This window comes from Halopseudomonas sp., from assembly GCF_036960865.1.
Taxonomy (GTDB): Bacteria; Pseudomonadota; Gammaproteobacteria; order Pseudomonadales; family Pseudomonadaceae; genus Halopseudomonas.
In genome coordinates this window covers 1-229,059 of the sequence record NZ_JBALWE010000002.1, presented here as the reverse complement: position 1 = coordinate 229,059, position 229,059 = coordinate 1, and the positions used below count along the sequence as shown (strand labels likewise).

The following is a 229,059-nucleotide window of genomic DNA, read 5'->3' as shown; positions in this document are numbered from 1 at the left end:
GAAAACCAACGCTGGCTCCTATGGATTGCCCAGCGCTGTTTTGCCATGTGCTGCTCATGGTGACGCCAAAATGCACGATGCTGTTGGGCAGCACGTAGCGCCCGCGCAGTTCAGCCAATTGCGCATTGCTCACCTCGGCAGCCGCAAAAAGGTTGCCGGCAGCACAATCAAGGCTGAGACCCGCCAGGCATAACGTCATCCAGACAAGGGGTTTCATGGGTGCTACTCCCGGTAAAGACGTTAAAAGAAATCACTCTGCAAAAAGCCGAATTCCATCAGATCTGCATCTTCGACCGGGCTGAAACGGTCCAACCTGCGGCTGGCAGTCAAGGGCTCCGGCGGCTGCAGCAGGCTGTTCTGGCGGTTATATCCCGGGCCGATCAAAGCCAGGACAATCCCGTTCCAGGACTCGGCAAACTCGCGCAAGGCGATTTTCCGGTGGCCCAGCACAGGGTCGCCGATATAGACCCAGCCATTGCTGCTGACCTGCATCACCACAAAGTGCTTGTAGCCACGCACATCCATCAGCACGATTGAGGGAATCTTCACCTCGGCCAACTGCACGGGCAGCAAACGGTATCCGCGCGCTCGCAGTCCCAACTCGGCTGCATAGCGCTTCATATCCAGCATGGAAAATCCCATGGTTTTAACTTGCTCGGCATCGGCGCCAGCCAACATGCCTTGAATCACCTGTTCCTCGGTAAAGTCCCAGCCATAGGCTTCATTGAACAGCGTCGCCAACGCGGCGGCGCCGCAACTGAAATCGGTTCTCTGCTCCACCAGATTGGCAAACCGTCGCTCGCGCATGCTTTCCACCGGCTTGAACACCAGACCCATACCCGGCAGGACGGCGAATGGCTTGTTGGCAGCCTGCGGTGCGCCCAGGCACAGCAGTGTCAACAACATGAAAAGAGGGATAGACAGCGTCATCTGGAACACAGGCACCACCAATACGCAGTAAAAAAAGCCCGGGAAACTCCCGGGCTCCAGTCGTTTACAGACAGGCGTTACAGCCCGCTGCGATCGACAGTGAATTGCTCTGCTGGTTGGTACCGCCAGCCGCAATGTTCACGCCCACGTTGCCGGAGACGTTGTTGACCGAATCCACCAGGGTAGCGTTGTTCTGCACATCGTTATTGGTGGTCGGAGTACCGGGGCCGTGGTGACCGCCGCCGTTCCAGGAGGAAGCCATGCTCAACGAGTAATCGTCTTCCTCAACCCCGTTGTAGGTGGTATCGGCTACCGCGACCTGCAGCACGCCGATGGAAGCATTGGCGTTCTGAGCCTCCTCGGATGATGCAATGGTCACATCATTTTTCTGCTGATTGAACGAACCGGCCGCCACGTTCAGGCCCAGATTACCGGAGTAGTCATTGGCTGAATTTTCGACGGTCGCATTGTTGGTCACGCCGGAGTTCACCAGCATGTTGCCGGCACTGAACTGCCCTACAGCGATAGTGGAGGTGGCAGTATTACCAAACACGAACTCCGCGTCTGCGGTGGAAATCGCCGCTGCGTTAGCTTGCTGGTTGGTGTCACCCGCCGCTACGTTGACGCCCGCATTGCCAGAGGAAGTCTGCAATGCGTTGTTCACGGTGGCATTGTTTTCGGTGCCGTCATTGACCACCGCATTGTCGAGAATGACCTGCACATCGGTAATTGACGCCGAGGATTCCGAAGGCGCACCGCCCGGATTACCAGGACCGCCGGGGCCGCCAGGACCGCCGCCAGGACCGGCAGCAAACACACCACCAGACAGTGTTGCAGCGACCGCAAGGGCCAGAGTTGCAAACGCATGAGTCGTTTTCATGATGATTTCCTTGTGTGGCATTAACTCAATTATTAAGTGTGGATTACTCCACGATGCGGATTCCGAGGCTGTTGATCATCCGATTTCCAACGCCGGCACCCTGATTCAGCTGGACTACCCCTTTACTGCCCGAAAAGGCCTGATCGTCGATCTCCACAAGCCGTTTTCCTGCATCGTTCGAGCTAGCTGCTGAAACTTTCTGCAGCGGCGCCGCGCTGAGCGCGAGGCTGCTGTCGTCCAGGCTCTCGGGCAGGGCCTTGACGCCCGCCCGAAAGCTGTTGATCTGTTGATTGGCCGCACCTGCGCCCTGGTTAACGCCCAGGACACCCGTGCCTGCGCTGAATGAGTCACCCTGAATGCGCGCACTGAAATCCGCCGAAAAGGGTTCTGCCGGCAGCGTGCCGTGCTGCTTGATGTTGATGACCGGGTTCGCACTGTCCGACAGGGCGCGGGCGTTGGCTTGCTGCTGCGCATCGCCGGCAGCCTGATTAAGCATCAGGTTGCCCACGTAGGCAGCGCCACTGCCCTCGATCAGCGCCTCCGAGTCGGCGCCCGAGGCAACCGAGGCGGCCAGTGCCAGGCTCAATGCCAGCAGCAGGCGTCCCACCTCAACGCGCCTGCAGCAGGCGCAGCGGGCCGAGGCCTTGCTGGATGCTGCGCCCAACGGTCGCGCCCGCGCGGCCCGCGCCACCACTGTGGCCGGCAGGATTCAAACCACTCGCACCGACCGCACTGCCAGAAGACAGCGGTCCCTGCACCGCCTGCGCTGCGCCCTGCAATGGATGGGCAAACCGGGCACCGCTGCTGACCTGAGCAAAATCCCCATCACTCAGCTCGGTAGTATTCAGCCCGCTATCCAGGCTGCGCTGCAGTAACGCATCGCGGCGCGGATTGACCACTTGCGGCGACGGATCAGCGACCAGTTCCTGACGGACGGCGGAGCGGGGCTGCACCTGCCGGCTGATAATGATGTCGCCACCTGCGGCCAACGCCGGCAGTGCTGGCATTGCGCTCAGCAGCGCCAGGGACAGAACGGGTAGTACCCGCTTCAGGTGTTTTTGCCGGGGAGCTCGCATCACTATCTCCTGACCATTAGCAATGAGACCACTGCCTTGTTACAGGGATAGAGCAAGAGCTATGCCGGATAAATATTACCTATAAGAATCAGTCTCTTATGGAAATCAAAGCAGATAGCTGGTGAGCAATGTGTCCCAGATGTGCAACAGTGAGAACGGCGCAGGATGAGATAAATATCTCTGCCAGCCGCATAGCAGAGCGGTTGTCTGCCGTCAGAGCAGCAGTCCCATATTTGGCACAGATTGCCACGCATAACCGGCAGGCAACAGCAAACGACGCCGCATGGCATGTCGGGCCTGGCAGCGAACCAAGTGTCACAGGTGCGGGATTGTGCTTGCCTGGGAAGGGCGACTATTGGCACAGCTTGAACGTGATACGCGCAGGCTGTGCCAATGGCGGGAGTGACTGTTCTTCAAAACCTGATCAGGTCGAACGAGGCGTGCACCTCGCCCTGCGCTCGCCACAACATTCACGGTCGGCTGGTGCATTGAAACGCCTGTGCCCAGATGGCCGTGAAATGCGTAATACCGGCTCGCAGCTCAGTCAGCCCTGACGTTCTGGTACAGCATCAGCCTCGCGGCTTCATGCAGGCCACGGGTCAGTTGTTCCAGGCGCTGAAATTCCTCCGGATACTGGTCTGCAACGTCGGTCAGCGGCTCTTGCGAGGCCAGGTCATGCAGGGTCGGCTCGCTACCATCGTGCTGCATCTGCAGCAGAAAATCCTTGGTTACCCCACCGATCAGCGGGAAGGTACCTTCGCGCAATACCAGTGGCACCACGCGCTCACCTTCTGGCGCAGGCTGCTGAATATCCCGCCCCATGGCGCCATTGGTGAACTCCGTACCGGTTATCCCCAGAACCGTGGGCAGCAGGTCTGCCAGGCCTACCGCCTCCTCTATCACCCTTGGCTGCAGCAGCTTGGGCGCATGGATGAGCATGGGGACGTGGTTACTTTCCAACCCGAGCTTCTCGAACGCCGGTGGCATATGAGGAATCTGGCTGATACGGGTGTTGTGATCGCCAAACAGAACGAAGATGGTGTTGTCGTACCAGCCCCCTGCTTGGGCGATCTCCATCAGGCGGCCGATATTGAAGTCGAGCAGACGCACGGCGTTGTACTGGGCCAGGCTGCGCGAGCCCGCGTTCTGCACTGTCTCCAGGGGTAAGTCGCGTGTTTCGAAACCGTCATTCTGCGCCGGGATGGTGAAGGGGCGATGGTTGCCAGCGGTCTGGATATAGGCAAAGAAGGGCTTGCCATCGGCCTGCTGACGCAAGATGCGGTCGCTTTCCTTGAACAGATCAAGGTCCGATATGCCCCAAACATCCACCAGCGGCGAGGTCCAGTCACCCTCCTCAAACAACTGCACGCCGTCGATACTCTGGCGCACCAGCGCGTTCATGTTGGCCCAGCCAGCGCTGCCACCGATCATGTAATACCGGTCGTAGCCCTCGAGCGAATTGATCAGAGTGTGTTGACGGGTAATCAACGGATTGCGCGTGGACGTATCGTCACGCGAGACATCAGGCACGCCGGAAATACTTGCCCATACGGTTTTAGCCGTCCCGGTTACTGGCACGTAAAAATGCTTGAAGAACCAGCTCTGCTTGGCCAGCCGGTCAATGTTGGGCGTTGGGTTCAGCGGGTTACCGTAAGCGCCCACAGCGCTGGTACCCAGCGACTCGAGCATCACGAAGACCACATTTGGCGGCTGACTGCCGGCAATGGCGTAGGGTTGGACCGCTTGTTCTCGCAGAAAACTCAGGCTCTGCACGTCGGGCTGATCGACCCCGAGGTAGCGGCTGACCACATCGTAGTGCGCGGTTACCGACTCACGGTCAAAGGGCTCGTGCGGCACCTCCAGGGTGTCATACAAGAAGATCACCGGGTTCAAGCCCAGTGCAGCAATCTGGCTATCCCCCGAGAAGAAGGCATCGCTCCAGCGCAGCGGCACTGGATTCTCCAGGTTGATGTTCTCCAGGCGCCCGAGAATGCCGAGAAATACCACCACCACCATCAGGGCGCTGCCCCATACCAGCGAAAACCGGCCAATACGTTTTGCCGGGCGATCCAGCGTGACCCGCTCAAGCTTCACCAATAGCCAGTAAAGCAACGCCGTCAGCCCCAGCCAGCCCAAGCTGATCCAGATTACCGGATAGGTTTGCCAGAGCATGTCAGTGGAGATTTGCGCATCGCCGAGAAAGCGCAGCGCCGTCGCATTGATACGCAAGCCGAGATAGGCGTAATGCCCAAAATCAAAAATATAAACGAGAAAGACCGCGCCCAGCGCCAAAACCAGATAGAGCCGCGCCAACCAGCGCAGCCCTGGGGAGCTGATCAGATTCCACTTGGGAAACCAGGCCAGCAACGCTACCGGCAACATAAGCAAAATGGCCAGGCGCAAATCAAAGCGCAAGCCGATGCCCAACGTTTGCGCGACGGCCTCAGTCTGGCTCAGCGCGCCGAGTTCAAGCCCCGAAAAACCGATGAAGAATAGTGCACGCAACGCGGCCAGAGTCGTAAATATCACAGCTATTGCTGCAAACCAGTAATGCAAACGCCGCGATTGGAGCCAACCCATTATCCAGACCTCTAGAGTTCAAACCTTATTAATAAAAGCGCGACTATCTCAGGGCTGTAATGAGGGCGCCCTGGTCTGCGCTGTCGCCTTGCGACGCAACAGGCGCCCGGTGACGTAAACCAGAATGGCGCAGCAGCTGTATAGCCCAATGAAAGGGTCTATCAGATAGTCCCAATAGTTGGGAGAAGCCTTAAGGCCCACCGTGAAGGCCAGCGTCGCAAGTCCGAGCATGCAGGCTCCAAGGTGATTCTTCAGCGCCAGCAGGGCAAAGGCCAGTAGCGCCACCACCAGAATCAACGGCCGCGGCTGGTAACCCAACCGATAGGGGTCCAGGTAGGACAACCCCAATGTTGCCGGGTAGAGAAAAACAGCAAGCGCAGCCATCACCGCCAGGATCTGCACAGAAGCGCGCCGCGGCAACGGCGGAGCAAATCCGGTGCGCACGCCGGCTAGATACAGCATTGCCACCAGGGAGGTGATGGCCGCATCTCCGGTAAAACTGTGGACATAGGCCGCCAGCGTCAACCCATCAACCGGTAGGAAACTGACCGCCAGCAGGGCCGCCAAGCGCAGCCTTTGCCAGCCAGGACTGAAGCCAAGGCCGGGCGTGAGCAAAAAAAGGAGCAATGCAAAACTCAGATGGGCCTGCCAAAGCATATTGATCATAACTGCGTGTCCAGCCAGGAGTCATTGAAACTCACGTGCTTGATGAAGGCGTTGTTCCATGAATACACCAAGTGGTAAAGGCCGTCGGCGCTCTTGATGAAATAGGGGTATTCGTACTCGAAATCGCAGCCCTGTACCGCACACACACGCTGATCGAGGTGGGTCAAAAACTCATCCATCAGCGCCAGGCGCCGCGGCCCGCTAGAAAGCTGGAACTTGTCACCGATGATCTCGCGATAGACCTCGGGGCTAAACGGGTGACCCAAGGGATCGGGCGACTCATCCAGGTCAATCACCGGCTGCCAGAAATTCAACCCCGCATCGGTGCCCATCAGGCGGAGACGAAAACGGCCATCTTCCAGATCGTTCAGCGCCACCAGCAAGCCGTTATCCGGTGTACCAACGGCAGCAAGCGAAGAGTTGGGATTAGACGGATCAACCGGACGAGGCTTGCTCCAAGTCTGACCGGCATCTTCCGTACGACTAGCCAGTACCTTGTGGTGTGTATCCCCGGCGTAGCGCAGCAGGACAACAGCAGTCTGTGCTGACACAGGCACTACCGTAGGTTGCAACGAATGCGTGCCTTTGCTGATACGGCTTTTGTCCAGCACCTCACCCTCGGCGCTGATATAAAGATACTCGGCAAACTTGCCCAGAAATTCATGGTAGACCGGCAGGCCTATCGTGCCATCGCTATGAAAGACCGGCGCATTACGCACCAAGGTGCTGATGTTCAAAAAGGGCGTGGTAATCAATTGTTTGGGGGCGGACCAGTTCTCGCCAAAATCGTCAGAGTACATGGCGTTGATGGCACTGCCCGCCCAGCCGCCGATAGACACTGAGACGTAAAACAGCCAGAGACGGTCATCCGGGGCTAGGGCAATGACCGGGTTACCGAGCTTGCGGATGTGCCGACGCGTCGCCGAGCTGGTCGACTCACGGGTAGCCAATACCAGTTCATCGCCCCACTCCGCAGTGCTGGCATCGTAACGCGCGCCGCGGATTTGGACATCAGCCGCGCCTTCGCGGGTACCGGCAAACCAGACGGCCATCAGCGCACCGGACGGTAGCGCCGCCACCGAGGAAGAATGCACAAACTCATCCAGGTCCGTGGAGGCAAATCGACTGCGATAGAAAGGCGCCTGACCCACCAGCGCCAGCGGATCACTGGCCGGGTCTGCTACCGCAAAACCAGCGACACTGCGATCAGGGTACAACCACCAGGCAGCGAAAAAAATGGCGAGTAGGGATACGGCGGCAACCCCGGTTACAAACTGTTTTTTCTTATAAGCAAGCATCAAAAAGCCATATTCTAAGAGTAATACTGTGCCTTCCCTGTTACAGGAAGCACCAGAGACAAACCTCGTCGGAGGAGGTTTGGCAAAAATGGAATCCGGCTTTTTTACAAGGGCTCTTACGTCACTGCAAAAAATAGGCCCGGCGATGGCCAAAGGCAGTCAGAACTGCAACCGCCGAATCATGGCCTAAGCGCAATGTGGATGCAACCCGCGACGTCGCGGAGCTCATGCGCGTCTTGATATTGGCGAGCGGCCTAACCAACCTTGCGAATCAGATACCGATAAACCCCGTCACTCTCGCCCTGCTCCACCAATTCATGCCCCAGAAAAGCGCAGAACTTGGGAATATCTCTTTGAGTCGACGGGTCAGTAGCCAGTACCTGCAGCAGATCACCCACCGCCATGTCACGCACAGCGTTATGCAGCAACATGACCGGTTCGGGGCACATAAGCCCCTGGGTATCCAGTATTGAAGGTGTCGTATACTCGCTCATCGTCAGGGCCTGCTTGGGAAAAATCCAATTATCCTGAATTAACCGAGTGCTTGCCAGACGCGCTCGCAGCGCCAACACTTATGCTAGCGGTATATGACAAGTCGAAAAGACGATACACCAACACCCGGCCACAATAAGGGAAGATTCATGATCAAAGTGTTGATTGAACGCATTATTGCAGAAGGGCTGGAACAGCCCTACGAAGAGGTTGCCCGTCAGGTACTGGCAGCGGCGATTCAGTCGCCGGGCTTTATCTCCGGCGAGTCCTTTCGCGACCTGGAGCAGCCGAACCACCGCATCATTACCGTCACCTGGCAGAATCGTCACTCCTGGGAGCGCTGGGAAAACTCCGACGCACGCAAGGACAGCATCGGCGCCTTCGCTCCCATTCTGCTGGAACAGGAGCGGATTACCCTGCTCGAGCCGCTCTAGCCGTTCAGTGTGGAGCAACCAGAATCCATATCAATAGCCACGTGAAATGGCGCGCACGTGGCAGGTCACCTCTTCGCGGTCAGTGTAGAGCTGCTTGCAGGCAATTTCTGCCTTGACCCCCGCCTCGTCCAGCGCATCCTGAATGTGCTCAAGACACTGCATGACTTCCTGATAACGGCGCTTCATTGGTAGCTTGAAATTGATAATGACCTCGCGGCACAGGCGCTGGCCAATCCACTTGGCGACCAGCGCGCTACTACGCGCAGGCTTGTCAACGATATCGCAGACCATCCAGTCGACCGTGTACTTGGGCTTGTACAGATAGCCGTCGGCCTGCACATGCTCGACCTGCCCACTGTCCATCAGCTTGCGGTCCATCGGGCCGTTGTCTACCGCGATCACGTTCATCAGTCGATTGACCAACTGCCAGGTCCAGCCACCGGGCGCAGCGCCCAGATCGACCGCGGTCATGCCGGCTTTCAAGCGGCTATCCCAATCATCACGTGGAATGAAGTGGTGCCAGGCCTCTTCCAGCTTCAGGGTTGAGCGGCTGGGCGCGTCCTTGGGCACGCGCAAGCGTGGAATGCCCATCGGCCAAGGGGCGGCATTGTCTGCCCAGGACCAACCGACGAACACCCGCTGACCATTTTCAAAGCACAGGTGCAGGCGTGGCAGCTCCGGCTTGTTCGGACGCACAAAGCGGGTTTTGGTGAGCGAGCGCTCAAGCGGCGCGCGCAGCTTTTTGGTCAGCGCCGCCATCGACTTGCCGTCGTTGGTGTCCGCGGTTTCCAGCCACAGCTGCGACGCAATCGGGCCCTGAGCGCAGGCCGTAATGATAGGGGTAATGCGGTCTTCCGGGTCAACATCCAGCCAGCTGCCCACCGCCCATTGGCGGGCGAAGATCAGATGACTGAAAGGAATCGCGCGCATCAGCTGCTCGGCGTCACCCGTCTGCGGACAAACAAAGCGCACCAGCGCGGCGCCGTCGTGCGTCACTGCGTAACCCGCGATGCCCTGCTCGGCTGCCAGCTCCTGCATTTCTGCAGCAGCCTCCCCTTCAAAACCTGGACGACAATGTAGCAACAGTTCCTGCATGACCCGCTCCCGCTCAATGACCGGTCGCCACTCTACAGGCTGCTGAGGGCCGGTAGAAGTGCCGCAGGGCAGATCGCCGCGGTTTTGTCATCGCACCCGCGTGACAGGCACACCGAGGAGTGGGCCGCGCCCCACATCATGAGAATTACTAATGATGATATGCAAAAAAGATCATTTTTTCTCAACCAGACAACTACTTAAGATGATCGGCATTCCTGGCCTGCCCAGCCAGCCGGCCGTACAGACCAGGCAGCCACCTACATGCAGACATGCATCTGCCATCAGGACACGGGATCGCAATGAACACTGACTTCACCTTCACCATCAAAAGCATCTGTTTCGACGAGGATTACCGCCCCGCCGACAACACGCGCATTACGACCAACTTTGCCAATCTGGCCAGAGGCGCCAGCCGCCAGCAAAACCTGCGCAAAACCCTGACCATGATCAACAACAGGTTCAATGCCCTGGCGCAATGGGACAACCCCAACAGCGACCGCTATAGCGTGGAACTTGAAATTGTATCGGTCGAGATGGCTGTTAATGCCGAAGACGATGGCAACGGCTTTCCGGCCATTGAGCTATTGAAGACGCATATTGTCGATACGCACACCGGCAAGCGTATCGAGGGCATTGTCGGCAACAACTTTTCGTCCTACCTGCGGGACTACGATTTCAGCGTATTGCTGCCCGACCATAACAAGGATCAAGCCTCGTTCAGCGTGCCGCAGGGCTTCGGTGACCTGCACGGCAAGCTTTTCCAGCATTTCGTCAACTCCCATACCTACCAGCAGCATTTCAGCAAGCGGCCGGTCATCTGCCTCAGCGTTTCGGACAACAAGATCTATCAACGGACGGAAAACCGGCACCCCGTTCTGGGCTATGAGTACCAGCCCAATGAGACGTCCCTGACCGAGCTCTACTTCAAGAAAATGGGCCTGCAGGTTCGCTACTTCATGCCGCCAAACAGTGCAGCCCCGCTGGCGTTCTATTACTTCGGCGACCTGCTCAACGATTATTCCAGCCTGGAGCTGATCAGCACTATCAGCACGATGGAGACCTTCCAGAAGATCTATCGACCCGAGATTTATAACGCCAACGCGGCGGCAGGCCAGCGCTACAAGCCCAATCTGAAGAACCCGGATCACTCGCTTACGCAAATCGCTTATGACCGTCAGGAGCGCAGCCAGCTGGCAATCGAGCAGGGGCGCTTTGCCGAGGAGAATTTGCTCAAGCCCTATCAGCAAGTACTTGCGCAATGGTCCGCCAGCCACGTCAACTAATTAGCAATAAGGCTCTTCTATCGTGAAAAAACTACTCCCTACCGCTACCGCTGGCAGCTTGCCCAAACCATCCTGGCTGGCAGAACCCGAAACACTCTGGTCACCCTGGAAGCTGCAGGATCAGACGTTGCTCGAGGGCAAGCAGGATGCGCTGCGCGTATCGCTGCAGGAGCAGGTCCAAGCCGGCATCGACATCGTCAGTGACGGCGAGCAAACCCGCCAGCACTTTGTGACGACCTTTATCGAGCACCTCGACGGCGTCGATTTCGCGAAACGCGAGACCGTCAGAATTCGTGACCGCTATGACGCCAGCGTACCTACTGTCGTGGGGGCGGTTGCGCGCCGCAAGCCGGTGTTTTTGGAAGACGCCAGATTCCTGCGCCAGCAAACCAGCCAGCCAATCAAATGGGCATTACCCGGACCCATGACCATGATCGACACCCTGTTCGATGCCCACTACCACAGCCGCGAGAAACTGGCCTGGGAGTTTGCCGGCATCCTCAACCAGGAAGCCAGGGAGCTGGAGGCCGCCGGGGTGGATATCATCCAGTTTGATGAGCCGGCCTTTAACGTGTTCTTTGATGAGGTAAACGACTGGGGCATTGCCACGCTGGAAAGAGCGATCCAAGGCCTCAAGTGCGAAACGGCAGTACATATCTGCTACGGCTATGGCATCCAAGCCAATACCGAGTGGAAAAAGACGCTGGGGTCCGAGTGGCGACAATACGAAGAGGCTTTCCCCAAGCTGCAAAAATCCAGCATCGACCTGATCTCACTGGAATGCCACAACGCCCGTGTACCCATGGACTTGCTTGAACTCATTCGTGGGAAAAAGGTGATGGTGGGCGCCATCGACGTGGCGACCAATACCATCGAAACACCCGAAGAGGTCGCCGACACATTGCGAAAAGCGCTTGAGTTTGTTGATGCAGACAAGCTCTACCCCTGCACCAACTGCGGCATGGCGCCGTTATCGCGTGACGTGGCAAGAGGCAAACTCAAGGCCTTGAGCGCCGGGGCGCAGATCGTGCGCAACGAGCTCACCAACCTGCGCGGTTAGCAACCGACGCGATGAAAGGGGCCGCGCGCCCCTGACACCTATGAATCGAACACCGAGAACCAGCCTATGCCCCTTCCCATTCCACTTATCGAGCCGACGCACTTTCGCCAGGCACTGGGACACTATGCTTCCGGCATCACCGTGATCACCTCACAGCTCGACGAGACGCCTATCGGATTCACCTGCCAGTCCTTTTACAGCGTCTCAGTCACGCCCCCCCTGGTGTCGTTCAGCGTGATGGCGAACTCCTTTAGCTATCCCCTCATCCGTCAGGCCGGACGATTTGCCGTGAACATCTTGTCGGGCAAGCAAGCCGCGATATCCAACCGCTTTGCCAAACAGGGGGCGGACAAGTGGCGCGGCGTCGGCTGGCACGCCTCACCGCTGGGCAACCCGGTCATTGACGGCAGTCTGTTCTCGCTCGATTGCGAAATTCACGCAGAGCACGCCGCAGGTGATCACCTGATCGTGATTGGCGAGGTCAAAACCTTCCGCCAACAGCAGGCTGCGGACACCCGACCGCTGGTGTACTTCAAGGGCCGCTACTGCAGCCTCGCCGAACTTGCGAGTGCTTGAGCGCCCCGCCAGGCCGCGCCGCTTGGCCAGTCCGGCCATGCCACCGGGTAGCCGTCATCAGCATGGCAGCTGAATCCTGCTCATAAAGACCGTGCTATAGTTGGCTTTCATTCATACACCCGGTCTCCCCATGCTCGAACTCCGCCACCTGCGCACCCTTGCAACTCTGCGCGACGCCGAAAGCCTGGTTGAGGCTGCCGAGCGCCTGCACCTGACCCAGTCCGCGCTGTCGCACCAACTGAAGGATCTGGAAGAAAAGCTCGGCATGAGCCTTTTTGTGCGCAAGAGCAAACCGGTACGCTTTACCAGTGCCGGCCTGCGTCTGCTGCGCCTGGCCGACAGCGTGCTGCCGCAGGTGCGCCAAGCCGAACGAGATCTCCAGCGTCTGGCGGGTGGGCAGGCTGGTCGCCTGCATATGGCCATCGAGTGCCACAGCTGTTTTCAGTGGCTGATGCCGACTATCGACCAGTTCCGCAATGCCTGGCCTGATGTGGAAGTCGACTTTGCCTCAGGCTTTTTCTTCGCGCCCCTGCCCGCACTGGCGCGCGGCGATCTGGACCTGGTCGTCACCTCCGACCCGCTGGACATCGCCGGCATCAGCTATGTACCGCTGTTCACCTACGAAGCCCTGCTGGCGGTCAGCAATCAGCATCCGCTGGCCGCGCAGGGGTATATCCGCCCCGAGGATCTGGCCAGCGAGACGCTGATCAGCTATCCAGTTGAGCGTGAGCGGCTGGACATCTTCAAGCAATTTCTCGACCCTGCCGGCATCGAACCTGCCAGCCTGCGCACGGCCGAGATGACGGTGATGATGATGCAACTGGTCGCCTCCGGCCGTGGCGTCTGCTGTCTGCCGAACTGGGCCATGGCCGAGTACCTGCACAAGGGTTATGTAAGTGCCCGCAAGCTGGGGCCGGAGGGCTTGTTTGGCACGCTGTATGCGGCGGTGCGCGAGGATATGCTGGAGATGTCGTATCTGCAGGATTTTCTGCTGACGGCGAAGGATACGTCCTTTGCGACGCTTGAAGGGGTGAGTGCCAAGCGGAGTGAGTAATCGGCTCTAGCGCCAACGTTCGTAGGGTGGGTAACGCCAGAGGCTTGCTACCATGGCAGACCACTCCGTTCTGTCTCCAGGCGTTGCGCAAGTGCGCTCGTAGGGCGGGTAAGCCTTTGGCGGTCTTCAAGCGTGGTGTTTAGCTGACTATCGCTTTCGCCTCTAGGCGAGTCAGGGGGAGATGCTTGCCCATCTCCCCCTAACAACCCCCTCGGGCACCCAGCTGCGCGGCCCTGCGGGTTCGCTGCGTTGCTCAAGCTGCCAGGGCCGCTTGCAAACTCGCTTCGCTCAGACATCGCAAGCGCCTTTTTCCCGGCAGCTCTGCGCTACTCGCCCGCTCAGATGGGACTCGAGTGCGTGTCGTTGCTTGTCTCCGCGTTACTTGCCCAAGCAACCAAAACAAGGCAACAACGCCGCTCTCCGGCCATTAATCCCCTTCCAAGCTGTCGAGTAACGCAGGGGGCGAGCGATCAGCGGCGCGGTGTGTTTGAGGAGCGTAGCGACGAGTTTCCGCGACGCCGCTCGGCACCGAGTAACGCAGAGAAGCCGCAGGCCAGCTTGGTGGGGTGGATTTCTTTTGGTTATCTTTTCTTTGGCCATTCAAAGAAAAGTAACTCGCCGGCAAAGGCGAAAGGTAGCGAATAAGAGAGCTCGAAAAAGTAGCTTTAAATCCCCTAGTTCGTTAACTGAGGACGCACTGCGGTAGAAGCCGACTTGCTATGCACAATAAAAAACCGCCCAAAAAGGCGGTTTTTTTTACAAGCGAATAGAAGCCAAATCAAACACTTAGCCGCACTTGCTATCACCACAACTCAAACAGGTAAGACACCCATCCATCTGCACGGCCGCCTTGGTGTGGCACTTGTTGCACATCTGCGCACCCGCCGGATAGGCCGAAGCGCTGTCGTCACAGTCGGCCTCTGTCTGGCCCTGCGGCTTGAGACTGTTGAACTCGGCGCGCTTCTGCTCGAGGTAGGCAAGCTGATGCTCATCCATCTCGTCCTTGAGCATGCCAATGCGCTTGAGGTGCTGATCCAGCACATCGCCGATCTCCGCAACCAGCGACGGCATCCAGCGACCGCCGCGCTTCATGTAGCCGCCCTTGGGATCAAACACACTACGCAGTTCTTCTACCAGGAAGGTGCAATCACCCCCCTTGCGGAACACGGCGGAGATAATCAGCGTGAGGGCTGAAATCCACTGGTAGTGCTCCATGTTCTTGGAGTTGATGAAAATCTCGAACGGACGGCGGCTCTCATGATCACTGCCGTGGTTGAGCACTACGTCATTGATGGTGACATAGATGGCGTGCTCGGAGGTCGGCGTCTTGATCTTGTAGGTGGAACCTTCAAGAAACTCGGGACGCTTGAGTTTTTCATGCATCTCTTCGATTGCCGGAGCGGTGGTCTTGACTTCCGGCGCCTTCGCCGGCTCGTCGGGTTTCACCACAGAGTAGTCGACAATCTTGCTGTTGATCTTCAGTGCCATGTAACGCTTTCCTCGCTGCGCGGCTGCGCAGCCATCAATTCAATCGTGTTCGGTACGCCGCGGCGCAGCTTATCAGAACTTGCCGTAGTAGCCTTCTTTCAAGGCATCGTACAGGTTGGCAGCGGAGTGCATTTCGCCATCGTATTCAATTTCATCACCGCCCTTGGCTTCGATGAAGCTGCCATCTTCCAGCTTGAAGCGATAGGTGGTATTGGCCAGATCCTGCTCCTTGACCAGTACGCCCTGAAAGGCTTCCGGGTTGAAGCGGAAGGTGGTGCAGCCCTTGAGGCCCTTGTGGAAGGCGTACAGGTAGATGTCCTTGAAGTCTTCGTAGGCGTAATCGGTCGGCACGTTGGCGGTCTTGGAAATCGACGAGTCGATCCACTTCTGCGCGGCGGCCTGCACGTCCACGTGCTCGGTCGGTTTCACGTCGTCAGCGGCGATGAAGTAATCCGGCAGGTTACGAGTGCCAACTTCCATGCTGGGCAGCGCCTCGGGATTGACGAAATGACGGTAGGCCAGCAGTTCGAAGCTGAATACGTCTACCTTTTCTTTCGACTTCTTGCCCTCACGGATCACGTTGCGGAAATAGTGATGCGCAAAGCTGGGCTCGATACCGTTGGAAGCGTTGTTGGCCAGCGACAGCGAGATGGTGCCAGTAGGAGCAATCGAGCTGTGGTGAGTAAAGCGCGCGCCCTTCTCGGCCAAGGCCTTGGCCAGCTTGGGATCTTCCGCACCCACTTGCTGCATGTAACGGCTGTACTTGGCCCAAAGCACCTTGCCCGGTACGACATCACCAGCCTTGATACCGTCCTTGACCATTTCCGGACGCTTGGCCAGCATGGCTTCGGTCACGGTGAATTCTTCCTCCATGATGGGCGCAGCGCCCTTCTCTTCGGCCAGTTCCAGCGCAGTGCGCCAGCCCTGCATGGCCATTTCCTTGGAGACTTCTTCGGTGAACTCGAGCGATTTCTCTTCACCGTACTTCATGCACAGCATGGTCATGGTGGAGCCCAACCCCAGGAAGCCCATGCCGTGGCGGCGCTTGCGGAATATCTCGTTGCGCTGTTGTTCAAGCGGCAGCCCGTTGATCTCAACCACGTTATCCAGCATGCGAGTGAAGATGGCAACCACGCGGCGGTACTCGTCCCAATCGAAACGGGCTTTCTCGGTGAAGGGATCACGCACAAACAGCGTCAGGTTGATCGAACCCAGCAGACAGGCGCCGTAGGGCGGCAGCGGCTGCTCGCCGCAGGGGTTGGTGGCGCGGATCTCTTCACAGAACCAGTTGTTGTTCATCTCATTGACGCGATCAATGAGGATGAAGCCCGGCTCGGCAAAATCGTAGGTGGAGGCCATGATCATGTCCCAGATCCGCCGCGCCTTGATGGTGCGGAAGATGCGGCAGGCCACCAGGCCGTCTTCACGGGTAACGTAGCGCTCGTTGCTGGGCCATTCACGCCAGATAACCTGCTCAGGGTCGTCGACGTTGATGCCATCAGCCAGCAGCTCGGCGGCGTTCAGCGGGAAGGCCAGCTTCCAGTCGGCATCGGCTTCTACCGCTTTCATGAATTCTTCAGTGATCAGCAGCGACAGGTTGAACTGGCGCAGACGACCGCCCTCGCGCTTGGCGCGGATGAAGTCCATGACATCCGGGTGGCCCACATCGAAGGTGGCCATCTGCGCGCCGCGGCGACCGCCAGCGGAAGAGACGGTGAAGCACATCTTGTCGTAGATATCCATGAACGACAGCGGGCCGGAGGTGTAGGCACCAGCGCCAGACACATAGGCACCCTTGGGACGCAGCGTGGAGAACTCGTAACCGATGCCGCAGCCGGCTTTGAGGGTCAGCCCGGCTTCGTGCAGCTTGGACAGAATGTCGTCCATCGAATCGCCGATGGTGGCAGACACGGTGCAATTGATAGTCGAAGTCGCAGGCTTGTGTTCCAGCGCGCCGGCATTGGAGGTGATGCGGCCGGCCGGAATAGCGCCATGGCGCAGAGCCCAGAGAAACTTGTCGTACCACTCTTCACGCAACTCGGGCGCTTCTACATCTGACAGAGCACGAGCAACGCGCTGATAGGTCTCGTCAACCACACCGTCGATGGCTTCGCCGTCCTTGGTTTTGAGTCGATACTTGGTATCCCAGATATCCTCTGAAGCGGGCTGCATGGGAATGCTGGTAACCACGCTGTGCAGGCGCTGCACCTTGGCTGTTTGACTCATCACTTTCTCCTGAAACACTCGACCGAACCCGCCAGGGGATTGACTTGCAGGCTTTTGACCTGTAGTACGCACCCTGCGTACGAAACACTAGTTATTGTGCATTTCGCGAATCCTAGACCTACATATGGTAAATATCAACCGCAAAAAAGGCCTCATTTCGGCCTTTTTCGGGTTGACTTTAAGGACTATTGCGGCAGGGAGAAAGCACCAGAGCAGGCGCGCCCAGCAATGGCGCGCCGCAGTGCTGGATGCACCTATTCGGAACCGTCTATCGGGAAGAACTCGCCACTGCTCCAGACCCCCAATCGGGTCTTGCCACCAAGTTGATGCTCCACCGCCCGCTCAACCAGTTCGTAGAACAGGTTGCGACTGATCAATGCATCCAGATTACCGCGCAACCGCACATAGGGCGACGGTTCCTGGGTATCGGCGTCCACCGTTACCCGTATGGGATGCTCGGCATCCACCTCTACCTCATCCTCCAGGTTGGTGGTAAAGATCAACTTCTGTTGTTGGCCTTCACCGTCGACCTTGAGCCGCGTGGCAACAAAGGGTACATCGTCGACCTGAATGGCCCAACGCTCAACCGGCGTCACCAGGTAATAACGGCCGTCGTCATCCAAACGCAGAATGCTGGCAAACAACTGGGCCAGCGCCTTGCGCTCAATGGGGTCACCTTCGTGGTACCAGGTGCCGTCACGGGTGATGCGCATGTCCATTTCGCCGCTGAGGTCGGGATTCCAGAGATGCACGGGTGCGGGCTCGCGGCGCTGCAAGGCACCGCGCTGGGGAATACTGTCGAGCAGGGATTGTGCGGGCAGAGGGCGATCAGCCATATCAATCACTCCTTGGAGAAATACGAGAGTGCCGGGCTTGCTGTATCAGCCCGGCTGAACTGCTTCTGACTCAGCGACGGCCCAAAAGTTGCCGCGTGTAATCCTGCAGCGGCGGGCGCAGCAGATCATCCGGGCTGGCCTTGTAGAACTGTAAAAAGCCGCCCTTGGTGTTGATGGTGGTGAAATCCACCAAGTGTCGAGTGCCTACTTCCATCAGGATCAGCTGCAGCACCCCGCTATCGGCGCCCACATCGCTCCATTGCTCCGAGGTTTCCCACTGCTCCTGGCTGCCGACGGCGTCCTCCGCGGCGGCGAAACGGGTGTACAGCAGGTAATCGTATTGGTAGCTGCGCGCTTCCAGCAGCGCCTCTTCCAGCCCCAGCGGTTGTTGTGCCCGGCGCACCATGGGAAAGACTTCTACGGCCGCGGCAAAGGCTTCTTCAGCCACTACGTTAGGCCGCGAATAGGGATTGCCAATCGGTAAAAAGTGCCCCTGTGCGATATAGAGCTTGGAGTCGGGCTGCAGTATCCAGGTGCTGCTGCGGTTGATCTCGTAATGATCAAGCACGCCCGCATCGCCCAGATAGTAACCGGCCTGCTGGGTCATGTCCGAGGGCTTCATGCAGCCGGCCAGCATTGCCAGCAACAACACCATACCCAAACGCCTCATGCACCTTCTCCTGTCTGCATTGACCAGCCGGTTTACAGCCCGCGCATCCACTCAGGCCGCAGTTGTGCTCGCTCGGGACGGGTAATGGCGTTGTCGATCTGCGCCAGCAACCGCGCCTTGTCGGCTCCGAGCACGCCCTTGAGCACCAGGGCATTGGAGGCATGGTCGCTGCGAAACACGCTATTGTCCAGCTCGAGCGCACCGACAAATTGCTGCAACTCATTGAACAACGAAGCCTGATCCAGCTCGACAAAATCGGGGTATTGCTCCTTGAAGCGCGCCATCCCCTGCGGAAAGTTCACTACCAGCGTAGACACAAACTCGGGCTGCGTCAGGTTCATCAAGCGCGCCGAGTTGGCCGCGTGCTGCGCACTCAGCGCCTTGCCGCCCAAACCATTGAGAATCATCACCGAGCGCTGCAGCCCAGCCTCCCCGGCTTTGGTAAGCGCGTCGGCGGTAGACGCAAAGGTCTCGCCCTTGTTCACGCGCGCCAGCACCTCATCGTCGCCGGACTCGGCACCCACATACAGCATCTGCAAGCCGGCCTCGCGGAGCTCGCGCAACTCCTCCACACTTTTGCGCTTGATATTGCGCGGCAGACAGTAGGAGGTAACGCGCTCGACACTGGGAATCTCCTCGCGAATAGTCTCCAGAATACGCAGCAGACGTCGGGTCGGCAGCACCATCGCGTCACCATCAGCCAGGAAGATACGCTGCACAATGTAGCGCTCGCCGACGCGCCGAATTTCATCCAGCACCTCGGTTTCATCGCGGGCGCGAAACTTCTTCTGCGGCGCAGTGTACATCTCGCAGAAAGTGCACTTGTTCCAAGAGCAGCCATTGGTCACCGGCAGGATCAGCGAGTGCGCCTCGCTCGGCGGGCGAAACACGGGCTCGATATAACTGACAGGGAAATCCTGTTCAAGGGACATGGTTACTCCATAGGGTAATCAGGTGATGCCAGTGCCCAGACAAGCCGGCGCAACAGCAAGAATTGCGGACAGGAATCTACCCTCGCACCAAGGCTCCGGCTGGGCAAAACCGTTAATCCTATGCAAATAACCAGAAAAAACCAATCCCCCGCACAGGTTTGGAATCTGTCGATTGCATCACATATAGTCACCACAGCACATGACATATAGCCATTATGTCTCAAGCCGCTTTATCCCCATACGCATAAAAACAATAGCTTCAGGGCAACGGAAAAATACAATAATGAAAGATTACAGCTTCCCAACCAAATCCGGGTTTCTGCTCAAAACCCTCACTGCCTCGATGCTCGCAATCACGCTGGCAGGCTGCCTTAGTAGTGGCGGTGGCAGTGATGATGACGCCAAGCCAGACCCGTTGGCGGTCACCACGACCGAGGGCGATATCAAAGGCGTCACTATAGACGGCATGCGCGTGTTTCGAGGCATCCCTTACGCCCAACCGCCCGTAGGCGATCTCCGCTTCACGCCGCCCGTGCCCGCGCAAAAGCGCACAGAAACACTGCAGTTAAGTAGCGCATTTGGCAGCAGCTGCGTTCAGGTCGACCTTGCGGTCATAGCACCGGCCGGTGAGGAGGACTGCCTTTATCTTAATGTTTACGCGCCAGAGTCCGGCGAAGACCTGCCGGTCATGGTATGGATTCATGGCGGTGCTTTCGTGTTTGGCAATGGTGGCGGCGAATATGACCCGACCCGTTTGGTAAAGGAAGACGTCATCGTCATCACGCTTAACTACCGCTTGGGCCTACTGGGCTTCCTGGCACATCCGGAACTCGACTCCGACGGTGGTAATTTTGGTTTGATGGACCAGCAGCAAGCGCTGCGTTGGGTAAAAGAGAATGCCGCGGCCTTCGGCGGCGATCCTGACAATGTCACCATTTTCGGTGAGTCCGCCGGTGGCCACAGTGTAATGAGTCACATAGCGTCACCCCGCGCAGAAGCTGAGAACCTGTTCCAGCGCGCCATCGTACAAAGCGGCTCCTATGCGCCATTCCAGCAGACCAAGGCTGCAGCGCAAGCAACAGGCCAAACCGCTGCTAGCACTCTGGGCTGTTCCGATGCAGCAACAGCGGCAGCTTGTCTGCGCGCGCTGCCGGCAATGAGCTTCCTCGCGGTGCAAGGCTCACAGGTCATTCCCAATTCCGACCCCTCAAGCGACCTGATACCGCAAAGCACCCAGAGCGCATTGGCCAAGGGCGAATTCAATCAAAGCCTGGATATCATGATTGGTAGCAACCAGGATGAAGGCACCTTGTTTGTCGCGCTAGACGAGCTGACCGGCGACCCACTCGACATTCAGGGTGAGGCCGAGTATCGCCAGCGCGTCGCTGACCTCTTCGCCGGGTCAGGCCTGGATGCTGATGCGATCGCCACCTACTACCTGAACGAGTTTCCGGCCGGCGACGACCGGCTGTCCCTTGCTCTATCGGCTATCTGGACCGACTCCAACTTCGCATGCAACAGCTACGCACATGCAAGCACCTTCGCTGGCGCCGGTATGAACACCTACCAATATTGGTTCCGCGACGAAAACGCACCTTGGACCCTGGTACCGCCACCCGCCGCAAGCTTTCCCTTGGGCGCAACGCACGCAGGCGAGATCCCCTATGTGCTTTACCCCGAAGAGCTGATGCGGTCTCGGTACACCGGTGACACCAATGAGTTGGATTCGCTGGCCGGCTACATGGTTGGCTACTGGACGCAATTCGCCAAGGACGGCAACCCCAACAGCACTGACGGCGTTGCTCCCAACTGGGCTCAAGCTGCCAGCGGGCAGGTCAACACTTTAGACGTGGCCGCGCCAGCCAGCGGATCGGTTCTCAACTTCCTCGGCTATCATCGCTGCAGCTACTGGGCAGCGCCGCCGATGGCAGCACCGCTGTAATATTCAGCCCAGAGACGCACGAACCAAACAGCCCGGCTATTCGCCGGGCTGTTTTTTATCAACCGCACTTTCCGGCAACACCGCCAAGAAGTTATCTCGCGCTACCTTATGCGCCACCGCCTCCGGCAGAGCATCGAGAAACACATCAAAGCCGTGCATATACTTGCCAATGCTGTCGAACCGGCCTACCACGTCCGAGCCAATCATGAAGCGATCGGGATACTCCTCCACCAGCTTTATCCACTCGGCATTGGGTTCACCGCCTTCACCCAGCAAATAAGGTTCACGCACCGTCCAGGATAGGTCGATATACAAATTCGGGTAAGCCTTGAGCATGCGCTGCAGAGTCGGCAAGAGAAACTCCAGCTTGGTCTGGTGACGGTGAATCTCCATGCTGGTACCCGCATGGGCCCAGATGAAACGCACCCATGGATGGTTACGCAGCGGTTCTTCAATCTCTTGAAGATACAACGGGTTACGTTCACGTTGTGAAGTGATGTTGCTATGCACCATCACCGGCAGATCGTACTCAGCAGCCAGGGTGTAAACGCGATCCATGGCATCGCTGTTAGCCCGCGGCGGCTCGCCATGAATCAGAGCTGTGAGATCGTCATGCCGGGTGAAGACCTCGCCAATACCCTGCCATAGGCCCGGATACATCTCCAGCATGCGTCGAATATGTGCGTCAGAGTTCTTGTCGTTGGGGTTGAATCCGGACAGAAAAGGATGAAAACGGTGACGCTGCTCCTCGGGCAGCTGCTTGTAGGCCTCAGCCACCAGCACGTCGGTCGCAGTAAACCAGTAGGCGCTACCATCATCACCAGCATAGTAGCGCGGCCGCTTGGGTTCGTTCTCGCTCCACTTCTTGGCAACCGGAATTCCGGACAGCATGACGTGATCAACCTTGCTGTCATCCATCTGCCGGATCAACGCCTGCATGCCTTCGGACTCCTGAAAGAAGTCGACATAGTGCAGATGGGCATCGGTATAGGTGTAATCGCGCGCCAGCAGCGGTGAAGACAGACATAGCGCCAATAAACCGCAGGTGATACGTAATGAAAGCAAGGGGCAACTCCTGTATGGCCTGTGGGATAGACCCCTGCTTTCAGCCGTGAGTTCAGCTGCCTGAGATCTCAGGCAGGCTGTTCAGCGCTTTCCTGCTCTTTTTTACGCTTGGACTTGTTACCCATGCGCACGCCGATATCCATCAGGAACTGCATGTAGCCGTCCTGATCCTTGATCACATCTTTCCAGAACGGCGAGTGGTACATCGCCATTGCGCCGTGCACCAGCGCCCAGGCGGCGCAGTAGTGGAAGTAGGCAGGAACATTTTCCAGCTTGCCATCGTCTATGCGTGTCTGGATGACGCCGGTCAGGTGATTGAAGTTGGATGCACGAATAGCGTGTAGCTCTTCGACCAGCAGCGGCAGCTGATTGGCCTTGACCACCTTCTCTTCCAAACGGTCAAACAGGCGGTAGCGTTCAGGGTCGCTCATGCGGAAGGCGAAATACTCGCGAGACAAGGCTTCCTGGTCACGCTCGATGTCCTTGGAGTGGAGCAATTCGGCCAAGTCACGTTCGTAATCCAGCATCAGGCGCAAGTAGATCTCGGCTTTGGACTTGAAATGCTTGTAAATGGTGCCCTTGCCTATACCTACTTCATCGGCAATCATTTCAACGGTGACGCTGTCTTCTCCCTGCTCAAGAAACAGACGCAACGCGCTATCCAGGATTTCCTGCTCCCGACGACGAAATTCGCGAACTTTACGTGATTCTTTCTGCATTTAGGCACCTGAAACTCAAACTGAAAATGTCTCCCATTATGCCAACTCCATGACCAGATGCCCATATTTGATTAAAAGCTGACCCACGGGTTCAAAGCTGTCCCAATGTGCCTATTTACTGGCCTACGTAATGGGCGCAGTTCAAACCTGTACGGCGGCAATGATTTTGTCCGAAATGTCCTGCTCCGCCAGACCAGCAATCCGGCGTGACTTAGTCTGTTTACAGCCACTATGCTGACAAGCAAAGGAGGCACCATGAATACAGCACAATCCTGGCAACACGAATTCCCGCTAGACCCAAACATCTGTTATTTGAATCACGCCGCCGTGGCGCCCTGGCCGCAACGTGCTGTGGAGGCAGTCAGCCGCTTCGCACGCGAGAACGCACTGCAAGGAGCCCGGGATTACCCGCGCTGGGCAAAGCAGGAGAAGCACTTGCGCAATCAGTTGCGGCTGCTGCTGAACGCGCCCTCCAGCGATGACATCGCGCTGGTGAAAAACACCTCGGAGGCTCTCTCGTTCGTGGCCCAGGGTATCGCCTGGCAAGCCGGCGACCAGATCGTCACCAGCGACCAGGAATTCCCCTCCAACCGCATACCTTGGCAAGCACTGAGCGAGCGTGGCGTCAACTTGCGCCAGGTTGCACTCGATGGTGCCGACCCGGAACAGGCGTTGATCGACGCGATGGGCCCGCACACCCGGCTTCTCACTATCAGTTCGGTGCAGTACGCCAGTGGCTTGAAGATGGATCTGGCACGCCTGGGCACTGCCTGTCGCGCGCGGGGCGTACTGTTCTGTGTTGACGCAATTCAATCTCTCGGCGCCCTGCCCTTCGACGCCCAGGCCATCGACTGCGATTTTGCCATGGCCGACGGGCACAAATGGCTGCTGGGGCCCGAAGGCTTGGGCGTCTTCTATTGCAGAGCGTCAGCCCGCGATCAGCTAAGCCTCACCCAGCACGGTTGGCACATGGTGGAGGCCATGGGCAACTACGACCTGACAGACTGGTCCCCAGCCCAGTCTGCACGGCGGTTTGAGGCTGGTAGCCCCAACACGCTGGCACAACACGCGCTCTCGGCCAGTCTGGAAGTACTGTTGGACGTGGGCATAGAGCAGGTTGCCACCCTCCTGCATCAGCGCACCCGCTACCTGATAGGCCGCCTCGAGCAGTTGCCAGGCATCCGTTTGCTTAGCCCTCAGACGGCAGACCGCCAGAGCGGCATAGTGACCTTTGCCATCGACGGCATCGACCACGCCGCCCTGCACCGCGCGTTGATGAAAGCCGGGGTTATCTGTGCCCAGCGCGGGGGCGGCATCCGCTGGTCGCCGCACTTCTACACCAGCGAGAACACACTGGATCTAGCATTGAGCCAACTGCAAACACTGATGGCGGCACAACAGAGTAAAAGCACTTCACGATAAAGCGCCGCGCACGTATTCCAAATCAGTTTATAAAAACGAGCGCCAGCGCTGGCAAGCCGGGGGATTTCAACAATACTCAAGCTATCAGATCGGCATCTCCCCCAAGTGCCGGACTGAGCCGACAGGTTCTATCCTGTCTCAGTATCACTCCTAATGGTCTTAACCCGAACTCATCCCCCAGAGTTCGGGTTTTTTTTAGTCAGCACAGGAGCCGTACCACAGGTCGATTGCAACGCCTCAGCGAAGCGTGAGGGGAAACAGGCGGTGGAAATTGTCGCTGGTCTGCTGCCACAGACTCTCAACAGGCACACCACGCAACTCGGCAAGAAAAGACGCCACCTCGCAGACAAACTGAGGCTCATTCGGCTTCCCGCGGTGCGGTATGGGGGCCAGGTAGGGCGAATCGGTCTCGACCAACAAGCGGTCGCTCGGTACTTGCCTGGCAACCTCGCGCAAGGCATCGGCATTGCGGAAAGTGACTATGCCCGACAACGAGATGTAGTAACCCATGTCCAGAGCTGCACGGGCCATATCCCAGTCTTCGGTAAAGCAATGGAGCACGCCAGCGTTAGCCAGATCAGCTTCGCGCAACAACGCCAGCGTGTCAGCGCGCGCTGCACGGGTATGGATAACAACCGGCTTGCCGGTTTGCTTTGCCGCCTGTAAATGCACTGCAAAAGAAGCTTTCTGCTGCTCGGCCAACTCGGGCTCGTAATGATAGTCCAGCCCGGTTTCACCGATGGCGACCGTGCGTTCATGCTGCAGTGCCGTTAACAGCCAGTCCAGCTCGGTTTCGGCGCTGTCTTTCAGATCCAGCGGATGTACACCCACACTGCAAAAGACGTCGGCGTGCTGCTCGGACAGCGCCTGCACTACGGGAGCATTGTTGGCGTCCACACCGATGCAGAGAAACTTCGCTACACCGCGAGCCCGAGCGGCATTGAGAGCGGCGTCGAGCGAGCCGTTGTAAGGGGTAAGATCCAGACGATCGAGATGGCAGTGCGAGTCAATAAGCATGAATTACATAGTATGGGTGGGACGGTCGGATTTTAATGCGCCAGCCAGATAGGTTTCAATTTTGCTGCGCGCGGTGTTGTCCTGATCGCTGAACTGAACGCCGATTCCCGCTGCTCGGTTGCCCTGTGCACCCTTGGGCGTCACCCAGATAACCTTGCCGGCCACCGGGATTTTCTCCGGCTCTTCCATCAGATTCAGGAGCATGAAAACCTCATCGCCCAGACGATAGCCCTTGTTGGTCGGAATAAACAGGCCACCGTGCTTCACGAACGGCATATAGGCCGCATACAGAACCGACTTGTCCTTGATGGTCAGCGACAAGATACCGTTGCGCGGACCAGGAGCCGTTGGATTGTTCATCGCTCTATCCTTGTTAGAAGCGTAATACAACTATCAGGTTAACGCCTTTGCAGCAGATTTTTCCACTGCACCAGCGCCTTTTCCAGAAAGAGTACTCGATTCAGGTTAGCTTTGCTGGCAAATAGCCTGCGGTGCTCAAGTAACCAGTCCTGCCATGCGAGCAACCTATGCACCTCCAGCTTCTGCGCCATATAGCCCAAGACCTTATCCATATCGACACTGCCGGCCTGCTCACTGGCGCCCTGCTGAAGCTTCAGCAAGTCCAGTGTCCAGGCGCAGAACCAGTCGAGCAGTAGCTCGATAGGGACAGCGCTCCATTGCTCTGCCAATCGCGAAGGTGCTACCTGCCCCTTGAGTAACGCCTTGATGCCCTCTACCACCTTTTCACGCTGCGCCAGCGCATCTTGCTGAGCCAAGGCTAGCGCCAGCAAAGGCGCTCCCCCGGCCATCTGCAGCAACAGGTCGCACTCTTCAATCGACCGGTCACCGTCCTGCTCGGTCAACCAGGCCAGAGCCTCCGTACGATCGGGCAAGCCCAGCGATTGGACTCGGCAACGGCTGCGGATAGTCGGCAGCAGTCGGCTAGGCTGATCACTGATCAATAGCAAATAGGTTTCCGCCGAAGGCTCTTCCAGAGATTTCAGCAATGCGTTGGCAGCGTTCACGTTCATGGCCTCCGCCGGCTGCAGAACCACCACCTTACGGCCACCCTGTTGCGCGGTCTGGGAAATAAAATCGACCAGTTGGCGCACCGCGTCTACGCGAATCGCCTTGCCCTCTTCCTCTGGCTCGAGCAGCAGCAGGTCCGGGTGGCTGCCGGCGAGGCGCAGGTGACAGCTGCGACATTGATCACAGGCAAGACCTCCCGCCGGAGTGTCGCACATGAGGAAGGCCGCAAAAGCACTAGCAAAACGACGCTTACCGCCGCCAGGCTGACCACTGAACAGGTAGGCATGGGCAAAATCCTGCTGTACTGTCAGCTGCTGCCAGATCGGCTGATGCCAGGGCGCAGGCCGGCTCACCAGGTCAAGCACGCCACTGCTCCAGAATCCATTGCGCTACCGGCTGCAATGCCGCTTGCACAGACGCCAGCGAGCCGCTGCCGTCGATCACCCGATAACGGTCGGGGGCCAGTGCTGCACGCCTGAGGTAGGTGTTACGCACGCCATCAAAGAAAGCGCGTTCTTCCTGCTCGAAACGATCAAGTGTGCTGCGCGCCTTGGCACGGGCAAGGCCGACCTCCACTGGCACATCGAACAGGAGTGTAAGGTCAGGCCGCAGGGAGCCTTGAACCCAGCCTTCAAGCACCGCTATACGCTCTGGATCAATACCCCGCCCGCCGCCTTGGTAGGCATAGGTCGCATCGGTAAAGCGGTCGCTGATAACAATGCGGCCGGCAGCCAGTGCCGGGCGAATCACCCGATTAAGATGCTGGGCACGGGCGGCAAACATCAGCAGCAGCTCGGCATCGTCGTCCATCTGCTCATCATGATTTGCCAGCAACAGTGCACGAATCTGTTCTGCGATGGGCGTGCCGCCCGGCTCACGCGTCAGCAGCGGTTCGGCACCGGCCTCGCTCAGGATATCGGCCAGGTACTGCAGATTGGTTGATTTACCGGCGCCCTCGGGCCCCTCGAAAGTAATGAACAGCCCGCTCATTCGACGCGCTCCTGCGCTGGTGTATCCGGCGCGGGTGATGAGCGATAGTCAGTCCGGCGGCGCATCTGGTAAGCGCGTACCGCACGATTGTGTTCAGCCAGGCTGTTGGAAAATACGTGAGAGCCATCCCCCTTGGCTACGAAATAAAGGCTCTTGCCCGGCTTCGGATTGACCGCTGCGAGCAGCGCTTCCCGGCCCGGCATGGCGATGGGCGTCGGCGGCAAGCCATCAATGATGTAGGTATTGTAATCAGACGGCTGCCTCAGGTGACGACGGGTAATATTACCCTTGTAGTCGGCGCCCAGTCCGTAGATAACCGTGGGATCGGTCTGCAGCTTCATGCCCAGCCGCAAGCGACGGGCAAATACACCAGCGATTTCGGGACGCTCACTGGGCACGCCGGTTTCGCGCTCAACAATCGAGGCCATGATGAGCGCTTCGTAGGCGGTGTCGAATGGCAAGTCATCGACACGCCCTTCCCAAGCCTCGGCCAACTGCTGCTCCATCCGCTGATAAGCACGCAGCAGTAGATCACGATCACTCATGCCCAGGGTGTACTGATAAGTATCCGGAAAAAAGCGACCTTCAGGGTGAATGCCCGAAAGACCCAGCGCGTCCATGACCTGCGCATCACCCCAATCTTCCGGCAGCGTCTGTTCCAAGCGCTCGGCTTGGCGTAGCGCGGCGCGTACCTGGGCGAAGTTCCAGCCCTCCACCAGCGTCAGGTGCCGCTGCAAAACGTCACCGCGTTCCAGCAGGTGCAGCAGCTCCGCAGCAGTCATTTCCGGCTGCAACGCATATTCACCGACATGCAACACGGCTCCTTCCATCTGCCATTGCCAGTAACGACGCAACCAAACGCTATTCTCCAGCACCTGCTCACGTTCCAGCTCGGCAAAGATACCCGCCGGCGTGCTGCCTGGCGGCACTTCGAGGGTTCTAGAATCCTGCAGCTGTAATGGTTGATGCAGAGCCGTTTGCAGGGTCAGGAACCCCCACAACCCACCGCCGAGCACCAGTAGCGTAGAAACCACGAATAAAAAAGCGAAGATCTTGCCAAGAATTTTCACGAATAAGCCTGTTTTGCTAAGGACTGCATCTGGCGAGAGTGCTTGCCGACCGACCATTGCCGCTCGGCCAGCTCAATCACGGGCCAGACACCAAATAAACTGTTGCAACACACCACTTCGTCAGCAGCGAGCAATTCGGCATAACTGACCTGCCGTACCTGCACCGCTTCACCGTGCGCTTGCAGCGACGCGATCAACCAGTCGCGCATCACTCCCTGCACGCCACACTGAGTCAACTCAGGCGTCACCCAGGCGCCACCAGCATAAAAGAACAGGTTGCTCATGGTGCATTCAACCGGCCGGCCGAGCTGATCGCAGACCAAGCCTTCAGCGAACTCGCCGGACCGCCATTCGCTGCGGGCCAGCACCTGCTCCAGGCGATTGAGGTGCTTGATCCCCGCCAACAGCGGCTGCAGAGCCAAACGTGTGTTGCAGGGGTAGAGCCGAACGCCCTGCTCTGCGTGCGCAGCAGGATAATCCGGCAAGGGTGAAGCCGAGATAATGCGACTAGGTTCGCTGTGCTGCGGTATGGCGTAGCCACGTTGCCCACTACCGCGAGTGACAATCAGCTTGATCACGCCATCTCCAAGCCGCTGGGCAGCCATGCTCAGCTCGTCTTCCAGCTCGCTCGGCAGCGACAAATGTAACGCTTGGCAGCCACGCTGCAAACGCTGCTGATGCAGTGCCAAAAGCGGCGCCTTACCTCTGACAACCCGAAGCGTTTCGAATAGGCCATCACCGTAAGCCAAACCGCGATCGCTGAGGGGCAACTGATCGGCCTCCCGGCCATTGATCAACGTAAACCTGCTTACCCCTGGCATGGCGCCGTCAGCCCTCATTCACAACGACGGAAAACCAGGCTACCGTTGGTACCACCAAATCCGAACGAGTTGGACAGCGTCACATTGAGGGCGCGCTGCTGCGAACTATGGGCAACATAGTTAAGGTCACAGCCTTCATCCGGGTTATCCAGATTGATGGTCGGTGGCGCCACCTGATCCCGCAGCGCCAATACACTGAACACCGCTTCCACGGCGCCGGCAGCACCCAGAAGGTGGCCGGTCATGGACTTGGTCGAACTGATCGCCAGCTCCTGCGCATGCGCGCCAAACACGGTTTTCACCGCGCGAGTTTCGGCCAGATCGCCGGCCGGTGTAGAGGTGCCGTGCGCATTGATGTAATCCACTTCGTCAGGATTCAGGCCGGCGTCCTTGAGCGCGTTGGCCATGCACTTGGCTCCGCCCCGGCCGTCTTCTGGCGGCGCGGTCATGTGATATGCGTCACCGCTCATGCCGAAGCCAACCAGCTCGGCGTAGATGTTCGCGCCGCGCGCTTTGGCGTGCTCGTATTCCTCAAGCACCATGGCGCCAGCACCATCGGACAGCACAAAGCCGTCTCGGTCTTTATCCCAAGGGCGACTGGCGCCTTGCGGGTCATCATTACGCGTGCTCATGGCGCGCGCAGCGCTGAAGCCGCCGAGCCCCAAGCCACTGGTAGCCATCTCAGAACCACCGGCGACCATCACATCTGCTTCACCGTAGGCAATATTGCGAGCAGCCATGCCAATGCTGTGCGTGCCAGTGGTGCAAGCCGTGGTCATCGCATAATTAGGGCCCTGCAGACCATATTGTATCGAGAGATACCCGGCGACCATGTTGATGATCGAGCCGGGCACGAAAAAAGGAGAGATACGGCGCGGCCCGCTGTTCAGCAGTTGTTCGCAGTTTTTTTCGATATTGGTGAGACCACCAATGCCCGATCCCATAACCACACCGATGCGGTCACGGTTTTCATCAGACACTTCGATACCAGAGTCCTGGATCGACTGAATACAGGCAGCCAAGCCGTATTGAATGAACAAATCGAGCTTACGCGCCTCTTTCGCGGCCATGTACAACTCGACGTCAAAGTCACGAATGGATCCGCCAATACGCGTATTGAAGGCACTGACATCCATGTGCTCGATGGTGGCGATACCACTTTTGCCAGCCAAGGCGGCCTGCCAACTGCTTTCTACCGTATTACCCAAGGGTGACAGCATACCCAGACCGGTTACCACGACGCGTCTGCGCGACACAGCGAACTCCTTATTCAACTCTTATAGCAACGGCAGCCAGACACAGCCCCTGCCGCGAACCTGCCATATTGTCGGCGCAAATGCGCCGACCAGCAATACGCCAGAGCGCCCTCAGCGTATCAGCATGCTTCAGACATACAAAAAAGCCGCAGTTACTTGAGAGCACTGCGGCTTTTTTGGGACCTTTCAGCAGACTACGTGATTACTTCTGGTTTGCGTTCACGTAGTTGATTGCTTCCTGGACGGTAGTGATTTTCTCGGCTTCTTCATCCGGAATCTCGGTCTCGAATTCTTCTTCGAGCGCCATTACCAGCTCCACGGTGTCCAGGGAGTCAGCGCCAAGATCTTCAACAAAAGAAGCGCTGTTGGTCACTTCTTCTTCTTTGACGCCGAGCTGTTCGGCAACGATTTTCTTGACGCGTTCTTCGATGGTACTCATACCTTGTTCTCACTCCTATTTGCAGTTCCGAGAAGCCGGACTGCGGGTAGTTTATAGAAACAAATTGCTTGGTTTCAAGCGCGAATCGCTTCTATCGTAAAGGGTGCAAAGCCTGCAGGGCCTGTACCCGGCAAAAAGTCATGCAAAAACATCAGTCTAGCCAGATGGAAAACCACCTCAGCTCATATACATGCCGCCATTTACCGGCAGCGTTGCGCCGGTGATGTAGCCTGCCGACTCGCTGGCAAGAAAGCCTACCGCCGCTGCAATTTCATCTGCCTGACCCAAACGACCAAGCGGAATCTGCTCCAGCATCACGTCACGCTGGCTGTCATTAAGCGCACGCGTCATGTCTGTGTCAATAAAACCTGGTGCTACGGCGTTCACAGTAATGGCACGAGAGCCAACTTCTCGCGCCAGCGCGCGAGTAAAACCTTCCATGCCGGCCTTTGCTGCAGCATAGTTGGACTGGCCCGCGTTCCCCATACCACCGACCACTGAGCTGATGTTGATGATACGCCCCCAACGCCCCTTGGTCATGCCTCGCAGCACGGCCTTGGACAAGCGGTAGACTGAACCCAGGTTGGTATTCAGCACATCATCCCACTCATTATCCTTCATGCGCATAAGCAGATTATCGGCGGTAATCCCTGCATTATTGACCAGGATCGCCGGCGCACCATAGGCTTCGGTAATGCTGCCCAGCACCGCGGCAACCGACTCAGGATCACGCACATCCAACCTCATGCCTGTACCCTGATAACCCGCTTCAGCGAGCTTGTCGGCAATCGCCTGCGCACCCTGATCACTAGTCGCCGTTCCCACTACGATGGCACCTTGCGCAGCCAGGGTGTGAGCAATCGCCTGACCTATGCCGCGGCTGGCACCGGTAACCAAGGCTACTTTTCCTGCAAGACTCATATCAAATTCCTTATGCAAAGTGTTCGCTGGCAGCGGCAAAACCCGCAACGCTATCCAGACTGTGATTGGCAACAGACTTGGCACAACGCTTGTTCAGGCCACCCAGCACCTTGCCCGGGCCACACTCAACCAGGTCAGTAACGCCCTGCTCAGCCATGTAAACCACAGTCTCAACCCAGCGAACCGGGCTGTAAAGTTGCTCGACGAGCAACTGCCGCAGGTCTGCAATGTCGGACGCGGGGCGCGCACTGACATTTTGTACCAGCGTAATGGCAGGCACCTGCCAATGAATAGCAGCAAAGTCAGCTGACAGTTGTTCTGCCGCTCTCTGCATAAGGGCGCAGTGGGACGGCACGCTGACCGGCAAGGCAATGGCTCGCTTGGCGCCCGCGGACTTGCAGGCATCAATGGCACGCGTCACGGCTGCAGCCTGGCCAGCAATAACCACCTGACCCGGGGCATTGAAGTTAACCGCACTGACGACCTCACCCTGCGAGGCAGCAGCGCACAGCTCGATAATCTGCTCGTCTTCCAGCCCCAGTATCGCAGCCATGGCGCCCTGCCCTTCCGGCACGGCTTGCTGCATCAACTGACCACGACGTTCGACCAACCGCACTGCATCGGCAAAACTCAACACCTCAGCCGCCACCAGCGCCGAGTACTCACCCAAACTGTGGCCGGCCACAAAGCCGGGGCGCACGGAACTGGTTTGACACCACAACCGCCAGAGCGCTACTGAGGCAGTCAAGATGGCCGGTTGCGTGCGGTCCGTGCGATTCAGATCCGCTTCCGGACCATTCTGGGACAATGCCCACAGGTCATACCCCAGCGCATCAGAAGCTTCACTGAAGGTTTCCTTGATAACGGCGTGCTGCTCAGCCAGCTCACCCAGCATGCCAACAGCTTGCGAGCCCTGACCAGGGAATACAAAGCCAAGGGAATTAGTCATACCATCTTCCTGTTATCGAATGAATGAGCAGAGTCTAGACACATGAGTGTGACAATGGAATTTGGATGCACCGCGCACCACCGAGGTCACAGACCTCATCGCGCCACCCGCAGCTGATCGGCAATACGTGCCGGCAGATTGGACTGGCAGGCCTTAACCGCTTTGCCTATGGCCGCCAGGATCGCCTCTTCACCCGCGCCACCATGACTCTTGATGACCACGGAGCGCAACCCCAGCAGACTCGCGCCATTATGGCGATCAGGATCATTGCGTTGCCGCATGGGCCTGAGCGAGCGCCGAACCCAAGGCGACATCCAGCGCAGCAGCCGACTAGCCTGCATGGCATCACGCATTTCCGACTGCAGATAGCCAGCAACACCTTCGCTCGCCTTGAGCAGGACATTACCAACAAAGCCGTCACAAACCACCACGTCGGCTTCACCGCGGAACAGACCATCACCCTCGACATGCCCAACGTAGTTAAGGCGTTCGCTGGCGGCCAACAAGGCTGCTGCGGCGCGCACCTCGCGCGTCCCTTTATTCACCTCGTGCCCGATGTTCAGCAAACCGACTCGAGGACTAGGGTTGGCGGTCAGCTCAGTAACCGCTGCAGACCCCATAAGCGCAAATTCGAGCAACTGTTCGGCCGAACAGTCGACATTCGCCCCCAGGTCCAGCACATGACAGTCATGCCCAGCGACCGGCAGCGCCGCCATGATGGCTGGTCGCTGCACGCCCTCAAGCATGCCCACGATGGACCGCGCCAACACCATCAAGGCGCCCGTATTGCCCGCGCTCAGACAGCCGTCTGCGTGCCCATCGCGCACCAGCTGCAAGGCGACGCGCATGGAGGCGTCTGGCTTGCCACGCAATACACGAGCAGGCGGATCCTCGGCCAGAATTTGCTCACTGGCAGGATGCAGGGTCACTTGCTCGAGGGGAAACCGGGCAGCAGAAAGCAGCGGCTTGATAGCATCCGCAGAGCCAACCAGAATCAAATGCAGGGAGGGATAAAGCGTAAGACTGCGAAGCGCAGCGGGGATAATGCAACGGGGACCGAAGTCCCCGCCCATCACATCAATCGCTAGGCGAATTGACGTGGACAAAACTTATTCGTCGTTGTCCTTGTTTACAACCTGACGACCACGGTAGAAACCGTCAGGAGAAACGTGGTGACGAAGATGAGTTTCGCCAGTGGTCTTGTCTACTGACAAGGCAGCGGAGGACAACGCATCGTGTGAACGACGCATGCCGCGTGCGGAACGGGACTTTTTGTTCTGCTGAACAGCCATGACTAATAAGCTCCTAAGCTCAGGTATCGCGTTTTAACTTGGCCAGCACGCTGAAAGGATTAGGCTTCTCAGACTTTTCCTCCAGCTCCGCCGTCTCAGGGCGATACCCTGGCGGATGCTGACATGTTTCCTGCGGGTGCATCGGAACTGCAGGCAAGGCCAGAAGCAGTTCGTCTTCGATCAGAGAAATCAGATCGAGCGGTTCTTCACCCACAATAACCGGTTCATAAAGACGGGGCAGCTGTTTGGCAGCCTCATCACTTTCGACAAAACCTACATCACACTCGCTGTCGAGCAGTACAACAACCTGCTCGAGGCAGCGCTGACAGATCAGCGGCGCATTGGTCTGATAGTGACCATGCATGGTGCCGATCCCCTGCTCGTCGCGGGAGAAGTGCAGTTCAACCTGCACATCATCTGCGGGAGCCGCCAACACCGCCGCCAAACGCTGCATGCTATCCGCCTTCACCACGCCTTTCAGGGTGATTTGGCGATCAACAAGCCGTGCCGGCTCAATGTATGAGGGTATGGTTCCAGACATAAGCGCGCAATTCTAGGGATCAGCGCCCCATCTGTCAAAACTATTTGCAGGCGCAATCACTACTGACGGTCGACTCGCCAATCTCGACAGACCAGCGCTAAGATGCCGCCTACGCAAACACGGAGAAACCCCATGCCCCGACTCATCCTGGCATCCAGCTCCAGCTACCGCAAAGCCCTGCTGCAACGACTGCACCTCCCCTTCGAGAGCGCATCACCCGACATTGATGAAACAGCCCTTGACGGCGAGACACCAGAACAACTGACGCAACGCCTCGCACTACAGAAGGCGCAAAGCCTGCAACAGACCTTCCCCAACCATCTGATAATCGGCTCGGACCAGGTGGTATTACTGGACGGCCAGCCGGTAAGCAAACCCGGCAGTCACCGCGAAGCGTTTAGACAACTCAGAGCAAGCAGCGGCCAGACCCTGACCTTCTCGACCGCACTCTGCCTGCTGAATAGCGCCAGCGGCCAACACCAGCTCATCGTAGAACCCTACAGCGTGACATTCCGGGCACTTGATGACGCGCAGATCGAGCGCTATCTGACACGCGAAAAACCCTACGACTGCGCTGGCAGCTTCAAATCAGAGGGCTTTGGCATCAGCCTGATACACCGCATGCAGGGCGACGACCCCAACAGCCTGATCGGCCTGCCACTGATCAGGCTGTGCGACATGCTCGCCAACGAGGGCATCCACCTTCCCTGAACCAGAATACCTCAGCGCAAAGCTGGTCCAGAGAAGCCCAGCTCGGTCGCCAACGCAGCACCCATGCTGGCACCCAACTGGCGAGTAAAGCGCTTGAAGGGTGACTCCTGATGCGTGAAATCAACCAGCTCTTCGGCACCAACCACATCCCGCGCCACCGCAGAAGTGCTCGACAACCCATCGATCAAGCCCAAATCCAGCGCCTGCTCACCCGACCAGATCAAACCGCTGAACATATCTGGCGTCTCTTTCAGGCGATCACCCCGCCCCGCCCTGACCTGACTAATGAACTGCTGATGCGTTGTATTCAGCACGCCCTGCCAGAACTCACGCTCCTCCGGCTTTTCAGGCTGGAACGGGTCGAGGAATGCTTTATGCTCACCAGCCGTGTATGTACGACGCTCTACACCCAACTTGTCCATAGTGCCGACAAAACCAAAACCGGCAGCAGTGACACCAATAGAGCCCACCAAGCTGGCCTTGTCGGCATATATCTCGTCTGCCGCAGCAGCAATGTAGTAGGCACCTGAAGCACCCAAATCGGTAATCACGGCGTAAACTTTGATATCAGGATGCAGCGCGCGCAGCCGCTTTATCTCGTCATAAACGTAGCCCGACTGCACCGGACTGCCGCCCGGACTATTGATCCGCAACACCACACCCTTGGTATTGGCGTCCTCAAAGGCATCACGCAGCGCACCCACCAAGTTATCTGCGCTGGCCTCTTCCTGATCCGCGATCATGCCGCGCAATTCGATCACCGCCGTATGCGGCCCGCCGACGCTGCTCGACTCCATCTGTGCCAGCGGCGAAAACAGCAGGATGGCACCAAATAGATAAACAAAGGTCAGGGCTTTGAAAAAGATGCCCCAGCGCCGCGAGCGCTTCTGCTCCTGCAGCGATGCCAGTAGGGTTTTCTCCAGCAACTGCCAGGCCTTCTTATCCTCGGTCGCTTGCGCGCGCTCCTCCCTGGAAACCATCTTGCCTTCGGTCCATTGATCATTCTGCATCAAGCTTCCCCTATCGCCATTTTTTGATTGCTCTGACGGGGCGCTTTCAACCAGCCCGTCAACTCGACAAATTCATCAATCAGGTGCAGCGGCTTACAGCGCAACAACTGCTCACGCGACTGCGCACCGTAGGTGACGCCAACACTGCCCATGCCAGCCTGCGTCGCCATGTCCAGATCAAAGGAGCTATCACCCACCATGAGCGCACGCGACGGCGCGCCATCCAGCTGCTCGAGAATCTCTCGCAGCATTTTTGGATGAGGCTTGCTTGCAGTTTCATCTGCACAACGCGTGGCATCGAAATAACCGAGCAGGTCGTGACTGCGCAACATACGCTCCAGCCCACCACGCCCTTTACCCGTCGCCACAGCCAACCGGTAACCCTCAGCGCGCCAACCATCCAGCGCCTCGCGTACACCTGGAAACAGCAAAACCGGCTGCGTTTCCTGACTGCGGTACTGCAGGCGATAGCTGTCAACCACTGCGGAAAGTCGCCGCATATCGGTTTCAGCTGGATACAACGCCGCAACCGCTTCTGGCAACCCCAAACCTATTATCCCGCGCACGGCAGACGGCGTCGGCACAGGCATATCAACATCCTGCGCCGCTGCTCGCATGGCAGAAACGATATGACCAATCGAATCTGAAAGCGTGCCGTCCCAGTCAAAAATCAGCGTATCAAACTCACGCATCGCGCAGCCGCCGCAACGTGTTATCCCAGGCAGGGCCGGGCTGGGCTTCGACCTTCAGCTCCTGGCCGCCCGCCATCACCACACGCAATGAGCGCGCATGCAGGAACAGCCGCTTACCGCCCAACTCACGCACTTCACGGGAGAACTCATCGTCACCGTACTTGGGATCACCGGCAATCGGGTGGCCGGCGTGTTTGGCATGCACGCGAATCTGATGGGTGCGCCCCGTGATGGGTCGCGCCTCAACCAGCGTGGCTTGATCACCGAAGCGCTCAAGTACGCGAAACTCGGTGAGACACTCCTTGCCTTCAGGATCGACCTCTACCATGCGCTCGCCGGAGCGCAGATTGTTTTTCTGCAACGGCGCATGCACCTTTTTGGTAGACGCTGGCCAGCGACCGCGCACCAGGGCTTCGTAGCACTTGGTCACGCCATCGCCGCGCAGAGCTGCATGCAGATGGCGCAATACGCTACGCTTTTTGGCAATCATCAGACAGCCGGAAGTATCGCGATCCAGACGATGCACCAACTCCATCTGCGGGCAATCGGGTCGCAGCTGGCGCATCGCCTCGATAACGCCAAAATTCAGCCCACTACCGCCATGCACTGCCAGCCCGGCGGGCTTGTTGACCACAATCAAGCCCTTGTCTTCAAACAAAATACCGGCTTCCAGCGCATTGAGAATCCCCTGCCCCACCAGTGCCGGCTCGTTGGGCGCAGGCAGGCGAACCGGAGGAATGCGCAATACGTCCCCAGCCTGCAGGCGGTAGTCTGGCTTGACCCGACCCTTGTTAACGCGCACCTCACCCTTGCGCAGAATACGGTAGACCAGCGTCTTGGGCGCACCCTTGAGACGGGTAATGAGATAGTTATCTATACGCTGCCCAGCCTGATCAGCATCAATCTGATCAAACTGGACCTGGACAGGAAGTTCGCTGGGGCTGTTTTTCATCCGCGCATGATACATTTTTTCATTCAATTGAAGCACTTAAAAAATGCTGCTATAGTCCAGCGAGCTGCCGCGTTTGCAGCCGGGGAGTCCAGCCCATACAAAGCTGCCGAGCCCCAGAAACAAAGCCATACGGTCTCCGCCTACAAACGAAAACGAATGATCGGCGCGACTGATGATTGCAACACTGCCTGCCATAAGGGCAGACAGACTATTAACCCGCTCGCGGACAACACGCTGAGCGGCACCCGATTCAGATGGGTAAGTGTTTAGGTGGAGATGCACAGCTTCAGGATAATGTGACGAGCGCTGACACTTGCCATTCAATGTGTCCCCGTTACCAGTCCCGCTGATTCCTCCCTAAGGACGCCTTGCAGCAACATCCGGGCAACACGCGAAGCCGGCCAGACCGCTGATCCGCACAACCTGCGTTGACAGCCACATGACCGCTCACCCGGCAGCATAAAAGCCTGCCGCCGCACAGAACCCTCTTGTTACCGCAAGACAGTCCCCAAGCAGTTTCTCTGTGTAGATGTAACAGATAGAACTGTCGTTGACGCTGCCAACCAGCAGCCGAGCGATGTGAACTCTGCTCCCGGGCAATCAGCCCGGGCCAGAAACACACCTGACACCGAACTCATGAGTCGCAGGTGCCGTACACGTGATATCCGTTTAGCCCTGGAATCACAACGGTACTTCATGAAAAGAATGCTTATCAACGCAACTCAACCCGAAGAGTTGCGTGTCGCCCTGGTAGACGGCCAGCGCCTTTATGACCTCGACATCGAATCCGGTGCACGCGAACAGAAAAAGGCCAACATCTACAAAGGCCGCATTACCCGCGTCGAACCCAGCCTCGAAGCTGCCTTCGTCGACTTCGGCTCCGAACGCCACGGCTTTCTCCCGCTAAAAGAAATCTCCCGCGAATACTTCTCCAAACAGGTAGAAGGTCGCGTCAATATCAAGGAAGTCCTCAAGGAAGGTCAGGAAGTCATCGTTCAGGTCGACAAGGAAGAGCGTGGCAACAAGGGCGCGGCCCTGACCACCTTTATCAGCCTGGCCGGTCGTTACTTGGTACTGATGCCCAACAATCCACGCGCCGGAGGCATCTCGCGTCGCATTGAAGGCGAAGAACGCAACGAACTGCGTGAAGCACTCAACAGCCTGAACGTGCCTGCCGACATGGGCATGATCGTGCGTACTGCCGGCCTGGGCCGCAGTGCCGAAGAACTGCAATGGGATCTGGATTACCTGCTGCAACTATGGGACGCAGTAAAAGGCGCCTCCGCCGAGCGTAGCGCTCCTTTCCTGATCTATCAGGAAAGCAACGTCATCATTCGTGCCATCCGCGATTACCTGCGCCAAGACATCGGCGAAGTGCTGATCGACAGCGAAACCGTGAAAGAAGAAGCCCTCAACTTCATCAGCCAGGTAATGCCGCAGTACGCCAGCAAGGTGAAGCTGTATGAAGACAGCGTACCGCTGTTCAATCGCTTCCAGATCGAAAGCCAGATCGAAACCGCCTTCGAGCGTGAAGTAAAGCTGCCCTCCGGCGGCTCTATCGTGATCGACCATACCGAAGCTTTGGTGTCCATCGACATCAACTCGGCGCGCGCCACCAAGGGCGGCGATATCGAAGAAACAGCATTGCAGACCAATCTGGAAGCGGCTGAAGAAATCGCCCGCCAGTTGCGCCTGCGTGACATCGGCGGCCTGATCGTGATCGACTTTATCGACATGAGCCCGGCCAAGAACCAGCGCGCCGTTGAAGAGCGCGTGCGCGAAAGCCTTGAGGCTGACCGTGCCCGCGTACAGGTTGGTCGCATCTCCCGCTTCGGTCTGCTGGAAATGTCCCGCCAGCGGTTGCGTCCCTCACTCGGTGAAACCAGCGGCATCGTGTGCCCCCGCTGCAATGGCCGCGGCACCATCCGCGACGTAGAATCGCTGTCACTGTCGGTGCTGCGCCTGATCGAAGAAGAAGCCCTGAAGGAACGCACCGCCGAAGTACGCGCGCACGTGCCGGTTGCCGTCGCCACCTTCCTGCTGAATGAAAAGCGCGAAGCGCTGGCCAAGACCGAAGCACGCACCAAGATTCGCATTCTGATTCTGCCTACCCCGCACATGGATACCCCGCATTTCGAAGTGCAGCGCCTGCGTGATGATCATGAATCAGTGCTGAACCACGAAAGCAGCTTCACCATGAGCAGCGAAATCGAAGCCGAAGAGCCAACCCCGGTCAGCCAGACGCGCGCCATCGTACGCCAGGAAGCCGCCGTAAAGGCGCTCTCCCCTGCCCGCCCGGCCCCCACACCGCCAGCGCCAGCGCCAGTGGAGGCCGTCCAGGCCGCCCAACCCAATCTGTTCAAAGGCTTGATCAAATCCCTTGTTGGCCTGTTTGCGCATGACGAAAGCAGCAGCGAGCCCGCCAAGGACGCCGAGCCAGCCTCAGCGCCCAAGCGCCCAGCACGCGACAGCAGCAACCGTAACAGTGATGAGCGCCGCAATAATCGCAATCGTCGCCAGCGCGGTGAGCGCAACGAGCGCAACAACAAGGGCGAACGCAACGATGGCGATCGCAAGCAGCAGACTCCACGCAATGAGCGCAGCAACAGCAGCGAGACGCCAGCAGAAAAGCCGGTCGAAGCAGCCCAGGGTCAAACCAGCTCACGTCGTCGCCGTCGCCCAGCCGATGCCGAGCAGCGCAGCAACCGTGACGATGATAACCAGGCCGCCCGTCAGCAGCCTCGCGAGCGTCGTCCGCAGCAGCGTCAAAACGAGCAGGAGCAGCAGGCTGAAGAAGTCAGCGTGAACGCCAGCACCGCTGAAGAGACCCAGGATAATGCAGCCGAGGGCAACGAAGGCGAGCGTCCGAAGCGCCGCTCACGCAGCAGCCAGCGTCGCCGCAATAACCGCCGTCGCCCGCAACAAGAGAACACCGGTAACGAGTCAGCAGAAACCGGCGATAGCCAGGACGCGAACACCGGCGAGCAACAGGAAACCAAGGTGGCCCCTGTCGCAGCTGCAGTCGCCAGTACTGACGCAGCGCCCGCAGAATCAGCCGCCGCGCCAACCGCCCCGACGTCCGACGCCAACTTGGCAGACGTTAAAGCACCGGTTGAAGCAGGCCTGAACGAGGCAGCCAGCAAGGTTGAAGCTTCGATGGAAGATGCAGTGGAGGCTTTCAGCCAGGCGCAACCGGTTGAGAAAGCCAGCGACGAAGCCGCAAGCTCAGAAGCTGTCGCCGAGACTGACGAAGCGGCTCCCGCGCAACGCCCGGCCCGCCGTCCACGTCAGGAGCGTCGTCGCCCGGCCGCTACCGCCGAAGCCCAGCCACAGGTTGCAGAGGCAGAGTCCACAGAGCAGCCAGCAGTTGCGGAAAACAGCGAACCTGCAACCGAAGCCGAGGCACAAACGCCAGTCGCAGCCAGCGAACCAAAGTCAGCGGAAACCACCACTGAGCTCGCAGCCGAGAGCAAGCCTGTTGCGAACACAGAGGTGCAGCAACCAGCAGTCGAAGCTGCCGCTGAGCCAGCAGCGATCGAAGCTGTCGAATCTGCGAGCAAGGCTGCAACCGAGCCCACGCCAGAGGTTGCGCCGGAGCCCGCCGCCAAGTCAGACAACAGCATTCCAGCCTTGACTGAAAGCGGTCGCGCCTACAACGATCCACGTGAGATACGTCGTCGCCAGCTCGAAGCCAAGCGTAAAGCGGAGGAAGCTGCGCAGCAGCCAGCCGAAGCCGCGCAACCTGACGTGCCAGCTACCGAGGCCAAGCCGGAAGCACCGGTAGCAGCCAGCGTAACCGCCGAGTCAAGCGAGGCTGCTGAAGAGGTCGTGAGCGCTCAAGCAAAACCGGACGATCAGCCAAAGCAGGCTGATATGCTGGAAAGCTCCGAGCAGGAAACCACAGCAGAGGCCAAGCCAAGCAACGACGGTAGCGAACCTGAGAAGGCTGAGCAAAGCACCGCCAAAGCTGAAGACGATGCCGAGCAAGCTGCGACAGAGAAGCAGCAAGAGAAAGAAAGCGATACCAACCGCCCCTAAGGGGCGGTACAAAAAAAGGGGATGCTTAGGCATCCCCTTTTTTTGTACCTGGCATAAGGCAGCTTCAGTTTCAGGCTGACACTTCACCCATTAGCGGCGGCTCCTGCTCAAGCTCCACACCAAAACGCTGGCGCACATCGGCAGCAATCTCCGCGGCCAACGCCAATATGTCTGCGCCACGCGCATTCCCGTAATTCACCAGCACCAGCGCCTGCTCTGCATGTACGCCCACATCGCCACGTCGTACGCCCTTCCAACCCGCCTGATCAATCAACCAGCCTGCAGCCAACTTGCATTCCCCCTGCGGCTGCGGGAAATGCGGCATCTGTGGATAGCCGAGAAGTAATGCATCGGCTGCAGCCTGGGGCACCAGCGGATTCTTGAAGAAACTACCGGCGTTGGGCAGCCGTACAGGATCCGGCAGCTTGCTGCGCCGGATAGCGCAAACCAGCTCACTGACCACGCGCGAGTCGGGCTGCTGCAAACCGGTTTCTTGCCACGCAACAGCCAACGGCGCGTAGCTCACGTTGATATAGGGGCGAGGCGACAGTTTGAAGCGCACTCGCAAGATGACGTAACGCCCGGGGTCGTGCTTGAACAGACTGTCGCGGTAGTCAAACCGACAGTCGGCGGCGTACAGGCATTTGACCTCCCCCGTGAGGCGATCCAGAGCATCCAGACTGCAAAACAGATCCCTGACTTCAACACCGTAAGCGCCAATATTCTGCACCGGTGCAGCCCCTACCGTACCCGGAATCAGCGACAGGTTTTCCAGCCCACTAAGCCCCAAGTCCAACGTCCAGCGAACAAAGTCGTGCCAGTTTTCACCAGCTGCAGCTTCAACCACTACGCTCTCTGAGCAGCGCGACAGCACGCGCCGACCGCGAGTACGCATCAATAGCACAAGACCCCGCACAGGTCCGGCCAGTACCAGATTGCTACCGCCACCGATCAGAGTCACTGGCCAGCTACTGCGCTGCGCCAGTGCCAGCGCAGCATGTAGATCGCTCTCGCTTTCGATGCACAGCAGGCGTTCTGCGCGCTCACTCAGCGCCAGCGTATTGAATGGCCGCAAATCGACCTGCGTTTGCAGCTGACTCATCTTGCCACCGAGGCGTCCAGCCAGGCATCCGCGGCTGTTTCAAGCATGTCCAGTACCTGTTCAAAGCCCTGCTCGCCACCGAAATAGGGATCCGGCACCTCCTGCGGCAACTCGGGAGCAATGCTCATGAACAGCCGAATTCGGCTGCGTGCAGTCGCCGGCGCGCGCGCCAGCAGGTTATCCAGATTACTTTGATCCATCGCCAGAATCAGATCGAATTCGGCGAAGTCGCTATCGCGCACGGCCCTTGCTCGCTGCTTCGAGAGATCGTAACCACGTTTGCGCGCAGCTGCTGTGGCCCGGCGATCCGGCGCCTCGCCTTCGTGATAGCCGCCGGTGCCGGCAGAATCAACCTGATAGCGGCTCTGCAGACCACGCTCCTGCAAGCGTGCCTCGAATACGCCTTGCGCACTGGGCGAGCGGCAGATATTGCCAAGGCAGACAAACAGGACCCGCGTTACGCTCTGGTTCATGCTTGCTCCAGCAATGCTCGCACACGCTCCAGGTCGGCCTGGGTATCCACGCCGGCAGGCAGCGTTGTACAGGCGTCGGCAACATGAATACGCACGCCGAACCACAGGGCACGCAACTGCTCCAGCGACTCTGCAGCCTCAAGCGGGCTTGCCGGCCAGGTGACGTAATCGTGCAGAAAGCCAACCTTGTAGGCATAAATACCGATGTGACGACGGAATGGAATGCCCGCGGGCAACGCGGCAGGGCCATTGGCAAAAGCGTCGCGACACCAGGGCATGGGCGCGCGACTGAAATACAGCGCAAAACCTTGCTGATCGCAGACTACTTTTACCGCGTTCGGGTTGAACAATGACTCACTATCGTCTATCGGCTCAGCCAGGGTGGCCATGCCGGCTTCAGGATGCATCAGCAAGCTGCCGGCTACCTGATCAATCACCGCAGGCGGAATCAGCGGCTCGTCACCTTGTACATTCACCACACAGGCATCATCAGCCAGCCCCAGCTTGCTGACCACTTCCTGCAGCCGATCCGTGCCGGAGGGATGGTCTTCGCGGGTCAACACCACGTCGGCGCCGAAGGCTTCGCAAGCGGCCACAATCCGCGAATCGTCGGTGGCGACGGTGACGGATATGGCGCCACTCTTACGTGCCTGCTCCCACACATGTTGCACCATGGGCTTGCCGGCAATCAGCTGCAGCGGCTTGCCAGGCAGGCGGGTTGAGGCGTAACGAGCAGGAATAATGACGTGAAACATAGGTTCAGCGGTCCAGTTTTTCGTCGGCGTCCAGCGCTCGGGCTTCGGTTTCCAGCATTACCGGGATGCCATCACGCACCGGATAGGCCAGACCATCTGCGCGGCACCAAAGCTCGCTCTTGTCCGCGTTCAGCACCAGCGGGCCTTTGCACAGCGGGCAGGCCAGTACATCTAACAGCTTTGGATCCATTGGTTTACTCCTGAATGGGTGGATACGGGGCGGAAGCAGTGGGCAAGGTGGCGAGCAAGGCAATAGCGAACGCATCGCTCAGCTCAGCCTCCACACTCAGATACCACCAGTTGTCCTGCGCCAGCGGTCGGCACTTCACTGCATCCTTCTCGGTCATTATGACCAACTTGTCTTTGGGTAAGTCGCTCAGCGACTCGGGTGAATAACTTGCGTGATCAGCAAAAACACGCGGCACATAATGAAAGCCGCACACTTCAAGCGTACGAAAAAAACGTTCCGGATTACCGATACCAGCCAGCGCTACTACCTCACGCTCGCCCTGCCACAGATCCAGCGGCACCTGCTTGCCACTGCGCAGGTGTATCAGGCTGGTGGGCCGTAACTGCATGGCAAAACGGCCGTCCTGATCCTGCACAGCACCGTTGCTGACCAGCAGATCTACCGAAGCCAAACGCTCGGGCGGCTCGCGCAACGGCCCCTCCGGCAAGCAGCGTGCGTTACCCAAGCCGCGCTGCGCATCAAGCATCACCAGTTCGACCGTACGCCCCAGCGCATAGTGCTGCAGACCATCATCGCTGATGATCAGATCAATATCGCCGTCGGCCAGCAGCGCTCGTGCCGCGGCCGGGCGGTCGGGATCTATCACCACCGGAATCTGAGCGCGCTGGGCGATCAACAACGGCTCATCGCCACTGTGCTGAGCATCGCCGGCAGCGTCGACGCGCCAGGGCAAGCTGGGCGGCGTGCCGCCGTAACCACGGCTAATCACACCCACGCGATAGCCATGCCCCCGCAGAAACGCGGCCAGCCAAAGCACCATTGGGGTCTTGCCGGTGCCGCCCAGCGTGATATTGCCAACCACAATCAAGGGAACCGGTGGTCGCCATTGTGGCGCCTGACCGTTCAGATAACGCTGCCGACGACGCTGCACCAACAGGCGATACAGTGCCGATAACGGGCGCAAGAGAACCAGCCAGCGGGCCTTGCCGTACCAGGCCCGCAACAGGCCTTGTTCAAGGCGTTGCTGCCACTTCATGACCAGGTGGCCATTGCCTGCCTGAGAATGGAGCACTGCAACAATCGCGCAACAACGCCCTTGGAAAAAGCATTCACTGCTGCTCGCTCGCTCCGATTTCGCTGGTGGTCAGGCGTAAACGACTGAAACCCAGCTGCCCCGCCGCATCCATCGCGGTAATCACGTACTGGTGCGGGGTTTGCGCGTCGGCGGTGATCACCACCGGCAACATATTGTCACCGCCGGATTCTTTCTGCAGCGCCGCCTTGAGATTGCTCAGGTTCGGATTCAACAGCGCTTTCTCGTTCAACGCCATCTCGCCGGTAGCAGAAATGGTGAGCTCCAGCTGTTGGATATTGCGACTCTCTACCCGCTCGCCGGAGACGGCTTGGGGCAAGTCCAGCTTCAGCTGGGTTTCGCGGGTAAACGTGGTGGAAACCATGAAGAAAATCAGCAGCAAGAACACCACATCAATCAGCGGTGTCAGGTTGACACTGACTTCCTCCGTTCTTTGCCGGCGAAAGTTCACGGTCAGACCCCCTTGCCGGCTGCCGCCGCTGCCGGAGCACGCTTGCTGTTGCCGTTCTCCTTGCTGCCATTGAACTCGACATCACGGTTGCCCTGCACTACCTCTACCAGCTTGGTGGCTTCCTGCTCCATGGCGATGACCAGTTCGTCCACACGACGCACGAAGAAGCGATGGAAGAAAACCGCCGGGATCGCCACGGTCAGACCCGCTGCTGTAGTGATCAGCGCCTTGGAGATACCACCGGCCAAAACGCCGGTGTTACCCGTGCCCTGAACCATAATGGCGCTGAACACGTCGATCATGCCAATAACCGTGCCCAGCAGGCCCAGCAGCGGAGTGATGGCGGCGATGGTGCCGAGCGTATTGAGATAACGCTCCAGCTCGTGCACTACCTTGCCGGCAGCCTCCTGGATGCACTCTTTCATGATGTCACGGCCGTGGCGCGAATTGGCCAGGCCGGCAGCGAGAATTTCGCCCAGCGGAGAATCGGCTCTGAGGGTTTTCAGTTTGACCGCATCGAGCTGGCCTTCCTTGACCCAGCGCCAGACCTGTCCAAGCAGGTTGTCCGGTGCCACGCGACTACTGCGCAACGCCCACAAACGCTCAATAACAATAGCCACGGCAATAACAGATGACAGAATGATCGGCAGCATCAGCCAGCCACCGGAACTGATCAATTCCCACACAAGCGATCCCTCCCCAAAATGGTTATTTACTCTAGCACAGACATCCCGCTGAAACGCCCTGTAACAGCAGTGCCCGCACCTTATTGTTCGTGCCAGAAACGCCGCACCTTCTCGCGCCAATGCCAACTGAGTTCAGGCTCGGCCTGACCACCCAGACGAAAGCGCACAGCGCCGGAGCCGGCAGTATAAACCGGTTCTACCGCCAGTTCCCGATATCGTGCCACAACCTTGGGGTGCGGATGCCCATAGCGATTGTTTGCTCCGGCACTGAAGACCACCCAACGGGGCGCCACCTGACGAATAAAGGCATAGGACGACGAACTGCCGCTGCCATGATGCGGTGCAAGGAGCACGCTGGCGTGACGCAGCGCCGGCAGCAGTTGATACTCACCTGCCTGCCGGATATCGCCTGGCAACAACACACTGCCCTGGTCCGTGGTGATCTGCAGCACACAGGAGCGGTCATTGGCCGCCGCCGCTTGCAGCGTGTTCGATAACACCTCAAAGCTGACGGCATCCCAAATCCAATGCTGCGGGCGACAAGGCTCCGCAGCCAGGTCAGGGGCCAGTCTATCCGGCTCCCCACTGATCACACGGTCGACCGGGAGGCGCTGGTGTATCGCCAACGCTCCACCGGCATGGTCATTGTCTGCATGGCTGATCAACAGCATGTCCAGCCGGCTAACCCCGCTGGCCAGCAGCGCCGGCAACACACCGGCCTCACCCAGGTCAAAGCCGCTAGACAGCCTTGCCCCCGCGTCGTACAGCAGATCGTGCTCTGCAGTCTGTACATGGATTGCCAACCCCTGCCCCACATCCAGCACTGTCACTTGCAGCTGCCCGTGTTCCGGACGCTGAAAATCAGGGAGCAGCAGAGGCAGCAGACACAAACCGGCGGGCAACCACAGCAAACGCGTCAACGGGCTGAGCAACATCAGGCTGCCAGCCAACGCACATAGCCAACCCCACCAGCCGGGAAACGCAAAATGCAGCAGCGGACTAAAACCTGCAACCCAGGCCAGCGCATCAAACAACAGCGATAAAGCAACGGCTGCGTACTGCAAAAACAACGGCCAGCCGGTCAATAGCTCCACCAATGCGCCAAGCAGCGCCAGCGGTAGCACGAGCAAACTGAGACAAGGGATCGCCACCAGGTTGACCAGCAATGCCGACGCGCTGCTCGGCATACCCCACAACACCAGCCAAGGCCATAATCCCAGATACACCACCCACTGAGCGCTACCCCAGCGCGCCCAGACGCTATGCCTAGCCAAACGCCCACTGAGACCAAAAATCAGCACACCCACCGCCATGAACGACAACCAAAACCCGGCACGCAGCGGCGCGGCAGGATTCAGCGCGACCACGACCACCAGCGCCGTCAGCCAGATCAGCGACGGGCTGGGCTTACGCTGCCAGAGCTGCACGCAACAGACCAAGGCGCACATCAGCAATGCGCGTTGCACCGGCACCCCGAGCCCAGACAGAACGGCGTAGGCGGCTGCCGCAGCGAGCGCCACCGGCGCAGAGAGCCACAGCTGCGGCCATGCCCAGGCGAACCGCCCCCAGCGCAGCAGTTGACGGGTAAGCCAGAACACCGTCAGTGCGAGCATGCCCACATGCAGCCCTGAGATCACCATCAAATGACTGGTGCCGGTGGCCTGCAACACGTCCCAGTCAGCATCACGCAAACTCGACTTATCCCCCAACAGCAGTGCCAACAGCCGCTGCCCATCAGGTACTGGCGCCAGAGCCAGCGAGAAACGCGCGCGCAACGCCTCACGCCAGGACGAACTCTCAGAAAGCGACAAACGCTTCCCGCCGCGGACACTTCCCACGCCCCCGGTGCCCGAGGCATACAACCAGGCCTCGTAGTCAAAACTGCCCGGATTACTAAGCCCTCGGGGACGCCGTAAACGCGTCTCGAAAGACCAAAGTTCGCCGGCGGCTACCGGCTCACCACCCCACCAATGCAAGCGCAGATCCGGCAACGGTACGGCACTACCCTGGCGCCGTACCGACTCCAGCTGAAAACGCCAACCCGTCTCGGTCTGTTCCGGCAGCCCGGCAATACGCCCCTCCAGCTGCACCGTATGGCCGTTCAACGCTTGATCCAGGCGCTGCGCCATTGCCAAATGGTGAAAAATCAAAGCCCAAGCCAGCCCGCACAGCAAGCAACACAGTCCGCGACCTGCCAATGGCAGGCGCCAAAGCAGCAGCGCGGCTGACAGCAGCGGCACCAACCACCAGAGTAAAGGGAGTTGTGATAAACACAGGGGTAACAGCAAGCCTGCAAGCAGGCTGACCAGCAACAGACGCAGATCGCTCAAGCAAACATCCTGTAATCGACTATGCTGCCAGGCAGTAGTGCCCGTCTGACATTCCATGCATAATTGGCGCACGCCACAGTAGCCGAAACCCTGCGATGCCTCGCCGTCTATTCAAACGACTGATGCCCCATCCGGACCGAATCAAAGGCAGCAAATCCCTGCGCTTTATGGGCAACTTGCTACACGATCCGAATCTATGGCATCTCAACCGCCACAGCGTCGCACGGGCAATGGCGGTGGGTCTGTTCGTCGCACTCATACCCATCCCGCTGCAGATGCTGGTCGCCGCAGCAATTGCCGTACTGGCACGCTCCAACCTGCCGATTTCGGTTAGCCTGGTTTGGCTGACCAACCCGGTCACCATGCCCCCGATCTTCTACGCCCAGTACAAGGTAGGAACCCTACTGCTCGGCGCGCCTGAACGCGGCATGCCGATGGAACTCTCCATCAACTGGTTGATGGCTGAGCTGCACCACATCTGGCAACCACTGTTGCTAGGATCCTTACTGGTGGCCACGGTCACCGCCGCACTGGGCTACTGCCTGACCATGTTGTATTGGCGATGGTGGGTGTCGCGCAACTGGCAACGGCGCAAAATGCGAAACCGTCACCAGTCCTGATCACGGCTGTTCGCAGAGCTGCCCTTTTTTAAGCGTGAACACGCGATCCATCTGCGCAGCCAGAGCGAGGTCGTGGGTGACAACCAAAAAGGCGGTACGCAGCGTCTGGCTCAGTTCGAGCATCAGTTGCTGAATGCTCTCCGCGGTATGCTGGTCCAGATTGCCGGTGGGCTCATCCAGCAGCACGCAGGCCGGTTCATTGATCAAGGCTCGGGCAATGGCGACCCGCTGACGCTCGCCACCGGACAATTCCGCCGGTTTGTGGCCTACCCGCTCCGCCAGCCCGACCCGCTGCAGCATCGCTGTCGCGCGCTTGCGAGCTTCTGCTATCGGCGTTTTGCCTATCAGCAGAGGCATGCAGACATTCTCCAAAGCGCTGAACTCCGGCAATAAATGGTGAAACTGGTAGACAAAACCCAGATCAGCATTGCGCAATTTCCCGCGCTGGGTTTCCTGCATAGCCGATAACTGCTGACCGGCCAGCCAGACCTCGCCCTCAGAGGGGGTATCCAGCCCGCCTAGCATATTCAGCAAAGTAGTCTTGCCCGAGCCAGAGCTACCAACAATGGCAATCCGCTCGCCGCGATGCAGAGAAAAGTTAACTTGATCCAGCACGCGCAGACGTTGCGGACCAACCGCATACTCCTTGCTGAGGCTACGGCACTCGAGAACAACATCAGTCATAGCGCAGGGCCTCCGCCGGCTCGGTTCGCGATGCCCGCCAAGCGGGATACAGGGTGGCCAGGAAGCTCAGACTGAGCGCTGCACCGCAGATAATGAAAACGTCACTCCAGATCAGCTCCGACGGCAGATAACTGATGAAGTAGACATCCGAGCTGAGAAACTGAATGCCCAAAACGTGCTCAAGCCAGGCCACCATCTGCGATACGTTCAACGCCGCCAGCACACCCAGCACGCAACCACTGATGGTCCCGACTACACCGATGACCGAACCTTGGACCATGAAAATACCCATGATAGACGCCGGCGTTGCCCCGAGCGTCCGCAGAATGGCTATATCCGCCTTCTTGTCGGTCACTACCATGACCAGAGTAGAAATGATGTTGAAGGCGGCAACTGCCACAATCAGCATCAACAACAGACCGATCATGGTTTTCTCCATCTTGATCGCGGCAAACAGATTGCCGTGGGTACGCGTCCAGTCCTGCGCGTAGTAATCCCCGGGCAGCTCCTTGACCAGCTCCCAGGCCACCTTCGGCGCCTCGAACAGGTTATCCAGCTTGATACGCACGCCTTGTACCTGACCCGGCTGCCAGCGGTTAAGTCTGCCGGCGTCAGCTACATTGATCATCGCCAGCGAGCTATCCAACTCGGCACCGACCTTGAATACGCCCGCTACGGTAAAACGTTTGAGGCGCGGAAAAACACCCGCGGGGGTCACCGAGGCCTCGGGCAATACGAAGGTAAGCTTGTCGCCCACCTCCACGTTGAAGCGCTTGGCGATCAACTCACCAATAATGATGCCGAACTCGCCCTCAACCAAATTATCCAGCGAGCCGCTTTGCATGTGGTTTTCGATAATTGAAACAGTCTTCTCGGCAGACGGCTCAACCCCGGTGACCAGCACCGGCGCCACGCTACCGTCGTGGGTCAGCATCCCCTGCAACTGAATGAAGGGCGCCGTCGCCACCACCTTGGGATTGGCAATCAATTGGTCCGACAAGCCCTGCCAATCGCCAATAGGCTGATAGCCGTTGATGGTGGCGTGCGGCACCATTCCCAGGATGCGTGTGCGCAATTCACGGTCAAACCCGTTCATTACCGACAGCACGAGGATCATCACCATCACACCCAGCGTGAGGCCGAGCATAGAAATAAGAGAAATAAAGGAAATAAAGTGGTTACGACGCTTGGCACGCGTATAACGCAGCCCGATAAAGAACGGTAAGGGTCTGAACATGAAAAGCAGGTTACCTTATTAGCCGGGCTAAGCCGGTGAATTTTGAGCGACATGTTACACTGAACAGCAGCATTTGGTCAGCGCTGCAAAGGCGCCACACGAGATACGACATGCAAACAGACAATGATGACAAGCGGGAGTTCTTTCGCATTCAGGATCAGATCGCGCTGGACGTCAAGCCCATTGACGGACCCGATGCCGACCTTGGTAGCCAACATGGCCCGTTGTTTGACCTGCTGACCGACATGCACATGCTCGACTATGAGTCGCAACACTTGTTACGGCAGATTTCCGAGCGCGATCGCGCCCTCGCTCAGTACCTCAAAATCATCAACAAGCGTATCGACCTGCTGGGTAAAACCCTAGCCGTTGAGCTATCTGGTGATTTTGGCGAGCCAGTCCGGGTCACCATAAGCGAGGGCGGCATGTCGTTTGAGTCGGACACTGCCTACCCCAACGACACCTGGTTGGCTGTACGCCTGATTCTGCTACCTGCACCATTAGGACTGGCGCTTCCCGGCAGAGTGGTGCGCTGCGACCCCACCGATACTGCAAACCGCTGGACGCTCGGCGTAAACTTTGATGTGCTGACCGACGCCCAGCGCCAACTACTTGCCCGGCATATACTGCAAAAACAGGCACAGGATATACGTGCCGCAAAATCGACTGAAAGGACCTCGACATGAAACCGCTACTAAACGCTCTCTTTCTCGCCAGCACCCTGCTGGCTGCCAGCCCACTACACGCTGACACGCTAAGCATACCGGTTGGCGAACAGAGCAGCAGCCAGGCGACCGCCCTACCCCAACGCGGCGCCAGCTTCGACGCCGTGCTGCGCGGCTGGGGTGAACCAAGTAAACGGCATGCAGCAGTGGGCCAGCCGCCAATAACCCGTTGGGACTATAACGGCTTCAGCGTGTATTTCGAGTACAGCCACGTGATCGACAGCGTGCGTCAACACACACCCAAGGCGCCTTGATTCAATGCCGTTGATTTATGGTCACCGCGGCGCCCGGGGCGAAGCCCCGGAAAATACGTTAGCCAGCTTTCAGAAAGCGCTGGACGCTGGCGTCACCCGGGTAGAGCTGGACCTGCATCTGTCCGCAGACCAGCAACTAATGGTCATTCACGACCCCGCACTCAAGCGCACCACGGGAAGGCGCGGCAAGGTTGCCCAGCATAGCGCTGCGGAACTGATGCAACTGGATGCCAGACTTGGCCTGGCCGGCTGGCCAGAGCCCTGCCCGGTCCCCAGTCTTGAGCAGCTGTTCAGCCAGTTTCCCGAGTTCGAACACTACCAGCTGGAAGTAAAAAGCGGTTCTGAGCGCCAGTCGCGCGTTGTGCTCAAGGCAGTCCAGCAACTGGTGGACAGCTTTCAGCTACACCACAAGGTGGTGGTGACCTCCAGCAGCCGCACCCTGCTCAAATACGCCAGAAAGTCAGGCTTCTCGCTGCCAACCGGGTTGGTTGAGGAGTACGGCCTGCTCGACCCGATAAAGGCAGCGCAGCGCTACGGCTGCGAGTATCTGATACTTAACTGGAAGTTGTGCAGCGCGCAGCGCCTGCGCCAGGCGCAGGCGGCGGGGCTGCACGTCTCGGTATGGACAGTAAACGAGCCCGAACGCCTGCAACGACTGGCGGACATGGGCGTGGACAGCCTGATTACTGACTACCCTCTGCGCGCAATGCAGCTGCTGAAGCGCAGCGCCTGAGCTGCGCATTGCTCCCGCGTCAAAATAACCGGTTCAAGCCGTCCAGCGCGGCTACCCGGTAGGCTTCCGCCATGGTGGGGTAATTGAAGGTCGTGTTTACGAAGTAGTTGATACTGTTGGCTTCGCCCTGCTGGTTCATGATGGCCTGGCCGATGTGCACAATTTCCGAAGCCTGGTCGCCGAAACAGTGGATGCCCAACACTTCTAGCGACTCGCGATGAAAAAGTATTTTCAGCATACCTACTGGCTCGCCACTTATCTGTGCGCGCGCCATGTTCTTGAAAAAGGCCTGGCCGATTTCATAGGGCACCTTTTCGTTGGTCAACTCCTGCTCGGTCTTGCCCAGCGAGCTGATCTCGGGAATGGTGTAGATACCGGTGGGGACATCATCCACGAAACGCCAGGCGTCGTTACTGACGATATTGCCTGCTGCCGAACGCCCCTGATCGAAGGCTGCACTGGCCAGACTCGGCCAACCAATAACATCCCCCACCGCGTAAATATTGGGTACCGCAGTTCGGTAGTTCTCGTCCACACTGAGCTGGCCACGGCCGTTCGGATGCAGCCCAATATTCTCCAGCCCCAGGCCATCGGTATTGCCGGTACGACCATTACACCACAGCAGCGCATCGGCCTTGAGCCGCTTGCCGGACTTGAGGTGTAACACGACGCCACGATTATCCGTGCCCTCGATCTTCTCGTACTCTTCGTTGTGGCGGATAAGCACGCTGTTATTGCGTAGGTGATAGCTCAGTGCATCGGAGATCTCGTCATCCAGGAAACTGAGTAGCCGCTCGCGGTTGTCAATAAGGTCAACCTTCACCCCCAGACCACAGAAGATCGAAGCATACTCACAGCCAATGACGCCGGCACCGTAGATAATCAACGTACGCGGCGTGTGGTTGAGGCGCAAAATAGTGTCACTGTCGTAGATACGCGGATGGCCAAAATTGACGTCAGATGGGCGGTAAGGCCTTGACCCGGTCGCGACGATAATTTCCTTGGCTATCAGCTTTTCCACCACACCGGTGTTGTTCACCAGCTCGATGGTGTGCTCATCGGCGAAGCTGCCCTTGCCGAAAAAGACATCCACACGATTACGTGCGTAGTAACTGGTGCGCGAAGCCACCTGCTTGGCCATCACCTTTTCCGCGCTTTTCAATACGTCCGGAAAGGGAAACCAACGCGGATCGCCAATCGCGCGGAACATGGGGTTAGTGTTGAACTGAATGATCTGCTTGACCGAATAGCGTAGCGCCTTCGACGGGATCGTCCCCAGATGGGTGCAATTACCGCCTACTTCCTTTCGCTCTTCCACCACGGCTACCTTGCGGCCGTGCTTGGCGGCGTTCATCGCTGCGCCTTCACCTGCCGGGCCAGACCCCAGCACCACTACATCGTAGTTGTATACGGCCATTCAGTAGTTCCTTGTATCGCAGATAAGACAGGAGATATCAGATAGCAAACCGGTGCAGACAACCCACTAGAGCATCAGGCACAAGCATCAGGATGAGATACCAGATGCGGGGATTCCCTCGACCACGCAGACAACACTACTACCCTCGGTTAGCAGCGCTGCTACAGCGCCACCAACCTAAGACGTTTACCGAGGGTCTGCTAGTCGACTTTGGTGGCGTCGCGGGCCAGCTTGAACTCTTCACTGCGTGGGGTTACCCCTGCGTTGGCAGTTGCTTCCTCACATTTGGCGGTATCGCCACCACAAATGCCGCACGCCTTGTCCAAGCCAGTCGCACCTATACCACCGCAGGAGCCCGCTATCGGCTTTCGCCCCATCATTACGCCGACCGCCATACCGGCAACTATCAGCAGCATCAGGGGAAATACCAGAAGCCAAACCATGGTTTACTCCTCGCTCTGAGCCAGAGCATTGAATGGCGGGGTTCCCTTGGAAACAAAGGCCTCCCCGTCGCGAATAACAAAAAAGGCAGGGATCTCATGCGCTATCGCGTAATCCCAACCGCGATCCTCACCCATTATCATCAATAACGTGGAGAGCGCATCAGCCTCGGCCGCAGTTTCATCCAGCACCGTAACAGCCGCAAGCTTGTGCATAACCGGGTGGCCTGAGCGGGCGTCAAAGGTGTGCGAAAAGCGCTGCCCGTCGACCTCGTAATAATTACGGTAGTCGCCGGAGGTAGAGACGCTCTCACCATCGAGCGCGAGAATCATCTGTGCCACGCGCTCGTCATCACGCGGCTCTTCGATAGCAATTCGCCAAGGCCGATTACCCGGTTTGCGGCCAGCAGCCTTGAGCTCTCCCGTCATCTCCACCATATAGTTTGTGACGCCATAGCTCGCCAACCGTTCCACCACACGGTCGATCATATAGCCAGCCGCCAGGCTGCTGAGATCCAGCGACAGCGCGACATCCTTGCACAGCTGACCATCCTCACGGATATGCAGGTGCTGCTGCCCTACGTTTAGCATCGTGGCCTTCAGTTGCTCAGGGTGCGGGGCCTGATGCTCTTCACCGCCGTGAAAGCCCCACAGCTTCAGCAAGGGCGCAACGGTGATATCAAAAGAGCCATCACTGTCTGCATACAGCTGATCCGTTAGGCGCACCATATCGGTCACCGACTGAGGCATGGGCATGCACGTGCCGGCTGCGGCCTGGTTGAAGTAAGCAAGATCTGAGTCACTGCGCCAGTTGGAGACCTCCTTGTCGAAGCGCGCGAGCATATTCTCAATATCCTGCTGCAGCGCCTCCGGTTCTGGCGAGTGTTCGGAAGGAACCCACTTAATGGAATAGGTACTGCCCATGGCAGCGCCGTACATTTCCGCTACCGGGTCTACAGAATTGAAACAGCCCGTTAGGGCTGTTGCCAAAGCAACAGCAATAACGGGCTGGCAGAAGCGCAAGGACATCTTAACCGCCAAAATCATCGAGCAGAATATTCTCAGGTTCTACCCCCAAGTCCTGCAGCATCTTGATGACTGATGCGTTCATCATCGGCGGGCCGCACATATAAAACTCGCAGTCCTCCGGCGCCGGGTGGTCCTTCAAGTAGTTTTCCAGCAAGACATTATGGATAAAGCCGGTGGGGCCTTCCCAGTTGTCCTCCGGTAGCGGATCGGACAGTGCCAGATGCCACTCGAAGTTATCGTTTTCCTCGGCCAGCTTGTCGTACTCATCAACGTAGAAAGCTTCACGCAACGAGCGCGCACCATACCAGAAGGTAATTTTGCGCGAGGAGTTCAGACGCTTGAGCTGATCAAAGATGTGCGAGCGCATTGGCGCCATCCCGGCACCGCCACCGATAAACACCATCTCCGCATCGGTATCCTTGGCAAAGAACTCACCAAAGGGACCGTACACAGTGACCTTGTCACCAGGCTTAAGGCTGAAGACCCAAGAAGACATCTGACCTGGTGGCAGATCATCACGACCCGGCGGCGGCGAGGCCACGCGGATGTTGAACTTCACCAGTCCACGCTCTTCCGGATAATTGGCCATCGAATAAGCGCGGATCACGGTTTCGTCGACCTTTGAGACATAGCGCCACAGATCGAACTTGTCCCAGTCGCCCCGAAACTCGGGCTGAATATCGAAATCCTTGTAGGCAACGGTGTGCGGCGGGCACTCCAGCTGCACATAGCCACCAGCGCGGAAATCAACGTTCTCGCCTTCCGGCAGCTTGAGTGTCAACTCCTTGATGAAGGTCGCCACGTTGGGATTGGACTCAACGGTACACTCCCACTTCTTGACGCCAAACACCTCTTCGGGCACTTCGATCTTCATGTCCTGCTTGACCGGCGTCTGGCAGGACAAGCGCCAGCCCTCTTTGGCCTCACGCTTGGTGAAATGCGACTCTTCAGTCGGCAGCATCTCGCCACCGCCGCTTTCCACAATGCACTTGCACTGCGCGCAGGTGCCACCGCCACCGCAGGCGGAGGAGAGGAAAATGCCATTGGCCGATAGAGTGTTCAGCAGCTTGGAACCGGCAGCAACCGTCACAGTACGCTCACCATTGATTTCAATGGTGACGTCGCCACTGCTGACCAGTTTCGAACGGGCGATCAGAATGATGGCAACCAGCGACAATACGATGGCTGTAAACATCCCGACGCCCAGAAAAATTTCCATGTTCATCAGTTACAGCTCCTCTTTACAGTTGCACGCCGGAAAAGGACATGAACCCCAGGGACATCAGACCCACAGTGATGAAGGTGATACCCAGGCCACGCAAGCCATCGGGTACATCGCTGTACTTCAGCTTTTCACGGATCCCAGCCAGCGCGATGATGGCCAGCGCCCAGCCGATACCCGCGCCAGCGCCATAGACCACACTCTCACCAAAGGCGTAGTCACGCTCTACCATGAACAGTGAGGCGCCCATGATGGCGCAGTTCACCGTAATCAGCGGCAGGAAGACACCCAGTGCGTTGTAGAGCGCAGGCACGAATTTGTCGAGCAGCATTTCCAGGATTTGCACAATGGCTGCGATCACACCGATGTAACTCAACAGACCCAGGAAACTCAGGTCCACATTCGGCAGACCGGCCCAGGCCAGCGCACCGTCTTTCAGCAGATAGGTGTAGATCAGGTTGTTAGCCGGAGTAGTGATGGCCAGAACGACAACCACTGCCACCCCCAAGCCGATGGCGGTCTCTACCTTCTTGGAAATAGCGATGAACGTACACATCCCCAAAAAGAAGGCAAGTGCCATGTTCTCAACAAAGATCGCCCGTACCAGCAGGCTTATGTAATGTTCAATCATGGCTTACATAGCCTCCTTCATAGCGCGAGTCTGAGGCGCCATCTTGAATTCCGGCGCTTCAACTTGATCGGTCTTCCAGGAGCGCAGGCCCCAGATGATCAGGCCGATAATGAAGAATGCAGACGGTGGCAACAGCAACAAGCCGTTCGGCTGATACCAGCCACCGGCGTTGACCACCGGCAGAATCTCGATACCGAACAAGCTGCCAGCACCCAACAATTCGCGCACAGTCGCAACGCAGATCAGAATGAAGCTGTAACCCAGACCATTGCCGATACCATCCAGAAAGCTCATGTGTGGCGGGTTCTGCATGGCGAAAGCTTCTGCACGCCCCATCACAATACAGTTGGTGATGATCAGACCAACAAACACCGACAGCTGCTTGCTGATGCTGTAGGCGTAGGCCTTGAGCACTTGATCGACCACGATTACCAAGGAGGCGATGATCACCATCTGCACGATCATACGGATCGAGCTGGGGATCTGGTTGCGCACTACCGAGATAAACAGGTTTGACAGCGCGGTAACCGAGGTCAGTGCAATACACATAACCAAGGTGACATTCAGGCTAGTGGTTACCGCCAGCGCAGAGCAGATACCGAGAATCTGCAGCGCGATGGGGTTGTTGCTGAAAATAGGATCGAAGAGCACCTGCTTGGCGCTTTGCTTAGCCATGATTATGCCTCCCCTGCACGAAGATGATCGAGGAACTCGCCAAAGCCGTCTTTACCCAGCCAGAAACGCACCAGGTTTTCCACGCCCCGACTGGTCAGGGTCGCACCGGCCAGTGCATCTACCTGATGCTCAGCATTCGGACTGTTGCTGTCTACGCCACCCTTGATGACGCTGATATCAACGTCACCGGACTCGTCGTAGACCACCTTGCCGGTCCACTGCTTCTTCCAGTTCGGATTATCTACCTCACCACCCAGACCGGGAGTCTCGGCATGTTGATAGAAGCCCAAACCCACCACGGTTTTCAGATCGCTTTCCAGCGCCATGAAACCGTACAGGGTGGACCACAGGCCATAGCCATGAATCGGCAGAATCAGCGTTTCGATCTCGCCTTGCTCGTCCTCTACCACGTACACCGTAGAGTAATACGCCTGGCGACGAATGCTGGCGATATCGGCTTGCGGATCCATGCGCGCGGAGGTCGCTGGATCCTTGGCGGCTTTTTGCTGATCGTAGGTCAGCGGGTCTTTCGCATCGCTGAACTCACCGGTGCGCAGATCCACCAAGCGCGGCGTGATCTGCTTGAACTGCTCCTGCACGCTTACGCCTTCTTTATAAAGACCAGCGATCTGCAGAATGTTGCGCTGTTTGTCCTGCAGCTGGTTGGTTACCTGAACCGGCTTGAGTGCAACTGCAGCGGCAGAAACCACTACAGAGCAAACCAGACAGACCAGGAGCGCAACCGTCAGCGTGCGGACAACGGATTCTTTCTTACTGGACATTGCGAGCAAGCCTCCGTTTGATGTTGGCCTGAACCACAAAGTGGTCGATGAGCGGTGCGAACAGGTTGGCGAACAGGATCGCCAGCATCATGCCTTCGGGGAAAGCCGGGTTGACCACACGAATGAGGATCACCATCAAACCGATCAGTGCACCAAAAATCCATTTACCGGTATTGGTCATGGAGGCAGACACCGGGTCAGTCGCCATGAAGATCATGCCGAAAGCAAAGCCGCCCACGACCATGTGCCAGTACCAGGGCACCGAGAACATCGGGTTGGTGTCTGACCCAATAGTGTTGAACAACACACTGGTGGCGATCATGCCGAGCATCACGCCAGCCACGATGCGCCAATTGGCAATCTTGGTCAGCAGCAGAACCGCGCCACCGATGAAAATGGCGAGCGTAGAGACCTCGCCCATCGAGCCCTGGATGTTGCCGTAGAAGGCATCCCACCAGGTGATGCCCTGGGCAACCACTTGTTCAATGCCACCGGAAGCCGCCATGCTCAACGCTGTAGCGCCGGCAAAGCCGTCCACCGCCGTCCAGACTGCGTCACCCGACATCTGCGCCGGATAGGCGAAGAACAGGAATGCGCGGCCGGTCAGTGCCGGGTTGAGGAAATTCTTGCCGGTACCGCCAAAGACTTCCTTGCCGATCACCACGCCAAAGCTGATACCCAACGCAACCTGCCATAGCGGAATGCTCGGCGGCACGATCAGGGCAAACAGAATCGAGGTGACGAAGAAACCTTCGTTTACTTCATGCTTGCGGATGGAAGCAAAAATCACTTCCCAGAAACCGCCAACCAGGAAGGTCACGGCGTACACCGGCAGGAAGTAGGCAGCACCATGAATCAGGTTGTCCCACAGGCTGTCGGGGTTGAAGCCGGCGAACAGTGAGATCAGCGCGATACGCCAGTTATCCTGGGCTGCCAGCAGGTCTGCATTACCTGCATAGATGCTGTTGGCCTGATAACCGATGTTGTACATACCGTAGAAAATAACCGGGAAGGTACAAAGCCATACGGTAATCATCATGCGCTTGAGGTCGAGACCATCACGCACGTGGGCGGTAGTTTTGGTGACACTGCCCGGGCGATAGAAGAAGGTATCAACGGCTTCGTAGAGGGCATACCACTTTTCGTGCTTGCCGCCCTTCTCGAAGTTGTGTTCGATCTTGTCGAGGAATGCGCGTACACCCATGACTTAACCCTCCTTCTCAATGCGAGTCAGGTTATCCCGCAGAATCGGGCCGTATTCGTACTTGCCAGCACAGACATAGCTGCACAACGCCAGATCCTCTTCATCCAGCTCCAGACAACCCAGCTTCTGAGCCATCTCGGTGTCACCCACGATCAGGTAACGCAGCAGCTGTGTCGGCAGGATGTCCAGCGGCATGACCATTTCATAGTTGCCCACCGGAACCATGGCGCGCGGGCTGCCGTTGGTGCTGGTGTCAAAATTGAACAGTCGCGAAGGCGCCAACTTGGAAATAAAGATATTCAGTACCGAGTGCTTATTCTTGCCTGCACGCAAGTAGTGCAGCAGCTGGCGCTCGTCACCTTCTTTCAGTACCGACACCTGAGAGTGGAAACGCCCCAGATAGGCCACCGGACCACGCGCCATGCGGCCACCAAAAACAGAACCGGAGATCACCCGATTATTCGCCGGGGCCAGTTCCCCCGCGGTGAGTTCTTCCAGGTTGGCGCCCAGACGGGTTTTCAGCAGGCGCGGCTTTTCAACTTGCGGGCCAGCGAGTGCCACGTAGCGATCAGTCCAGATCTTGCCTTGGGTAAACAGCACACCCACTGCGATGACGTCCTGGTAGTTGATCTGCCACACCGTCTTGCTTTCATTGACAGGGTCAAGGTTGTGGATATGCGTTCCTGCCAGACCAGCGGGATGCGGACCGGCAAATTCCTCGGCATTCACACCAGTGACCGACTCACCAGGCAGGCTCACACCTTCAGCCTTGCACAGCCAAACCTTCGCCAGGCGCGCGAGCACCTTGAGGCCATTCTCGAAATCGGCAGCGTGTTGCTTGATGATGACAGCCGGATCGGCCGCTAGCGGATTGGTATCGATCGCGGTAACAAAAATGGAGCTGGGCTTGCCGTCGACCGCTGGCGTTTTACTGAACGGCCGCGTGCGCAGAGCTGTCCACAAACCGGAGTTGATCAGCTGATCACGTACCGCCTGCGGGTCCAGCGCGGTAAGCTGCTCTGCAGAATGGGCGTCGAAGGGAACTTCGTCATCACCGTCAATCTCGATAACAACAGATTGCAGCACACGCTTCTCGCCACGATTGATAGCACTGACGATACCGGCAGCGGGCGAAGTAAAGATGACCCCAGGCGTTTTTTTATCACTGAACAGGAGCTGACCCAGCTTGACCCGGTCCCCCTCGCGCACCTCCATAGTGGGCTTCATACCATGGTAATCGAAGCCTACTACAGCGACACTGCGTACCTGACGGGCGTCATCGATACGCTGCTCGGGTGAGCCGGTGATTGGCAGATCCAAGCCCCGTTTGATTTTTATCATACGAATAGCCTAATCACTAGTTTGGAATCTTTAAGGGCGGGCTGCTGGTGCGGAGCACAACAAGCTCTGGCGGAATGGCTCTTGGCAACAGACACGGAATCAGGGCGAGGCAGCCACAAACCCCCATCAAAAATCCCGCTAAGTATAAGGTTCCTGCCCAACCAATGCTACTCAGCCCCTTGGTTTTTTCCGGTTTTTAATCGACCACATTGATGAAATCTATGGCGCTGAAAGCCGCGCCATTGCAGCCATTGGCGTACACTGAAACACTGCATTACCAAAGCGGAGATAATCATGCGTGCCCCCTACCTGCTGCTTGCCAGCCTGTTACTGACCAACACCGGCCAAGCCAGTACCGAGCGCTTCGAGCAGGCCAGCTTTGCCGACAGCATCACCGTGCAAAACAGTAACCAAGTATTGCAACAGCGTAGTCGCTATCTGCTTGAGTATCTTTTCGTCGATGTCTACAGCGCCGCGCTTTACGCAGACGAGAACAGCCAATTAGCTTCGCTGCTGACCAGCAATGATCCGTTACGGCTCGAACTGTACTACTACCGATCGATCAAACGCGGCGACGTAATCAAGGCCGCCTGGACTGCCTTGAACCGTCAGTACGACGCAACGACCCTGGCCGAGCTCAAACCAAAAGTGGATCGCCTGCATGCCACCTTCACGGACATTCAAGCCGGCGACCGCTACAGCCTCACTCGCCTGGACGACGGCGCCCTGGTACTGCAACTCAACGGCGCAACCGTTTTCACCAGCAATGACCAGCAACTGGCCGACGCCTATCTGGGCATCTGGTTGCGGGCAAACGGCCTGTCAGACGACCTACGTAACGCGCTGTTGAACTGAGCAAGGCAAATCACAGGCAACAAAAAAGGCGCCTAAGCGCCTTTTTTGTTGCAGCAACTGCTAATCAGGCCGGGAAAGCCGGCGGATTAACGTGCGCCATGTCTTCCAGAATACGCACAACCTGGCAGCTGTAGCCGAACTCGTTGTCGTACCAGACGTACAAAATCACGCGATTGTCATTGCAGATAGTGGCTTCGGCATCCACCACGCCGGCGTGACGTGAACCAACGAAGTCCGAGGACACCACCTCTACCGAGTTGGTGAAGTCGATCTGCTTGTGCAGGTCAGAGTGCAGCGCCATGTGGCGGAGGTACTCGTTTACTTCGTCACGATCGGTCGACTTTTCCAGGTTCAGGTTGAGAATGGCCATGGAAACGTTGGGCGTCGGCACCCGGATAGCGTTACCGCTCAGTTTGCCAGCCAGCTCCGGCAGTGCCTTGGCAACCGCTTTGGCCGCACCGGTTTCAGTGATAACCATGTTCAGCGCCGCACTACGGCCACGACGATTACCCTTATGGAAGTTATCGATCAGGTTCTGGTCGTTGGTGTACGAGTGCACGGTTTCAACGTGACCGTTGACGATGCCGTACTTGTCGTTAATCGCCTTGAGCACCGGCACGATGGCATTGGTGGTACAGGACGCCGCGGAAATGATCTTGTCTTCCGGGGTAATGGCAGCGTGGTTGATACCATGCACGATATTCTTCAGGTCGCCCTTGCCCGGTGCCGTCAGTACTACCTGTGCTGCACCCTTGCATTGCAGGTGCTGGGACAGGCCAGCCTCATCACGCCAGACGCCGGTGTTGTCAACAATGATGGCGTCGTTGATGCCGTAGCTGGTGTAGTCGATGCTGGTCGGGTCGCTGGCGTAGATAACCTGAATCAGGTTGCCGTTGGCCGTCAGCGTGTTGTTCTCTTCATCAACGGTAATGGTGCCTTGAAAGGAGCCATGTACAGAGTCGCGACGCAACAGGCTGGCGCGCTTGGCCAGGTCGTTAGCAGCACCCTTGCGCACCACGATAGCGCGCAGACGCAGGCCATCGCCGGCACCGGACTTTTCGATCATGATGCGTGCCAGCAGGCGGCCGATACGACCAAAACCATACAGGACCACGTCACGACCCTGACGACGCTCACCAGTGTGACCAATGACACTGCTCAGCTCGTCGCGTAGGAAAGCGTCCAAATCGTCGTTACCGCTCTCGCGGAATTTGTTAACCAGGCGAGCCAGATCGATGGACGCCGGGCCCAGATCCAGATCCAGCAGGGCTTTGATAACCGGGAAGGTGTCGTGTACCGACAGTTCGGTGTCGTCGATCTGACGAGCAAACCGATGTGACTTCAACAAACTGATTACCGAGCGATTGACCAGGCCACGACCATAAATGGACGTCACCACGTTGTGCTCACGGTACAGACGACCGATCAGAGGAATCATGGCTTCGGCGGTCGCTTCACGATCCGTCCAGCTTTCCAGACACTGCTCGAATTGGGCTTGAGTCACGGCTTTACCTTCCAAGTCTTGATAACTAAAGGGCGCATATTATGCTGTCAGCAGCCCGCCGAGGCAATGTCCTGTCCAAAAACAGCCCAAGATTGCCCCACGAGCAGGCTGACGGCGTTACACTTAGCCCCCTCTGGAACGGGCCGAATCGCGAGTGACGATGCGGCGCCAAGCTACGCGACCACTAAGAGCCTACTGCATGCCTGTAAACACCACCCTGCTATCGCCCCCCGCCACCCAAGGCCCTGGCTCCAAGGCTCACTGGGCCGGATTGCACGGCGCAGCACGGGCACTGGCCATCGCAGAGGCCGCCTCACAGCATCGCGGCTTGAGCCTGGTCATCAGCACTGACACCTCCGCCGCTGACAACCTGGAGCAGGAGCTGCGCTTCTTCTCACCGGCGCTACCGGTGCTCAGCTTCCCCGACTGGGAAACCCTGCCCTACGACCGCTTCTCGCCGCACCAGGACATCATCTCGCAGCGCCTGCGCACCCTGTTTCAGCTACCCCAGGTCGAACAGGGCATCCTCGTGGTACCCATGACCACCTTGCTGCACCGCTTGCCGCCACGCAGCTTTCTCGGGGGCTCGGTATTAATGCTGGAGCTGGGCCAGCGTCTGGACATCGAGCAGATGCGCCTGAACCTGGACGCCGCTGGCTATCGCTGCGTAGACACCGTGTATGAGCACGGCGACTACGCTGTACGCGGCGCCCTGCTCGACCTCTACCCCATGGGCAGCAAGCTGCCCTATCGCATTGATTTGTTTGACGATGAAATCGAAACCCTGCGCACCTTCGACCCGGAGAACCAGCGCTCGATCGACAAGGTGGAGCGAATCCACCTGCTGCCGGCCAAGGAGTTCCCACTCGACAAATCGGCGCTGACCGGCTTTCGGGCCCGCTTCCGCGAGCGCTTCGAGGTGGACCATCGCCGCTGCCCGCTCTACCAAGATCTGACCGAAGGCCTGGTACCACCAGGCATCGAATATTATCTACCCCTGTTTTTTGAAGAACTGGGCAGCCTGTTTGACTACCTGCCGCAGAACACGCAACTGTTTACCCTGCCGGGCGTTGAGGCCAGTGCCGAGCATTTCTGGAACGACGTTCGCAACCGTCATCTCGAACAGGGGGTAGACCCAACACGCCCGCTGCTGCCGCCAGCCGAGCTCTTCCTGCCGGTGGAAGAGTGCTTCGCCCGCATCAAGGCCTTTGCCCGCACCATCTGCCATCAGGCCGAACTGGCCGCCGGCGAGCGCGGTACCGACCTTGGCTGCCTGCCACCACCCGAGCTGCCCATCGACAACAAGCTCGACAACCCGTTACAGGCGCTGCAACGCTTTTTGCAGGGGCACGACGGCCGCACCCTGTTTGTCGCCGAAACCGCAGGGCGGCGGGAGGCACTGATCGAGCTGCTGGCACGCATTGATCAGCGCCCCCAGCAAGTCGACAGCTGGCTTGACTTTGTCAACGGCGAGCATTCGCTGGCCATGACCATCGCCCCACTGGATCAGGGCCTGCTTACCCGTTCGCCGGCGGTGGCGGTCATCGCCGAGAGCCAGCTGTTTGGCCAGCGCGTGATGCAGCGCCGCCGCCGCGGCAAGGCCACGGATATGGGTGACGCCATTATCCGCAACCTGACCGAGCTGCGCGAAGGTGCGCCCGTGGTGCATATTGACCACGGGGTGGGCCGCTACCTGGGCCTGACCAACCTCACGGTCGAGGACCAGCAGACTGAATTCCTGATGCTGGAATACGCCGACGATGCCAAGCTCTACGTGCCGGTGGCCAATCTGCACCTGATCGCCCGCTATTCTGGCTCGGAAGATGAAAATGCACCGCTGCATCGCCTCGGCTCCGAAACCTGGCAGAAAGCCAAGCGCAAGGCCGCCGAAAAGGTACGCGATGTGGCTGCGGAGCTGCTCGATGTGTACGCGCGCCGAGCCGCCCGCGCGGGCTTCAGTTTCAGTGCACCGGAGCGCGACTACCAAAGCTTTGCCGACGACTTCCCGTTCGAAGAAACGGCCGATCAGGAAGCCGCTATAAGCGCAGTACTGCAGGATATGACCAACCCGCAGCCAATGGATCGGCTGGTCTGCGGTGACGTGGGCTTTGGCAAGACCGAAGTCGCCATGCGTGCGGCCTTCCTGGCGGTGCACAGCGGCAAGCAGGTGGCGGTACTGGTACCCACCACCCTGCTCGCCCAACAGCACTACAACAGCTTCAAGGATCGCTTCGCCAACTGGCCGGTGAAGGTCGAGGTGATGTCTCGTTTCAAATCCGCCAAGGAGGTCAAGGCCGCCGTTGGCGAGTTGGCCGAAGGCAAGGTCGACATCATGATCGGCACCCACAAGCTGCTGCAGGAGGACGTCAAGTTTCAGGACCTGGGCTTGGTCATCATCGATGAGGAACATCGCTTTGGCGTACGCCAGAAGGAGCAGCTGAAAACCCTGCGCAGTGAAGTAGACGTGCTGACACTCACCGCCACGCCCATTCCGCGCACCCTGAACATGTCGTTTTCGGGCATGCGCGACCTGTCGATCATCGCTACCCCGCCGGCACGACGACTGTCGGTCAAGACCTTCGTCATGACCCAGCAGAAACCGGTCCTCAAGGAAGCCATATTGCGCGAGCTGCTGCGCGGTGGGCAGGTGTACTACCTGCACAACGAAGTGCAGACCATCGAGAAATGTGCCGCCGACCTGGCCGAGTTGATTCCCGAGGCGCGCATTGCCGTCAGCCACGGTCAGATGCCCGAGCGCGCGTTGGAGCAGGTGATGCGCGACTTCTACCATCGCCGCTTCAATATCCTGGTGACGACCACCATTATTGAAACCGGTATCGACGTGCCCAGCGCCAACACCATCATCATCGAGCGCGCCGACAAGTTCGGTCTGGCCCAGCTGCACCAGTTGCGCGGTCGAGTGGGCCGCAGCCATCACCAAGCCTACGCCTACCTGCTTACACCGGAGGGCAAGAAGGTCACCCGCGATGCAGAGAAGCGCCTGGAGGCGATAGCCATGGCACAGGATCTGGGCGCCGGTTTCACTCTGGCCACCCACGATCTGGAAATCCGCGGCGCCGGCGAGCTGCTGGGCGATGGCCAGAGCGGCCAGATCCAGGCAGTCGGCTTTACTCTGTACATGGAAATGCTGGAGCGCGCGGTAAAGGCCATCAAGCAGGGCAAGCAACCTGAGCTGGACCAGCCACTCGGTGGCGGCCCGGACATCAACCTGCGTCTGGCAGCACTGATTCCGGATGACTACCTGCCGGACGTGCACGCCCGCCTGATTCTATACAAGCGTATTGCCAATGCGACCGACGATGAGACACTGAAAGACCTGCAGGTCGAAATGATTGACCGCTTTGGCCTGCTGCCGGAACAGGTGAAAACGCTGTTCCGCGTCACCGCACTCAAACTGCGTTGCGAGCCACTCGGCATCACCAAGGTGGATGTCGGCGCCGAGCACGGACGTATCGAATTCGGCGCGCAAACCGAGATCGACCCCATGGTGCTGGTGCGCATGATTCAGGATAATCCGCAGCGTTATCGCCTTGAAGGCGCGACTGTATTCCGCTTCAATGCGCCCATGGGCGGCGTAGAGCTGCGCCTCAACACTGTAGAAGCATTACTCGACCGACTGGCGCAAGCGCCACAGGAAACACCCCCGAAAGGCAAAGGAAAACGCCCATGAAGCATTTGTGCAAGAAGCTCGGCCTGGCCCTGCTGGTCTCACTCGTCAGCACACTCGCCCTGGCGCAGTCAGCCGATGAATATCTGGTAGAGGTAGTCTTTTTCGGACAGCCGAATTCCCCTCTGGTGGTGGGTACGCCGCCGGATCTCGACTGGGCCGACAACGCCATCAAGCTGGATGAAACCACGCGCAGTGACGTGCGCGCGATCGATCCAACACGCTTCCGACTGGATCCGGATGTACGCAAGCTTGAGCAAAAGGGTTATCAAATCTACCTACACCAGGCCTGGTCCCAGCCGCTGGACAACAACCTGGACATCGCGCTGAGCAAGGGTCAGGCCGATAATGGCATTTTCCCGGTGCAAGGCCTGGTCAATCTCAGCCAGGACAAACTGATGGAAATCGCCGTGTCATTCTGGCGCAACCGCACGGCGAACGAGGTACAGATGAGTGGCGCCTCGGTCATCTCCGAACACCTGCACCAGAAGCGCGCTTTGCGCCTGAACGAAACCCATTATCTGGATCATCAGAGCTTGGGCATGCTGGTTCGCGTCAGCCGCTAAGCGCGGCTTGCCGCACCGGCGTCACACCGACGCCGGTTCGGCAATCAACTCACCCAACACCTGCTTTACCTGCTGCATGCCCTGAGCAATCACGGATTCGATGCCAGCCATGGTAATCACCTCGGTCGACTTGCCGGCTGCCGGGTTCACTACCAACGCCAGACAGGCGTAGGGCAGCTCCAGCTCGCGAGCCAGGGCGGCTTCGGGCATACCGGTCATACCCACCAGATCCGCCCCATCGCGCTCCAGGCGCACAATCTCTGCGGCAGACTCCAACCGCGGCCCCTGGGTAGCAGCGTACACACCGCCCTGCAGATAACTGAGCCCGCGTGCCTGCAACAGCCCGCCCAGACGCGCGCTGAGGGCCGCATCGTAGGGCCAGGAAAAATCAACGTGCACCACATGCTCCAGATCATCTTCAAAGAAACTGGAGGAGCGCCCCCAGGTGTAATCGATGATCTGATCAGGTACACAGAAGCTACCGGTAGTCAGCTGCGGATGAATCCCGCCCACCGCGTTGACCGCCACTATCTGCTGCACACCCGCCGCCTGTAGTGCCCAGAGGTTAGCGCGGTAATTGACTCGGTGCGGAGGAATGCGGTGCGGCTTGCCGTGGCGCGCCAGGAAGATCACCTCCTCGCGGCCCATGCGCCCGTGCACCAACGGCGCTGAGGGTCTACCAAAGGGGGTTTCGGGCCAGTCCTCGCCAAGTAACTCAAGCCCTTCCAGTTCGGTCAGGCCGGTACCACCGATAATTCCCCAGGTACTCATACATCGCTTCCCTCTGATACGTGCCTTGGCTCTTTCGACGATTTGACACCGTCCTGCTGCTCGCCCTGCTGCGCCTCAGCGCGCAGAGCGAGCGGATCAGGCAAATGCAGGGTCGAGGTCGGGAAGGCAACCTGCGCCTCATGCTCTTCGATGATGGCCAGGATTTTCAGCAGCACATCCTCTTTCACACGGTGATACTCCGCCCAAACCGGGGTAGTGAAGCAGTAAATAAAGAAATCTACCGAGGACGGCGCACAGCGGTCGAAGAAAACCATTTGCGTCTGGTCCTGATCGATATCCTCGTGCCCTTTGAGCATTTCACGCACCTTCTGCACGATCGGCTCCATATGCCCGATATCCGCGTAGCGGATTCCTATGTGCTCATATATGCGGCGATGCGTCATGCGCGATGGGTTCTGCACCACGATATTGTTGAAGATCGCATTGGGTACATAGAGCGGGCGCTTGTCGAAGGTGCGAATGCGCGACAAGCGCCAGCCGATGTGCTCAACCGTACCTTCAATATCGCGATCCGGCGAACGCACCCAGTCGCCCACAGCGAACGGCCTGTCGAGGTAAATCATCAGCCCGCCAAAGAAGTTGGCCAGCAGATCCTTGGCCGCAAAGCCGACCGCGATGCCACCGATACCACCGAAAGCCAGCACGCCTGAAACGCTGTATCCCAGGGTTTGCAGTACCACCAATGCAGCGGTAATGATGACCGAAGCGCGCAACAGCTTGCCAATCGCACTGACGGTAGTTTGGTCTACCGGCTTCTCACGGTAGCGGGGATCTACCAACCGCTTCTCGATCTGCTTCATCAGCCGCAGGATGAACCAGCACAACAGCACGATGAGCAGAATGCGCTGAATCTGGTCCAGCACATCAGCCAAGCCTTCATCCATCTGATTAGCGGTGATCCGCGCCGCCCACATCAACCCCATGGACCAGATTAGTACCCACGCTGGACGCCGCGCCGCATAGACCAGGGCATCGTCCCACATGTTGTGGGTGCGCTCGGCACGACGCTCGAGATGATCAAGAACGCGCTTGACCACGTAAGCCGCCACCAAAGCAGAGAGCACCACCGCGAAAACCTGGTATATCCAAGCCTCACCAATCAGCGGCATTTGTTCCAGATTAAGCTGTGCAGTCAAATCATCAATCGTTTCAATCAAACCAGGTCCAACTCCCTGAGTAGTGTGTAATGCATGCGCCACTCGGGGCGCGCTTTGTAATCCATCGGCACGCTAGCACGAGCGAGCATGCCCGACACGCCAGCAGACGGCTGCAGCTGCAGCTGCTGTGCGTGCACCAGCCCCTGCTCTGCTGCCGCCCGGTCGTTGCAGATCAGCAACATATCGCACCCGGCTGCCACGGCAGCATCGATCCGCTCGGGAATGCCGCCCACGACATGGGCGCCCGCCATACTCAAGTCATCACTGAAAATGACGCCCGAAAATTTGAGCTCTTCGCGTAATACCTGCTGCAACCAGTAACGCGAGAATCCGGCTGGCATGGAATCAACCTGCGAATACACCACGTGCGCCGGCATAATGCCGCCTAGCTGCCCCGCCAAGAGCGCGAACGGCTTCATATCTAGCGTACGAATCTGCTCCTCGCTGCGCTCATCGACCGGCAGCGCAAAGTGCGAATCGGCTTCGGCCCAGCCATGCCCCGGAAAGTGTTTGCCCGTCGCCGCCATCCCCGCCTGGGTCAAGCCATCAATGTAGGCGCTGGCAAGAAAGCTCACGCATTCAGGGTCACCACCCAACGAGCGGTTACCGATAACACCACTGCGTCCGTGATCCAGATCCAGCACCGGCGCGAAGCTGATGTCCACACCGCAGGCGAGCATTTCGGTCGCCATCAGCCAGCCAGCCGCACGTGCTGCTGCGCCCGCGTGTTCGCCGCCCTTGCGCGCCACATCGGCCAACGCCGGCAAACGCTGCACGCCGCGGCGCAAACGCTGCACACGGCCGCCCTCCTGATCTATTGCGATCAGCATATCGGGGCGCACTGCGCGGATAGAGCGCACCAGCTGGCGAACCTGCTCCGGTGACTCGGTATTGCGAGCAAACAGAATCATGCCGCCCACTTCCGGCTGGCGCAGCAGATCGCGGTCCTCCGCCTCAAGCCAAAGGCCTGGCAAATCCAGCATCAATGAAGCTTGTTTCAAACAAAAGTCTCCTGACTTGGGAAGCGACGCAGAAGCTTAGTCTGCGTCAATCTGAACAGTGCAACCGACCGGCGTACGCTCGAACAGTTCCAGCATGTCCTTGTTGCGCAAACGAATACAACCATGGGACAGCGGCACCCCCATGGGCTGATCGTCGCCCGTGCCATGCAGATAGATATAACGACGCTGAGAGTCGACCGCGCCACCACGATTGAATCCAGGCTGATTGCCGCACAGCCAGAGTATGCGGGTCAGGATCCAGTCACGCTCAGGGTTTGCTGCCGCCAGCGACGGCGTCCACACCTCACCGGTCGGACGGCGACCGCGATACACCGCCCCCAAAGGCTGCCCCTCGCCAATACGCGCGCGCACACGATGCGCGCCGCGCGGCGTGCAACCCGAGCCGTTCTGCTCACCGGGGCCGTTCAGCGCGGATGAAATGGGATAGCAGCACACAGCCAGCCCGGCACTGAAGCCGGTGAGCTGCTGCTTGCCTATCGATATATGAATGTGATCCAGCGACATGAACGCCTCCGTTATCTGCGCACACGATAACGGATCAGCTGCATACAGGTAAGGGTAAAAGGCTAAACCGCTTCGCTTTCCGGCTGAACCAGTCTTGCCGGCAAGCCCTCCGCGCGCATGCCCGCAGCCAGAAAAGGCACCATCAGGCGCAGCACTTCATCCACCGCACGATGCTCGGCAAACTCGGCTTCCGCGATAGCGCGCAGCGCTTTCATGCTCGACATGGTGAAGGCCGCGCTGCCCAACATGAAGTGTACGCGCCAGAACAGCTCCGCAGGGGGAATCGTTGGCACAGCGCCATATACCAACGACATATAGCGTTGAAACACCCGGCCATAGACCTCAGCCAGATACTTGCGCAAATGCCCCTGGCTCTGGCTGAAAGCCAGGCCCAGCAAACGCATGAAGGTAGAGAGATCATTGCCACTGCGCGGCTTTACCGCCAGCGCCTGGTCCACCAACATCTCGAGCAACTGCTCAAGGCTGAGCTGCCGCAGGTCCCCGCGCTGCTCATGCTGATCCAGCTCACGCTCAAGACTGCTGACAAACGGATCAAGAAACCGCACAAAAACAGCCTGGATCAGCGCCTTCTTGGAGCCGAAGTGGTAATTGACCGCCGCCAGATTAACCCCGGCTTTGCTGGTAATCAGCCGCAGAGAAGTTTCAGCAAACCCCTTCTCGGCAAACAGCTGTTCTGCTGCGTCCAGTATGCGTTTAACGGTATCAGACTGCGCCATGCGGACTCCCAGGCTACAAACAATTGTTTCAAACATACGTTTAAAACGAACAAACTGTCAACCCTGTATGGAGGACCTAAACTGTCTCATTTATCGACGCAGAGGCCAAGCTGGAAATGCATTTGCGGAAATCAGGGGTTGCCGAGCAATAACAACTGTATATAATCACAGCTACTGGATAAACAAACAGGCGAACTTCCATGCAGAAGCTTACCGCAAGACAACAGCAGGTATTGGCCTTCATCAAGGAGTACATGGACGGCAACGGCTACCCGCCTACCCGGGTCGACATTGCCAAGACCCTGGGTTTCAAATCGCCCAATGCGGCCGAAGATCACCTGCGCGCCTTGGCTCGCAAAGGTGCCATCGAAATGATCCCTGGCGCATCTCGCGGCATTCGCCTGCCAGAATCGGAGCAGGAAGCCAGCGAAGACCAACTCCCGGTCATCGGTCGAGTCGCCGCGGGCGCGCCCGTTCTGGCGCTGGAAAACATCGAGGACCATTGCCGCATCGATCCCGGTTTCTTTCACCCACGCGCTGACTATCTGCTGCGCGTGCAAGGTGAAAGTATGAAAGACATCGGCATCATGGATGGTGACCTGCTCGCGGTTCACCGCACCAGCGAAGCGCGCAACGGGCAGATTATCGTCGCCCGCATCGGCGATGAAGTCACCGTGAAGCGTTTTCAAAAACAGGGGCGCAAGGTTTCCCTGATTGCAGAAAACCCCGAATTCAAGCCGATTGAAGTCAATCTGGCAGAACAGGAACTTACCATTGAAGGTTTGAGCGTCGGCGTAATCCGTCGCTGAGGAGCAGAGAATGCAGTATGCCCGCCCTGACCAACAGACACTGACCCAAGCTGATCTGTTTCACAATGCGCTGATGGCAACGCGCATGGAACACAGCCGGTTTTCTCGCGCCACGCCACAGCAACCAGTAACCTTGCCCGCAGATGAGCAGGAGTACGGTTACAGTGAAATCAGCCTGCAAGGTGCCGCTCGCCAGTGCCTGCAATGGCTGGCACCCGTGCTGCGCGATCTCAGTAATAGCGCCGCACCCCGTTGGCTGACGCTGATAGACCCACCAGCCAGCCTCAGCAACCAGTGGCTACGTAACGCCGACCTGGACCCCTCACGCATCATGATCGTGCGTTCCAAGCTTGGTATGGACGCCACCAAACTCTGTTGCGATCTGCTCAAGCTTGGCTGCAGCCACACCGTCGTTAGTTGGCTGTCACCCGACAGCAGCACTGCCCCGCGCCTTGAACGCGCAGCCCAGAGCGGCAAGTGCCGCAGCCTCAACATCCGCCTGCACGCCGCCTGAAAACGCCAGGTACAAAAAAGCCGCAGAATCTGCTGCGGCTTATGTTCCAACCTGTTGACCTCATTGGCTTGGCGCCTAGTGAAGGACGCGATCCTCAGGAATGTGATCGTCGTCATCTTCATCGATCATTTGTCCCGCCATCTGCATGCCGGCACTGATCATCGCTTTGGCCACTTCTATGTAGTTACCCTGCAGATAATCCTTTGCATCCATCGAAAACTCGATAACCAGCAACGGCTCTCCTTCTTCATCGGAGCGACGCAAGGCCACTTTGCCGTTGTCCAGCTCTACGATTTCAAGAAAGGGTGAAGGCATCTAGTTTAATCTCCTGTGGTGCAAGCGCGCAGTTTACCACACCAGCCTCGGCACCGCAGCCCTGCTACCACTCGACCATCCCCTCACGGTAACTACGAACTCGCTCGGACAAGGCGGCCCAGGCTTCCTGCGCATCAGCCAGCCCCCACTCACCTACCTTTACCGCGCTACTGGCAATCAGGCCGTTTGCAGAGGCTTCGGGCAAGGGGGGAGCCTGCAACTGTTGCCAAGCCGCCAATAAACGCGCCAACCAGGTTTCGCGATTGTCCGCCAGCTCGGTCAGCTCCGACAGTTCCGGTCCCGGAAAGCGTGCCACCACCGAAGGCAGCAACGCTGCCTCAACCTGGCGCAACTCAACCAGCGGCCAGCGATAACGATCTGCCACCTCGTGTACCACGGCAAGCACGCCACGGTAGAGATGAAACAGAGCATGTTCGCGGTGGTACTGAACCAGGCTGAGTGCATCCAGAGCATCCGAACTCTCGGCCTCCGCCCAGGCGTCCAGCGCCCTGCGTGTAAAAAACAGAGCTTGATTGGTGCGGGTATAGACTTCGTTAGCCATCGAGGCTCACCTCAACGCTTGGCTTTCTTGCGGCCGTCATCCACCGACCACTTCTTGCCGTCATGAAAGGCACGCCATCCGCTGGGCTTGCCATCAATTTCGCTCTGCACGTACTGCTCCTTGGTTTTGCGACTGTAACGCACAACCGTGGGATTGCCATCCGGGTCTTCTGCCGGCGCGTCCATGAGGAAATGATACTTGGGGTCGATCTCGCTCTTGTGCGGCACCAGCTCCTTCACCAATGGCGCACGCGTCTCGCGGTTCTTGGGAAACTGGCTGGCAGCCAGAAACAGCCCAGATGCACCGTCACGCAGGATGTAGACGTCGTCTACCTTCTCGCACTTGAGCTCAGGCATGGGTACCGGGTCCATCTTCGGCGGCGCCGCCTCGCCACTCTTGAGCAGCTTGCGGGTGTTCTTGCACTCGCTGTTGGTACAGCCAAAGTACTTGCCGAAACGACCCGTTTTCAACTGCATTTCGCTGCCGCACTTGTCGCACTCAAGCACCGGGCCGTCGTAACCCTTGATCTTGAACTGGCCAGTTTCAATCTCGAAGCCATTGCAATCCGGGTTGTTGCCACAGACATGCAGCTTGCGCGTCTCGTCCACCAGGTAGCTATCCATCGCAGTGCTGCAAATTGGACAGCGGTGCTTGGCGCGCAGCACTCGCGACTCGCCTTCATCATCGTCCGCAGCAACTTCATTGCCGGGCACCAGATTGATGGTTTCCTTGCAACGCTCCTTCGGTGGCAGCGCATAGCCCGAGCAGCCGAGGAAAACACCGGTCGAGGCGGTGCGTATCATCATCGGACGACCGCAGACCTTGCAGGCGATGTCGGTTGGCGTCGGCTGATTGGCGCGCATGCTGCGCTCATCATCCGAGGAAGAGGCCGCTTTCAGCTTGGTACTGAAGTCAGCGTAGAAATCATCCAGCACCTGCTTCCAGATAACCTCGCCCTGAGCCACATCGTCCAGCGACTCTTCCATGCGTGCGGTAAAGCCGTAATCCATGAGATTGGGGAAACTCTCACCCAGACGTTCGGTAACAATATCGCCCATTTTTTCGGCATAGAAGCGGCGATTATTCAGTGTCACATAACCGCGATCCTGAATGGTGGAGATGATGGATGCATAGGTAGAGGGGCGGCCAATACCGCGCTTCTCCAGCTCCTTCACCAGGCTCGCCTCGGCATAACGTGCCGGCGGCTTGGTAAAATGCTGCTTTGGCTCCAGCTGCTGCAGTGCCAGCAGATCTTCCACCTTGATGTCAGGCAGCACCTCGTCTTCGCCACCCTTGCCTTGCGGCGGCAGTACCTTGGTGTAACCGTCGAACTTAAGAATGCGGCCCTTGGCACGCAGCTCAAAATCACCAGCGCCAACCTGAATACTGGTGGACAGGTACTTGGCCGGTGTCATCTGACAGGCCACAAACTGCCGCCAGATAAGCTCATACAAGCGCTCAGCATCGCGTTCCATACCTTTAAGGTCGGCCTGCTTGAGCTTGACGTCGGACGGACGAATCGCCTCGTGTGCTTCCTGTGCGCCTTCCTTGCTGCTGTAGGAGTTGGGCTTTTCCGGCAGGTAATCCTTGCCGAAGGTCTTTTCGATATAGCCACGCGCCATGCTGACTGCATCGGCCGACAGGTTGGTCGAGTCGGTACGCATGTAAGTGATGTAGCCCGCTTCGTACAAGCGCTGCGCCATCATCATGGTCTTTTTCACGCTAAAGCTCAGGCGCGTACTCGCAGCCTGCTGCAGCGTAGAAGTAATGAAAGGAGCGCCAGGACGCGAGCTGGTTGGCTTGTCTTCGCGCTTGAGAACGCGATACTCAGCTTTTTCCAGCAAGGCCAGCGCTGTGTCCGCTTGTGCCTTGTCTGTCGGCCTGAAGGCCTCTCCTGCCTGCTTAACCACCTCAAAGCGCACTGCTTCAGCCTTTTGCGTGTGAAGCTGCGCATGGATCTCCCAGAACTCCTCCGGGATGAAGGCGCGAATCTCACGTTCGCGGTCCACAATCAGTTTAACCGCCACCGATTGCACACGCCCGGCAGACAGGCCACGGGCAATTTTCTGCCACAGCAGCGGCGAAACCATGTAGCCCACCACGCGATCGAGAAAGCGTCGCGCCTGCTGCGCATTAACCCGGTTAAGGTCTAGCCCCCCCGGCTTGGAGAATGCGTCCTGAATAGCCTTCTTGGTGATCTCGTTGAACACCACGCGCTTGTATCGACCCTCATCACCACCAATACTTTCCCGCAGGTGCCAGGCAATGGCCTCCCCTTCGCGGTCCAAATCCGTCGCGAGATAGACGGTGTCGGCGTCCTTGGCCAGGCGGCGCAGCTCGTCGACCACCTTTTCCTTGCCGGGCAAAATCTCGTAGTGCGCTGCCCAGCCGTTGTCCGGGTCAACCCCCATACGCTTGACCAGTTGCGCGCGCGCCTTGGCCTGCTTCTCCTGCTCGCTGGCCGGTGCCGCCTTACGACCACCTTTGGGTTTGCTCTCGGTCTTGGCGCTGCCACTGGTGGGCAGATCGCGAATATGACCGATACTCGACTTCACGATGAAATCGTTACCAAGATACTTGTTGATCGTCTTGGCCTTGGCTGGTGATTCCACAATGACCAGTGCTTTTCCCATAGGTAATCGTTTTCCTGACTCAAGCTGGTTGAATGGCTCACAAATTTTGCAGCGTTGCCGTAACGGGTACCGCCGGCCGCCGGAGTGGCCAGAGCCTACACGTCTTCGCTGATAAAGGTAAAGCGCGGATATCTTTTGCCGTCAACCTCTACACATTCTTCGAACATGGCCTGCGGCCGCACCCAGAGATCGAAATTGCCATACAGCGTGCGATAAACCACCAGCGCCTCTTCAGTCTCTGAATGGGTCGCCAGACCAATCACTTCGTAGTCCTTTCCTTTATAGTGCCGATAACGTCCGGGACGCATTAGTACCCCTCCTCTATTAGCGGCAGCCCACGCTGGCCCGCCTGTCACACATAAAAAAGCCGAGGCGCAAGGCCTCGGCTTTCATCACATCAAGACCGTGTTAAACGCGTTCAAACACGGTAGTGATGCCTTGGCCCAGACCAATACACATGGTCGAGATGCCGATGGTGCCCTGATTCTGCTTCATCACGTTCAGCAGAGTTCCGGAGATACGAGCACCGGAGCAACCGAAGGGGTGACCCAGGGCGATAGCGCCGCCGTGCAGGTTGACCTTCTGCTCCATCTGATCAAGCAGCTTCAGATCTTTCAGGACCGGCAGCGCTTGGGCGGCGAAGGCTTCGTTCAGCTCAACGAAATCAACATCATCCATGCTCAAGCCTGCGCGCTTAAGCGCCTTCTTAGTCGCCGGAACCGGACCGTAGCCCATAATCGCCGGATCAACACCGGCCACAGCCATGGAGCGGATGACTGCCAATGGCTCCAGACCCAGGGCCTGGGCGCGCTCGGCCGACATCACGATCATGCAGGATGCGCCGTCAGTGATCTGCGAAGAGGTGCCTGCAGTCACGGTACCGCCCTTGGGGTTGAACGCCGGACGCAGTGCAGCCAGGCTTTCCAGCGTGGTTTCCGGGCGGATGGTTTCGTCAGTGGTGAACAGCTTCAGGAAGCCATTCTCGTCGTGACCTTCCATCGGGATGATCTCGTCCTTGAAGTTACCTTCCACGGTCGCCTTGTGCGCCAGACGGTGAGAACGCTCACCAAAGGCATCCTGCTGCTCACGGGTGATGCCATGCATCTTGCCCAGCATTTCAGCGGTCAGACCCATCATGCCGGATGCCTTGGCGGCATACAGCGACATGGCCGGGTTCGGATCAACCCCGTGCATCATGCTGACGTGGCCCATGTGCTCAACACCACCGACCACAAACACATCACCGTTACCGGTCATGATGGCTTGGGCAGCGGTGTGCAGCGCGCTCATGGACGAACCACACAGACGGCTGACGGTCTGCGCTGCGCTGGTGTGCGGGATCGGCGTCATAAGCGAAGCCATACGGGCAATGTTCCAGCCCTGCTCCAGGGTCTGGTTTACACAGCCCCAGATCACATCTTCCACTTCTGCCGGATCGATCTTCGGGTTACGCGCCAGCACACCGGTGATCAGGTTGGCTGACAGGGTTTCGGCACGTACGTTGCGGTACATGCCACCCTTGGAGCGACCCATCGGGGTGCGGCCGAAGTCGACAATAACAACGTCTCTCGGATTCAGGCTCATAGATTTACTCTCGCTGTTAACCGAAGAATTTCTGGCCGGTCTTCGCCATCTCACGCAACTTTTCAGTCGGTGCGTACATGGCGCCGAACTCGGCGTATTTGTCTGCCATGGCCACGAACTCGGCCACACCAATGGTATCGATATAGCGCAGCGCGCCACCGCGGAAGGGCGGGAAGCCGATACCGTAGATCAGGCCCATATCAGCGTCGGCAGCCGATTCAACGATGCCGTCTTCCAGGCAGCGTACGGTCTCCAGACACAGCGGAACCATCATGATCTCGAGGATTTCCTCGTCGGTGAACTCGCGCTGCTCCAGCACCACCGGCTTGAGCAACTCGTAGGCTTCAGGGTCAACCACCTTCTTCGGCTTGCCCTTCTTGTCCATCTCGTAGGCGTAGAAGCCCTTGCCGGTCTTCTGACCCAGACGGTTGGCTTCGTACATGACATCAACCGCAGTCTTGGTCTTGTCAGCCATGCGGTCCGGATAACCTTCAGCCATCACATCACGACCGTGGTGACCGGTATCCATGCCAACGACGTCCATCAGGTACGCCGGGCCCATCGGCCAGCCGAATTTTTCCATGATCTTGTCGACGCGCTGGAAGTCTGCGCCCATGTTGATCAGACGGGCAAAACCGCCGAAGTAAGGGAACAGGATACGGTTGACCAAAAAGCCGGGGCAGTCGTTGACTACAACCGGGGTCTTGCCCATTTTCTTGGCGTAAGCAACGGTAGTGGCAACCGCTTTCTCGCTGGACTTCTCGCCACGGATAACCTCAACCAGCGGCATCATGTGTACCGGGTTGAAGAAGTGCATGCCACAGAAGTTCTCGGGACGCTTCAACGCCTCGGCAAGGTAGGTAATAGAGATGGTAGAGGTGTTGGAGGTAATGATCGCGTCATCACGAACCTGACCTTCCACTTCAGCCAGCACGGCGTGCTTGACCTTGGGATTCTCTACAACCGCTTCAACCACAATGTCGACTTCCTTGAAGTCGCCATAGGACATGGTCGGACGAATGGCATTCAACGCCTTGGCCATTTGCTCTGGCTTCATGCGGCCCTTGGCCACACGCTTGCCGAGCAGCTTGGAAGCTTCATCCAGACCCAACTGGATACCTTCCTCGCGAATATCCTTCATCAAGATAGGTGTGCCCTTGACCGCAGACTGATAGGCAATACCGCCGCCCATGATGCCGGCGCCCAGTACGGCACCCAGTTTCACGTCGCCAGCTTGCTTGTCGTACTGCTTGGCCTTGTGCTTGAGCGCCTGATCATTCAGGAATAGGCCCACCAGGCTTGCCGCCACGGTGGTCTTGGCCAGCTTGGCGAAACCGGCAGCTTCAATTTCCAGTGCTTTGTCACGACCGTGGTTGGCCGCTTTCTGGATGGTCTTGATGGCTTCAACCGGCGCCGGGTAGTTCGGACCAGCCTGACCGGCAACAAAACCCTTGGAGGTTTCGAAGGCCATCATCTGCTCAATGGTGTTGAGCTTGATCTTTTCCAGCTTGGGCTGACGCTTGGCCTTATAGTCCAGCTCGCCAGACAGTGCACGCTTGATAATATCCAGCGCGCCTTCTTTCAGCTTGTCGTCGGCAACAACGGCATCCACTGCGCCCATTTTCAGAGCCTTGTCTGCACGCTGCTCAGCGCCGCCGCAGATCCATTCAATGGCGTTATCAACACCAATGATACGCGGCAGGCGAACAGTACCGCCGAAGCCCGGGTAGATACCCAGCTTCACTTCCGGCAGGCCGATCTTGGCGCTGGCAGCCATGACACGGAAATCCGCAGCCAGACACATCTCCAGACCGCCGCCCAGCGCAATGCCGTTAATCGCAGCAACTGTGGGTACATTCAAATCTTCAAAGGCATTGAAGATCTTGTTCGCCTCCAGGTTGCCGGCTACCAGGTCTTCTTCCGGCAGCTTGAAGGTGTTGACGAACTCGGTGATGTCGGCGCCGACGATGAATACGTCCTTGCCACTGGTGACGATAACGCCCTTCACATCACTGTTGTTTTGAATGGCCTCGACTGCCGCTTGCAACTCGGACAGTGTGGCGCTGTTGAACTTGTTGACTGACTCGCCCTGCAGATCAAATCTGAGCTCGACAATGCCGTCTTCAAGACCTTGAACCGTGATGGCTTTACCTTCGTAAATCATCAACTGATCTCCACGCTATGAAAGCACATGAGAAACACCAGTCTCGCACCCGGCAAATAAATACCGGCGGACCACTGATGTCATGAACGATCCCGATACCTGGGAAACGATGAACAAAAAATTCATACAACCGTTTGATTCGGGTGCGCACACCTTCTGCCAAAAGCACGCGCTTGTCAATTGGGCCACAGGCGAGCGCTGCAACTGCCCGTCTGAAAAACCGCAATCAAATGAGAATTTAATGTTTTAAAACATATAGTTATGCCAAACACTTAAATCCAAAATACCAAGTAAAACAAAAGTGCCAGTATCAGGCTAAAACACCCACTCTAGCAGCTCAAAAGCGCGCAGCAAGCACTTGGCACAAGCCCCCGGCACAAGCACCACCAGTACGCTATACCCCGCCCGGCAACAGCGTTATGCTGAATGCACCGGGCTGCAAAACAGGCTGCACGCAGCACAGCAACACTGCTAGTATCCGCAAAAAAGGAGAAATGCCGATGCTGTACTCACACGTGCTGGTGGCGGTGGACCTGATTGAAGAATGCCGCGCCGTTGCTGACCACGCCATGAAGCTGGCCAAGGCACTGGATGCCAAGCTCTCACTGTTACACGTCGTAGAGCCATTGGCGATGGCCTACGGCGGCGACGTGCCCATGGACCTGTCGATGCTGCAGCAACAGCAATTTGAGCAAGCCAAGGAGCGCATGCAGTTGTTCGCTGCCGATTACAATCTGCCAGAAGACTGCCTGCAGATTGCCTTCGGACATCCGCGTCAGGAGATTCACCGGGTCACCGAAGAACAGGGTTGTGATCTGATCGTGGTCGGCAGCCATGGCCGCCACGGGCTGGCCTTGCTGCTCGGATCTACCGCCAACGACGTACTACACGGCGCGCCATGCGATGTCATCGCCGTGCGCTTGGGAAAGAAAAGCTAGACGCTTTTCTTTCCAGCCTTAAAACACCAGTTTCAAGCGACTAACTCACCCGCACGGCACGAATTTTCACTTCCTCGCTCTCAAGCATCAGCTAGCCACGCCCGCCTGGACTGGCAAACGGGCGTGGCTGGCAGCGCAAGGCCATGTGTGTCAGCCCCCAGCCTGCTCTTCCAACTCAGCCCAGCGCTCCAGCGCTGCATCCAGCTCCTGCTGCTTTTGCTCGGCCTCTGCCAGCACCTTGGCGGTCGCGTCGTGGGGCTGCTGATAGAAGCCTGGGTCGGCAATCTGCTGCTGCAAGGCCTCCACTTCGCTCTCGAGTTTTTCCAGCGTGGCTGGCAAAGCGTCCAGCTCGCGCTGCAGTTTGTAGCTGAGCTTGGCCTTGGGCGCAGCCGCAGCGGGAGCCGCCGGGGCTGCAGCTGGCGCTGCCGGCGCTTCCGGCTCCGCTTGGGTTTTACTGTCTTCCCCCCACTCGGCCAAGGTTTCAATACGCCCGCCCTGGCGCAGCCAGTCAGCGTAGCCGCCCACGTACTCACGCACCTTGCCACGCCCTTCGAATACCAGGCTGCTGGTCACTACGTTATCCAGGAAGGCCCGGTCGTGGCTCACGATAAGCACGGTACCGTCAAAGCCGGCCAAAACTTCTTCCAGCAACTCCAAGGTTTCCACGTCCAGGTCGTTGGTCGGCTCATCCAGCACCAACATATTCGCCGGCTTACTGAACAAGCGCGCCAGTAATAGCCGTGCACGCTCGCCACCCGACAGCGCCTTGACCGGCGTACGTGCGCGCTCAGGCGAGAATAGAAAGTCGCCCAGATAACTGATCACGTGGCGGCGGTCACCGTTGATCTCGATGAAGTCACGCCCCTCGGAAATGTTGTCGATGACGGTTTTTTCCGGCTCCAGCTGGTCGCGCAGCTGATCAAAGTACGCGACCTCCAGCTTGGTGCCGCTGTGAATCTTGCCGCTGTCGGGCTGTAACTTACCCAGCAGCAGTTTGAGCAGCGTACTCTTACCGCACCCGTTGTTGCCGATCAGGCCGATGCGGTCGCCGCGAATGACATTCATCGACAGGTCTCGTACCAGCGGCGTACGCCCAGGCCAGGCAAAGTTGATGTGCTCCACTTCAATAACGCGCTTGCCCGAGGCATCGGCGGTTTCCAGCTGGAAGCTGGCTTTACCCTGGCGCTCAATACGCTGGGCACGCTCATCGCGCATAGCCTTGAGCGCCCGTACCCGGCCTTCGTTGCGGGTGCGCCGCGCCTTGATGCCCTGCCGAATCCAGACTTCTTCCTGCGCCAGCTTCTTGTCGAACAACGCATTGGCTGTCGCCTCGGCGGCAAGCTGCTGCTCCTTGTGCTCAAGAAAGCTACGATAATCCCCTACCCAGTCAATCAGTTGGCCGCGATCCAATTCCAGGATGCGGGTGGCCAAGGCCTGCAAAAACTGGCGGTCGTGGGTAATAAAGAGCACAGCACCACGGAAATCCAGTAGCACCTGTTCCAGCCAGGCAATGGTGTGGATATCCAGGTGGTTGGTTGGCTCGTCCAGCAAGAGCACATCAGGCTCTGCGACCAGTGCCTGCGCCAACAAAACGCGGCGACGCCAGCCACCGGATAACTCCGACATCTGCTTGTCCGCCGGCAGCCCCAGCCGCGTCAGCGTAGTCTCGACCAATTGATCCAGACGCCAGCCGTCTTTGGCCTCCAGACGCTCCTGCACCTTCTCCAGCCGCGCCAGCTCAGCGTCACCCATGTCACCTGTGATCAGGTGATGATACTCGGCGAGCAGCTCGCCGACGCCCGCCAGGCCGGCGGCGACCACGTCATAGACCGTCTTGTCGTCCGCCTTGGGCAACTCCTGGGGCAACTGGCCGATCTTCAGCCCCGGCGCGAACCAGATCTCCCCTTCGTCTGCCGGTTGATCTCCGTCGATCAGACGAAAAAGGCTAGACTTGCCTGCGCCGTTGCGCCCGATCAGGCAAACCCGCTCGCCCCGGTCGAGCTGAAAGCTGACCTTTTCGAGCAGTGGGTTGAGACCAAAGGCCAGCGAGACATCGGTAAAAGAGAGAAGAGCCATAACGCACCTGTGATTGAATCAGACGCGCATTCTACCCATAGCAGGGCCACTCTGTAACAAATGCCCACGAATTCGGCCTGCTGCCCCTTTTTTGCCGTGGGGCAAAAAGCTAAGCTGTGGGCACAGGTTCGTCGTCCGCAGCCTCTGTCTGCGAGCACCTGACATTCACCCGGCCCTCGGTTGCCTTCCCGGCAGGATCACTATGCATAGCATTACCCGTTTTCACCCAGCCGCTCTGCGTTGCTTGTTGGCAGCTAGCCTGTTCTTTTTCACGAACTTTGCCCACGCCGGCAAGCTCGATACCCAGCGCCTGCTCTACGATCAGGCAATGAGCGCTATCGAAAAAGGTGATATGAGCCGCTATCGCCAGCTCGAAGCAGGGCTGCGCGACTACCCACTGTACGGCTATCTGGTGCAGGCGGACCTCAACCGCAACTTCAGCACCGCCTCGGATGAGCAACTCAGTGTGTTCCTGCGCACTTACGGCGACCTGCCCTTCGCCAACCGCCTCAAGGCGCGCTGGCTCAACCGCCTGGCCAGTCAGGGCAAGTGGTCCGCCTTTGAACGACAGTACGCCAGCAGCGCCAAAAGCGCCGAGTTCGACTGCCAATGGGCCATGCACAAGTGGGATATGGGCGACCGCTCCTTTGGCATGCAACAGGCACAGTCGTTATGGACAGTGGGGCGCTCGCAACCCAAGGCATGCGATCCGCTGTTTGAGCGCTGGCGTCAGGCCGGCGGCCTCAATGAAGACATCGTCTGGGAGCGCATGCGCCTCGCCCTGCTCTACCGTCAGGACGGCCTCGCTCGCTATCTGAGCAGACAGATGCCGAGCCAAGCTGCGCTGGCCGAGCGCTTTGTGGATACTGCCACCAAACCTTCGCTCCTGCGCCAGACGGAAAACTACCGCATCAGCGCCAGCCAACCGGCGGACAAGATAACCGACATCGCCACCGTATCCCTGCGCCGCCTGGGCCGTGACGATAGCCAGGCCGCACTCGACATCTGGCCACTCTACAAGGATCTGCCCTATACCGAAGACGAACGTCTGGCCATTACCCGCGATATTGGCGTGCGCCGCGCTCGCAAGATAGACCCCACCGCACTCACCTTCATGGCCACCAATGATCCGCTGATGAAGGACGACGAGATCAGCGAATGGCGCATTCGCCTGGCCCTGCGCACACGTAATTGGGAAATTGCCCGCTCCCTGACCCAGCAGATGCCCGCATCGATGGCCAGTCAGAGCCGCTGGCGCTACTGGAAACTGCGCAGTGCACAACTGGCGTCCAGCGAATCCGGCGAGCTTATCAACGAGTACAAGGCGCTCGCTCAGGAGCGCGACTTCTACGGTTTTCTCGCTGCCGAACGCAGCGGCCAACCCTACGCTTTGAATCACGTCAGCGCACCGGTGTCCGACAGACAGCTGGCAGATCTCAAGGCGCTGCCGAGCACCCAGCGCGCCTATGAATTCTTGGCCCGCGACGAAGTCGTCAATGCTCGGCGTGAGTGGTATCACGCCGGCGATAACTTCAATCGCGAACAACTGATGGCGCAGGCCAAGCTGGCGCGCGAGATGGCGTGGTACTTCCCGGCCATTCGCGGCATCAGTATTGCCGAGTACTGGGACGACCTGGATATTCGCTTCCCGATGGCTTATCAGGAACCGATCATGCAGCAGGCGCGAGCCCGGCAGATCAACTCAACTTGGGTATACGCCATTACGCGCCAGGAAAGCGCTTTCATGGCCGACGCCCGCTCCCACGCAGGCGCCATGGGCTTGATGCAGCTGATGCCGGCCACCGCCCGCGAAACTGCCCGCCAGTACGACATCCCTTACAGCAGCGCCAACGATGCGCTTATACCCGAACGCAACATCGCCCTAGGCACGGCTTATCTATCGCGTCTTAGTGGTCAGTTCAGGGGTAATCGGGTATTAGCCTCGGCGGCTTACAACGCAGGGCCCGGCCGGGTACGCCAATGGACCAACGGCATGGGCAGCCTACCGGCGGATGTTTGGGTAGAAGCCATACCCTTCGATGAGACGCGCAAGTACGTACAAAGCGTGCTGAGTTATGCGGTCATTTACGGCCAGAAGCTCGGCATCAAACAGAGTGTGATGGAGCAGCACGAACGCTATCTGGAGTTCTGAACTCTGGAGCCCTGACCTTCAGGGCTCCAGCAGCTGCAAGCGGGCACGCACGGTTTCCACCAGCTGATCGGGCTGGAATTTCGAGAGGAAGCCGTCGCAGCCCACTTTCTCGACCATTGCCTTGTTGAAGTTGCCTGACAAGGACGTATGCAGCACTACAAAGAGATCTTTCAGGCGCGGGTCCTTGCGGATCTCCGCAGTCAGTCGGTAGCCATCCATCTCGGGCATCTCGGCATCGGTGATCACCATCAACAGACGCTGATTCATGTCTTCGCCAGTGTCGGCCCAAGCCTGCAGCATGCGCAGAGCCTTGAGCCCATCCGTGGCCACATGCATGGTCAATTGCAGTTGAGACAGCGTATCGCGTAGCTGATTGATCCCAGTAGGTGAGTCATCCACCAGAAGTACTTCGCGGCCGTGCGCCTTGCTTAACAAAGGGTCTTCAAGCAGCGCTTCACTCACCCGAGTATTAAAGGGCACGATTTCGGCCAGCACCTTCTCCACATCGATGATCTCGACCAGACGCATGTTCTCAAGGCGAGTGATAGCCGTAAGGTAATGCGCGCGCCCTGCGCCCTTTGGCGGTGGCTGCACTGTATCCCAGTTGAGGTTCATGATGCGGTCGACACTGCCGACCAAGAAGGCCTGCACTGAGAGGTTGTACTCGGTAACGATAATGGTGCTGTCCCGCTTGGCTTCAATTGGCTGCAGGCCAATGGCACCGGACAGATCAATCACTGGTATGGTCTGGCCGCGCAAGTGAATCACACCGGCCACATGCGGATGCCGCTGCGGCATTTGCGTGAGCGCAGGCAAGGTCAGCACTTCACGAATCTTGAACACATTGAGCGCAAACAGCTGAGGACCGGACAGTTGAAACAACAAGATTTCAAGTCGGTTCTCGCCAACCAGCCGAGTGCGCGAATTGACTGTATCCAGAACCCCTGCCATAACCTATGCCTCGCAACGAGCAGCAGATAGCAAGATGCCATCCGTTTTGCCCAGTATAGCCACAGTTAGCCGACTCTGGACAGATGCCCAGGGGTTACAACCCAATTAGTAGTAAGCGTTTTCCGTTACGCTGTGATCGGTAGAGTCCCGTACACCGGTCAGCTCGGGAATACGGGCTACCAAGGTTTTCTCAATACCCTCCTTGAGGGTCACATCAACCATACCGCAGCCCTGACAACCGCCACCGAACTGCAGGATGGCGATGCCGCCCTCCACCACGTCGATCAGCTTGACGTCACCGCCGTGGCTGGCCAGCCCTGGGTTAATCTCGGTCTGCAGCAGGTAATTTATGCGCTCATTCAGCGGGCTGTCTTCGTTGACCATGGGCACCTTGGCGTTCGGCGCCTTGATGGTCAGTTGGCCGCCCATGCGGTCGGTGGCGTAGTCCACCAGCGCCTCTTCCAGAAAGGGCTCGCTGACCGCATCGACCCAGACGTTGAAGGCATCCAGTGCAATCATGCGGTCTTCCGGTTTTTCTTCGCCCGGCTTGCAGTAGGCAATGCAAGTCTCGGCGTAGGGCGTCCCTGGCTGGGTAATGAACACCCGAATACCTACCCCATCTGTGTCCTGTTTGGACAACAGATCGGCCAGATAGTCCTGCGCGGATGGGGTGAGAATAATGCCTGCCATGAAATGCCTCGTGCTCTATGACTTGAGCGCCTAGTGTAAGGGAAGCCCGGCCACGAATAAAGTCCCACCTTTTTACTTGGTTATTATTTAACCCCGTCTGCCCGGCTACCAAGCCCTGCGGCCGGGCAATTCAGAGTTTGCACAGTGCGTGCTATCATTGCCGGCTTTTCGGCGTGTAACTCTGGAGTACCCATGTCTGACCGCACCGCTCGCTTGACCGCACTTAATGAGGCTCTGCAACAACGCATTCTGATCCTCGATGGCGGCATGGGCACCATGATTCAGGCCTACAAGCTCGAAGAAGAGGACTTTCGCGGTGAGCGCTTTGCCGACTGGCCAAGTGACCTCAAGGGCAACAACGACCTACTGGTACTGACAAGGCCCGATGCCATCGGTGCCATGGAGAAGGCCTATCTGGATGCCGGCGCCGACATTATTGAAACCAACACCTTCAACTCGACTCGCGTCTCCCAAGCTGATTACGGCATGCAGGAGCTGTCCTACGAGCTGAACCTGGAAGGCGCTCGCCTGGCGCGCAAGGTCTGTGACGAAAAGACCCTTGAAACACCTGATCGCCCTCGCTTTGTGGCCGGCGTACTAGGGCCGACCAGCCGCACTTGCTCCATTTCACCGGACGTCAACAATCCCGGTTATCGGAACATTACCTTTGATCAGCTGGTCGAGAACTACGTCGAGTCCACGCGTGGACTGATCGAGGGCGGAGCTGATCTGATTCTGATCGAAACCATCTTCGATACGCTCAATGCCAAGGCAGCGATCTTTGCCGTGCAGCAGGTTTTCGAAGACCTGGGCGTCGAATTGCCGATCATGATTTCCGGCACCATTACCGATGCCTCCGGCCGCACCCTGTCAGGACAGACTACCGAAGCCTTCTGGAACTCGGTACGCCACGCCAAGCCGATTTCCGTGGGCCTGAACTGTGCACTGGGCGCCAAGGACCTGCGTCCCTATCTGGAAGAGCTGGCCAACAAAGCCGAAACCTATACGTCGGCACACCCAAACGCCGGTCTGCCCAACGAGTTTGGCGAATACGACGAAACGCCGGAAGAAATGGCCGTGGTGGTAGAAGAATTTGCCGCAGCGGGTTTCCTGAATATCGTTGGTGGCTGCTGCGGCACCACCCCCGCGCACATCAAGGCGATTGCCGAGGCGGTGGCCAAGCATCCACCGCGAGCCATTCCCGACATCCCCAAGGCCTGTCGCTTGTCGGGCCTGGAGCCCTTCACCATCGACCGCAGCTCGCTGTTCGTCAACGTCGGTGAGCGCACCAATATCACCGGTTCGGCCCGCTTTGCCCGGCTGATCCGCGAGGATAATTACACTGAGGCGCTGGAGGTCGCGCTGCAGCAGGTTGAAGCTGGCGCGCAGATCATCGATATCAACATGGACGAGGGCATGCTCGACTCCAAGGCGGCGATGGTCACCTTCCTCAACCTGATTGCCGGCGAGCCGGATATCTCGCGCGTCCCCATCATGATCGACTCCTCCAAGTGGGAGGTGATTGAGGCCGGCCTGAAGTGCATTCAGGGCAAGGGCATCGTCAACTCGATCTCTATGAAGGAAGGTGTCGAGCAGTTCAAGCAGCAGGCCCGTCTATGTAAGCGCTATGGCGCGGCCGTGGTAGTCATGGCCTTTGATGAACAGGGTCAGGCCGATACCGCCGCACGCAAGCAGGAAATCTGCCAACGCTCCTATGACATCCTGGTCAACGAGGTAGGCTTCCCGCCGGAAGACATTATCTTCGACCCCAACATCTTTGCCATCGCTACCGGCATTGAAGAGCACAACAATTACGCAGTCGATTTCATCGATGCCTGCGCCTATATCCGCGATAACCTGCCCTACGCATTGACCTCGGGCGGCGTATCGAACGTGTCCTTCTCGTTCCGTGGCAACAACCCGGTACGGGAGGCCATTCACTCGGTATTCCTGTTCCACGCCATCAAGAACGGCCTGACCATGGGCATCGTCAACGCCGGCCAGCTGGAAATCTACGACGAAATTCCGGGCGAGCTGCGCGAGTGCGTGGAAGATGTAGTGCTCAACCGCACCGCAAACGGCACCGAAGCCCTGCTGGATATCGCCGACAAGTACAAGGGCGACGGCAGCGTCAAGGAAGCAGAAACCGAAGAGTGGCGCACATGGGAAGTCAACGCGCGCCTGTCGCACTCGCTGGTCAAGGGGATCACCGCCTGGATCGTCGAGGACACCGAAGAGGCGCGGCAACAGGCCACCCGCCCTATCGAAGTCATCGAAGGCCCGCTGATGGCCGGCATGAACGTGGTGGGCGACCTGTTCGGCTCCGGCAAGATGTTTCTGCCGCAGGTGGTCAAATCCGCCCGCGTCATGAAGCAGGCGGTAGCGCACCTGATCCCCTTTATCGAGGCAGAAAAAGGTGACACTCCGGAAGCCAAGGGCAAGATCCTCATGGCCACGGTCAAAGGCGACGTGCACGACATCGGCAAGAATATCGTCGGCGTGGTGCTTGGTTGTAATGGCTACGACATAGTCGATCTGGGCGTCATGGTGCCAGCCGACAAGATCCTGCAAACCGCTATCGACGAGAAGTGCGACATCATCGGCCTGTCCGGCCTGATCACGCCTTCGCTGGACGAGATGGTGCATGTCGCCCGCGAGATGCAGCGCCGCGACTTCCACCTGCCGTTGATGATTGGGGGGGCTACCACCTCCAAGGCGCACACGGCGGTGAAAATCGACCCCAAGTACCAGAATGACGCGGTCATCTATGTCACCGATGCCTCGCGCGCAGTAGGGGTAGCTACCACTCTGCTGTCCAAGGAGCTCAAGCCGGATTACGTGCGCCAGATTCGCGAAGACTACGCCGTGGTGCGCGAACGTACCGCCAACCGCAGCGCCCGCACCGAGTACCTGAGCTATCAGCAGGCCATCGAAAAAGGGCCGCAGCTCGATTGGCAGGATTATCAACCACCGGCCCCCAAGGTCAAGGGTGTGCAGGTGCTCGACAACATCGATCTCAGCGTCCTGGCTGAATACATCGACTGGACACCCTTCTTTATTTCCTGGGATCTGGCCGGCAAGTACCCACGCATTCTGGATGATGAAGTGGTCGGTGAAGCGGCCCGCTCACTGTTCAGCGATGCCCAGGCAATGCTGCAGAAAATGATTAGCGAAAAACTGGTAACTGCCCGCGCCGTATTCGGTTTTTGGCCGGCCAACCAGGTCGATCATGACGACATCGAGCTGTACGACGAAACCGGCAAACCGATTACCAGGCTGCATCATCTGCGCCAGCAGACGATCAAGCCCGACGGCAAGCCGAACCTCTCTCTGGCCGACTTTGTCGCACCAAAGGAAAGTGGCAAGACCGACTATGTGGGTGGCTTCATCACCACCGCCGGCATCGGTGCCGAAGAGGTAGCCAAGGCTTATCAGGATAAAGGCGACGACTATAACTCCATCATGGTCAAGGCACTGGCAGATCGCTTGGCCGAGGCGTGCGCCGAGTGGCTGCATGAGCAGGTTCGCCGCAACCATTGGGGTTATGCACCGGACGAGGCGCTGGAGAACAGCGACCTGATCCGCGAGAAGTATCGCGGCATCCGCCCCGCGCCAGGCTACCCTGCCTGCCCGGACCATACCGAGAAAGCGACCCTCTTCAGCCTGCTGGATCCGCAAGGCACCTCGGGCGTTACCCTGACCGAGCACTTTGCGATGTTCCCGGCGGCTGCGGTCAGCGGCTGGTACTTTGCTCACCCGCAAAGCCAGTACTTTGCCGTCGGCAAAATCACCAAGGACCAGGTCGAGTCCTACCGGGCTCGCAAGGGCGATACTCTGGAGTCCGTTGAGCGCTGGCTGGCGCCCAACCTCAGCTACGACAACTGATTCGGGTGGCATTCCTTCCCGATCGCAGTCGACTGCAACGCATTGCCACCCTGGGTCTGCCAATCATGGGTGGCATGCTGAGCCAAAGCCTGCTCAATCTGGTTGATGCCGCCATGGTCGGCAGCCTGGGTAGCGAGGCGCTGGCTGGCGTCGGCCTCGGCAGCTATGCCAACTTCATGGCTGTGGCACTGGTCATGGGCCTGGGCGCGGGCGTGCAAGCGATGGTCGCCAGGCGTCAGGGAGAAGGCAATACCGCGCATGCCGCGGCACCGCTGAACGAAGGCCTGCTGATTGCTCTGCTGATCGCCATCCCCCTCACCCTGCTCTGCTGGACGCAAGCCGAGGCCATCATTCGTTTGCTGGCCAGCGACCCCGCGGTGGTGACCACGGGTGCCAGCTACTTTCAGTGGCGCATTCTTGCCATCGCTGCCGTTGGCTTCAACTTTGCCTTTCGCGGGTACTGGAATGGCATTCATCGTGCCGGTATGTACCTGCAGATACTGATCGTCATGCATCTGGCAAACGTGCTGATCAGCTATGGTTTGATCTTTGGCCGTTTCGGACTGCCTGAAATGGGCGCCCAGGGCTCCGGACTTGGTACCGCGATTGCGATGCTCCTGGGGTCGGCTCTGTACTTTATTATTACCTGGCGGACCGGGCATGAGCACGGCTTCCTGCGTGTCAAACCACATTGGCAGGGCATTCGCGCCATGCTGCGACTGGCCACCCCCAATTCGCTACAACAGTTCTTTTTCGCGTCGGGTATTACCATGCTGTTTTGGATCATTGCCCGGATTGGTACCGACGAACTGGCCATCGCACACGTACTGGTCAACTTGGCACTATTCCTGATTTTGCCCGGCGTAGGGCTGGGCATGGCCGCAACGACCCTGGTCAGCCATAGCCTGGGCGCCGGCAAGCCCGATGAGGCGTACCGCTGGGGATGGGATGTTGCGCGCGTAGCCATGGTTTCGTTGTTCATCATGGGCATACCGTTCTGGCTGGCACCACATATCGTGCTGGGCCTGTTTACCCAAGACACGCAATTGATTGCGCTTGGAGAGTGGCCGCTGCGTATCACCGGAATCGGCATGAGCCTGGACGCCACTGCATTGGTGTTGACCCAGGCGCTGCTGGGTGCGGGGGCAAGCCGTACGGTGATGGGCGTCAACCTTGGTAGCCAATGGTTGATTTTCCTGCCCTTTGCCTATGTGGTGGGCCCCTTGCTCGGAGGGGGATTATTGGCGGTCTGGCTGCTGCAGTCACTGTATCGCTGCTTGACGTCGGTCATCTTCGCCATAATGTGGCGCCGTCGTGGCTGGGCCGACATCAGGCTATAAACGCTGGCGCTTCATGGACTGCAGCCTCCACGGCGACTAAGCTGACTGTCAGCAACCTGACAAGTCAAGCTGGAGGAGTGCCTGATGAACAAACCCGCGCAGGATCCACAATCCCCGCCACCGATGCGCTTTCGCGATACCCTGATGAGCGTTCTGGCTGCTGCACTGGGTGTACAGAGCAACCGTGCCAGGGAGCGCGACTTCAGCCAAGGCAAGCCTAGCCACTTCATCATACTGGGCATCGCCTTCACCGGACTCTTCGTACTGATTGTACTGGGCGTGGTAAAAGTGGTGCTGCGCCTGTCAGGCGTCAGCTGAGACGCCTTTCCAGCGGATGGCAGTTACTACTGCCCACTCACCCAGAATACAGCTGTCGAAACGGCGAGCAGGATAAGCACAACAGCGGCAAAAGCATCCAGCCGACTGTCTTGCTGCGGGTCGTTCTGAAGGTCATGGTCGTTCATGGGATGGATATCCTCTATTATTGTTCTGACTGTCCAACAGCATGGACTTCCCTCAGTTAAGACCATTACCGCGAGGGGCACAAGAGGCGCCCAATATGTGCAAAAACAATCTAAAGATATAGATAAACATTCCTTTTGTGCATATTCAAAAACTGCTATTGTCTGCCCCGCCCGAGCCTGAAGGGACATAACTAGTTAAGGGGCCAACAGCGCTCCAAGCACAGGTTTCTGTATGTACATCTACGACGAATATGATCAGCAGATCGTTGAGGACCGCGTTAAGCAGTTCCGCGATCAGACCCGCCGTTATCTCGCCGGCGAATTGAGCGAGGGTGAGTTCCTGCCCCTACGCCTGCAGAACGGTCTCTACGTGCAGCGCTACGCACCCATGCTGCGAGTTGCCATCCCCTATGGCTTGGTGTCTGCCAAGCAGATGCGCAAACTGGCCTTTATTGCCCGCCAGTACGACAAGGGGTATGCGCACTTCAGCACGCGCCAGAATGTGCAATTCAACTGGCCAGAACTGGAAAACGTACCCGAGATTCTCGCTCATCTGGCAGAAGTCCAGATGCACGCCATCCAAACCAGCGGCAACTGCATCCGCAACACTACGACCGATCAGTTTGCCGGCGTCGCAGCCGACGAACTGGTGGACCCGCGCCCCTGGTGTGAAATCATTCGTCAGTGGTCGACTTTCCACCCCGAGTTCGCCTTCCTGCCGCGCAAGTTCAAGATCGCCGTTAACGGCGCAGAACAGGACCGCGCTGCCATTGGCGTACACGACATCGGCCTGAACGTGATCAAGAACGAGGCAGGCGAAATCGGCTTCCGTGTGCTGGTTGGCGGCGGCCTGGGCCGCACGCCCATCGTCGGCTCGCAGATTTGCGACTTCTTGCCTTGGCAGCACCTGTTGACCTATCTCGACGCCATTTTGCGTGTGTATAACCGCTACGGCCGCCGCGACAACAAGTACAAGGCGCGTATCAAGATTCTGGTCAAGGCGCTGACCCCTGAGGTATTTGCCGAGAAGGTCAATGCCGAGTGGGCGCACACCAAAGACACCGACACCACCCTGACAGAGCAGGAAGTACAGCGCGTTGCTGCTCACTTTACCGCTCCCGAGTACAAAAGCTTTACCGGCGATGACGCCGGCTACCTTGCCAAGCGCGATAATGAGAAAGGCTTCAACAACTGGGCCATGCGCAACCTGCAGGCGCACAAGGTTCCAGGCTATGCGGCCGTCACCCTGTCGCTCAAGCCCACCGCGGTCGCCCCGGGTGACGCCACCGACAAGCAGATGGAAGCTGCCGCTGACCTAGCCGAGCGTTACAGCTTTGGTGAGCTGCGCGTAACCCATCAGCAGAACCTGGTGCTGGCCGATGTGCGTCAAAGTGATCTTTATGCCCTGTGGCAGGAATGCAAGGAACTCGGCTTCGCCACCCCGAACGTCGGTCTGCTGACCGATATCATCTGCTGCCCCGGTGGTGATTTCTGCGCCTTGGCCAACGCTAAATCGATTCCGATCGCCGAAGCCATCCAGCGTACCTTTGATGATCTGGACTATCTACACGACATCGGTGATCTGGACCTGAACATCTCGGGCTGCATGAACGCCTGCGGACACCACCATGTGGGCCACATTGGCGTGCTCGGTGTCGACAAGAAAGGTCAGGAGTTCTACCAGGTGTCACTTGGCGGCAACAGCGGCCGGGATGCCTCGATAGGCCAGATCCTTGGGCCTTCTTTCGCCGCCGACGAAATGCCCTCCGTGGTCAGCAAGGTGATTGACGTTTACGTCCAGAACCGGACCCCCGAAGAACTGTTCCTCGATACCTTCCAGCGTATCGGCATGGCACCTTTCAAGGAGCGCGTTTATGCAGCGGCTAATTAAGAACGGCGAAATCATCGACGAAACCTGGCACCTGCTACCCAAGGACGCCACGCTAGACGGCCTGTCCAACAGCGAAGATCTGATCGTACCGCTGGGCCTGTGGCTCGACCATGCACACGCCCTCAAGGCGCGCGATGGCGGCCTGGGCGTGTGGCTCGACAGCGATGAGGAAGTCGAAGCCATCGCCGGCGATCTTCAGCACTTTCAGGTCGTGGCGTTGAACTTCCCCGTGTTCAGCGATGGTCGCAACTATTCCAACGCACGCCTGCTACGTGATCGCTACGGCTACCAGGGAGAGGTACGCGCCATTGGTGACGTGCTGCGCGACCAGTTGTTCTTCATGCGCCGCTGCGGCTTTGACGCCTTCGCACTGCGTGAAGACCGCGACCCGATCGAGGCCCTGGAAAGTTTCAATGACTTCTCCAATACCTATCAGAGCGCCAGCGACCAGCCTTTGCCGCTGTTTCGTCGTCGCCAGGCCTGATCGATCGACATAAAAAAACCCGCTTAAGCGGGTTTTTTTATGTTCCAGCGCGGGGTCAACCCAGGTTGACCAAGGTTCGCCCAACCATTTTGCCGCCGAGGATACGCTCAATTTCGGCCGGCAGATCGTCCAGCGTGATCTCCTGCACCAACTCGCTCAAATCCAGCTTCCACTGTACCGACAGGCGATCCCACATGGAGGCCTTTACCACCAGCGGCTGCTCGACCGAATCGACCCCCATCAGGTTCACGTTACGCAAAATGAACGGGAAGACACTGCCCTGAAACTGTCCGCCAGCGGTCAGACCGCAACAGGCCACGCTGCCGCCGTAGCGCAGCGCCTTCACTACATTGAATAGAATCTCACCACCCACAGTATCGACCGCACCAGCCCATTGCTCTTTCAGCATCGGCTTGTCCTTGCCAACCTCAAGCGCTGTTCTATCAACAATCTGAGTAGCACCAAGGCGAGTCAGAAAGTCGGCCTGCAATGCCTTGCCGGTAGCCGCCGCCACCTCATAACCCAGACTGGATAACAGTGCGACGGCAATGCTGCCTACCCCGCCGGTGGCACCGGTCACTAGCACGGGCCCCTGCTCGGGAGTCAAACCAGCCTGCTCCAACTTGTCGACACAGAGCGCGGCCGTCAAGCCGGCGGTGCCCAGCACCATGCTTTCACGCAGCGACAACCCCTTGGGCCGCTTCAGCACCCACGCCGCCGGCACACGAATGTACTGCCCGAAACCACCAGCGGTGTTCATGCCCAGATCATAGCCGGTAACGATTACCTCATCACCGACGCTCAGCTCGGCCACAGAACTGGCTTCGACCACACCGGCAGCATCGATACCCGGCGTGTGGGGGAAGTTGCGAGTGACGCCCTTGTTGCCAGTGGCCGAGAGGGCATCCTTGAAGTTGAGCGATGAGTACTGCACACGAATGAGCACATCGCCCGCCGGTAAGTCATCAATATGACGGTTGCTGACAGTGGCGGTATAGCTGCCCGCCTCTTCACTGACAACCAAAGCCTTGAACTCGGACATAACTCGCTCCTACCAGAATCGTTGATTGTTGAAACGTGAGACCCAGGTGAGCAACAGACGATCTGCCGCGCTGGCCATGCCGCCGGCAAGACGATCCTGTAGTCGCTTGCGCTGCTCGTAGTTGAGCTCGAATACATCCGCTTGCCGCACGCGCTCGCTCAGATACTGGTCACTGGTTTTCACTTCATCAGCCAGCTGCTTGTCGAGCGCTTCGCTGCCGAACCAGACTTCGCCGGTGGCTACGGCCTCGATATCCAGACTGGGTCGATAACGCGATACAAACCGCTTGAACAACTGGTGAATGTTTTCAAGATCTTCCTGAAACTTCTCCCGTGCCTTGTCGCTGTTTTCGCCAAACACAGTCAGGGTGCGTTTGTACTCGCCGGCGGTGAGCATCTCAAAATCGACATCGTGCTTTTTCAGCAGACGGTTGAAGTTGGGCAACTGCGCCACCACGCCGATCGAGCCCAACATGGCAAAAGGTGCCACTAGAATGCGATCGGCAATGCAGGCCATCATGTAGCCACCACTAGCGGCCACCTTGTCGACAGCAATTGTCAGCGGGATACCCGCATCCCGGATGCGCACCAACTGCGACGCGGCCAGCCCATAGGCGTGTACCATGCCACCGCCACTCTCCAGGCGCACCAGAATTTCGTCTTGTGGCCGGGCCAGGTCAAGCACGGCAGTCACCTCATGGCGCAGGTTCTCCAGCGCACTGGCTTTGATGTCGCCATGAAAGTTAAGCACATAAAGCCGCCCCTTGGCGTCGCCATCCGCTTCCTTGGACTTGGCCTTGGCTTCCTGCTTGCGCTGTTTTTCCTGCGCCTTGCGAGCCGCCTTGCTCAGCACGGCATTGCCGAGGCGCTCGCTCATACGACTGAATCTGTCGTTCACGCGCACAACACTCAGACTGCCTTCGCTGCGCCGGGTACGGTCCTTGCTGGCGGCAATGACCAGTACAATCAACAGCACCACAACCAGCACTGTTACGGCTTTGGCCAAAAAGAAGAAATACTGATCAAACCATTCCACAGGCATCTCCACACGGGTGTCTTTACATTTCGTTCAGGCTCTAGCATACAGGATGCAATCAGGCGGCGAACATCAGCGGAAGAGCAAAATTCAAACGCTCGTATGATTTTATGTTGACAGCCTTGGCGCTCTCCCCATAACCTCAGGGCAGGTTCGAAACAAGGCAGAATAATGTGGGCAGTATCTACCTGATCAGACACGGCCAGGCCTCACTTGGGGCTGCCAACTATGACGTGCTATCACCATTGGGCGTGCAGCAATCGCGCTTGTGCGGAGAGTTCTATCAACAACAGGGCCTGCGTTTTGATCGCGCTTACGCTGGCGAAATGCAGCGCCAGATTGACACTGGCCGACATGCGCTGACCGCCATGCAACAGCCTGACACACCCATCACCATTGATGCCGCCTTCAACGAATACCATTCAGACCAGGTCGTCAGCACCTATCTGCCCAAGGTCATCGAGCAGATCCCTGAAGCCGAGTACTTCATCAAGAACGCCGGCGAGCACCGCAAGGAGTTCCAGCGGGTGTTCAGCAGTGCCATTACCCTGTGGATTACCGACGAAAGCGGCAGCAATGATTGCCCGCCCTGGTCGGCCTTCGTTGCGCAGGTCGCTGCCGGCCTCAACCGCGTAATGGCCGAGAATACCGGCAGCGGAAAAAATATCGCCATCTTTACCTCAGGGGGCACCATTACCGCCGCCCTGCAACTCATCACGCAGATGCCGGCCACCAGCGCGTTCGAGCTGAACTGGCAAATCGTGAATACCTCTGTAAGCCGTCTACAATACCGTAAGGACAAGTTGAGCCTGTCTGCTTTCAACAGCCAGGCGCATCTGGATGTCCATCAGCGGTCCGAATGGGTCAGCTACAGATAACCCGGTCGGCACACTTACATACGATTAAGTACCGTCCACCCAAGCCAGCAAAGGAACGACAGATGACTAGCGTTGCAGAAATCACCAGCAAGATGGAAACCAAGTTCAACTCAGCCGCTGCCGCCGGTCTGGATCTGGTTTTCCAGTTCAATATCGAAGACGACGAGAACTTCAACGTAACAGTCAAGGACGGCACCTGTGCCGTGGCCCAAGGCAACGCTGAAGACCCCAACGTCACCCTGATCATGGACAAGGACACCCTGGTTGGCGTCATGACCGGCGAGACCGACGGTATGCAGGCATTCATGTCTGGCAAGCTGCGCGCCGAAGGCGACATGATGCTGGCACTCAAGCTGGGTGAGCTGTTCCCGGCCTGATCTGCACAGCACGCATAACCGGAGACCTGTCTCCGGTTTTTTTTGTCCGCCTATAGCGTAATAGACCAGACCCATTTAGCTGCAACACCCAGTCTGATTAAGCGCAAGCGTCCTTGTTCAGGGCATGGCGGTGAATTAGATTAGCCCATTGCATCAGCGCCTGTCGGCCACACGCCAGCAGTGTTGAACCCGCTCTTACGGCCTTTGCGGCCAGTACACAACAAGGATCACACCCATGCAAAAGACCCAGCTTTTTGATCTCGATGGCAAGGTAGCCCTGGTCACTGGCGCAAGCCGTGGTATCGGCGAAGCCATCGCCAAGCTGCTAGCCCAACAGGGCGCGCACGTTATCGTGTCCAGCCGCAAGATCGACGGCTGCCAGGCCGTAGCCGATGCCATCACCGCCGCTGGCGGAAAAGCCAGCGCCCTCGCCTGCCACATCGGCGAAATGGACCAGATCGTTAACACAGTGGCGAGCATCCGTGAGCAGTTTGGCAAGCTCGACATCCTGGTCAACAATGCGGCAACCAACCCCTACTTTGGCAACGTGCTGGATACCGACCTGTCTGCCTTCCAGAAGACGGTCGACGTCAATATTCGTGGCTACTTCTTCATGTCAGTCGAAGCGGGCAAGCTGATGCGTGAGAACGGTGGTGGAGCCATCCTCAACGTAGCCTCCGTGAACGGCGTGGTGCCTGGCGATATGCAGGGCATCTACTCGATTACCAAAGCCGCGGTGATCAATCAGACCAAGGTATTTGCCAAGGAATGTGCGCAGTTCGGCATCCGTTGCAACGCGCTACTGCCTGGCCTGACCGACACCAAATTTGCCTCTGCCTTGACCACTAACGACAGCATCCTGAAGTCTGCACTGCAGCGCATTCCGCTGCGCCGCGCGGCCGACCCGTCAGAGATGGCCGGCACCGTGCTTTACCTTGTGAGCGACGCCTCCAGCTACACCACCGGGACTGCCATCAATGTTGATGGCGGCATGCTGGCATAATCGGCTAATACTGCAAGAAATGACCACTGCCGGCGCAAGGCCGGCAGTGGTGATCAGTTGAAGCGCTTGAGCGCTGCCTTCGCGGCCGGATTCAGCGGCACTGGGGTGAGCCCGGTCGGGCCGAGTTCGAGAGAAAAGCGAGCACCGTCCACCAACGGAATAAAACGAATTTCAAAGGCATCGGCCTCCAGCAGGCGATACCCCTCTACCCTGTCCACCCAAGCCCAGAGATCACGCCATGCTGGCGTACTATGCAAGTTGGGCAGCAGGCTACTGCTGATGGCGGTGCTGTCTCGCTCCTGCTCCAGTGCCAAGTAGCGTCCCAGCAAACGATGCAAGCGGTAGCCATCTTCCAACCCCAAAGCACTGCCCAGGCCGTGCCAACGGAGCACTTCCGCTTCAAGTTCCCAGAGGTCACCGGCGATACGGACAGTTGTACTGCCCTGTGAGCCATCGAGCACCGCTTCAAATTGCTGATTACCAATCTTGCTGAAGCTGAGCGTACCGACGGTTGCAGCCTTGGGCTCTATGTCAGCAAAGTGTTGCAGGTCCCATGCGGCCAGCCCTACAACAATACCGAGCGCCATCAACGCCAGCAGCAGGTTGCCCTTCAGCCAGCCAGGAAACCACGATAAACGCCAACCGAAGCGCAACGCCAGTAGTGCCAATAGCGCCGCCACGCAGCCCAAGAGTATTGCCAACCCTAGATATTGCATTGCTACTCCCGCACCAGATCAGGCGGGCACAGGAGGAGCCTCAAGCCCCTCCCGTTGCGCCAGATAGCAGTCGATCAGCCAGCGCGAAATGGTGCCGCGTGGCGGAATGCTCGGCAGTCCGTCTACCGGCCACCAATGTGCCTCTTCTATTTCACCGGGCTGCGGCACGATTTCGCCACCGGCGTACTCGGCGTGAAAACCGAGCATCAATGAGTTGGGGAACGGCCAGTTCTGGCTGCCGAGATAGCGGAGATTGGTAACCTGCAGGTTGACCTCTTCCATCACTTCGCGGTGCAGACAATGCTCTACCGACTCACCCGGCTCGATAAAGCCGGCCAGCGTACTGAAGAAACCCGGTGGGAAATGCGGTGATCGCGCCAGCAGTACCTCATCCCCACGGGTGATCAGCACAATGATGCAGGGTGCAATTTTTGGGTATTCACGACGCTCGCACGACAGGCACTCCATGGCGCGCTCATCGCGGCGCAACTGCATGGCCTGCCCGCAACTGCCGCAAAACCGGTGCGTCTGATACCAGGCATTAAGCTGTTGAGAAAACCCCAACAGCCGGAAAAGCTGATCATCTATCTGACCAATCAGGCTTCGCAGCCCATGCCACGATAACCCTGGCATGCCCAGCGTCTCCTGCAGATACAGCAGCTCGCAAGGCCGACCATCCACTAGCCCCAGTGCCAGCCGGTGGCCGGTGTCACCAAAGTAGATCGCCTGATCAGCATCGTGTAGCAGTCGCCCATCGTACATGGCGAACTGATTCTGATGGATAACAACGACAAGTGCTTCCGAAGAACCGCGATCTTCCAGGCTGACCGCCGGATCAAACTGACGAAAAGACCTCATTACGACTTGGACTCCGAAACAGCATATCCCAACTCCGCCAGGCTTTCTTCAGCCAGGGTAAGGACATCGCCAGTGGCGACCGCAGCACGCTCGGCCGACTCAAGATAGAACTCGACACTGGTCAGCGCATCGGCCAGCACTTCAAGCTGCTGATCCTGGGGCACCTGCTTGCGCTCAAGCATGGTTTCGCGAATAAAGCTGGCCGCCATGTGAATAATACTGGCCGCGCGGCTCATGCCCAGGAATACCAACCCGCCTCGTACGGTTTCCAGTGACGGCGGTACGTTCAACAGATGCATGGCGTCGTTCCCGGACTCCATGTAAGCAGTGATGGCGCGCTTGGCCAGTGCCAGGCCGGCCTGAGACTCTTCGATCAGCACAATGCGCGCCTCTTTTAGCTCCAGCGGCTCACTGAAACCATCGGCACCGGTCTTACCACCCTCACCCTCTTCACCGTGCGCATCCAGATGATTCACGGCCGTTTCGGCGCGCAAAACCGCATCGGCGACGTGCTCCAGGGTTTCAAGCGATTGCGGAGCGTCGCTGCTCCAACCGGAAACCTGCCCACAAACACCCTGAATAGCCTTGGATTCTGCCTTGAGGTCAAGCATGCTCAGTGTTTTCCACAGACGCTCAAGCCCCGTAGACAGTGTCTCAAGCGATTGCTCGGCATCCCCTGCATTGCGCGCCAGCAGGTCAAGCAAATCCTTGATCGCAGTAATTTCTTCACGCAGCGCCTCAGCCACTGAGTGCATAACATCCACCCCTGGCCCGCGCAAGCGACCAAAGGCATTCTGAATTTCCAGCTCGGTGAAACCGGGGTCAGGCAGTTGATAGGCGCTGCGCACAGCCTCGCAGCGCCCACAATTACCATCCGCCAGCGCCACCAGGTACAGCAGTTCATGTAACAGCAGCGCATTGACACTGCCGCCAACCCCCTGAGCCCCCCGCTTGATCTCGCGGTCAAGCATGGAAAACAGGCGTTTACGCGGGGCCGTCAGCGCCAGAGGCGTTTGCTCTATGGCTTCCAGTGCCGCCCCCCCAACCCAGCACAAGGTGGCGATTTGCGAACCAAGGCAGCTTTCAAAACGCTGTAGTGCGCGCTGCATCAATGGCGTTGCTGCTGCCAGACCGTCGTCCCGAATCAAACCCAACAGCCCTAGCTGGTACATCTGCCGCAAACGGTTGAACACCTTTGTGTCCATCACCTCGTGGCTGCCCGGGCGAAAGTTTGCCGGCAGACCGGCGACCGGCAACGGATAGAAATGACTTTGCGGTAGCGCTGGCACGCCCGGGCGATGCGCGCGCAGCTGGTTGATTGTCGGCAGCAACAACTCCGGTCGCTCACGGCCACTTTGCCGCGCTTGGTCCAGATAGCGCTCGAGCAGAAACAACGCGTCGCACAACGCCGACAGGGGCTCGTTGCGCTCATCGCCATCATGCGTGGGAATATCGGTCGCCAGCGCAACCATTTCGTCCAGCAGCTCGGCGGCGCCCTTGAGTTCGATCAGCGCAAGGGTACCGCGTAATTGCTGCAAGCCTTCGATCGACTGCTGCAACAGATGACCGTTTTGCCGATCGTCAAGAAACTGCTGCAGCAGGTCCTCAACTTCACCCATGCTGGTGAAGAGTTCATCCCTGACAAGATCTAGTGACGTGGTACCGGTTAACATAGCATTCAGTCTCCCACCATCCCTGCGTACGTCCGAAGCTGCTTAATCGGCAAACTCGGGGGTTTGCTTGCTCATATGCGCGGCCATCGCAATCTTCATGTCTTCAGACTGCAGCATCGCTGCATTCCAGGTTGCAATGTAATTGAGTCCATCCTCAACGCTGTGATCACGGCTGAAGCGAATCATTTCCTTGGTGCCGCGAATGGCGACCGGAGACTTCGCAGCGATACTCTGGGCCACCTCCATCACGCCGCTCAGCAAGGCGTCATGATCCTTGAAGGTACGATTGGCCAGACCAATGCGCGCCGCCTCTGCGCCGTACACCGGACGACCGGTATAGGCCATTTCTCGCATCATGCCATCGCCAATCAGACGCGGCAATCGTTGCAGGGTGCCCACATCGGCAGCCATGCCCATGTCGATTTCCTTGATGGAGAAGTGCGCGTCCTCGGTGCAGTAACGCATGTCGCAAGCGCTGATCAAATCGATCGCACCGCCGATGCAATAACCGTGAACTGCCGCAATGACCGGCTTACGGCAGTGATCTATCACATTGAAAGAGTGCTGAAGGTGCAACACGTGACGCCGGATGGTCTCCGCCTTGCGCGCGATATCCATGCTTGACTGACTAGATGCCTCACCCAACATGGTCAGATCAATACCGGCAGAGAAGTGCTTGCCTGCGCCGGAAATGATCGCGCAACGAATGCTGTCGGTCTGATCGACCCAACCGAATACGTCGATCATTTCAGCCCAGAAGTCGCGGTTCATCGCGTTGATCTTTTCCGGGCGATTGATACGAATGTGAACCACTTTGCCGGTCTGCTCGACCAGCAATGTCTTGAATTCAGGCATATTCAACCTTCTTCTTATGTCAGCAAAATCAACAGGCAGCCGGCAAATGCGCCGTACGAACGCCCTTGTTATTTGCATGACTATATCAAGCTAAAAGCAGAACACCATAACCAATCACTGAAGAATATGACCCAAGGTACTGAAAATGCGCATAGGTTGTACCTTGGACTACTTTATTCCTGAGAGCATTCCGGTACTATCGCCAAGCCCCAATGACAAGCCAGACGGCTACCACGGACGGCACCCACAGCAGACGCAGGACGCCGTGCCTGTATTTTTTCATTACCAGAGACAGGAACCTCATCATGTCTGACGCCATGCTTCCCGCACTGGGGCATAACTTTCTGGGCCAAGCGCCCGGTTGGTACAAGCGCACCATTGTCGCCTTTCTACTGATAAACCCGCTGCTGCTTTGGCTGTTTGGCCCTTACATCACCGGCTGGGTTCTGGTGCTGGAATTCATTTTTACGCTTGCCATGGCCCTCAAGTGCTACCCGCTGTTACCTGGGGGGCTGCTGGCCATGGAGGCGCTGCTGATTGGCATGACCTCACCCGAGGCGCTTTACAAGGAAGTCCTGGGCAACTTCCCGGTCATCCTGTTGCTGATGTTCATGGTGGCTGGCATTTACTTCATGAAGGATCTGTTGCTGCTGACCTTCACCAAACTGATTCTTGGTGTGCGCTCCAAGTCGCTGCTGGGGCTGCTATTCAGCCTGGTTGCCGCCGTGCTTTCGGCCTTCCTGGATGCGCTGACCGTGACGGCAGTCATCATCAGCGTGGCAGTGGGGTTCTACGGCGTTTATCACAAGGTGGCCTCCACCGGCGGCGGCACCGATATTCAGGACGGCAACCCGGTTGAAGATCCGTTGCACCGCGAACATCTGGAGGAGTTTCGCGCCTTCCTGCGCAGCCTGCTGATGCATGGCGCAGTGGGTACCGCACTGGGTGGCGTGTGCACACTGGTGGGCGAGCCGCAGAATCTGCTGATTGCTGGCGTAGCGGGTTGGGACTTCATTGAGTTCTTTCTATTGATGGCGCCGGTCAGCATGCCGGTGCTGGCGGCGGGGCTGCTGACCTGCCTGGTGCTAGAGAAAACCGGCTGGTTCGGCTACGGCGCGCGCTTGCCACGCCCGGTACGCCACGTGCTGGAAGAGTTTGCTGCCGCCGAACAGGCCAAACGCAAGGCGCCGCAAAAAGCCGCATTGCTGGTGCAGGCACTGGCAGCCTTGCTGCTGGTCCTGGGCCTGGCCTTTCACCTGGCAGAGGTGGGCTTTATCGGCCTGATGGTGATCATCCTGATTACCTCGTTCAATGGCATTATCGACGAGCATCAGATCGGCAAGTCGTTTCAGGAGGCGCTGCCTTTCACCTCTTTGCTGGTGGTGTTCTTTGCCATTGTCGCGGTAATCCACGAGCAGCATCTGTTCAGCCCGATCATCCACGCCGTACTGGCGCTACCGCCGGAAAGCCAACCGAGCATGTTCTTCCTCGCCAACGGCATTCTGTCGATGATCAGCGATAACGTGTTTGTCGCTACTGTGTACATTTCCGAGGTCAAGGAAAGCCTCGACAGTGGGGCTATCAGTCGCGAGCAGTTCGACCGCCTGGCCATCGCCATCAACACCGGCACCAACCTGCCCAGCGTCGCTACGCCCAACGGCCAGGCAGCGTTCCTATTCCTGCTGACCTCTGCGATTGCGCCACTGGTGCGACTATCCTACGGCCGCATGGTGGTCATGGCACTGCCTTATACGCTAGTACTGGGTGGCGTCGGTCTGCTGGCCGTTACGCTCTGGATCTAGCTAACCAGCCAATAAAAAAGGCCGATGGCGATGACGCCACCGGCCTTTTTTATTGAGCGTGCCTACTCAGCGGCAGCGGCGCCCTTCCACAACGCGAACCCGGCCGCTTTTTCAATCGCTGCCAAACGCTCCTCGTGGCCAGCCAACTCTTCCTCGCTCGCGCGTAACACCTGCAGGCCAGCGCGCATAGCCGGATCCAGGCGGCGGATACTGCTGGCCGAATCACTGCCATCCTCGTTGCCCTTGCCATTGGCTGCCAGCGACAGGGCAGTCTGACCGCCGGTCATTAGCAAATAGACGTCGGCCAGAATCTCGGCATCTAGCAAGGCGCCATGCAGATCGCGCTGCGAGTTGTCGACGCCATAGCGCTTGCATAGAGCATCCAGGCTGTTGCGCTGCCCTGGATGCTTTTCGCGCGCCATAAGCAGCGTATCGAGCACACCGCAATGGTCGGCGACCACACCGTGGCCCCTGCCCAGCCGATCCAGTTCGCTGTCGATGAAGCCCACATCGAACGCCGCGTTGTGGATGACCAGTCGCGCGCCGGTGATGAAGTTCATGAAATCATCGGCGATATCGGCAAACAACGGCTTATCGGCGAGAAATTCGCTGGAAATACCGTGCACCGCCTGGGCGCCTTCGTCGATCTCACGCTGCGGGTTGATATAAACGTGGTAATGACGACCCGTCAGACGGCGATCAACGACCTCGACGCAACCGATTTCAATGATCCGGTGGCCTTCTTTGTGTTCAATACCCGTGGTTTCGGTATCCAGCACCACTTCACGCATGCATCATCCCCTCTTCTTCTTCTCGCTGAGCACATGCTGCACGCCCAGATTGGCCAGCTCATCAGCGATCTCGTTTTCACGGTGGCCGGTATGACCGCGCACCCAGCGCCACTCCACCTGATGCTGACATACCAATTCATCCAGCTGCTGCCAGAGATCGGCGTTCTTGACCGGCTGCTTGCTGGCGGTTTTCCAGCCGCGCTTCTTCCAGTTCGGCATCCACTCGCAGATACCCTTCATCACATACTGTGAGTCGGTAGTGAGTACCACGCTGGCGGGCCGCTTTAGCGCCTCCAATCCACGAATGGCGGCCAGCAGCTCCATGCGGTTGTTGGTGGTATTCAGCTCACCGCCGTACAAGCTCTTTTCGTTTTCGCCCAGGCGCAACAGCGCGCCCCAGCCACCTGGGCCCGGATTTCCCTTGCAGGCGCCATCGGTAAAAATCTCTATGGGTTGGGTCATTGCCTATCTCGTTTATGCGTACGCCGGGTACCGGCTGCCAGCGGCGGCAGGGTCAACGCCGGAAAGGACATGCCACGCTGACGTTGCGGCAGCGCGCCGAACATCTGCCGGCGTGCCAGCAGACAATAAAATCCGCCGCCAGGCAGCAGACGCTGCTGGCCCAGACCTTCAATAAAGGCCAGGCGTTGCAACCAGGCAGGCGATTTGAGCGGCGGACGATAGCACCCATCCAGCCGTTTCTCCACTGCAAAGCCAAGCAATTCCAGCCAATCGATCAGCCGCCCGGGGCGGACAAAGCCGGCCTGCCCCAACCAACTCTGGCCGAAGTAATGCGGCGCCCCCCAGGTGCTCACCGGGTTGAATCCAAAAATCAACAGATGACCGCCGGCCCGCACCGTTTGGCTGGCCTCACGCAGCAGGGTCTGCGGCGACAGGCTGAAATCCAGCCCGTGATGCAATACCACGGTATCCAGCGTCTGTGGTGCAAAGGGCCAACGCGCCTCCTCTACTGCCAGGGTCCCTGCCCGGCACTCCATATCCAGATGCCAATGATGCCGCATGACTTTTTCATCAGGGTCCAGCATCTCCGGCGCCAAACCGTACTGCACCAAGTGCTGTCCGAAGCATTGTGGCAGCGCCAAACGCTGGGCGTTGCGCTCGGCATCGAGCAGCATCTGCCCCGCCGCCGAACCCAGCCAACCGCGCGCCTCGTGCAGCAGACGCAGCAGATCGGCCTGACTGATGGAACGAGAGGGTTGCTGACGGGCCATGGATTCTCCACAAAGGGGTTGGCGCAGACGCTGAGTTGGTTAAGATGACTCTACAGATTAAGGAATAGGTCCGTCATGTCCACATTTATTGCGCTACCGGCATTCAACGACAATTACATCTGGCTGCTCCTGGCCGACGATGGCGAGCGCGTTGCGGTAGTTGACCCCGGCGACGCCAAGCCGGTCATCAACTGGCTGGGCAAGCACCCCGAATACCGGCTCAGTGACATACTGATCACCCATCATCATCCCGACCACGTCGGCGGCGTTGCCGCGCTCAAAGCCGGCACCGGCTGCCGCGTCTGGGGGCCTGCCGCCGAGAAGATTCCAGCCCGCGATCAAGCGCTTGGCGACGGCGACAGTGTCAAGCTGTTTGGCCTTACCCTGCAGGTTATTGCGGTCCCCGGCCACACCTTAGGCCACATAGCCTATTACTGCGAGAACGCCGGCGATCCTTGGTTGCTCAGTGGCGACACCCTGTTTGCCGGTGGTTGTGGTCGCCTGTTCGAGGGCACCCCCGAGCAGATGCATACCTCACTCAGCAAGCTGGCGGCGCTACCCGCCGAAACTCGCGTTTACTGCGCCCACGAATACACCCAGGCCAACCTGACGTTTGCCCACGCCGTCGAGCCTGAGAATAACGACATCAAGGTGCGCCTTGAGGTCGTTCAGGAACTGCGTGCTGCCAGCCGCATGACACTGCCCACCGACTTGGCGCTGGAGCGTCGCACCAATCCCTTTTTAAGGGCAGATTGCGACGCCGTGATCCGCGCCGCCAGCGCCCAGGCAGGCAAGCCGCTAAGCCCCGGCGTAGAGACCTTCGCAGCGGTGCGAGCATGGAAGGACAGCTTCTAGCCCAAACGCGCCTTGACCCCACCAGAGTGACTCCATAAAATCACCCTCATTTTGTGGGGGCGTATATGCGTTATTCGGTAGTTGCCATCTTGCCCAGATCACTGGTGCTGGGCACCCTGGCAGGGGTACTCGCACTGACCGGCTGTCAGACCACTGAGCAGTCGGATTACCGCGCCCTTGGCCAGACGCCAGAGCGACAATGGCAGCAGACACTGCCAGCGCAGCAACCGATCCGCCCGGTCAATTCCGTCCTCCACGTCGAACCACAAACACCTGCCACCCTCTGGGGTCGAATCCGCGATGGATTCATGCTTGATCCCGCCTTGATCGACAACCCCCGCATTGACCAGCAACGCCTCTCCTTCGCCAGTCAGACCCGCTACTTCGAGCTCGCCACTCCGCGCGCGCAGCGCTACATCTACTATGTAGTACAGCAACTCGAAGAGCGTGACATGCCACAAGAGCTTGCGCTGCTGCCCTTTATCGAAAGCGCCTACAACCCGCAGGCGCTGTCGAGCGCCAAGGCCGCCGGTCTGTGGCAGTTTATCCCCTCAACTGGCCGCAACTTCTCGCTACGCCAGGACTGGTGGTACGACGGTCGGCGTGATGTTACCGCCTCGACCCAGGCTGCACTCGACTATCTGAACCTGCTGCACGACTACTTCGATGGCGACTGGCTGCTGGCGCTCGCAGCCTACAATTGCGGTGAAGGCTGCGTTGGCCGTGCCGTAAAACGCAACGAAGCGCTGGGCCTGCCTACCGACTACTGGAACCTGCAGCTGCCGCGCGAGACCATGAATTACGTGCCCAAGCTCCTGGCGTTGGCGCAGATCATCGACAGCCCGACCACCTATGGCACGCACCTGCCTGAACTGGCTAACGAACCCTACTTTGCCGAAATTACCGTGGATCAGCAGATCGATCTGTACAAGGTCGCTGAACTGGCAGACATACCCACCGAAGAACTGCTGAGTCTCAACCCGGCATTCAACCAGCGTGTCACGGCCCCTCAGGGCGAGTACCAACTACTGATTCCGATCGAGCAGGCAGACCAGTTTGCCCAGGCACTGGCTGAGCTGCCGGATGATCAGCGCGTCAATTACCAGCGCTATCAGGTCCGCCGCGGCGACACGCTGTCCCAGATCGCGCGCCGCTATCAGCTCTCGGTTGGCGTTATCCGGGATGCCAACGATATCAACGGCAACCTGCTGCGCGTCGGTCAGACACTGATGCTGCCGCAATTCGGCGACCAGCCAATCACCCTGCCAACCCCGGCGCAGGCTCTGGCCTCCAATGCCGCACTGAGCTACCGCATCAAACCCGGCGACAGCCTGTGGAGCATCGCTCGCGCGCACGGCACCACCGTCAATCACATCAAGCGCTACAACGACCTGAGCGGCAACGCCCTAAGCGTTGGCTCTACCCTGATGCTGCCCGGCAACCCCACTCCGGATAATCGCAGCGTGACCTATACCGTGCGCTCGGGTGACTCCCTCTCGACTATTGCCGCACGCTTTAACGTCCAGGTCGACAAGATTCGCAGCTGGAACAAACTGGAGCGTTATCTGCAGCCCGGCCAGCAGCTCACCCTGTTCGTGCCCTGATTGCGACGCAGGCCCTTCCGTCCGCCCGGCGGGAATGATAGCGTTGGCAGCAATTGACGACGTACGGCGATTTCGCCGTGCGCTCGCCCGCTGGCTTTATTCCGCGCAGGTATTCATGACGCTGCAGTTTCGCCCTACTACCCTGCTTGCCCTGTTGCTCTGCTGGCTGATGACTCTGCCCGCCGCCGCTGCAGTGCACACCCAGCACGGCTACGCACTCTACGGCCTGCCCAAATACCCCGAAAACTTCAAACACCTGGATTACGTGAATCCGGAGGCGCCCAAGGGCGGCACCCTGCGCGTCATGGGTTCCGGCACCTTCGATACGCTGAACCCCTATACCCTCAAGGGCACCAGCCCGATCAACACGGGCGACTTTGCACAGTTTGGCATCAATGAGTTGAACGAGCCGCTGATGGCCGGCAGCGGTATCTACGACCCATCGGGTGATGAACCCTACTCGGCCTACGGGCTGATCGCAGAAACAATCGAGTTTGCCGATAACCGCAGCTGGGTGGTTTTTAATCTGCGCCCGGAGGCACGCTTTCATGACGGCACTCCCGTCACTGCCAAGGACGTCGCCTTCAGTTACCGCCTGCTCAAGGAAAAGGGGCATCCCAACTACCGCTCGATGCTGCAGGACATAGACCGCATCGACATTCTGGGGGAACGGCGCATCCGCTTTATCTTTTCACGGCCCAACAACAGCCTGCTGATACTGCGCCTGGGCGAGCTGCCGGTACTGCCGGAACACTACTGGGCTAACCGCGAATTCACTGAAACCACCTTCCAGCCAGGGCTCAACAGCGGCCCCTATCGCATCACCAAGGTCGACCCTGGCCGCAGCCTGGTTTATGAGCGGGTAAAGGATTATTGGGGAGCCGACTTGCCAATCAACCGGGGCAAGTACAACCTCGATCGCATGGAAGTCGAGTTCTATCGGGATAACAGCGTGGCCTTTGAGGCATTCAAGGCCGGCGAGTTCGATATCTACATCGACCACAAAGCCAGCAACTGGGCCAATGCTTACGACTTCCCGGCGGTCAACAATGGCGACGTGCTCAAGCGCGCGATCGCCCATGAAATCCCCAGCTCTACCCAGGCGCTGTTTTTCAACACCCGCCGCCGCCCCTTCGATAATCTGCAGCTGCGCAAGGCACTGGGCATGCTGTTCGATTTCGAGTGGTCCAACCGGGTGCTCTTTTATGGAGCATATCAACGCTCTTTAAGCTTTTATCCCAACAGTCCGTTTACTGCCACCGGCGTTCCAGGCGGCCAGGAATTTCTGTATTTGTCGCCCCACCGCGACGAGCTGCCGCCGGAACTCTTCTTGCAGCCGTTCAGTCTACCTGTCACCGATGGCCGGGGGATTCCGCGTGAAACCCTGCGCGATGCGGTAGAGCTGTTCGACAAGGCCGGCTGGCAGCTGCGTGGCGGGCGTCTGGAGAATGCCGACGGCAAGCCGTTGAGCTTTGAAGTCTTGCTGGTGAACTCCAGCCTGGAACGTATCCTGCAGCCTTATCGCGCCAACCTGGCGCGACTGGGCATCGACATGCAGATTCGCACCGTTGACCGCGCGCAGTACAAGGCACGGCTGGACCAGTTCGATTACGACATGATTCTGGCCACCTTGCCGCAGGGCCTGTCGCCAGGGCTGGAGCAGTTCGGTTATTTCCATTCCAGCCAGCGTAACGTCAAGGGCAGCCGCAACTACGCGGGAATAGACAATCCGGTCGTGGACGACCTGATCGACAAATTGAGCGGCGCCACCAACCGCAGCCAGCAGGTCGCGGCGACGCGGGCCTTGGACAGGGTACTGCTGTGGAATCACTATACAATTCCGAACTGGTATATAAACTACCATCGCATCGCCTACCGCAATTGGCTGCAGACGCCCGATATACCACCCTATTCGCTGCTGATCCGCAGTTGGTGGAAGGAACCTGCAACACACTAGAAGAACAAGGTCGCTGAATGCATCTCTCGCTGAAATCCGCCTGCTTGGCGCTGCTCACCTGTTACACCGCTATGGCCCTGGCCGAGCCAACAGAATCGCACCACGCCCTGACCCTATACGATGAAGCGCCCAAATACGCAGCCGACTTTCAGCACTTCGACTACGTCAACCCGGACGCGCCCAAGGGCGGCACCCTGCGGCTGGCCGGCTTTGGTGGCTTTGACTCGCTCAACCCCTATATCAGCCGCGGCACAGCGGCAGATAACCTCGGGCTGATTTACGACACCCTGACCTTTCACGCCCTGGATGAACCTTTCACTGAGTACGGGCTGATCGCGCGCAGCATGGAAAAAGCCGAGGACGGCACCTGGGTGCGTTTTCACCTGCGCCCCGAGGCAAAATTTCATGATGGCGAGCAGATCACCGCCGACGACGTGGTGTTTACGTTCAACACCCTGATCAGCGATGGCGCGCCCTTCTACCGCGCCTATTACGGCGACGTCAAAGAAGTGGTTGCCGAAGATCCGCAGACCGTCATTTTCCGCTTTCATCACGGCAACAACCGCGAGTTGCCACTGGTATTGGGCCAGCTTCCGGTGCTGCCAAAACACTACTGGGAGGGTCGCGACTTTACCAAGGGCTCGCTCGATGTGCCCCTCGGCAGCGGCCCCTATCGGATAGACCAGGTGCGGCCAGGCCGCAGCATCACCTTCAAGCGCGACCCTGACTACTGGGCTGCCGACTTGCCAGTACAGCGCGGCTTCAACAACTTCGACCGCGTGATCACCGATTATTACCGCGACGGCAGCGTCACCCTGGAGGCCTTCAAGGCCGGACAGTTCGACTTCAACAAGGAGCTGGCAGCGAAGAACTGGGCCATCGGCTATGAAAGCCCGGCCTTGAGCGCCGGCCGGATCATCAAGGAAGAAATCCCCAACAACAATACCCAGGGTATGCAGGGCTTTGTGTTCAATCTGCGCAAACCTTATTTCGAAGATGAGCGCGTGCGCGAGGCCATCAGCCTGCTGTTCGATTTTGAATGGGCCAACACCAAGCTATTTCACAATGCCTACACCCGCACTGCCAGCTATTTTGACAACTCCGAGCTGGCTGCCACCGGCGAGCCAGACGCCGCCGAGCTGGAGCTGCTGATCCCGCTACGCGAACAACTGCCCAAAGCCACCTTCGGCCCGGCCTATGTGCCACCGAAAACCGATGGCAGCGGCAGCGTGCGCGAACAGATGCGCGAGGCCTATGCGTTGCTGCAGGACGCCGGCTGGAAGATTGTTGATGACCAACTAGTGAATGCCAAGGGCGAACCGCTGACCTTCGAGTTTCTCCTGGTGCAGGCTGAGTTCGAACGCGTGCTATTACCGTTCAAACGCAATCTGGCATCCCTGGGCATCAACATGACCCTGCGCCGGGTAGATGTATCGCAATACATCAATCGCCTGCGTTCGCGCGATTTCGACATGATCGTCAGCGGCTTTGGCCAATCCAACTCACCCGGTAACGAGCAACGTGAGTACTGGCACTCGTCAAGCGCCGACAACCCCGGCAGCCGCAACCTGATGGGCCTGAAGGACCCAGCCGTTGACGCCCTGGTTGAAGGCTTGATCAAGGCCGATACCCGAGAGTCGCTGGTGACCCATACTCGCGCGCTGGATCGCGCACTACGCGCCAAGCACCTGGTGGTACCCAACTGGTACACCAACGTCTACCGCGTCGCCTACTGGGACAAGTTTGCCCACCCGGCCGTCTCGCCCAAGTATGACCTTGGTCTGTTCACCTGGTGGGTCGATCCGGCCAAGGCCGACAACCCGATTCCCAGCGATGAAGTACCTGCCGTGACCACGCCCGTCAGCGAGGACGAATAAGCATGCTGGCTTATATTGTTCGCCGCCTGCTGCTGATCATCCCCACCCTGTTCGGCATCCTGCTGATCAACTTTCTGATCATTCAGGCGGCCCCGGGTGGCCCGGTGGAGCAGATGATTGCCAACCTCGAAGGTTTTGAGGGCAGCGCGACCAGCCGCGTCTCCGGCGGCGGTGGTGAAGTCGCCAGCGGCGGCAACTACCGCGGCGCGCAGGGCCTGGACCCCGACATCATCAAGGAAATCGAGAAGATGTACGGCTTTGACAAGCCCGCGCATGAGCGTTTCTGGCTGATGATCAAGGGCTATCTGCAGTTCGACTTCGGCGACAGTTTCTTCCGCGATGCCAAAGTGACTGACCTCATTCTCGAGAAGATGCCAGTCTCCATCTCGCTTGGCCTATGGACGACGCTCATCACCTACCTGATATCCATTCCCCTGGGCATTCGCAAGGCCATCAAACACGGCTCGGCGTTCGATATCTGGACCAGCTCGCTGATCATTGTCGGTTACGCGATTCCCGGCTTCCTGCTGGCCATCCTGCTGATTGTGCTCTTTGCCGGCGGCAGCTATCTGGATTGGTTCCCGTTGCGTGGACTGACCTCCAACAATTTTGACCAAATGAGTACCTGGGAGCAGATCGGCGACTACTTCTGGCACATGGTACTGCCGATCTTTGCCATGGTAGTCGGCAGTTTCGCCACCCTGACCATGCTGACCAAAAACTGCTTTCTGGATGAGATCGGCAAACAGTACGTGACTACGGCAAGGGCCAAGGGGTTGACCGAAAGCCGCGTGCTCTATGGCCACGTATTCCGCAACGCCATGCTGCTGATCATTGCCGGCTTTCCTTCGGCTTTGATCAGTATCTTTTTCACCGGCTCATTGCTGATCGAGGTGATCTTCTCGCTGGACGGGCTGGGGCTGCTGGGCTTCGAGGCAGCCATCAATCGCGATTACCCGGTCATGTTCGGCACCCTGTTCATTTTCACCCTGCTGGGTCTGGTAGTGAAACTGATCGGTGATATCACCTACACCCTGGTGGACCCGCGCATCGACTTTGACAGCAGGGAGGGTTGAGCATGCAACTGATCAAACTGTCCCCGCTCAATCAACGCCGCTTTGCGCGCTTTCGTGCCAACAAGCGCGGCTGGTGGTCGCTGCACATCTTTATGCTGCTCTTTGTACTCAGCCTGGGTGCCGAGTTGATAGCCAACGACAAGCCCCTTGCCGTGGGCTATCAGGGCGAGCTGTTCTTCCCGGTGTTCGAGCGCTACCCGGAGACCGCCTTCGGTGGCGACTTCCCCATCGAGGCGGACTATCGCAGCCCTTACATCCAGCAGCTGATTGAAGAAGAAGGCGACGGCTGGATGCTCTGGCCGCCCATCCCCTATCACTACGGCACCATTAACTACGATCTGGATGTCCCCGCCCCGGCTCCCCCTTCTGCCGACAACTGGCTGGGCACCGACGATCAGGCCCGCGATGTGATGTCACGGGTCATCTACGGCTTCCGCATTTCCGTCCTCTTTGCCCTGACGCTGACTATCTTCAGCTCGATTATCGGTGTCATCGCCGGTGCCATTCAGGGCTTCTACGGCGGACGAATCGACTTGATCGGGCAACGCTTCATCGAGGTCTGGTCCGGCCTGCCGGTACTCTATCTGCTGATCATTCTGGCCAGCTTCGTGCAACCCAATTTCTGGTGGTTGCTCGGTATCATGCTGCTGTTTTCGTGGATGTCGCTGGTGGATGTGGTGCGCGCCGAGTTCCTGCGTGGCCGTAACCTCGAGTACGTGCGCGCGGCACGAGCGCTCGGCGCCAGCAACAGCGTGATCATGTTCCGCCACATTCTGCCCAACGCCATGGTGGCTACGCTCACCTTCTTCCCGTTCATTCTGACCGGCGGCGTGATCACCCTGACCTCGCTGGACTTTCTGGGCTTTGGCCTGCCACCGGGTTCGCCCTCACTGGGTGAGCTCATCGCCCAGGGTAAGGCCAACCTACAGGCCCCGTGGCTAGGGCTCACCGCTTTCGTTGTGCTGTCTCTCATGTTGAGTCTGCTGGTCTTCATCGGCGAGGCCCTGCGTGACGCCTTCGATCCAAGGAAATGAGATGACCGACACCCCATTGATCAGCATCCGCAATCTGAGCGTCGCCTTTAATCAGGGCAAAGAGCAGGTCACTGCAGTGCACAACGTTAGTTTCGATATCCGCTCAGGCCAGACCCTGGCTCTGGTGGGTGAAAGCGGCTCGGGCAAATCGGTCACCGCGCACTCGATTCTGCGCCTGCTGCCCTACCCTGCGGCCAGCCATCCCAGCGGCGAGATATTCTACGCTGGCCAGGACCTGCTGAAAGCCGATGAAAAGAGTCTGCGCAAGGTGCGCGGCAATCGCATCTCGATGATCTTTCAGGAGCCCATGAGCTCACTCAACCCACTGCACACCGTGGAGCGGCAAATTAACGAGGTGCTGGCCCTGCACAAGGGCCTGAACAAGAAGGAAGCCCGCGCCCGCACGCTAGAACTGCTAGGTTTGGTCGGCATACCCGAACCGGAAAAGCGCCTGGCCTCATACCCCCATGAGCTGTCTGGCGGACAACGCCAGCGCGTAATGATCGCCATGGCGCTGGCCAATGAACCCGAGCTGCTGATCGCCGACGAGCCGACCACCGCGCTGGATGTGACGGTACAGCTGAAGATCCTCGATCTACTCAAGGAGCTGCAGCAAAAATTGGGCATGGCGCTGCTGCTGATCAGCCACGACCTCAACCTGGTACGCAAAATTGCGCACCGGGTATGTGTCATGTATCAGGGTCGCGTCGTCGAAGAGAACGATTGCACCACATTGTTCGGGGCGCCACAGCACGAGTACACCCGGCAGTTGCTGGCCGCCGACCCCAGTGGGGAGCCGGTGCCTGTGCAGCCGGGAGCAGAAGAGATTCTGCGTGCGGAAAATCTGCGCGTCTGGTTCCCGATCAAAAAAGGCGTGCTCAAGCGCACTGTGGATCACGTCAAGGCGGTTACCGATATCAGCTTCAGCCTGCCAGCCGGGCAAACACTCGGCATTGTCGGTGAGAGCGGTTCGGGCAAGACAACCCTGGGTATGGCGCTGCTGCGGCTGCTCGACAGCCAGGGCGTTATCGAGTGCAATGGCAAGCGGCTGGATAACCTCAGCCAAAATGAGGTGCGGCCTTTGCGGCGGGAGTTTCAGGTGGTCTTTCAGGACCCCTTTGGCAGTCTCAGCCCGCGCATGTCGATCGGCCAGATCATCAGCGAAGGGCTGGAGATTCACCGCATCGGCACCGCCGCAGAACGTGAGCAGATGGTGATTCAGGCGTTGCAGGAGGTCGGGCTCAACCCTGATACCCGGCACCGCTACCCGCACGAGTTTTCCGGTGGGCAACGCCAACGCGTTTCCATCGCGCGGGCGCTGGTGTTGAAGCCAAAGCTGATCCTGCTGGACGAGCCAACCTCGGCGCTGGATCGGACCGTACAGGGGCAGGTAGTGGAGCTGCTGCGCGATCTGCAGCAAAAGTACAATTTGAGTTATTTGTTTATCAGCCACGATCTGGCGGTGGTAAAGGTCCTCAGTCACCAACTGATGGTCATTCGCCAGGGGCAGGTAGTCGAACAGGGGCCGGCAGACGAGATTTTTGCCTCACCGCAGCATGACTATACTCGTCAGTTGCTGGATGCGGCTTTTGCCATACCCAACACCCTTAACAAGGCCACGACGGCCCAGTAACGAAACAGGAAAGCACTATGGGATTTCTCAGCGGAAAGCGTGTACTCATCGTTGGCGTCGCCAGCAAACTCTCCATTGCCTCCGGCATTGCCGCCGCCATGCACCGCGAAGGCGCTGAACTGGCCTTCACCTACCAGAACGAAAAGCTCAAGGCGCGGGTCGAGGAATTTGCCGCCGGCTGGGGCTCGGGTCCTGAGCTGTGCTTCCCCTGTGACGTAGCCGACGACGCCGAGATCGAACAGGTCTTCGTCGAACTGGGCAAGAAGTGGGATGGTCTGGACTGTATCGTACACTCGGTCGGCTTTGCTCCAGGCGATCAGCTCGATGGCAACTTCGCCGAAGTTACCACCCGTGAAGGCTTTCGCATTGCCCACGATATCAGCGCCTACAGCTTCGTAGCGCTGGCCAAGGCCGGCCGTAAGATGATGAAGGGCCGCAACGGCAGCCTGCTGACGCTGTCGTATCTGGGCGCCGAGCGCACCATGCCCAACTACAACGTCATGGGCATGGCCAAAGCCAGCCTGGAAGCCGGTGTACGCTACCTGGCTACCAGCCTTGGCCCGGAAGGCACCCGCGTCAATGCGATCTCTGCTGGTCCGATTCGCACCCTCGCCGCCTCCGGCATCAAGAGCTTCCGCAAGATGCTGGCTCACAATGCCGCACAAACACCGCTACGCCGCAACGTGACCATCGAAGAAGTCGGCAACGTTGGCGCCTTCCTCTGCTCCGATCTGGCGTCCGGCATGTCGGGCGAGATTACCTACGTCGACGGTGGCTTCAACATCACTGCCATGGGTGGATTGGAAGACTAAGCCTGCTGCTGGCATACAAAAACCGGGCCTGGCCCGGTTTTTGTATGCCCCAAGTATCAGTCCTCCGAGACAGCACCAATCTTGTGGATCGACAGGTCGGCGCCCTGGAACTCGTCCTCCTCGCTCAAGCGAATGCCTACACTCGCCTTGATCACGCCGTACACCAGCAGCCCACCTACCAACGCCACCACGACGCCAGCCAGGCTACCCAGCAACTGCGACACGAAACTCACACCGCCCAGCCCACCGAAGGCTTGCAGACCGAAGATACCCGCGGCCAGGCCACCCCACACGCCGCAGAGACCGTGCAATGGCCAAACACCCAGCACGTCGTCGATCTTGAAGCGGTTCTGCGTGAGAATAAAGGTCCAGACAAACAGACCGCCCGCCACGACCCCGGTAGCCAGCGCGCCCAGCGGATGCATCAAATCAGAACCGGCACACACCGCTACCAGGCCAGCCAAAGGACCATTATGAATAAAGCCAGGGTCTGCTCGGCCGACTGCGAGGGCCGCCAGCGTTCCGCCCACCATGGCCATCAATGAATTAACGGCTACCAGGCCGCTGATGCCGTCCAGCGTTTGTGCCGACATGACATTGAAGCCAAACCACCCGATCGAGAGAATCCAGGCCCCCAGTGCCAAAAAGGGAATATTGGATGGCGGCATTGCGACCACGTGCCCTTCACGGTAGCGTCCGCGCCGCGCACCCAATAGCAGGACCGCACCCAGCGCCAGCCAGCCGCCAACCGCATGAACCACTACAGACCCGGCAAAGTCGTGGAAAGGCGCGCCAAAACTGGCCTCCAACCAGGCCTGAAAACCGTAATTACCGTTCCAGACAATCCCCTCAAAGAAGGGGTACACCAGGCCGACGATCAATAGCGACGCGCACAACTGAGGCGCAAACTTGGCGCGCTCGGCAATACCGCCAGAGATAATCGCCGGAATGGCAGCGGCGAAGGTCATCAGAAAGAAGAACTTGACCAGCGCGTAGCCGTTATTTTCCGACAGCGTTGCAGCATCGGTAAAAAAGTTGGCACCGTAGGCTATCCAGTAACCCACGAAGAAATACGCCAGACAGGAAATCGCAAAGTCACTGATGATCTTGGAGAGTGCGTTGACCTGATTCTTCTGACGTACGGTGCCAACCTCTAGAAAGGCAAAGCCGGCGTGCATTGCCAGCACCATGATGGCGCCCATGAGAATAAACAGGGTATTGGCGCCGTGGACAAGCGTCTCCACGGCGCTGCTCAGGTTTTCCATTCAGACAGCCTCGCTAAAAATTACTCAAAAACGCACTTTATTTGTGCATGAATAGGTCGCCTGTTCCATGCTGGTGCCGTACACAGGCAGAGGTAGAAATACCTCAACCCACATACAGTCCCGCCAGGCTTGGTTTTATTTTTTACTATCAATTACTTATTGCTATACGCTGGGTGTTGTCACGAGCACAAAGCACCGCATTAGGGCGCTACGCACCAGCGACATCCCCTAATTAGTGCAAATGACGTACCAGATCGACTGGGATATGCACTGATATTGCACTTGCGCGCCCTCATCATCCGCGCTTTGCTACCCGCGCCAGAGGGCAAGCGCGCTGCGTGGGCTTGGCTATAATCTTGCATACACCTAGCGGCCCAAATTCGACCCGGAGAATAATGTGTTTAATGGTCAGCCCCTGCCGTACTTCCAACCCCTGATCGACACCGCAACAGGACGCATTGCCGGTTATGAGGCACTCGCCCGTCTGCGCGACGACGATGGCAATGTGACCAGTGCCGGGCCCCTGTTTACCGACCCTGAGGTCAACCCCGCAGATCTGCGCGAGCTGGATCGCTGTATTCGTCGCATGGCCCTGGAGCGCTTCCGCGATACCCCTGACGGCTTCATCAGCCTGAACATTTCACCCTCTTGGGTAAGCCAGCTGCAGCCAGGCATGCCGCTTCCCAGCCTGCAATTGTTGGAAGAAATTGGCCTGCCTGCCGATCAAGTGGTCTTCGAAATCACCGAGCTCCAGGGCAGCATCGAGCAACTGCGTGATGTAGTGCAGCGCTACCGACAAGCCGGCATACGGATTGCCATCGACGACTTTGGTGCAGGCTACTCGATGCTCGATCGCGTTCTGGCGCTAGAGCCCGACATTCTGAAGCTGGATATCCAGTTGTTCCGCAAAGCGGCCAGCGGCAACGGTAATAGCGGTGATTTTGTTCGAGCGCTCGCCTTGATGGCGGAAAAAAGTGGCTGCTGGATCATTGCCGAAGGTGTGGAGACGGAGCAGGAACTGCATTTCGCACTGGAGTGCGGCGCGCGCTATGTGCAGGGCTATCTGTTTGGCAGACCGGATGAGAACTTTCTGCCCGCGGAGTCGGTTCAGCAGCAGTTTTCCGAGATGCGCGACCACTATGTGCATGAGAAGCTGGCTGAACGAGAAAAACTGGCCAACCTGCGCAAGTCGCTGGCCTGTCTTTTTGCGGATTTGCGTGTCTGGCTGAGCAAGGGCGCGCAGCCAGCTCATCTGCCTTCACCTGAGGATTACCCGTGGCTACTACGCTGTTTTCTCTGCGATGCACATGGCACGCAAATCTCGCCCAACTATGAGTGGAAGGGTGACGCTTGGCATACCGACCCCCGCTACCTCGACCACAACTGGTCGTGGCGCCCCTACTTCTACCAGATTCTGGCCGAGGCTGGCGAAGACAGCAGGGTGATACTGTCCAACCGTTACCGAGATGCCACCACCAACCAGTACTGCCTGACCTCTGGCCTGTTTATTGATGACAGCCGGCACCTGCTGCTGGTCGATATCGACACCTCGTTTCTCTGAGGTTACGGCCGCTGTGCGCCACGCTTTGACTCGGCGCGCAGCGGCAGCCGCACTTCAACCAGCAAACCTCCCAGCGTAGCCTCCGACAGCTCGAGCTCGCCATCGTAGGCCTGTACTAGGTCCAATACGATACCAAGCCCCAGACCATGCCCTGGCACCTGCTGATCGAGACGTGTGCCGCGCTCCAGCACCTCTGCCCGCGCCTGCGGTGCAATACCCGGCCCGTCATCGGCGACTTGTAGTAACAACCCCTCGGCATTCAGCAGCCAACGCACTTCGACCCGGTTCTGCGACCACTTGCAGGCATTGTCGATCAGGTTGCCCAACAGCTCTTGCATATCCTCACGGTCATAGGGCCAGCTGGCAGCCGGCCCAGCCAGCAGCTGAATATCGCGCTGCGGATAGAGCGACTGCAGGGTTGCCATCAGCGGTGGCAGGTCAGTGCCGGAGTGAAATCGCTCGCCACGTTGCTGTTCCGGCGCCAGTCGCGCACGCTGCAGAGTGCGCTCCAGTTGCCGGTGCATCAAATCCAGCTGCTCACGCAGCGGCAGCAGTTGGTCCGGGGGCAGGTTAGTACTCAGGTTGTCCAGACGGCTTTCCAGTACGGCGAGCGGGGTTTTCAACGCATGGCCAAGGTCGCCTGCGCTACTGCGGCTGCGCTCCAGCACGCGCTCGATCTGCCTGCCCAAATGGTTTATCTCGGTAACCAGGGGCGTTAATTCCAGGGGTACCGCCTCGTTCAGCTGCAAACGTTCACCGCTGCGCCATTCAGCCAGCTCCCTGCGCGCCCGGCGGAGCGGGCGTAGCGCATAGAGCAGTACCCCTTGCTGCAGGATAAGCGCAACACAGATGACCGCCGCCCCCAGCCCCCATAACCACCAGCGTGCCTGCTTGAAGGCCACCAGCAGCGGCTGATAATCCAGCGCAACCGTGATGGTGAGGGGTTCACCGTGGCTCAGATACTGCTGAGATAGCACCAGCAATTGCTGCCCTTTGGGGCCCGGCACCAGCTCTGTGGTTGGCTCATCGGCGATGCCCACTGCACTTAGCCGCTGATCCCACAGCGAGCGAGAGCGCCAGCGCTCGCTCCCCTCGACGATGAAATAGCGTCCAGAATATGGCCGGCGGTAGTCGGGGTCGACCTTGCTGAGATCCAGGTAAGCGCCGCTACTGCCGGGGGTCATGGCCGCCAGCAGACTATCGGTCTCACTCTGCAGAAGGGTCATCAGATAGCTGCGTTGTGCATGATCGTACAACCAGACGCTACCCTGCCCGATCAAAACCACACTGCACAACATGATCAGCAGAAGACTCACCCCCAGACGGCGCCCGATTGAAATCAACTGTCGTGACCTACCAGAATGTAACCTTGGCCGCGTCGCGTAGTGATCGCGCTGCGGCCGAGTTTGCTACGCAAATGGTTGATCTGTACCTCAATGACGTTGGAATCGCGCTCATCTTCGTACTCGTAAAGATGTTCAGCCAGGCGCGTCTTCGACAGCACCTGGCCATGGTTGAGCATCATGTAGCGCAACAGCTTGAACTCGGTAGCCGATAGCTCTGTCGCCGCCAGGCCGCTACCGCTGACCTGCTGGGTGGATTCATCCAAAGCCAGGCCGCAGGCCTGCAGCAATGCGTTGGGCTCGCGTCCATGGGCGCGGCGCAGCAGCCCCTGAATGCGCAGCAGCAGCTCTTCGTTGTGAAAAGGTTTGGTCAGGTAATCGTCGGCGCCAGCCTGCAAGCCGGCGACGCGCTCGGTCCAGCGGCTGCGCGCGGTCAGCATCAATACCGGCATCCCCTGTCCGCCCTCACGCCAATGCTGTACCACCTGCAAGCCGTCCATACCTGGCAAACCCAGGTCAACGATGGCCAAGTCGTAGGGTTCCTGCTCTCCCAGAACCAGCGCATCCCGCCCATCGGTGCGCCAGTCCACGGCATACCCGGCACGCTTGAGCAGGGTAGTCAGCGAATCGGCGAGTGCCACGTTATCCTCGACCAGCAGTATTCGCATCAATCGTCCTCTTCCACCTCAAGCAGCTCTCCGCTGAGCGCATTGTATTCCAGCTCCATCACCTTGCGTTGCCGGGTTATCACCTCAATTTCATAGATATAGAGCCCGTCTTCGAACTCGAGTTCAGCTTCCAGAAAACGGCCGGGATAACGTGCCAGCGCATCGTCGATAAACTGCTGCAGCGGTGCAATACGGCCTTGCTCAACCAGCTGCAGCACCTGATCCTGGCCGATATCGTCAGCCTGGGCACCAGGCACAAACGCAAAAAGGCCCAGCATCAGAATGCCGGGCCACTGCAGCGCAGGATGATCAATCATCCTGCTTGTGTTCGAGTACTTCGCCATTGCTGGCATCCAGGTCAACATCCCACTCCTGGCCCTGAGCGTCCTTGATCTCGACCTGATAGACATAGCGGCCGTAATGCTTGTCCAGATCGGTATCGGTGATGGTGCCGGGCTGTACACTCAACGCCTTCTCATTAAGCTCTTCAAACTGCTTGATGGTACCCTGTTCGATCAATTGATTGGCTTCGTCCAGACGCACATCATCGTCTGCCAGAACCGCAGCGCTGCTCAAGCCAAAAAACAGTGCGCTCGTCAGTAGAATTGCGTTTTTCATCGTGGTTACCTCTGTCGTTTTAGGGTGTAGACGCAGAGTATAGTTATTAGCTGAAGCCAAACTTAAAATGCTCCATTGACCTTACATGCTGTTGAAAGGAACTGCCGATACATGACTGCAATCCATGTTGCCGCCCCAGCATTGACGCTACGTGCAGGCCACAGGGCCATCGAACATATTCGCCAGAACGGGCTGCAACCGGCGGATGTACATATGATCCCCGGCGCCGCTGGGGGGCCCAAGGCCCTGGGCATCCAAGGACTGGATCTGGCGCTGTTCGGCGAATGGTTACCTCGTGCACCGCAGATGCGCAGTCTGATTGGCGCCTCGATCGGCAGCTGGCGCTTTGCCAGTGCCTGCATGCCAGACCCGGTGCATACTCTGCAACAGCTTGGCGAACTCTACACCAGCATGCGCTTCCCCAAAGGCGTGAGCATTCAGGGTATCAGCGCGGCCTGTGGCGACATGCTAGACGACCTGCTCGGCGGCCAGTTTGAAAGCATCCTCGGCAACCCGCACTACCACCTGAACATTGTGGTTGTTAAAAGCCTTGGACTGTTGCAGCACGATTCGCGCACTCGGTTGGGGCTGGGTTTGAGTGGCGTGATCGGCGCCAACCTGCTGGGCCGCCGGCATCTCGGCCGTTTTTTTGAGCGAGTGATTCTGCATGACCCGCGGCAACGCCCGGCACTGGACGATCTGCAGGATTTCAAGAGCAGTCACGTGCACCTGACGCCCGGCAACTTGCGCTCAGCGTTGCTGGCCTCTGGTTCAATTCCCATGGTGATGGAAGCCGTACGCGAGATTCCCGGTACCAGCGCCGGTGTCTACCGCGACGGCGGCCTGCTCGACTACCACCTCGACCTGCCCTACAAGGCGCCGGGTGTGGTGCTCTACCCCCACTTCTTGGATCGGGTGGTACCGGGCTGGTTCGACAAACCGTTACCCTGGCGCAAAGCCAATCCGCAACAGCTACGCGACGTGCTACTCGTGGCGCCCTCACGCGAGTATCTCGACACCCTGCCCTACCGCAAGCTGCCAGACCGCAAGGACTTCAACCGCTTCGTCTACGACGACGACGGTCGGGAAAAGTACTGGCGCAAGGCGATGAGTGAAAGCCAGCGGCTGGGTGACGAGTTTCTGCGGCTGGCAGACTCGGACGACCTGATTCGCCACATACAACCGCTATGACCGAGCCACCGGCCTACTCTCGCTGCCCGCTGTGCCAGGCTACTGCGCCCTGGTTCCATAGCGATGCGAAACGCCCCTATTACGCGTGTAGCGAATGCCTGATGGTGCACGTACCCGGTGCCTGGCATCTCAGCCCCGCGGCGGAGCGCGCTGAATACGACCGGCATGAAAACGACCCGCAGGATGAAGGCTATCGCCGCTTCCTCTCGCGCTTGGCCACGCCGTTACTGCAGCAGTTGCCGGCCGCGAGCCGTGGCCTGGATTTTGGTTGCGGCCCTGGTCCGGCGCTGGCGGCGATGCTACGCGAGGCCGGCCACACGGTGGCGCTGCACGATATCCACTATCAACCCAACCCCGCGGCGCTGAATGACCGCTGGGATTTCATCACCGCCACCGAGGTGGTTGAGCACCTCGCGCAACCCTTGTTGGTACTGGACCAACTGTGGGCGTGCCTGCAGCCCGGTGGCTGGCTGGGTCTCATGACCAAGCGCGTACGAGATCAGGACGCCTTCAAACGCTGGCATTACATAAACGACCCGACCCATATCTGCTTTTTCAGTGAGCGCAGCTTTGCCTGGCTGGCCACGCGCTGGAATGCGGAGCTGCAATTGATCGGTTCGGATGTGGTGCTGCTGCGCAAGGCGCAGCAATAGCGGTGACTATACTGGGCGCTGAACCAACGCCCAACGTCGGCAATAGCTGCTCTGATCGACAGTCCCAGCCGCGCCACTAGCAGCATGATAGGGCTTCGTGCGCTCCACACCGCAACTGAGTACCCTCCCGTCGCGCATCATGCGCCGGTAGTACATAACCTGAACGCACTACCGCACTAATCCGCGCACGGTGTCTGGCTACTTGTCGGCCATCCATTTGGCAACATCGCTACCCAAGGTATTGGTACACCGATACAGCACCGCGCAAGAGCCTTTGAAGGGACCAGAAAAACCGCCACTGGAATTGCGCGTCTCTCGGTAGCTGTCGACCAGTTGGCCGTCGTCATAAAGCTCGGCAATAACCGATACCGACTTTCGGTGACCAAGAAAAGCGTTGCCCGCGCTCAGCGCGTTGATAATCCGCAGCTTCAGCTGCTTGCCCGCCCCGGCGCTGGGCTCACCGTCCAGCGGCGTCACATACCAGCCGCTTTCCCGCAGATACTGCTCGGTTGAAGCGGAAAAACTGGAACCCAAATCGGCACATTCAGACAGGATATTGCCCGCAATCACATTCTCATCGTAATAAGCAGCGCTGCTGCTGACCGCTATCCGTCGGTCGTCCGCTACACCAACAGCGCAGGACAGCAGCCCAACCAAACCGAAAAAAAGCACGCTATATTTCATTATCCATTCCTTTTTGCTAATGCGTTCCACTCACTTGAGTGAAACTTTCCCTGCCCTGGCAAAAAGCTGGAAGCGGCGCTTACCGACCTCTTACCTGGGTACCCCCATACAACTGTTGGCCCAACAAAGGCGGTGCAATCACCTCTTGCCAGCCCGCTTGATCTGTTGATTGGACGGTCGCCGAAGACCGCCGTAACTGGCCGGCAGACACGCGGCGCACAGCTCCCATTGCGTCTCGATTTCCGTAATGACCTGGCTCACCGTTACCAGTGCAACAGAGGCATAGGCTCTCACTTCTCCTGCCGCGATGCCCGCTATCCGCTCACTCAGCCACTCATCGGTGAATCCGGCCCACTCCCCGGCCACCACTCGCAGGTTGTCACACAGGGCCGGGAATACCTCAAGCCAAAGCACCTTCAGCACTGCTTCGGGCGACAACCCGGATTCTATGATTCGGCGCGCCACAAAGCGATGCGTATCCGCGCCAATGTCAGTATCGAGGAAGAGTTCAGAGAAGGCAGCCCAGAGCGCAGCACGAGTGGCGATGGGCGGGGGCAAAGTGTCTTTGCCGGGCAAGAGAATTAATTGCTGCTGAGCACGCGCCGCGCACCCTTGTAAGTGCGCTGCCAGTAGCGCGCACCCAGCTCATCCACGCGCACAGCGCCACCGGTGCTGGGGGCGTGCAGAAAACGCCCTTCGCCGATGTAGATACCGGCATGGTTGACCCGTCCGCCATTCATTGCGAACAGCAGCAGGTCGCCTGGCACCAGAGCACTTTCGCTGGGTTTCGCAGTACGCATGGAGGTCAGGCCGGCAGTGGTGCGCGGTAAATTAACCCCAGCAGCCTCTCGGTACACATACTGAATCAGGCCGCTGCAATCGAAACCGGTATCAGGCGAGGTGCCGCCGTAGCGGTAGGGTGTACCGATCAGACTGAAGGCCTGAAAAACGATGTCGTTACCCAGAATGTCAGCCGAGTTGGATTGCGTGATATGCGGTAATGGGGTGCGCACGTTTGGCGTGGTCGCGGACACCGGCGCTTTGGGCGCGCTGCTGCAACCTGCCAGCACAGCCACAAAGAGAAATATCAGTAGAACGCCTGACCGCATCCGCTTACCTATGCAACAGTGAATTTGATTAAAAAATGTACGACATACCACGTCGTGTCAAGATTTTACTTTAACTAACTGTGCCAAGTCTCAGTGATTGACCGTAAAAGCCAACATTGCAGACAACTGGCAAAGCGGTCTGCCGCTCTCCTCCAGCCACTGATTGAAGGCCGCCTGTGCAGCGTTCTGGTCGCGCTGGCTGGTGGGCACCTTGTCGATGATGCCCTGCGCCTTGAGCGCGGCAACCACGTCATCGGTGGCAACCCAGGTGTCCTTGCCGACCATGCGCAAAAAACGCGGCACCGACTGTCCACCCAGTTGACTGCCCCTTTTGGCCAGCATGCGCCAAAGGCCCACAATGTCATCAACTGGCCAGTCCGCGATCAGTTGGCCCATGCTGCCGTACTCGGCGCGCACATCAAGTACCAGTTGCGCATTGCGCGGCACACTGCGCAGCTTGCCAAGATGCCGAATGATGCGCTTGTCGCCCATCAACCGCTCGAGGTGCTCAGCGCTCATGAGCACCACCTTTTCCGGGTCAAAGCCGAAAAACACTTCTTCAAAAGCGGGCCACTTGGCATCCACCAGGCTGTGCTTCAAACCGGCGCGAAACACCCGCAAAGCCATGGTCGAGAGGTAGCGATCATCGCTGATCTGGCGCAGCGCGTCAGACGATCTTGGCTCCGGCAGATGCGCCTCAAGCTCGGCACGCGAACCAAACCGGTTGAGACAGTAACTTTCCAGCCAGCGGTAATCCTGCACGATCAATGCACCCCGCTACAGTAATTCATCAGAGATTCATCACATTGAGGTAACGCGGCGCAACCGACTCATCGATACTCAGGCTGGCGAAGTCGAACAGTTTGGTATCGGCCAGCTGTGAAGGCTGAACATGCTGTAGCGAACGAAAGACGTTGTCCAGGCGACCCGGTGTCGCACGCTCCCAGCCTTGCAGCATTTCCTTGACCACCTTGCGTTGCAGGTTTTCCTGCGAGCCGCAGAGATTGCAGGGAATAATCGGGAAGCCCTGCAGCTCGGCGTAGGCCGCTATATCGTTTTCGTTGCAGTAGGCCAGCGGTCGAATGACCACGTTGCGGCCATCATCGGAACGCAGCTTCGGCGGCATGGCCTTGAGGTTGCCGCCGTAGAACATATTGAGGAAAAAGGTTTCGATGATGTCGTCGCGATGGTGCCCGAGCGCCATCTTGGTCGCCCCGATTTCATCGGCGAAGGTATAGAGATTGCCCCGGCGCAGCCGCGAGCAAAGCGAGCAGGTGGTTTTGCCCTCTGGCACCTTCTCCTTGACGATGGAGTAGGTATCGCGTTCCAGAATGTGATACGCCACACCGAGCTTCTCAAGGTAGGCCGGCAGCACCTCCTCCGGGAATCCTGGCTGCTTCTGATCCATGTTGACAGCCACCAGCTCGAACTTGATTGGCGCAACCTTCTGCAGGTGTAGCAACACATCCAGCAGTGTGTAACTGTCCTTGCCACCGGACAGGCAGACCATCACCTTGTCACCGTCTTCGATCATATTGTAGTCGGTCACCGCTTCGGCGGTGAGACGGCGCAGACGCTTCTGCAGTTTGTTCTGGTTGACGCTGAGATGGCTCATGGAGGGGCACACCGGAAAAGTAAAACGCGCATTTTACTGGAAACCGCTGTACATAAAAACAACAGCCCCTGCCGAGCGGCTCGGCAGGGGCTGTTGGGCAGCATAAAAAAGGTTTATCGCAGGTAGACCGGGCCGACCCCGAACCCCCAGAAGATAACCGAGGTTGCCATCATCGCGACCAGCACAACCAAGCCTACCGCCAGAATGGAGCTGGAGAACAGAAAGCCCTCGTCACTGGGGATGTCCATGAAGATCGGTATGCCCTGATACAGCAGATAAACGGTGTAGGCGACCGCCGCCGTCCCCACCAGCATGCCGAGCCAGAGGCTGGGATAGAGCGCCGCCAGACCGGCGATGAACAACGGCGTTGCGGTGTAGGCCGCAAACACCACGCAATCATTGAAGCTTGGAGTTGAATCGTAGGTCCGAGCCATCCAGTGAATGAAGGCGCCCATCACGGCGACGCCTGCCAACATGGCCAGATAGGACAATACCGTCATCGACAATGCACTGGACTGCGTCAGCTTGACCGCCTCCTGCGTGCCGATATACCAGCCAACCTGGGTAGTGCCTATATAGGCGGAGACTACCGGGATAGCGGCAAGAATCAGCACGTGGGTCAGGTACATGTGACCAATGCTTTCGTCCTCGCCCTTGATTTCTTTCCATTCCTCGTCGGGATGGGTGAATAACCCCAATACATGGTGGATCATGGTCTGACCTCCTAATTATTATTCAGCGCTCAAGGCAAACCCATAGCGCCACGGGCACCGGAATTTCAGCGCCCTGCATTGACTATAGCGAAAAAAAGAAAAGGCAAAACGGCTTTGCTTAGAGAGATTGGCAACTTCAATTTTTGCCGTAATAGCGTTCAAGAATTAGCATTGCCTGATTGATCTCCTGAACCCGCTCTGTACTGCCGCCCCTATCCGGGTGGTGCACGCTCACCAGCGCGCGATAGCGCTGCTTTACCGCATGGGCATCGGTCGGTTGCACCAGATCCAGGGTTGCCAGCGCCTGCTCCAGCTCTTCGGGCGCCACGCATCCTCCTCCCCGCCGGCGCCAAAAGCCATCCAGCAGGCGCTGCACGTCCTCAGCGTGGGTATCACGCCATTGCTGCCAATCCAGATAGTAGGCCCGCAGCGGATCAGTTTGCTGCAGCCCGGCCACGGACTCCGTCCGCGGCAGCAAACGAATGGACAGCGCATGGATCTGCATGCTCAGGCCCTCTGGCGCCAGTTCATCGGCCAACCGATAAAGCTGATGAAACAGCAGAAAGTGCAGCTGAAACAGGCGCAAGGGATCTTGCAATGCGCCGGGCTCGGCAAACAGAGAGTCGGGGAAACGGTCCGCCAGTTGCCGAATCAACTGATATTCGGTCAGCCCCTGGGGCGCCGCACGCAACTGGCCAAACAGTTCGGCGGCAAACCCGCCGGGTAATAACTGGTCCGCTTGAAGGTTATCCATCGCTGCAGTGTAACAGCCGCCTTGAGGGCAAACGAGCCAGCCTCTCGTGTAACCAAAGTGCCATTAAAGGTTAAAAGCGCTGTCATGAAATCTGCGTATCAATGTCACCTTCGCTCAACTCCGGAAAGGGAAAACAAGATGAACAAGTGGATCATTGCCGCCACCAGCGCAGCCATAATGGCGGCGGTAGTTGGTTGTAAAAGCAGCAGCAGTGACGACGACACAGCGGAAACACCCGAGGTTGTCACACCGCAATCCATCTCGCTCAGTTTTCTGGGCCGCTACAGCTCTGGCGTCTTCGGCAAAAGCGCTGCCGAGATTCCCGCCTATGACGCGCAGAATCAGCAAATCTTCATCGTCAACGCGCAAAAAGGCGCGGTGGACGTACTGGATGCCAGCGACATCGCCAACCCCTCACTGGTACAAACGCTGACCGTAGAGGGCATCGCCGAGGGTGCCGTGGTCAACAGCATAGCCTTCAAGGCCGGTTACTTGGCGGTAGCGGTAGAAGCTGCGAATAAAACCGACCTTGGCTACGTGGCACTCTTTGACGCCACCACCCTTGAGCTGCTGGGCTCCGAACAGGTGGGCGCCCTGCCCGACATGCTCACCTTTACGCCGGACGGCAAGTACCTGTTGGTGGCCAACGAAGGCGAGCCGAATAACGACTACAGCGTTGACCCTGAAGGCTCCATCAGCATCCTGAGCATCAATGGTGACGATCTGGTCGAAGTAAAAACGGCTGATTTCAGCGCGTTCAACAGCCAAAAAGCTGCCCTGCAGGACGCTGGCGTACGCATCTTTGGCCCCGGTGCCAGCGTGGCCCAGGACCTGGAACCCGAATACATCGCCGTGTCGGCTGACAGCACGACCGCCTGGGTTGCCCTGCAGGAAAACAATGCACTGGCCAAGGTCGATATCGCCACCGCCACCGTGACCGATATCCTGCCGCTGGGCTACAAGGATCATGGCCAGGAAGGCAATGGCATTGACGCCAGTGACAAGGACGACGCCATCAACATTAAAGCCTGGCCAGGTGTGCTCGGCATGTACCAGCCCGATGCCATTTATGCCTATGACGTTGACGGCAGCACTTACCTGATTACCGCCAATGAAGGGGACTCCCGCGCCTGGGGCGAAGATGACCAGGCTTACTGGGACGGCGATGCCAGCAAGGGCTTTGTTGAGGAGTTCCGTATGAAGAGCCTGACGGATAGCCGCGGCTTTGCTCGCCGCGTGGGCGATGATCTGGCTCCGCAACTGCATGCGCTGGCCGAGGGTGCGCTGATCAACCCAGCTTTATTCGGTTACTGCGGCGCCACCGCAACCGACCGTGGCGACTGCGGCGAAGACGAAAATCTCGGCCGCCTCACCGTGGCCTGGACCGACGGCTACCGCAAGGATACCGCCGGCAACCCGGTCATGTTTGATGCCACCGGCATCGAAAACCCGGCCGGTGATCGACTGATGTACGACAACCTGTACGCCTACGGTGCACGCTCATTCTCGATTCGCGACGAAGATGGCAACCTGGTGTGGGACTCCGCCGATCAGCTCGAGCAGCACTTTGCCAGCGCCGACTGCATGCTGGGCAGCAATCGGGATATACCCTGCGTGGATTACTTCAACGCCACCCACGACGAAGGCGATACTTTTGATAATCGCAGCGACAACAAAGGGCCAGAGCCTGAAGGCGTGACTGTCGGCAAGCTGGGCAACAAGACCTTCGCGTTTATCGGTCTGGAACGCATTGGCGGCGTGATGGCGTACGACATCACCGACCCGACTGCGCCCTTCTTCGTGGATTATCTGAACACTCGCGAGGATTGGACTACCGAAGATCCTGAGTCAGTGCTGGCGGATGCCGGTGATCTGGGCCCCGAAGGCCTGGTATTCATCAGCGCGCAAGACTCGCCCAACGGCGAAGCCTTGCTGGTGATCGGTAACGAAGTGAGCGGTACTACTGCGGTCTTTCAGATCAACCAAACTGTAGAGTAAGCATTGCAGCGGCTGACGCCGAGCGCCAGCCGCTGTATTTCACTCAGGCAACATCCTCGGCCAGGTGCTCCAGCGCCACTGCCCGCGCTTGCTTCACGCCCTGCAGAAATTCATCTCCCCAGCGCTTGATGTCGTTGTGCTGCACCACCCCAAAGAGTTCCTTGAGCCGCGCTTCACGTTCTGCCTTGCCCAGCGTCAAGCCGATATAGAGGGTATCGCGCAGATCGTGCGGATCATGTGGATTGGTCAGCAGAGCGCCATGCAGCTCCGCCGCCGCGCCAGCAAATTCCGACAGCACCAGCACCCCATTGCCGCCGCACAAGCCCTGGGTTGCGACATATTCCTTGGCCACTAGATTGAGGCCATCGCGCAGCGGTGTGATCCACATAACGTCGGCCATCAGGTAGTAGGCGATCAGTTCGTTGAACGGCACCGCCCGGTAAAAGAACTGTACCGGCGTCCAGCCGACGCGCGAGAACTGACCATTGATACGACCTACGGCTTGTTCTATCTGGCTGAGCAGCTCGTCATAAATCGTCATTTCACGCGCCGCCGGCACGCAAATGGTGATCAGCGTAACCTTGCCGATCAGCTCGGGATGCGCCTCCAGCAAAGCCTCGAACGCCAACAGCTTGGCGTGGGTACCCTTGGTGTAGTCCAGACGTTCAACCGAGAGCACCACGCGCACGCCTTTGAGTTGCTCACGCAGTTCGACAATTTGCTGCTGGCAGTCGTCGGTCTCGATCACTTTCTTGACCCGTCCCACATCTAGCCCAACCGGATGCGCGCCCAGACCAATTGGTCTGCCATGCACCGAGATCATGGTCGTCATACGATCCAGCCCCACGGCGCAACCATAGGTCAGGTAGCGCGGCGCACAACCCTTCTCTTCCAGTACCTCGACCGGTGCCACACCGCGTACCACGTCGACGAAATTCTCCGCCTGACGCGGGATATGGAAGCCGACGTAATCACACTGCAGCAGGCTGCCGATGATCTCGCGGCGCCAGGGCAGCACGTTGAATACATCCGCTGACGGGAAGTAGGTATGGTGGAAAAAGGCGATGTTCAGATCCGGACGCAAGGGGCGTAAGAACGCCGGCACCATCCACAAATTGTAATCGTGCAGCCACACTACTGCGCCTTCAGCCGCCTCGGCCGCAGTGCGCTCGGCAAACAGGCGGTTTACCTTGAGAAACACCGCCCAGTCCTCCTCCCGAAACACCGCCCGTTCCCAGAAAGTGTGCAAGGTGGGCCAGAAGGCCTCTTTGGAGAAGCGTTTGTAGAACACATCCACATCGTTCTTGCTTAAGGCCACGCGCGCAGCGACCAGATTGGGATAGTTCTCCGCATCTACCTTGGTGTGCACTTCAAAGGCCTCGCGCTGGCGCGGGTCGTGAATCGACCAAGCCACCCAGGAACCCTGCTGCTCACCGCCGAAAAAACTCAGCAGCGTGGGCAGAATGCCGTTGGGCGACGACGGGGGCCGGCGGACCAGCTTGCCGTCTTCGATCACCTCTTCGTAGGGCAGACGATGGTAAACCATCACCAGATCAGCCTTACCCTTGATCTGCAGGTCGCGTAGTTCGGAGTCGACGCCCAAGGGGCCAAGAAAACCGAAGTGCGAGATGGCCTCCAGAATGCCGCCGCAGCCACTCAAACGCGCATGCAAAACCTTGGCACGATCACCGGTGGCCTCCAGCAGGGCAGGTTCCGACTCACCCACACAGACACCCATAAAGCCCTGCTCATACATCGACAGATCATTCAGCGTGTCACCGGCCACCAGCACCTCCTCCATGGAGGCGCCCATGTGCTCGACCAGACGACGCAGGGTCGAGCCTTTGTTGACGCCACGTGGCAGGCAATCGAGATACATGCCGGCGGAAAACAGCAGATCGCAACCCAGCCCCTCCATCGCCGCGCGTACCTTATCGGTCACAGCACCCGGCTCGCAGAAATAGGAGCAGCGGCGCTGCTGCGGCACATCCTGACGCTCAAGCCCGGGGAACACCGAGAGTCGCTGCGCCACCACCTGTTCGCCCGGCCAGTCGGCCTCAATCTCGCTCTGCACCGGATAGACCGGCTGCAGGGTCTCACCATCCACTACGGTCGCGCCCACATCACAGATGATGTAATCCGGCCGGGGAATCGCCGGATCAGACAGCAAGGGCACCACCACCTCAAGCCCGCGTCCGGTCACGAAGACCAGGGTGATGCCCGGGTGGGCGTTGATCAGCTGATACAGCCGTTGACGGTTATCGGGATCACCTCCCAGAAAGGTTCCGTCCAGATCGGTTGCCAACATCATAGTCTTGCTCTCCCTGTTACTACTGAATTCGGTTCTGCGGAGCACCTGAATGCGTGCACTGCAGGGGCTGGTTCATGGCCGCACTGGCGACGTCTGTTCATCTGTCTGCTGGCTCGGCTCAGCCGGCGCCTGTGCCGCCGGCCAGGTATCGTCCGGGGCGTCGTTGCCAGTGTCGCGCGATGCCTCGACGTCCTCATGAGTGGCGTCTTCCAGCATCATCTCCAAGACAGCGTTCGAGGTGCGCACCATGGGTATGTAATGCGCAGCTTCATCAACGATCCGGTCGCGACCCTGACGCAGCTGCCACAGGGCATAGACAGCACACAGCGCAAACATCAGGGTAAAGAACAGCGGCAAGGCCACCGGCGCAGTCAGGCTCATCAGCACACCGGCCAGCGCCGGTCCGATGGCCGCACCCAGCCCGTGCAGCATCAACAACGCCGCATTACCGGACAAAATATCTTCCTGGTGTAAATGATCTATAAGGTGCGCCACCACTGCTGGGTAGACGGCAAATGAGCCCGCTCCAAATATCGCAGCAGCAACCAGCAACCACTGGCCGAACGGGCCGAGCAAGGCCATCAGCAAACCACCAACGGCAGCCAGACCGCAGATCAGCACCAGCGCCTTGCGCCGGTCGATCTGGTCAGACAGTCGGCCCATTGGCCACTGCGCCAGAGCGCCCGCAACGATCACCAGCGATACGAAACCAGCGATCTGTACGGTATCCATGCCCATGCGCCCGGCATACACCGCGCCCAGCCCCCAGAAGCCGCCCATGCCCAGACCTGACAGCACGGCGCCCGCACAGGCCACCGGCGCTGCCTGCCACAAGCGCTTGAGCGAGAGTGCCGGCGTGTCGGTGATGATCGGTTGCGCCAGCCGCGTAGCCGAGACCGGCATCACCGCCACCACGATCAGGATCGCGGCAATCGCAAACAGGGTGAAGGCCATGGGGCTGTCCCAGCGCAGCAACTGCTGTGCCAGTGCCAGCGAGCCGAGGTTCACCGCCATATAACAGGCAAAGATCTGGCCGCGTCGCTCGGGCGGCGCAGTGGTATTCAACCAGCTCTCAATGACAGTGTAGATTCCCACCAGCGCTACGCCGGTTATCACCCGTAGCAACAGCCACATGCCCGGTTCGATCCAGAGTACGTGGATGAGTACGCAGGCCGCTTCGGCAGCCGCCAGAAAGGTAAACGCGCGGACATGGCCCATGCGCCGGATCAAACGCGGGCACAGCCAGGTTCCGAGAATGAAACCGGCAAAATACGCCGACCCGAGCAGACCCAGGGTCTGATCAGCAAAGCCTTCGGCACTACCGCGCAGCGCCAGCAGGGTATTCAGTAGGCCGGTGCCCAGCAACAGCAGGGCGATACCGGTAAGCAGTGCCCCGATGGGCACCAGTAGTCTAATCATGGAGCTGAAATCTCCCCTTGGTGGACGTGGTCGATTTCAGACAGCGCGGGTGTCAATGTGTGCGTTTATGCATCTGTAATTTATATTCAGCTGTAAACACCCTACCGCAGCAGCGCGTCGCTGACCAGCCTGTATTTTCTTCAGCACCGGTTCAACCCCCGGCTCTGAAGACTTATATTACGAACAACTAAAGCGCTACACTGCCGCGACATACCCTTTACACAACGAACCGGTTTACGCCATGTCCAGCCTGAAAGATCTTGCCCGCAAAGTCTGCGCTCCGCTGCTCAATCCGCTGGAAAACAGCGATGCCCCCTATCATTACACACCCAAGAGTCGCGGCATTCTGGTGGTAATGAGTGTGCTGTTTCTGGGCCTGGCAATTGGCCTTGCGGTATTTCTACCCTCAGGTATCGAGCGCACCTTTCTGATTCCGGTCAGCGTATTCGGCTTGATCGGGTTGTTTGGCCTGTTGGTAGCCTGGCTGGGTTCGGAACGCGCCATCGCCCGCCTGTGGAATAGCAAGCAGGGCTGAGCATTCAGACGGGAGCCCGCATGAGCAACAAAATACTTTTAATTGTCGCGCACGCGCCTTCGGACAACACGCGCGCCCTGCGCGATGCCGTCCTGCGCGGCGCCAGCCATACCGACATCGAGGCGGTGGAGGTGCGCTGCAAGCCGCCGCTGGAGGCTGGCCCGGAAGACGTGCTCGCCGCCGACGCCATCATCCTTGGCACTACCGAGAACCTGGGCTACATGAGCGGCGCGCTGAAAGACTTCTTTGATCGTAGCTACTACCCCGTGCTGGAACTCAAACAGGGCCTGCCCTGCGCGCTCTACATCCGCGCCGGCATGGACGGCACCGGCACTCGCCGCGCAGTCGAATCCATTGTCACCGGCCTGCGCTGGAACTGGGTGCAGCCACCGCTGACGTTCAAGGGGGAGTGGCATGAGGGCTTTTTAGAGCAAGCCGAGGAACTGGGGCTGTATATGGCCGCCGGGCTGGATAGCAGCGTATTCTGAGCGCTCACCCTTTCGGGCGACCGCGCGAGGCTTCTGGCACGCACTTTACAGCGTTATACTCCGATCATGGATCGCATACTCGCCCGCCTTGAAGGCTGCTACCAGCTTGCCGAGCAGCACTTCAACCGCCATTTCCCCCGCCCGGATATCGAACTGGACCTGCGCGGACAACGGGCTGGCGTGGCTTATCTGAACCAGAATCTGCTGCGCTTCAACGGCCAGATGTACCGCGACAACACCGACGACTTTCTGCTGCAAACGGTGCCCCACGAAGTTGCGCACCTGATTGCCCACCAGGTATTCGGCTCACGTATCCGCCCACACGGCCCGCAATGGCAAGCCATCATGACCGAGCTGTTCCGCCTGCCGGCCAACCGTTGCCACAATTACGCGGTATCCAAGCGCAGCGGCACTCGCTACCTTTATCGCTGCGCCTGCCCTGATCACATGCCTTTTACACCACAACGCCACGCCTGGGTCAGAAAAGGCCGCCAGTATCAATGCCGCCGCTGTGGCGATCTGCTGCATTTCACCGGGCGGCAGCAGGCCGCTACCGCCTAACTGCCCCCTGTCTCAGGCACTTCCCCTGCCCGGCGCAGCATCTCTATATAGGGTCGCAGTGAGTATCCCAGCTGCGGCTCCAGCTGATCAGCCCACTGCCGCATGCCTTCGCGGTCCAGCGGCAGCTCCCCGGATTGCGGAATGAACAGGATGATATTGCCCTCCTCTACCTCAACCTGCAGATAGTTCGAGCCGAACAGGCGCCGTAATCGGCTCGCAGCATAGGGCTGGCCGCTTTGCCCAAGCTGCCACTGGTTCACCACCAGCAGGCCGCCCGGGCGCAGCGCCGCCTGGCAGGCAACAAAAAAATCCGCTTGCAACTGCAGGCGGGCAATACCGCCTTCCATATAGAGATCGAGAAACAGCAGATCGCAGCTGTTGGGCTGCGTGGCGATATAGGACTCGGCGCTGTCGACGACTACCTCTAGCCGCACATCCTCGCTCAGGCCAAACCAGCGCCGCGACAGCTCCACCACCCGAGCGCGCAACTCCACTGCCGTCATGTGCTGCGGCTGCAGGTGCTGCAACACCGCATTGACCAGGGTGCCGCCGCCCAGCCCCATCGCCAGCGCGCGCGGCGCCCTGCCTTGCCAGTAACCGGCCAGCAGCATGGCGCGGGTGTAGTCATATTCGAGCCACGCCGGATCGCTCACCAACGCGCAGCTCTGCTCGGTTTCCGCGCCAAAGTACAGGTAGCGCAGCTCGCCCTGCTGGGTCACGCGCAGGCTGCCGAAATCATCCTCACAACGCTCAAGTTCTTGCTCGGCGGCGCTGCCTTGCCGCAGCAGGTAGTGATATAGCTGACTTATCCAGCCCATAGGCTGTTTACCCCCTGTCACACGCGCTACCATCTGGCGGCACACCTACATTGAACCCACTCAAGCGAACAACCCATGACCGCACTCTGGACACCCGACAGCTGGCGCAGCAAACCCATACTGCAACAACCTACCTATCCCGATCCGCAGGCATTGCTGGCGGTGGAGAACAGTCTGGCCAGCCATCCACCGCTGGTGTTTGCCGGCGAGGCACGCGAGTTGCGCCGCCAGTTTGCCGAGGTCACTGCCGGCCGCGCGTTCCTGCTGCAGGGTGGCGATTGTGCAGAAAGCTTCGCCGAGTTTTCTGCGCCCAAAATTCGCGACACCTTCAAGGTCATGTTGCAAATGGCTGTGGTCATGACTTTTGCCGCCGGCTGCCCGGTCGTCAAGGTCGGCCGCATGGCCGGCCAGTTTGCCAAGCCTAGGTCGGCGGACGATGAAACTCTGGGCGGCGTGACTTTACCCGCTTACCGCGGCGACATCATCAACAATATAGCCTTCGAGGCTGCCGGCCGTGCACCCGACCCGCAACGGCTGCTCAGCGCGTACCACCAGGCCACTGCCACGCTCAACCTGCTGCGCGCCTTTGCCCAGGGCGGGTTTGCCAGCCTGGATCAGGTACACCAGTGGAATCTCGACTTTATTGCCAACTCGGCTATGGCTGACCGCTTCCAGCAACTGGCTGACCGCATTGATGAAAGCCTGGCGTTCATGCGCGCCTGCGGCTTCGACAAAGAGCACAGCCCGCAGTTGCGCGAGACCGCCTTTTTCACCGCCCACGAAGCCCTGCTGCTGAACTACGAGCAGGCGTTCACCCGCCGCGACAGCCTGACCGGCGACTGGTACGACTGCTCGGCACACATGCTATGGATTGGCGACCGAACTCGTCAGTTGGACGGCGCCCACGTCGAATTCATGCGCGGCATTGGTAACCCCATCGGCATCAAGGCCGGCCCCAGTACCGACCCCGATGATCTGCTACGACTGATCGACCGCCTCAACCCCGACAACCGCGACGATCGCCTGAACGTCATCGTGCGCATGGGCGCCGACAAGGTAGAGCAGCATATGCCGGCGCTGGTGCGCGCAGTGCAGCGCGAAGGCAAGCAGGTGCTATGGAGTTCCGATCCCATGCACGGCAACACCATGAAGGCATCCAGCGGCTACAAGACCCGCGATTTCGCGCGTATTCTCGCTGAGGTGGAACAATTCTTTGCCGTGCACCAGGCAGAGGGCACCTGGGCCGGGGGCATTCACATCGAGATGACGGGCCAGAATGTCACCGAGTGTATCGGCGGCGCCACACCGGTCACCGAAGACGGCCTGTCGGATCGTTATCACACCCATTGTGATCCAAGGCTGAACGCTGACCAGTCGCTGGAGCTGGCATTTTTGATCGCCGAAACCTTGAAAAAAGTGCGCCGCTAAGCCCCACGGAGGGTGCTGCAGATACGCTGAAAAATCCGCCCGGCACAGTGCCGGGCGGCGTATCATCCTGGTAGCACTACTCACCTGTTTAGGGTCGCCAGCGCTCACTACGCCGGGCGGCCAACCCTGCCCTGGACTGCCTCATGCACGAACAAAGCAGCTTTCTTCTTCTGGCCGTAGTCTTTTTGCTGGCCGCCGTGGCGGCTGTGCCGCTGGCCAAGCGCTTGCGCCTGGGCGCGGTCATCGGCTACCTGCTGGCCGGCGTGGTGATTGGCCCCTCGACGCTCAACCTGATTGCGCACCCCGAGGATATCCGTCATATCTCCGAACTGGGCGTGGTGCTGTTGCTGTTCATCATCGGCCTCGAACTCTCGCCGCGGCGGCTGTGGTTGATGCGCAAGGCGGTCTTCGGGGTGGGCGCAGCGCAGGTACTGGTATGCGCCAGCCTGATCGGCACACTGGCGTACATTGGGCTGGATCAGCCGGTGAACACCGCGGTGGTGCTAGGCCTGGGTCTGGCACTATCTTCGACCGCCTTCGGCTTGCAGATACTCGCCGAGCGCAAGGAACTGAACAGCGCCCACGGCCGCTTGGCCTTTGCCATCTTGCTGTTTCAGGACATTGCCGCCATCCCCTTGATTGCCCTGATCCCCCTGCTGGGTGCCGGCGCCAGCGATCCCAGCAGCGACAGCAACCTGGTACAGCTGATCAAGATTGTTGGCAGTATCGCGCTGATTGTCGTCGGCGGCCGCTATCTGCTGCGGCCGGTGTTCCGTATCGTCGCCAGGACCGGCTTGCAGGAAGTGTCCACCGCGACCGCGCTGCTAGTGGTAATAGGTACCGCCTGGCTGATGCAGAGTGTCGGCGTTTCCATGGCGCTGGGTGCCTTTCTCGCCGGTCTGCTGCTGGCAGATTCGGAGTACCGCCACGAGCTGGAATCCCAGATAGAGCCTTTCAAAGGGCTCTTGCTGGGCCTGTTCTTTATCAGCGTGGGCATGACCGCCGATCTCGGCTTGTTGCTCAGCAGCCCTGGTGCCGTCCTGCTGCTGACCGCCATGATCATCGGCTGCAAACTGCCGCTGATCTATCTGGTTGGCCGCGCCGCGGGCGGCCTCGACAAGCTCAGCGCCCTGCGCCTGGGTGTGGTCTTGGCGGCCGGCGGCGAGTTTGCCTTTGTGGTTTTTCAGATGGCGCGGGATCAGCAGCTGTTCGACCCGCGCATGCACAGCATGCTGGTGCTGGCGATCACCCTGTCGATGGCGGTGACGCCATTGATCATTCTGCTGCTCTCGAAACTGATCAAGCCCAAGCCTGTCACGGTCGAGGTGCCTGAGGAGCTTAAGCAGATCGACGCCGAGACACCCCGCGTGGTGATCTCCGGCATGGGCCGCATGGGCCAGGTGATAGCACGGGTGTTGCGTGCCCAGCGCGTACCCTACATCGCGCTGGAAACCTCGGTAGACAGTATCGAGCTATCGCGCAGCCTGAGCCGCGACATGCCGATCTTTTATGGCGACTCACTGCGCCCGGAGATCCTGCGTGCCGCCCAGGTGGATCAGGCCGAGTTTTTCATCATCACCACCGACGATCCAGACACCAACCTGAGAACCGCCGAACTGGTACGCCGCCTCTACCCACATGTGACCATCATTGCCCGGGCGCGCAATCGCCAGCATGTGCACCGGCTGATCGACCTCGGTGCGCTGGCCGTGCGCGAAACCTTTCACTCAAGCCTGGAGATGAGCAAGCAGGTGCTGACCGGCCTCGGCCTCAGCGAAGCCCAGGCAGACTCTCGCCTCACCCGCTTCCGGGAGCACGACGAACAGGTGCTGGCCGCGCAACACAAGGTATATGACGATGCCGCTGCGGTAATGCAGACCGCGCGCGAGGCACGCGCTGATCTGGAGAGGCTGTTTGACTCGGACCAGATCGAGGCACGCGGTATCGATGAGGCGCTACAGCGCCCTGCAGACTGACCCGCTGCGCGCCAGTGATGGCGCCGGCCTGCTACAATGCCCGCTCACTGTCTTCAGGAATCAAAGCATGGCCGATATTGGGCGTTTCAACCGACTGCAGGTCCTCAAACACACCGGTTTCGGTCTGTATCTCAATGGCGGTAACGACGGTGACATCCTGCTGCCCAAGCGCTACATCCCCAAGGATGAACCCAGTGAAGTTGGCGATTGGCTGGATGTGTTCATCTACTTCGACAGCGAAGACAAGATCATCGCCACCACCGAGCAGCCCAAGGCGCAGGTGGGCGACTTTGTCAGCCTGAAAGTCATCGCCAAGAACAACGTCGGGGTCTTCCTCGACTGGGGGCTGCCCAAGGACGTGCTACTCCCCTTCTCTGAGCAGAAACGCCCGCTGGAAGTCGGTGACTACGCCGTGGTGCATCTGTACCTCGACAAGCACACCAGCCGGGTAATCGCCACCAGCCGTCTGGACCGCTATCTCGACAAGACGCCAGCGCGCTACAAGGCCGGCGACCCGGTTGATCTGCTGATCGTGGAGCGTACCGACCTGGGCCACAAGGCCATCATCAACGGCCTGCACTGGGGGCTGGTGCACAAGAACGAAGCCTTCAAATTCCTGCGCGGCGGTCAGCGCGAAAAGGGCTACATCCGTGAGATGCGCGCCGACGGCAAGATCAGTCTCAGTCTGCAACCGGTGGGCGCCGCAGCTGCCGATCAGCTACAGGATCAGATACTGCAGAAACTGCTGGATAACGACGGGCAGCTGGCTCTCAGTGACAAGAGCACTCCCGAGGCCATCAGCCGGGCCTTTGGCGTCAGCAAGGGCAACTTCAAGAAAGCCATTGGTGGCCTGCTGAAACAGGGCAAGATCAGCATTCACAACGATCATATCGAGCTGCTTTAAGCTATCAGCCGGCTTCAGGCCGCCCGATAAAACGCCCGGTATTGGCCGGGCGTCAGCGCCGTACGCAGCTTGAAATGGCGCTGGAAATGCGCCTGATCGGCAAACCCCAGATCGAGCGCCAGGCCATTCAGGCTGCACTCTCCGCGCTGCAACTGCGCGCGCGCCCGCTTGATCCGTGCATCCAGCTGGCAGGCATGTGGCGCCTGGCCGAACTCACGCTTGAAACTGCGTATAAGTTGATAGCGATTCAGCCCCGCCACCTGCGCCAGCGTCTCCAGCTGCAGGTTGGCATCCAGCTGATCCATGATCAGATCCCGCGCCTGCAACACTCCCGGATGCCGCACCGGCTCGGCAGGTGGCTGGTGACTGAACAGCGGCTGCACTATCTCGACCAGCGCCGTTTCCGCTGCCAGCGTGGCATCTACCGCTAGCAAGCTGAAAAACAACTGATCAAATCGCGCGCGAACGCCGGGCTGTTCGCTGGTGACAGTAGGGAAGCACTGATAATCCAGGTGACCGCCGCACATCTCGCGCTGCAACTCGCCCAGCCAGTGCGCGTTGACAAATAGCATGCGGTAAGACCAAAGCCCCGCCGCCGGATTGCACGAGTGCACCTCACCGGGATTGACCGTGACCACACTGCCGACACCAATGCTTAGCGCCTGGCCCCGATTGCGGTACAGCGTATGACCCTGATCAATCACGCCGAAAGAAAATTCATCGTGAGTATGCTGCTGATAGCAGGCGCTGGATCGGTCGGCCTGACGCAGCTCGACCAAGGGCAAAGCCGGGCTGCGTTGCAGGAATTGGGATGGGTTCTCGCGCATACCTACCTCTTGATCAATGCAGCAGAATCAATGCCACGCTGCCCACCAGCAGCAGCGCCATACACCGATTGAAACAGCGCATGGCCGCGCCCCCCGGCAAGTGCAGCCCCATCAGATGCCCCGCCAAGGCCCAGCTCCCCACGCCCAGCAGACACATCAGCAGCGACAGAATACAGAACAACAGCAGCGCCTGCTCGTCGGCCGCACTGCCGCTGACGAACAGGCCTATGCCCGCGGTGGAAAACAGCCAGGCCTTGGGGTTGAGCCACTGGGCCAGGGCGCCGGCCCAGAAACCCGGCACCTGAGCCGCCGCGTGGTTGCCAAGTAACTCGACCCGTGCGGTAGCCAGCCGCCACGCCAGGTACAGCAGGTAGATTGCGCCCAACCAGCTCAACATCTCCAGCACCAAAGGTTGCCCCTGCAGGCCACCCAGCAGACCTACCCCCACCAGCAACACCATCAGGGCATAACCCAGCGAGGCGCCCAGCACATAGCGACAAGCCCGCAGCAAACCCGCCTGCGCACCAGCGGCAACAGCGACAACGCACACCGGGCCCGGGGCAATGGACCCCACCAGAGAAAAGGCCAACATCGAAGCTATCAGGGTCAACATGCACATTCTCCACCGTGCGCGTTTCAGCGCCGAGGTCGGCATGCTGGCCTGTATCTCTTCACCTGTATTGAACGAAATTGCAGCTGTGTCTTGGAGGGGGCGGCACGTAGGGCTGGGAAGATGGAGCTCTGCCGCGACCATCAGCGCCAATGCAGCATCGCTGGCCGGGATGGAACCCGGCCCTCCCAGCAACGCAGCGCGTCACAGCGGGAAGACCGAGTACTCTTTCAGTTCAGGATAGGCGCAGGGTACGCCTATCCGGTTAGGCTACGTCAGTCGGCAGGTCTACCCTGATCCGGTTTACTGTAATCGCATACACCCTCAGGGAAGATGGCATTCAGCTCAGCCAACTCCTCAGAGGACGGCACCCAGCTGCCATAGGTACCGTCACTCACGGCGGTACTCACCGGCTTGAGCGCACACTTGAAGACGCTGCCCTCAATAGGGCCACCAGCGACCATCCGCGAGGTGGTGTACGTCGGGAAGGCGTCCGTACAGGCACCGGCTGGCTGGTCATCAATGATGCCGTTCCAGACATTGTCACCCTCAGCAATCAGGCTACCGTCTGTATTGAAGCAACTGTCCACCGCGCCATCGGGCCGATTTTCGCCAATACTCAGTTCCGGATTCTCGCGGATATTGGCCAGCCATTCATCCAGCACTTCCAATGCCTGCCAGGTCTGATCAAAGTCTTTCCGGGCGCGCGGCCGCGCCGGATCGCTGGTATCGGTCGGGCGCGTATCGGTAAACCAGATGACCTGATTGTCGGCGTTGCCCATCTTGTTCAGCACACGCTGACGTGCAGAGAAGGACTGATGACTGTTGTGCATATCCAGCACTTCTTCCAGATAATGCCGCCAGTCGATTACCGGGATATTCAGCTGCCCGTCAAACACGATGCCCTGCTCGTAGGCCGCGTTGATCGCCAGCAGGTCACCCTCGGTACGGGGCGCTGGCGCGATACCATCCGGGCTCAGATTCATATTGCGACGGCTCCAGGGATCGAAGTTCTCCGGAGTGTTGGGCGGCAGGAAGGGCGCGCCCTCCTGGACCATTTCACTAGGCTGCTTCCAGCCCCCGATCAATCGATTCAGCTTGAGAAACTCGCTGGTGGTGATGTCACCACGGCGCAGCGACCGCAGCCCATACTGCACGCCAACGTTGTCGAACAGGGTGCGTGGCTGGCCGTCGTCATCCACACCGTAGACATTGCGCAGGTCATCAAAATGCGTCCACTGCACGGTGTTCATGATGCCCGGCGGGTACATTTTTTCCTGATTGGTGACCTGGCCATAATGCGGGTTCATGGTCAGCGGGGTCAGACCGCGCCATGCCGGGATGCACTCGCTCATCCCCGGCGCACTGGAGTAACCCAGTGCGATCTTGGTGTCATACAGCGGGTCGGCGTAGGCGTCGGTGGCATTCATGCCGACTAGCAGGCTGCGATTGGCTGTGGTTTGCCAGCGGGTATTGCTGCGGTCGGTGGCATCCATGTAGTGCTCCAACAACTCACAATCGCCTACGTGAATGGTCTGGGTGACCATATCCGGATAGGAATATTGCGGCACGCCGGCGTCAATCAGACCAGGGTGGTTCTGCGAGTAAACGTATTGCTGGATGGCGCCACCCGAGCCGCCAATGGCGACCGTGTAATCGGGCACGCCAAAGCGCTTGACGAAGTGCTCCTTGACCATCAATGCGGTTTCACCCCCAACCTGCAAATTGTAGTGGGTGTTGGCTCGGGTACCGGTGGAGTAGATAACCGCGTACCCCTTCCCGAGCACTTCCGGCGTCAGCGCCGCGCCACTCAGCTTGCCCTGGGTGTGGCCAATGGCAACGCCGCCTTCGAAGTGATAGAGCAGCCGGCCATTCCAGTTGGCGGTGCTGTTGGCGTCTGTGGCGTCGCCGCGCGTGGCCAGCGTTGCGAAGCTGTAGATAAAGCGGTTCAGGGTGCCCACCTCGCGGCGGACGACAAAATCCACCACGCGCCCATCGGTCAGGGTCGTGGTGGCCATGTCGGCCGGTCGGCTGCCATCAGCGGGTAGCGGGGCATAATTATTGCCGGTAGTGCGATAGAGAAAATCGACACGCGGCTCGATGGTGCAGTCGCGGCTGTAACCGACAACACTCTCGCCCTCATAAACGGGATAGCCCTCCTCCTGACTGTCCACCAACGGCTGGATGCCCAGTTCAGTATCCACGGTACACACGAAGGGGTACTGCTGAGGGCCAGAGAAGACCGGGCCGGTCTCGGGGTAACTGGTGAGCGTCATGCTGTAGAGCTCACCGTGTTGACTGTGGTGCAACTCCAGCTGGTTATCACCGGGCTCCAGCCCGTCCAGCAGAACTTCCAACCGACCATTGCGCTGCAGCATGCGCGCGGGCTCTATCTCGGTGTTATTCAACCAGATTTCGAGGTTATCCAACTCCGCGTTGATCAGCTCGATATCGCCCTCCACGGTCAGCAATACATCGCTGCCGGTAACTTGGTCAGGCGCACTGGAGAGCACGCCGAGCCGCAGATCAGGCCGGTTCGAGCTATCCGAATCCGATCCGCCTCCATCGCTCAGGCAACCGCCGAGCGCCAGGGTCATCAAGCTGATTGCAAAGGCAGGTGCCAGTCTTGTTCGAATATCCATCACAGATCCCTCTTATCCAATGGGCTTCTTATTGTGGTAATCACTTCTGATTACTGCGCCGCGTCATCCTAGGCAGCGGCGTTCTGGCAAAACAGGCACAGATGGCTGTTTTACACTGGCACAGATTTTCAGCTGCTCTGGATCAGGCCTGCCAACTCACCCAGGCGGCGCAGCTTGGCCTCGATCTCTGGGGTCAGCGGGCTGCCGGCGTTAAGTCTGAGAAAGTCGTAATGGTTTGCGCCCGCCGAGAAAACGCTACCGGGAAACACATGAATCCCGCCCTCAAGCGCACACTCAAACAGCTTCCGTGCATCCCGCTTATCCGGCAGGCGCACCCACAATACGCAGCCACCCTGAGGCTCGTGCACCTGGGTTCCGGGCGGAAAACTCTGCCGTACAATCTCGATCATCGCCCGCACTTGAGCTTGTAGCCGGCCTCGCAGTTGCTGCAGGTGCTGGGCATAGGCGCCGCTTTCCATCAACCGCCCCACCAGCAGTTGCGGTGCAGCGGCGGTGGTAATGCTGCTGATCTGTTTCAACTCGCGCAGTCGTCCATGGAAGCGACCCGCTGCCACCCAGCCCAAACGCAGTCCCGGCATCAGTGACTTGGAGAAGGAGCTGCAATAAATAACCATACCTTCTGCATCAAAGGCCTTGGCCGGCAGGCTGTCGCCGCTGTATACGGTATCGCCCCAGATATCGTTTTCGATCAGGGGCACCTGATAGCGCGTGGCAAGCTCTACCAACTTGCGCTTGCGTTCAGCCGACAGGCAGAACCCCAAGGGATTCTGCGCATTGCAGGACACCAGGCAAGCCTTGACCTGCCCGCGCTTGAACGCCTGCTCAAGTGAGTACAGACAAAGCCCATCGCGATAATGTGTGGGAATTTCCAGCGCGCGCCGCTGCAGCACTTCGAGCGCCAGCAGCGAGCCGTAATAGGTCGGCGTTTCAACCGCCACCACATCGCCACGCCGGGTCACGGTGCGCAGGGCCAGCTCGATGGCCTCCATGCAACCATTGGTGACCAGAATGTCATGCTCGGCAAGCGGCACCTCATGAATGAGGCTGCGGTGCGATAGCTGGCGGGCAAAGCGATCTACCCCATTGGGGTGTGAATAGTCCCAGACTACCTGCGGCTGTCGCCGCGTCAGCTCGCGGTACAGACGCATGATGCGCGCCACCGGCATCAGTTCTGCCGCAGGCAGAGCGATACCCAGATGCAAGGTACCCGCACTGGTGTGCGGCTCCATGTAACGCAGAATGTCTTCGCTGAGGGAAACATCGACCGGCAGCAGCGGAAAGTGGGCCACCGTCTGCCCGGTTAGCTTCGTCGGCAAGGCATCACAGACAAACGCCCCCGAACGTTCACGTATCTCCACGTAGCCGTCCAGCTCCAGCTTGCGTAACGACTGAATTACCGTGTTGATGCTGACGCCAAACAGCTTGCTCAGTGCGCGTACCGATGGCAGGCGTTCGCCCGGCCTGTAGCTACCATTGCGAATGTGGGAGCTCAGTTGCTCACTGATGTTTTCGTAGAGAAACAGATCCTGCGCCATAGCTTTCTGCCTCGACGCCCCGGGAGCGCCCTGCCTTCTTGTTTTTGTTTGATCAGCCTGGAGTCTAACCGCAGTTCGCGCCATGCGCTAAATGAGTGCATCAACAGAGGCTGAACCGGCCGCCCAACGCCGCGCCATAACGAGCGCCACCGCACGCCAACTCGCCTGTTTGGGTGCTTGTAACAAATTTTCACAAAACTACTATTGGCGAGCCAATAGGCAGTTATGTCTCATCGCGCGCCGCAAGCGACCCTGCGGCAGCGCTCCACAAGGCATAGGCACCCCACAACAAACACAAGGAAAATGCCATGTTTGCACTCAACAAACTCGTCAAGAACGGCCTGGCGGCCGTTGCCCTCGCCACCCTGTTCAGCGGCGCAGCCCAGGCCACCAATCCAGGCTCCAGCAGCCCGGATACCATGATCCTCGGCGATTCCATCTTCGCCCTGTCCGGTGACATTCATGAATACCTGGAGGCCGACCTGGACGAGAATATCGGTACCTACGCCCGCTCAGGCTGTCAGCTCAGTGGCGGCAACGTACTTTGCTCGCGCCTCTACTCGGTGGAGCGTCAGTATGCTCGCGCCAGCAAAACCGGCATCAAGACCGTGATCTTCAACGGCGGCGGCAACGACATTCAGCTGAACAGCTGCCGTCCGTCTCTAACCCGCTGCATGCCGCTGCTGAATGAACTGGAAGACAAGATTGCCGCCCTGGTGGCCGACATGCGCGATGACGGCATCGAAGAGATCATCTTCCTGGGCTACTACAACGCCACCGGCGGTGCTGAAGAGCTGCGTGAGATCAACAACTACAGCATGAACTACAAGGCCGCCGCCTATCCCGGCATGAACGTGAAATTTGTCGACGTACGCGCCGCCTTTGCCGGCAAGGAAGCGCAATACATCACCAGCGACGGGATTCACCCCACCGCCGCCGGTTCTCGTGTGCTGGCTGACCTGCTGCTGCAGGCGCTGGATCAGTAACAACGCCGGGCCACGGGAGCAACTCGCGTGGCCCGATCGTCAGCGCAATCCCCCTTTCGATCATTGCCAGCGCACACCAACTTCGGCCACCTGCCGCAAAGCGGTTCATTCCCGAAAGTGCGGCCCCGGGCCCACCTCTGCCAACTCGTCATCCGCATTGCGTAGCGGGCAGGCCTTGAGTGACAGACACCCACAACCAATGCAGCCATCCAGTTGATCACGCAACTGCGTTAACGCGCGGATACGCTCGTCCAGCGAGTGTTGCCAGTGCTTCGACAGGCGCCGCCAGTCGCGTAAACCGGGCGTGCGCTCAGCCGGCAGGGCCTGCAGCGCCTCGGCTATCTCGTTGAGTGAGACCCCCACCCGCTGCGCCACCTTGATGACCGCCAACCGACGCAATACCGAACGCGGATAACGACGCTGATTTCCTGCCGTGCGAAAAGCGCGAATCAAACCCTTGGTCTCGTAGAAGTGCAACGTTGAAACCGCCAGACCACTGCGCACTGCGGCTTCACCCACCCCTATGCTAGAAGCTTCACCTGACTTTTCAGCCGTTTCTGTCATTGCCAACGCACCTCGAAAAAATAGTCTTGACCTCAAGTTAAGTTGAGATTTTAGAGTGCGCCCTGCTGTTCCACAACATTCAGGACCACACGGCCATGACCCAAACGCTCAACGTCGCCCTGCCTACTGCGATCAACCCGCCGGCACTGTACGACCCCACTCCCAACAGCTATTCACATCTGGTAATCGCTCCGCCCAACGTGCGCTGGTTGTTTGTTGCCGGTCAGGGCGGTGAAGATGAGCACGGCAGTCTGGCGCCCGATTTTGCGGCCCAATTGCAACGCTGCCTGCAAAACCTGCGTATTGCCCTCGCGGCGGGTGACGCCACCCTGCAACAAGTCACCAAACTGACCGTACTGGTAGTCGATCACGACGAGACCCGCCTCAGCCTGATCAGCGCCGCGCTGCGCGCAGCCTGGGCGGGCAGCCCCGCGCCAGCCTGCACCTTGATTCCCGTGCCGCGGCTGGCACTGGACGGCATGCTGATCGAAATAGATGCCACAGCCTGCATCGGCGCCGGCCAGCCCACCGGAGGCGCAGCATGAGCTCAGCCGAGAGACTGACCGAGACGGCCGGGATGAAAACCTACCTGTCTACCGCTACCTTGCTGCTCATGGCGACCGCCACCGGTCTGTGCGCAGGCGCCAACTATTTCAATCAGCCATTGCTGCATTCCATCGCCCAGTCACTGTCGATCAGCGAAGGTCTGGCTGCCACCACCGTGACACTGTCGCAGGTTGCCTATGCGCTGGGCCTGCTGTTGCTGGTGCCGTTGGGCGACAAGTTTGAACAGCGTGGCCTGGTCGTTGGCTTGATGCTACTCGCCACCTTGGGCTTGCTGGTCAGCGGTTATGCGCAGAACTTCAGCATGTTGGTGGTCGGCACACTGGTTACCGGCCTGTTCTCGGTCGCCGCACAGATTCTGGTACCCATGGCGGCCAATCTGTCCGACCCTGCCCGCAGCGGCCGCGCGGTGGGTTTGGTCATGAGCGGCTTACTGGCGGGTATTTTGCTGGCACGCGCCGTTGCCGGCCTGCTCTCGGAGGTAGCCGGCTGGACCAGCGTCTACCGCATCACCGCGGTGCTCATGCTGCTGCTCGCCGCCCTGCTCTGGGCCCTGCTGCCTCGCTCACGCACCCAAGCCCCGGCAAGCTACGCGGCAACACTGCGCTCGCTGGCCAGCCTGACTGTCGCCCATCCAAGGCTGCGCAGCCGTGCCCTGCTCGGCGGCCTGGTATTCGGCTCGGTCAGTGTGCTGTTTTCCAGTATGGCGCTGCTGCTGTCCGGCCCCGCCTACGGCTTGAGCGACAGCCAGATCGGTCTGGTCGGCCTGCTGGGGGTCAGTGGCGTAATTACCGCCAGCCTGGTCGGCCACCTTGCCGACCGTGGCCGCGGCCAGCAGGTTAGCGCTATCGCGCTCGCCTTGCTCCTGCTTGGCTGGCTGGGACTTTATCTGGGTACCGGCAACCTCTGGTGGTTTCTACTCCCCCTGCTGTTGCTGGATATCGCGCTGCCGGCGGTGCATATCAGCAACCAGAGCGTCATCTACCAATTGGCGCCGCATGCCAAGGCGCGCGTCAATGCGGTCTACATGACCGGCTATTTCATTGGCGCAGCCAGCGGGTCTGCACTGGGTGCTCTGGCCTGGAGTCTGGGCGGCTGGAGCGCCACCTGCGCCACCGGGTTGGCACTGGGCGCCTTGGCCATTATCGCGCTGGGGTATGACCAACGTTTACTGCAGCGCGAGAAGCAAAATGCCTAAGGCCTTTGCCCGGCGTGGCCGGGCGCAAACCCACATTGGCCGACCAAACCGCCCCCGCTGCCGACGATAGTCGGCGCGGGCTCCCTGTGCAGCGCCGTGCTCCAAACTTTCCTTGAGGAGGGCAGATGCCGGCCTCATAATGCACGGCCTGCTCCTCTTTGCCACAGGCCCTTCGCATGTTTCGCTGGTTTGAAAATCGCCTGAACCCCTTCCCTGCCGAAGAACCCACAGAGCCGCCGCGCACGCTGCTGGCGTTCTGTCTGCACTACACCAAGGGCGCCTGGCCCTACCTGATTCTGGCATCGATTCTGATGGCCGGCATTGCCATTACCGAGGTCTGGCTGTTCGGCTTTCTGGGCAGCATTGTCGACTGGCTGAGCGAGCAGAACCGCGAGACCTTTCTGCAAACCGAGCGCTGGAAGCTGGCGGGCATGGCCTTTGTGGTGTTGATTGCCCTGCCGCTGCTGATCTTCAGCAACTCGTTGCTCACGCACCAGACGCTGATGGGCAATTACCCGATGCGTATTCGCTGGATGGTGCACCGCTACCTGCTCAAGCAGTCGATGGCCTTCTATCAGGATGAGTTTGCCGGGCGCATCGCTACCAAGCTGATGCAGACGGCCCTGGCAGTGCGTGAATGCGTAATCAAGCTGATTGATGTGCTCAACTACATCATTGTCTACTTCCTCGGCACCCTGCTATTGGTTGGCCTGGCAGACTGGCGCCTGACCCTGCCGATGCTCGGCTGGCTGGCTGGCTACATTCTGCTGATGCGCTACTTCATTCCGATCCTCGGCGAGGTGGCCAAGGTGCAGGCCGACGCGCGCTCACTGATGACCGGGCGCATCGTCGACAGCTATACCAACATCCAGACCGTCAAACTCTTCTCCCACGCCAAGCGTGAGTCAACCTACGCTCGCGAGGGGATGGACGAGTTCATGGTCACGGTGCACCGCCAGATGCGCCTGGTCACTCAGCTTTACAGCCTGCTCTATCTGCTCAATGCCCTGTTGCTGCTGGGCGTGACTGGCCTGGCCATCTGGCTTTGGGTACAAGGCGCGGTGACAGTGGGCGCCGTGGCGGTCGCGGCCGGCCTGGTGTTGCGCCTGTGGGGCATGTCGCAGTGGATCATGTGGGAGCTGTCGGCCCTGTTCGAAAACATCGGCACCGTACAGGACGGCATCAACTCCATCTCACGTCCGCAACTGGTCAACGATGTACCTGATGCCAAGCCGTTGCAGGTCAGCCGGGGCGAGATCCGCTTCGAGCAGGTGCACTTTCACTACGGCAAGGGCCACGGGGTAATGGCCGACCTCAACCTGTGCATCAAACCCGGTGAGAAGATCGGTCTGGTCGGGCGCTCCGGGGCCGGCAAATCAACCCTGGTCAATCTGCTGTTACGTTTCTACGACGTGGAGTCTGGCCGCGTGACCATCGATGGCCAGAACATTGCCGAGGTGCAGCAAGACAGCCTGCGCGCGCACATCGGCATGGTCACCCAGGATACCTCGCTGCTGCACCGCTCGGTGCGCGACAACATCCTCTACGGTCGGCCCGACGCCGATGAGCAATTGTTGCTCAACGCCGCCCGCGGCGCCGAGGCCGACGCGTTTATTCCGGAACTGGAGGACGCCAAGGGCCGGCGTGGCTTCGATGCCCATGTGGGTGAGCGTGGGGTCAAGCTTTCGGGTGGTCAGCGCCAACGTATCGCCATCGCACGGGTGATGCTCAAGGATGCGCCCATCCTGATTCTGGACGAGGCTACCTCGGCGCTCGACTCGGAAGTGGAAGCCGCCATTCAGGAGAACCTGAACAAGCTGATGCAAGGCAAGACCGTCATTGCAATTGCCCACCGGCTGTCGACCATCGCCGAGATGGACCGGCTGATCGTGATGGATCAGGGCCGTATCATCGAAGATGGTAGTCATGCCGAGCTGGTCGCCCGCGGTGGCCTCTATGCCAAGCTGTGGGCCCGACAGTCCGGCGGCTTTCTGGCCGAGGAGCTGGATGAGGAGATGGAAGGCCAGCTCTGAACTGCCCCGCACCGAGCAACAAAGCCCGCAAAAGCGGGCTTTGTTGTTTCTGGCTCTCGGGTGCTTACCTGAGCCCTTGCGCAGGCTCAGTTGCCACGGTAGGTCGAATAACCGTAGGGGCTCAACAGCAGCGGTATATGGTAGTGCTCCACGCCTCCATCGACGTTGAAGATCACCGGTACTTCGGGAAAGAAGGTTTGCGTCTTGTGCGTGGCAAACCAGTCGCCGGTCTTGAAGGTGACCTTATAAGTGCCGCTCTCCAGCGCCCGCCCCGGTGGAAAGAGCGCTGTAATACGGCCCTGCTCGTTGGTGACGGACTCATTCAGGGCGTGCCAACCATCGCCCTTGAGCTGTTCCAGGGTCACGCGCACATCCGGCGACGGCAGACCGTCTTGCAGATTCAGCACATGCACACTGAGTGGATTACCTGCAGCCAGCGCGCTGCCGGCCATGCAGCTGAGGAGTAGCGCGAAGGTCCAGCGATAAACAGATGCCATTTTGACTCCTTACTTGGTGGGTTGAAGTACCTGATCAATCGCGCTTTGGGCGCAACTTTCATCAATACTGGAGCCGCCGGCTCCGGCCACCCCCAGCGCGCCGACCACCTGCCCGTCGACTACAATCGGCAGGCCGCCACCGAGCAGCAGCAGCTCGTCCAGGGTATTGAGATTCGCTGAGCTGGCATCGCCCTGCGCACGCTTGGCGAGCTCGCTGGTGGCCGTCTTGGTGGAGAGGGCCGTGAATGCCTTGCGTTGCGCCGCCAGGGTGTTGTGCGGGCCCACATTGTCGTCACGCTGCAGCGCCACTAACTGACCTGAGCGATCGACCACCGCCACTACCGCGCTGCGGTCCTGCGCATGGCAAGCGCTCAGCGTGGCTTGCGTCAATTGGTTACCCAGCGCCAGGGTCAAATCCTGGCGCGCAACCACACCCTCAGTGCCAGCCTGCACAGCACCTGCCGCCAGGCTGCCAAGGAGCAAAGTGAAAAGTGACAATCGATGCCGCATGGAAGTCTCCTGCGTTGTTTGAAAAGGGGATCCGTGCCGATCTGTTGCAGCACCGGTGCAGGATGCCGGGGCGCAAGCGTCAGCGGCATTGCAGCTGCATTACGTATTTGTAATGGGCAGCCTGCCGCTTTCGCTCTACTCTGGCGGCATGGCTGGGAGAGGAAAGAAATGCGCATTCTGGTAGTAGAAGACGAACGCAAGGCCGCAGAGTACTTGCGCAAGGGTTTGAGCGAGTCGGGCTATCAGGTTGCTGTTGCCCTGGAGGGGCTGGACGCACGCCATCTGATCGAAGAGGAGACCTTCGATCTCATCATCCTGGATGTCATGCTGCCGGGGATGGATGGCTGGCAATTGATCAAGTTGATCCGCTTGCGCGGCCAGACCCCGGTGCTGTTTCTCACCGCCCGTGACAGTATTGAAGATAGGGTCAAGGGGCTCGAACTGGGTGCCGACGATTACTTGGTCAAGCCCTTCTCCTACGCCGAATTGCTGGCCCGTGTGCGTAGCCTGCTGCGCCGTGCCCCCCTGCGCGAGCTGGAGCATTACCGGCTGGATGATCTGGAGGTGGACGTGCTGCGCAGGCAAGTGAACCGGGCTGGCCAACGCATTGTGCTGACCAACAAGGAATTCGCGCTGCTGCAGCTGCTGATCAGCCATGTCGGCGAGGTCATGTCGCGCACGCGCATCGCCTCTGAGGTATGGAACATCAACTTCGACAGTGATACCAATGTGGTCGACGTGGCCATCCGGCGCTTGCGCGCCAAGCTCGACGACCCCTTTCAGCGCAAGCTGATCCACACCGTCAGGGGCATGGGCTACAAACTGGATCAGTCCGCATGAGAGCGCTACTGCAGTCGCTGAGCCTGCGCCTGGGTCTGACCTTCGCCCTGGTCAGCAGCGCGCTGTTGGGCAGCGTTGGCCTGTACCTCTACCAATCGCTGCAGCGGGAAATCGCCTGGCGCGACGATCAGGCCCTGCTGGGGCGGCTTGAGCGCGTACAACTGCTGCTTGAAAACAGCCCCGATCTGGGCGCGCCGACCGATCGGCCCGAGCTGTACGCCAACATGCTGGGCAATACCCAGCACTTCCTATGGGTACATGACAGCGCTGGCCGTACCCTGGTCAGCATCAACCCTGCCAACCTTGATCTGCCGCGCCTGCCGGCGACGGCAAAACCGACGTTCTATCAGGACCCGGCTGAGCGCTACCGGCTGGCCACACAGCAGATCAGCGTAAATCAGCGATCGCTGACCCTGACCGCCGGCCACTTGCTCTCCGAGCAGCAAATGATGCTCGCCGCCTACCGCTCAAACCTGATCACCGTGCTCGGCGCAGGCAGCCTGCTGATTTTCTGCTTGGGCTTCTGGATCAGCCAGCGCGGCCTGCGCCCCCTGCGTCGGCTGGCGCAACAGGCAGCGGCAATCGACAGCGAACATTTGCACCTGCGCCTGGACGCCACCCTGGGCTACAGCGAGCTGGACACACTGGTTGGCAGTTTCAATCAAACCCTGCAGCGGCTCGAAGACGGCTTTGAGCAACTGTCGCGCTTCTCTGGCGATCTGGCGCACGAAATGCGCACCCCGCTCAACAACCTTGTCGGCCAGACCCAGCAGTCGCTCAGCCAGTCACGCTCGGCAGACCAATACGAGGCCTTGCTGGAATCCAACCTGGAAGAGTTCGAGCGTCTGACCCGGATGATCGACAGCCTGCTGTTTCTGGCCCGCTGCGTGCACCCACGGCAGCAACTGGCGCTACAACCGACAGACCTGCACAGCGCGGTAGCCCGGCTATGCGAGTACTTCGAAGGCATGGCCGAGGAGCAGCAGCTTACGCTGTGCAACCAGTGCGCAGGCCAGTTGACAGTAGAGCCCGAGCTGCTCACCCGCGCCCTGGCCAACCTGATTGCCAATGCGCTACGCCATGCCGATCCTGACAGCGTCATCACCCTTGCCAGCCGCGAGGATGCCACGCATATCCACCTCAGCGTGCACAATCAGGGCAAGGGCATCGCAGCGGAACACCTGCCACTGCTATTCGAACGCTTTTACCGCGCTGACCCTTCGCGCAGCCAGCCCGGCGACAGTGGCGGGTTGGGCCTGTCCATCGTCGAGGCAATCATGCACCTGCACGGCGGCGGTGCCAGCGTGGCCAATACCGCATCGGGCGTGACCTTCGAGCTGCATTTCCCAAAGGCAACGCCCACGACCGGCAAATGACAGCTTTGTAATCCTGGCGTCATGCCGGGGTTGGCAGCGCACTCATATCCTGTACAGGTCAAGCGGCGGCAGTCGCCACCGCAATCACTGTAAGAGGATTCGCCCATGAAATTTGCTATCGCCCTCATGCTGTCGCTTTCCGCGCTGACCTGCACCCTGGCGCAGGCCGAGAATGGCAGCGAACGGCTGCATGAGTTCTTCGAAAACCACCAGCAAATGCAACAGGCAGCCGACTAAGCGCCAATACCCACCGCCAGCGTAGGACTCGACAGGAAAAGCCATGCTGGCGTAGGAAGGAAGCAGGAAAACCGAGAAAGCAAAAAGCCCGCGAATGCGGGCTTTTTGCTGGCCAGCATTGAGCTGATCAATGCTGACTGAATGTGGTCGGAGAGACTGGATTCGAACCAGCGACCTTCTCGTCCCGAACGAGACGCGCTACCAGGCTGCGCTACACTCCGTTAACAGGCGGCATTTTACCTAATTGGTGCTATCGCACAAGGGGGGATGCGGCAAAAAGATGACCGTTTTCCGACAGTTAGCGCGTTTCCCAATCCTGCGGACTATTGCCGTTGTGCAGCCTGGGATCATCCGCGGATAAATCGAGCACCCTGGCCTGCTGCGCCAGCAACCAGCGCAATGGGCTGCGCTGGCCTTGCTGCCAGGCTGCCTCCAACTGCGGCAACAGCGCGCGCGGAATAACGCACAACAACGGTTGCCAGCGCTCTCCGGCGCGCACCATGCAAGGCCGCTCGGGTGCCGCCTCCGCTTGTGCCAACAATCCCTGCAACAGCGCCAGGTCTACCCTGGGCATATCGCAGGGCAGCACCAGCAGGTGCGAGCTGCGACACGCCTGCAGGCCGGCCATAATACCGGCCAGCGGGCCGGGAAAATCGGGCGCCACATCGCTTACCAGACGATCCGCCCATGGCTCGTAGGTAGCTTGGTTGCGGTTACAACTGATCAACAGCTCACCACCCAGATTGCGCAAGAGGTGGCTGAGGTGCGCTGCAACCGGCTTGCCGGCGTAAGGCATCAACCCCTTGTCACGCCCGCCCAGCCGGCTGCCCTGGCCGCCGGCCAAGAGTAACGAGGTGGGTACAAAGCGTTGCTGCATGGCTAAGGGCTCGGGTAATCAACAGCTGTGTGTTATAACACCCGGCCCAGCCCAATAGAAAGTTGACCGTCGCAAGCTAGCCTGCGATGGCCAGCACAGCCGTATCAAGGAAATCAGCATGGCCAAGCCAGACGCGCCCTTCACTCCCCTGTCCATCGCCGTTCTGACCGTTAGCGATACCCGCACACTCGACACCGACACCTCCGGTCAACTGCTGACCGACAGCCTGATCGAGGCCGGCCATCAACTGGCTGACCGCCAGCTGCAACCAGATGACATCTACCAGATTCGTGCCACGCTATCGGCCTGGATTGCGCGGTCAGACGTGCAGGTCGTACTGATTACCGGTGGCACCGGTTTTACCGGTCGCGACAGTACACCTGAGGCGATCACGCCGCTGCTCGACAAGCTGGTGGATGGTTTCGGCGAGCTGTTCCGGCATATTTCTTGGCAGGAAATTGGCACCTCCACACTGCAGTCGCGCGCATTGGCTGGCCTGGCCAACCGCACCCTGGTGGTTTGTGTACCAGGCTCAACCAACGCCTGCCGCACCGCTTGGACCAAGATCCTGCAAGAGCAGCTCGATGCGCGTACCCGGCCCTGCAACTTCGTGCAGCACCTGGGCAACGCTGAACTGTGCGATAGCCGCGCATGAGTCTGATGCCGGTGGATCAGGCGCTGGCACAGCTGCTGAATAGCGCTCGCAGCCACACCGCTCAGGCTGTCGACAACCTGCCGCTGGAGCAGGCGCTGGGCCACGTATTGGCCACGCCAGTCATCGCCGCGCATGACGTACCGCCTTGGGACAACAGCGCCATGGACGGTTACGCATTTAATAGCGCAGACGTCGAGCAGGCCAGGCAGCAGGGTCTTGTCGTTAGCCAGCGCATCACCGCTGGCATGGCGCCAGCCCCACTGCAAAGCGGTACCTGTGCACGTATTTTTACCGGCGCGCCGCTGCCGGCAGGCGCCGATTGCGTTGAAATGCAGGAAAACGTCGAACTGTCTGAAAGCGGCCTGGCGCGCCTGACCCAGGCGGTAAAGACAGGCCAGAACGTGCGGCCACAAGGCCAGGATGTGCGCAGCGCAAGTGAAGTCCTGCCCGCCGGGTTACGCTTGCGGCCGCAGGATCTGGGCGTAATTGCCTCGGTCGGATTGGCCCGCGTGGCCGTGCGCAGGCCGCTTCGTGTTGCGGTTGTATCAACCGGGGACGAGTTGGTAGAGCCCGGTGCGGCACTGCAACCCGGTCAAATCTACAACAGCAATCGCTTCACCCTGATTGGCGCTTTACAACGTCTGGGGCAGCAGGTCATCGACGGCGGCATCCTGCCCGATGACCCAGCGCTGACCAGTAGCCGGCTACGCGCGTTGGCTGACCAGGCTGACCTGATCATCAGCTCCGGCGGCGTCTCGGTCGGTGAGGCCGACTGCCTGGGGCAGGTGCTTCGCGAACAGGGCGAGGTCGCACTCTGGAAGCTCGCTATCAAACCCGGCAAGCCCTTTACCCTGGGCCGCTTTGCCGATACCCCCCTGCTCGGCTTGCCCGGCAACCCGGCTGCGACACTGGTCACTTTTTTGCTGCTGGTACGCCCCTATCTGCTCACGCGCCTGGGCTGCAACAGGGTAGAACCGGTCAGTTTTCAGCTGCCCGCCGGTTTCGATTGGCCGCGCGCCGGCACCCGGGACGAATACCTGCGCGCCGGCCTGCAGGATGGCCAGGTAATACTCAGCGGCAATCAAAGTTCCGGCGTGCTCAGCAGCGCCAGCCAGGGCAGTGGTCTGGTATTGATTCCTGCCGGCCACACAGTGGCAGCAGGTGCGCCTGTGCTCTTTCTGCCCTTCAGTGGCCTGCTCGACTGACAGGCCACCCCGCACTGCCCCCGGCGCTTATCCCCTGCTATCAACCTTGCCAATGCCACGGGCAATCAGGCGCGGGCCGGCTAGAATCGAGACAAACCAACAATAACAGGATCTCGCATGAAGCCTCCCTTTCCGGCCGCTGCACTGGCCACCCTCGTCAGCCTCAGCAGCGCCAGCATGGCGATCGAATACCAGGCGCCAGAGGCTCTGGTCGCACCCTCTGCTTTCAAGGGCGTGCACGGTCTGGCCGTCGATCAGCAAGGCCGTTTACTGGCCGGCAGCGTGGTCGGCAACAGCATTTACCAGGTGGATATCGATACCGGCGAGGTGACCACCTTCATCGGGCCGGACCAAGGCCAGGCGGACGACATTGCCATTGGCCCCAAAGGGGAATTGGCCTGGACCGGATTCTATGCCGGTCAGTTGCTGATCCGTGACAATGACGACGCCCCTATCCGCGTGGTGGCCAGCGATCTGCCGGGCATGAACTCGCTCGACTTTAATGACGAGACCGGCCAACTCTATGCCAGCCAGGTATTTCTCGGCGACGCGCTCTGGGAGATCGATCCGACCGGCAAGCAGCAGCCACGCCTGATCGCCAAGGATCTTGGCGGCTTCAACGGTTTTGAAGTGGGCCGGGACGGCTGGCTGTATGGCCCGCTATGGTTCAAGGGCGAGGTGGTGCGGATCAACCCGGCCGATGGCAGGGTAGAAACCTTGGCCACCGGTTTTGGCACGCCGGCAGCGGCCAACTTCGACTCCAAGGGGAATCTCTATGCTCTGGATACGCTCAAGGGCCTGCTCAAACGTATCGACCTGAGCAGCGGTGAAACCACGGATATTGCCAAGCTCAGCAGCTCGCTGGATAACCTGGCCATCGACAGTCAGGATCGCATTTTCGTATCCAACATGGCCGACAACAGCATTCAGGAGGTCAACCCGGCTACTGGCAAGGTACGCCTGATTACCGGCGGTGAGCTGGCGGTGCCAGCCGGCATCAGCCTGAGCGAGGATGGCCAAACCCTGTATGTGGCCGATGTGTTCGCCTTTCGCAAGGTCGATACCGCGACCGGCAAGGTGACCGACCTGCGCCGTGCGCACGGCTCGGATGTGGAGTACCCCATCAGCGTCAGCCTCGGCAAGGAGCGCCTGCTGCTGACCAGTTTTTCCACCGGAACCCTGCAGGTCATCAGCCGCAGTGATGACAGCACGTTGCAGATGCTGCACGGACTGGATGCGCCTTCAGGTGCGGTGGAGCTGGATAATGGCGACATCGTGGTGAGCCAAATGGGTAGTGGAAAGCTGCTCAGATTTAGCGGCGCGAGCCTTGAGCAACGCGCAGAACTGGCTACCGGACTGCAGGGGCCAGTGCAGATGATCCGCGGCCGTGATGGCCATATTTACCTGACAGAAATGGCCGGTTTCCTCACCCGCGTGAACCCCGCCGACGGCAAGATTGAACGCCTGGCTGAGGGTCTGCAGCTGCCCGAGGGCCTGTCTGAAACCGCCGATGGCCATTTTATCGTTGCCGAAGGCGCCACCAAGCGACTGTTACGCATAGACCCGGCCACCGGCGACAAAGTGGTGATCGCCAGCGATTTGCCAATAGGCTTGGCGCCAGGCCCGGGCATGCCGCCCACCGGCATCCCCACCGGCGTGGCGGTGGCCACCGACGGTAGCATCTACTTCAGTTCGGATATCGACAACGGCTTGTACCGGCTCTCTCCCCAGTGACACCAGGCCCCGCTTTCAAACGCGGGGCTGCAACATTTGCTCATAGCCCGCTTAAGCAATTCGTGAACGTTTCGCGTGCGCATTAGTCCATTTCAACATATGAATCTGAACTGAACAGCCGCAACAGGAGACGTACATGCACCATTTGCTGAAAAAATCGCTTGTTCCTGCCATTGCTATCGCCACGCTCAGCGTATCCTCTCTTGGCTACGCCGACGCTGCCAAGCCACTGGGCTGGGTTGAAGAAGGCGTCATCATGCCGGAAGACCTGACGGTCAAGTTCAAGCTCGATTCCGGTGCTCTTACCTCGTCCATGCATGCCGAAGACATCGAACGCTTTGAGAAAAACGGCGAAGACTGGGTGCGCTTTCGCGTTGAGCTGCAAGACATCAATACCGAAGAAACCGTGGCCTCGACCTTCGAGCGTCCACTTGAGCGCAATCTCAAGGTCCGCGGCGCCGGCGGCTCGGAAGAGCGCCCGGTGGTGAAGATGGAAGTCTGCGTGGGCAATGAGATGCTCAAAGAGGAATTTTCCCTGCGCAATCGCAACAACATGCACTATCCCGTGCTGCTGGGTCGTCGCACCCTGAATGAGCTGGGGCCAGTAGACACCTCGCGAACCTTTACCACCAAGCCTGCCTGCAATATCGAGCAAGCCTGAGCCCCAGCCCTGCAGCCGAGCGGCTCAAACCGCCTCGGCTGCCTGCTCCGCTTGCATCAAGGCCACTTCGCGGCTGACCGTTACCAGCGCCTCATACATCTGTGCGCTGGCCTGGGTATAGTTGATACGCAGGCAATCACGGTACTTACCCGAAGCGGAGAACAGCGAGCCGGGCGCAATCTGAATACCTGCAGCTAGCAGGCGCTCGTTGAGCCTTACTGAATCCAGCCCCTTCACTTCGACCCATAGCAGAAAGCCACCCTGCGGGTAGCTGACACCCGTGCCCGGCGGAAACAGCGCTTGCACCCATCCCAAAACCACATCCAGATTGCGCTGGTACTGACGTACCACGTGGCGCAGATGCCGCTCGTAGTGCCCCTGGGCAATAAAGTCCGCGACGGCCAGTTGCGGCAGCGTCGCCGAAGCACCGGTAGAGACGTACTTCATGTGCATGACCTGGTCACGATAGCGCCCCGGCGCTATCCAGCCAACTCGCAGCGACGGAATCAGGGTCTTCGAAAAGGAGCTGCACAACAACACACGCCCGTCATCGTCAAAGGATTTCAGGGTACGCGGGCGTGGTGCGCGGTAAGCCAGATCGCCGTAGATGTCATCTTCGATAATGGCCACGTCAAAGCGCTGCGCCAGGGCCACCAGCTCGCGCTTGCGGGCCTCGGGCATGGTATAGCCCAATGGGTTGTTGTGTGTCGGCGTGATTTGTATGGCCTTGATGGGCCACTGCTCCAGCGCCAGTTCCAAAGCCTCCAAGCTGATGCCGGTTTGCGGATCGGTGGGGATCTCCATGGCCTTGAGCTGATGCGCCTTGAGAATCTGCATGCTGCCATAGAAGCTGGGCGAGTCTACCGCTACCACATCACCCGGTACCGTCAGAGTGCGAATAGCGATCGACAGCGCTTCCTGACAACCGGTGGTGATCAGAATGTCGTCTGGATGCAGCAGGCAGCCGGCACTGGAGGCCAGGCGCGCCAGCTGCTCGCGCAGCTGCGGGCTGCCAGCCAGTGAATCGTACTTTAGGCCCGCCGCGTGACCGCGGCGATGCAAGGCTGCCAGCTGTTGAAACAGCGGCTTCAACGTTTTGGCCTCCACGTCTGGAATACCTCGACCCAGTGAAATTACGTGCTCGTCGCCCGGCTCGCCTACCAGGTTCAGCACGTGATCCCACTGCGACACATCCAAGGGGCGCTGGGTAGGCCTCGTGACACCGGGCAACACCGCCGGCGCTGACCGCGGCAGCACGTAATAACCCGATTTGGGACGCGCCTCGATCAGCCGCTCTGCCTCCAGCCCGGCGTACGCGGTCTGCACAGTGGAAATGCTCACGGCAAACTCTGCGCACAGCTCACGGATCGACGGCAAACGATCACCAGCGCGGTACAAACCGTGCTCCATGCGCTGCCGGATGGTAGCGGCGACCTCTTCATAACGTTTCATGACAACCTCCACAAGGCCACCCAATATCAGTACAGATTGCGCATCAAAACAGCATACAGCGGCTATTCGACCGGTACTGTATCTATTTTTTAATTTTCTGCTGTATCTGTATGCAAAAACAAGTCTCTCTTAATATTTCTCCACGCTAACCGGAGACCCGACCATGACTGTATCTGCACTCTTCAGCCTGCTGCTGAAGCACCACCAGCAAAGGCGCGATTATCACCACCTACTGAAACTCGACGAGCACCTGCTCGCCGACATAGGCCTCACCCGCGAGCATATCCAGCGTGAACTGAGCAGGCCCTACTGGGCGAGCCTGAAGCTGAACCTGCGCTGCGATCAGTTGCTGAATCAGCGTCACGGGGCACTCAACCCTCGACACTAAGCGCTCTGTTACCACCCGGACTTAATTTTCGCGCCGATCTTGAGTAGGCTTGCACGCGTTCTCACCCTGCAGCGGATAAGCCCATGACCAGCACCCTCCCGTCCGATATTGATTTACCGGCGCGCTATGCGCTGGCCCAGCGCGTGGCTCAACAGGCCGCCGAACGGGGCCTGGCTTACTACCTCGGTCGCGAAGACCTGGATATCGAGCACAAGGCAGGCGACCGCCGTGATGTGGTCAGCGCCGCCGACCGGGCACTGGAAGACTTTATCCGCGCCGAGCTGCAGGCGGCCTTTCCGGAAGACGGGTTTCTTGGTGAGGAAAGTGGCTCGACAGACCTGCAGGCCCGGTGCCTCTGGGTGGTCGACCCCATCGACGGTACCGCCTGTTTCGTCAACGGCCTGCACAACTGGTGTGTGTCAGTCGGCATGTTGCTTGATGGCGAACCGCACATCGGCGCCATCGCCGACCCCAATCACCAGGAGCTGTTTCATGGCATGCTCGGCCTGGGCGCGTTTGTCAACGATCAACCATTGTGTGTCAGCCCCGCGACCCACGTGCGCGAGGGTCTGCTTGGAGTGGGTACCTTCTACGCCCGCGGTACCGAACATTTCATTCCCTTTCTCACTCAACTGCTGGCCGAGGGCGGCATGTTTCTGCGCAATGGCTCAGGCGCGCTCATGACCGCCTACGTCGCGGCCGGCAGGCTGCTGGGCTACTATGAAACCCTGTTGAAAAGTTGGGACTGCGTCGCCGGGCTGGTACTAGTGGCAGAAGCCGGCGGACGCAGCAATGATTTTCTGCGTGGCGACGGCCTGTTGCAGGGTAACCCCTATCTGGTGGCCTGCCCTGGCGTATACCAACAGGTCGCCGAGATGATCGGGCCCATGCTCGATCAAGACTGACGCAAGCACAGCTTGCTCTGAGAGCAGCAGCCGGGAAGCACGATGAACAGACTATTGAAGCGATTTACCGCACTGGGCGCGGCAACAGTGATGACACTGCTTTGCACCCACCTGCACGCCGCCATGCGCTGCGCCGGCGGTCTGGTGGATGAAGGCGACAGCATTGATCAGGTACTGCAGCAGTGCGGCGAGCCCGATCAGCGCGAAGCGACCCCGCAATACATCGAGGCCGATGGCTTCCCGGCCGACGGGTCGGTCAATGAAGAAGACTGGGTCTACGGGCCAGACAATGGCATGTACCGCTACCTGCACTTTATCGACGGCAAACTGGTACGCCTGCGCAGTCAGCGCAACTAGGCCAGCGCCAACTCCACCCGATTGCGCCCAGCCGACTTGCCCGCATAAAGCGCGTGGTCGGCACGGGCAATGGCACTGCTCAACGCCTCCTCTGCCCGGTACTGTGTAATACCAATCGACAGCGTGACACTGATGCGTGCGCCGTCGTTTTCAATCACCAAGCCTTCGACCGCTTTGCGAATACGCTCGGCACTTACTGCAGCCTGATCCATGTCGGTCTCAGGCAACACTGCCAAAAACTCCTCCCCACCCCAGCGGCCAATAAAGTCCTGCTCGCGCATCGACTCCTGCAGCAATTGGCTTACGCAGCTGAGCACGCGGTCACCGGTGTCGTGGCCATAGTCATCGTTGATCTGCTTGAAGAAATCAATATCCATCAGCATGAACGTAAGGTTTCGCGGACGCCGATGATGGCGCGCCAATTCCTTTTCTGTCAGCGCAATCATATGCCGTCGATTGAACAGGTTGGTCAGCGAATCAGTGGTGGCCATTCGGGCGAGATGCTTGTGCGCGCGCGTAACCGTAATCACGTAATACAGCGCCAGATAGCTGAACATGAAAAACACGGTCGTCAGATTGAAAATATGCACGCCCAGCAAAGCGTTGGAGGAAATCGGCTGCAGCGGCTCCACGTACCACATCAGCACATCCAGGGCGACGTAGTAGATCCACAGGAGAATGGCCAGAACCCAGGCACTGCGGGCGTGCATGCTGACAAACAACGCCGGGATGAACATCAACAAAAAGTAATGAAAGCCGCTGTCCCAGCCCACCAGTACCGTACCAAGCCCCGCATGCACCAACACCTCGATGCGAATAAGCAGGATGGCAAGACCGTTCCGGCGTTGTTGGAATGCACGGTACGCGTAGACATACATAGCGACGCTGATGACGTTGACCCAGGCCAGAATGGGCGAGCCAAGAACAAGAAAAATAAAGAAAAAAGCCACATCCACGGCGCCGGCCAACTGGCAGCAACGCATGGATAGATCCCAGAATTCGGGGCGAGCGTCTCGTTTGTGAGACTGAGCTGAATGCTTCCCTGGCATTGAACCTGTTACCTCAAGCTCCGGGTATATTCCCGGATTAATATCTAGGTTGCCTGCCTGACCGCCGGCAGCTGAGCGAGCCCTGAGTGTAGTGAAGCCACCCGCATGCTGCCAGCCGGACTTCACCCCTCACTGCTCACGGAGCGGCTCCTACCGCTCTGCTCAGCTTATCGGCAGCACGCGCAATTAATGCAGTATCTGACTGAGAAATAATTGCGTGCGTTCGTTTTCGGGGTTGCTGAAGAACTTGTTGGGCTCGGCCTCCTCTACAATTTCGCCCCTGTCCATAAAGATCACACGGTTGGCCACTGTGCGCGCAAAGCCCATCTCATGGGTCACGCAGAGCATGGTCATGCCGTCTTCTGCCAGCCCGATCATTGTATCGAGTACCTCCTTCACCATTTCAGGGTCCAGCGCCGAGGTCGGCTCGTCAAACAGCATGATCTTGGGCTGCATGCACAGGGCCCGGGCGATGGCCACTCGCTGCTGCTGGCCGCCGGAAAGCTGGCCGGGAAACTTGTGTGCCTGCTCGGGAATACGCACGCGCTCCAGGTAATGCATAGCCATTTCTTCCGCCTCACGGCGTGGCGTCTTGCGCACCCACATGGGCGACAATGTGCAGTTCTGCAGCACCGTCAGATGTGGAAACAGATTGAAATGCTGAAACACCATGCCCACTTCGCGGCGCACTGCTTCTATCTGTTTGAGATCATGGGTCAGCTCGGTGCCATCCACAATGATGCGCCCCTGCTGGTGCTCCTCCAGCCGGTTGAGGCAGCGAATGGTCGTCGACTTGCCCGAGCCCGATGGCCCGCACAGCACGATGCGTTCGCCCTGCTGCACATTCATGTTGATGTCCTTGAGCACATGAAACTGGCCGTACCACTTGTGCACGCCGTCCATTTGAATAATCCCCTCAGGGAGTGTCGGCTGCATATTTGCTTCACTCATGTCGTACTCCTAACGCTTGTGGCCGGTATCCAGCTTGCGCTCCAGATGCATGGAGTAGCGGGACATGCCGAAACAGAAAATCCAGAACACCAACGCTGCAAAGACATAGCCTTCGGTCGCCATGCCTAGCCAGGCCGGGTCGGTGGTCGCTTGTTTGATGCTGTTGAGCAGGTCGAACAGGCCGATGATGATTACCAGGCTGGTATCCTTGAACAGCGCGATAAAGGTATTGACGATGCCGGGGATGACCAGCTTCAGCGCCTGCGGCAGAATCACCAGGCCCATCATGCGCCAGTAGCCCAGGCCCATCGCCGCGGCAGCTTCGTACTGCCCCTTGGGAATCGCCTGCAGGCCGCCGCGCACCACCTCGGCAACATAGGCCGACTGGAACAGGATGACACCAATCAGCGCCCGCACCAGCTTGTCGAAGTTCATACCCTCAGGCAGAAACAGCGGCAGCATCACCGAGGACATGAACAGCACCGTGATCAGAGGCACGCCGCGCCAGAACTCGATAAAGGTGACGCAGATAACGCGAATGGCCGGCATATCGGAACGCCGGCCTAGCGCCAGCATGATGCCCAGCGGCAAGGCTCCGGCAATGCCCACGGCGGCAATCACCAGGGTCAGGGTCAAACCACCCCATTGACTGGTCGGCACGGTTTCCAGCCCGAAGAAGCCACCGTGCAGCAGCCAGTAGGCAAGCAGCGGATAAGCGACCAGAAAACCTATGCCGTAACGCGCCTTGTGCCGCATGGCATCAATAAACAGCGGCGCGGCGCCAACCACGGCCAGAATCACCGTGAGGTTGACCCGCCAGCGCAGCTCGGTGGGATAGAACCCGTACATGAACTGGCCAAAGCGCTGCTGAATGAACACCCAACAAGCGCCCTCGCTGGTGCAATCGGCGCGGGTGGTGCCCACCCAGTCGGCCTGGATAAAGGCCCAACTGATCAGCGGTGGCACAATCAGCCACACCAAATACAAGGCAACCAGCGTCAGCAGGCTATTGAACCAGCCGGAAAACAGGTTCTCGCGTAGCCAGGCCAGCACGCCGATGTTCTGCTTTGGCGGCGGCATATCCGGTTTGAAAGTATGTGTCTGCATGGGGGCTCCTCAGCGCTCAATCAGCGCTATGCGCCCGTTGTACCAGTTCATGAACAGCGAAATACTGATGCTGATGGCCAGGTAAACGCTCATGGTGATGGCAATGACCTCGATCGCCTGCCCGGTCTGGTTGAGCACCGTGCCGGCAAACAGCGAGACCATATCCGGATAGCCAATACCGGCTGCCAGCGACGAGTTCTTCGCCAGGTTGAGGTACTGGCTGGTCAGCGGCGGGATGATGACGCGCAGTGCCTGCGGAATGATCACCAGGCGCAACGTCTTGCCCGCTGGGAGCCCCAGCGAGTGCGCCGCTTCAGTCTGGCCGTGATTGACCGACTGTATGCCTGCACGCACGATCTCGGCAATAAAGGCTGCGGTGTAGATACTCAAGGCCAGGGTCAGCGCCATCAGCTCGGGTATCAGCACCCAGCCGCCGGTGAAGTTGAAGCCCTTGAGTTCAGGCACTGTCCACACCAGTGGATTGCCGGCGATGAGCACTGCCAGGCCGGGAATCACCAAGAGTAATGCCAGTACCGAAATCAGCAGCGGGAAAGGCTGCCCGGTCGCTTCACGGCGCTTCTTTGCCCAGCGCCCCAGCAAGAGCGAGGCAACAATCGCCACCAGCAGTGCCGCAAAAAACAGCCCGAAGGTCTCGGACAGACCAGGTGACGGCATGTACAGGCCGCGGCTATTGAGAAAGAAACTGTCCAGCACGCCCAGGCTCTGCCGCGGTCCGGGCAACGCCAGCATCACCGCGAAGTACCAGAACAGAATTTGCAGCAACGGCGGGATATTGCGGAAGGTTTCAATATAAACCGTCGCCAGCTGGCGAATCAGCCAGTTGGGTGAAAGACGCGCCACACCCAGCAGAAAGCCAACCAGCGTAGCCAGAATGATGCCGATAAAGGACACCAGCAAGGTATTGAGCAGCCCGACGAAGAAAACCCGACCGTAGCTGTCGGTCTGGGTGTAATCAATCAGATGCTGAGCTATACCAAAACCAGCGGTGTTATTGAGAAAGGCGAACCCGGAGGTGATACCCCGTTGTTCAAGGTTGGTCTGTGTATTGTCGAACAGATACCAGCCGAGCCCCACTACTGCTGCAATGGAAATCAGCTGAAAGATCAATGCCCGCCATTTCGGATCAGTCCAGGCTGACCCACTGCGTCGCGGCGCATTGGCAACATTTTGCATATAAGCCTCTCGCATCCTCTGCTCGCACGGCGAGCGAAGACTTGCTTGTCAGAACGACATCAGCCCGACCAATGGGCCGGGCTGATGTGGCGGTAGATATCAGCGCACCGGTGGTGCGTACTGGAGTCCGCCTTGGTTCCACAGGGCATTGAGGCCACGTTCAATCTTCAGCTCACTGCCGGCACCGACATTGCGCTCGAAGCTTTCACCGTAGTTACCCACCTGCTTGACGATCTGTACAGCCCAATCGGAGGGCAGCTTCAGATCCTTGCCGTATTCGCCTTCCCCACCGAGCAGCCTGGCTACATCGGGGTTAGCGGTGGTCTTGCTCTTCTCTTCCACGTTGGCCGAGGTAACACCCAGCTCTTCGGCGTTAACCATGGCGTACAGCGACCAGCGTACGATGTTGAACCACTCGTCATCGCCCTGACGCACGACCGGACCCAGCGGCTCCTTGGAGATCACCTCAGGCAGCACCACGTACTCATCCGGCGCGCCCAGCTTGATACGCTGCGCATAGAGTTGCGACTGGTCAGAGGTCAGCACGTCACAACGGCCCGACTCCAGCGACTTGGCGCTTTCATCCGAGGTGTCGTAGGTGATGGGGGTGAATTTCAGATTATTCGCGCGGAAGTAGTCAGACAGGTTGAGTTCGGTCGTGGTACCCGCCTGGATACAGACCGTGGCGCCGTCGAGCTCCTTGGCACTGCTGACACCCAGCTTCTTGTTGACCAGAAAACCCTGGCCGTCGTAATAGTTAACGCCAGCGAAGTTCAGGCCCAGGCCGGCATCGCGCGAACTGGTCCAGGTGGTGTTGCGTGACAGCATGTCGACTTCACCGGATTGCAGTGCGGTGAACCGCTCCTTGGCAGTCAGCGGGCTGTATTTGACCTTGGTCGCATCGCCAAACAGCGCAGCAGCCACCGCACGGCAAACATCCACGTCCAGGCCCAGGTAGTTGCCCTTGTCATCGGCATAGGAGAAACCGGGCAATCCGTCACTGATACCGCATTGCACAAAGCCCTTTTTTTGCACTGCATCCAGCGTGGCGCCTGCTTGCGCAAAACTGCTGACGCCCAATACTGCGGCGGTGGTAAATACTGCCAGGGTGGATTTCACCATCTTCATTTGTATCTCCAGTTTGCTATTTTTGTGTAGGAGTCTCGCGCCGACCCTGACCACTCTTATGGAGGGCGGGTTGGCAAGCCAGCGGCAGGTCACGGTGTCGACCTGCCTGTTGACTATAGCGGACGCGAGACTGATAGCAATTTGCCTATAGTCGAACGCACTACGCTCGACCTTCCGTTTTGACCGCCCCAAAAAAAGCGCAGCCCTCTGCGACGCCGTTTACGGCAAAACCACGCATTTAGCGCGTGCGCGGGCATCGACAGTCCGAAGCACTTATGCAAGCGCCATACCAGCGCCCGGACTAGAGCGGTCGGCGATTTAAGGCGGAGATGAACTTGTATCAGTGCGACATTTTCTTCTGAAATTTGCCACAGAGTGTTCCGGCCAGCGCATCAAATAGGCGCAGCCTGGTTACCAAGGGTGACAAAAAGGGACGAGATTGGCGGAGTTGGGTGCAATGCCAGGGTTCAAAACAACGACAGGAGCGTCAACTCAAGGTCGTATCCCTGCCGTATCGGCAGACTGAAGGCGTGCATGCCGGCAAGTCGGCTCTCCAGCTGAATTCATCGCGACACTGCCAATACTCATCTATACAACCGCGGCAAAAAACACAACCGCCATTAAATTATGATTGACATCTAATAATTACATCCATCATATTAAGCGTCGAGTCGCACCTGCCGTGCCATAGCGCAGCCACCAGAACTCCTTCCACCAACCAGGGAGCAATGACCATGAACGGCCCCACCTCAGCCAACGCCCAAGTTTTTAGGTCCGAAGAGCCGTTTCTACAGGCTTGCCGCGCCTTCAGCCATCCCAAACGTATTGCCGCAAGCTCTGCAGAACTGGCTTTATTGGATCAGGCCAGCCGCAGTACCCACCGGCATGCAGATCAGGATATGCAAGTGTGGACGCTGGGTACTGGCCCGCGTGTACTTCTGGTGCATGGCTGGGACAGCCGAGGATCTCACCTCGCAGCCTTCGTGCAACCCCTGCTGCGAGCCGGCTTTGCAGTCACCCTGTTCGATCTGCCGGCACATGGCGATTCCGGCGGCGAGACCAGTAGCGTGGTTCACGCCAGCAAGGCGTTGTTGTCGCTGACCCGCGAGCTGGGCGATGTTGAAGCCGTGATCGCTCACTCGATAGGTTCTGCCGCCGCGCTGATTGCCTTTCATCAGGGTCTGCAGGTGAAAGCCAGCGTGCACCTGTGCGGACCTAGCTCGCTGTCCGCGATGGTCAAACTACAGGCCCACGGCTACGGATTGAATACAGCTCAGAGCGAGGACTTCCAGCGCTGGGTAGAGCGGTACATAGGCCAGCCGACACGGTCCGTTGATCTGGAAAGCCTGCTCGGCGGCCTGCGCCATCGTGGCCTGATCATGCATGACCCGCAAGACAAAGTGGTGCCAGCGGCCGCCTCGCAGGATCTGCATAGCGCCTGGCCCGGTTCGGAGCTGGTAATGCTGGAGGGGCTTGGACATCGCCGGGTGCTGACCGACGCCCAAGTGATCGCGCGTGCAGTAACCCATGTGCGCCAGCAACTTGCCGCGAGCACAGCCCCATGAGCATGCCGACGCCGTCTGGGTTGGCAGTCAGCACAGGTGAACAGGCACAGCGGCGCCTGAGTACTGCGGTACTGCTCGTATTGGCGAGCCTGGCGGCACTGGGTACGCTGTCGACCAACATCATTCTGCCCTCGTTTCCGGCCATGGGTGCAGATCTGGGTATGTCATCGCGCGAGATGGGGCTGACGCTGTCCTATTTCTTCGTCGCCTTTGCCATTGGCCAACTGGTCGTCGGCCCGCTGTCGGATCGCTGGGGACGCAAAAAACTGGTCATCGGTGGCCTGCTGGTATTTGCTGCCGGTAGCGCGCTATGTGCCTATGCAAATGACCTCACTACCCTGCTGACCGGCCGCGTAGTACAGGCGCTGAGCGTGTGCGCAGCCTCGGTGCTGTCACGCGCCATCGCCCGCGACCTGTTTGAAGGCGAAGCGCTTGCGCGCACGCTGGCGCTGATCATGGTCGCCATGGCCGCCGCCCCCGGATTCTCGCCGCTGCTGGGTAGCGCGTCTGATAGCCTGCTGGGCTGGCGCGCGACCTTTGGCATTGTTGGCGGGCTGGGCATTATTGCAGCGTTCGCCTACGCCAGCCGTATCGGTGAAACTCACGCGCTTGAACGGCGGCAATCAGTGTCCGCGACGGCCATACTCGGCCAGTATGTGGCGTTGCTGAACGACGCACGCTTTGCTCGCCCGGCGCTGGCAGTCAGTCTGATTGTCGGCGCACTCTACGCCTTCTTTGGCGCCGCTCCGGCAGTACTGATGGTCGGCATGGGCTTGAGCTCCTTTGAGCTCGGACTGTTATTCGCGGGTACGGTAATAGTGGTGTTTGCCTCGGGCTTGATGGCGCCAAAGCTGGCCCAACGCTGGGGCGCTGCCCGCGTAACGACCGGGGGCATCCTGCTCGCTCTGCTTGGCGGTACCGCCGTGTACCTAGTGCAGAGCCAACACAACTTAGTGCTGTTTACCCTGGCGCTCACCCTGTTTCTCGCCGGCATGGGAATCGTCAACCCCCTAGGTACGGCGCTGACGTTGCAACCCTTCGGCCAGCAGGCCGGCGCCGCCTCTGCCCTGCTCGGCTTTCTGCAAATGAGCTGTGCCGCGCTGGGCACCTGGCTCACCAGCGCATTGCCGTTAGCGGCCACAGCAACGCTTGGCCTCACGCTGGCGACCTTCTCATTGCTCGCGCTATTCGCCTTCAGTTTCGCCCGCGGCACGGATCGTCTCGCTTAATACCCGGCTGCCGCTTAAGGCAGCCAAGCACAATCGCTCCGTCAACTGCGCAAGGCGTCCGCTGCCCGCAGCAGCGCCTGGGAAGTGCCCTCCCAACCAAGACAGGCATCAGTAACCGAGACGCCATACTGCAGCGGCGCCCTCAGGGGCTGGCAACCATCGAACAAATGACTCTCCAGCATCACGCCGCGCAGGTGAGTTTGCCCCGCCAGGCGCTGTGCAATAACCGACTCCAGCACCTGTGGCTGCCGCGCGGGATCTTTTCCGCTATTGGCATGGCTGCAGTCGACAATGAGATTGGGTCTAATGCTCTGCGCCTCGAGCGCCGCACAGGCGGCCGCCACTGCTTCGGGCTGGTAATTCGGGCCACTGTGCCCACCCCGCAGCACCAGATGGGTGTCCGGGTTACCCCGCGTCTGCACCATGGCCGCACGCCCTTGCTCGTCCATGCCGAAATGCTGATGCGGGTGCGCCGCCGAACGCATGGCGTCGCAGGCGATAGCCACGCTCCCGTCGGTACCGTTCTTGAACCCCACTGGCAGATCAAGACCACTGACCATTTCCCGGTGAATCTGCGATTCACTGGTACGCGCACCAATAGCCGCCCAACTCAGCAGGTCATCGAGGTAGCCGGCAGCCAGCGGCTGCAATAACTCGGTAGCCAACGGCAACCCCAGCTCGGCGATATCCAGCAGCAAACGACGCGCCATTGCCAGGCCGCCCGCCATATCACTACTACCATCAAGCTGCGGGTCATAGACCAGACCTTTCCAGCCGATCGTGGTGCGCGGCTTTTCGACGTAGGCGCGCATCACCAGCAGCACCTGATCGCTGACCTGCGGGGCCAGTTCCGCCAGCCGCTGCGCGTAATCCAGCGCAGCATCCGAATCATGCAGGGAGCAGGGGCCGGCAATGACCAGCAGTCTGGGGTCATCACCGCGCATGATCGCGCGGACAGCCTCGCGGCCGCGTTGCACACTGGCAGCAGCTCCAAGGCTCAGGGGCAATCTGGCCCGCAGTTGTGCCGGTGTGGGTAATGGCTGCGCGCTACGGGTGGCCGCAGTGGGTGTTGGGGTACAAAGAGCAGAAACAGTGGCGTTCATTTGATGCTTTCCTCAGTCGGGCGGTAAACCGCGCCGACGCTATCTGGGTGTTCGTTGATTACCGGTGCAATGGCCTGAAGTTGCGCTGCCGCCTGTCCAGCAGCAGAAAGTAAATCGTGAACAAGTGCGGTAAGTCTGCATCCGTAAACCCTCATCGAAGTCTGAATAAAACCCAATAAAAAACCCCGGGCGGGAAGCCGACCGGGGTTTTGCATGTTGCTGGTGGCGTCCCGTTGAGTCAGGGCGCCTGTGGGGTATCAGGCGCGCCTACGGCTAAACCAATACCCAAAATAAAACGCGTTCAACACGACTGCCGGCAGCGCGCGCAGCAAGGCAACGCAAGATGCGTTGGCAGATGCAGTGCGATGTGCAGATTTGGCAGACATGTGACTCTCCGTTGAACTGTTAACGACTCTAGCCGATCACGCTGATGCTTGACAACCCGTGGCTGCCAAGCATCAGCTTCCTCGCCTTATTTGCGCTTCGGTGGCGCCAACCCATCGGAGCTGGTAACGACCTGACCCTGTGGTGGCCGTGAAGGACGCTTGCCCGCCCTGGGCTTTTTCGACTTGGGTGCCGACTTTTTCTTGTCGTCCTTTTTCTTCTTGGCTCCCACCGGCTTGCCGGACGACTTGACCTTCTTAGGTCCCTTGAAGCTGCCAGGCACTTCCTTGAGGATGCGCCGCTCGAACTGACGTCGCAGGTAGCGCTCGATGCTCGACATCAGATTCCACTCGTGCGGACTGATCAGCGAGATCGCCAGGCCGCTGGCTCCGGCGCGTCCGGTACGGCCGACGCGGTGCAGGTAGTCATCACCACTGCGCGGCATATCGAAGTTGATCACCCTGTCCAGCTCGGCAATATCCAGCCCGCGAGCGGCCACGTCGGTCGCCACCAGCACGCCGCTCTGCCCCTGCTTGAAACGCTCGACGGCAAGATTGCGCTCCTTCTGATCCTTCTCGCCGTGCAACACGTAAACCCGCAGCTCCATCGCCCGCAGCACACCATTCAACCGATCGGCCGCGACCCGGGTGTTGGTGAAGACGATGGTCTTGCCCTCCCCTTCATTGACCAGCAACCACTTGAGCATGGCTTCCTTGTGAGGGTTGTCGTCTGCCGGTATGACCTGCTGAGCGATAGCCGGCGTGTCGTCGCGCACACTGGTCAACTCGAGAATATCCGGTTCGTGGAGTACCGAGTCGATCATCCGCTGTAGGCCGCGATTACCCTTAGTGGCCGAGAACAGCGCCGTCTGCCGTGGCTGCGGGCAGGCCTCTGCCAATTTGGTGACGTCCTCACTGAACCCCATGTCCAACATGCGATCCGCTTCATCCAGCACCAGTGTCTGCACACTGCCCAACTCAAGATTGCCGGCAGCTAACTGCTCCAGGGCGCGCCCTGGCGTGGCGACCACAATATCCGGATTCTTGCGCAGACGCGCGGCCTGAACCTTGAAGTCTTCGCCACCGGTCACCAACTCCGCCTTGAGAAAGGTGAACTGAGCCAGACTGGCAATATCCTTTACCACCTGACGTGCCAGTTCCCGGGTCGGCACAAGAATAAAACCACGCGGCGCCAACGGCTTTGACTCATCCTGCAGCAAGCGCTGCAATAGCGGCAATACAAAAGCCGCCGTCTTGCCACTGCCTGTCTGGGCAATGACGTAAAGATCCTTGCCGGCGATGGCAGCAGGGATGGTTGCACTCTGCACCTCGGTTGGCTGCTCGAAGGACAGTGCTTCAAGCGCCTTGAGCAGGCGTTCGTGCAGGTTAAGTTGGTTAAACATGGGTTGGCTGTCTGATTGGCTGAACAAGGGCATCACTCTGGCAGGTCGGTATCAAGGTCGGTTCGACAATGCCCACAGTCTAACAGATGTATGGTCCTGCGCTGGCTGAAAGCCACGTGGAAGGAAAATCGCAGATAAAAAAAGGGGTATCCGAAGATACCCCTTAAAAACCCAAACTTCTTACTAAAGCAGCATTACAGCTTAACGGATACCCGAGGAGCGCAGGGCTGCCGGGGTGAACTGGTTGTAGTTCGGATCGTAATCGAAGTTAGGCGCATAAGCCTCTTCAGTGAACATACCCAGTGCGATGTAACGGCCAGCCAACAGGTCATACAGGGTCTCGATAGAGTAGCCCGGAATCTTGTTGGCATAGTTGAAGCCGATATGGCCTTCGCCTACACGCCACAGGGTGCCACGACCGTCGTAATGGTCAGCCAGGTTGATCATCCAGGAATCTTCGTCAACGAAGAAGTTACGCTGAGCGTAAATGTGACGCTGACCTTCCTTGACATTACCCTGGACTTCCCACACACGGTGCAGCTCGAAGCGGGTGTAGTCCGGGTTGATGTGACCCGCCTGGAGAACGTCTTCGTACTTCACGCCACGGTCGGTCAACTTGCCGCTGTTGTAAGGAACGTAGATTTCCTTTTTACCAACCAGCTTCCAGTTGTAACGGTCAGGTGCACCGTTGTACATGGCGAAGTTATCGGACGTACGCATACCGTCAGACGCGGTACCTGGGCCGTCATACGCTACCTGAGGTGCACGGCGCACACGACGCTGGCCGGCGTTGTAAACCCACGCCATGCGCGGCTCTTTCAACTGATCCAGGGTATCGTGCACCAACAGTACGTTACCGGCCAGACGGGCTGGCGCATTCACGCGCTGTTTGAAGAACAGCAGGGTGTTCGGCATGGTGGACTCATCCACGTCGGACATCTGCTGTGGGTAACCCACTTCTTCTTCCAGCTTGATCAGCGTGAAAGAACCGTTGGTTTGCGGCATGGCCTGCATGTAAAGACGCTGCACGTTCAGACGATAACGGGTGTTGTGGTTCCAGATCACTTCCACGCCCGATTGTGGAACCGGGAAGGCAAAGGTGCCGTGCGAGAAGTTGGAAATACCGTCGCCACCGTTAACCAGCTTGGCCTGGCCAGCAGTCTGCTTGACCTGGTCGTACACTGACTGTGGGTAGCCAACTGTCCGCTCGGTCTTATAGACCGGCATCTTGAAGGTTTCCGGATAACGCTCGAACATGGCGACCTGGCCGGGCGTCAGGTTCTCTTTGTACTGCTGATAGTTCTGCGCAGTGATCACCATCTCGGGCTGTTGGCCCTTGAAGGGGTCTTCGTAGAAGTTGTCGCCCAACGCCTTGCCAGCGTTGGTGGGCAGACCACCGGTCCACTCGGGGATGGTGCCAGCCGCATTACCGGCTTTCTCGGCACCGATCGGCGTGAGCGAATTGCCCAGCTGGTCGATCTGCGCCTGGGTCAGGCTCTGGGCCATGACACCTGAAGCCAAAAGGCTCAGAGCCAAACCGCCCGCGCCCAACAGAGTTTTTTGCATACGCATATTATTTTTTCTCCTTAATAGCCCGGTCTTAGAAGCTTACGCTGACGCTAGCCGACACGAAGTCGCGGTCGACGTTGGTGTTGTACTTGCCGTCGAAGAAATCAGTGTAGCTGATAGAGGCGTTGTACTTGTTGGCATAGTCGGCGTTCAAACCAAAGCTCATGGCCTTAGCGTTTTCACTGAAGTTGGGGCCATAACCGTCAACGTCATGCGACCAGGTCACGTTAGGCGACAGGTTGATACCAGCGAAGACGTTGGAGTAATCCAGCCCGGCGCGAACGCGATAACCGGAAGACCAACTAGTCATGAAACCGTCGTTCTCACACCAGCTCAGAGCACGGTTCTGGCCAGTCGCGCTAGCTGCGTCGACTGAGGCACAGGTGCCTTCTGCTCCAGTATCACCTTCGACATAGGGACTTTGACCAAACAGGGAGTCACGACCAAACTTGGTGGTATTGCCGAGGCCACCGATGTAGTTAACGCCGGCTTCGCCGACCAGAGACAAGCGACTTGCTCCCAGGACTCGGTCAAAGAACTTGATGACAGTTACCTGTGCCTGGTAGAACTCCTTACGCTCGTAACCTTGGATATAATCGCCAGGTTCCACTTGGCCTTCAAGACCTCGGTGGGTGTTATCACTGCCTGGTATTGCTATAGAAACGCCGCCACCAACAGGAACGCCTGCTGCGAGCAGAGCAGTTCGACTCATGTCACCGGTATTGATCTGCAGCGGCATATTCGGGCGATAGCTAAACTCACCACCGATCGAAGCGCCAGCCAAACTGGTCTGGAAGCTCAAGCCATAGAGACGGATGTCTTCAGGGTATTCAAAGAAATAACCTGCCGGTCCGCTTGCGCCGTCGATGCCTTCAATCGTTTGCAATCCACCAAAAGCACCGACGGCATTTGGTCCGAGAACACGCCCAGCAATGTTGGAATAGATAGGCGTGCGGCTGTGATAGTTCATCGCATAGAAGCCGAACTCCGAATCATTCAACTCTGGAGCGAAATAACGAAAAGCAACGCCGAACTGCCCTTCATCTTTTGCTTGCTTATCTTTTCTGGCACGAACGATATAATCGACTGAACCCAAGGCCCCAAGATCGTTTTGGCTCAGCACTGGATTACCTGGGTCATATTCCAAACCCGCAACGATCAAACGATCATTACAGCCGGTGGCCAAAGTATCAGCACCAAAAAACGTGCCGCAGTTGTCCAGAACGGTTTCCTGCCATTTAAGCTGGTAAAAAGCCTCCATGCTTAAATTCTCGGTAAGCCCCTGGGACAGATAGAGCATCTCCACCGGCAACAAACCTTCCTTGATTTCAGCACCTGGCCGACGTAAGGCAGCGACGTCGACTGGGTTGATCGAGTTGATTGAGTTCTGAATGAAAGTGGATTCACCCCAGCTAACAACCTGACGACCCAGACGAACATTACCCGGATTGTTGCCAATAAAATAATTGTGGTAAACGAATGCATCGAGCAACGCGACACCGGAGCCTTTTACAAGCGGATCACGACCAGAGTCATCAATATCATAGAAGTCCGGACTTCCATCTTTGGTCTCAAAGTCATACCAGTATTTACCGCGGAAAAATGCACCAGAATCACCGTAGCTAAGCTCAAGATCATGAACGCCACGGAAAATCTTGGAAAACACATCACCCTTTTCAGAGTAATTTAGGCGCCCATCATCTGACGTCCGCGCTACCGCTTGCCCTCCCAAGTTATTACCGGTAGGCAACCCATTGTCAGTAGTCCGATAATCTACAAAACGACGATCCGCATCTGACGCTGCAGCGCTAATTCCGAGCGAGAGCTGCGAGTCAAGTTGAGCGTTTACATCACCGATATTGAAAGTGACCGCACCCGCCGACCCAGAGAAACTGGCCAGCCCGATTGCCAGAGGCAAAGCGGCGAGCGACCAAGCATGCATTTTTTTTGTCATTGTGCTGCTCCGTTAGAATGAATCATGGGCGCCAGACGACTGGGAGGCCTCTAGCACCGAGGACAAGTCTGTCACGAGATAAAAAACCGAATTGGCCGATTAGGACGAGTTTTTTGGCCGGTAAGGACATTCATGCAATGAATACCCTTGGGTTTTGGCGTGCAATTATCCGTTGCAAAATTTTGCACAATCCCCTGCGTTCCTCTATTGTTGCGACAGGATAAAGATGTATCCAATCACAATAATAAAATTCGAGACGTCTTCTGCTTATGAATCCGGAACTCCATCCGCTACCGTCCGAGCGCGTGCATGAGCGCGCTCTGTGGGCACAGGGTATTGCACAATGCCTTGAAGAGTACGACAAGAGCATCAAGGACCTCCCAGCTGACTTGCGCCCCCATTGCAAGCAAGCTGACCTCAGCCTGACGCACATCAGTCAGACCGACATCAACCGTCTCTGGCACGCTGCAGCACGTCTGTCGCAGGATGAGTGTTTTGGCCTACGCATGGGTCAACGGCACCAGAGCAATACGCTATCACTGCTGTGTCTGGCCGCAGCCTCCAGCGAAACGCTGGGCGACGCGATTCAACGTGTCATTCGCTTCATGCCGGTATTCAGCACTCAGGTACAGCTGTACTCGGTTGAAGATGACCAGTATCTGACGCTCTACTTTCAGCCCAAGGGCGCGCCCCACCCGATGCACATGGAAGCTTTGATGAGTCAGTGCAATCGCATTTGGGATGCGCTGGGGATTGGCAAGGCTGGGCTCATGCTGGAGACACGCCTCACGGGCGAGCACGACAAAAGTCGCACAGCCTGCGAAGCCATTCTGGGTGGACGCGTGCGGCTCGGCGCAAAAAGACAATCGGTGCGCATCAACCGTCGCTTCCTGAGCTCGCGCCTGCCCAACGCCGATGCTTTTCTGCGTAAAAGGCTGGATAACTCGCTGGAAGACATGCTCAGCGATTTACCTAACGTGGATTTTGCCGAACAGGTGAAGCAGCGGATTCGGGTACTGGTTTCGGAACGAACCGTCTCCGAGGAGCTCGTCTCCACGCCATTCAACATGAGCCCGCGGCATCTTCGCCGCAAACTCAGCGAAACCCAGACCACCTATGAGAAGCTGCTGGATGAGGTGCGTATGGAACTGGCGGTTCGTCTTATAAAGGAAGGCAAACTGAATCTCGGGCGGATTGCCTTTGAACTCGGGTTTCTCGACCCCAGCAGCTTCACCCGCGCGTTCCGCCGCTGGACCGGGGTTAGCCCCACTTCGTTCCGCAGCCAATACAATCAGGCGGCCGTCCCGTCCTGAATCAACGCCACAGTTCATATCAGTAATCCAAGGGCGCGAAAGCGCCCTTTTTTCATCATGCAGCCCGCAGGCCTGCCTCCAGCACGGGGATGAACTGACCTCACAAGGGAAATTGGCCCTACCTAGGACGAAACGACCTAACGCAAAAAGGGAGCCATCAGGCTCCCTTTTCTTACAGCTACTGCTTACACCTGACTACACCTTAACGGATACCTGAAGAACGCAGGGCCGCCGGAGTAAACTGGTTGTAGTTCGGCTGGAAGTCATACTGCGGAGCAGAGGCTTCCTCCGAGTACATGCCCAGCGCAATGTAACGACCCGCCAACAGGTCATACAGAGTTTCGATGGAATAGCCCGGGAGCTTTTCCTTATAGTTGAAACCAACGTGACCTTCGCCAACACGCCACAGGGTGCCACGACCGTCGTAATGATCGGCCAGGGTGATCAGCCAGGAGTCTTCGTCAACAAAGAAGTTACGCTGCGCGTAAATGTGACGCTGACCTTCCTTGACGTTACCCTGCACTTCCCACACACGGTGCAGCTCGAAGCGAGTGTAGTCTGGGTTGATGTGACCAGCTTGCAGTACGTCTTCGTACTTGACGCCAGGCTCGGTCAACTTGCCGCTGTTGTAAGGAATGTAGACTTCCTTCTTGCCAACCAGCTTCCAGTTGTAACGGTCAGGCGCACCGTTATACATAGCGAAGTTATCCGACGTACGCATGCCGTCAGACGCAGTACCTGGGCCGTCATAGGCAACCTGAGGTGCACGACGCACGCGACGCTGACCAGCGTTGTAAACCCACGCCATGCGCGGCTCTTTCAGCTGATCCAGCGTATCGTGTACCAACAGTACGTTACCCGCCAGACGCGCTGGCGCATTCACGCGTTGCTTGAAGAACAACAGGGTGTTCGGCATGGTGGATGCGTCAACGTCATCCATCAACTGCGGATAACCCACCTCTTCTTCCAGCTTGATCAGCGTAAAGGAACCGTTGGTTTGCGGCATCGCCTGCATGTACCAACGCTTGATGTTCACGCGGTAGCGGGTGTTGTGGTTCCACACCACCTCAGCGCCAGACTTAGGCACCGGGAAGGCGAAGGTACCGTGCGAGAAGTTGGAAATACCGTCACCGCCGTTAACCAGCTTGGCCTGACCAGCAGTCCGCTTGACCTGATCATAGACGGACTGCGGGTAGCCAATAGTCCGCTCGGTCTTGTAGACCGGCATTTTGAAGGTTTCCGGGTAGCGCTCGAACATCGCAACCTGGCCAGGGGTCAGGTTGTCCTTGTACTGCTGGTAGTTCTGCGCCGTGATGACGAACTCGGGCTTATCACCAGCAAAAGGGTTTTCCAGGAAGTTGTTAGCCAACTCCTTGCCGGCGTCAGTACCCAGACCACCAGTCCACTCAGGGATGGTGCCTGCGGCGTTACCAGCCTTTTCAGCACCGATCGGGGTCAGTGACGTGCCCAGTGAATCAATCTCGGACTGGGTCAGGCTTTGCGCCATAACCCCAGTCGCCAGCAGGCTCAGAGCCAAACCGCCTGCGCCCAACAGAGTTTTTTGCATACGCATCTTATTCTTTCTCCTGTGGTCGGTCTTAGAAGCTTACGCTGAAGCTGGCTGACAAGAAGTCGCGGTCAACGCTGGTGTTGTACTTACCATCGAAGAAATCGGTGTAGCTCAAGCTCGCGGCATACTTGTTACCATAATCAGCATTCAGACCGACGCTGATAGACTTCGCATCTTCAGTGAAGTTCGGGCCATAACCTTCAACGTCGTGCGTCCAGGCTAGGTTCGGGCTCAGGTTGATACCGGCGAACACGTTGCTGTAATCCAGCGACGCGCGGAGGCGGTAGCCGTAGGACCAGTCGGTGTAGAAACCATCATTCTCACACCAGCTAGCTGCGTTCGGAGAACGGTCAGCGGCAGCGGTACCTTCATTGGATGCACAAGTACCAGCAACAGCGCCATCGCCGTCTACATACGGGCTCTGGCCAAACAGCGAATCACGACCAAATTTGACGTCACCCAACCCACCGATGTAATTGACACCGGCTTCGCCTACCAACGCCAGGCGACTGGCACCCATTACACGATCAAAGAAGTTGATGACGGTGACTTGCGCTTGGTAGAACTCTTTACGCTCATACCCTTGGATGTAGTCACCTGGTTGAAGAGTGCCCGCAAGGCCACGGTGCGTATTATCACTACCAGGCACTGTAATGTTACCAACGCCAGGAACAGGAACTCCCGCAGCAACCAGCGCGGTACGACTCATATCGCCGGTATTGATCTGCATCGGCATATTCGGGCGATAACTGATTTCACCCGCGACCGAAGCACTGCCCGCCATAGTTTGGAAGCTCATGCCGTACAGGCGAATATCTTCCGGGTATTCAAAAAAGTAACCAGCCGGCCCCTCTACACCATCAACACCAGTCACCGTGTCGATCATGCCTGGAATGCCAAGAATAGCGCCTGGTAAGGCGTTCGCCTGAACCAGCGCTGCCGGGCCTGCCAAACGTCCCGCGACGTTTGAATAATAAGGCGAACGGCTATGGTAGTTCATGAAATAAAAGCCGAACTCGGAGTCATTCAGTTCAGGAGCAAAGTAACGGAACGCGGCACCAAACTGGCCATCGTCTCTTGCGTCTTTGTCTTTCCTCGCCCGCACGATATAGCTAGAACCACCCAGAGCAGCATAAGCGCCATTCTGCAGCCGCGGGTCGCCTTGAGGGTAATCAGTACCAGAAACAACAAGACGGTCATTACACCCTGTCGCCAACGTGTCTGAACCGAAGAAGGTACCGCAGTTATCGATTGCGTAAGGTGCCCACTTCAACTGATAGAAAGCTTCCATACTCAGGTTCTCGGTCAAGCCCTGAGACAAATAAAGCATTTCAACCGGCAACAGGCCCTCTTTCAACTCAGCGCCCGGGCGACGAAGCGCAGCGACATCGATCGGATTGATTGAGTTGATGGAGTTCTGGATGAAAGTGGACTCACCCCAGCTTATAACCTGACGGCCCAGGCGAACGTTGCCCGGATTGTTGCCAATGAAGTAGTTGTGATAAACGAAAGCATCCAGCAGGGCTACACCCGCACCTTTCACCAGTGGTGAGCGACCAGAATCGTCAATATCGTAGAAACGCTGGCTACCGTCTTTGGTTTCAAAGTCGTACCAGTACTTGCCGCGCACAAAAGCACCCGAATCGCCGTAGCGTAGTTCCAGGTCATGTACACCGCGGAAAATCTTGGAGAAAACATCGCCAGCTTCGTAATTCAGACGACCATCGTCAGAGGTACGCGCAGCGGCTTCGCCACCATTGGAAAGAGATACAAAACGCTTATCCGCGTTTTGAGTGGACATGCTGGCGCCGATGGAAAGCTGGGAGTCCAGCTGACCTTCTACTTCGCCAAGATTGAAGCTGACTGCGTTAGCAGATCCAGAAAAGCTGGCCAAGCCAATTGCCAGAGGCAATGCGGCGAGAGACCAGGCATGCATTTTTTTTGTCATTGTGCTGCTCCGTTTGGGTGACATGAACCTGTGTATCTAAGGGACACGTTCAGGACAAACGCAGTCTGTCACGAGGCCAGCACAAATAACCTGCCCGCATCGGCCAATTTATTTGTCCCAAAAGGACATTCATCAACTGAATTGCCGCTATAGATGTAGTAAGAGACCGCCCATCTGGGTGACTGTCAGCCACCCGGTAAAACTCACTGAACACCGCCACCGGAGAGTAAATCAAGCCCTCTGGAACGCGCAATTCCATCGTCAAAAGAGGGCATACAGCCCCTAATTACACTTCTTTACAACACCGGTCCGCCGGCTCGACAGCCTCACAGGTGACGCCAGCCGAGGGCTACAAGCACAAACAACATTACTTGTAACAACATTCTGCTCTGCGAAATAACATTCCAGGCTTTTACGCGTTTTTTTTATCGTTATAATCCGCCAACAAGACAAACACAGCTTTTGTCGCCTAAACAAGAAAAACAGGCTGGTGATGATGTTCGAGCAGTCGAGTTCACACTCCTTCTACCGCGTGCGTGAAAGTGCGTTCTGGGCTACGGCAGTGGAACAGACACTCAAGCAATACGACCTGTCGCTGCGTCACTCCAGCGTCGGTAGCTGTCTTTTCAGTGAGCAATTCGAAGCCGAAGGCTTTATTGATCAGCAGTTTTGCTCGCTGATCTGGAATGAAGCAACGCGCATCGCCGACGATCCGTTGCTGGGGCTGCGCATGCACCGCGTCTTCAGCCCGACGGCGTTCAACACCTTGGCGCTGGCCGCCTCGGCCTCGCCGACCATTGAAGATGCACTCAACCTCCTCACTCGCTATTTTCCCATCGTCAGCACGCAATTGACGCTGAAGATAGAAATGCAGGAGGACACAGTACAGCTGTTGCTGCGCCCTATCGGAGAGACCCACCCCCAGCACATGGCGTCCATCGCCGGTTACCTGGCGCGCTACTTCACCCGGATCGATCTGGACGGTGAGGGGCTGCTGTACGGCATTCAGTTGGCAGACCATCATCTGTTGCATGAACACAGTTGCCGACAGCTGTTGAAGAATCAGGTTGTCAGCTTTGCCGACCACTATAAGTTGTCGCTCAGGCGTACGCTGCTGACCAAAACGCTGCCGACGGCATCCAGCTTGTTGCTGCCCAAACTGACCGAGATACTGCAACACATGTTGTCGACGCTGCCCAGCTGCGCCCTGTCCGAACAGGTCAAACGGCGCATTCACCTGCTGCTCGGCTCAGGTGATATCAGTGCGGAACGGGTGGCCGGGCCAATGAACATCAGTCAGCGACATCTGCGCCGCAAGCTCAGCCAAGAGGGAACATCCTATGAGCAGCTGGCCGATGAGGTACGCCGGGAAGCGGCGCTGCGGATGATTGCAGACGGGCAACTCTCGCTGACCAGCATTGCCTATGAGTTAGGCTTTTTGGATCCCAGCAGCTTCACCCGTGCTTTCCGCCGCTGGACCGATATGAGCCCGACTGCCTATCGCCGTCAGCTCAGCAAGAAGAGTCCATCTCCCGGCTGAGCGCAGCAGTATCACTCCGGTTTGATGAACAGCAGCGTCATGCGATCACTCTCACCGATGGCCAGATAACGCGCTCTGTCCTCGTCGCCCAAACGCAGCGTGGGCGGCAACGTCCAGACGCCCTCGGGGTGATCGGTCGAGTCCTGCACGTTCTGATTGACCGGGCTGACCGATACCAGCTTGAAGCCCGCCGCCTCGGCCAGCTCACGCACCTTGGTTTCCGTCACATAGCCGGTCTTGATCATGTCTTCCAGGCTGGTGCCGGCGCGGGCCTGATGCTCGACCACGCCCAGCATGCCACCCGGCTTGAGCGCCGCGTAGAACTTATCAAACACCTGCGCCGCCTGTTCTTCTCCCGCCGACAACCAGTTGTGCACGTTGCGGAAGGTGAGCACGCGGTCGGCTGAGCCCGGTTCAGCAATGGGCAACTGCGGATCATAATTCAGCGTAGTCAGTTCCACCTTGTCGTAGATGTCCGGCGCATCGGCCATCTTTTGCTCATACTCGGCACGGGAGCGGCGATAAAAGCCAACGTCAGACTCGGCATCAAAGTGCGCCGCGATCAACTTGCCGTCATCGCGCAACAGCGGCGCCAGGATTTCGCTGTACCAGCCGCTGCCAGGCCAGATCTCAATGACCGTCTGCTCGGGCGTGACACCGAAGAACGCCAACGTGCGCTCGGGGTTACGATAGGCGTCGCGCATCACATTGTTTATACCCCGCGAAGTACTGCCCACCGCGTCGCGCAAAGCCTGCTGTTGCACCTGACTTATCTGCGGCGGCGACACGGCCTCCAGCGCCAATGCGGAGCAACTGAACAGTACTGCACCAGCAGCAATCCAAAGGCCTTTCATAACGCATCTCCTGCAGCAAAGAATAGATTCGACCATCAGCCGTGTGTGCTCGGCGATAGCACTTGTGACATAGCTAGCTCGCAATGGTGCCCGCACTATGAAAACATCGACCCAGGCTGTAACAAAGCCGGTCATGCATGCTCTATTCTGTAAGTACTCTCTGATGAGGAGCCCTTCGTGCTGGACACCCTGCCGTTACTGAACCGACTGGACTTTCCGCCTATCCATCGGCGCGCGTTGGACACCCTGCAGATCAACCTGACCTACCAGTGCAATCAGCGCTGCCTGCACTGCCATGTCAACGCCGGGCCAACCCGCACCGAAGGCATGAGCGACGAGGTGATTGCTGATCTCTATCAGGTGCTGGACGCTCACTCCGTCACCACGCTCGACCTTACCGGCGGCGCGCCGGAAATGCACCCGCGCTTTCGTGACATAGTGCGTCACGCGCGCGCCGAGGGTATTAAGGTTATCGACCGCTGCAATCTGACCATTCTCAGCGAGCCGGGTTACGAGTATCTGGCCGAGTTTCTGGCCGAGAACAGCGTGCAGGTATCCGCCTCCCTGCCCTGCTACTCGCGCGACAACGTCGACCAGCAGCGTGGCGATGGTGTGTTCGAACGCAGCATTCAGGGGTTATTGCAGTTAAACCGCTTGGGTTATGGCGTGCCGGGCAGTGGCCTGGAGCTGAACTTGGTCTATAACCCGCAGGGCCCCAACTTGCCGCCACCGCAGGCCGCATTGCAGGCCGATTACAAGGCGCACCTGCTGGAAGACTTCGGCATTGTGTTCAGCCAGCTCTTCACCATCACCAACCAGCCCATCGCGCGCTTTGGCAGCACCCTGGCCAGTCGCGGGCAGTTCAACGATTACATGCAGCTACTGCGTGACAACTTCAGCGAAGCGAACCTGCCGGGGCTGATGTGCCGCAATACCATCAGCGTCGATTGGCGCGGCCATTTGTACGATTGCGACTTTAACCAGATGCTCGATCTGGACATGCCGATCATCGCCAAGGACCGCCCTCACCTGCGGCAGCTGGCGACCCAGACGCTCGAAGGTCTGCCGATTGCGACCCGTGATCATTGCTTTGCCTGCACTGCCGGCCAGGGCTCCAGCTGCGGCGGCGTGCTGAGCTGACCATCCGACAATCATTCAAACTTCAACCGCTCTGACAGGAACAGTCGCATGGCGCTCAGCAGTATGACCGGTCTATTTTTCTGGGGTTTCCTTCTCGCCTACGGCGCCATCATGTACGCGCTATCACCGCGCAGCGTGACCCTGGGCGGCTTTTTCAATGGTGAAGACAGCAGCGGCAAACCCGCCTCGCCCATGCTGCTGACCATCAGCATTTTCATCAGCTGGATTTTTGCCAAATCCGTTACCAACGCTGCCAACCTGGGGGCCGAGTTTGGACTAGTCGGCGGTCTGGCCTACGCCACCTACTGGCTGTCGATTCCGCTGTGTGGCTACGTCATCTACCGTCTGCGCCGACGCTTCGGCGCAACCAGCATGGTCAGTTTCCTGACCAGTAACTACGGCCGCGCTGCTGCCCTGGCGTTTTCTGCCGCGATTCTTATTCGTCTGTTCAATGAGGTGTGGAGCAACACGGCGGTGGTGGGCGGCTATTACGGCGAAAGCGGCAGCACACCCTTTATCGTCTCGGCCCTGCTGTTCACTGCCGTCACCCTCGCCTACAGCCTGCGCGGCGGCCTGCGCAGCTCGATCCTGACCGACGCAGCCCAGGCAGCCATCTTTGTGGTGGCGCTGGTATGGGTGCTGGGTCTGGTATTGCCGAACCATTCGGTCGCCGAGTTGCGCAGCACCAGCCACTGGGCGATGAATGCCGGGGTCGATCTGTTTCTGGTCGCCTGTCTGCAATTGTTCAGTTATCCCTTCCACGACCCGGTGCTCACCGACCGCGGCTTTATCAGCGAAGAAAAGTCCATGCTGCGTGCCTTTACCCTGGCGGGCGTGCTGGGCTTTGTGGCCATTCTGGCTTTCAGCCTGATTGGTGTGCATGCCAGCCTGAGCGGCATCGAGGCCTCCGGCAACGTGCCCGCTGCGCTGGCGCGCAGTATGGGCATCGGCGCGCTGATCGTGATGACGCTGGTGATGATCTCTGCCGCCGGCTCGACCCTGGACTCTACCTTCGCCAGCCTCGCACGCCTTACCGGCCGGGAGTTGCCGGCCCTGGCCGGGCGCAATCTGGGACAAAAAGCCATCGCGGTGGGCATGACCGCGATGCTCGTCTTCGCCATACTGGGCAACCTGCCCATGCTGGCGGGAACCGACATTCTCAAGGCCACCACCATCAGCGGCACCATGGTCATCGGCCTGGCGCCGGTCTTCATGCTGCACGGCTTGGTGCGCCCCACGGCGCTGGGCTTTCATCTGAGCTTCTGGTGCGGCCTGCTGCTGGGCATAGCCCTGACCATTGGCTGGATACCCGATAGCTGGGCCATTGGCGACGGCCGCTATGCCTTGCTGCTGGGTACCAACCTCTACGGCCTGTTGCTGTGTACCGCCGCTTACCTGCTCTGCGGGCTGCGGAGGCCGGTATGACACCCGGCCGTAGTTGCCCGCTGGATTATCAGGTCCCCGCTGCGACTTTCAGCGGGGAACCTGCCTTCGCGTGCGACACCTTGTATGTGGTGGGCGGCCTGTACGGCAACGAGCAGGCGCTGGCCGCGCTGCACACGCGATTACTGCGCGAGCCTCTGGCACGCGTGGTAGTCAATGGTGATGCCCACTGGTTCGACGTGGAGCCTGCGCTGTTCGCCCGAATCGAACAGCAACTGGCGCCTTACATGCTGCTGCGCGGCAATGTAGAAACCGAACTCGGTCGCCCCGACCACAGCGGACATGGCTGCGGCTGCGCCTACCCGGATGAGGTACCTGAGCAGGCCGTGGCCTGGTCCAACGCCATCCATCAACGGCTGACTGCCACGGTGCAGCAGTTGCCCGGCATGCCCGAGCAACTGGCAGCACGTGCGACCACCGCTCTGGTCAACGTTGGCGGCCAGCGCGTGGCCATCAGCCATGGCGACGAGCAGTCACTGGCTGGCTGGCAATGCGACCGTCAGGCGCTGCGCTCAATCGAGCGGCAACAACAGCTTGGCCGCTGGTGCGAACATCATCAGATCAGCGTGCTGGCCACCAGTCACACCTGCTCGCCTGCCGCACTGGCGACCGAACATTGGGCAGTGATCAACAACGGCGCCGCCGGCATGCCCAATTTCAACAACGGTCAGTACGGGTTGATCACCCGCATCGCCACCCAGCCCAGCCTTTCTGCGCTGTACCGCGCGCAGGTGGGCAACCTGTATATCGAGGCCCTGCCGCTGAACTACGATCAAGCTGCCTTTTTTGACGAATTCGATCGCAACTGGCCCGCCGGCAGCCCGGCGGCATTGTCCTATCGCGACCGCATCACTCAAGGCACCAACGACCAACCGCTCGACGCCCTGCTCGGCGGCTTCACGCTGGCCAGCACCTTATGCGCCCTGGAGGCCCACTTCGTATGAACCTCAAGAAAGCCGTCGTACTGCTGGCAATAGCGGCGCTGATCGCTGCGTTTTTTCTGTTCGACCTGAACCAGTACTTCAGCCTGGACGCGATCAAGGCGCAACAGCAAAACCTCAACGCCCAGGTGGTGGCCAACCCGCTGCTGGCGGGCGGTCTGTTCTTTATCGTCTACGTGGCCGTCACGGCGTTGTCCTTGCCGGGGGCTGCCCTGATGACGCTAGCCGGCGGCGCGCTGTTCGGCCTGGGCTGGGGCCTGCTACTGGTCTCCTTCGCCTCCAGCCTGGGCGCCACCCTGGCCATGCTGATCAGCCGCTTTCTGCTGCGTGACTGGGTGCAGAACCGCTTTGGTCGGCGCCTGAAGCCGTTGAACGAAGGCATCGAACGCGAGGGCGCCTTTTACCTCTTTGCGCTGCGCCTGGTGCCGGCCTTCCCGTTCTTCATGATCAACCTGGCCATGGGCCTGACCCGCATCAAGGCGCGCACCTTTTGGTGGGTCAGCCAGCTCGGCATGCTGCCGGGTACCTTTGTTTACGTAAACGCCGGGCGCGAACTGAGCCAACTGGAATCACTCGGCGGCATCGTCTCGCCTGGTGTAATCGGCGCCTTCGTGCTGCTCGGGGTGTTCCCGCTCATCGCGCGCAAGATTCTCGACCAGATCAAGGCGCGGCGCGTGTATCGCGGCTGGCAAAAGCCCAAGCAGTTTGACCGCAACCTGGTGGTGATCGGCGCCGGCAGCGGCGGCCTGGTCAGTGCCTATATCGCCGCCGCGGTCAAGGCCGAGGTCAGCCTGATTGAAAAGCACGCCATGGGCGGCGACTGCCTGAATACCGGCTGCGTGCCCTCCAAGGCGCTGATCCGCTCAGCGCGGCTGGCGGCCGAAGTAAAGCGCGCCGCCGCACTTGGTTACACCGAGGCCAGCGCCACCGTGGATTTCGCGCGGGTGATGCAGCGCGTACAACGCGTAATCAAGGACATTGAGCCCCATGACTCGCCCGAGCGCTATAGCGAACTGGGCGTGGATGTAATCCAGGGCGCGGCGCGCATCACCTCACCCTGGAGCGTCGAGGTCGAGGGCCGCAACCTGACTACCCGCAACATCATCATCGCTGCCGGCGGGCGCCCGGTGATGCCCTCGCTGCCCGGCCTCGACAGCGTGCCTGTCTACACCTCGGAAACCCTCTGGGACCTGCGCGAGCAACCACGCCGTCTGCTGGTGCTGGGGGGGGGGCCGATCGGCTGCGAGCTGACGCAAGCCTTCCAGCGTTTGGGCTCGCAGGTGATTCAGCTTGAGCGCGGCGACCGCCTGCTGCCGCGCGAAGACCCCGATGCCAGTGAGGCAGTGCAGTTGGCCCTGCGCAGCGAAGGCGTGGACCTGCGGCTGCGCCACCAGGCCGAGAGCTTCAGCAGCCATGCCGGCGAACACGCGGTCACAGCCCGGGCACTGGATAGTGACGAACTGGTAGAGATCGCCTTCGACGCCGTGCTGGTGGCCGTAGGCCGGCAGGCCAATACCCAAGGCTATGGCGTGGATGAGTTGGAGCTGACCCTGCGTGACAACGGCACCCTGGACACCAACGAATACCTGGCCACACGTTTCCCCAACATCTACGCCGTCGGCGACGTCACCGGCCCCTACCAGTTTACCCACGCTGCGGCGCATCAGGCTTGGTACGCCGCAGTCAACGCGCTGTTTGGCAGCTTCAAGCGCTTCAAGGTGGATTATCGCGTACTGCCTCACGTGACCTTTACCGAGCCAGAGGTAGCGCGGGTAGGTTTGTCGGAAAGCGAGGCCGACGAACAACAGATCAGCTGTGAAGTCACCCGCTACGCGATTGACGACCTCGACCGCGCCATCGCCGACGAAAGCGCCGAGGGCTACGTCAAGGTGCTTACCGAGCCCGGCAAGGACCGCATTCTGGGCGTGACCATCGTTGGCGCCCACGCCGGCGAGCTGATCGCCGAGTACGTACTGGCCATGAAGCACAACCTGGGCCTGAACAAGATCCTCGGCACCGTCCACAGCTACCCGACGCTGGCCGAGGCCAACAAATATGCGGCCGGCGAATGGAAGCGCGCCCACGCCCCGCAGGGCCTGCTGGCCTGGGTGCAGCGCTGGCATCGCTGGCGCCTCAAGTAATGGCCCCCGCGCTCAGTATCATCATCCCGGCGCGCAACGAGGCGCAGCAGATTGTCGCCAGTCTGCAGCCGCTGCAACCCTATCGCCCGCAGGTCGAGATCATCGTGGTGGATGGCGGCAGCAGCGATAACACGGCCGCCCTCGCGGCGCCCCTGTGTGATCAGGTCTTGCGCAGCCCACCCGGCCGCGCCCGACAGATGAACCTGGGCGCCAACGCAGCCCAAAGCTGTGCGCTGCTGTTTCTGCACGCCGATACCCAACTGCCCCCGGATTTCGCCCGCCACATCCAGCTCAGCCTGGCGGCAGGCCACCGCTGGGGGCGCTTTGATGTGCGCCTGGTGCCGGGCAGCCGCCTGTTGCGGGTGATTGGCTGGATGATGAACCAGCGCTCGCGCCTTACCGGGGTCTGTACCGGCGATCAGGGAATTTTTGTAGAAAACGCTCTATTCCGGGAACTTGGCGGTTATCCGGATATCCCACTTATGGAGGACATAGCGTTAAGCAAACGGCTGCGCCGCCACGGCCGCCCAGCCTGTCTGCAACCGGCCTTATGCACCTCCAGCCGCCGCTGGCAACAGCATGGCACCCTGCGCACCGTAGTCCTCATGTGGTGGTTGCGCGCACTTTATTGGCTTGGTGTGTCGCCGCACCGCTTGGCCAGATGGTACTAGCACCTTTGCTACATGAAACTGACGGAGGCTCACGCCACATGCCCAACCGCCCTCGCCCGCTACTGATCTTCGCCAAAGCGCCTATTCCCGGCCAGGTCAAGACCCGACTTATTCCCGCACTGGGCGCCGAAGGTGCCTGCAATCTCTACCTCAAACTGCTACGCCACAGCCTGCAACAGACCATCGACTGGCCTGCCACCCGCTATCTGTATGCCCCCCAGATCGACCATCCACAGTTGCAGCAACTGGCCAGGGAGCATGATCTGGTGTTGCGCCAGCAGGTCGGTATAGACCTCGGTCGGCGCATGGCCAATGCCCTTGCCGAACACCCGCACGGCGCGCTGCTGATCGGCAGCGACTGCCCAGAGATGAACACCGCCGCGGTGCAGCAGGCCAATGCCGCCCTGGCCACCTACGACACCGCCATCATCCCCAGCGAAGATGGCGGCTACGTGCTGATTGGCCAGCGCGAACCCAATCCAGCGCCCTTCAATGGCATGCAATGGAGCCACGACAAGGTACTGCACCACACCCGACAGCGCTTGCAGGCGGCCGAGCAAAGCCTGTGGGAAGGCCCCACCCTGTGGGATCTGGATGAGCCACGCGATCTCGCCCGCTTGCCGCAATCACTGCTGTCGGATATGGCCGGCGCTGCCTGAAGCGCCGGCCAGACGGCCGCGGTCTCGCCAACACTGATAATACCCTCCTGCCTTTATCACGCTTTTTTATACACCCCCATTCCACGCGCGGGACATTGTTCTTATTGCGTCTCGCTGACTATATGGTCAGCTGCATTGCGTCACCCCCTGAACAACAACACGCTCAGCAAAGCCAAGGAACCTACATGTTTGAACTCAGCCCGCGCGTTAAAGACCTGAAGCAACAGATTGAAGCCTTCATGGACGAGTACATCTACCCCAACGAAGCGCTGTTCTACGAGCAGGTCAAAGAGAACAAGTGGGGCCACCCGGCGATCCTGGAAGAGCTCAAGGAAAAGGCTCGCAGCAAGGGCCTGTGGAACCTCTTCCTGCCTCACTCCGAGCGTGGCGCCGGCCTGAACAACGAAGACTACGCCCACCTGTGCGAAATCATGGGCCGCGTGTCCTTCGCTGGTGAAGTCTTCAACTGCAGCGCGCCGGACACCGGCAACATGGAAACCATCGAGCGCTACGGTAACGAAGAGCAGAAAGAAAAGTGGCTCAAGCCGCTGCTGGCCGGTGAAATCCGCTCCTGCTTCTCGATGACCGAGCCCGACGTTGCCTCCTCCGACGCCACCAACATCCAGTGCGAAATCCGCCGCGAAGGCGACGAGTACGTGATCAACGGCACCAAGTGGTGGTCTTCCGGGGCACTGAACGAGCATTGCAAGATCGCCATCGTCATGGGTAAAACTGACCCCGATGCACCCAAGCACGTACAACAGAGCATGATTCTGGTACCCCTCGACACCCCCGGCGTGACCATCGTGCGCGACCTGCACGTATTCGGTTACGACCACGCCCCGCACGGCCATGCCGAAATCACCTACGAGAACGTGCGCGTACCGGTCTCCAACATTCTGCTGGGCGAAGGCCGCGGCTTCGAGATTGCCCAGGGCCGCCTTGGGCCAGGCCGTATTCACCACTGCATGCGCAGCATCGGCATCGCCGAACGCGCGCTGGAAGCCATGTGCCGCCGCGCCGCCGAGCGTGTTGCTTTCGGCAAGCCGCTGTACAAGCACGGCAGCACCGCTGAAGCCATCGCCAAATCACGTTGCGAGATCGACCAGGCCCGCCTGCTGACCCTGCATGCCGCGCGCAGCATGGACCTGCACGGCAACAAGGTCGCGCGCCAGCAGATCGCCATGATCAAGGCCGTTGCTCCGACCATGGCCTGCAACGTCATCGACCGCGCCATCCAGGTGTTCGGCGCCAAGGGCGTCTGCCAGGACACCTTCCTGGCCTCAGCCTATGCCAAGGCCCGTACCCTGCGTCTGGCCGACGGCCCGGACGAAGTACACCTGGGCACCATTGCCAAGCTGGAAATGGGTCAGTATCTCTAATTCAACAACCTTGTCCGCAAAGGCCGCTATCACAGCGGCCTTTGCGCTAGAGAAAACACTATGAGCACACTGTTTGATTTGACCGGCAAGGTCGCCATCATTACCGGCTCCACCAAGGGCATTGGTAAGGCAATTGCCGAGGAATACGCCAAGGCCGGCGCCAAGGTCGTCATCTCCAGCCGCAAGGCCGATGCCTGCGAGCAGGTCGCCAGCGATCTGCGCGCGCAGGGTTTCGAGGCACTGCCGGTGGCCTGCCATGTGGGCGACAAGGCGCAGCTGCAGAACCTGGTTGATCAGACTATCGCGGCCTACGGCCAGATCGACATTCTGGTCTGCAACGCCGCCACCAACCCCGTTTACGGCCCCACGCACAACGTCAGCGACGAAGCCTTCGACAAGATCATGGGCACCAACGTCAAGGGCACCTTCTGGCTGTGCAACATGACCATCCCGCATATGGTCAAGCAAGGCGGTGGCGCCATCGTGCTGCTGTCGAGCATTGCCGGCATTCGGGCCAGCGCCAATATTGGCGTCTATGGCATGTCCAAGGCCGCCGAGGCGGGCCTGGCGCGCAACCTGTCGCTGGAATGGGGGCCGCAGAATATTCGCGTCAACTCCATCGCACCGGGCCTGATCCGTACCGACTTTGCCCAGGCCCTGTTAGACGATCCCGACCGCCTGCAGCGCGTGGAAGAAAAGCTGCCGCTGCGCCGCGTTGGCGAACCGGTAGATATCGCCGGGGTGGCTCTGTTTCTGGGTTCACAGGCCGGCGCTTACGTTACCGGGCAGACCATAGTCGCGGACGGTGGCGATACCATTACCTGATAACGCCTGATTCATAAGGCTTTTCTATACGCCAGGCAGCCGCCTGGCGTGTTACTTTCTGCACAGAGCCATTAGAAGGAAGCGCCAATTAATTCCGCATGCCCTCTGGCGCATTAACGCCCCGTAGGGCGAACGCTCAAGCATGCATTTGCTGCGTTGCACTTCTTGCCAATAGAATCACTTTTGGCTGCAAATCGCGCCTTGCATCTGCACGCTTGATCGCTCGCAGAGGGCGTGTGGAATTGATCAGCGCTTCCTTAACAGACCCATTCACTACAGGATCACAAGATGAGCGGAGCCACCCTGATTGACGTATTGCCTGCGCACCAGTTTGACCAGGCCAAACTGGCCAACTACCTGCAGGATTACCTCCCCGGAGCCAACCAGGGCATGAAAGTCCAGCAGTTCCAGGGCGGCCAGTCCAACCCCACCTTCCTGCTGGAAATCGGTGAGAAGCGCTACGTACTGCGCAAGAAGCCACCGGGCAAACTGTTGCCCTCGGCCCACATGGTCGAGCGCGAGTACCAGGTGATCAACGCCCTGGGCAGCACCGACGTCCCCGTGCCCACCGCCCGCCTGCTGTGCGAAGACCCCGAGATCATCGGCACCGCGTTCTATGTCATGGATTACGTGGATGGCCGCGTTTACTCCCAGCCGCTGCTGGCCGAAGTCCCGCAGCAAGAGCGCATGCCGATCTATCAATCGATGATCGAGACCATGGGCAAACTGCACAACGCCGACTGGAAAGCCATTGGCCTGGAAGGCTACGGCAAGCCCGACAACTACATTGCCCGTCAGCTCAAGCGCTGGGGCGGCCAGTTTGAAGCCAGCCGCACCGATGACATGCCCGCCATGGATGCCCTGATGAAGTGGCTGCCCGAGAACGTTCCGGCCGACGACAGCACCACCATCGCCCACGGTGACTTCCGCATCGGCAACCTGATGCTGCACCCCACCGAGTCCAAGGTCGTGTCCATCCTCGACTGGGAACTGGCCACCCTGGGCCATCCGCTGTCTGACCTGGCCTACTGCTGTCTGCCCTACCACATGCCGCTGAACGTCGATGGCGCCAAGGGTCTGGCCGGTGCCGACCTGAAGTCACTCGGTCTGCCGGAAGAACAGCAGGTGCTGGATTGGTATTGCCAGTACACCGGCCGCAGCGAAGTGCCCAACTGGAACTTCTTCCTGGCCTTCTCGCTGTTCCGCCTGGCGGCCATTGTGCAGGGTGTGTATCACCGCGCACTGCAGGGCAACGCCAGCAACGCCGACGCCCTGGAAGTCGGCAAACGCGCAGGCCTGCTGGCCCAGCGCGGCTGGGAAATTGCCCAGAGCAAGTAACCGGCACTACCCCGGCGGGGCACCTGTTCAGGTGCCCCGTTTTGCTTCCGACCCTACCACCTTCGTCAAGGAATCCTGATGTCCAAGCCCATCAAGCGCGTACTGCTGACCAACGACGACGGTTGGCGCGGCCCCGGCCTGAAAGTGCTGGAAGAGATTGCCGCGCAGATCGCAGAGGAAGTCTGGATCGTCTCCCCCGATCTGGACCAGAGCGGCGTTTCCATGTCGATCTCGGTGCATCACCCGTTGCGCGTACACCACTTTGAAGAGCGCCGCTTCAGCGTCAGCGGCACACCGAGTGACTGCGTCCTGCTGGGCGTGGCCGAACTGATGCCCGAAAAGCCCGACCTGGTGCTCTCCGGCGTCAACCACGGCGCCAACATCAGCGACTCGGTCGCCTATTCCGGCACCATCGGCGGCGCCCTCACCGGCACCCTGCTGGGCATCCCGGCCATCGCCCTCAGTCAGGCCTACCATGCCGGTGTACCCACCGAATGGGACACCGCCCGCCAATACGGCGCCCCACTGGTGCGCGAACTGCTGGACGCCGGCTGGCCGGAAGACTGCGCCATGAACATCAACTTCCCCGCGCTGCCACCCAAACAGGTACGCGGCGTCGCCATCTGCCGGCCGCAACGCGGCAGCATCGGCGGCGTGAACATCGAGCGCCGCGAAGATACCCGTGGCGTGCCCTATTATTGGTTGGGCTTTCAGCGTCAGACCGAAAAGGTCACCGGCCTGCAGTCTGACGTCGGTGCCCTGCGTGAGGGCCTGATCAGCCTGTCGCCGGTGCGCATCGAGCGCGATATCGCCAGCAGCTGGCAGGTCAATACGGCCAGCCTGGCCGGCCGTATCGGCATCGACGAAGAGCAAGCCGCCGGCCGCGCGCCCAAGGGCGAAGTCAGCATCGACCATTGACCACAACGACACCGGGTGGCAGCGCTCCGCCGCTGCCCGCCACGCAACACAGCAGAGGACAGGAACCATGCAACGCTTTGATAACAAGATTGCCCTGATCACCGGCGCCGGCAGCGGCATCGGCCGTGCTACCGCCAAGCGGCTGGCCAGTGAAGGCGCCAAGCTCATGTTGGTCGACCGCAACGCCGAAGGTCTGCAGCAGACCCTCAGCGAGCTGCCCGCTGGCACCGAGGTGCAGCACCGCGAAATGGACGTTTCGGAAGAAGCCGCCGTCGAACAGTGCGTGGCCGACACCGTCGCTCACTACGGCAGCCTGGATGTGCTCTGCAACAACGCCGGTATCGCCGGCGGTGACTACAGCGGCGCCCCCGAACAGAGCCTGGAGACCTGGCAGAAGATCATTTCCGTCAACCTCTACGGCGTCATGCTGTTTACCAAGTACGCCTCGCAGCAGATGCTGAAACAGGGCCAGGGCGCCATCGTCAACACCGCCTCCGTGGCCGGCATTCGCTCCGGCGCTGGCGGCAATGCCTACAGCGCCTCCAAGGCCGGTGTAATCAATTTCACCATGACCTCTGCCTGCGATCTGGGCGGCAACAACATCCGCGTCAACGCCGTGTGCCCGGGCCTGATCGAAACCGGCATCACCAAGCGCGTGTTCGACTACGCCCGCGAAAACAACAAGGAAGACAAGCTCGGCAGCCGCTGCGAACTGCGCCGTTACGGCCACCCGGAAGAGATCGCCAGCGTCATCGCCTTTCTCGCCAGCGACGACGCCAGCTACGTCACCGGCCAGGCCCTGGCGGTGGACGGCGGCAATACCGCTTCGCTGAATCTGCCCGGCATGAAGTTCTAACCGAGAAGCTACCTGCGTGGCCATCGCTGCGTTAAAAGCAGGCTCAAAATGCTCATTTACAACTTGTAAACTCCGCTTTTTCGCCTGCTTTTGCCTTGCGCTGGCTGCCTCGCCTACGCTTCTCAACAACTGTGAAAGTCCGGCAGCACTTGCTGCCGACTAAAGTAAGTCGGACACTGAACGCTGACAAGCCACCACAGCAGCGTACACGCCCATGTCTACCCAACCCCTTGCCATCGACTACCTTACCGGCCACTGCTCCCTTGGCGGCCTGTTGCTGGGCGCCTGTGAACTCGGCATTTGCGCCATCCTGCTGGGCGACGACGATGAAAGCCTGCTGCACGACCTGCAGCGCCGCTTTCCCGGCGCCAGCCTGCAACCCAACCCCGCGCGCCTGCGCGCCGATCTGCAGCAACTGCTGGCCTTTATCGAGCGCCCGCGCCAGCCGCTTGCGCTCAGCATGCCGCTGAACGCCGTCGGTACCGCCTTTCAGCAGCACGTGTGGGAAGAGCTGCAGCAGGTCGGCAATGGCCGCACCATCAGTTACAGCGAACTGGCCGGCCGCCTCGGCAAACCCAAGGCCACCCGCGCCGTTGCCAGCGCCTGCGCCGCCAACCCGCTGGCCATCGTCGTGCCCTGCCACCGCGTGCTGCGCAGCGATGGCGATATTTCCGGCTACCGCTGGGGCGTGGCGCGCAAAAAGGAACTTCTGCGCCGGGAGGCCACCTTTGCAGAACAGCCTTGACCTCTTCGCCCCGCCCACCGCAGAGCCCATCGCGATTGGCCCAGACGCCTGGTTGCTGAAAGGCTTTGCCCATGTGCAGGCGGATGACCTGCTCGCAGAAATAGGCCAGATCGAACAACAAGCCGCCTTCCGCCATCAGGTCACGCCCGGTGGCCATGCCATGTCGTCAGCCCAGACCAGCTGTGGCACCTACGGCTGGATCACCGACAAGCGCGGTTACCGCTATACCACTGAAGACCCTTTGACCGGTCAACCCTGGCCGGCCATGCCCTCCTCTTTTCGTGAGCTGGCGGTTCGGGCTGCGGCTCACGCTGGGTTCGACGGTTTTGATCCGCAGTCATGTTTGATCAATCGCTATCAAACCGGCGCGGGTATGGGGTTGCATCAGGACAAGGACGAACAGGATCTCGCCGCGCCTATCGTCTCGGTGACCTTGGGTGCGCCTATTACGTTTTTGTTTGGCGGCATGCAGCGCTCGGACAAGCCCAGCCGGTGGTTGTTGGAGCATGGGGATGTGGTGGTTTGGGGTGGTGTCAGTCGGTTGTATTTTCACGGCGTGGCGCCGCTGGGTAAGAAGGCGGTGCATCCGGTTACGGGGGCGGTTCGGTATAACCTGACCTTTCGGCGGGTGGTGGGTTAGGTCGTCATTCGTTGGTGAGTATTTGTATGCTGCCTCCTTATCGCATTTCGCCTTGCTGGCGAGCCAAGGGTGGCCGCTTGCCCGGCCCCCCTTAGCAATCCCCCCGGGCACCCAGCTGCGCGGCCCTGCGGGTTCGCTGCGTTGCTCGCCCGCTCAGATGGGAATTTATGGTCCGTGCAGCCCCGAGCTCGTGCTGAAAATTAGAATCAAAATCCAATCCCCACTTCTCGGACTCGAAAACTATCGCAAGCCGTTTCTCACTGCGCAGCGGCATGAGCCCTGGCGCCAGCTGGGGCGGAGAAACTTAATCACGGCCGCCGTGTCCGAATTTCAAGGCTGTAGCGATCGTCTCGACCAGCAGCCGCTTTTCAAATGGCGCTATCACCACCAGGGCAGCGCCCAAGACCAGCCTCCTCCGGGAGCGCCAAGCTGGTTTTTTATACGACAACATGGCGTCAGCACGCGCCGCTCTCCTGCGAGTTACGACGGCAGCCGTCGTTAGCATCCGTGCTCGTCGTGCATTGCCAAGTCGAGCCCTGTCATGGGTTATCAGGTAAGGATAAGGACGCGTTATGAACGGATTTTTGACATGGCTAGGGCGACGTGAAATAGCCTTCTGGGTCGTGCTGGTACTGCTGACCGGGTCGCTGTGGTTGTTTATGAACGTCGCTGATGAGGTGATGGAAGGCGAAACGCTGGAGTTGGATAAAAGCATATTGCTGTCATTGCGTAACCCAGCCAACCATGAAGACCCGCTTGGCCCACCCTGGCTGGAACAGGTAGGGCACGACATTACGGCCTTGGGGGGCAACACCGTGCTTACCCTGCTCAGCACCTGGGTTATCGTCTTTCTGTTACTGGTTCAGAAGCGCAAGCTGGCACTGGTCGTGCTGCTGGCGACCGGCGGCGCATTGATCGCCAGCCTGATGCTGAAAAGCGGTTTTGATCGAGCCAGACCCGATCTGGTGACGCATGCCACCCAGGTTTACACCTCCAGCTTCCCCAGCGGCCACTCCATGCTGTCTGCCAGTGCGTACCTCACGCTCGGCGCCCTGCTGGCGCAGTTTCAAACGAGCCGGCGGATTAAAGCGCTCATCATGTTCACCTCGGTGTTGTTGACGCTGTTGATCGGTGTGAGCCGCGTTTACCTCGGCGTGCACTGGCCTACCGATGTGGTCGCCGGCTGGACGGTCGGTGCCGCCTGGGCGCTGATGTGCTGGTATCTCGCTCGACACTTTGTACACCAGAAAATAGACAGCAAATTACGGGAGTAATGGGCGTTGATTAACCTCAATAAGTACACAGCGTGGGCGCGAATGGGGTATGCCGCCAGAGGCGTTATTTATCTGACCATTGGCATCCTGGCCATTTTGTCTGTGCTGGGTGCAGGTGAGTCAGACGCGGACAGCAAAGGCGCCATTATGAGCCTCAAAAGCCAGCCCTTTGGCGAAGCCTTGTTGATCGTTCTGGTCGTCGGCCTTATCGGTTATATCCTCTGGCGAGCCATCCAGGGCATAGGCGACGCCGACGATCACGGCACCTCGGTAAAAGGCCTGGCCATACGGAGCGGTTTAGTCATCAGCGCTATTACCCATAGCGTGCTGTGCTTCTGGATCATCAAGCTGTTACTGCACACCACCGAGAAGTCTCCTGGTCAGTCGGCCTCCTCCACAGTGTCTGATTATGTTGGCTCGGATGTCACTGCATGGTTGGTCGGGCTGGTGGGCGTTATCGTCATTGGGGTTGGGCTGGCACATTTGTATAAAGGCTATACCTGCGGTTTCAAGAAATACATGGACTTCCCGGCGGACAAGAGCGACTGGATGACGCGCGTGTGTCAGTTTGGTCTGATTGCCCGGGGCGTGGTGTGGGGGATTGTAGGCTGGGTGGTCCTGCGCTCTGCCATTGTGGCCGGTTCCAGCGATAAAAAAGGCATCAGCGATGCCTTTGAGTGGCTGCGTACTTCACCCTTTGGCACCTGGCTCATCCTGATCGTTGCGGCGGGCCTGTTCGCTTTCGGCGTGTATAGCTTCCTGGAAGCACTGTATCGCCGAATCAGCAAGTAACGCGGCCCCACAAGGAACCGATACGTGAAACATGCATTACTGATCATTAACCCGCATAGCCGAAATGGCCAGGTAGATGCTCTGGATGACGCCATTGAGGTGCTAAAAGCCTCAGGCATTGAGGTCTCTGTGCGCGAATCCGAGAGCGAAGAGTACCTCGCCTCGCTGATTGAGCAATACGATCGGGAAGACGGCATAGTCGTCATCGGCGGCGGCGATGGCACCATCAGTTCGGCGCTCGACGCCCTGTATCGTTGCCAACGCACGGTGGCTGTTTTGCCCATGGGCACGGCCAATGATTTCGCGCGTTCCATTGGCGTACCGCAAGACCTCCCAGGCGCCGCAAAGGTGATTGTCGAGGGCAAGCGCAGACGCATCAGCCTGGGCAAGATTGATGATAAACACCTGTTTATCAACGTGGCGCACGTGGGCCTTGGGGTGGATGTAACCCATGAACTCAGTTCTGATAGCAAGAAGTTCTTCGGGGTATTCGCCTACCTGGGTGCTTTCCTGCGGGCGATAAAAGGGAACAAAAGCTTCAAACTGCGCATCCAGGCAGAAGGCTGGGATTGCTCGATGAAGGTGATACACCTGGCGGTAGGCAACGGCCGCTATTACGGCGGTGGCAACATCGTTGATGAGCGCGCCACCCTTTTCGATGAAGTATTCAATTTGTTCTTCATCAAGCCAAAACCCTGGTGGCAATTGCTGTTACTGGGCCCCACGCTGCGCAAGGGCGCTTCCCAAACGACCGAGCACATTGTGCGCAACACAGCGAGGAAGTTCAGCATTCGGACGTCGCATGCCAAGGAGCTGGAAGCCGATGGCGAATTTGTAACGCGCACGCCGGCTGAGTTTGAGCTCATTCCTGAGGCGATAGAAGTCATAGTGGGAGACGTGCCTGAACCAACCACGGGAGCGAATTGATATGTCGATACTGCGTACAGATGAGCAGGTTGATGCGCTGGAGATATTGAAATCAGTCATGAAGACTGCGCACTTCTACCGCGCAATGAGTGAGCAGTTAGGGCAAGACCGCATTGGCAAACTGCTGGCTGATATCGCCGATAAGCGCGAAGCCTACGTGGCGCCCTTTGAGCAGGTGGTGAAACAGCTGCACGAACTCCCCGCCCCGCCGGATGCGGACGAGGAGTGGCTCGAGGAGCTGGGAGGCAAGATTGCCAAGTTTCTTTCTGGCGATTCCAAAACCACAGTGCTGGAGAAGTGTCTTGAAAAGGACGATGCGCTCGTTGAGCTGCTCAATGGCGCTGAGCTGGGGGACAAGGCGCCTGAGTTCAAGCGGTTGATTGATGATCTTGAGGGGCATCTTGCTGATACCAGGGAGCGTATTAGGGATTGCGAGTAGGCGCTTTGAGGCGCTGTTGAACGCCGCATACTTTTACCTAGGCGCTACTACCGCAGCGGTTGGCGGTGAATTTTAACGTTTGTTGCCGATCATCTCTGCGCGAGCTGATTAGCGCTTTCGCCTCTAGGCGAGTCAGAGGGGAATGCTCGCCCATTCCCCTCTAAAAACTCCCGAGCGCACCCAACTGCGCGGCCCTTCGGGTTCGCTGAGTTGCTCCCCCGCGCAGATGGAAAATATAAGCAGCATTAATATAAACTGACGACCAAAAACGAAAGCCCCGTGCAAGTAGTATTATTAAAAAATAAAAGCCATGTTAAAAATTAAAGTTTAAAGATTGTAATCCAATTTTAGCTTAGCCATACAAGAGGCAGGAGTGATCTTGTGCCGCCCTCGCCTGCTGCCTAACTCTAATTTGCAGCAAAATATGTTCCAAATTTGCAAAAACCTTTTTCTTTCTTCCAGGGGCTCCCAGTCGGATCTACCCCTCCAATCCTCAGCCCACCTATTACACATTTCCGAAAAAAGTGAGCGATTATAAGTCACTACCAAAGAATCAAGCGTTGCCGCTGCACTTTGAAGAAAACCGAAATCGACAAGTATTTCAACTGACCTAGAAAACTGCTGGATATCTATTTGCACAGCATTCCTTCCAGGAAGAAAGCCGGCGTTATGCACCAAACCATGCCGCAAATGACAAATCGTATCAAAATCTCGAAGAATGCTATTAAAAACGCTACCTTTCATCTCAAAGCCGAGATAGTTTTTTGATGCAGACATAAGCTCCTTTGAAGAGGTAAAAGACATATGCTCGAAAGCACTTCTTCGAAAACCCTCCTGCCCATGCCAGAGCACACCACCCAAATTAATCTGTTTCTCAGCAGCGGTCTTCTTGGATATAGGACAAATATCTAGAGAAGCAGAAAGAATTGAGCGGAAATACCCTTCTGCCGCAGAAAATAAGCCCAGCAGCAAATAGCCACCGAGTTTACTCATCTCATTCAGTCGTTCCGGCGTGCCATAACCAATAATCTCTCTGGAAGACTGTAAATAAAAATCGATAGGAGCAGGCATATCTTGCTCAGTCATACAATCGCTCAGCCCCGTTAGAGCTGCGGTCGGAGGAGCTTCGCAAACAAAATCTTCTACTTCCATGTCCTCACCTCAAGAAACATATTCTTCCGCCGCGCTCACAATCTTAACGGATCTAGCTTTTTTAATATACTTAATAGCCATTAGCTGCTCGCGGCTATTATCAATCAATATATCTCTAACCTTTCTGATCTGGGAGTGCTTTTTTATTCTATCTTTGATCGCAGACGAAATATCGAGAACAGATATATCCTGATCTGCAAGCTGCTCATAAGTCGAAGAGGACTTAAGACGTGAACCACAGAAAGAGCAAAAATGAGCCTCGGGTGTAACCCGTTCCTTCCCGCACACTTGACAGTGAGGGAGGGATATTCTGAAGTCATCGCTAGACAAACGCGTAGCTTCGAATATCCGGTTAGAGAACGTTCTAGGCCAAGAAGAGTGTTTTTTTGCACGCAACACTTCGAGAAATAGAGATATAGACTTTGTCCTACGTCCAACAATAGCGTTATCAGTCACCAAGTCGCCAATATGTACTTCATAAACAGCGAACACTCCGTTTTCGCCGCGGGAAAATTCACCAATAGACATCACCAGACCGGCGTATTGATAAAAGCTTATCACCTTCTCCAAATTTGGATCTAACGGGATTCTTATCCCGAACTGCATTGTTTGCTCAGAACGCTCCTTCCCCGAGTTAAATTCTTTTATATTATCTAGAAGAGCTCTGTAAATCACATCGCCATTCATCACGTAGCTTTTAAGAGATGGGACTTTTGTCTCCAAAGAGGTGTATACCCCATGAGACATCTCTTTCCCACTTCTAGACAAAGCAAGGACTTTAGACTTAGAGAGAGTCCCATCGGTATTAAAGTAAGACTCAGGGGAGTTATAAATTGACCTAAGCATACCTAGAAAAGCACGAGGAATACCAAATGAACAATATGCTAAAAATGCAACATCATCCTTATTCTCGTCCGTTAGCCTTACCTGTGTGCCTTCAAAGCGCTTGCGCGCCATCTCCATCATGAACCTTTCGTAGTGATCGCCTGAGGGTTTAACCCACACATCAATCTGTTCTGCGTCATGACCCACTTGGAAGGAAGGGGAATGTGAAGTAACTCCAGGATAGACCGCGGCCTTGGGCGATATCGATTTTGATTTTACCGCCCTAAAAAAGTCAAAAAAATCCTCTTGTTGCTTCCCTAAAAATGCGTGCGCTGCGTCATCAATTAATAGCACGCATCGATTAATACTATTCCTATCAAGAATTTCATGGATAATTTCTTGAAGAAACGGGACGCTAAATCTATCTATCTCAGCATTCTCTGTAACGCCAGCTTCAATTTTAACAAGAGCCTTCTCAACAAAGTCTTTTTTTGGAAACGACTCGGGGAAATCCACACCGTCGATTTGCTCCAAGGTTAGACGAAGAGCTTCTAAGACCTTTAGAGAGAGCCACCCCTTAAACCAAAATGGCGCATTAGCACCTTTGCTATATAGAGGCTCCACCTTCAGGGCTAATTTAAAATTTACATAAACTGGCAAAGCTTGCGCACCAACTGACTTCAGCATTTGGTGGAACGCTTTTAGCATCAGAGTACTTTTACCGCAGCCACGAGGACCGATGAGTAATTTCGCACCTCCACCCATTAGCTTCCTGAGAATAGCCTCTTCCTCAGGATGCTCAATAGTCAGTTCAGCAAATTTTTCAGTATCAATGTATTCGGCTTGCTCAATGAAGTTAATTTCGAAAGGAAGCTCGTCATCTGAGTCTACTGTTAATTTTCTTTTAGCCATGAAATTAAACCAAAGCTGGGATTTTTTAAAAGACTACTTGATTTTCTCGTCTATGTGTAGGGAATAACCGCCGGCATAGTGCTTTCCAATAGTGTTTTGGGTCAGATTGAGGAAAACGGGGTCAGATGAAAATTAATGCCTCTGGTCTACCTAGTTATTCTGCTTTGAGTGACTGCCCACGGCCAAACGCCCTGCCCGCCGCCCTGGCTCAGTACACTGGAGTATCTGCCAGCTCCCAACCAAGCTCACCCCGCGTAACCGACAACAGCTGCTCCTGCAGAGCGCCGACTGAGGTAGCGGGCAAACTCACCTGCAAGCGCACCGCCTGCCCGTGACTAACGTCGAGCAGCTCACCGCCGAGCTCGGCGATCAGATTGCGAGCGATACCTTCGTGAGCGTAGGCCAGTTCGCAGTAGAGGGTTTGGGTGGGGATGTGTTCGATTTTGTCGGCTTGCAGCAGCGCCTGGGCTACGGCGTCGGTATAGGCACGTACCAGGCCACCGGCACCCAGTTTCACGCCGCCGAAGTAGCGCACCACGGTGGCCAGCACGCCGTCCAGTTGTTGATGGCGTAGTACGTCGAGCATGGGGCGGCCGGCGGTGCCGGAGGGTTCGCCGTCGTCTACGGCGGCGCTGTGGCCGCCAGCCAACAGTGCCCAGCACACATGGGCGCAACCGGGGTGCTGCGCGCGCAATTCATTCACCCGAGCCTGCGCTGCGGCGCGGTCTGCGATGGGTTCGACGCAGGCAATAAAGCGGCTTTTGCGGATTTCCAGGGTATGGGTAACGGGGTGAGAGAGGCTGTACATGGCGTAAGCATAACCCGGCGGCTGCGGTGCATACAGGGTCACCCTATGCGCACAGACCGAGCAAAGACTCTCTAAGCGGTTGGGCCATCATCCCGTTTTATAACTTTCGACTTCGCAGTTGCCGCGCTTTTGCCAGCGGCCCCTTTTGGCTTTGCGCCCCTTGATACGGTGCGGGCCGCTTTGCGGTTTGTCTCGTAAGCGTTGGCTGCTTCACTTACTCCGGTGCTTTTTGTAGCGGCAGCGCGACCATTGCTCGTGGGCTGCGTAGCGACTGGCGATGGCTTTGTATACGGCGCAATGGCCTTCATCAGGCCCATGCGCAGGCCAAACTTTCGCAGGATCGAATCAACTGTGCTCAAGGTCGGATTGCCTTTGTCCGTTTCCAGTTGATACAGCGCTCGGGTAGACATGCTGCACATCCTGGCAAAGGTTTCCTGATCAAAGCCTGTGACCTCCAAACGCAGCCTCCGAATGGCCATGCCGAGAGATATGTCACCCTCAGCATGTAGCTGCATGATCTCTTCGATCAGTCGCTTGCGTTCCTCTCCAGTCATGGTGTTCATAGCAGCTCCCATTGCCCCAAGTGCTTATCCAGATCGTTCACCGGCAGGGCCTTGTTTTGACGGATCTCCAGCGGCATATCGACGAGTAAATCTGGCAGCGCTCTTAAGTCATTGGCAGCGCTGCGAAGGCGGTCATACAGTTCATCCTGGGCGTACCAATGCGGGAAGCAGGCACAGATTTCGCGCCAGCCAGGGCGTCCCTTCCGTTCGGCTTCCCATTTCGTTGCCCTGGTTACGCCTTCTGTATCCAGAATCATCGGGGCCAGATCATAGATGGGCGCCAGCTCGAACCTTTCGCGGTAGCGGAATATGGCGGTGTTGCGACCGTGGTTGTCGCTGTTGCCAAGAATTCGGTTAAGCAGGTCTCGACGCAGATACTCAAAGACCAGCTCTGGCACTTCATCGGTTTGCTCGTTGCTGCACCAAAGCTCTATCAGCCTGGACAACACAGTCTCATGCTTGAGTTTCGACCCTGGCTCTGTGTTGCCCAATAGGGAATAGACCGATTCAACCGCGATACGCTCCACGCTCTCGCCATCCACTATGCGGTCAAAACGTGGCATCCACAGGCTGGGCTTTTCCGCTTCTTCCAGGCTCAATCCTTTGGTGGCTACGGTATTCAAACCCAGGCCTGCCACGGCTTTGTAGTAGTGATATTCGGCGCGAAGAATGTTCTTGTCGTTCTCTGTCATCTTGTTGCGGGCGAACTTGACCAGCCAATGCGATTCAACGAGCGAATCATCGAGCATGGCGTCAGCATAAAACTGCCCGTCGCGCCCCTGTGCCAGCAACAGTTTGGGTGCTTCACCCTGAGCGCCCGTGGCTCCGCCCAGCGCAGCGCCGGCCTCGTAGGCGTACTCAAGAAAGTCATTGGTGCGCTCCACCACTTCCTGGCGAGCAAAGGCTTCGACGCCAGAGTCCTCAAGGGCTGCAGCTGATTCTTTTACACGCAGGCTGCCGATAGGCGATGGTGTGCACCGGCCCAGCAAGAACAGATCGATATCCATTCCTTGCGGCTTGTCATCATTGAAACGCCTGAGCAGCGACTGCTTGGCATGACCGGCCGGAATAATGTCGTAAACGAAGGCTGGGAAGCCTTCCGTATCCGCCGGGTTCCAATTAACCGGCAGGTTCACGCTGACGGCATATTCAAATACGTTTTCCGTGGCATCAAAAAAGTCGCTTAGATAGGCCGTGCTGTAGGAAGCCGTAACGCGCGAATCCGCAACGGCTCGCGTATCTGAGAGACTCAGATTCAAAGCGTCGTGCCATTGGCCGTTCACATAGGTTTGGATGGTCAGCACTTCATACATTGCCACAACTCAATCGGCATTAAGATGCTGACAAACTTAGCTCATTACGAATTAACCGGCAATATAAATCCTTTAATCTTACAAAAACCCATTTAAATCGGCACTTTAATGCTGACTGTGCAATTCCATAAGTAATTACCAACGGCTGGGCCTGAAAAGTCCACGGGCCGCGCTAAATACCGCCTCAATAAAAAACCGGGCCCAAGGCCCGGTTTTTCGTCACGCCAACCGAATCAGAAACAATCCAGCGGCATGTCCAGCGTGGTGCGGTCTGCGCTGCGCAGCACTTCTGCCAGCGCCAGCGGCTTGGGCAGCTCGTAGCGCAGGAAGTATTCGCAGGTATTCAGCTTGCCCTGGTAGAAGGCAGGCTGACGGGCGCCGCCGTCTTGCAGGCCCTTGAGTGCCGCTTGCGCCTGGCGCAGCCAGAGCCAGCCGACGACCACGTGACCAAAGCACTCCATGTACAGGTAGGCGTTGGCCAGGGCGCGGTCGGGGTCGGTTTTTTTCATGGCTTGCAGGGCGCTGGTGGTTTCTTCCAGCGTGGCCAGGGCGTTGCTCAGTAGCTCGGCACTGGCTTTCAGCTCGGCGCTGCCGGCTGCGTCCTTGATGGTGGTGCCAATGCGTTGCAGCAACGCCTGGTAGTGCTGCCCGCCAGCCATGCTGACCTTGCGACCGAGCAGGTCCTGGCCCTGAATACCGTGGGTGCCTTCATGGATGGGGTTGAGGCGGTTGTCGCGGTAGAACTGCTCGACCGGGTATTCGCGGGTGTAGCCGTAGCCGCCATGCACCTGAATCGCCAGGCTGTTGGCTTCCAGGCAGAACTGCGAGGGCCAGGATTTGACGATGGGCGTGAGCAGGTCGAGCAGGCCGGCAGCGGCTTCGCGCTCCTCTGCGGTGGGAGCGTGCTTCTTCTCGTCTACCAGGGTGGCAGAGAACAGGCACAGCGACAGGCCGCCTTCAACAAAGGCCTTCTGCGCCAGCAGCATGCGGCGTACATCGGCATGCTGAATCAGCGGGATCATTGGCGTGGCCGGATCGCGTTCGGCCAGCGGGCGACCCTGGGTGCGGTCGCGAGCGTAATCCAGCGCGTGCAGGTAACCGGTGTAACCCAGCATGACCGAACCCAGGCCAACGCCGATGCGCGCCTCGTTCATCATGTGGAACATGCCAGCCAGGCCGTTGTGCGGCTCACCCACCAGATAGCCAACCGCCCCACCCTTCTCACCAAAGTTGAGCATGGTGGAGGTGGTGCCGCGGTAACCCATCTTGTGGATCAGGCCGGCCAGGGTAACGTCGTTGCGCTCGCCCAGGCTGCCGTCGTCGTTGACCAGAAACTTGGGCACGATAAACAGCGAGATACCCTTGGCACCGGGCGGCGCGTCGGGCAGCTTGGCCAGGACCAGGTGCACGATGTTTTCGCTCAGCTCGTGGTCACCGGCGGAGATGAAGATCTTGTTGCCACTGATGCGGTAGGTGCCGTCATCCTGCGGGATTGCCCGGGATTTGATATCGCCCAGGGAGGACCCGGCATGCGGCTCGGTCAGGCACATGGTGCCGAAGAAGCGGCCAGCCATCATCGGCTCGGCGTAGCGCTGCTTCTGCTCGTCGGTGCCGTGCGCCATGATCAGGTTGCTGGCGGCGATGGTCAGACCGGCGTAGGCCTGGGTGCTGACGTTGGCGCCCTTGATCAGGCCGATACAGGTTTGCGAGACCACGGCGGGCAGCTGCATGCCGCCCCGCTCGTAATCCTGCGAGGCGGCCATCAGGCCGGTCTCACGCAGTACGTTCAGCGCTTCGGCCACTTCCGGACGAATCACCACCTTGCCGTTCTCGAAGCGTGGTTCGTCTTCATCGCAGGCGTGGTTGTGCGGCGCGAAGGTTTCGCTGGCGACTTTCAGGGCCAGTTCAACGGCGGCATCAAAGGTGTCGCGGCTATGGTCTTCATAACGCGGAAACTGGGTAAAGCGTTCGATATCCAGCAATTCGTAGAGCAGGAACGCCAGATCCTCGGTGTTGATGATCTTTTGAGACACAGAAAATTCCTCGGAAAGGTCAGCGGCGGATTAGGCCGCAAAAGCAAAACCCGAGCAGGGCCCGGGTTTCGCTTGCAGCTTGGCGCGTGTTGCTTGCCGCTGCGAGTTAGACGATTTCGAACAGACCGGCTGCACCCTGGCCGCCGCCGATGCACATGGTCACGACCACGTACTTGACGCCGCGGCGCTTGCCTTCGATCAGCGCGTGGCCAACCAGACGGGAACCGGTTACGCCGTAGGGGTGGCCGATGGAGATGGAGCCGCCGTTGACGTTGAGGTTTTCCATCGGGATGCCCAGGCGCTCAGCGCAGTAGATCACCTGCGAAGCAAAGGCTTCGTTCAGTTCCCACAGGCCGATGTCGTCCATCTTCAGGCCGTTACGCTCCAGCAGACGTGGAATCGCGAAAACCGGGCCAATGCCCATTTCATCGGGTTCACAACCGGCAACCGCGAAGCCGCGGAAGATACCCATGGGCTGGATGCCCAGCTGCTCGGCAACCTTGCTGTTCATCACGGTGCAGACAGAAGCACCGTCAGACAGCTGGCTGGCGTTACCGGCGGTGATGAAGTTGCCCGGGCCGCGTACGGGCTGCAGACCCGCCAGACCTTCCAGGGTGGTGCCCGGACGGTTGCACTCGTCCTTCACCAGGTTGACGGCCTGATCGGTGATCTCGCCGGTTTCCTTGTTCTGCACCTTCATGATGGTGTCGTAAGGCACGATCTCGTCAGCGAACTTGCCGCTTTCCTGGCCGGCGGCGGTGCGCTGCTGGCTCAGCAGGGAGTATTCGTCCTGCGCTTCACGGCTGACGTTGTAACGCTGGGCAACGATGTCGGCAGTTTCGATCATCGACATGTAGAGCGCGGGCTTGTTCTGTTTGATCCACTCGTTGGTGCCGTGGAACATGTTCAGCTTGTCGTTCTGGCACAGGCTGATGGACTCGACGCCACCGGCAACGATGGCCGGGATTTTTTCGCTGACGACGCGCTGGGCGGCGATGGCGATGGACTGCAGACCGGAGCTGCAGAAACGGTTGATCGACATACCGGCGGTGGTCACCGGCAGGCCGGCGCGGATGGCCGCCAGGCGGGCCATGTTCTTGCCCTGTGCGCCTTCGTGGAAGGTGGCGCCCAGGATTACGTCTTCAACCAGCGAAGGGTCGATACCGGCGCGCTTGACCGCGTGCTCGATAACGTAGCCAGCCATGTCGACACTGTGCGTGTTGTTCAGCGCACCGCGATAGGATTTGCCCAGAGCCGTACGGGCCGTGGATACGATAACTGCGTCAGTCATGTTGTTGCTCCTGTTGAAATAAATAAATCAGCTGGCTACTCCGAGTCAGATACTCAACCAGGCTGGCCCTGCTGTTCACTCCAGTTTTCCAGCGTGTCGCGTGCTGCTCGATAGGGCTTGAGCCCCATCCAGAGCAGAATAATGGAACCCACGGTAATCACGCTGGCGACGATAAAGATCGAATAACGTACCGCCATGTCATCCATGAACACATAGTCGGTGACCATGGCGACGGCGGTCGGCCCAATACCCAGACCGATCAGGGTAATGGTAAACAGGTAGATTGCCGAGGCCTGGCCACGCATGGCGTTGGGCATGATCTCCTGAATGGCGGCCGGAGCCACGCCAAACGGCATGGCCACGGTGAATACGTTGAAGAACATGATAGCCCACAGCAACGGCATGTTATCGACCAAAAATACCACGTTGCACAGCAACGTCAGCACGGCCGCCAGCAACCCCACCCGCATGTTGGCATCGCGGTAACCACGACGCGCCAGATAATCCGCCAGGCGGCCACCAAAGACGATACCGGTGGAGCCGGCGACCATCACCAGGCTGCCGTAGTAGATGCCGACTTCGCCGGGCGTCAGGCCGTGGGTACGAATAAAAAAGGTCGGGATCCAGGCCGAGGCGCCATACGAAGCAAACGACAGGCAGGCAAAGCCGAAGTTGTGGCACAGCACCGCCTTGCGAATGGTCAGCAGGTACGCACCCACTTGCTTCAACGGCACGGCAACACCAGCGCCGACGCCCTTGCGGGTTGGCTCTTTGATCGCCAGCAGCACCAGGCAGAACATCAGCCCCACGGCGCCCAGCACCAGGAAGATCAACTGCCAGGGGCGTACTACACCGAGCACCGGCAGCGTCATCGGGCCTTGAGCGTTGGCCCAGGTCACCACGATGCCACCAAGCAGAAAGGCCATGCCCGCGCCCAGGTAGATACCCATGGCGTACACGCTGATAGCTGTGGCGCGGCGGTCGGCCGGGAAGCTGTCGGCAATCAGCGAGTAGGCCGCCGGTGATAACGCGGCTTCACCGGCACCCACACCAATACGGCAAAGAATGAAATGCCAGTACTGCTGCGCCAGGCCGCAGGCCGCGGCCATCAGACTCCAGAAGGCGACACCCCAGGCGATCAACCCGCGGCGGCTCTTGCTGTCGGCGATCCGCCCCAGCGGAATACCCGCAACCGTGTAGAAAATGGCGAACGACAGGCCCATCAGCAAGCTCATCTGGGTATCGTTGATGCCCAGGTCGGCGCGAATCGGCCCCACCAGCAGATTTAGAATCTGTCGATCAACAAAGGAAAGCACATAGGCTACCAACAGAATGCCCACAGTGACCCAGGCTCTGACGGTGGTGGGGTAGCGATTATTGTCGATCACGCCATGCTCCTTCGTTTTTTGTACTTGGAATTGTCAGATCTGGAGACTAGCAGGTTCGCACAGCGAAAGTCGATTCCGAAATACGCGCATCATTCAGCACAATGCGTATCTATCAATGCCGGCAATGTGACATTTTGAAACACCCCCAAGCGTAGACCGCAAAGGGCTTTGCGCCGCACCTTTCCGACCGACTGCAAAGGCTTCCCCTGGGGGCGTGCCAAGGCTAGTCTAGCGGGATGCACACCTCCCCCTTGCAAGCGCCGCTGGTCATGGTCGGTGGCGGCCATGCTCACTTGGTTGCCCTGCGCCAATGGATTGCCAGCGGCCAGCAAGCACCTGCCGGCAGCCTGCTGATCAATGCGCAGCCTTATGCCTGGTACTCCGGCATGCTGCCGGGGCTGCTGGCTGGCCGCTTTGCTGCCGCGCAATGCCGTATCGGGCTTGCGTCTCTGGCCGCCGCCTGCGGCATGCAGTTGATCTGCGATGAGCTACTGGCGCTGGATGCCAACGGCCAAGCCATCCTGCTGGCCAGCGGCAAGCGCATAGGCTTTACCCGGCTGTCGCTGAATACCGGGGCGCTACCGGTGATCAACTTTGCTACCGACGGCAGTCTGCCGCTGGTGGGTGCCAAGCCCTTCCCCGGCATAGTGCAACAATGCCGCACCTGGCAGGCGCTACCACCGACGCATCTGGCGATTGTGGGCGGCGGCGCGGCCGGGGTCGAGCTGGCACTGGCCCTGCGTATCAGCCTGCCTACTACGCAGCTGTCGCTGTTCTGCGGCAACGGCTTGCTGGCCAGCCATCCGCCCCGTCTTGCCCAACTCGCCCGCATCCGCCTGAGCGAAGCGGCGGTAAAGCTGCACGAGACGCTGCCGATAGAAAGGATTAGCGAGGCAAGGCTATACGCGGCCGGGCGCGCCGTTGCGCAGCCAGACGCCGTGGTGCTGGCCACGGGCGCAGCTGCCGCCGATTGGCAGCTCGCCAGCGGATTGCAGTGTGATGAGCGGGGTTTTGTTCGGATCAATAGCCAGTTGCAGAGCTGCAGTCATGCGCACATTTTTGCCACCGGCGATTGCGCCAGTCTGCCGAACACCCCACACGCCGGCGTTTACGCCGTACGCCAGGGGCCCGTGTTGGCGCACAACCTGCTGGCAGAAGACAACGGCAGACAACGGCAGCGCTACCAGCCGCAGCCGCGCGCGCTAGCACTGCTGGCCTGCGGCGATGGCAGCGCACTCTTGAGTTATGGCCGGCTGGCCACCCAGGGGCGGCTTGCCGGCAAGCTGAAAGATTGGCTGGATCTGCGCTTTATGCATGCGCACCAGTTGGCCACGCAAGACGATTGAATTGCCGGATGGGCAGTGGCCTAATGGCCGCCACAGGTCTGACTTCACAATAACAATGAGCAGTAGCTGTACCTGACGGAACACCTCATGCGAACAGGAATTATCGGCAAGGCGGCCTTGGCCTGCATTCAACTGGGCATGCTGGCTTGGCTCTTTAACAGCCACGGCGGCTATGCGCTTGGCCCTGCCCTGGTGCTCTGCGTGGTGCCGTGGCTGGGCCTGCCCTGGCGCTACCCGCCGGCTGATGTGCCTGCCGGCACCAGCGACGACAGCATCCTCAACGCCGTCGCTGCCGAAGCGGCACGGCACACCGACAAGGCCGCACAACAGGCAAATCGCCTGCAGGTACTGGCAAGCCGCACTGCGCAGCTGCCCGACCAGTTGCAGGCAACGCAAAGCGGGCTGCAACACCTGGGCTCGCTCTATACCCAGGAACAACACCGGGCGGCGGACGACCACCACAGCCAACAGATCAGCCAGTCCGTGGCGCAGTTGTGCAGCGTGCAGAGTACCGCCCACACCGCACTGCAGGAGTGCCTTGCTCAGGCTGGGCTGTTGCGTAATCACAGCGCAACCAGTCTGCAACTGCTCAGCCAACTGCAGCAACAAAGTACGCGCATCAGCAAGGTAACCCAGGTGATCGACGGCATCGCCAGCCAGACCAACCTGCTGGCCCTGAATGCCGCGATTGAAGCAGCGCGTGCCGGCGAAAGCGGCCGTGGCTTCGCTGTGGTGGCCGACGAGGTACGCGCACTGGCCACCCGCACTACCGCCGCCACTGCCGAGGTGGGCGACATCATCAACCAGATGGATCAGCAAAGCCTGCAGGTAAGCAATGAGGTCACCGCGCTGGACGCCTGCGTGCAAAGTACCGACGCCCTGCTGACACAATCGGCCGAACAGGCTCAGCAAGCCAGCCAGCTGGGCAATCAATTGCAGGAAGAAATCCAGTGCAGCGCGGCGCAAGCCAACCCTGCCCTCTCAGCCGAGCTGTCGGGACAACTGGCATCGCTTGAGCAGCTGTTGCAGCAGAGTGAACAGGCAAGCCGTCAACTGATTGCCGAGCTGAACCAGCTCAGCCAGCAGGCGCCCGCCTAGCAGATCAAGCTGCGCCCAAAGCGCTGGCGGACGGCAAGACCAGCAGCGTTTGGGCTTGATCCTCACCCGCTGCCAAGGCGGCCAGGCAGGCGCTGATGGCATCGGCATCATTTTCGCGGCGTAACGCCGCAAACAAGGGCTTGGCCTCCGGGTAGGTCAGCCCCAACATCGATAACCACTGTTTAAGACGCCCCGGCGCATGGCGGTCAACCACCCGCGCACGGGTCTGCGCAAAGAAGTCAACGACCCACGGCAGCAAGCTGTGCCAAGGCGCCATACCGGCATCAACGCCATCTAGCCCGCGAATCTGCCGCGCCAAATCAGGCCGGCGTACCAGGCCACGGCCAATCATCACCTGCTGGCAACCGCTGATCTCGCGAATCTCGTGATAATCCTCTGGCGTCCAGACGTCGCCATTGGCAATCACCGGCACATGCACCGACTCGCGAATACGCGCCAGCCAGTGCCAGTGCGCCGGCGGCTTGTAGCCATCCATCTTGGTGCGTGCGTGTACGGTGATTTCGCTGGCGCCGCCGTCAGCGAGTGCGGCGGCACATTCCAGCGTCTGCGCGGTATCGCTGTAACCCAGACGCATCTTGGCGGTGACCGGGATATGCGCAGGCGTGGCAGCGCGCACACTGGCGACGATCTGCTGCAGCAGTTCCGGCTCGCGCAGCAGCGAGGCACCGCCGCGATGTCGGTTGACCGTCTTGGCCGGGCAGCCAAAATTCAGATCAATCGCCGGCGCTCCCATGCTCGCCAGCAGAGCGGCATTCTCGCCCATCCAGCGCACATCCGAGCCCAGCAGTTGCGGCCGCACCGGCACCCCCGCGCGGGTTTTCCAGTCGTGGCTCAGCTCTGGCACTATGCGTTGAATACTGCCGCGGTTGAGCAGGCCAGTGGTGACGCGGATGAACTCGCTCACACACCAGTCGATGCCGCCAATACGGGTAAGAATGTCACGCATTGGCGGGTCGACCAGGCCTTCCATCGGCGCCAGTACGATCACTGGCTTGGCTGACAATGCATCTGTGCCCAGTTGCGTCATGGCGTGATGCCCTGCTCTGCCAGCATGCTTAGCAGCCCTGCCTCGTCCATTACCTGTACGCCCAGCTGCTCGGCTTTAGCCAACTTGCTGCCCGCGCCAGGCCCAGCGACCACGCAGTGGGTCTTGGCCGAAACACTGCCGGCCACCTTGGCACCCAGACTTTCCAGGTGCACCTTGGCCACGTCACGCGACATCGCCTCCAGCGTGCCGGTGAGCACCCAGGTCTGACCACTGAGCGGCAGGCTGTCGGCCTGGGCACGTTCCGACTCCCAGTGCATGCCAAAGTCACGCAGTTGCTGCTCGACACTCAATGCCTGCTCGCGGAACTGATCGTCCAAGGCAAAGGCGCGCAGGCCCTTGATGGCTTTTTCGTTCAAGCGCTCGACCTGCTTCAGGTCGAGCCAGTCTGCCTCCAGGATTGCCTGCAGACTGCCAAATTGGCTGGCCAGGCGCTCGGCGCCGGTCTTGGCGATGTGCGGAATATCCAGCCTGGCGAGAAACTCGGCCAGCGATACGCTGGCAGCGAACTCGGCGCCCAGCTCACCAGGCTCCTCCGGTTTAACGCCAAGCGCCAGCAGCTGATCGATCACCTGCTGGTTGTGCTCATCGGCAAAGAAGTTGTGAATCTCGTACGCCACCTCGGCACCCACGTCCGGCAGATATACCAGCACCTGTGGCAGCGCCTGGCGAATACGCGCCAGCGAACCCAGCGCGCGCGCCAGCAGCTTGGCGGTTTCTTCCCCCACATCCGGAATACCCAGCGCATAGATGAACCGCGCCAGCGTGGGCGCGCGGCTGTCGGCGATGGCGGCCAGCAGGTTGCGGGTCGAGAGATCGGCAAAGCCGTCAAGCGCCAAGACCTGATCGTAGGTCAGCTGGTACAGGTCAGCCGGCGAGCCGACCAGACCGGTATCCACCAGTTGCTCGACGCTCTTCTCGCCCAGACCATCAATATCCATCGCCCGGCGTGAAACAAAGTGAATAATCGACTGTTTGAGCTGCGCCTGGCAGGTCAGCCGGCCCACACAACGATAGACCGCGCCTTCCGAGGTGGTCTCGCGGCCCTTGCCGCGCTTGATCAACTGGGTGCGCTCGACCGCTGAACCACAGACCGGGCAGCTCTCGGGCACCGCAACCGGGCGCGCGTCTGCCGGGCGTCGGTCGCTGACCACCTGCATTACCTGGGGGATCACATCGCCGGCACGGCGGATGATCACGGTATCGCCGATCATCACCCCAAGGCGGGCGACCTCATCCATGTTGTGCAGGGTGGCGTTGGATACGGTCACACCTGCTACCTGTACCGGTTTGAGCCGCGCTACCGGGGTAATGGCGCCGGTACGGCCCACTTGAAACTCCACATCGAGCAGCTCGGTCAGTTCTTCCGAGGCGGGAAACTTATGTGCAATGGCCCAGCGCGGCTCGCGTGAGCGAAACCCCAGCTCACGTTGATAGTCGAGCCGGTTGACCTTGAACACCACGCCGTCGATCTCGTAATCCAGCGCCGCACGGCGCTCGCCGATGTCGCGGTAATAGTCCAGACAGCCGGCAACCCCCTGCTTGATCTTCAGCTCGCGGCTGATGGTCAGCCCCCACTCCTTGAAGCGCTGCAGAATGTCAGCCTGAGTCGTCGGCAATTCGCCTTCCACGCGGCCAAAGCCGTAGCAGCAGAACTCCAGCGGACGCGAGGCGGTAATCGCCGGATCGAGCTGGCGCAGACTGCCGGCGGCGGCGTTGCGCGGATTGGCGAAGGTCTTGCTGTCGTTGGCGCGCGCAGTCTCGTTTAGTGCCTCGAACCCAGCCTTGCTGATGAAGACCTCGCCGCGCACTTCCAGTACGGCCGGCCAGCCCTCGCCGCGCAACTTGAGCGGCACGTTGCGGATGGTGCGCACGTTGCTGGAAATATCCTCGCCGGTGCTGCCATCGCCGCGTGTAGCGCCGCGCACCAACAGCCCGTTTTCATACAAGAGGCTGACAGCCAAACCGTCTAGCTTGGGCTCGCAGCAATACTCCACCTCAGCGCCGTCGCCAAACAGGTCGCCCGCCGGCAGGTCCAGACCTTCACGTACGCGGCGGTCAAAGTCCAACATGTCCTGCTCGGCAAAGGCATTGCCCAAGCTGAGCATGGGGATTTCGTGCTGCACCTCGCCAAAGCCACCCGCAGGTGCGCCACCCACCCGCTGGGTCGGCGAATCAGGGGTAATCAGATCCGGATGCTCGGCTTCAATGGCTTTCAGCTCATTGAACAGACGGTCGTACTCGGCATCCGGAATGGCCGGCTCGTCCAGCACGTAATAGCGGTGGTTATGCTGGGCGATTTCCTCGCGGAGCGCCAAGGCGCGTTCGGCAGGCGTGGTGTGCTGGGACATGGATAACCGGCGGTATTGGGAAACAAGCTGCCGATTGTAACCAAGCCAGGGAGTGGCAAGCTACCAGCGCCGCAAGAGGTCAGCTGCAAACCAGCTGTTCAGCGCTGGTTTGCAGTGTGTTGCGCGAGGCTTAAGACGGGAGTCTTGCGCCGCTGCTGTCAGCGGCGCTGGGTGTAGTGACGACGTTCGAATTCGGCGATGCGCTGGCGGTAATGCTCGATGGTTTGTGCGGTGAGTACGCTGCGTTGCTCGTCTTTCAGATCGCCACCCAGCTCGTGGGACAGTTTGCGTGCAGCGGCAATCATCAAATCCAGCGCCTGCTTGGGGTGGCGCGGACCAGGTAGCCCCATGAAGAAGCTCACCGCACGTACGTACCCGCTGTCCATTTCATCCAGATCAAACACACCGGGTTTCAGCGCGTTGGCCATGGAGAACAGCACATCGCCGTTGCCGCTCATGCTTTCGTGACGATGGAAAATGTTCATATCGCCATAGCGCAGGCCACTTTCCAGAATGCTCTGGTGCAGCGCCGAACCAAGGAAGCCCTGCTCATCACGCGCCACAACATTGATTACCAGCACCTCTTCCACCGGCAGGGATTCTTGCTCGGGTTTGGGTTCGGTGTGCTCATATTTTTCTGGCTTGCGCGATTTGTTCGCTTTGCTGGCGGGCTCCTGCGCCACCGGGTCAACCAGTACCGGCGGCTCTTCCAGATCCAGACCCACTTGCTGCGGCTCGTGCCATTCCGGTTGCGCTTGGCTGTCGCCTACATCGTCAAGAGCGGAGCCAAAGGAGGGTTCTTCACGTTCATGCCGGCCGCCGACCACGCGCGGTGGCCCCAGCAGCTCATCGCTGCCCGCTTCGTTTTCCGGCAAATCGCTGAGGTTGCGTTCCAGTTTGAAGCGAATGCGCGAACGCCCACCCATGCGGCGCCAGCCATCAAACAGAATGCCGGCGATGACAAGAAGGCCAATAATGAAAAGCCACTCACGCAAACCGAAATCCATGAATACCCGTTCCTGTTCTCACAATTCTGTTTGGGGCCAAGGCCCGCCTGTTATCTGGCCGGATGCTAGCATGCCCGCCGCCAACTTTACACTGCCGCCAGTGCTGCCGCTTCTTCCACGTCCACTGTGACCAATCTGGAGCAACCGGGTTCATGCATGGTCACGCCCATCAGTTGATCTGCCATCTCCATCGCAATTTTGTTATGCGTGATGTAGATAAACTGGACCCGCGACGACATTTCCTTGACCATGCGCGCGTAGCGCCCCACGTTCGCGTCATCCAGTGGCGCATCGACCTCATCGAGCATGCAGAACGGCGCCGGGTTGAGCTGGAAGATGGAAAACACCAGCGCAATCGCGGTCAGCGCCTTCTCGCCACCGGAGAGCAGGTGAATGGTGCTGTTCTTCTTGCCGGGCGGGCGCGCCATGATGGTCACACCGGTATCCAGCAGATCATCCCCGGTCAGCTCCAGATAGGCATTACCACCGCCAAAAACCTTGGGAAACAGGGCCTGCAGGCCATGGTTGACCTTGTCGAAGGTCTCCTTGAACCGCGCACGGGTCTCGCGGTCGATCTTGCGGATCACTTGCTCCAGCGTGTTCAGCGCCTCTTCGAGGTCGGCGTTCTGCGCATCCAGATAACGTTTACGCTCGGACTGCTGTTCGTATTCTTCGATAGCCGCCAGGTTGATCGCACCCAGCCGCTGGATACGCGCATCGAGTTGCGTTAGTTGCTGCTCCCAGTCGGTTTCGCTGGCACCGTCGGGCAGGGTTTCGATCACGCCATTCAAGTCGTAACCGGCTTCCAGCAATTGCTCCTGCAGGCCCTGGCGACGGGTTTGCAGGTCACGCGCGGTCAGGCGTTGCTCGTCCAGCTGGGTGCGCAGTACCTGCGCTTGCTGCTCGGCCTGCACTCGGCGGGTTTCCTGCGCGCGCATTTGCTGGTCGACGCCTTCCAGCGCTTCGCGGGCGCGGCTGAGCTCGTGCTCTACCTCAACACGTTGCTCCAGCAGCGTTTCCAGCTCGATGCGCTGGTCATCTTCCGGCGCCTGGCTTTCTTCCAGGGTCATGCGCAGCTGCTCACGGCGCTCACCCAGGCGCTCGACCTGCATCAACTGCCGCTCCAGCCCCTGCGAGGTGCTGTTCTGCTGCGCGCGGAGTGACTGCACGCGCAGGGCCAGCTGATGCGAGCGATCCTTCTGCTGGCGACCCTGCTGGCGCGCCTGATCCAGCGCTTCGCGCGCTTCGTCACGCTGGCGCAGCAAAGCTTCGCGCTGGCCGGTGTCCTGCTCCATGCTGTCGAGTGCCGCCTGCAACGTGAGACGGGCTTCGCCGATCTGTTCCAGCTCGTCGCTACGTTGTTGCTTGATGTCCTGCAGATCGTCGCCGATGCGCTGGCGCCGTGCGGTGATCTGTTCCAGCCGTACCTGCTTGGCCGACCACTGTGCCTTCAGGTCACCCTGCTCACGCCCCAGACCAGACAGCGTCTGCTGGAGGCCATCGCGCTGCTGCTCCAGCCCGCGAATACGATCACGCAGTTCGCCCAGACGCTGCTGCCCGGCCTCCAGCGCCAGTTCCTGTTCGCCCAGTTGCTGCTGCAGTTGCTCCATTTCCTGCTGCCGGGCCAACACGCCCGACTCGCTGGCCTCACCGCGCCGATAGCGCAGCCAGTTGGGGCCAAGCCAATGACCCTGCGGGGTAATCAAGGATTCGTGCGGAGCCAACTGGTCACGTTGCGCCAAGGCTGCAATCAGGTTGTCGACCGGCCGAATGCTGCCCAGCCAAGGGCTCAGATCAAGCTGTGAGGTGACCTTGTCGAGCAGGCTGCCAGGGCTGGGCTGCCGCAGCGTGCGGGCGTCCAACAGACGCAACTTGCCCTGCGAAAAGTCGCTCAGGGCATCGCTCAACGAGGCAACATCATCCAGGCACACGGCCTGCAGGTCGTCGGCCAGTACGGCCTCCACCGCCAGTTCCCAGCCGCTGGCTACCTGAATCTGCTCAGCCAATTGGCGGCCGGCGGCCAGACCTTGGGCGGCTAGCCAGTCCCCTACTTCGCTACCCTGATCCAGCGCGGCCTGTTGCAATGCCTCCAGCGAGGCCAGACGGCCACTACCACGCTGCGTTTCGCCACGGCGTATATCCTGTTCCTGCTGCAGGGCGTTGAGGTTGTCGCGCTCGTGCTGCAGGGTTTCATTGACATCGGCAAGCGTCAATTGATCGCTCTCGGCGCGCATTTCCAACTCGGCCAACTGCTCGCCCAGCTCAGCCAGTTCGTCATCCAGCGGGCCGGAACTCAAGCCACTGCGTTCATCCTCAAGGCGCTGAATCCGCTCGCCCAGGCGCTCGATCGACTGCTCCATATGGCGAATGCGCGACTGTTCCACCTCGGCCTGCTGACGCGGCACCGCGGCCTGCTGGTTGAACTGCTCCCAGGCCTGCTGCCAGCTTTGCATGGCTTCTTCTGCGGCCTGCAGCTGGATAGCCGTGTCTTCATCGGCCGCGCCCGCGAGTTCCAGTTCCGGTTCCAGTTCGGCCAGTTCATTTTGCAGGTCGGCGAGCAGCGCCTGATCCTGGGTCAGGTGACTCTGGGCCTCCTGCCAAGCTTGTTCGGTCTGCTCGATATCGTCGTGCAGTTGTCGCTGGCGGTCGCGGTTGAACTGCAGCACCTGCTCTATGCGGCTGATGTCGGCGCCCAGACTGTAGAAGCGTGCCTGAACCTGATTAAAGCGCTCGTTCAGGTCGCTGTGCTGGTCGCGCTGTTTCTCGATCTCGCTGTCGGCATTACGCTGTTCGGCAATCAGCGCTTCCAACGCCACTTCCAGATCGCGTACTCGGTGCTCGCGCTCACCAGCCTGCTCGTTCAGCGTCTGCCAGCGCAGGGCTTGCAGCTGGGCCTTGAGCTGACGCTCCTCGGCCTTGTATTCCTTGTACTTCTCAGCCGCTTGCGCCTGACGTTGCAGGTGCGACAGCTGTCGCTCCAGCTCATCGCGCAGGTCAGTCAGCCGGGAGAGATTCTCATGGGTGCGGCGAATTCGATTCTCGGTCTCACGGCGACGCTCCTTGTACTTGGAGATACCCGCAGCCTCTTCAATAAACAGCCGCAGCTCATCGGGCTTGGCCTCGATCAGCTTGGAAATCATGCCCTGCTCGATGATCGAGTAGCTGCGCGGTCCCAGACCTGTGCCCATGAAGATGTCGGTAATGTCCCGGCGCCGACACTTGGTACCGTTGAGAAAATACTGATTCTGCGCCTCGCGGGTGACCCGGCGGCGGATGGAGATTTCGTTGTAACCGGCGTACTCGCCCTGCAGGGTGCCATCGCTGTTGTCGAACACCAGTTCAATGGACGCCTGGCCGACCGGTTTGCGCGTGTTGGAGCCATTGAAGATAACGTCGGTCATCGACTCGCCGCGCAGGTTCTTCGCCGAGCTTTCACCCATCACCCAGCGCACCGCATCAATAATGTTGGATTTGCCGCAGCCATTGGGCCCCACCACGGCTCCCATGTTGGTCGGGAAGTACACAGTGGTGGGGTCCACGAAGGATTTGAAGCCTGCCAGCTTGATGCATTTCAATCGCATGGGTGAGGCATGTCCTTGCTCTGCTCGGCGGTTGCTGCAGCATCTGGCTGCCGGCAACAGAATAAACCCGCATTTTTACCCGCTATGCTGGGCAAAGAGAAGCCCCGTGGCGGAAATCGCCTCTTATTGGCACCCTAGCCAAGCCAGCCTGTCTGCGGCAAACTCGTGCGCCACGTCAGTAAAGTAACGAGAACGCCCCGCCCATGCCCCTTGATCCAGACCTGAACGGCCTATACAGCAAGTTGATGAACGAAGAGGACGCCCGGGTCTGCAAGGATATTCCCGACGGCGCCTGTACCGACGTGCCACAGAACTTTTTCCGTCAAGTACTGGCCACTACGCTGACCAGCCTGGGCGATACCCTGACCAATCCGAAAACCACGCTGGCCTGGTTGCTCGGCGTGGTTGGCGCGCCCGTCGCGCTGGTTGCCTGGCTGGTGCCGATCCGCGAGTCCGGCTCCATGCTGCCGCAGCTGTTCATCGCCTCCTACGTACGCCGCTTCCAGTATCGCAAGGGTACCTGGATCATCGGCAGCCTGCTGCAGGCCGCAGCCTTGCTGGCCATGGGCGCTGCAGCCTGGCTGACCGAAGGCACGCTGGCGGGTGTGCTGATCATTCTGTGCCTGATTATCTTCAGCCTGGCGCGTGGGCTGTGCTCCGTCGCCAGCAAGGATGTGATCGGCAAGACCGTTCCGAAGACCCGGCGCGGTCGTCTCAATGGCCTGGCTACCAGCCTATCGGGGTGGCTGGCACTGGCCTTTGGCGTTTACTGCCTGATCTGGCCGCCACAGGACGATGACATGCTGTTTTACGCCAGCCTGCTGGTGGGCTCGGCATTATTGTGGGTTCTGGCGGCGCTGGTGTACCGCAGCATCGACGAGGCGCCGGGCGCCACCGAGGGTGGAAGCAACGGCCTGCGGGAAGCGATGGGACGTATCAGCCTGCTTAGGGACGACAAACCCTTCCGGCGCTTTGTAATCACCCGCGCCCTGCTGCTCTGCTCGGCGCTGTCCGCGCCCTATTACGTGATTTTGGCTCAAGACCTGGACACCAGCTTTGGCATGCTCGGCGCCTTTCTGGTCGCCAACGGTCTCGCCAGCAGCCTGAGCGCCATGGTCTGGGGCCGCATGTCCGACAAGTCGAGCCGTCAGGTACTGATTCGCGCGGCCTTTATTGCCAGCCTGCTGGGGCCGCTGGTAATAGCGCTGCACAGTTTTTCAGTCTTGCCGCAGGAGCTGCAGGCGTGGCTGTTTCCAGTGGCCTTTTTTATTCTCGGCATCGCCCACAGCGGCGTGCGGGTAGGCCGCAAGACCTATGTGCTGGATATGGCCGGGGGCAGCAAACGCACCGACTACGTCGCCGTGAGCAATAGCGCCATCGGGCTGATTTTGCTCGCCACCGGGCTGTTTGGCCTGCTCAGCTCGCTGATTGGTGCCGCCGGCATGTTGCTGCTGCTATCGGGTATCGGTCTGCTGGGAGCGCTGCTGGCGTTCAGCCTGCCGGAAGTGCAGCAGGACTGAGCGCCGACAAGCGGGTAACAAGACGCTAGTTGGCCTGCACCCAATCGCGAGCCGCGTCGGTTTGATCTGATGGGAAGACGCGCACATCGATCGAGCTGAACAGCTTGTCTGCCAAGCTGGCCATTTTCTCCAGCCAATGCCGGTCGGTCACCACCGCCTCGCGCTCAAATCGCCCCCAGTTGCTCAAGCCGTACTTGATGTCCTTGTAGAAGGCTTCGACCGAGATACCGTCGAAGCTCGGCATCTCAACGTACAGGCGCACTCTGGGGTACTTTTCCAGGCAGACCTCAATTAGCGCAATAGCCTGATCCAGGACCTCGGCGGTGATTTTACCTTCGACGCGAAACCCTACTACGCGGTCGTCGGCAAAGGGGATGGAAGTCAACATCTTTCACCTCTCCTGCCTGCCGTGCAGGCGCTGAGTGCGACAACAACCCAACCACAAAGGCGCGAGGCCACGCTGGTACGTCAGCGGATGCGCGGCACCAGCGGCTCACCTGCATTTGGACAAGGGCGTAGTGATCGGGTTCAGTGGGGGCTTGTATGGATAATTTCTGCCGTGTTTGGGTAAATTGAGGCCCACCCCCGACGGCCATCGGGGGCCTTCATGCAGTA

General features: G+C 58.9%; 210 protein-coding genes, 1 tRNA gene and 1 pseudogene (1 of these 212 only partly in view). 85 read left to right on the top strand and 127 right to left on the bottom strand.

Features of this window, described 5'->3' with window-relative positions:
* From V7747_RS03490 to tusA, 9 genes are all read right to left on the bottom strand, one after another.
* Positions 1-217 carry the beginning of a hypothetical protein gene (locus V7747_RS03490; RefSeq protein WP_335614667.1) on the bottom strand. It extends 521 nt beyond the left edge of the window, so 217 of the gene's 738 nt are visible here — the first part of the coding sequence; the start codon lies at positions 215-217; its stop codon lies off the left edge, out of view.
* Positions 218-240: 23 nt separating this feature from the next.
* Positions 241-930 carry a C39 family peptidase gene (locus V7747_RS03485; protein WP_442909172.1) on the bottom strand — a complete coding sequence of 230 codons (690 nt, stop codon included), beginning with the start codon at positions 928-930 and terminating at the stop codon, positions 241-243.
* Between the two features lie 64 nt (positions 931-994).
* A complete protein-coding gene (locus V7747_RS03480) occupies positions 995-1,810 on the bottom strand; it encodes a hypothetical protein (RefSeq protein WP_335614666.1) in 816 nt (271 codons plus the stop codon).
* 43 nt (positions 1,811-1,853) lie between these two features.
* On the bottom strand, positions 1,854-2,417 hold the full coding sequence (locus V7747_RS03475; RefSeq protein WP_335614665.1) for an adhesin: 564 nt from the start codon (positions 2,415-2,417) through the stop codon (positions 1,854-1,856).
* A 1-nt stretch (position 2,418) separates the two neighbouring features.
* A complete protein-coding gene (locus V7747_RS03470; RefSeq protein ID WP_335614664.1) occupies positions 2,419-2,886 on the bottom strand; it encodes a hypothetical protein in 468 nt (155 codons plus the stop codon).
* Positions 2,887-3,426: 540 nt separating this feature from the next.
* Positions 3,427-5,466 carry an LTA synthase family protein gene (locus V7747_RS03465; protein WP_335614663.1) on the bottom strand — a complete coding sequence of 680 codons (2,040 nt, stop codon included), beginning with the start codon at positions 5,464-5,466 and terminating at the stop codon, positions 3,427-3,429.
* A 48-nt stretch (positions 5,467-5,514) separates the two neighbouring features.
* Complete coding sequence (locus tag V7747_RS03460; protein ID WP_335614662.1) at positions 5,515-6,132, bottom strand: hypothetical protein; 618 nt, start codon at positions 6,130-6,132, stop codon at positions 5,515-5,517.
* On the bottom strand, positions 6,129-7,430 hold the full coding sequence (locus V7747_RS03455; protein ID WP_335614661.1) for a sialidase family protein: 1,302 nt from the start codon (positions 7,428-7,430) through the stop codon (positions 6,129-6,131). The genes V7747_RS03460 and V7747_RS03455 overlap by 4 nt, the downstream gene beginning before the upstream one ends.
* Before the next feature lie 254 nt (positions 7,431-7,684).
* Entirely contained in the window at positions 7,685-7,924 is a 240-nt protein-coding gene (gene tusA, locus V7747_RS03450; protein WP_335614660.1) for a sulfurtransferase TusA, read from the bottom strand.
* A 147-nt stretch (positions 7,925-8,071) separates the two neighbouring features.
* Here tusA and V7747_RS03445 point away from each other — a divergent pair, with 147 nt between their 5' ends.
* A complete protein-coding gene (locus tag V7747_RS03445; protein ID WP_335614659.1) occupies positions 8,072-8,356 on the top strand; it encodes an antibiotic biosynthesis monooxygenase family protein in 285 nt (94 codons plus the stop codon).
* A gap of 30 nt (positions 8,357-8,386) precedes the next feature.
* Here V7747_RS03445 and rlmM read toward each other — a convergent pair whose 3' ends face one another.
* Positions 8,387-9,451 (bottom strand): 23S rRNA (cytidine(2498)-2'-O)-methyltransferase RlmM, encoded by a 1,065-nt coding sequence (gene rlmM, locus V7747_RS03440; protein WP_335614658.1) that lies wholly within the window; start codon positions 9,449-9,451, stop codon positions 8,387-8,389.
* A gap of 299 nt (positions 9,452-9,750) precedes the next feature.
* Between rlmM and V7747_RS03435 the strand changes: the two genes are divergently transcribed.
* From V7747_RS03435 to V7747_RS03420, 4 genes are all read left to right on the top strand, one after another.
* Entirely contained in the window at positions 9,751-10,734 is a 984-nt protein-coding gene (locus V7747_RS03435) for a DUF1852 domain-containing protein (RefSeq protein ID WP_335614657.1), read from the top strand.
* Between the two features lie 22 nt (positions 10,735-10,756).
* Positions 10,757-11,794 (top strand): methionine synthase, encoded by a 1,038-nt coding sequence (locus V7747_RS03430; protein WP_335614656.1) that lies wholly within the window; start codon positions 10,757-10,759, stop codon positions 11,792-11,794.
* Positions 11,795-11,860: 66 nt separating this feature from the next.
* The gene (locus V7747_RS03425) at positions 11,861-12,370 is read left to right on the top strand and encodes a flavin reductase family protein (protein ID WP_335614655.1); all 510 of its coding nucleotides are present in this window, start codon (positions 11,861-11,863) and stop codon (positions 12,368-12,370) included.
* A 130-nt stretch (positions 12,371-12,500) separates the two neighbouring features.
* On the top strand, positions 12,501-13,424 hold the full coding sequence (locus tag V7747_RS03420) for a LysR family transcriptional regulator (protein WP_335614654.1): 924 nt from the start codon (positions 12,501-12,503) through the stop codon (positions 13,422-13,424).
* Positions 13,425-14,210: 786 nt separating this feature from the next.
* On the opposite strand, the gene V7747_RS03415 is transcribed toward V7747_RS03420, so the two are convergent.
* From V7747_RS03415 to V7747_RS03395, 5 genes are all read right to left on the bottom strand, one after another.
* Positions 14,211-14,912 (bottom strand): TSCPD domain-containing protein, encoded by a 702-nt coding sequence (locus tag V7747_RS03415; protein ID WP_335614653.1) that lies wholly within the window; start codon positions 14,910-14,912, stop codon positions 14,211-14,213.
* Positions 14,913-14,984: 72 nt separating this feature from the next.
* Positions 14,985-17,138: an adenosylcobalamin-dependent ribonucleoside-diphosphate reductase gene (locus V7747_RS03410; RefSeq protein WP_335614652.1), complete on the bottom strand. Its 2,154-nt coding sequence runs from the start codon at positions 17,136-17,138 to the stop codon at positions 14,985-14,987.
* Between the two features lie 254 nt (positions 17,139-17,392).
* Positions 17,393-17,974 (bottom strand): DUF1285 domain-containing protein, encoded by a 582-nt coding sequence (locus V7747_RS03405; RefSeq protein ID WP_335614651.1) that lies wholly within the window; start codon positions 17,972-17,974, stop codon positions 17,393-17,395.
* Between the two features lie 70 nt (positions 17,975-18,044).
* Positions 18,045-18,644 carry a DUF4823 domain-containing protein gene (locus V7747_RS03400; RefSeq protein ID WP_335614650.1) on the bottom strand — a complete coding sequence of 200 codons (600 nt, stop codon included), beginning with the start codon at positions 18,642-18,644 and terminating at the stop codon, positions 18,045-18,047.
* 32 nt (positions 18,645-18,676) lie between these two features.
* Positions 18,677-19,576 carry a radical SAM protein gene (locus tag V7747_RS03395; RefSeq protein ID WP_335614649.1) on the bottom strand — a complete coding sequence of 300 codons (900 nt, stop codon included), beginning with the start codon at positions 19,574-19,576 and terminating at the stop codon, positions 18,677-18,679.
* A 283-nt stretch (positions 19,577-19,859) separates the two neighbouring features.
* Between V7747_RS03395 and V7747_RS03390 the strand changes: the two genes are divergently transcribed.
* Positions 19,860-21,518, top strand: a complete 1,659-nt coding sequence (locus tag V7747_RS03390; RefSeq protein ID WP_335614648.1) for a carboxylesterase/lipase family protein — start codon at positions 19,860-19,862, stop codon at positions 21,516-21,518.
* A gap of 36 nt (positions 21,519-21,554) precedes the next feature.
* On the opposite strand, the gene V7747_RS03385 is transcribed toward V7747_RS03390, so the two are convergent.
* Positions 21,555-22,583 (bottom strand): amidohydrolase family protein, encoded by a 1,029-nt coding sequence (locus V7747_RS03385; protein WP_335614647.1) that lies wholly within the window; start codon positions 22,581-22,583, stop codon positions 21,555-21,557.
* Between the two features lie 68 nt (positions 22,584-22,651).
* Positions 22,652-23,302, bottom strand: a complete 651-nt coding sequence (locus V7747_RS03380) for a TetR/AcrR family transcriptional regulator (protein WP_335614646.1) — start codon at positions 23,300-23,302, stop codon at positions 22,652-22,654.
* 255 nt (positions 23,303-23,557) lie between these two features.
* Between V7747_RS03380 and V7747_RS03375 the strand changes: the two genes are divergently transcribed.
* On the top strand, positions 23,558-24,724 hold the full coding sequence (locus V7747_RS03375; protein WP_335614645.1) for an aminotransferase class V-fold PLP-dependent enzyme: 1,167 nt from the start codon (positions 23,558-23,560) through the stop codon (positions 24,722-24,724).
* Between the two features lie 237 nt (positions 24,725-24,961).
* Here V7747_RS03375 and V7747_RS03370 read toward each other — a convergent pair whose 3' ends face one another.
* The 13 genes from V7747_RS03370 to V7747_RS03310 all read right to left on the bottom strand — a co-directional run bounded on the left by V7747_RS03370 (position 24,962) and on the right by V7747_RS03310 (position 34,962).
* Entirely contained in the window at positions 24,962-25,741 is a 780-nt protein-coding gene (locus V7747_RS03370; protein ID WP_335614644.1) for a TatD family hydrolase, read from the bottom strand.
* 3 nt (positions 25,742-25,744) lie between these two features.
* Positions 25,745-26,101, bottom strand: a complete 357-nt coding sequence (locus V7747_RS03365; protein WP_335614643.1) for a PilZ domain-containing protein — start codon at positions 26,099-26,101, stop codon at positions 25,745-25,747.
* A gap of 38 nt (positions 26,102-26,139) precedes the next feature.
* On the bottom strand, positions 26,140-27,123 hold the full coding sequence (locus tag V7747_RS03360) for a DNA polymerase III subunit delta' (RefSeq protein WP_335614891.1): 984 nt from the start codon (positions 27,121-27,123) through the stop codon (positions 26,140-26,142).
* A gap of 4 nt (positions 27,124-27,127) precedes the next feature.
* A complete protein-coding gene (gene tmk / locus V7747_RS03355) occupies positions 27,128-27,760 on the bottom strand; it encodes a dTMP kinase (protein ID WP_335614642.1) in 633 nt (210 codons plus the stop codon).
* Positions 27,757-28,824: an endolytic transglycosylase MltG gene (gene mltG, locus V7747_RS03350; protein WP_335614890.1), complete on the bottom strand. Its 1,068-nt coding sequence runs from the start codon at positions 28,822-28,824 to the stop codon at positions 27,757-27,759. The genes tmk and mltG overlap by 4 nt, the downstream gene beginning before the upstream one ends.
* 2 nt (positions 28,825-28,826) lie before the next feature.
* The gene (gene pabC / locus V7747_RS03345) at positions 28,827-29,651 is read right to left on the bottom strand and encodes an aminodeoxychorismate lyase (protein WP_335614641.1); all 825 of its coding nucleotides are present in this window, start codon (positions 29,649-29,651) and stop codon (positions 28,827-28,829) included.
* 14 nt (positions 29,652-29,665) lie between these two features.
* Positions 29,666-30,907, bottom strand: coding sequence for a beta-ketoacyl-ACP synthase II (gene fabF / locus V7747_RS03340; RefSeq protein WP_335614640.1), 1,242 nt, complete (start codon positions 30,905-30,907; stop codon positions 29,666-29,668).
* Between the two features lie 202 nt (positions 30,908-31,109).
* Positions 31,110-31,346 carry an acyl carrier protein gene (gene acpP / locus V7747_RS03335; protein WP_335614639.1) on the bottom strand — a complete coding sequence of 79 codons (237 nt, stop codon included), beginning with the start codon at positions 31,344-31,346 and terminating at the stop codon, positions 31,110-31,112.
* A gap of 177 nt (positions 31,347-31,523) precedes the next feature.
* A complete protein-coding gene (gene fabG, locus V7747_RS03330; protein WP_335614638.1) occupies positions 31,524-32,267 on the bottom strand; it encodes a 3-oxoacyl-ACP reductase FabG in 744 nt (247 codons plus the stop codon).
* A gap of 10 nt (positions 32,268-32,277) precedes the next feature.
* Positions 32,278-33,216, bottom strand: coding sequence for an ACP S-malonyltransferase (fabD, locus tag V7747_RS03325; RefSeq protein WP_335614637.1), 939 nt, complete (start codon positions 33,214-33,216; stop codon positions 32,278-32,280).
* A gap of 95 nt (positions 33,217-33,311) precedes the next feature.
* The gene (gene plsX, locus V7747_RS03320; RefSeq protein ID WP_335614636.1) at positions 33,312-34,322 is read right to left on the bottom strand and encodes a phosphate acyltransferase PlsX; all 1,011 of its coding nucleotides are present in this window, start codon (positions 34,320-34,322) and stop codon (positions 33,312-33,314) included.
* 3 nt (positions 34,323-34,325) lie between these two features.
* Positions 34,326-34,508 carry a 50S ribosomal protein L32 gene (gene rpmF, locus V7747_RS03315; RefSeq protein ID WP_065335934.1) on the bottom strand — a complete coding sequence of 61 codons (183 nt, stop codon included), beginning with the start codon at positions 34,506-34,508 and terminating at the stop codon, positions 34,326-34,328.
* Positions 34,509-34,527: 19 nt separating this feature from the next.
* Positions 34,528-34,962, bottom strand: coding sequence for a YceD family protein (locus V7747_RS03310; protein ID WP_335614635.1), 435 nt, complete (start codon positions 34,960-34,962; stop codon positions 34,528-34,530).
* A gap of 219 nt (positions 34,963-35,181) precedes the next feature.
* Here V7747_RS03310 and V7747_RS03305 point away from each other — a divergent pair, with 219 nt between their 5' ends.
* Positions 35,182-35,760, top strand: a complete 579-nt coding sequence (locus tag V7747_RS03305) for a Maf family protein (RefSeq protein WP_335614634.1) — start codon at positions 35,182-35,184, stop codon at positions 35,758-35,760.
* A gap of 11 nt (positions 35,761-35,771) precedes the next feature.
* Here V7747_RS03305 and sppA read toward each other — a convergent pair whose 3' ends face one another.
* From sppA to rluC, 3 genes are read right to left on the bottom strand one after another with little or no spacing between them, the layout of a single operon-like run.
* Entirely contained in the window at positions 35,772-36,740 is a 969-nt protein-coding gene (gene sppA, locus V7747_RS03300) for a signal peptide peptidase SppA (RefSeq protein WP_335614889.1), read from the bottom strand.
* Positions 36,741-36,769: 29 nt separating this feature from the next.
* The gene (locus tag V7747_RS03295; protein ID WP_335614633.1) at positions 36,770-37,462 is read right to left on the bottom strand and encodes an HAD-IA family hydrolase; all 693 of its coding nucleotides are present in this window, start codon (positions 37,460-37,462) and stop codon (positions 36,770-36,772) included.
* Entirely contained in the window at positions 37,455-38,414 is a 960-nt protein-coding gene (gene rluC, locus V7747_RS03290) for a 23S rRNA pseudouridine(955/2504/2580) synthase RluC (protein WP_335614632.1), read from the bottom strand. Before rluC ends, V7747_RS03295 begins: the two co-directional genes overlap by 8 nt.
* 696 nt (positions 38,415-39,110) lie before the next feature.
* Here rluC and rne point away from each other — a divergent pair.
* Positions 39,111-41,354, top strand: a pseudogene (rne, locus tag V7747_RS03285) (ribonuclease E); the annotation flags it as partial.
* A gap of 1,168 nt (positions 41,355-42,522) precedes the next feature.
* Here rne and murB read toward each other — a convergent pair.
* The 8 genes from murB to V7747_RS03245 all read right to left on the bottom strand — a co-directional run bounded on the left by murB (position 42,523) and on the right by V7747_RS03245 (position 49,532).
* Positions 42,523-43,554 (bottom strand): UDP-N-acetylmuramate dehydrogenase, encoded by a 1,032-nt coding sequence (murB, locus tag V7747_RS03280; RefSeq protein ID WP_335614630.1) that lies wholly within the window; start codon positions 43,552-43,554, stop codon positions 42,523-42,525.
* A complete protein-coding gene (locus V7747_RS03275; RefSeq protein WP_335614629.1) occupies positions 43,551-44,027 on the bottom strand; it encodes a low molecular weight protein-tyrosine-phosphatase in 477 nt (158 codons plus the stop codon). The genes murB and V7747_RS03275 overlap by 4 nt, the downstream gene beginning before the upstream one ends.
* The gene (gene kdsB / locus V7747_RS03270) at positions 44,024-44,782 is read right to left on the bottom strand and encodes a 3-deoxy-manno-octulosonate cytidylyltransferase (RefSeq protein WP_335614628.1); all 759 of its coding nucleotides are present in this window, start codon (positions 44,780-44,782) and stop codon (positions 44,024-44,026) included. Before kdsB ends, V7747_RS03275 begins: the two co-directional genes overlap by 4 nt.
* A 4-nt stretch (positions 44,783-44,786) precedes the next feature.
* A complete protein-coding gene (locus V7747_RS03265) occupies positions 44,787-44,972 on the bottom strand; it encodes a Trm112 family protein (protein ID WP_335614627.1) in 186 nt (61 codons plus the stop codon).
* Between the two features lie 4 nt (positions 44,973-44,976).
* Positions 44,977-46,008, bottom strand: coding sequence for a tetraacyldisaccharide 4'-kinase (gene lpxK / locus V7747_RS03260; RefSeq protein WP_335614626.1), 1,032 nt, complete (start codon positions 46,006-46,008; stop codon positions 44,977-44,979).
* Between the two features lie 73 nt (positions 46,009-46,081).
* Positions 46,082-46,516 carry an ExbD/TolR family protein gene (locus V7747_RS03255; RefSeq protein WP_335614625.1) on the bottom strand — a complete coding sequence of 145 codons (435 nt, stop codon included), beginning with the start codon at positions 46,514-46,516 and terminating at the stop codon, positions 46,082-46,084.
* Positions 46,517-46,518: 2 nt separating this feature from the next.
* Complete coding sequence (locus tag V7747_RS03250; protein ID WP_335614624.1) at positions 46,519-47,202, bottom strand: MotA/TolQ/ExbB proton channel family protein; 684 nt, start codon at positions 47,200-47,202, stop codon at positions 46,519-46,521.
* A gap of 80 nt (positions 47,203-47,282) precedes the next feature.
* Complete coding sequence (locus tag V7747_RS03245; protein ID WP_335614623.1) at positions 47,283-49,532, bottom strand: DNA internalization-related competence protein ComEC/Rec2; 2,250 nt, start codon at positions 49,530-49,532, stop codon at positions 47,283-47,285.
* 95 nt (positions 49,533-49,627) lie between these two features.
* Between V7747_RS03245 and V7747_RS03240 the strand changes: the two genes are divergently transcribed.
* Positions 49,628-50,152: a DUF2062 domain-containing protein gene (locus V7747_RS03240; protein WP_335614622.1), complete on the top strand. Its 525-nt coding sequence runs from the start codon at positions 49,628-49,630 to the stop codon at positions 50,150-50,152.
* Here V7747_RS03240 and lolD read toward each other — a convergent pair whose 3' ends face one another.
* Together lolD and V7747_RS03230 are read right to left on the bottom strand one after the other, a co-directional pair.
* Positions 50,153-50,836, bottom strand: a complete 684-nt coding sequence (gene lolD, locus V7747_RS03235; protein ID WP_335614621.1) for a lipoprotein-releasing ABC transporter ATP-binding protein LolD — start codon at positions 50,834-50,836, stop codon at positions 50,153-50,155.
* Complete coding sequence (locus V7747_RS03230) at positions 50,829-52,073, bottom strand: lipoprotein-releasing ABC transporter permease subunit (protein WP_335614620.1); 1,245 nt, start codon at positions 52,071-52,073, stop codon at positions 50,829-50,831. The genes lolD and V7747_RS03230 overlap by 8 nt, the downstream gene beginning before the upstream one ends.
* Positions 52,074-52,183: 110 nt before the next feature.
* Here V7747_RS03230 and V7747_RS03225 point away from each other — a divergent pair, with 110 nt between their 5' ends.
* Genes V7747_RS03225 through V7747_RS03215 form a run of 3 tightly spaced genes read left to right on the top strand, consistent with a single transcriptional unit; the run spans position 52,184 to position 53,785 of the window.
* Positions 52,184-52,759, top strand: coding sequence for a PilZ domain-containing protein (locus tag V7747_RS03225; RefSeq protein ID WP_335614619.1), 576 nt, complete (start codon positions 52,184-52,186; stop codon positions 52,757-52,759).
* Positions 52,756-53,052 carry a phosphodiesterase gene (locus tag V7747_RS03220; protein ID WP_335614618.1) on the top strand — a complete coding sequence of 99 codons (297 nt, stop codon included), beginning with the start codon at positions 52,756-52,758 and terminating at the stop codon, positions 53,050-53,052. Before V7747_RS03225 ends, V7747_RS03220 begins: the two co-directional genes overlap by 4 nt.
* Before the next feature lie 4 nt (positions 53,053-53,056).
* Positions 53,057-53,785 carry a glycerophosphodiester phosphodiesterase gene (locus V7747_RS03215; protein ID WP_335614617.1) on the top strand — a complete coding sequence of 243 codons (729 nt, stop codon included), beginning with the start codon at positions 53,057-53,059 and terminating at the stop codon, positions 53,783-53,785.
* A 19-nt stretch (positions 53,786-53,804) separates the two neighbouring features.
* On the opposite strand, the gene sthA is transcribed toward V7747_RS03215, so the two are convergent.
* From sthA to V7747_RS03170, 9 genes are all read right to left on the bottom strand, one after another.
* Positions 53,805-55,202 (bottom strand): Si-specific NAD(P)(+) transhydrogenase, encoded by a 1,398-nt coding sequence (sthA, locus tag V7747_RS03210; RefSeq protein ID WP_335614616.1) that lies wholly within the window; start codon positions 55,200-55,202, stop codon positions 53,805-53,807.
* A 200-nt stretch (positions 55,203-55,402) separates the two neighbouring features.
* Complete coding sequence (nqrM, locus tag V7747_RS03205) at positions 55,403-55,645, bottom strand: (Na+)-NQR maturation NqrM (protein WP_335614615.1); 243 nt, start codon at positions 55,643-55,645, stop codon at positions 55,403-55,405.
* Positions 55,646-55,648: 3 nt separating this feature from the next.
* Positions 55,649-56,566 carry an FAD:protein FMN transferase gene (locus tag V7747_RS03200; RefSeq protein WP_335614614.1) on the bottom strand — a complete coding sequence of 306 codons (918 nt, stop codon included), beginning with the start codon at positions 56,564-56,566 and terminating at the stop codon, positions 55,649-55,651.
* Between the two features lie 106 nt (positions 56,567-56,672).
* Positions 56,673-57,899 carry an NADH:ubiquinone reductase (Na(+)-transporting) subunit F gene (gene nqrF / locus V7747_RS03195; RefSeq protein WP_335614888.1) on the bottom strand — a complete coding sequence of 409 codons (1,227 nt, stop codon included), beginning with the start codon at positions 57,897-57,899 and terminating at the stop codon, positions 56,673-56,675.
* A gap of 13 nt (positions 57,900-57,912) precedes the next feature.
* Entirely contained in the window at positions 57,913-58,521 is a 609-nt protein-coding gene (gene nqrE, locus V7747_RS03190) for an NADH:ubiquinone reductase (Na(+)-transporting) subunit E (protein ID WP_092288369.1), read from the bottom strand.
* Between the two features lie 6 nt (positions 58,522-58,527).
* Entirely contained in the window at positions 58,528-59,199 is a 672-nt protein-coding gene (locus V7747_RS03185) for an NADH:ubiquinone reductase (Na(+)-transporting) subunit D (protein ID WP_442908949.1), read from the bottom strand.
* 2 nt (positions 59,200-59,201) lie between these two features.
* Positions 59,202-59,981: a Na(+)-translocating NADH-quinone reductase subunit C gene (locus V7747_RS03180; protein WP_335614613.1), complete on the bottom strand. Its 780-nt coding sequence runs from the start codon at positions 59,979-59,981 to the stop codon at positions 59,202-59,204.
* On the bottom strand, positions 59,971-61,185 hold the full coding sequence (locus V7747_RS03175; RefSeq protein ID WP_335614612.1) for an NADH:ubiquinone reductase (Na(+)-transporting) subunit B: 1,215 nt from the start codon (positions 61,183-61,185) through the stop codon (positions 59,971-59,973). The genes V7747_RS03180 and V7747_RS03175 overlap by 11 nt, the downstream gene beginning before the upstream one ends.
* A 3-nt stretch (positions 61,186-61,188) precedes the next feature.
* Positions 61,189-62,526: a Na(+)-translocating NADH-quinone reductase subunit A gene (locus V7747_RS03170; protein ID WP_335614611.1), complete on the bottom strand. Its 1,338-nt coding sequence runs from the start codon at positions 62,524-62,526 to the stop codon at positions 61,189-61,191.
* A 294-nt stretch (positions 62,527-62,820) separates the two neighbouring features.
* On the opposite strand from V7747_RS03170, the gene V7747_RS03165 reads away from it, so the two are divergent.
* Positions 62,821-63,381 carry a chalcone isomerase family protein gene (locus V7747_RS03165; RefSeq protein WP_335614610.1) on the top strand — a complete coding sequence of 187 codons (561 nt, stop codon included), beginning with the start codon at positions 62,821-62,823 and terminating at the stop codon, positions 63,379-63,381.
* 64 nt (positions 63,382-63,445) lie between these two features.
* Here the strand turns inward: V7747_RS03165 and V7747_RS03160 are convergent, their stop codons facing one another.
* Entirely contained in the window at positions 63,446-64,885 is a 1,440-nt protein-coding gene (locus V7747_RS03160) for a glyceraldehyde-3-phosphate dehydrogenase (RefSeq protein WP_335614609.1), read from the bottom strand.
* 199 nt (positions 64,886-65,084) lie between these two features.
* On the opposite strand from V7747_RS03160, the gene mfd reads away from it, so the two are divergent.
* Both mfd and V7747_RS03150 read left to right on the top strand, forming a co-directional pair.
* Positions 65,085-68,576 carry a transcription-repair coupling factor gene (gene mfd / locus V7747_RS03155; RefSeq protein WP_335614608.1) on the top strand — a complete coding sequence of 1,164 codons (3,492 nt, stop codon included), beginning with the start codon at positions 65,085-65,087 and terminating at the stop codon, positions 68,574-68,576.
* Positions 68,573-69,139 carry a CsiV family protein gene (locus V7747_RS03150; protein WP_335614607.1) on the top strand — a complete coding sequence of 189 codons (567 nt, stop codon included), beginning with the start codon at positions 68,573-68,575 and terminating at the stop codon, positions 69,137-69,139. Before mfd ends, V7747_RS03150 begins: the two co-directional genes overlap by 4 nt.
* Positions 69,140-69,160: 21 nt before the next feature.
* Here V7747_RS03150 and V7747_RS03145 read toward each other — a convergent pair whose 3' ends face one another.
* The 5 genes from V7747_RS03145 to V7747_RS03125 all read right to left on the bottom strand — a co-directional run bounded on the left by V7747_RS03145 (position 69,161) and on the right by V7747_RS03125 (position 73,351).
* The gene (locus V7747_RS03145; RefSeq protein ID WP_335614606.1) at positions 69,161-69,910 is read right to left on the bottom strand and encodes an S-methyl-5'-thioinosine phosphorylase; all 750 of its coding nucleotides are present in this window, start codon (positions 69,908-69,910) and stop codon (positions 69,161-69,163) included.
* Entirely contained in the window at positions 69,907-71,088 is a 1,182-nt protein-coding gene (locus V7747_RS03140; protein WP_335614605.1) for a mechanosensitive ion channel family protein, read from the bottom strand. The genes V7747_RS03145 and V7747_RS03140 overlap by 4 nt, the downstream gene beginning before the upstream one ends.
* Positions 71,085-72,071, bottom strand: a complete 987-nt coding sequence (nagZ, locus tag V7747_RS03135; protein ID WP_335614887.1) for a beta-N-acetylhexosaminidase — start codon at positions 72,069-72,071, stop codon at positions 71,085-71,087. Before nagZ ends, V7747_RS03140 begins: the two co-directional genes overlap by 4 nt.
* A 54-nt stretch (positions 72,072-72,125) precedes the next feature.
* Positions 72,126-72,614: a L,D-transpeptidase gene (locus tag V7747_RS03130; RefSeq protein ID WP_335614604.1), complete on the bottom strand. Its 489-nt coding sequence runs from the start codon at positions 72,612-72,614 to the stop codon at positions 72,126-72,128.
* Between the two features lie 62 nt (positions 72,615-72,676).
* Entirely contained in the window at positions 72,677-73,351 is a 675-nt protein-coding gene (locus V7747_RS03125; RefSeq protein ID WP_335614603.1) for a TetR/AcrR family transcriptional regulator, read from the bottom strand.
* Positions 73,352-73,551: 200 nt separating this feature from the next.
* On the opposite strand from V7747_RS03125, the gene lexA reads away from it, so the two are divergent.
* Complete coding sequence (gene lexA / locus V7747_RS03120; protein WP_335614602.1) at positions 73,552-74,160, top strand: transcriptional repressor LexA; 609 nt, start codon at positions 73,552-73,554, stop codon at positions 74,158-74,160.
* Positions 74,161-74,170: 10 nt separating this feature from the next.
* The gene (sulA, locus tag V7747_RS03115; protein WP_335614601.1) at positions 74,171-74,674 is read left to right on the top strand and encodes an SOS-induced cell division inhibitor SulA; all 504 of its coding nucleotides are present in this window, start codon (positions 74,171-74,173) and stop codon (positions 74,672-74,674) included.
* A 75-nt stretch (positions 74,675-74,749) separates the two neighbouring features.
* Here sulA and V7747_RS03110 read toward each other — a convergent pair whose 3' ends face one another.
* From V7747_RS03110 to fadB, 6 genes are all read right to left on the bottom strand, one after another.
* Positions 74,750-74,989, bottom strand: a complete 240-nt coding sequence (locus tag V7747_RS03110) for a hypothetical protein (protein WP_335614600.1) — start codon at positions 74,987-74,989, stop codon at positions 74,750-74,752.
* 64 nt (positions 74,990-75,053) lie between these two features.
* On the bottom strand, positions 75,054-75,551 hold the full coding sequence (locus tag V7747_RS03105) for a DUF6586 family protein (protein WP_335614599.1): 498 nt from the start codon (positions 75,549-75,551) through the stop codon (positions 75,054-75,056).
* An 11-nt stretch (positions 75,552-75,562) separates the two neighbouring features.
* Entirely contained in the window at positions 75,563-78,184 is a 2,622-nt protein-coding gene (topA, locus tag V7747_RS03100) for a type I DNA topoisomerase (RefSeq protein ID WP_335614598.1), read from the bottom strand.
* A 95-nt stretch (positions 78,185-78,279) separates the two neighbouring features.
* Positions 78,280-78,492, bottom strand: a complete 213-nt coding sequence (locus V7747_RS03095; RefSeq protein WP_335614597.1) for a DUF1653 domain-containing protein — start codon at positions 78,490-78,492, stop codon at positions 78,280-78,282.
* Positions 78,493-78,592: 100 nt separating this feature from the next.
* Positions 78,593-79,768 carry an acetyl-CoA C-acyltransferase FadA gene (gene fadA, locus V7747_RS03090; RefSeq protein ID WP_092284507.1) on the bottom strand — a complete coding sequence of 392 codons (1,176 nt, stop codon included), beginning with the start codon at positions 79,766-79,768 and terminating at the stop codon, positions 78,593-78,595.
* A 16-nt stretch (positions 79,769-79,784) separates the two neighbouring features.
* Complete coding sequence (gene fadB, locus V7747_RS03085) at positions 79,785-81,932, bottom strand: fatty acid oxidation complex subunit alpha FadB (protein ID WP_335614596.1); 2,148 nt, start codon at positions 81,930-81,932, stop codon at positions 79,785-79,787.
* Positions 81,933-82,432: 500 nt separating this feature from the next.
* Between fadB and V7747_RS03080 the strand changes: the two genes are divergently transcribed.
* Positions 82,433-82,870 (top strand): universal stress protein, encoded by a 438-nt coding sequence (locus tag V7747_RS03080; protein WP_335614595.1) that lies wholly within the window; start codon positions 82,433-82,435, stop codon positions 82,868-82,870.
* Between the two features lie 150 nt (positions 82,871-83,020).
* On the opposite strand, the gene uup is transcribed toward V7747_RS03080, so the two are convergent.
* Positions 83,021-84,946, bottom strand: coding sequence for an ATP-binding cassette ATPase Uup (uup, locus tag V7747_RS03075; RefSeq protein ID WP_335614594.1), 1,926 nt, complete (start codon positions 84,944-84,946; stop codon positions 83,021-83,023).
* 202 nt (positions 84,947-85,148) lie between these two features.
* Between uup and V7747_RS03070 the strand changes: the two genes are divergently transcribed.
* Positions 85,149-87,098, top strand: a complete 1,950-nt coding sequence (locus tag V7747_RS03070; RefSeq protein WP_335614593.1) for a transglycosylase SLT domain-containing protein — start codon at positions 85,149-85,151, stop codon at positions 87,096-87,098.
* 18 nt (positions 87,099-87,116) lie between these two features.
* Here V7747_RS03070 and V7747_RS03065 read toward each other — a convergent pair whose 3' ends face one another.
* Positions 87,117-88,049 carry a chemotaxis protein CheV gene (locus tag V7747_RS03065; protein WP_335614592.1) on the bottom strand — a complete coding sequence of 311 codons (933 nt, stop codon included), beginning with the start codon at positions 88,047-88,049 and terminating at the stop codon, positions 87,117-87,119.
* Between the two features lie 105 nt (positions 88,050-88,154).
* The gene (gene nfuA, locus V7747_RS03060) at positions 88,155-88,739 is read right to left on the bottom strand and encodes a Fe-S biogenesis protein NfuA (protein ID WP_335614591.1); all 585 of its coding nucleotides are present in this window, start codon (positions 88,737-88,739) and stop codon (positions 88,155-88,157) included.
* 192 nt (positions 88,740-88,931) lie between these two features.
* Between nfuA and metH the strand changes: the two genes are divergently transcribed.
* The 5 genes from metH to V7747_RS03035 all read left to right on the top strand — a co-directional run bounded on the left by metH (position 88,932) and on the right by V7747_RS03035 (position 96,803).
* Positions 88,932-92,624, top strand: a complete 3,693-nt coding sequence (metH, locus tag V7747_RS03055) for a methionine synthase (RefSeq protein WP_335614590.1) — start codon at positions 88,932-88,934, stop codon at positions 92,622-92,624.
* A gap of 5 nt (positions 92,625-92,629) precedes the next feature.
* On the top strand, positions 92,630-93,964 hold the full coding sequence (locus tag V7747_RS03050) for an MATE family efflux transporter (protein ID WP_335614589.1): 1,335 nt from the start codon (positions 92,630-92,632) through the stop codon (positions 93,962-93,964).
* 84 nt (positions 93,965-94,048) lie between these two features.
* Complete coding sequence (locus V7747_RS03045) at positions 94,049-94,282, top strand: DUF2970 domain-containing protein (protein WP_335614588.1); 234 nt, start codon at positions 94,049-94,051, stop codon at positions 94,280-94,282.
* A gap of 378 nt (positions 94,283-94,660) precedes the next feature.
* Positions 94,661-96,319, top strand: a complete 1,659-nt coding sequence (locus V7747_RS03040) for a nitrite/sulfite reductase (protein WP_335614587.1) — start codon at positions 94,661-94,663, stop codon at positions 96,317-96,319.
* Positions 96,303-96,803: a DUF934 domain-containing protein gene (locus V7747_RS03035; RefSeq protein ID WP_335614586.1), complete on the top strand. Its 501-nt coding sequence runs from the start codon at positions 96,303-96,305 to the stop codon at positions 96,801-96,803. Before V7747_RS03040 ends, V7747_RS03035 begins: the two co-directional genes overlap by 17 nt.
* Positions 96,804-96,858: 55 nt before the next feature.
* Here V7747_RS03035 and V7747_RS03030 read toward each other — a convergent pair whose 3' ends face one another.
* Positions 96,859-97,845, bottom strand: coding sequence for a YhdH/YhfP family quinone oxidoreductase (locus tag V7747_RS03030; RefSeq protein WP_335614585.1), 987 nt, complete (start codon positions 97,843-97,845; stop codon positions 96,859-96,861).
* Positions 97,846-97,854: 9 nt separating this feature from the next.
* Positions 97,855-98,880, bottom strand: a complete 1,026-nt coding sequence (gene sohB / locus V7747_RS03025; protein ID WP_335614584.1) for a protease SohB — start codon at positions 98,878-98,880, stop codon at positions 97,855-97,857.
* 173 nt (positions 98,881-99,053) lie between these two features.
* Between sohB and V7747_RS03020 the strand changes: the two genes are divergently transcribed.
* The 3 genes from V7747_RS03020 to V7747_RS03010 all read left to right on the top strand — a co-directional run bounded on the left by V7747_RS03020 (position 99,054) and on the right by V7747_RS03010 (position 101,138).
* Positions 99,054-99,758 (top strand): histidine phosphatase family protein, encoded by a 705-nt coding sequence (locus V7747_RS03020; protein ID WP_335614583.1) that lies wholly within the window; start codon positions 99,054-99,056, stop codon positions 99,756-99,758.
* A 62-nt stretch (positions 99,759-99,820) separates the two neighbouring features.
* A complete protein-coding gene (locus V7747_RS03015; protein ID WP_092284537.1) occupies positions 99,821-100,135 on the top strand; it encodes an SCP2 sterol-binding domain-containing protein in 315 nt (104 codons plus the stop codon).
* A gap of 235 nt (positions 100,136-100,370) precedes the next feature.
* The gene (locus V7747_RS03010; RefSeq protein ID WP_335614582.1) at positions 100,371-101,138 is read left to right on the top strand and encodes an SDR family oxidoreductase; all 768 of its coding nucleotides are present in this window, start codon (positions 100,371-100,373) and stop codon (positions 101,136-101,138) included.
* A 53-nt stretch (positions 101,139-101,191) separates the two neighbouring features.
* Here the strand turns inward: V7747_RS03010 and V7747_RS03005 are convergent, their stop codons facing one another.
* The 4 genes from V7747_RS03005 to V7747_RS02990 all read right to left on the bottom strand — a co-directional run bounded on the left by V7747_RS03005 (position 101,192) and on the right by V7747_RS02990 (position 105,240).
* A complete protein-coding gene (locus tag V7747_RS03005) occupies positions 101,192-101,854 on the bottom strand; it encodes a hypothetical protein (protein WP_335614581.1) in 663 nt (220 codons plus the stop codon).
* A gap of 18 nt (positions 101,855-101,872) precedes the next feature.
* Complete coding sequence (nudC, locus tag V7747_RS03000) at positions 101,873-102,712, bottom strand: NAD(+) diphosphatase (RefSeq protein ID WP_335614580.1); 840 nt, start codon at positions 102,710-102,712, stop codon at positions 101,873-101,875.
* Positions 102,712-104,331, bottom strand: coding sequence for a ferrous iron transporter B (locus tag V7747_RS02995; protein ID WP_335614579.1), 1,620 nt, complete (start codon positions 104,329-104,331; stop codon positions 102,712-102,714). The genes nudC and V7747_RS02995 overlap by 1 nt, the downstream gene beginning before the upstream one ends.
* A 96-nt stretch (positions 104,332-104,427) precedes the next feature.
* Positions 104,428-105,240: a crotonase/enoyl-CoA hydratase family protein gene (locus tag V7747_RS02990; protein ID WP_335614578.1), complete on the bottom strand. Its 813-nt coding sequence runs from the start codon at positions 105,238-105,240 to the stop codon at positions 104,428-104,430.
* A 305-nt stretch (positions 105,241-105,545) separates the two neighbouring features.
* On the opposite strand from V7747_RS02990, the gene nhaB reads away from it, so the two are divergent.
* A complete protein-coding gene (gene nhaB / locus V7747_RS02985; RefSeq protein WP_335614577.1) occupies positions 105,546-107,042 on the top strand; it encodes a sodium/proton antiporter NhaB in 1,497 nt (498 codons plus the stop codon).
* A 62-nt stretch (positions 107,043-107,104) separates the two neighbouring features.
* Here nhaB and dnaQ read toward each other — a convergent pair whose 3' ends face one another.
* The 3 genes from dnaQ to V7747_RS02970 are packed head-to-tail and all read right to left on the bottom strand — an operon-like array spanning position 107,105 to position 109,065.
* Complete coding sequence (gene dnaQ, locus V7747_RS02980; protein ID WP_335614576.1) at positions 107,105-107,833, bottom strand: DNA polymerase III subunit epsilon; 729 nt, start codon at positions 107,831-107,833, stop codon at positions 107,105-107,107.
* Between the two features lie 3 nt (positions 107,834-107,836).
* On the bottom strand, positions 107,837-108,295 hold the full coding sequence (rnhA, locus tag V7747_RS02975) for a ribonuclease HI (RefSeq protein ID WP_335614575.1): 459 nt from the start codon (positions 108,293-108,295) through the stop codon (positions 107,837-107,839).
* Positions 108,292-109,065 carry a methyltransferase domain-containing protein gene (locus tag V7747_RS02970; protein WP_335614574.1) on the bottom strand — a complete coding sequence of 258 codons (774 nt, stop codon included), beginning with the start codon at positions 109,063-109,065 and terminating at the stop codon, positions 108,292-108,294. The genes rnhA and V7747_RS02970 overlap by 4 nt, the downstream gene beginning before the upstream one ends.
* Positions 109,066-109,140: 75 nt before the next feature.
* Between V7747_RS02970 and gloB the strand changes: the two genes are divergently transcribed.
* The 8 genes from gloB to fabI all read left to right on the top strand — a co-directional run bounded on the left by gloB (position 109,141) and on the right by fabI (position 119,913).
* A complete protein-coding gene (gene gloB / locus V7747_RS02965; RefSeq protein ID WP_335614573.1) occupies positions 109,141-109,920 on the top strand; it encodes a hydroxyacylglutathione hydrolase in 780 nt (259 codons plus the stop codon).
* A 65-nt stretch (positions 109,921-109,985) separates the two neighbouring features.
* Positions 109,986-111,524, top strand: coding sequence for a lytic transglycosylase (locus V7747_RS02960; protein WP_335614572.1), 1,539 nt, complete (start codon positions 109,986-109,988; stop codon positions 111,522-111,524).
* Between the two features lie 115 nt (positions 111,525-111,639).
* On the top strand, positions 111,640-113,481 hold the full coding sequence (locus V7747_RS02955) for an extracellular solute-binding protein (protein WP_335614886.1): 1,842 nt from the start codon (positions 111,640-111,642) through the stop codon (positions 113,479-113,481).
* Positions 113,482-113,498: 17 nt separating this feature from the next.
* Positions 113,499-115,358 carry an extracellular solute-binding protein gene (locus V7747_RS02950; RefSeq protein ID WP_442909171.1) on the top strand — a complete coding sequence of 620 codons (1,860 nt, stop codon included), beginning with the start codon at positions 113,499-113,501 and terminating at the stop codon, positions 115,356-115,358.
* A 2-nt stretch (positions 115,359-115,360) separates the two neighbouring features.
* Positions 115,361-116,434: a microcin C ABC transporter permease YejB gene (locus V7747_RS02945; RefSeq protein WP_335614571.1), complete on the top strand. Its 1,074-nt coding sequence runs from the start codon at positions 115,361-115,363 to the stop codon at positions 116,432-116,434.
* Positions 116,435-116,445: 11 nt separating this feature from the next.
* Entirely contained in the window at positions 116,446-117,468 is a 1,023-nt protein-coding gene (locus V7747_RS02940) for an ABC transporter permease (protein ID WP_335614884.1), read from the top strand.
* A 1-nt stretch (position 117,469) separates the two neighbouring features.
* Positions 117,470-119,101: an ABC transporter ATP-binding protein gene (locus V7747_RS02935; protein WP_335614570.1), complete on the top strand. Its 1,632-nt coding sequence runs from the start codon at positions 117,470-117,472 to the stop codon at positions 119,099-119,101.
* A 17-nt stretch (positions 119,102-119,118) separates the two neighbouring features.
* Positions 119,119-119,913: an enoyl-ACP reductase FabI gene (gene fabI, locus V7747_RS02930; protein WP_335614569.1), complete on the top strand. Its 795-nt coding sequence runs from the start codon at positions 119,119-119,121 to the stop codon at positions 119,911-119,913.
* 56 nt (positions 119,914-119,969) lie between these two features.
* Here fabI and V7747_RS02925 read toward each other — a convergent pair whose 3' ends face one another.
* Positions 119,970-121,178, bottom strand: coding sequence for an ammonium transporter (locus V7747_RS02925; RefSeq protein ID WP_335614568.1), 1,209 nt, complete (start codon positions 121,176-121,178; stop codon positions 119,970-119,972).
* A gap of 397 nt (positions 121,179-121,575) precedes the next feature.
* On the opposite strand from V7747_RS02925, the gene V7747_RS02920 reads away from it, so the two are divergent.
* Positions 121,576-122,739, top strand: a complete 1,164-nt coding sequence (locus V7747_RS02920; RefSeq protein WP_335614567.1) for an EAL domain-containing protein — start codon at positions 121,576-121,578, stop codon at positions 122,737-122,739.
* Positions 122,740-122,741: 2 nt separating this feature from the next.
* Here the strand turns inward: V7747_RS02920 and V7747_RS02915 are convergent, their stop codons facing one another.
* The 4 genes from V7747_RS02915 to V7747_RS02900 form a co-directional block, all read right to left on the bottom strand.
* Positions 122,742-123,965: a sensor histidine kinase gene (locus V7747_RS02915; RefSeq protein WP_335614566.1), complete on the bottom strand. Its 1,224-nt coding sequence runs from the start codon at positions 123,963-123,965 to the stop codon at positions 122,742-122,744.
* Positions 123,966-124,078: 113 nt separating this feature from the next.
* On the bottom strand, positions 124,079-124,750 hold the full coding sequence (locus V7747_RS02910) for a response regulator transcription factor (RefSeq protein ID WP_335614565.1): 672 nt from the start codon (positions 124,748-124,750) through the stop codon (positions 124,079-124,081).
* Positions 124,750-125,067, bottom strand: coding sequence for a PepSY domain-containing protein (locus V7747_RS02905; protein WP_335614564.1), 318 nt, complete (start codon positions 125,065-125,067; stop codon positions 124,750-124,752). The genes V7747_RS02910 and V7747_RS02905 overlap by 1 nt, the downstream gene beginning before the upstream one ends.
* Complete coding sequence (locus V7747_RS02900; protein ID WP_335614563.1) at positions 125,060-125,368, bottom strand: PepSY domain-containing protein; 309 nt, start codon at positions 125,366-125,368, stop codon at positions 125,060-125,062. Before V7747_RS02900 ends, V7747_RS02905 begins: the two co-directional genes overlap by 8 nt.
* A gap of 111 nt (positions 125,369-125,479) precedes the next feature.
* Between V7747_RS02900 and V7747_RS02895 the strand changes: the two genes are divergently transcribed.
* Both V7747_RS02895 and V7747_RS02890 read left to right on the top strand, forming a co-directional pair.
* Positions 125,480-126,559: a patatin-like phospholipase family protein gene (locus tag V7747_RS02895; RefSeq protein WP_335614562.1), complete on the top strand. Its 1,080-nt coding sequence runs from the start codon at positions 125,480-125,482 to the stop codon at positions 126,557-126,559.
* Positions 126,556-127,212 carry a class I SAM-dependent methyltransferase gene (locus V7747_RS02890; protein WP_335614561.1) on the top strand — a complete coding sequence of 219 codons (657 nt, stop codon included), beginning with the start codon at positions 126,556-126,558 and terminating at the stop codon, positions 127,210-127,212. Before V7747_RS02895 ends, V7747_RS02890 begins: the two co-directional genes overlap by 4 nt.
* Before the next feature lie 198 nt (positions 127,213-127,410).
* On the opposite strand, the gene V7747_RS02885 is transcribed toward V7747_RS02890, so the two are convergent.
* The 7 genes from V7747_RS02885 to V7747_RS02855 all read right to left on the bottom strand — a co-directional run bounded on the left by V7747_RS02885 (position 127,411) and on the right by V7747_RS02855 (position 132,087).
* Complete coding sequence (locus V7747_RS02885; protein ID WP_335614560.1) at positions 127,411-127,896, bottom strand: hypothetical protein; 486 nt, start codon at positions 127,894-127,896, stop codon at positions 127,411-127,413.
* Between the two features lie 138 nt (positions 127,897-128,034).
* Entirely contained in the window at positions 128,035-128,454 is a 420-nt protein-coding gene (locus V7747_RS02880) for a DUF7079 family protein (protein ID WP_335614559.1), read from the bottom strand.
* A 23-nt stretch (positions 128,455-128,477) separates the two neighbouring features.
* Positions 128,478-129,005, bottom strand: coding sequence for a C40 family peptidase (locus V7747_RS02875; RefSeq protein ID WP_335614558.1), 528 nt, complete (start codon positions 129,003-129,005; stop codon positions 128,478-128,480).
* A 90-nt stretch (positions 129,006-129,095) separates the two neighbouring features.
* Positions 129,096-129,767, bottom strand: coding sequence for a DNA-3-methyladenine glycosylase I (locus V7747_RS02870; protein WP_335614557.1), 672 nt, complete (start codon positions 129,765-129,767; stop codon positions 129,096-129,098).
* A gap of 28 nt (positions 129,768-129,795) precedes the next feature.
* Entirely contained in the window at positions 129,796-130,620 is an 825-nt protein-coding gene (gene ttcA / locus V7747_RS02865; protein ID WP_335614556.1) for a tRNA 2-thiocytidine(32) synthetase TtcA, read from the bottom strand.
* A 113-nt stretch (positions 130,621-130,733) separates the two neighbouring features.
* Complete coding sequence (locus tag V7747_RS02860; RefSeq protein ID WP_335614555.1) at positions 130,734-131,333, bottom strand: Yip1 family protein; 600 nt, start codon at positions 131,331-131,333, stop codon at positions 130,734-130,736.
* A gap of 136 nt (positions 131,334-131,469) precedes the next feature.
* On the bottom strand, positions 131,470-132,087 hold the full coding sequence (locus V7747_RS02855; protein WP_335614554.1) for a DNA-J related domain-containing protein: 618 nt from the start codon (positions 132,085-132,087) through the stop codon (positions 131,470-131,472).
* Between the two features lie 138 nt (positions 132,088-132,225).
* On the opposite strand from V7747_RS02855, the gene V7747_RS02850 reads away from it, so the two are divergent.
* Positions 132,226-134,085 carry a choice-of-anchor I family protein gene (locus V7747_RS02850; protein ID WP_335614553.1) on the top strand — a complete coding sequence of 620 codons (1,860 nt, stop codon included), beginning with the start codon at positions 132,226-132,228 and terminating at the stop codon, positions 134,083-134,085.
* Positions 134,086-134,128: 43 nt separating this feature from the next.
* Here V7747_RS02850 and ggpS read toward each other — a convergent pair whose 3' ends face one another.
* Together ggpS and V7747_RS02840 are read right to left on the bottom strand one after the other, a co-directional pair.
* Entirely contained in the window at positions 134,129-136,396 is a 2,268-nt protein-coding gene (ggpS, locus tag V7747_RS02845; protein WP_335614552.1) for a glucosylglycerol-phosphate synthase, read from the bottom strand.
* A 72-nt stretch (positions 136,397-136,468) separates the two neighbouring features.
* On the bottom strand, positions 136,469-137,815 hold the full coding sequence (locus V7747_RS02840) for an MFS transporter (protein ID WP_335614551.1): 1,347 nt from the start codon (positions 137,813-137,815) through the stop codon (positions 136,469-136,471).
* 241 nt (positions 137,816-138,056) lie between these two features.
* Between V7747_RS02840 and V7747_RS02835 the strand changes: the two genes are divergently transcribed.
* From V7747_RS02835 to V7747_RS02825, 3 genes are read left to right on the top strand one after another with little or no spacing between them, the layout of a single operon-like run.
* Positions 138,057-138,350 carry a hypothetical protein gene (locus V7747_RS02835; RefSeq protein WP_335614550.1) on the top strand — a complete coding sequence of 98 codons (294 nt, stop codon included), beginning with the start codon at positions 138,057-138,059 and terminating at the stop codon, positions 138,348-138,350.
* Between the two features lie 20 nt (positions 138,351-138,370).
* Complete coding sequence (locus tag V7747_RS02830) at positions 138,371-138,838, top strand: flavodoxin family protein (protein WP_335614549.1); 468 nt, start codon at positions 138,371-138,373, stop codon at positions 138,836-138,838.
* Between the two features lie 33 nt (positions 138,839-138,871).
* A complete protein-coding gene (locus V7747_RS02825; protein WP_335614883.1) occupies positions 138,872-139,399 on the top strand; it encodes a SprT family zinc-dependent metalloprotease in 528 nt (175 codons plus the stop codon).
* Here the strand turns inward: V7747_RS02825 and V7747_RS02820 are convergent.
* Positions 139,396-140,217 (bottom strand): spermidine synthase, encoded by an 822-nt coding sequence (locus V7747_RS02820; protein WP_335614548.1) that lies wholly within the window; start codon positions 140,215-140,217, stop codon positions 139,396-139,398. The two genes, V7747_RS02825 and V7747_RS02820, sit on opposite strands and share 4 nt — an antisense overlap.
* A 75-nt stretch (positions 140,218-140,292) precedes the next feature.
* Here V7747_RS02820 and V7747_RS02815 point away from each other — a divergent pair, with 75 nt between their 5' ends.
* The 3 genes from V7747_RS02815 (at position 140,293) to V7747_RS02805 (ending at position 144,525) form a co-directional block, all read left to right on the top strand.
* A complete protein-coding gene (locus tag V7747_RS02815) occupies positions 140,293-141,645 on the top strand; it encodes a class II 3-deoxy-7-phosphoheptulonate synthase (RefSeq protein WP_335614547.1) in 1,353 nt (450 codons plus the stop codon).
* Positions 141,646-141,788: 143 nt separating this feature from the next.
* Positions 141,789-143,621, top strand: a complete 1,833-nt coding sequence (locus V7747_RS02810; RefSeq protein WP_335614546.1) for a monovalent cation:proton antiporter-2 (CPA2) family protein — start codon at positions 141,789-141,791, stop codon at positions 143,619-143,621.
* Positions 143,622-143,688: 67 nt separating this feature from the next.
* The gene (locus tag V7747_RS02805; protein WP_335614545.1) at positions 143,689-144,525 is read left to right on the top strand and encodes a CvfB family protein; all 837 of its coding nucleotides are present in this window, start codon (positions 143,689-143,691) and stop codon (positions 144,523-144,525) included.
* A gap of 14 nt (positions 144,526-144,539) precedes the next feature.
* On the opposite strand, the gene V7747_RS02800 is transcribed toward V7747_RS02805, so the two are convergent.
* The 4 genes from V7747_RS02800 to V7747_RS02785 all read right to left on the bottom strand — a co-directional run bounded on the left by V7747_RS02800 (position 144,540) and on the right by V7747_RS02785 (position 150,160).
* Positions 144,540-145,352, bottom strand: a complete 813-nt coding sequence (locus tag V7747_RS02800) for an AraC family transcriptional regulator (RefSeq protein ID WP_335614544.1) — start codon at positions 145,350-145,352, stop codon at positions 144,540-144,542.
* A gap of 13 nt (positions 145,353-145,365) precedes the next feature.
* Complete coding sequence (locus V7747_RS02795; protein ID WP_335614543.1) at positions 145,366-145,965, bottom strand: LysE family translocator; 600 nt, start codon at positions 145,963-145,965, stop codon at positions 145,366-145,368.
* A 272-nt stretch (positions 145,966-146,237) separates the two neighbouring features.
* Entirely contained in the window at positions 146,238-148,604 is a 2,367-nt protein-coding gene (locus tag V7747_RS02790; RefSeq protein ID WP_335614542.1) for a DUF6351 family protein, read from the bottom strand.
* A 128-nt stretch (positions 148,605-148,732) separates the two neighbouring features.
* Positions 148,733-150,160 (bottom strand): aminotransferase-like domain-containing protein, encoded by a 1,428-nt coding sequence (locus V7747_RS02785; RefSeq protein WP_335614541.1) that lies wholly within the window; start codon positions 150,158-150,160, stop codon positions 148,733-148,735.
* 308 nt (positions 150,161-150,468) lie between these two features.
* Between V7747_RS02785 and V7747_RS02780 the strand changes: the two genes are divergently transcribed.
* Complete coding sequence (locus V7747_RS02780) at positions 150,469-151,146, top strand: SGNH/GDSL hydrolase family protein (RefSeq protein WP_335614540.1); 678 nt, start codon at positions 150,469-150,471, stop codon at positions 151,144-151,146.
* Positions 151,147-151,251: 105 nt separating this feature from the next.
* Here the strand turns inward: V7747_RS02780 and soxR are convergent, their stop codons facing one another.
* Positions 151,252-151,710, bottom strand: a complete 459-nt coding sequence (soxR, locus tag V7747_RS02775) for a redox-sensitive transcriptional activator SoxR (protein WP_335614539.1) — start codon at positions 151,708-151,710, stop codon at positions 151,252-151,254.
* Positions 151,711-151,805: 95 nt separating this feature from the next.
* Between soxR and V7747_RS02770 the strand changes: the two genes are divergently transcribed.
* The 3 genes from V7747_RS02770 (at position 151,806) to V7747_RS02760 (ending at position 155,505) form a co-directional block, all read left to right on the top strand.
* The gene (locus V7747_RS02770; RefSeq protein ID WP_335614538.1) at positions 151,806-152,255 is read left to right on the top strand and encodes a RidA family protein; all 450 of its coding nucleotides are present in this window, start codon (positions 151,806-151,808) and stop codon (positions 152,253-152,255) included.
* On the top strand, positions 152,252-153,472 hold the full coding sequence (locus tag V7747_RS02765; protein ID WP_335614537.1) for an MFS transporter: 1,221 nt from the start codon (positions 152,252-152,254) through the stop codon (positions 153,470-153,472). Before V7747_RS02770 ends, V7747_RS02765 begins: the two co-directional genes overlap by 4 nt.
* A gap of 176 nt (positions 153,473-153,648) precedes the next feature.
* Positions 153,649-155,505, top strand: coding sequence for an ABC transporter ATP-binding protein (locus V7747_RS02760; protein WP_335614536.1), 1,857 nt, complete (start codon positions 153,649-153,651; stop codon positions 155,503-155,505).
* An 86-nt stretch (positions 155,506-155,591) separates the two neighbouring features.
* On the opposite strand, the gene uraH is transcribed toward V7747_RS02760, so the two are convergent.
* Positions 155,592-156,002, bottom strand: a complete 411-nt coding sequence (gene uraH, locus V7747_RS02755; RefSeq protein WP_335614535.1) for a hydroxyisourate hydrolase — start codon at positions 156,000-156,002, stop codon at positions 155,592-155,594.
* A gap of 9 nt (positions 156,003-156,011) precedes the next feature.
* A complete protein-coding gene (locus V7747_RS02750; protein WP_335614534.1) occupies positions 156,012-156,512 on the bottom strand; it encodes a GlcG/HbpS family heme-binding protein in 501 nt (166 codons plus the stop codon).
* A 168-nt stretch (positions 156,513-156,680) separates the two neighbouring features.
* On the opposite strand from V7747_RS02750, the gene V7747_RS02745 reads away from it, so the two are divergent.
* The 3 genes from V7747_RS02745 to V7747_RS02735 all read left to right on the top strand — a co-directional run bounded on the left by V7747_RS02745 (position 156,681) and on the right by V7747_RS02735 (position 158,965).
* The gene (locus tag V7747_RS02745) at positions 156,681-157,352 is read left to right on the top strand and encodes a heavy metal response regulator transcription factor (protein ID WP_335614533.1); all 672 of its coding nucleotides are present in this window, start codon (positions 156,681-156,683) and stop codon (positions 157,350-157,352) included.
* Complete coding sequence (locus tag V7747_RS02740) at positions 157,349-158,728, top strand: heavy metal sensor histidine kinase (protein WP_335614532.1); 1,380 nt, start codon at positions 157,349-157,351, stop codon at positions 158,726-158,728. Before V7747_RS02745 ends, V7747_RS02740 begins: the two co-directional genes overlap by 4 nt.
* Before the next feature lie 105 nt (positions 158,729-158,833).
* Positions 158,834-158,965 (top strand): hypothetical protein, encoded by a 132-nt coding sequence (locus V7747_RS02735; RefSeq protein ID WP_335614531.1) that lies wholly within the window; start codon positions 158,834-158,836, stop codon positions 158,963-158,965.
* Positions 158,966-159,109: 144 nt separating this feature from the next.
* Here the strand turns inward: V7747_RS02735 and V7747_RS02730 are convergent.
* Together V7747_RS02730 and mobA are read right to left on the bottom strand one after the other, a co-directional pair.
* Positions 159,110-159,186: transfer RNA gene (locus V7747_RS02730), tRNA-Pro, on the bottom strand.
* A gap of 77 nt (positions 159,187-159,263) precedes the next feature.
* A complete protein-coding gene (mobA, locus tag V7747_RS02725) occupies positions 159,264-159,842 on the bottom strand; it encodes a molybdenum cofactor guanylyltransferase MobA (protein ID WP_335614530.1) in 579 nt (192 codons plus the stop codon).
* A gap of 118 nt (positions 159,843-159,960) precedes the next feature.
* Between mobA and moaB the strand changes: the two genes are divergently transcribed.
* The 4 genes from moaB to rloA3 all read left to right on the top strand — a co-directional run bounded on the left by moaB (position 159,961) and on the right by rloA3 (position 164,097).
* On the top strand, positions 159,961-160,497 hold the full coding sequence (gene moaB, locus V7747_RS02720) for a molybdenum cofactor biosynthesis protein B (RefSeq protein WP_335614529.1): 537 nt from the start codon (positions 159,961-159,963) through the stop codon (positions 160,495-160,497).
* On the top strand, positions 160,494-161,702 hold the full coding sequence (locus V7747_RS02715; RefSeq protein WP_335614528.1) for a molybdopterin molybdotransferase MoeA: 1,209 nt from the start codon (positions 160,494-160,496) through the stop codon (positions 161,700-161,702). Before moaB ends, V7747_RS02715 begins: the two co-directional genes overlap by 4 nt.
* 117 nt (positions 161,703-161,819) lie before the next feature.
* Entirely contained in the window at positions 161,820-163,436 is a 1,617-nt protein-coding gene (locus V7747_RS02710) for a Vgb family protein (RefSeq protein WP_335614527.1), read from the top strand.
* A gap of 136 nt (positions 163,437-163,572) precedes the next feature.
* Positions 163,573-164,097 (top strand): retropepsin-like aspartic peptidase RloA3, encoded by a 525-nt coding sequence (gene rloA3, locus V7747_RS02705; protein ID WP_442909170.1) that lies wholly within the window; start codon positions 163,573-163,575, stop codon positions 164,095-164,097.
* 24 nt (positions 164,098-164,121) lie between these two features.
* On the opposite strand, the gene V7747_RS02700 is transcribed toward rloA3, so the two are convergent.
* Positions 164,122-165,549 carry an aminotransferase-like domain-containing protein gene (locus V7747_RS02700; RefSeq protein ID WP_335614526.1) on the bottom strand — a complete coding sequence of 476 codons (1,428 nt, stop codon included), beginning with the start codon at positions 165,547-165,549 and terminating at the stop codon, positions 164,122-164,124.
* A 163-nt stretch (positions 165,550-165,712) separates the two neighbouring features.
* Between V7747_RS02700 and V7747_RS02695 the strand changes: the two genes are divergently transcribed.
* The 3 genes from V7747_RS02695 (at position 165,713) to V7747_RS02685 (ending at position 167,199) form a co-directional block, all read left to right on the top strand.
* Complete coding sequence (locus V7747_RS02695; protein ID WP_335614525.1) at positions 165,713-165,937, top strand: DUF1127 domain-containing protein; 225 nt, start codon at positions 165,713-165,715, stop codon at positions 165,935-165,937.
* A gap of 83 nt (positions 165,938-166,020) precedes the next feature.
* Positions 166,021-166,842, top strand: a complete 822-nt coding sequence (locus V7747_RS02690; protein WP_335614524.1) for an inositol monophosphatase family protein — start codon at positions 166,021-166,023, stop codon at positions 166,840-166,842.
* Between the two features lie 42 nt (positions 166,843-166,884).
* A complete protein-coding gene (locus tag V7747_RS02685) occupies positions 166,885-167,199 on the top strand; it encodes a DUF2845 domain-containing protein (RefSeq protein WP_335614523.1) in 315 nt (104 codons plus the stop codon).
* Here V7747_RS02685 and V7747_RS02680 read toward each other — a convergent pair.
* The 6 genes from V7747_RS02680 to V7747_RS18600 all read right to left on the bottom strand — a co-directional run bounded on the left by V7747_RS02680 (position 167,196) and on the right by V7747_RS18600 (position 173,164).
* A complete protein-coding gene (locus tag V7747_RS02680; protein WP_335614522.1) occupies positions 167,196-168,182 on the bottom strand; it encodes a GGDEF domain-containing protein in 987 nt (328 codons plus the stop codon). The genes V7747_RS02685 and V7747_RS02680 overlap by 4 nt on opposite strands.
* A gap of 252 nt (positions 168,183-168,434) precedes the next feature.
* Positions 168,435-169,199: an amino acid ABC transporter ATP-binding protein gene (locus tag V7747_RS02675; RefSeq protein WP_335614521.1), complete on the bottom strand. Its 765-nt coding sequence runs from the start codon at positions 169,197-169,199 to the stop codon at positions 168,435-168,437.
* Positions 169,200-169,208: 9 nt separating this feature from the next.
* A complete protein-coding gene (locus tag V7747_RS02670) occupies positions 169,209-170,306 on the bottom strand; it encodes an amino acid ABC transporter permease (protein WP_335614520.1) in 1,098 nt (365 codons plus the stop codon).
* Positions 170,307-170,315: 9 nt separating this feature from the next.
* Positions 170,316-171,500 (bottom strand): amino acid ABC transporter permease, encoded by a 1,185-nt coding sequence (locus tag V7747_RS02665; protein ID WP_335614519.1) that lies wholly within the window; start codon positions 171,498-171,500, stop codon positions 170,316-170,318.
* 99 nt (positions 171,501-171,599) lie between these two features.
* Entirely contained in the window at positions 171,600-172,628 is a 1,029-nt protein-coding gene (locus tag V7747_RS02660; protein ID WP_335614518.1) for an amino acid ABC transporter substrate-binding protein, read from the bottom strand.
* 467 nt (positions 172,629-173,095) lie between these two features.
* Complete coding sequence (locus tag V7747_RS18600) at positions 173,096-173,164, bottom strand: MHYT domain-containing protein (RefSeq protein WP_442909179.1); 69 nt, start codon at positions 173,162-173,164, stop codon at positions 173,096-173,098.
* A gap of 198 nt (positions 173,165-173,362) precedes the next feature.
* Between V7747_RS18600 and V7747_RS02655 the strand changes: the two genes are divergently transcribed.
* Positions 173,363-174,193: an alpha/beta fold hydrolase gene (locus V7747_RS02655; RefSeq protein WP_335614517.1), complete on the top strand. Its 831-nt coding sequence runs from the start codon at positions 173,363-173,365 to the stop codon at positions 174,191-174,193.
* On the top strand, positions 174,190-175,422 hold the full coding sequence (locus V7747_RS02650) for a multidrug effflux MFS transporter (RefSeq protein WP_335614516.1): 1,233 nt from the start codon (positions 174,190-174,192) through the stop codon (positions 175,420-175,422). The genes V7747_RS02655 and V7747_RS02650 overlap by 4 nt, the downstream gene beginning before the upstream one ends.
* A 41-nt stretch (positions 175,423-175,463) precedes the next feature.
* On the opposite strand, the gene V7747_RS02645 is transcribed toward V7747_RS02650, so the two are convergent.
* The 4 genes from V7747_RS02645 to V7747_RS02630 form a co-directional block, all read right to left on the bottom strand.
* Positions 175,464-176,525, bottom strand: coding sequence for a 3-deoxy-7-phosphoheptulonate synthase (locus V7747_RS02645; protein ID WP_335614515.1), 1,062 nt, complete (start codon positions 176,523-176,525; stop codon positions 175,464-175,466).
* Positions 176,526-176,997: 472 nt separating this feature from the next.
* Positions 176,998-178,311 (bottom strand): DEAD/DEAH box helicase, encoded by a 1,314-nt coding sequence (locus V7747_RS02640; RefSeq protein WP_335614514.1) that lies wholly within the window; start codon positions 178,309-178,311, stop codon positions 176,998-177,000.
* A 201-nt stretch (positions 178,312-178,512) separates the two neighbouring features.
* Positions 178,513-179,877, bottom strand: a complete 1,365-nt coding sequence (locus V7747_RS02635) for a DUF1329 domain-containing protein (protein WP_335614881.1) — start codon at positions 179,875-179,877, stop codon at positions 178,513-178,515.
* Positions 179,878-179,911: 34 nt separating this feature from the next.
* A complete protein-coding gene (locus V7747_RS02630; protein ID WP_335614513.1) occupies positions 179,912-181,834 on the bottom strand; it encodes a DUF1302 domain-containing protein in 1,923 nt (640 codons plus the stop codon).
* 269 nt (positions 181,835-182,103) lie between these two features.
* Between V7747_RS02630 and V7747_RS02625 the strand changes: the two genes are divergently transcribed.
* A complete protein-coding gene (locus tag V7747_RS02625; RefSeq protein WP_335614512.1) occupies positions 182,104-183,147 on the top strand; it encodes an AraC family transcriptional regulator in 1,044 nt (347 codons plus the stop codon).
* A gap of 202 nt (positions 183,148-183,349) precedes the next feature.
* Here V7747_RS02625 and V7747_RS02620 read toward each other — a convergent pair whose 3' ends face one another.
* On the bottom strand, positions 183,350-184,714 hold the full coding sequence (locus V7747_RS02620; RefSeq protein ID WP_335614880.1) for a DUF1329 domain-containing protein: 1,365 nt from the start codon (positions 184,712-184,714) through the stop codon (positions 183,350-183,352).
* A gap of 31 nt (positions 184,715-184,745) precedes the next feature.
* Positions 184,746-186,665: a DUF1302 domain-containing protein gene (locus tag V7747_RS02615; RefSeq protein ID WP_335614511.1), complete on the bottom strand. Its 1,920-nt coding sequence runs from the start codon at positions 186,663-186,665 to the stop codon at positions 184,746-184,748.
* 493 nt (positions 186,666-187,158) lie between these two features.
* On the opposite strand from V7747_RS02615, the gene V7747_RS02610 reads away from it, so the two are divergent.
* Positions 187,159-188,205: a helix-turn-helix domain-containing protein gene (locus V7747_RS02610; protein ID WP_335614879.1), complete on the top strand. Its 1,047-nt coding sequence runs from the start codon at positions 187,159-187,161 to the stop codon at positions 188,203-188,205.
* Positions 188,206-188,216: 11 nt separating this feature from the next.
* On the opposite strand, the gene V7747_RS02605 is transcribed toward V7747_RS02610, so the two are convergent.
* Entirely contained in the window at positions 188,217-189,059 is an 843-nt protein-coding gene (locus V7747_RS02605) for a class I SAM-dependent methyltransferase (protein ID WP_335614510.1), read from the bottom strand.
* 177 nt (positions 189,060-189,236) lie between these two features.
* Between V7747_RS02605 and arsS the strand changes: the two genes are divergently transcribed.
* The 17 genes from arsS (at position 189,237) to V7747_RS02520 (ending at position 206,190) form a co-directional block, all read left to right on the top strand.
* Positions 189,237-190,199, top strand: coding sequence for an arsenosugar biosynthesis radical SAM (seleno)protein ArsS (arsS, locus tag V7747_RS02600; protein WP_335614509.1), 963 nt, complete (start codon positions 189,237-189,239; stop codon positions 190,197-190,199).
* Between the two features lie 48 nt (positions 190,200-190,247).
* Positions 190,248-191,624 carry a sodium:solute symporter gene (locus tag V7747_RS02595; RefSeq protein WP_335614508.1) on the top strand — a complete coding sequence of 459 codons (1,377 nt, stop codon included), beginning with the start codon at positions 190,248-190,250 and terminating at the stop codon, positions 191,622-191,624.
* Positions 191,621-192,586, top strand: a complete 966-nt coding sequence (locus V7747_RS02590) for a hypothetical protein (RefSeq protein WP_335614507.1) — start codon at positions 191,621-191,623, stop codon at positions 192,584-192,586. Before V7747_RS02595 ends, V7747_RS02590 begins: the two co-directional genes overlap by 4 nt.
* Positions 192,583-194,724, top strand: a complete 2,142-nt coding sequence (locus V7747_RS02585; RefSeq protein WP_335614506.1) for an FAD-dependent oxidoreductase — start codon at positions 192,583-192,585, stop codon at positions 194,722-194,724. Before V7747_RS02590 ends, V7747_RS02585 begins: the two co-directional genes overlap by 4 nt.
* A complete protein-coding gene (locus V7747_RS02580) occupies positions 194,724-195,395 on the top strand; it encodes a TIGR04283 family arsenosugar biosynthesis glycosyltransferase (protein WP_335614505.1) in 672 nt (223 codons plus the stop codon). The genes V7747_RS02585 and V7747_RS02580 overlap by 1 nt, the downstream gene beginning before the upstream one ends.
* Before the next feature lie 38 nt (positions 195,396-195,433).
* Positions 195,434-196,054, top strand: coding sequence for a TIGR04282 family arsenosugar biosynthesis glycosyltransferase (locus V7747_RS02575; RefSeq protein ID WP_335614504.1), 621 nt, complete (start codon positions 195,434-195,436; stop codon positions 196,052-196,054).
* A gap of 185 nt (positions 196,055-196,239) precedes the next feature.
* Positions 196,240-197,436 (top strand): acyl-CoA dehydrogenase family protein, encoded by a 1,197-nt coding sequence (locus tag V7747_RS02570; protein ID WP_335614503.1) that lies wholly within the window; start codon positions 196,240-196,242, stop codon positions 197,434-197,436.
* A 60-nt stretch (positions 197,437-197,496) separates the two neighbouring features.
* Complete coding sequence (locus V7747_RS02565) at positions 197,497-198,261, top strand: SDR family NAD(P)-dependent oxidoreductase (RefSeq protein WP_335614502.1); 765 nt, start codon at positions 197,497-197,499, stop codon at positions 198,259-198,261.
* 288 nt (positions 198,262-198,549) lie between these two features.
* Entirely contained in the window at positions 198,550-199,599 is a 1,050-nt protein-coding gene (locus V7747_RS02560) for a phosphotransferase (RefSeq protein ID WP_335614501.1), read from the top strand.
* Between the two features lie 78 nt (positions 199,600-199,677).
* Positions 199,678-200,517 (top strand): 5'/3'-nucleotidase SurE, encoded by an 840-nt coding sequence (gene surE, locus V7747_RS02555; protein ID WP_335614500.1) that lies wholly within the window; start codon positions 199,678-199,680, stop codon positions 200,515-200,517.
* 67 nt (positions 200,518-200,584) lie between these two features.
* Positions 200,585-201,373, top strand: a complete 789-nt coding sequence (locus V7747_RS02550) for an SDR family NAD(P)-dependent oxidoreductase (RefSeq protein WP_335614499.1) — start codon at positions 200,585-200,587, stop codon at positions 201,371-201,373.
* A 214-nt stretch (positions 201,374-201,587) separates the two neighbouring features.
* Positions 201,588-202,118, top strand: a complete 531-nt coding sequence (locus V7747_RS02545; protein WP_335614498.1) for a methylated-DNA--[protein]-cysteine S-methyltransferase — start codon at positions 201,588-201,590, stop codon at positions 202,116-202,118.
* Positions 202,102-202,758 carry a DNA oxidative demethylase AlkB gene (alkB, locus tag V7747_RS02540; RefSeq protein ID WP_335614497.1) on the top strand — a complete coding sequence of 219 codons (657 nt, stop codon included), beginning with the start codon at positions 202,102-202,104 and terminating at the stop codon, positions 202,756-202,758. Before V7747_RS02545 ends, alkB begins: the two co-directional genes overlap by 17 nt.
* 572 nt (positions 202,759-203,330) lie before the next feature.
* Entirely contained in the window at positions 203,331-204,032 is a 702-nt protein-coding gene (locus V7747_RS02535; RefSeq protein ID WP_335614496.1) for a phosphatase PAP2 family protein, read from the top strand.
* 6 nt (positions 204,033-204,038) lie between these two features.
* On the top strand, positions 204,039-204,824 hold the full coding sequence (locus V7747_RS02530; protein ID WP_335614495.1) for a DUF1206 domain-containing protein: 786 nt from the start codon (positions 204,039-204,041) through the stop codon (positions 204,822-204,824).
* A 24-nt stretch (positions 204,825-204,848) separates the two neighbouring features.
* Positions 204,849-205,751, top strand: a complete 903-nt coding sequence (locus V7747_RS02525) for a lipid kinase (RefSeq protein WP_335614494.1) — start codon at positions 204,849-204,851, stop codon at positions 205,749-205,751.
* 1 nt (position 205,752) lies between these two features.
* Entirely contained in the window at positions 205,753-206,190 is a 438-nt protein-coding gene (locus V7747_RS02520; protein ID WP_335614493.1) for a hypothetical protein, read from the top strand.
* A gap of 327 nt (positions 206,191-206,517) precedes the next feature.
* Here V7747_RS02520 and V7747_RS02515 read toward each other — a convergent pair whose 3' ends face one another.
* From V7747_RS02515 to V7747_RS02480, 8 genes are all read right to left on the bottom strand, one after another.
* Entirely contained in the window at positions 206,518-207,342 is an 825-nt protein-coding gene (locus V7747_RS02515; protein WP_335614492.1) for a hypothetical protein, read from the bottom strand.
* Positions 207,343-207,351: 9 nt separating this feature from the next.
* Positions 207,352-209,079, bottom strand: a complete 1,728-nt coding sequence (locus tag V7747_RS02510) for a hypothetical protein (protein WP_335614491.1) — start codon at positions 209,077-209,079, stop codon at positions 207,352-207,354.
* Positions 209,080-209,287: 208 nt separating this feature from the next.
* Positions 209,288-209,887: an IMPACT family protein gene (locus V7747_RS02505; protein ID WP_335614490.1), complete on the bottom strand. Its 600-nt coding sequence runs from the start codon at positions 209,885-209,887 to the stop codon at positions 209,288-209,290.
* A gap of 71 nt (positions 209,888-209,958) precedes the next feature.
* Positions 209,959-210,450 carry a helix-turn-helix domain-containing protein gene (locus V7747_RS02500; RefSeq protein ID WP_335614489.1) on the bottom strand — a complete coding sequence of 164 codons (492 nt, stop codon included), beginning with the start codon at positions 210,448-210,450 and terminating at the stop codon, positions 209,959-209,961.
* Complete coding sequence (locus V7747_RS02495; RefSeq protein WP_335614488.1) at positions 210,447-211,763, bottom strand: type II toxin-antitoxin system HipA family toxin; 1,317 nt, start codon at positions 211,761-211,763, stop codon at positions 210,447-210,449. The genes V7747_RS02500 and V7747_RS02495 overlap by 4 nt, the downstream gene beginning before the upstream one ends.
* Positions 211,764-211,996: 233 nt before the next feature.
* Positions 211,997-213,796 (bottom strand): acyl-CoA dehydrogenase, encoded by a 1,800-nt coding sequence (locus V7747_RS02490; RefSeq protein ID WP_335614487.1) that lies wholly within the window; start codon positions 213,794-213,796, stop codon positions 211,997-211,999.
* Positions 213,797-213,902: 106 nt separating this feature from the next.
* On the bottom strand, positions 213,903-215,087 hold the full coding sequence (locus V7747_RS02485; protein ID WP_092284740.1) for an acetyl-CoA C-acyltransferase: 1,185 nt from the start codon (positions 215,085-215,087) through the stop codon (positions 213,903-213,905).
* 53 nt (positions 215,088-215,140) lie between these two features.
* Complete coding sequence (locus V7747_RS02480; RefSeq protein ID WP_335614486.1) at positions 215,141-216,475, bottom strand: spinster family MFS transporter; 1,335 nt, start codon at positions 216,473-216,475, stop codon at positions 215,141-215,143.
* 236 nt (positions 216,476-216,711) lie between these two features.
* Here V7747_RS02480 and V7747_RS02475 point away from each other — a divergent pair, with 236 nt between their 5' ends.
* On the top strand, positions 216,712-217,821 hold the full coding sequence (locus tag V7747_RS02475; protein WP_335614485.1) for an FAD-dependent oxidoreductase: 1,110 nt from the start codon (positions 216,712-216,714) through the stop codon (positions 217,819-217,821).
* An 87-nt stretch (positions 217,822-217,908) separates the two neighbouring features.
* On the top strand, positions 217,909-218,919 hold the full coding sequence (locus tag V7747_RS02470) for a methyl-accepting chemotaxis protein (RefSeq protein WP_335614484.1): 1,011 nt from the start codon (positions 217,909-217,911) through the stop codon (positions 218,917-218,919).
* Positions 218,920-218,923: 4 nt separating this feature from the next.
* On the opposite strand, the gene V7747_RS02465 is transcribed toward V7747_RS02470, so the two are convergent.
* The 4 genes from V7747_RS02465 to smc all read right to left on the bottom strand — a co-directional run bounded on the left by V7747_RS02465 (position 218,924) and on the right by smc (position 226,924).
* Positions 218,924-219,967: a tRNA dihydrouridine synthase gene (locus V7747_RS02465; protein ID WP_335614483.1), complete on the bottom strand. Its 1,044-nt coding sequence runs from the start codon at positions 219,965-219,967 to the stop codon at positions 218,924-218,926.
* Positions 219,964-222,336 carry an NAD-dependent DNA ligase LigA gene (gene ligA / locus V7747_RS02460; protein ID WP_335614482.1) on the bottom strand — a complete coding sequence of 791 codons (2,373 nt, stop codon included), beginning with the start codon at positions 222,334-222,336 and terminating at the stop codon, positions 219,964-219,966. The genes V7747_RS02465 and ligA overlap by 4 nt, the downstream gene beginning before the upstream one ends.
* Positions 222,337-222,494: 158 nt before the next feature.
* Positions 222,495-223,343 (bottom strand): cell division protein ZipA, encoded by an 849-nt coding sequence (zipA, locus tag V7747_RS02455; RefSeq protein ID WP_335614481.1) that lies wholly within the window; start codon positions 223,341-223,343, stop codon positions 222,495-222,497.
* Positions 223,344-223,429: 86 nt separating this feature from the next.
* Entirely contained in the window at positions 223,430-226,924 is a 3,495-nt protein-coding gene (smc, locus tag V7747_RS02450; RefSeq protein WP_335614480.1) for a chromosome segregation protein SMC, read from the bottom strand.
* A 203-nt stretch (positions 226,925-227,127) separates the two neighbouring features.
* Between smc and V7747_RS02445 the strand changes: the two genes are divergently transcribed.
* The gene (locus V7747_RS02445) at positions 227,128-228,444 is read left to right on the top strand and encodes an MFS transporter (protein ID WP_335614479.1); all 1,317 of its coding nucleotides are present in this window, start codon (positions 227,128-227,130) and stop codon (positions 228,442-228,444) included.
* Positions 228,445-228,469: 25 nt separating this feature from the next.
* Here the strand turns inward: V7747_RS02445 and V7747_RS02440 are convergent, their stop codons facing one another.
* Positions 228,470-228,832, bottom strand: a complete 363-nt coding sequence (locus V7747_RS02440; protein WP_335614478.1) for an STAS/SEC14 domain-containing protein — start codon at positions 228,830-228,832, stop codon at positions 228,470-228,472.
* Between the last annotated feature and the right edge of the window lie 227 nt (positions 228,833-229,059).

What these genes read in the sequence shown, in the direction of transcription:
- V7747_RS02745 (WP_335614533.1), top strand. Translation starts at nt 156,681, where the DNA reads ATGCGCATTCTGGTAGTAGAAGACGAACGCAAGGCCGCAGAGTACTTG.
- V7747_RS02945 (WP_335614571.1), top strand. Translation starts at nt 115,361, where the DNA reads ATGCTGGCTTATATTGTTCGCCGCCTGCTGCTGATCATCCCCACCCTG.
- V7747_RS03275 (WP_335614629.1), bottom strand. Translation starts at nt 44,027, where the DNA reads ATGAACCAGAGCGTAACGCGGGTCCTGTTTGTCTGCCTTGGCAATATC.
- V7747_RS02650 (WP_335614516.1), top strand. Translation starts at nt 174,190, where the DNA reads ATGAGCATGCCGACGCCGTCTGGGTTGGCAGTCAGCACAGGTGAACAG.
- V7747_RS03185 (WP_442908949.1), bottom strand. Translation starts at nt 59,199, where the DNA reads ATGGCTAAGCAAAGCGCCAAGCAGGTGCTCTTCGATCCTATTTTCAGC.
- nudC (WP_335614580.1), bottom strand. Translation starts at nt 102,712, where the DNA reads ATGAGGTCTTTTCGTCAGTTTGATCCGGCGGTCAGCCTGGAAGATCGC.
- rluC (WP_335614632.1), bottom strand. Translation starts at nt 38,414, where the DNA reads ATGAAAAACAGCCCCAGCGAACTTCCTGTCCAGGTCCAGTTTGATCAG.
- V7747_RS02550 (WP_335614499.1), top strand. Translation starts at nt 200,585, where the DNA reads ATGCAACGCTTTGATAACAAGATTGCCCTGATCACCGGCGCCGGCAGC.
- V7747_RS02505 (WP_335614490.1), bottom strand. Translation starts at nt 209,887, where the DNA reads ATGTACAGCCTCTCTCACCCCGTTACCCATACCCTGGAAATCCGCAAA.
- dnaQ (WP_335614576.1), bottom strand. Translation starts at nt 107,833, where the DNA reads ATGCGTGAAGTGGTGCTGGATACCGAAACCACGGGTATTGAACACAAA.
- V7747_RS02675 (WP_335614521.1), bottom strand. Translation starts at nt 169,199, where the DNA reads ATGAGTGAAGCAAATATGCAGCCGACACTCCCTGAGGGGATTATTCAA.
- V7747_RS03170 (WP_335614611.1), bottom strand. Translation starts at nt 62,526, where the DNA reads ATGATAAAAATCAAACGGGGCTTGGATCTGCCAATCACCGGCTCACCC.
- V7747_RS02935 (WP_335614570.1), top strand. Translation starts at nt 117,470, where the DNA reads ATGACCGACACCCCATTGATCAGCATCCGCAATCTGAGCGTCGCCTTT.
- V7747_RS02800 (WP_335614544.1), bottom strand. Translation starts at nt 145,352, where the DNA reads ATGCGCGAGAACCCATCCCAATTCCTGCAACGCAGCCCGGCTTTGCCC.
- sthA (WP_335614616.1), bottom strand. Translation starts at nt 55,202, where the DNA reads ATGGCCGTATACAACTACGATGTAGTGGTGCTGGGGTCTGGCCCGGCA.
- V7747_RS03365 (WP_335614643.1), bottom strand. Translation starts at nt 26,101, where the DNA reads ATGAACAATCCAACGGCTCCTGGTCCGCGCAACGGTATCTTGTCGCTG.
- V7747_RS02695 (WP_335614525.1), top strand. Translation starts at nt 165,713, where the DNA reads ATGACTGTATCTGCACTCTTCAGCCTGCTGCTGAAGCACCACCAGCAA.
- uraH (WP_335614535.1), bottom strand. Translation starts at nt 156,002, where the DNA reads ATGGCATCTGTTTATCGCTGGACCTTCGCGCTACTCCTCAGCTGCATG.
- V7747_RS02905 (WP_335614564.1), bottom strand. Translation starts at nt 125,067, where the DNA reads ATGATTGATCATCCTGCGCTGCAGTGGCCCGGCATTCTGATGCTGGGC.
- V7747_RS03040 (WP_335614587.1), top strand. Translation starts at nt 94,661, where the DNA reads ATGTACATCTACGACGAATATGATCAGCAGATCGTTGAGGACCGCGTT.
- V7747_RS02660 (WP_335614518.1), bottom strand. Translation starts at nt 172,628, where the DNA reads ATGAAGATGGTGAAATCCACCCTGGCAGTATTTACCACCGCCGCAGTA.
- V7747_RS02790 (WP_335614542.1), bottom strand. Translation starts at nt 148,604, where the DNA reads ATGGATATTCGAACAAGACTGGCACCTGCCTTTGCAATCAGCTTGATG.
- ttcA (WP_335614556.1), bottom strand. Translation starts at nt 130,620, where the DNA reads ATGAGCCATCTCAGCGTCAACCAGAACAAACTGCAGAAGCGTCTGCGC.
- V7747_RS03005 (WP_335614581.1), bottom strand. Translation starts at nt 101,854, where the DNA reads ATGCAATATCTAGGGTTGGCAATACTCTTGGGCTGCGTGGCGGCGCTA.
- V7747_RS03395 (WP_335614649.1), bottom strand. Translation starts at nt 19,576, where the DNA reads ATGTCCCTTGAACAGGATTTCCCTGTCAGTTATATCGAGCCCGTGTTT.
- V7747_RS02575 (WP_335614504.1), top strand. Translation starts at nt 195,434, where the DNA reads ATGCCCAACCGCCCTCGCCCGCTACTGATCTTCGCCAAAGCGCCTATT.
- V7747_RS03485 (WP_442909172.1), bottom strand. Translation starts at nt 930, where the DNA reads ATGACGCTGTCTATCCCTCTTTTCATGTTGTTGACACTGCTGTGCCTG.
- V7747_RS03375 (WP_335614645.1), top strand. Translation starts at nt 23,558, where the DNA reads ATGAATACAGCACAATCCTGGCAACACGAATTCCCGCTAGACCCAAAC.
- V7747_RS02585 (WP_335614506.1), top strand. Translation starts at nt 192,583, where the DNA reads ATGAACCTCAAGAAAGCCGTCGTACTGCTGGCAATAGCGGCGCTGATC.
- V7747_RS03180 (WP_335614613.1), bottom strand. Translation starts at nt 59,981, where the DNA reads ATGTCCAGTAAGAAAGAATCCGTTGTCCGCACGCTGACGGTTGCGCTC.
- V7747_RS03045 (WP_335614588.1), top strand. Translation starts at nt 94,049, where the DNA reads ATGAACAAACCCGCGCAGGATCCACAATCCCCGCCACCGATGCGCTTT.
- V7747_RS02465 (WP_335614483.1), bottom strand. Translation starts at nt 219,967, where the DNA reads ATGACGCAACTGGGCACAGATGCATTGTCAGCCAAGCCAGTGATCGTA.
- V7747_RS03310 (WP_335614635.1), bottom strand. Translation starts at nt 34,962, where the DNA reads ATGCAGCGTTTGGCGGCGGTGTTGGCGGCTCCCGCAGATGATGTGCAG.
- V7747_RS02950 (WP_442909171.1), top strand. Translation starts at nt 113,499, where the DNA reads ATGCATCTCTCGCTGAAATCCGCCTGCTTGGCGCTGCTCACCTGTTAC.
- V7747_RS02655 (WP_335614517.1), top strand. Translation starts at nt 173,363, where the DNA reads ATGAACGGCCCCACCTCAGCCAACGCCCAAGTTTTTAGGTCCGAAGAG.
- nhaB (WP_335614577.1), top strand. Translation starts at nt 105,546, where the DNA reads ATGTCTGACGCCATGCTTCCCGCACTGGGGCATAACTTTCTGGGCCAA.
- V7747_RS03080 (WP_335614595.1), top strand. Translation starts at nt 82,433, where the DNA reads ATGCTGTACTCACACGTGCTGGTGGCGGTGGACCTGATTGAAGAATGC.
- V7747_RS02685 (WP_335614523.1), top strand. Translation starts at nt 166,885, where the DNA reads ATGAACAGACTATTGAAGCGATTTACCGCACTGGGCGCGGCAACAGTG.
- V7747_RS03010 (WP_335614582.1), top strand. Translation starts at nt 100,371, where the DNA reads ATGCAAAAGACCCAGCTTTTTGATCTCGATGGCAAGGTAGCCCTGGTC.
- V7747_RS02890 (WP_335614561.1), top strand. Translation starts at nt 126,556, where the DNA reads ATGACCGAGCCACCGGCCTACTCTCGCTGCCCGCTGTGCCAGGCTACT.
- soxR (WP_335614539.1), bottom strand. Translation starts at nt 151,710, where the DNA reads ATGACAGAAACGGCTGAAAAGTCAGGTGAAGCTTCTAGCATAGGGGTG.
- rloA3 (WP_442909170.1), top strand. Translation starts at nt 163,573, where the DNA reads ATGCACCATTTGCTGAAAAAATCGCTTGTTCCTGCCATTGCTATCGCC.
- V7747_RS02440 (WP_335614478.1), bottom strand. Translation starts at nt 228,832, where the DNA reads ATGTTGACTTCCATCCCCTTTGCCGACGACCGCGTAGTAGGGTTTCGC.
- V7747_RS02885 (WP_335614560.1), bottom strand. Translation starts at nt 127,896, where the DNA reads ATGAAATATAGCGTGCTTTTTTTCGGTTTGGTTGGGCTGCTGTCCTGC.
- V7747_RS03460 (WP_335614662.1), bottom strand. Translation starts at nt 6,132, where the DNA reads ATGATCAATATGCTTTGGCAGGCCCATCTGAGTTTTGCATTGCTCCTT.
- V7747_RS03015 (WP_092284537.1), top strand. Translation starts at nt 99,821, where the DNA reads ATGACTAGCGTTGCAGAAATCACCAGCAAGATGGAAACCAAGTTCAAC.
- murB (WP_335614630.1), bottom strand. Translation starts at nt 43,554, where the DNA reads ATGAGTCAGCTGCAAACGCAGGTCGATTTGCGGCCATTCAATACGCTG.
- V7747_RS02515 (WP_335614492.1), bottom strand. Translation starts at nt 207,342, where the DNA reads ATGGAAGTAGAAGATTTTGTTTGCGAAGCTCCTCCGACCGCAGCTCTA.
- sppA (WP_335614889.1), bottom strand. Translation starts at nt 36,740, where the DNA reads ATGGTTTCCAGGGAGGAGCGCGCGCAAGCGACCGAGGATAAGAAGGCC.
- V7747_RS02635 (WP_335614881.1), bottom strand. Translation starts at nt 179,877, where the DNA reads ATGCAAAAAACTCTGTTGGGCGCGGGCGGTTTGGCTCTGAGCCTTTTG.
- V7747_RS02765 (WP_335614537.1), top strand. Translation starts at nt 152,252, where the DNA reads ATGAGCTCAGCCGAGAGACTGACCGAGACGGCCGGGATGAAAACCTAC.
- V7747_RS02955 (WP_335614886.1), top strand. Translation starts at nt 111,640, where the DNA reads ATGACGCTGCAGTTTCGCCCTACTACCCTGCTTGCCCTGTTGCTCTGC.
- V7747_RS03030 (WP_335614585.1), bottom strand. Translation starts at nt 97,845, where the DNA reads ATGTCCGAGTTCAAGGCTTTGGTTGTCAGTGAAGAGGCGGGCAGCTAT.
- rlmM (WP_335614658.1), bottom strand. Translation starts at nt 9,451, where the DNA reads ATGCAGGAACTGTTGCTACATTGTCGTCCAGGTTTTGAAGGGGAGGCT.
- V7747_RS02995 (WP_335614579.1), bottom strand. Translation starts at nt 104,331, where the DNA reads ATGGGTGAAGTTGAGGACCTGCTGCAGCAGTTTCTTGACGATCGGCAA.
- V7747_RS02670 (WP_335614520.1), bottom strand. Translation starts at nt 170,306, where the DNA reads ATGCAGACACATACTTTCAAACCGGATATGCCGCCGCCAAAGCAGAAC.
- surE (WP_335614500.1), top strand. Translation starts at nt 199,678, where the DNA reads ATGTCCAAGCCCATCAAGCGCGTACTGCTGACCAACGACGACGGTTGG.
- V7747_RS02680 (WP_335614522.1), bottom strand. Translation starts at nt 168,182, where the DNA reads ATGCGTTGCTGCCAGTTGGCCGGCGCCGTGGATGTGGCTTTTTTCTTT.
- V7747_RS02830 (WP_335614549.1), top strand. Translation starts at nt 138,371, where the DNA reads ATGAGCAACAAAATACTTTTAATTGTCGCGCACGCGCCTTCGGACAAC.
- pabC (WP_335614641.1), bottom strand. Translation starts at nt 29,651, where the DNA reads ATGCCAGGGGTAAGCAGGTTTACGTTGATCAATGGCCGGGAGGCCGAT.
- fabI (WP_335614569.1), top strand. Translation starts at nt 119,119, where the DNA reads ATGGGATTTCTCAGCGGAAAGCGTGTACTCATCGTTGGCGTCGCCAGC.
- V7747_RS02485 (WP_092284740.1), bottom strand. Translation starts at nt 215,087, where the DNA reads ATGACTGACGCAGTTATCGTATCCACGGCCCGTACGGCTCTGGGCAAA.
- V7747_RS02535 (WP_335614496.1), top strand. Translation starts at nt 203,331, where the DNA reads ATGAACGGATTTTTGACATGGCTAGGGCGACGTGAAATAGCCTTCTGG.
- gloB (WP_335614573.1), top strand. Translation starts at nt 109,141, where the DNA reads ATGTCCACATTTATTGCGCTACCGGCATTCAACGACAATTACATCTGG.
- V7747_RS03455 (WP_335614661.1), bottom strand. Translation starts at nt 7,430, where the DNA reads ATGCTTGCTTATAAGAAAAAACAGTTTGTAACCGGGGTTGCCGCCGTA.
- V7747_RS02910 (WP_335614565.1), bottom strand. Translation starts at nt 124,750, where the DNA reads ATGCGAATACTGCTGGTCGAGGATAACGTGGCACTCGCCGATTCGCTG.
- V7747_RS02595 (WP_335614508.1), top strand. Translation starts at nt 190,248, where the DNA reads ATGGCGCTCAGCAGTATGACCGGTCTATTTTTCTGGGGTTTCCTTCTC.
- fabG (WP_335614638.1), bottom strand. Translation starts at nt 32,267, where the DNA reads ATGAGTCTTGCAGGAAAAGTAGCCTTGGTTACCGGTGCCAGCCGCGGC.
- V7747_RS03480 (WP_335614666.1), bottom strand. Translation starts at nt 1,810, where the DNA reads ATGAAAACGACTCATGCGTTTGCAACTCTGGCCCTTGCGGTCGCTGCA.
- V7747_RS02990 (WP_335614578.1), bottom strand. Translation starts at nt 105,240, where the DNA reads ATGCCTGAATTCAAGACATTGCTGGTCGAGCAGACCGGCAAAGTGGTT.
- V7747_RS02580 (WP_335614505.1), top strand. Translation starts at nt 194,724, where the DNA reads ATGGCCCCCGCGCTCAGTATCATCATCCCGGCGCGCAACGAGGCGCAG.
- acpP (WP_335614639.1), bottom strand. Translation starts at nt 31,346, where the DNA reads ATGAGTACCATCGAAGAACGCGTCAAGAAAATCGTTGCCGAACAGCTC.
- V7747_RS02750 (WP_335614534.1), bottom strand. Translation starts at nt 156,512, where the DNA reads ATGCGGCATCGATTGTCACTTTTCACTTTGCTCCTTGGCAGCCTGGCG.
- V7747_RS03175 (WP_335614612.1), bottom strand. Translation starts at nt 61,185, where the DNA reads ATGGGTGTACGCGCATTCCTCGACAAGATCGAACACAACTTCGAGAAG.
- V7747_RS02590 (WP_335614507.1), top strand. Translation starts at nt 191,621, where the DNA reads ATGACACCCGGCCGTAGTTGCCCGCTGGATTATCAGGTCCCCGCTGCG.
- V7747_RS03215 (WP_335614617.1), top strand. Translation starts at nt 53,057, where the DNA reads ATGCCGTTGATTTATGGTCACCGCGGCGCCCGGGGCGAAGCCCCGGAA.
- V7747_RS03220 (WP_335614618.1), top strand. Translation starts at nt 52,756, where the DNA reads ATGAAACCGCTACTAAACGCTCTCTTTCTCGCCAGCACCCTGCTGGCT.
- V7747_RS03295 (WP_335614633.1), bottom strand. Translation starts at nt 37,462, where the DNA reads ATGCGTGAGTTTGATACGCTGATTTTTGACTGGGACGGCACGCTTTCA.
- nagZ (WP_335614887.1), bottom strand. Translation starts at nt 72,071, where the DNA reads ATGCTGGATTTGCCAGGCCTTTGGCTTGAGGCGGAGGACCGCGATCTG.
- V7747_RS03420 (WP_335614654.1), top strand. Translation starts at nt 12,501, where the DNA reads ATGCTCGAACTCCGCCACCTGCGCACCCTTGCAACTCTGCGCGACGCC.
- V7747_RS03465 (WP_335614663.1), bottom strand. Translation starts at nt 5,466, where the DNA reads ATGGGTTGGCTCCAATCGCGGCGTTTGCATTACTGGTTTGCAGCAATA.
- V7747_RS03380 (WP_335614646.1), bottom strand. Translation starts at nt 23,302, where the DNA reads ATGCAGAAAGAATCACGTAAAGTTCGCGAATTTCGTCGTCGGGAGCAG.
- kdsB (WP_335614628.1), bottom strand. Translation starts at nt 44,782, where the DNA reads ATGTTTCACGTCATTATTCCTGCTCGTTACGCCTCAACCCGCCTGCCT.
- V7747_RS03240 (WP_335614622.1), top strand. Translation starts at nt 49,628, where the DNA reads ATGCCTCGCCGTCTATTCAAACGACTGATGCCCCATCCGGACCGAATC.
- V7747_RS03035 (WP_335614586.1), top strand. Translation starts at nt 96,303, where the DNA reads ATGCAGCGGCTAATTAAGAACGGCGAAATCATCGACGAAACCTGGCAC.
- topA (WP_335614598.1), bottom strand. Translation starts at nt 78,184, where the DNA reads ATGGGAAAAGCACTGGTCATTGTGGAATCACCAGCCAAGGCCAAGACG.
- V7747_RS02900 (WP_335614563.1), bottom strand. Translation starts at nt 125,368, where the DNA reads ATGAAAAACGCAATTCTACTGACGAGCGCACTGTTTTTTGGCTTGAGC.
- V7747_RS02850 (WP_335614553.1), top strand. Translation starts at nt 132,226, where the DNA reads ATGAACAAGTGGATCATTGCCGCCACCAGCGCAGCCATAATGGCGGCG.
- V7747_RS02545 (WP_335614498.1), top strand. Translation starts at nt 201,588, where the DNA reads ATGTCTACCCAACCCCTTGCCATCGACTACCTTACCGGCCACTGCTCC.
- V7747_RS02690 (WP_335614524.1), top strand. Translation starts at nt 166,021, where the DNA reads ATGACCAGCACCCTCCCGTCCGATATTGATTTACCGGCGCGCTATGCG.
- V7747_RS02855 (WP_335614554.1), bottom strand. Translation starts at nt 132,087, where the DNA reads ATGGATAACCTTCAAGCGGACCAGTTATTACCCGGCGGGTTTGCCGCC.
- V7747_RS02805 (WP_335614545.1), top strand. Translation starts at nt 143,689, where the DNA reads ATGGCCGATATTGGGCGTTTCAACCGACTGCAGGTCCTCAAACACACC.
- V7747_RS03200 (WP_335614614.1), bottom strand. Translation starts at nt 56,566, where the DNA reads ATGGGCAGTACCTATTCCATTAAGTGGGTTCCTTCCGAACACTCGCCA.
- V7747_RS02875 (WP_335614558.1), bottom strand. Translation starts at nt 129,005, where the DNA reads ATGCGGTCAGGCGTTCTACTGATATTTCTCTTTGTGGCTGTGCTGGCA.
- V7747_RS02470 (WP_335614484.1), top strand. Translation starts at nt 217,909, where the DNA reads ATGCGAACAGGAATTATCGGCAAGGCGGCCTTGGCCTGCATTCAACTG.
- V7747_RS02605 (WP_335614510.1), bottom strand. Translation starts at nt 189,059, where the DNA reads ATGAAAGGCCTTTGGATTGCTGCTGGTGCAGTACTGTTCAGTTGCTCC.
- V7747_RS02815 (WP_335614547.1), top strand. Translation starts at nt 140,293, where the DNA reads ATGACCGCACTCTGGACACCCGACAGCTGGCGCAGCAAACCCATACTG.
- V7747_RS02795 (WP_335614543.1), bottom strand. Translation starts at nt 145,965, where the DNA reads ATGTTGACCCTGATAGCTTCGATGTTGGCCTTTTCTCTGGTGGGGTCC.
- V7747_RS03105 (WP_335614599.1), bottom strand. Translation starts at nt 75,551, where the DNA reads ATGGCTAACGAAGTCTATACCCGCACCAATCAAGCTCTGTTTTTTACA.
- V7747_RS02700 (WP_335614526.1), bottom strand. Translation starts at nt 165,549, where the DNA reads ATGAAACGTTATGAAGAGGTCGCCGCTACCATCCGGCAGCGCATGGAG.
- V7747_RS03390 (WP_335614648.1), top strand. Translation starts at nt 19,860, where the DNA reads ATGAAAGATTACAGCTTCCCAACCAAATCCGGGTTTCTGCTCAAAACC.
- V7747_RS02970 (WP_335614574.1), bottom strand. Translation starts at nt 109,065, where the DNA reads ATGGCCCGTCAGCAACCCTCTCGTTCCATCAGTCAGGCCGATCTGCTG.
- lpxK (WP_335614626.1), bottom strand. Translation starts at nt 46,008, where the DNA reads ATGAAGTGGCAGCAACGCCTTGAACAAGGCCTGTTGCGGGCCTGGTAC.
- ligA (WP_335614482.1), bottom strand. Translation starts at nt 222,336, where the DNA reads ATGTCCCAGCACACCACGCCTGCCGAACGCGCCTTGGCGCTCCGCGAG.
- V7747_RS02860 (WP_335614555.1), bottom strand. Translation starts at nt 131,333, where the DNA reads ATGATCCACCATGTATTGGGGTTATTCACCCATCCCGACGAGGAATGG.
- metH (WP_335614590.1), top strand. Translation starts at nt 88,932, where the DNA reads ATGTCTGACCGCACCGCTCGCTTGACCGCACTTAATGAGGCTCTGCAA.
- V7747_RS03065 (WP_335614592.1), bottom strand. Translation starts at nt 88,049, where the DNA reads ATGGCAGGGGTTCTGGATACAGTCAATTCGCGCACTCGGCTGGTTGGC.
- smc (WP_335614480.1), bottom strand. Translation starts at nt 226,924, where the DNA reads ATGCGATTGAAATGCATCAAGCTGGCAGGCTTCAAATCCTTCGTGGAC.
- V7747_RS02610 (WP_335614879.1), top strand. Translation starts at nt 187,159, where the DNA reads ATGATGTTCGAGCAGTCGAGTTCACACTCCTTCTACCGCGTGCGTGAA.
- V7747_RS02760 (WP_335614536.1), top strand. Translation starts at nt 153,649, where the DNA reads ATGTTTCGCTGGTTTGAAAATCGCCTGAACCCCTTCCCTGCCGAAGAA.
- V7747_RS02445 (WP_335614479.1), top strand. Translation starts at nt 227,128, where the DNA reads ATGCCCCTTGATCCAGACCTGAACGGCCTATACAGCAAGTTGATGAAC.
- V7747_RS02615 (WP_335614511.1), bottom strand. Translation starts at nt 186,665, where the DNA reads ATGACAAAAAAAATGCATGCCTGGTCTCTCGCCGCATTGCCTCTGGCA.
- V7747_RS02925 (WP_335614568.1), bottom strand. Translation starts at nt 121,178, where the DNA reads ATGGAAAACCTGAGCAGCGCCGTGGAGACGCTTGTCCACGGCGCCAAT.
- V7747_RS03415 (WP_335614653.1), bottom strand. Translation starts at nt 14,912, where the DNA reads ATGGCACTGAAGATCAACAGCAAGATTGTCGACTACTCTGTGGTGAAA.
- V7747_RS03370 (WP_335614644.1), bottom strand. Translation starts at nt 25,741, where the DNA reads ATGCTTATTGACTCGCACTGCCATCTCGATCGTCTGGATCTTACCCCT.
- V7747_RS02500 (WP_335614489.1), bottom strand. Translation starts at nt 210,450, where the DNA reads ATGAACACCATGACTGGAGAGGAACGCAAGCGACTGATCGAAGAGATC.
- V7747_RS03225 (WP_335614619.1), top strand. Translation starts at nt 52,184, where the DNA reads ATGCAAACAGACAATGATGACAAGCGGGAGTTCTTTCGCATTCAGGAT.
- V7747_RS02785 (WP_335614541.1), bottom strand. Translation starts at nt 150,160, where the DNA reads ATGGCGCAGGATCTGTTTCTCTACGAAAACATCAGTGAGCAACTGAGC.
- V7747_RS02560 (WP_335614501.1), top strand. Translation starts at nt 198,550, where the DNA reads ATGAGCGGAGCCACCCTGATTGACGTATTGCCTGCGCACCAGTTTGAC.
- V7747_RS03265 (WP_335614627.1), bottom strand. Translation starts at nt 44,972, where the DNA reads ATGGATCCAAAGCTGTTAGATGTACTGGCCTGCCCGCTGTGCAAAGGC.
- V7747_RS03145 (WP_335614606.1), bottom strand. Translation starts at nt 69,910, where the DNA reads ATGAGTACCTGGGGAATTATCGGTGGTACCGGCCTGACCGAACTGGAA.
- V7747_RS02475 (WP_335614485.1), top strand. Translation starts at nt 216,712, where the DNA reads ATGCACACCTCCCCCTTGCAAGCGCCGCTGGTCATGGTCGGTGGCGGC.
- V7747_RS02645 (WP_335614515.1), bottom strand. Translation starts at nt 176,525, where the DNA reads ATGAACGCCACTGTTTCTGCTCTTTGTACCCCAACACCCACTGCGGCC.
- V7747_RS02735 (WP_335614531.1), top strand. Translation starts at nt 158,834, where the DNA reads ATGAAATTTGCTATCGCCCTCATGCTGTCGCTTTCCGCGCTGACCTGC.
- nqrM (WP_335614615.1), bottom strand. Translation starts at nt 55,645, where the DNA reads ATGGTTTGGCTTCTGGTATTTCCCCTGATGCTGCTGATAGTTGCCGGT.
- V7747_RS02665 (WP_335614519.1), bottom strand. Translation starts at nt 171,500, where the DNA reads ATGCAAAATGTTGCCAATGCGCCGCGACGCAGTGGGTCAGCCTGGACT.
- V7747_RS03470 (WP_335614664.1), bottom strand. Translation starts at nt 2,886, where the DNA reads ATGCGAGCTCCCCGGCAAAAACACCTGAAGCGGGTACTACCCGTTCTG.
- V7747_RS03125 (WP_335614603.1), bottom strand. Translation starts at nt 73,351, where the DNA reads ATGGCGCAGTCTGATACCGTTAAACGCATACTGGACGCAGCAGAACAG.
- V7747_RS02620 (WP_335614880.1), bottom strand. Translation starts at nt 184,714, where the DNA reads ATGCAAAAAACTCTGTTGGGCGCAGGCGGTTTGGCTCTGAGCCTGCTG.
- moaB (WP_335614529.1), top strand. Translation starts at nt 159,961, where the DNA reads ATGGCCAAGCCAGACGCGCCCTTCACTCCCCTGTCCATCGCCGTTCTG.
- V7747_RS03110 (WP_335614600.1), bottom strand. Translation starts at nt 74,989, where the DNA reads ATGCCTTCACCCTTTCTTGAAATCGTAGAGCTGGACAACGGCAAAGTG.
- V7747_RS03405 (WP_335614651.1), bottom strand. Translation starts at nt 17,974, where the DNA reads ATGGCTGATCGCCCTCTGCCCGCACAATCCCTGCTCGACAGTATTCCC.
- V7747_RS02715 (WP_335614528.1), top strand. Translation starts at nt 160,494, where the DNA reads ATGAGTCTGATGCCGGTGGATCAGGCGCTGGCACAGCTGCTGAATAGC.
- V7747_RS02640 (WP_335614514.1), bottom strand. Translation starts at nt 178,311, where the DNA reads ATGTTTAACCAACTTAACCTGCACGAACGCCTGCTCAAGGCGCTTGAA.
- V7747_RS02895 (WP_335614562.1), top strand. Translation starts at nt 125,480, where the DNA reads ATGACTGCAATCCATGTTGCCGCCCCAGCATTGACGCTACGTGCAGGC.
- tmk (WP_335614642.1), bottom strand. Translation starts at nt 27,760, where the DNA reads ATGAGCGGGCTGTTCATTACTTTCGAGGGGCCCGAGGGCGCCGGTAAA.
- sulA (WP_335614601.1), top strand. Translation starts at nt 74,171, where the DNA reads ATGCAGTATGCCCGCCCTGACCAACAGACACTGACCCAAGCTGATCTG.
- V7747_RS02740 (WP_335614532.1), top strand. Translation starts at nt 157,349, where the DNA reads ATGAGAGCGCTACTGCAGTCGCTGAGCCTGCGCCTGGGTCTGACCTTC.
- fadB (WP_335614596.1), bottom strand. Translation starts at nt 81,932, where the DNA reads ATGATTTACGAAGGTAAAGCCATCACGGTTCAAGGTCTTGAAGACGGC.
- V7747_RS02960 (WP_335614572.1), top strand. Translation starts at nt 109,986, where the DNA reads ATGCGTTATTCGGTAGTTGCCATCTTGCCCAGATCACTGGTGCTGGGC.
- lolD (WP_335614621.1), bottom strand. Translation starts at nt 50,836, where the DNA reads ATGACTGATGTTGTTCTCGAGTGCCGTAGCCTCAGCAAGGAGTATGCG.
- V7747_RS03425 (WP_335614655.1), top strand. Translation starts at nt 11,861, where the DNA reads ATGCCCCTTCCCATTCCACTTATCGAGCCGACGCACTTTCGCCAGGCA.
- tusA (WP_335614660.1), bottom strand. Translation starts at nt 7,924, where the DNA reads ATGAGCGAGTATACGACACCTTCAATACTGGATACCCAGGGGCTTATG.
- V7747_RS03435 (WP_335614657.1), top strand. Translation starts at nt 9,751, where the DNA reads ATGAACACTGACTTCACCTTCACCATCAAAAGCATCTGTTTCGACGAG.
- V7747_RS02780 (WP_335614540.1), top strand. Translation starts at nt 150,469, where the DNA reads ATGTTTGCACTCAACAAACTCGTCAAGAACGGCCTGGCGGCCGTTGCC.
- V7747_RS03410 (WP_335614652.1), bottom strand. Translation starts at nt 17,138, where the DNA reads ATGAGTCAAACAGCCAAGGTGCAGCGCCTGCACAGCGTGGTTACCAGC.
- V7747_RS03150 (WP_335614607.1), top strand. Translation starts at nt 68,573, where the DNA reads ATGAAGCATTTGTGCAAGAAGCTCGGCCTGGCCCTGCTGGTCTCACTC.
- lexA (WP_335614602.1), top strand. Translation starts at nt 73,552, where the DNA reads ATGCAGAAGCTTACCGCAAGACAACAGCAGGTATTGGCCTTCATCAAG.
- mobA (WP_335614530.1), bottom strand. Translation starts at nt 159,842, where the DNA reads ATGCAGCAACGCTTTGTACCCACCTCGTTACTCTTGGCCGGCGGCCAG.
- V7747_RS02710 (WP_335614527.1), top strand. Translation starts at nt 161,820, where the DNA reads ATGAAGCCTCCCTTTCCGGCCGCTGCACTGGCCACCCTCGTCAGCCTC.
- V7747_RS03230 (WP_335614620.1), bottom strand. Translation starts at nt 52,073, where the DNA reads ATGTTCAGACCCTTACCGTTCTTTATCGGGCTGCGTTATACGCGTGCC.
- V7747_RS02495 (WP_335614488.1), bottom strand. Translation starts at nt 211,763, where the DNA reads ATGTATGAAGTGCTGACCATCCAAACCTATGTGAACGGCCAATGGCAC.
- V7747_RS02520 (WP_335614493.1), top strand. Translation starts at nt 205,753, where the DNA reads ATGTCGATACTGCGTACAGATGAGCAGGTTGATGCGCTGGAGATATTG.
- V7747_RS02835 (WP_335614550.1), top strand. Translation starts at nt 138,057, where the DNA reads ATGTCCAGCCTGAAAGATCTTGCCCGCAAAGTCTGCGCTCCGCTGCTC.
- fabD (WP_335614637.1), bottom strand. Translation starts at nt 33,216, where the DNA reads ATGACTAATTCCCTTGGCTTTGTATTCCCTGGTCAGGGCTCGCAAGCT.
- V7747_RS02915 (WP_335614566.1), bottom strand. Translation starts at nt 123,965, where the DNA reads ATGACCCTTCTGCAGAGTGAGACCGATAGTCTGCTGGCGGCCATGACC.
- V7747_RS02510 (WP_335614491.1), bottom strand. Translation starts at nt 209,079, where the DNA reads ATGGCTAAAAGAAAATTAACAGTAGACTCAGATGACGAGCTTCCTTTC.
- V7747_RS02820 (WP_335614548.1), bottom strand. Translation starts at nt 140,217, where the DNA reads ATGGGCTGGATAAGTCAGCTATATCACTACCTGCTGCGGCAAGGCAGC.
- V7747_RS03130 (WP_335614604.1), bottom strand. Translation starts at nt 72,614, where the DNA reads ATGTCGCTGGATCACATTCATATATCGATAGGCAAGCAGCAGCTCACC.
- zipA (WP_335614481.1), bottom strand. Translation starts at nt 223,343, where the DNA reads ATGGATTTCGGTTTGCGTGAGTGGCTTTTCATTATTGGCCTTCTTGTC.
- V7747_RS02810 (WP_335614546.1), top strand. Translation starts at nt 141,789, where the DNA reads ATGCACGAACAAAGCAGCTTTCTTCTTCTGGCCGTAGTCTTTTTGCTG.
- V7747_RS02570 (WP_335614503.1), top strand. Translation starts at nt 196,240, where the DNA reads ATGTTTGAACTCAGCCCGCGCGTTAAAGACCTGAAGCAACAGATTGAA.
- V7747_RS02625 (WP_335614512.1), top strand. Translation starts at nt 182,104, where the DNA reads ATGAATCCGGAACTCCATCCGCTACCGTCCGAGCGCGTGCATGAGCGC.
- nfuA (WP_335614591.1), bottom strand. Translation starts at nt 88,739, where the DNA reads ATGGCAGGCATTATTCTCACCCCATCCGCGCAGGACTATCTGGCCGAT.
- V7747_RS02840 (WP_335614551.1), bottom strand. Translation starts at nt 137,815, where the DNA reads ATGATTAGACTACTGGTGCCCATCGGGGCACTGCTTACCGGTATCGCC.
- V7747_RS02630 (WP_335614513.1), bottom strand. Translation starts at nt 181,834, where the DNA reads ATGACAAAAAAAATGCATGCTTGGTCGCTCGCCGCTTTGCCTCTGGCA.
- fadA (WP_092284507.1), bottom strand. Translation starts at nt 79,768, where the DNA reads ATGAGCCTGAATCCGAGAGACGTTGTTATTGTCGACTTCGGCCGCACC.
- V7747_RS03400 (WP_335614650.1), bottom strand. Translation starts at nt 18,644, where the DNA reads ATGAGGCGTTTGGGTATGGTGTTGTTGCTGGCAATGCTGGCCGGCTGC.
- V7747_RS03095 (WP_335614597.1), bottom strand. Translation starts at nt 78,492, where the DNA reads ATGCGTCCCGGACGTTATCGGCACTATAAAGGAAAGGACTACGAAGTG.
- uup (WP_335614594.1), bottom strand. Translation starts at nt 84,946, where the DNA reads ATGGCTCTTCTCTCTTTTACCGATGTCTCGCTGGCCTTTGGTCTCAAC.
- ggpS (WP_335614552.1), bottom strand. Translation starts at nt 136,396, where the DNA reads ATGATGTTGGCAACCGATCTGGACGGAACCTTTCTGGGAGGTGATCCC.
- V7747_RS03070 (WP_335614593.1), top strand. Translation starts at nt 85,149, where the DNA reads ATGCATAGCATTACCCGTTTTCACCCAGCCGCTCTGCGTTGCTTGTTG.
- V7747_RS03305 (WP_335614634.1), top strand. Translation starts at nt 35,182, where the DNA reads ATGCCCCGACTCATCCTGGCATCCAGCTCCAGCTACCGCAAAGCCCTG.
- V7747_RS02565 (WP_335614502.1), top strand. Translation starts at nt 197,497, where the DNA reads ATGAGCACACTGTTTGATTTGACCGGCAAGGTCGCCATCATTACCGGC.
- V7747_RS03445 (WP_335614659.1), top strand. Translation starts at nt 8,072, where the DNA reads ATGATCAAAGTGTTGATTGAACGCATTATTGCAGAAGGGCTGGAACAG.
- rpmF (WP_065335934.1), bottom strand. Translation starts at nt 34,508, where the DNA reads ATGGCTGTTCAGCAGAACAAAAAGTCCCGTTCCGCACGCGGCATGCGT.
- V7747_RS02770 (WP_335614538.1), top strand. Translation starts at nt 151,806, where the DNA reads ATGACCCAAACGCTCAACGTCGCCCTGCCTACTGCGATCAACCCGCCG.
- rnhA (WP_335614575.1), bottom strand. Translation starts at nt 108,295, where the DNA reads ATGACCCAACCCATAGAGATTTTTACCGATGGCGCCTGCAAGGGAAAT.
- mfd (WP_335614608.1), top strand. Translation starts at nt 65,085, where the DNA reads ATGCCTGTAAACACCACCCTGCTATCGCCCCCCGCCACCCAAGGCCCT.
- V7747_RS03165 (WP_335614610.1), top strand. Translation starts at nt 62,821, where the DNA reads ATGCGTGCCCCCTACCTGCTGCTTGCCAGCCTGTTACTGACCAACACC.